Consider the following 230,686-nt stretch of genomic DNA (forward strand, 5'->3'; position numbering starts at 1 on the left):
GCCCGTGTAGCGCACCGCGGTCGGGAACATCTCGGCCAGGATCGTGCCGCATGGCCCGTAGGTCAGCCCCATCGCGCCCAGCCCCAGCGCGAGGAAAGCCAGCACACCCCAATCGCTGCCCGACTCCAGCAGCGGCGCGAACAGGAACCCGAACGCGATGATCAGCACCGTCGCCGTGATCATCGCGTTGCGCCTTCCGAACCGGTCCGCGTACAACGCCGACAGCGGAATCGTCAGCGCGAAGAACAGCACCCCCAGCATCTGCAGCAGCAGGAAATGCTCGCGCGAATACCCAAGCTTCGACGTCGCCCAGCTCAGCGCGAATACCGTCATCAGGTAGAACAGCACGAACGTCGCCACCAGCGCCAACGTCCCGCTGAGCAGTGCGAAGGGATGGTCGCGCACCACCGCCACCATCGGCAGCCGTACCCGTTCGTCGCGGTCGACCGCACGCTGGAAGTCCGGCGTCTCGGTGATGCGCAGCCGCACCCACAGCCCGACCAGCACCAGCACCGCGCTCGCCAGGAACGGAATGCGCCAGCCCCAGGCCAGGAAGTCGGCATCGCTCATCCAGTGGGTCAGCGCCAGGAACACGCCGGTCGAAAGCAGGAAACCGATTGGCGCGCCGAGCTGTGGGAACATGCCGTACCACGCGCGCTTGCCTGGCGGCGCGTTCTCGGTGGCCAGCAGCACGGCCCCGCCCCACTCGCCGCCCAGGCCCACGCCCTGCCCCAGCCGGCACAGCGCCAGCAGCAGCGGCGCGACGATCCCCGCCTGCGCATAGGTCGGCAGCAGGCCAATCAGCACGGTCGACACGCCCATGGTCAGCAACGCAGCAACCAGGGTCGCCTTGCGTCCGACCCGGTCGCCGAAATGCCCGAACAACGCCGACCCGAACGGCCGCGCAATGAACGCCAGCGCAAACGTCGCAAACGATTGCAGTGTCGCGGTGGTCGGGTCGCCCGGCGGGAAGAACAGGTGCGGGAACACCAGCACCGCCGCCGTGGCGTAGATGTAGAAATCGAAGAACTCGATCGTGGTGCCGATCATGCTGGCCAGCAGCACGCGTCGCTTCGCCGCGCCGGTCGCGTATACGCCCGGCTGCACCGCCGCACTCACGCCGCGGCACCCGTGCGGGAGCGGGGTCGACTCACTTCTTCGCGCCCGCAGCCGGCAACGCGTAGTCGAGTTCGTAGGCTGGCGGCTTGCCGCCCGGACCCTTGAGATAATGATCCATCCACTGCATCAGCCGCAGCGAATAGTCGTAGCGCGAGGCCGCACGCGCGTTGCCGTGCCCTTCGCCCGGATACAGCACCAGCCGCACCGGCGCCTGGCCCGCGAGCTTGAGGTAGCGGTAGAGCATGTACGACTGCATCACCGGCACGCGTGGATCGGCTTCGCCGTGCAGGATCAGCGTCGGCGTCTTCGACTGCTGCGCATAGGTGATCGGACTGGTCTTGCGGAACAGCTCGGGATCTTCCCAGGGCCAGCTGCCCATGTGCACCAGGTTCTGTTCCCAGGGAATGTCGCCGGTGGTAACGAGGCTGGCCTGGTCGGAAATGCCCACGAACATCACCGACGCGGCGAAGCGCTCGCTGTAGTAGGTCGCGCCCCAGGCGCTGGCGTAGCCGCCGTAGGAGGCGCCAGTGATGCCGACCTTGTCGCCATCGACCAGGCCGATCGACACGAGGTGGTCGACGCCATCCACCACGTCGTCGAACTCTTCCATGCCCGGCCGCCCGAAGCCCTTCTTGGAGAACTCCACCCCGCGTCCGGTGCTGCTGCGATAGTTCGGCAGGAACACCGCATAGCCCTGCGCCGCGGCGTGGTGCAGCGGTTGCGCGTACGAGGTCAGCCAACCGTTGGTGTAGTGCGACTCCGGGCCACCGTGCACGACCACGATCAGCGGCACGCGCGCATTGCCGCGGCGCTGCAGCGGATGCACCAGCAGGCCTTCAATCTCCAGGCCATCACGCGCGGCGTAGCGGATCACTTCCTGCCGCGCCAGGCTTACGTCCTTGAGCCAGGGATTGCTGTGGGTCAGCCTTTGCGGCGCGGTCGCGCCGGCAGGCATCAGGAAGACTTCGGAAGGGTGCGCCGGCGTGCTGCCGACCAGCGCGATGTCGCCGCCGCTGGAGCGGTTGAATCCACTCCAGACCGGGCCCTCCGCCGCCAGCACGGTGCGCTGCGTGCCACCGTCGACGCCGATCTCGCCCAGACGCGCTTGCACGCCCTCGTAGCTGAGGAACTGCAGGGTGGCCGCGTCACGCCATTCCACGTCCACCACATGCCCGGGCAGGCCCGGCAGCAGGTCGCGCCAGGCGCCACCATCGCGGCCCACGACGAACAGCCGTCCCTGCTGCGCGTCGTGCTTGTCCTCGGCAGAAATGAAGGCCAGGTGCGCCCCGTCCGGGCTCCACGACAGGCCACCCACCTTGCCGGGATTGTCGACCGTGCCCAGCACCCGCCCCTCGGGCGACACGATGCGTACGCGGGTGAACACCAGGGTGTCGTCGGTCAGCTGGCGCGGCGCGACGGTCAGGCCGAGGCGGTCACCGCCCGGGCTCCACTGCACCGACTGCACGCTGCCCTCGACCTCCACCAGCCGCGGCTGCGCAGCCACGTCGCCCACCTCTGCGATCCACAGCTGCACCGGCCGCCAGTCCTCCTCGTAGACCTTCTGGCTGAAGCCCTTCTTCTTCAGCGCCTTGAGTGCGTCGCTCTCGGGCTCGGACGCCAGCAGCGCAACGCGGCTCCCGTCCGGCGACAGACTGAAGGCGGTGATGTCGGACTTCAGCTTCGCGATCGCGACCGATTCGCCGCCATCGACCGGGATCCGGTACAGGGTGCGCGTGTCGTCGCCTTCGCGCTTGGCCAGGTATGCCAGCGAGCGGCTGTCGGGCAGCCATTCCGCGCCGCCCACGTTGACCTTGCCGGTGACAAAGCCGCGGCTGGCGCCCTCGCGCGTCGCCACATGCAGTTCCGCGCGGGCCGGGCCATCGTCGTCCACGCCAGGCTCGCGCGGCACCGACAGCACGTAGGCCACGTGCTGGCCATCGGGACTGATCTCCGCGCGCGTGACGCTGCGGGTCTTCGCCACCTGTTCGAGCGTCAGCCCGGCGTTGGCCGCAAGGGCCGGCCAGGCCAGCGCAAGCAGCAGCAACAGGCCTGCGGCCCGCGAGATCGTTCGACGCATCGGTGAGTCCCCTTCTGGCGTAAGCCGGAGACTTTCGCGCGGCAAAGCCGTGATGGCAAGACCGTCAGCCGTTCTGCCAGGCCAGCGCCACCCGGGTGAACACTTCGGCCAGTTCACGCCCCGCTGCAGGTGGCATGCGGGCGACGATGGCCGGCAGGTCGATGCGCCCGCCGGGGAATGGATCGCCCTTCCATGCGAACACCACGCGGTTGCTCTGCCGCGCCTCCTCCAGCACCCGCACCCGCTGGCGGCCGAAGCTGCGCTGCAGCTTGCGCACATGGTTGCGGAAATCGGTGGCATACAGGTTGCCGGCGAGCACGCCGCCGGGCACCAGCGCGTCGCGGCAGTCGTCGTAAAATTCTTGGCTCGACAGCGCAGCGGGAATTCCGGTTTCGTCGTAGCCGTCGACCAGCAGGATGTCCAGGCAGCCGCGCCGCTCGCGCACGAACTGCGCGCCATCGGCCAGCATCACCTGCAGCCGCGCATCGTCCGCCGGGACGCGGAAGCTGCGGCGCAGCGCCAGCACCTGCGGGTTGTTCTCGGCCACCTCGAGTCGCGTATCGGGCAGATGGCTGTGGCAGAACTTCGCCTGCGAGCCGCCACCCAACCCGATCATGCCGATCAGCGCGGGCTGCGGGCGAAACAGCAGGGCCGCCATCATCGTGCGGGTGTAGTCGATGAGCAGGTGCCCGGGCTGGAAGGTGCGCATCCGGCTCTGCGACACGCCACCTGCGAACTGCAGTTCGGTGTAGCGCCAGCCGCGCTTGACGCGCGCGGTCTGAGTGGCGCTGGCCGCGGGCGCGTCAGGCGGGCCGCGAAAACGCGCGCGCCACTTGTCCCACCAGCGTGTATGCCCCTGCGTCATGGACTTCCCTGCTCCCGGTTCGATCCGCGCGGAAGACTAACCGAAAGCCATCGCCACGCACCGCGGTGCCAAGCGTTGACACGCCCGCTGCGGATGGTTGCCGCATCGTTCAACTGGAACCGGTTTCGCCGTCCCGGCGCTGAATCCGCAGGGGAATCCTCAGAAGCGGTTCATTGCCGCCGGGTCAACACTATGCCCTGTGCCGACGGGGTGTCGGCAGGGGTCCGACGATGAAGCAGCTCACCTCCCGACGCATCCTGCACACCGCGCTCGTATTTGGCCTGGCCCTGGTGACGGCGCTACCGGCGCTGGCGCAGGAGCGCGAACGCGAGCGCCGCGAACAGCGCACGCAGCGCAACCAGGAGTCGCGCCGCACTGAAGCGCCGGACCGGCGCGAAGCCGCAGACAGGCCGCAGGCGCAATCGCGCCAGCCGCAGCGCGCCGTCTCGGAGCCGCGCCAAGGCCAGTCGCGCGAGCAGGCGGGACGCCAGCGCGACGCGACCACACCACGACAGGACGATGCGCGGCAGCAGCGCGCCCGCCAGCAGGCGCAAGCCGAAGGCCAGCGCGAGAGCGCGCGACGCCAGCAGCTCCAGGCGTCGCAGCGCGAGGGCGCAAGACGGCAGCAGGCGTCGCAGCGGGAACAGGCGCAGCGCGGGCAGGCAGTCCGGGACGGACAGCAGCGCGACCGCGCCGAAGCGCAACGGCGCCAGCAGGCGCAGCGATCGGAGTCTCCGCGGCGCGAGACCGGCGGCGAAGCACGGCGCCTGCAGCTGGCGCAGCGCGACGATGCGCGTCGCGGCCAGGCGCAGCGCGACCAGGTGCAGCGCGAGCAACGCGAACGCCAGCAGCGCCAGCGCATCGAATCGCCGCGGCGCGACATCGCCGGACCCGAGCCGCGGCGCGGGCAGGTCGAGGTGCCGCGTCGCGACGACCGCGGCCGCGATGTCTCGAACCGCATCGACCGTCAGCGACAGGAAAGCCTGATCCGCACCGAGCGCCAGCGTGCCGAGCAGTTTCGCCATGACCGTGAGCGCCAGCAGCGGATGGCCGAGCAGCGCCACGCCGAGCGCGGTCGCATGTTGCAACAGCAGCGGCGCATGGCCCAGTACCGCTACCAGCGCGACTATCACGCGCGCCTGCGCGACCAGGAGCGCCGCTGGCGGAACACGTCCTACGACTACGCGCGCGACCCCTACTTCCACACGCCCGCCAGCTATCGCTACAACTACGGCGGCCGTTGGCACCAGACCAACCGCTACGGCGCCGACCTGATGCGCGATGCCGTTCGCCACGGCTACAGCGAAGGCCTGCGCGCCGGGCGCGCCGACCGCGACGACGGCTGGCGCTACGACTACCGGGACAGCCATGGCTACGTCGATGCCAGCTATGGCTACAACGGCCACTACATCGCACAAGACCAGTACACCCACTACTTCCGCCAGGGCTTCGAGCGCGGCTACGAGGACGGCTACCACGGCCGCTCGCAGTACGGTCGTCGCGACGAGGGCGGCAATTACACCGTCCTGGCCGCTGTGCTGGGCGTGATCCTGGGGCTGCAGCTGTTGAACTGACGGAGACCGGCAGTACCGGACCCGTCTGCAAGTGCTGGCCCACGTAGCGTGCAAACGGCCCGCCAGCACCCCCGCACAAGCGGCGAGTACGCTGCAGCCCATGTGCGCCGCAGTGCAGCAACCGCCTCACTGGCGCAGGCGTACACTCCGGGAACGCGCGGGACATGGGAGGCCTCGTCATGTTCGCATCGCTGCTCGGCATCGCCTTGGCCATTGCGCCAATCGTCGCGACGCCACCACCGCCCGCACCGGCGCCTGCCCCGCCGCCGCAGGCCGAAGAAGTCTTCGCCATCCCGCCAGCGCTGCGCGAAGCCTTGCATGCGCAGGTCATCGTGCCAGGTGGAAATTCCGACCAGCAGCGCCTCAACCGGCTGGTCCGCTTCCTGTTCGATCCTGCCGGCCTGGGCATGAGCTACCAGCACGACGCCGACCACACCGTCACCGAGGCGTGGCAGACGCGCAAGGCCAACTGCCTGAGCTTTACCCTGCTGACGATCGCACTCGCGCGTGAGGCGGGCATCGACGCCTACGGCCAGGAGATCAACCGGATCCTGTCCTGGTACCGCGAGGGCGACACCCTCTACTTCAGCAACCACGTCAATGCCGGAATGCGCGCAGGCGGACACCGCTATACGGTCGACGTGGCCAGCGACAGCATCCTGAGCGGCGAACCACCCCGGCAGATCGATGACACGCGCCTGCTGGCGATCCTCTACACCAATCGGGCCGCGGGCCTGCTGGCACGCGGCCAGTATGTACAGGCCGGGGACTACATGGCCGCGGCTTTCCGCGCCGACGACAGCTACCCGGCCGCCTGGAACAACGCCGGCGTCATGGCGCTGCGTACAGGCAGGAAGGACGATGCGGAGCGCGACTTCCGCAGGACGCTGGATCTGGACAGCACGCACGAGGGGGCACTGATGAACCTCGCCGCGTTGCACGCCTCCCGCGGCGAGCGGAGCGAGGAACTCCAGTTGCGCAGGAGGATCGACAGGATCCAGCGCCGCAACCCGTTCCACCACTTCCTGCTGGCGACCGAAGACGAAACGCAGGGGGATTACGCGAGCGCAGCGAAGGGCTACCGGCGAGCGATCGCCCTGTACGACGGCGAACACCAGTTCCATTACGGGCTCGCCCGCGCCTACCTGCACTTGGGTCAATACCGCAAGGCGGGCGATGCCCTGCGCCGCGCGCAGTCGCTTGCCAGCCGCAGTACGGCGCAGCGTTACCAGGCCAAGCTGGACCAGCTTGCCCGCAAGGGGCTGTAGCTCAGCGCAGTTGGCTGTCCTTGCTGCCGCGCCGGTTGTAGCCGCTGTGTTCCTGCTCGTCGCGCTCTTCGGCCTCCTGGCAGGCGATGCACAGCCGCACGCCGGGCATGGCCTGCCGCCGCGCCTCGGGAATCGGCGCGTCGCACTCCTCGCAGTGCAGACGCGCAGGCCCCTGCGGCAGCTGGCTGCGCGCGCGCTTGATGCCGTCCTTCACGGTCGCGTCGATCTGGTCCTGCACCGCGCCGTCACCCGCCCAGCCCGTGGCCATCACGTCCTCCATCGTCCACACAATGCCGATGCGGCCTGTTTACCGCATCCGGCGTTCAGATCCCGTCGGGCCAGCTGATTTCGGGCGCGCTGCCCGCCTTGCGCAACTCCGGCACCTCGGCCACGGCCTGCCAGACCTTGAGCGCATCGACGGTCGCCGCGACATCGTGCACGCGCACGATGCGGGCGCCGCGCTGCGCGGCCACCAGGTGCGCCGCCACCGAGCCATGCACGCGCTCGCGCGGCAACTCGCGCCCGGTCAACTCTCCGATCGTGCGCTTGCGCGAAAGCCCGGCCAGCACCGGCACGCCGAGCTCGAGGAAACGCTCCAGCCGCGCCAGAAGCTGCAGGTTCTGCCCGGTGGTCTTGCCGAAACCGAAGCCCGGGTCGACCACGATGCGCTTCTTGGGGATGCCCGCCATCTCGGCGACGAAGATTCGCTCGGCAAGGAAGCGGTGGACCTCGCCGACCACGTCGTCGTAGTCGGGCGCATCCTGCATCGAGCGCGGCTCGCCGAGCATGTGCATCAGCACCACCGGAACACCCAGCGCGGCCGCCGCGTCGAGTGCGCCTTCGCGCCGCAGCGCGTACACGTCGTTGACCATGCCCGCGCCCGCCCCGACCGCAGCGCGCATGACTTCGGGCTTGGACGTATCGACACTGATCGGCAGGTCCGTTTCGCGCGCGAGCCGCTCGATCACGGGGACAACGCGGCGCAGTTCCTCGTCCAGCGGCACCTCTTCGGCACCGGGCCGGGTCGATTCCCCGCCCACATCGAGAATGTCCGCGCCTTCCGCCGCCAGCCGCAGGCCATGCGCCACGGCCGCGTCGATGTCGAAATGCGCGCCACCGTCGGAGAACGAATCGGGCGTGACGTTGACGATGCCCATGATCCGGGTGCGGTCCAGGCGCAGGACGCGGCCGGCGCAGTCAAGCTGGGGAGCGGTGTCGAACATCGGGAGCCGGGAGTTGGGAGTGGGGAATCCGGACAAGCCTATCGATTTGTCAGCCCGAGTGCAGCGGAAGAGCCGGCTGACGCCTCGGCGTTCGCGAGGACAGGGGTGCACCCGGGACACCCAGCTATCGGCACGCGCTCCTGACCGAGAATGGCAACGGCGGCTCGCCGAATCCCGCAAAGCGCGAAGGCGCCAGTTGCCCGGCGCCCTCGTTCAATCCATCCAGTGACCCGGGCATCCGCCGAAGCGGACAGGCAGTCAGGTCTGCTCAGCAGGCCCGCCGATCGGCGGCAGCGGCTGCGAATCGCCGTCACCGTCCTTGCCGCCACCCTTGCCCGATTCGGTCCAGCCGATCGGCGGCGGCGGATCGCGGCCTTCCATGATCGCGTCGATCTGCGGCACGTCGATGGTCTCGTACTCCAGCAGCAGCTTGGCCATCGAGTGCAGCTTGTCGAGGTGCTCGGTGAGGATCGCCTTGGTGCGGTTGTAGGCGTTGTCCAGGATGTCGCGCACTTCCTCGTCGATCTTGCGCGCGGTCTCGTCGGACACGCTCTTGTGTTGCGTGACTGAACGCCCCAGGAACACCTCGTCCTCTTCCTCACCATAGGCGACCGGACCGAGCTGGTCAGACAGACCCCACTTGGTGACCATGCTGCGGGCCATCTTGGTGGCCCGCTCGATGTCGTTGGACGCACCGGTGGTGACCTTATCGGTGCCGAAGATCAGCTCCTCGGCGACGCGTCCGCCGTACAGCGTCGCCAGGCGACTGTGCAGGCTCTCGCGGGTGGAGCTGTAGCGATCACCCTCAGGCAGGAACTGGGTCACGCCCAGCGCGCGGCCGCGCGGGATGATGGTGACCTTGTAGACCGGGTCGTGGTCCGGCACCAGGCGGCCGACGATGGCGTGGCCGGCCTCGTGATAGGCCGTGTTGGTCTTCTCTTCCTCGCTCATGGCCATCGAGCGGCGCTCGGCACCCATCAGGATCTTGTCCCGCGCCTTGTCGAAGTGCTCCATGCGCACTTCCTTGGCGTTCTCGCGCGCGGCAAACAGGGCCGCCTCGTTGACCAGATTGGCGAGGTCGGCGCCGGAGAACCCAGGGGTGCCGCGCGCGACCACCATCGGCTCGACGTCGTCGGCACGCGGCACCTTGCGCATGTGCACCTGCAGGATCTGCTCGCGGCCGCGCACGTCCGGCAGGCCGACCACCACCTGGCGGTCGAAGCGGCCGGGGCGCAGCAGGGCCGGATCGAGCACGTCGGGACGGTTGGTCGCGGCGACCACGATCACGCCCTCGCCGCCCTCGAAGCCGTCCATCTCGACCAGCAGCTGGTTGAGCGTCTGCTCGCGCTCGTCATGGCCACCGCCGAGGCCAGCGCCGCGATGGCGGCCGACCGCGTCGATCTCGTCGATGAAGATGATGCACGGTGCGTGCTTCTTGGCCTGCTCGAACATGTCGCGCACGCGGCTGGCGCCGACGCCGACGAACATCTCCACGAAGTCGGAACCCGAAATCGAGAAGAACGGCACCTTCGCCTCGCCGGCGATGGCCTTGGCCAGCAGCGTCTTGCCGGTGCCGGGCGGGCCGACCATCAGCACGCCGCGCGGGATCTTGCCGCCCAGCCTCTGGAAGCGCGACGGATCGCGCAGGAACTCGACCAGCTCGGACACTTCCTCCTTGGCCTCGTCGCAGCCGGCGACGTCGGCAAAGTTGACCTTGGTCTGGTCCTCGTTGAGCAGCTTGGCGCGCGACTTGCCGAAGGACATCGCGCCCTTGCCGCCGCCCTGCTGCATCTGCCGCATCATGAAGAACCAGAAGCCGATGATCAGCGCCACCGGCAGCAGGTTGATGAGGATGTAGATGAACGACGGGCCGCTCGAGGGCGGCGCGGCCTGGATCTCGACCTTGTGGTTGATCAGGTCGTTCATCATGCCTTCGTCGCGGCGCGGCGCGATCACGGTGCCGCTCTCGCCGCCCTTGGTGACGAATTCGATCGACTTCTCGTCCTCGGCGATCTTCACCGATTTGATCTGGTCGCGACGCACCTGCTCCATGAACTGCGAGTAGCGCACTTCGCTGGTCGCGCCGGTGCCTGGATTGAAGCTGTTGAACACCAGCATCAGCACCACGGCGACCATTGCCCACAGCAGGAGGTTTTTCACCAGGTCATTCATCGGGATTTCCGCGACTCCAATGGGGTTGATGCTACTTGATTGCCGCCAGCTTGCCCTGCGCCAGCGCATAGACTTCCGGCGAACGCTTGCGCGAGGCCGCGGGCTTGCGGACCACGACCTTCGCGTAGCGCTTGCGCAGGTCGCGCACGAAATCGTCGAAGCCCACGCCCTGGAACAGCTTGATCAGGAACGTGCCACCCGGCTTGAGGTGGCGATCGGCGAAATCCATCGCCAGTTCGGACAGGTAGATCGCACGCGGCTGGTCGACCGCGTCCATACCGCTCTTGTTGGGGGCCATGTCGGATAACACAAGGTCGACGGGCTGCCCGGCCAGGAGAATCTCAAGGCTCGATAAGATCGCATCCTCCCTGAAATCGCCATGAAGGAACTCGACGCCCGCCAGCGGCGGCATCTCCAGGATGTCCACGGCGATGACGCGCCCGGCCCGCGCCGGGTCCAGGCGATCGAGTTCCTGGCGAAGCCACTGCGACCAGCCGCCGGGCGCGGCGCCCAGGTCCACCACCAGCATGCCCGGCTTGAGCAGCCGGTCGCGTTCGACCAGTTCCTCGAGCTTGTAGGCCGCGCGCGAGCGCAGGCCCTCGGCCTGGGCCTTCTTCACGAAGGGATCGGAAAAGTGTTCCTTCAGCCAGCGCTGGCTGCTCTTGCTGCGGGTCGCCATGACGTTCTTCCCCTCCCGCTTGCGGAGGAGGGCCGGTGGGGCCGTGGGTGCGGTCGTGCCGCACGCAGCCCCGGGAAGGGAGTGCGGGCGGCATGATACCCTGCGCATCCCCTGTCCACCGCCGAATTCCCGATGTCCATCGCCCTGACCGCCGCCCAGAACCGCTTCCTGCGCGGGGCAGCGCACGACCTCAACGCGATGCTGCAGGTGGGTGGCAAGGGCGTGACCGACGCGCTGGTGGCCGAGGTCGACGGCGCCCTGGAACACCACGAACTGGTCAAGGTGAAGGTGGCCGCGGCCGACCGCGAGGGACGCGACCAGCTGATCGGCGAGATCGCGCGCCGCGTCGACGCCGCACTGGTACAGCGGATCGGCCACGTGGCGGTGCTGTACCGCCCTTCGAAGGACAGGCGCCAGATCGTCCTGCCCCGCGCCTGACGCGGCAACCGCCATGCAACTGTTCCACGAACAACCCGATTTCGAATTCTTCCTGCGCGGCGCGGACGGGCGCTCGGCCCTGGTCAACCAGCGCCGCCTGGAGGTCAGCTTCATCGTCGCTCCGGACCGGCTGGTCGAAGGCTGGCCGGTGGCGGACGCCCTGACCCTGCAGGTCGCCGAGCTGGCGCCCCTGTTCGCGCTGGAGCCGGAGCTGATCCTGCTCGGCTGTGGCGGCAGCCAGGCGTTCCCATCGCAGGAGGTGCTGGCGGCCTGCCTGTCGCGCGGCATCGGCCTGGAGTCCATGACCAACGCCGCCGCCGCGCGCACCTACAACGTGCTCGCGGGCGAAGGGCGGCGCGTGGTGGCGGGGTTCATCCTCGGGGCGTGAGGACGGTGGCGGCGTGGCTGACGTCGCAAGGCATTCGTGTCGCACCCCGGATCCGTTTCTCCCAAGGACGACATGGGTGCCCGCGTTCGCTGGCATAGGGCTGTCGTGCCGCGGGCGGAATGCGTTCTCGCGAAAAGCGACATGGATGCCAGCATGACGAACAAGGGCGTAGCGGCCCGGTGACGTGGCGACTGACGACCCTGTCGCCAGGTCGTGATCCCTGCGCACGCCGGGATCCATGTTGATCATCCGGGCGCGTACGGGAGCAATTCCCGACCGCGGAGCGCCCAAGAACCCCCGGCGCATCCGCCCGGCACGAAGCCTCAGCGACGCGGCAGGTACTGCAGCGGGTCGACAGGCTTGCCGTTGTAGCGGATCTCAAAATGCAGCATCTCCCGTGAGGCACCGGTGCTGCCCATTTCAGCGATCTGCTCGCCCGCCTTGACCCGGGCGCCCTCGTTGACCAGGCGGCTGCGGTTGTGGCCGTAGGCCGAGAGCCACTGCTCGTCGTGCTTGACGATGACCAGCTCGCCGTAACCGACCAGGCCCGAACCCGAATACACCACCACCCCGTCACCCGCCGCGCGCACCGGCTGGCCGCCCTTGCCGGTGATATCCACGCCCTGGCGGGTGGGATCGCCGGCGGTAAAGCGGTTGAGGATCTGGCCATCGGTGGGCCAGCGCCAGGACACGCTGCTGCGCGGGGGCGGCGGCGTGGTCGCCTGCGGTGGCGCCTGCGTGGGCCGCACCGGCGGACGCTGCGTGGTGCCGGACGTGTTGCGCGTCGCGGCCGTGCGCGATGCCTGCGAGCCGGACTGCGGATAAAGCCGCAGGCGCTGGCCGGGGTAGATCGTGTACGGCGCGCGGACGCCATTCCACAGGGCCAGATCCATTGCGCTGATGCCGTTGTTCACCGCGAGCCGGTACAGCGTGTCGCCCCGACTGACCACGACGCTGGCGCCGGGCTTGGGCGTGGACACCCTGGGCGAACCCGCGCTGCCGGGCGTGCGCACGACCGTGCTGCTGCAAGCGGCGAGCAGGAACAGGCACAGCAGCGCAAGCACGGCTGCTGCGGGCGTTCGCGATCGTGTCGTCATCTTCCGTATGGTCCTTCGGTCCGGCGGAACGGTGGCGGCGCGGCCATCATCCCGCAAGGCGCTTGAACAGTTCCTGCGCAACCAGCCCGCCGCCGCCGATCAGCACGCTGAAATAGACCACGGTGCCGATGTTGGCCAGATGACCGAGCAGCACCGCGCCGCCGTCGCGCTGGATGAAACCGATGGCGTACGCCAGCAGCGCCAGCGCAGGAATGGTGTTGCTGAAAGGCACGAAACTGAACGGCACCATCAGCAGCAGGGCCGCGGCGATGAAAACGAGATTGTTGACGATGTCCTGCACGCGCCCGTCCACCAGCGCCGACAGCCGATGTGGCCGGCTCAGCCGCTCCAGCCGCGCCACCCAGCGCAGTCCGCCGACCAGGCCGGGGCGCAGGCGGTCGGACGGCAGGCGCCGATCGCGCACGCGCGCGGGCACCCAGAGCTGCCGCCCGAGCAGGCGACTGACGCCGACCAGCAGGATCGCCGCGCCGAACACCGTGCTCACGCCCGGGATCGAGACCGGGATCAGGAACACCAGGGTCAGCAGGATCGTGAGCAGCAGCAGGCCTTCGTCGCCGAACAGGTCCAGCAGCTCGCCCAGGCTCACGTGGTCGGGCGGCATGCGCTCGATCATGCCTTCGATCTGCGCGCCGAGGCTCCCCTCGCCCGCGTCGCGCGCGGCGTGCTTGTCTGCTTCCATCGGCTCAGTCCAGGGTGCCCGACAGCAGCGGCACGAACACCACCGGGCCGAGGTCGCGCCGCTCCAGCGCGCCATCGACCTGCTTGCGGAGCATCAGCAACTGCTGGGCGTTGGCCACGCCCACCGGCGCGACCAGCACGCCGCCGGGTGCAAGCTGTTCGGTCAGCGCGTCCACCAGCGCCGCGGCTCCCGCGGTGACCAGGATGCCATCGTAGGGGCCGTTCTCGGCCCAGCCGGCGCGGCCATCGTCGTGCTTGCTGCGCACGTTCAAGCCGAGCGAACGGAAGCGCTTGCGCGCGACACGCAGCAGGTCGCCGATGCGCTCGACGGTGTGCACCTCCAGCCCGAGCGCGGCCAGCACCGCAGCCTGGTAGCCCGAGCCGGTGCCGACTTCCAGCACGCGCAGCGGCTGGTGGCCGTCCTCGAACAGCGCCTCGGTCATGCGCGCCACGACCCAGGGCTGCGAGATGGTCTGGCCGTGGCCGATCGGCAGCGCGGTGTCCTCGTAGGCGCGCGTGGCCAGCGCCTCGTCGACGAACAGGTGGCGTGGCACGGTGCGGATCGCGTTGAGCACGCGCTCGTCGACGATGCCGTTGGCGCGCAGGCGCTCGATCAGGCGGTCGCGCACACGCTGCGAGGTCATGCCGACCCCGATCGCTTCGGGCTGCAGGCGCAGGCGCGGCGTCATCACCGCCGCGGCTCCTTCAGCTCGGCCGCGAGGCTTCCGACCCAGCTCGCCACCTGCTCCAGCGCCTGGTAGCGGGTCAGGTCGACGTGGATCGGGGTGATCGAGATGTGGCCGAAGCGCACCGCGTGGAAATCGGTGCCGGGGCCTGCGTCCATTTCCGGACCGGCCGCGCCGATCCACCACCAGGTGCGGCCGCGCGGATCCACCTGCTTCGTGCAAGGCTCGGCGCGGTGGCGGTTGCCCAGGCGCGTGACCTCGAAGCCGGCGATCTCGCTCCATTCGCGGTCGGGCACGTTGACGTTGAGGATGGTGTCGGCCGGCAGCGGATCGTCCTTCAGCCGTTCCACGATCTCCACCGCCGCGCGCGCCGCGGTCTCGTAGTGGCGCCCGTCGTGGTTGGCAGTGGCCAGCGACATCGCGATCGCCGGCAGGCCGAGGAAGCGCCCTTCCATCGCCGCGGCGACGGTGCCCGAATAGATCACGTCGTCTCCGAGGTTGGCGGTGTTGTTGATCCCGGACACGACGATGTCGGGCTCTTCGTCGAACATGCCGGTGATTGCCACGTGCACGCAATCGGTGGGCGTGCCGTACACGCGCCACACGGATTTCTCGAGCTGCTGCACGCGCAGCGGCATGTCCAGGGTGAGCGAATTGCTGGCACCGGAGCGGTCGCGGTCCGGCGCGACGATCAGGACCTCGTGTCCGGCATCGCGCAGGCCCTGCGCGAGGATGCGGATGCCCGGGGCATCGACGCCGTCATCGTTGCTGACCAGTACGCGCATGAAACTCCGGATCCACCCCTGCCTTGCCGATGTCGCATGCATGATACCGGATGCGCGTCGCACCAGGCCGGACCCTCACCGCCGATCGCGGCATACTTTGCGCATGAGCCACGACCGCAAGCCGCCCGACGACGACGATGCGGCGCTGTTCCGCAGCGCGATCGGGCCGGTGCGCGAACTGCCGCCGGCCGAGGCACCGCCGCAGCGGCCCAAGCCGCGCCCCGCCACGCGAATGGCCGACCTGGACGAGGCCGAGGCCAGGAGCGAGTTGCAGGGCCTGCTGGGCGCGGGTCACGTCGAGGCCGGGGACGCCCTGCGTTACCGCCGCGATGAAGTGTCCGCACGCGTGCTCAAGCGCCTCGCCCAGGGCGAGTACGCGGCGCAGGACGAACTGGACCTGCATCACGCCACTGCCGTGGGTGCCGAAGCCCTGTTGCGCAACTTCCTGCGCGATGCGCGCGACCGTGGCGCGCACTGCGTGCGCGTGATTCACGGCAAGGGTCTGGGTTCTGGCGGCGTGCCGGTGCTGAAGAACCTGGTCGACCGGCTGCTGCGCCAGCGCAGCGACGTGCTGGCCTTCCATTCCACGCCAGCGGCGCAGGGCGGCACCGGTGCAGTGCTGGTGCTGCTCAGGCCGCGCTAGGCGCAGCCGGCGCCACGCAGGCATGACCGCCGCGCGTTATTCCGACGACTGGTCGCCCACGGCCGCGGCCGCGTCCGCAATCGTGCCCAGTTCAAACAGCACGCTGGTCGCATAGCTGCCGGGCGGCAGCGCGAAAGCAAGCCGCAGGGCGCCGTCCGGAAGCCAGGACCATTCAAGGCCTTCCACGCGCAGTCGCGTTGCGCGCCGCTCCTGGCGCAGCCCGGCGGCCTCGAGTCCCTGGCGCAGGCGCAGCGCAACGGGCTCGTCGAGCGCCGCTGTTTCCAGTTCCAGCGCCCGGTCCTGGCTGCGCAGTTCGCCGCGACCCCACAGCGGTGCGGTCGGGTGGATGTCGAACGCCGCAAGCCGGGCGTCCAGTTCCGGATCATGTGTCTGCGGCCCGAACACGCTGCGGCTGCCGTCGAGCATCCACACCTCGCCGTCGAGGCCCTGGTCCCAGTTGCCCGCGGCCACGCGCGCGGCCAGCACGCGGTTGAACAGTGCCGAACGTGCGGCCGAGAGCAGCATCGAGCGCTCCTCGCGGCGCACCCGGCGGCCGGAGAACATCGCCAGGGCCTTGCCGACGTTGCCGCCGCCGTGCCCGAAGCGCTGTCCGCCGAAGCCGTTGGGCACGCCCCGGTCGCGGATCCCCTGCAGCCGCGCCTCGATGGCGTCGGGTTCGCCGCGCACATCGCGCAGCGTCAGCACGAAGCGGTTGCCGGCCAGCGCACCGCGCGGCAGCTTGCGTGAGTGGCGCGCGGCATCCAGCACGCGCAGCGCCTCGCCACTTGCAGCGTCCTCGAACGCAAGCAGCTCCAGCTCCGGCGCCTCGCGCCCCGGCAGTTGCACCGTGAAACGCTGCCGCGTGAGCGCGTGGCGGTCCTTGATTCCTGCGTAGCCGACGGCGGATTCGGCCACGCCGGCCCACTGCGCGATCCGGCGCGCGACGAAGGCGGTGTTGATCGCGCGCTTTTCGACCGTCAGCAGCAGGTGTTCGCCGCTGCCACTGGCCTCGAACCCGTCGATCTCGTCGACGATGAAATCCTCCGGCGCCTGCCGGATGGAGGCCTGCAGCACGGGCGCGCCATGCGCCCGCGGCAGGGCGGCGGGACCGTCGCTCACGCGCGCACGAGCAGGCAGGCCGCCAGCGCGGCGATGCCTTCGCCGCGGCCGGTGAAGCCCAGGCGCTCACTGGTGGTGGCCTTGACGCTGATCGCGTCGATGCCAAGGCCCAGGTCGGCGGCGATCGATTCACGCATCGCCTGCGCGTGCGGGCCGATCTTCGGACGCTCGCAGACCACGGTCACGTCGGCATTGCCCACTTGCCAGCCGCGCGCGCGCAGCAGTTCATTGCAGTGACGGACGAAGACGCGGCTGTCGGCACCTTTCCAGCGCGGATCGGACGGCGGAAAGTGGACGCCGATGTCGCCCAGCGCCAGGGCACCAAGCATCGCGTCGCACAGCGCGTGCAGGACCACGTCGCCATCGCTGTGCGCGAGCACGCCACAGTCATGCGGCACGCGCACGCCGCCGATCATCACGTGGTCGCCTTCACCGAAGGCGTGCACGTCGTAACCCTGTCCAATGCGGATGTTCATGGCTTCAGCAGCTCGGCGATGCGGTGGATGTCGACATGGTTGACGACTTCGTCCCCGGCGGCGGCCACGCCCGGATCGTTGAACAGGCTTTCGCCCGCCAGCTGGCCGACGCGCACGAAGGCACGATGGAACGCCATCTCCGCACCGCCGGTGCGAAAGGCCCTTGCTGCCTGCTCGGCGCAGTCCACGGTGAGGAAACGCTCCAGCACCTCGCCCATCCTCCTGCTCGCATCGTTGCGCTGCGCGTCGCTGACGCGGGCCATGTCGGCAAGGTCGGGATGCAGCGCTAGCGCCGAGAACATCCACTGGGCCAGCACGCGCCTGTCGTCGGCGCCGGCCGCGGCCACCACGCAAGCTTCGAGGCCGTCGGTCGGCGCCTGTGCCCACGCGCTTGCACCTGGAAGCGACGAGGCCATGCCCGCCAGCGCAAGTGCCGCCAGGATCCTCATGCCGCCGTTGCCTCGCCCGATGGCCGCCGCGACAGCAGGAATTCGAACCTGGCGAGGTCGCTGACGGTGGTGATCTTGAAATTGTCCTCGTCGCCCTCGACCAGCAGCGGACGCATACCCTGGCGTTCCATCGCCATTGCCTCGTCGGTGACCTCGACGCCGGCATCGCGCGCGGCCTCGAGCGCGCGCGTGAGCTGCAGGCGCCGGAACAGCTGCGGCGTCAGCGCGCGCCACAGCCGCTCGCGCGGCTCGGTGGCGTCGATGCCGCCGTCGTCGCCGGCGCGCTTGAGCGTGTCGCGCACCGGTGCCGCCAGAATCGCACCCACCGGATCGTTGCGACCGCGTTCGAGCAGCGCGCCCAGGTCGGCGTGGCACAGGTTCGGGCGCGCCGCATCGTGCACCAGCACGAACTCGTCGGCGCGCACCTCGTCGGGCAATGCCTGCAGTGCGGCCAGCACCGAGCCGGCGCGCGTGTCGGCGCCGGTGGCACGCAGCAGCGGCTTGCCGGCGATCGAACTCCAGCCCGGCCAGAACGGATCGTCCGCCGCAAGCGCCACCACCGCGCCACATACGCCAGGATGCGAGAGCAGAGCCTCGAGCGCGTGCGCGATCAGCGGTCGGCCCGCGACCTCGACGTACTGCTTGGGCAGCGTGCCGCCGAAGCGTTCTCCACGCCCGGCAGCCGGCAGGATGGCCCAGGCCTGGACGGGTCGCGCCACTGCGGGCGACAACGCCGGGGTTGCCGTCAGGGGATTCATGGCCTTTCTTCCTCACCTTCAGGCGCTGGCGCGGGCGCCGGCGTGCGCTCGCCGTCGACCACGCGGTAGAAGGTCTCGCCCGGCCGGATCATGCCCAGCTCGTTGCGCGCACGCTCCTCGATCGCCGCTTCGCCGGACTTGAGGTCCGCCACTTCGGCGGCCAGCGCGGCGTTGCGCTGGCCGAGGCCTTCGTTCTGCCTGCGCTGCTCCTGCACGCGCGTGTCGAGCACCTCGACCGCATGCCGGCCGCCGTTGCCGAACCACAGGCGGTACTGCAGGAATCCAAGCAGCACCACCAGCGCCAGCAGCAGAACGCGCAACCAGCGCATGGCGCAGTACCGTCAGCGCTTGAGCGAGACGAACGCGTCGCGGCCGGCGTACTTCGCGCCCGCGCCGAGCGCCTCCTCGATGCGCAGCAGCTGGTTGTACTTGGCCACGCGGTCGCTGCGGGACAGCGAGCCGGTCTTGATCTGGGTCGCAGTGGTGGCCACGGCGATGTCCGAGATCGTGGTGTCCTCGGTCTCGCCGGAGCGGTGCGAAACCACCGCCGCGTAGTTCGCCGCATCGGCCATGGCGATGGCTTCCAGCGTCTCGGTCAGCGTGCCGATCTGGTTGACCTTGATCAGGATGGCATTGGCCGTGCCGCTGTCGATGCCCTGCTTGAAGATCTTCGGGTTGGTCACGAACAGGTCGTCGCCGACCAGCTGCACCTTGTTGCCGACGCGCTCGGTGAGCTGCTTCCAGCCGGCCCAGTCGTCCTCGGCCAAGCCGTCCTCGATGCTGACGATCGGATACTGCGCGGCCCAGTCTGCGAGGAAGTCGACGAACTGTTCGCTGGTCAAGCGCTTGTTCTCGCCGACCAGGTTGTACTTGCCGTTGTCGTGGAACTCGCTGGAGGCCACGTCCAGGCCCAGCAGCACGTCGTCGCCGGCGGCGTAGCCGGCTTTGCCGATCGCTTCGAGGATGGTGTCGAGCGCCTCGACGTTGCTGCGGAAATCAGGCGCGAAGCCGCCTTCGTCACCCACCGCAGTGCTCAGGCCGTGGCCCTTGAGCACCGATTTGAGCGCGTGGAAGATCTCGGTGCCGCAGCGCAGGGCCTCGGAGAACGAGACCGAGCCCACCGGCAGCACCATGAATTCCTGGAAGTCGACGTTGTTGTCGGCGTGCGCACCGCCGTTGATGATGTTCATCATCGGCACCGGCAGCACCGGCGCGCGGCCGTTGGCGAGGTGCTTCCACAGCGGCAGCTTCTTCGAGGCCGCGACCGCGTGGGCGTTGGCCAGCGACACGGCGAGCAGGGCGTTGGCGCCGAGGCGGCCCTTGTTCTCGGTGCCGTCGAGATCGATCAGGCGCTTGTCGAGGCCCGCCTGGTCGTAGGCGTCGAAGTCGGCGAGGGTCTCGGCGATGGTGCCGTTGACGTTGCCGACCGCCTTCAGCACGCCCTTGCCGAGGTAGCGGGTCTTGTCGCCATCGCGCAGTTCCACGGCTTCCTTGGCGCCGGTGGAGGCGCCGGACGGGACGGCGGCGCGGCCGAACGATCCATCCTCGAGGGTGACTTCGGCTTCAAGGGTGGGATTGCCGCGGGAGTCGAGGATTTCGCGGGCGTGGATCCTGGCGATGCTGGTCATGGAGGCGAAAACGTCCGGTGGGTGGAGTCGGCGGTGAGTTTAACGGAGCACGGCGGGGCGTGCCGGGTTTCCTTACTGGATTCCGCGACTTGCGAGTGGTTCGGTTGCCGGGGAAAGCATCGCCTGCGCGGGCCAGGTACGCGGCTGGCAGGTGCCCGAGAGCGTGCGCGTGCGGGGATACGGGAGGCTGCGTTACGGGGGCTGTTGCCGCGAATGTCCCCCGGCGCCGGCCGCTGGCCGCCGCCTCCTCCTTGATTTCGCGGCAACAGCCCCCGCAACGCCGCTGCAGACATGGTTGGCGGTTTGCGAAGGCGAGTGCAAACCACCCTGCCCACAGCAGGGATCTACCTGACCAGCTTGAACACCCGCCCCGCAACGGAGCCTGGCTAGAGCGACTGCTCCGCGAAGCCGTGCCGCTTGGTCACCGCATCGAGTTCCAGGAGCGTTTCGAGCAGGCCTTCCATCCGGTCCAGCGGCCAGGCATTGGGGCCGTCGGACAGGGCCTTGGACGGATCCGGATGGGTTTCCATGAACACGCCCGCCACGCCCACTGCCACGGCGGCGCGCGCCAGCACCGGCACGAACTCGCGCTGGCCGCCGCTGGAGCTGCCCTGCCCGCCCGGCAGCTGCACTGAATGGGTCGCATCGAACACCACCGGACAGCCGGTTTCGCGCATCACGGCCAGCGATCGCATGTCGGAGACCAGGTTGTTGTAGCCGAAGCTCGCGCCGCGCTCGCAGACCATGATCTGCTCGTTGCCGGTCGATTGCGCCTTCTCCACCACCGGCTTCATGTCCCAGGGCGAGAGGAACTGGCCCTTCTTGATGTTCACCGGCTTGCCGGCGCTGCAGACCTTCTTGATGAAATCGGTCTGGCGGACCAGGAAGGCGGGCGTCTGCAGCACGTCGACCACGGACGCCACTTCATCCATCGGCGTGTACTCGTGCACGTCGGTCAGCACCGGCACGCCAAGCTGGCGGCGCACCTCCGACAGCACGCGCAGGCCTTCCTCCATGCCCGGGCCGCGGAAGCTGGTGCCCGAGGTGCGGTTGGCCTTGTCGAAGCTCGACTTGAAGATGAAGTTGATCCCGAGCCGGCCGGTGATCTCCTTCAGCTTGCCGGCGACATCCAGCTGCAGCTGCTCGGATTCGATCACGCAGGGGCCGGCGATCAGGAACAAGGGCTGGTCGAGACCAACTTTGAAGCCGCAGAGGTTCATGGGAAGACCCTTTTTTTTGCCGCGGATTTACGCGGATTACACGGATAAGAGACAGCAGCCCGGCGTCGGATGCGCGACGGGTAGCAGGTTCGCCCATCGGATCCGCGTTCATCCGCGAAATCCGTGGCCAACACTACGCCTTCGCTTCCTTGAGCAGCTTCCCGCCCGCCTTGTGCTCGCGCGCAGCGCGCACGAAGCCGACGAACAGCGGATGTCCGTTGCGCGGCGTGGACAGGAACTCGGGATGCGCCTGGCAGGCGATGAACCAGGGATGCGTGGGCAGCTCGATCATCTCCACCAGCAGGTCGTCCATCGACTTGGCCGAGATCACCAGGCCGGCGTCTTCAAGCTGGGTGCGATAGCGGTTGTTGAACTCGTAGCGGTGGCGGTGGCGCTCGCCGACCACGTCCTTGCCGTACAGCTCGCGCGCCTTGGTGCCGGGCTTGATGCGCTGCTCCTGCAGCCCCAGGCGCATGGTGCCGCCGAGGTCGGACTTCTCGTCGCGCTTTTCGACATCGCCGCTGCTGGTGCGCCACTCGGTGATCAGGCCGATCACCGGATGCGGGCTCTGGCGGTCGTTCTCGGTGCTGTTGGCGCCCTCCAGGCCAGCCACGTGGCGGGCGAAATCCACCACCGCCGCCTGCATGCCGTAGCAGATGCCGAAATACGGAATGCCGCACTCGCGTGCGTGTTTCGCCGCCAGCACCTTGCCTTCGAAGCCGCGATCGCCGAAGCCGCCCGGCACCAGCACGCCATCGACCTGTCCCAGCGCCTTGTCCGCGCCGTCCCGCTCGATGTCCTGTGATTCGATCCAGTGCAGGTGCACGCGCGTGCGCTGGCGGATGCCGCCGTGCCTGAGCGCTTCGGCCACCGACTTGTAGGCGTCCTTGTGGTCGACGTACTTGCCGACCACCGCAATATTGACCTCGTCGATCGGATATTCGGTCGCATCCACCACCGCCAGCCATTCGGACAGGTCGGCGGGCGCGGCCTTGCCATCCAGGTGCAGGCGTTCGACCACGATCGCGTCCAGGCCCTGCGCATGCAGCCACATCGGCAGCTTGTGGATGTTGTCCAGGTCGACCGCGGAAATCACCGCTTTTTCCGACACGTTGGTGAACGAGGCGATCTTGCGCCGCTCGCCGTCCGGCAGCGGCTGTTCGCTGCGGCACAGCAGTACGTCGGGCTGGATGCCGATCGAGCGCAGTTCCTTCACCGAGTGCTGGGTGGGCTTGGTCTTGAGCTCGCCGGCGGCGGCGATGTAGGGCACCAGGGTCAGGTGCATGAACATCGCCTTGTCCGGGCCGCGGTCGGTGCGGATCTGGCGGATCGCCTCCAGGAACGGCAGCGACTCGATGTCGCCCACCGTGCCGCCGATCTCCACCAGGGCCACGTCGAAGCCCTGGGTGGCTGCGTCGATGCAGCGCTTGATCTCGTCGGTGATGTGCGGGATCACCTGCACGGTGGCGCCCAGGTAGTCGCCGCGGCGCTCCTTGCGGATCACCGACTCGTAGATCTTGCCGGTGGTGATCGAATTCTTGCCGCTGAGGCGGACGTTGATGAAGCGCTCGTAGTGGCCGAGGTCGAGGTCGGTCTCGGCGCCGTCGTCGGTGACGTAGACCTCGCCGTGCTGGAACGGGCTCATCGTGCCCGGATCGACGTTGATGTACGGGTCGAGCTTCATCATCGTCACCCGCAGGCCGCGGGCCTCGAGGATCGCGGCCAGCGAGGAAGCGGCAATGCCCTTGCCGAGCGAGGACACCACGCCTCCGGTGACGAAGACAAGGGGAGTGACGGGACTGGGGGACGTCATGGGGAGTAGGCACCCGCTGGAAAGCCCCATTCTACAGGGTCGCGCCCTGCTCCGCCTCCCCGCGGGAGCGCGCGCGGCCCCGGCGGGCGGGCTTTCGCCCGCGCCGTTCCAGCGCTGATCGCAGGATCCGCGACGCCGCGCGCCGATCCTTGACCACCCCGGCGGCGCCCCGCATCCTGCGCGGCTCGCAGTACAGCCCCCAACGCAGCCTCCGCATGAATTCCCGCTACAACGCCGCCGATATCGAAGTCCTCTCCGGCCTGGACCCGGTCAAGCGCCGGCCGGGCATGTACACCGACACGACCCGGCCCAACCACCTGGCGCAGGAAGTCGTCGACAACGCGGTGGACGAGGCGCTGGCCGGGCACGCGCGCGAGATCGCGGTGATCCTGTTCAAGGACGGCAGCTGCGAGGTGTCCGACGACGGCCGCGGCATGCCGGTGGACATCCATCCGGAAGAGAAGATTCCCGGCGTGGAGCTGATCCTCACCCGCCTGCACGCCGGCGGCAAGTTCAACAACAAGAACTACACCTTCTCCGGCGGCCTGCACGGCGTGGGCGTGAGCGTGGTCAATGCGCTGTCCACCCTGGTGGAGGTGCACATCAAGCGCGAGGGCAGCGAGCATCGCGTCAGTTTCCGCAACGGCGACCGCGCCACGCCGCTCGAGGTCGTGGGCACGGTCGGCAGGAAGAACACCGGCACGCGCCTTCGCTTCTGGCCGGATCCGAAGTATTTCGACAGCCCCAAGTTCAGCCTGCGCGCCCTGCGCCACCTGCTGCGCGCCAAGGCCGTGCTGTGCCCGGGCCTGACCGTCACCCTGCTCGACGAAGCCAGCGGCGAGCGCGACACCTGGTACTACGAGGACGGCCTGAGCGACTACCTCAAGGGCGCGCTTACCGACCGTGAGCTGCTGCCGCCGGACCTGTTCACCGGCGCGCTGCGCAGGGACAGCGAGACGGTGGACTGGGCCGTGGCCTGGGTGCCGGAAGGCGAGCTGGTGCAGGAAAGCTACGTCAACCTGATCCCGACCGCCCAGCACGGCACCCACGTCAACGGCCTGCGCACCGGCTTTACCGATGCGCTGCGCGAGTTCTGCGATTTCCGCAGCCTGCTGCCGCGCGGCGTGAAGCTGGCGCCGGAGGACGTGTGGGATCGCGTGTCCTTCGTGCTGTCGCTGAAGATGACCGATCCGCAGTTCAGCGGCCAGACCAAGGAGCGGCTGTCCTCGCGCCAGGCCGCGGGCGTGGTCGAAGGCGCGGCGCACGATGCCTTCAGCCTGTGGCTCAACCAGCACGTGGAGATGGGCACCCGGATTGCGCAGCTGGCGATCGACCGCGCCAGTGCACGCCTGAAAACCGAGAAGCAGATCGTCCGCAAGAAGGTCACCCAGGGCCCCGCCCTGCCGGGCAAGCTGGCCGACTGCATCAGCCAGGACCTGTCGCGCACCGAACTGTTCCTGGTCGAGGGCGATTCGGCCGGCGGCAGCGCGCGGCAGGCGCGCGACAAGGATTTCCAGGCGATCCTGCCCCTGCGCGGCAAGATCCTCAACACCTGGGAAGTGTCGTCGGGCAGCGTGCTGGCCTCGGACGAGGTGCACAACCTGGCGATCGCGATCGGCTGCGACCCGGGCAAGGACGACATCTCCGGCCTGCGCTACGGCAAGGTGGTGATCCTGGCCGACGCCGACTCCGACGGCCTGCACATCGCCACCCTGCTGACGGCGCTGTTCCTGCAGCATTTCCCGGCGCTGGTGCGCGCGGGCAACATCTTCGTGGCGATGCCGCCGCTGTTCCGCGTCGACGTGGGCAAGCAGGTGTTCTATGCGCTCGACGAGGAGGAAAAGCGCCTGCTGCTGGAGAAAATCGCGCGCGAGAAGCTCAAGGGCCAGGTCAACGTCACCCGCTTCAAGGGCCTGGGCGAGATGAACCCGTCGCAGCTGCGCGAATCCACCATCCATCCGGACACGCGCCGCCTGGTGCAGCTGACGGTGGACGACGATGTCGCCACGCGCGGACTGATGGACATGCTGCTGGCGAAGAAGCGCGCGGGCGACCGCAAGGCGTGGCTGGAGCAGAAGGGCGACCTGGCAACGCTGGAGGTCTGAGCGGGCCGGTCATTGGCTTGGTCGATGCAGTGATCCTGGCCACGGATTGACGCGGATTTCGCAGATAGGTCAGTGCAGGCGTCTGCGCGGGGACGCATGCAGGAGCGCACCAGCCGTAGCGCTGACGGCGTGCGCGGCCTCACTTGCGCCTCGCTTCAACGCCCGTCGCCTGCAGCCCTGTCGTCCTTCGTGCTCCGCCAGGCCAACACGGTGCCGTCCCTGCGATCGGGCCGCGTTCCGGGGCGGTCCGCGCCGTAGGGCTCGCCGCTGCCGGGCAGGATGCCGAGATAGCGGTGCGTCTTCATCGACAGCAGCATGAACTCGCCGCGCAGCAGGTCCTGCCACATGAAGCGGCTGTCGACGGGATGCTCTGGCAGCAGGCGCACGTCGGCCGACAGGCCGATGCCGACCACGGTCAGGAAGCCGCTTCCGTCCATCGCCTCCAGCGCCACCTCGCCGTCGCCGCGATCGTGCACGCGGAAGCGCGCAGCCGCTGTACCGGCTTCCGCCGAACCACGGGCCACGGGATGCAGCACACCCAGCGCGTGCACGTGCCCGACGCTGTCATCGCCGAGGTTGGCGAACGTGATCACCTGTCCCAGCGGGATGTTGCGCGAACGGTCCGCCAACGGCTCTTCGACGTGGAAGTCGTCGAAATCCGCATGCCCGCCGCCGACTCCACGACTGCTGTACGCGAACAGGGCATGGCGCGTGCCCTGGAACGTCTTGAGCTGGTAGGGCAGGCGCACCAGTTGGCCGATGTCGGTGAACCGCGCCCCATCGAAGCTGTACGCGAACTGCGCCAGGTCCTGGTCGTGATCGCCGCGCACGCGCAGTTGCACCGTGTCCGACGGCAGCGGGACGTCGACGTGGCGGTCGTCCAGCTGGCTGTGCCAGCGCAGTACGCGCCCGTGCTGGTCCTGCACCACCGCAAGCCATGCGGCCGGCATGTTGAGCAGACCCAGGCCGGCGATGTCGCCGGGCGCCAGCCTGGACGCGTCCAGCGTCACCGTCGCCGTGGATTCGGGCCCGACCACGCGCTGGGTGAGCGTATTGCGCGCAGTGAGGAAGCCTTGGGCCGGCAGCGTATGCAGCCGCAGGCTGCCCGGCCGCTCGGAGAGCGACCACTTGCCGTCGTGCGGCTGATGGTTCCACTGCCAGACCGGCTGCAGCTGCGGCGCGGAGAAGTCGTCGCTGCGCTGATATGGCGCCTGCGGCCTGGTGTCGAAGGCCACGTCGGGCTTGCGCCAGGTGCGCGGTGAGCGGCCGAGGTTCCCGGGCAAGCCAAAGTACGGCCAGCCCTCGTGCCAGGTCACCGGCGAAAGGAATGTGGTGCGGCCGATGGACTTGAGATCCATCATCGAAAAGCCCCACCACTCGCCGCTGGCCAGTTGCACGATGCCGCCCTGGTGCAGCGGTACCGCGCCTAGCTCGCTGTCGGCCGGCTTGTGCATCCGGAACTGCGTCTGCGCCGTGGGAATCGGCGATCGCTGGCCAAGGCCATCCGCCCACCACCCGCGCTGGAAACCCATGGTCTCGCTGGCGCTGATCGCCACCGTTTCCCAGGGCCCCTCGAGCCGGTCCGCGCGCGCGGCCTGCATGCGCCCCACCGGCGCGTAGTTGGCGCTGATGATGAAGTAGCGACCGTCCACCTTGTAGAAGTGGTGGCCCTCGCCCATGCCGTTGCCGGCGGGGATGATCACCCGCTCACTGCCTTCGACCACGCCGCTCAGGTCAGGCTTGAGTTCGATCAGGCGCACCTCGTTGTAATTGAACACCGCCCACACCCGCCCGTCGTCATCGAACAGCACCGACAGGTCGTGCAGGTTGCGGTCGATCACCGAATGCGTCCACGGCCCCGCCGGACCGCTCGCGGTGAACACGTGCAGGCCGCGTTCGTTGATGTTGGAGAAGATGTGGAACCGTCCCGCATGGTGGCGCAGCACCGGTGCCCAGATGCCCTGGCCATAGAGGTCCTGTCCCTGTTCCAACCGGTACTCCGGACCCGGCGGGAACGCGGGCATCGCATACGACACGAACTCCCAGTTCACCAGGTCGCGCGAGCGCAGCAGCGGCAGGCCGGGCACCGCGTGCATGGTGGTGCCGGTCATGTAGAACCAGTCGCCGACGCGGATCAGGTCCGGGTCGGAGAACTCGTCGTAGAACAGCGGATTGGTGAAGCTGCCATTGCCGTTGTCGGCGCTCCAGCTGGCGGGCGATGTCGCGGCTGCCGGAAGACAGGACAGCAAGGCGAGCAGCAGCAGGGTCGAAAGCGCGTACTTCATTTCTACCTCCCGGAGGCGAGCTGCACCGGTCCGATGCCGCGTCAGTCCAGCTGCAGCACGAAGCCGCCCAGCGGCGGCAGCTCCAGCTGCAGCGGGCGACCCGATGCGAATTCGACGCGACGCTGCGAGAATCCGAGCGCATCGCTGCCATTGCCGATCAGCGTGCCGCGCAGCACGCCGCCGCCCAGCGCGTCCGCATCCAGCGCGATCGTGCGCGGCGCGTCATCGGCATTGATGCCGGCCACGAACCAGCGGCCATCGCCCCTGCGCGCGAACACGGCATGGCGCCCCGGGTAGCCATCGAGGAAACGGCTGTCTTCCCAGGACTCCGGCACCTGCATGAGGAACTCGCGCACATAGTCCGGCGCCTGCGCCAGACCCTCCGGCGTCTCGGCGTAATGCTGAATGCCCGACACGAACAGCACCGCCGTCGCCAGCTCGAAGGCCGCAGTGCTGCGGCGCTGCACGCGCTCGTTGAGCCCGGCCATCGCCAGCGGGGTGAAGTCCATCGGGTCGAACACGTTGCGCACGAACGGCAGGGTCGCCGCGTGCACCGGCATCGCGTCGGCGTCCTCCTGGCCGAAGGTGGAGAACTCGAGCCCGCGCACCGCTTCCACCGTCATCAGGTTCGGCCAGGTGCGCTGCCAGCCGCGTGCCAGGGTGGCGCCGTGGAAGTTCATCTGGAAGCCGTAGGGCGCGGCGTCGGCAAGGATGTCCAGGTAGTACGCGATCATCGACGAGCCATCGCCGCCGAAAAAATCGAGCTTCAGCCCGGCGACGCCCATCGCGCTGAGCCGCTCGAACTCGCGGATGCGGCTGGCCCTGTCGACCAGCAGGTCGCGGGGCGTCTGCGGCGTGTCGTTCCAGGCACCGGCGGAGTTGTACCAGACCAGGATCGAGACATCCTTGCCGCGCGCGTACTCGACCAACTCGCGCATGCGCGCCTCGCCGATCTGCTGGTCCCACAGCGCATCGACCAGGGTGTAGCGCCAGCCCATCTGCGCGGCGTAATCGACGAAGCGCTTCTGCACGTCGAACACCGTGTGCGCGTCGCCCAGCAGCGGCCAGCTCCACGAGGCCTTGCCCGGCACCGGCTTGCCGGCGACGGCAGGCGGGTCGGCCAGGTCGGTGCCCAGGGTCGAGTCGGCGACTTCGGCCAGGCTGCCCACCGCGACGATCCGCCACGGCGAGCGCCACGGAAAGCGCTCGATCCACGGATCCGACGGACCGCCCGGGAACACCTCCTGCGGGTCGGCGAAGCCGATGCGGTATTCGCCGGGCTGCTCCCCGTCCAGCAGGCGGCTGCCGGCGTCCCCGCGGCGCAGCATGCCCTCGCTGAGCAGCACCCAGTCCTCGCCGGTGCGGAACAGCGCAGGGAACACCCAGCCATGGCCCATCGGCGACGGTGTGCCGACCGCGACGTCCTGCAGGTAGTGCTCCTCGTAGGAGGGGTTGGTGCGCGCGAAGCCGGTCCTGGGTTCGGCCATCGGCTGCAGCCAGGCATGCGCGGTGGCCGGCAGGCGGAAGCTCGCCGCATCGCGGCGCCACGTCGCCATCCCCGGCACCGCCGCATCGAGCTCGTAGCGGAACGCGGCACCGTCGTTGGACACCTGCCAGGCGATGGCCAGCGCGTTGCCCTGCGCGTCGCGCCAATGGAACACGCGGCGGTTGGCGCGATAGCGGTTGAAGCGCCGCTTTCCCGACAGCAGCTCGTAGTCGTCCGCCACCGCCTCGATTTCGCCGGCCGCACCGAATGACAGGCCCTGCGACAGGTCCACGCCCTCGCCGACCATCCCCAGCGGCGAATCGGCGATCACCTGGCGGCCGTCGCGCCACAGCCGCCAGGTCGGGCGTCCATCGGCATCGATCGCCATCTCCACGCGCACGCTGCCGTCGGGGCTGACCACTTCGCCCAGCGGAGTTGCCGCCAGCGCGCCCCATGACACGCCCAGCAGCAGACCGGCCAGCATGCAGGCGCGTGCCGCCAGGGCGCGCGGTGTGCCCGCGCCGCGCTCCGTCCCCGAACCCGCCGTTGTCTCAAGCATGCGACGCATCTCCGTGTGTGCGTCGCCCCGCCAGCAACCTTTGCAGCAGGCAGAACAGCAGAAGCAGCGCGCCGATGGCGATGCGCGTCCACCATGAGCTGAGCGTGCCATCGAACACGATCAGGGTCTGGATCAGGCCCAGCACCAGCACGCCGAACACCGTGCCCAGCACATAGCCGCTGCCGCCGGCCAGCAGGGTGCCGCCGATCACCACGGCCGCGATCGCATCCAGCTCCAGCCCCATCGCATGCAGGCTGTATCCGCTGAGCATGTAGAAGGTGTAGACCACCCCGCCCAGCGCGGAGCACAAGCCGCTCAGCGCGTAGACCTGCACCAGGGTGCGGTCCACCGGCAGGCCCATCAGCCGCGCCGACTGTTCGCTGCCGCCGATCGCGTAGACGCTGCGGCCGAAGCGCGTCATCCCCGCCAGCAGCGCGCCGCCCGCGACCACCAGCAGCGCGATCACCGCACCTGCCGAAAGCGATGCGCCGCCGCCCACCGGGATGCGCAGGCTGGCCACGGCGACATGGAACGCATGGTCGATGCCGATCGACTCCACGCTCACCAGCGTCGCCGCGCCGCGCGCCAGGAACATGCCGGCCAGGGTCACCACGAACGGCTGCAGCCGGTAGCGCTGGATCAGCACGCCCATCAGCGCGCCGAATGCGCTGCCCATCCCCAGCACCAGCGCGATCGCCGGCAGCGGATGCCAGCCTTGCTGCTGCACCAGGCTGGCCAGCAGCACCGTGCTGAAGGCGATCACCGCGCCCACCGACAGGTCGATGCCACCGGTGAGGATCACGAAGGTCATGCCAACCGCCACGATCAGCAGGAAGCCGTTGTCGATGAACAGGTTGAGGAAGACCTGCGGCCGCAGGAAACCGTCATACATCACGCCGCCGGCGATCGACATGCCGAGGAACAGTGCGATGGTGACCGCCAGCGAGACCATGCGCGGATCGCGCCACAGCCGCGCCAGCCCGCCGGAACGCAGCATCGCGCGCAGCGGCACGGCGCTCATGCCTGCCCCCGTGCCGGCCGCGTGACCAGGCCGCGCAGTTGGTCGCGGAACTCCGGCGACTGCAGCAGCAGCACCGCCAGCACCAGCAGCGCCTTGACCACCAGGTTGACCTGCGGCGGCACGCCGATGGCGTAGATGGTGGTGGTGAGCGCCTGGATGATCAGCGCGCCAACCAGGCTGCCGGCCAAGCTGAAGCGTCCGCCCGCCAGCGCCGTGCCCCCCAGCGCGACGGCGAGGATCGCGTCCAGCTCCAGCAGCTGGCCCGCGTTGTTGGCATCGGCGCTGGCGACGTTGGAACTCACCAGCAGGCCCGCCAGTCCCGCGCAGAAGCCGCTGAACACGTACAGCGACAAGGTGATCGCCCTTGCGCGCACGCCGGCCACGTGTGCGGCCAGCGGGTTGTGGCCGATCGCGCGCACGAACAGGCCCAGTGCGGTGCGATCGAGCAGCAGCTTCAGCGCCACGAACACCGCGACCACCACGAACAGGGAGAACGGCAGGCCCAGCAGGAAGCCGCCGCCGATGAAGGCGTACGGCGGGTAGTAGATGGTCAGGATCTGGCCGTCGCTGATCAGCTGCGCGATGCCGCGCCCGGCCACCATCAGGATCAGGGTGGCGATGATCGGCTGCATGCCGACCTTCACCACCAGCAGGCCGTTCCACATACCGCAGACTGCGGCCGCCGCCAGCGCCGCGGCGACGGCGGCAAACAGCGGGGCGAGGCCGGTAGCCCCACCCGCCGTCATGCGCGTGATCGTCCACGCGGCAACGGTGGCGGCGATGGCGAGCACCGCGCCCACCGAGATGTCCAGGCCGCGCACCGCGATCACCAGGGTCATCCCAAGCGACACCAGGATCAGCGGCGCGGCGCGGTTGGCGATGTCGACGAGGTTGCCGTACAGCCGCCCGTCGCGCCATTCCAGCGACAGGAAGCCCGGGTTGAACAGGCCGTTGCCGACCAGCAGCAGCACCAGCGCCAGCAGCGGCCAGGCCAGCGGATGACCGAACGCGCGACGCATGATCGAAGGCTGCGGCATGGGGGCAGTCGACATCACCCCTGCCCCGCGATCAGTTCCAGCACCTGGCGGCCATCGCTGCCGCCGGGCAGCTCGCCGGCCATGCGTCGCTCGCGCAGCACCGCGATGCGGTCGCCCAGGCGCGTGAGCTCTTCGATCTCGGCGGAAATGAACAGCACCGCCATCCCCTCGCGCGCCAGGCGCACCACTTCGGCCATGATTTCCTGCTTGGCGGCGATGTCGATGCCGCGCGTGGGTTCGTCGAGGATCAGCAGCCTGGGCTGCGTGGCCAGCCAGCGCGCCAGCACCACCTTCTGCTGGTTGCCGCCCGACAGTGCGCCAACCGGCGTCTCGATGTCGCCCGTGCGGATGCCGAGCAGGGCGACGTAGTGCTCGGCCATCCGCGCCTGCTCCGCGCGCGGCAGCGCGCGCCGCCAGCCGCGCCGCGCCTGCAGCGCCAGCACGATGTTCTCGCGCACCGACAGGCCGGCGACGATGCCTTCGGTCTTGCGTTCTTCCGGGCACAGCGCGATGCCGTGGGCGACAGCATCGGCCGGATGCTGGAGGTCGACCTTCGCGCCATCGACCCGCAGCTCACCGCTGCCGGCGCGATCCAGCCCGAACAACAGCCGCGCAAGTTCGGTACGTCCGGCGCCGAGCAAGCCGCCAAGTGCCAGCACTTCGCCGGCACGCAGCTGCAGGTCCACCGGATGCAGGCTGCCGCGACGGCCGAGGCCGCGCGCTTCGAGCACGACGGGCGCGTCTTCCGGCGTGACCGCGCTGTCGTCGCGCCCACCCGCGAGTTCGACTTCGCGCCCGACCATGGCCCGCACCAGCGCCGCCTGCGGCAGGTCGGCCGGCAGATATTCGCCCACCAGGCCGCCGTTGCGCAGCACGGTGATGCGGTCGGACACCGCATACACCTGGTCAAGGAAGTGGGTGACGAACAGGATCGCCATGCCGCGCTCGCGCAGGCGGCGCATCACCGCGAACAGTTCGCGCACCTCGCCTTCGTCCAGGCTCGATGTGGGTTCGTCGAGGATCAACACCTTTGCCGAGACGCCCAGCGCGCGCGCGATCGCCACCATCTGCTGGATCGCCACCGGGCAGGACGACAGCGGCCGGTCCACGTCGAGATCGAGGTGCAGCTCCGCCAGCAGCGCACGCGCGCCCTCGCGCACGCGCTTCCAGTCGATCATGCCGAAACGGCGCGGATAGCGCCCGGCGTAGAGGTTCTCGGCCACCGACAGGTTGGGGCAGAGGTTGACCTCCTGGTAGACGGTACTGATGCCCTCGCGCTGTGCGTCCAGCGGACTGCCCGGCGCGATGACGCGGCCATCGAGGGTCACGCTGCCGGCGTCGGGCGTTTCCACGCCGGTCAGCAGCTTGATCAGGGTCGATTTTCCGGCGCCGTTCTGGCCCATCAGCGCGTGGATCTCGCCGGCACGCAGGCACAGCCCGGCGCCATCGAGCGCGCGGGTGGCGCCGAAACGCTTGTGCAGTCCTTCAGCGTTGAGGACCACGGGATTCAAGCGCGCATTCCCATCAACGCCACGCGTACCCCTCAGTACTTCCGGTTGGGCAGTTCCGCCTCGGCCTGGTCCTGGGTGAACACACCCTCCTCCACCTGGACGCGCCTGGGCACTTCGCGCCCGGCGTGCACGTCGCGAACCAGCTGCGCCAGCTGCTCGCCCAGCAGCGGATTGCACTCCACCGTGGCATTGAGCTTGCCGGCCTTCATCGCCTCGAACGCACCGCGCACGCCGTCGATCGAGACGATGCGGATATCGGTGCCCGGCTTGAGCCCAGCCTCCTCGATCGCCTGGATCGCGCCGATCGCCATGTCGTCGTTGTGCGCGAACAGCACGTCGATGTCGCGGCCCTCGGCCTTGAGGAACGCCTCCATCACTTCCTTGCCGCGCGCGCGGGTGAAATCGCCGCTCTGCGAGCGCACGATCTGGAAGCGCGCGTCGGTATCGACGACTTCCTTGAAGCCCTTCATCCGATCATTGGCCGGCGCCGACCCCACCGTGCCCTGCAGCTCGACGATGCGCACCGGCCCGGCCTTGCCTTCGCTGTCCTCGACCAGCCAGCGCGCGGCGCGGCGGCCCTCCTCCACGAAGTCCGAGCCGATCAACGTTGCGTACAGCGACTCGTCCGCGACGTTGACCGCGCGGTCGGTCAGCACCACCGGGATGCCGGCGGTTTTCGCCTCGCGCAGCACCGTATCCCAGCCGGTTTCGACCACCGGCGAGAAGGCGATCACATCGACGCCCTGCGCGATGAACGAGCGCAGCGCCTTGATCTGGTTTTCCTGCTTCTGCTGCGCGTCGGAGAACTTGAGGTTGAAGTCCGGCGCGACCAGCGCTTCCTTCACCGAGCGCGTGTTGGCCGTGCGCCATTCGCTCTCCGCGCCCACCTGGCTGAAGCCGACGGTGATCGCGCCTTCGCCGGCAGCCTCGTCCGCGCCATCACTGCCGCCCGAACACCCGGCCAGCACCGCCGCGCACAGCATCGCCGTCACACCCAGAAACTTCCGCATCGCTCCCTCCCGAACGTCGTTAGTGTTTGCGCTACCAGAACACGCGCACGGCGCCCCCTCGGCGCGCGTGCACGTCGCGGCCTCAGGCCGCGGTGTATGCGGTCTTGACCGTGGTGTAGAACTCCACCGCGTAGCGGCCCTGCTCGCGCGGCCCGTAGCTGGAGGCCTTGCGCCCGCCGAACGGTACGTGCGGATCCACGCCCGCGGTCGGCAGGTTGACCATCACCATGCCCGCCTGCGCGTGACGCTTGAAGTGCGTGGCGTACTTGAGCGAGGTGGTGCAGATGCCTGAGCACAGGCCGAACTCGGTGTCGTTGGCCATCGCCAGCGCGTGCTCGTAGTCGTCGGCGCGCAGCACCGCCGCCACTGGGCCGAAGATCTCCTCGCGCGCGATGCGGTCCTCGGGCTTGGCGGTGAATAGCGTGGGCGCCAGGAAATGACCCTGCGTCTTCCACTCCACGCGCCCGCCGCCGGCCAGCAGCTCGCCGCCGTCGTCGTGGCCGGCCTGGATGTAGGACAGGTTGGTCTCGAGCTGCGCGCCGCTGGCGACCGGGCCGATGTCGATGCCGGCTTCCAGCGGATCGCCGACGCGGATCTTCGCCAGCCGTGCCTGCACACGCGCGACGAACTCGTCGTGCACCGCGCTCTCGACGATCAGCCGGCTCGATGCGGTGCAGCGCTGGCCGGTCGAGAAGAACGCGCCGTTGACCGCGCATTCCACCGCCTTGTCCAGGTCGGCATCGGCCAGCACGATCAGCGGATTCTTGCCGCCCATTTCCAGCTGCACCTTGAGCGCGCGCTCGGCCGCCTGCTTGAGCAGCGCATGGCCGGTGGGCGCCGAACCGGTGAAGGTCAGCGCGTCCAGGTTCTTGTGCGTGACCAGCGCCTGGCCGACGGTGCGGCCGCTGCCGAGCACCATGTTGAACGCGCCTTCTGGCAGGCCGGCACGCGAGAGGATCTCGGCGATCGCCCAGGCGCAGCCGGGCACGATCTCGGCCGGCTTGAACACCACCGTGTTGCCATAGGCCAGCGCCGGCGCGATCTTCCAGGCCGGGATCGCGAGCGGGAAGTTCCAGGGCGCGATGATGCCGACGGTGCCGACCGGTTCGCGGGTGATTTCGACATCGACGCCGGGGCGGGTGGACGCCAGCTTTTCGCCCGGGATGCGCAGCGCCTCGCCGGCGAAGAACTTGAAGATCTGCCCGGCGCGCGCGGCCTCGCCGATGCTCTCGGGCAGGGTCTTGCCCTCCTCGCGCGCCAGCAGGCGGCCCAGCTCTTCCTTGCGGGCGAGGATCTCGCTGCCCACCGCATCGAGGATGTCGGCGCGCTGCTGCGGATTGGACAGCGACCACTTCGGCAGCGCCGCGGCGGCCGCATCCACCGCCTGCCCGGTGCGCTCGGCGTCGAGCCTGCCGTAGTGGCCGACCGGCGTCGCCAGGTCCGACGGATTTTCGTTGGCGTGATCGCCCTCGCCTTCGACCCACTGGCCGGCGATGTAGCTGCTGTAGCGTTGGTCGGTCACGTCATGTCTCCTTGCTGATTGCTGTGTTTGCCATGGTGCGCCTTTGGCGGCCCCCATCCGCCTTCGGCACCTTCCGTAGGCGCGGGAAAAAACTGCAGCCCGGGTCGATGCTGGCGTCAACCCGCATCGTGCGTCGCACCTTACAGTGCGCGCACACCGCCGGGGGCGAATCCGGACGCGACCGTGCGCAGCGGATTGCGCAGCGCCGCGCCCAGTTCGGGCAACTCGATCTCGAACACGTCGCCCGCCTCCGCGCGCACGCCGTCGGCAAAGCTCAGCGTCGCGGTGCCGAAGAAGTGCAGGTGCACGTCGCCCGGACGCCGGTGCGCGGCGTACTTGAAATGGTGGTACTCGAGGTTCTCCAGCGAATGGCACATGTTGGCCTCGCCGGTGAGGAAGGGCTTCTCCCACACCACGTCCCCGCCGCGGCGCAGGCGGCTGGTGCCGCGCAGGTCCCGCGGCAACGGCCCGGCGCGCAGCTCGGGGCCGACCGCGCAGGCGCGCAGCTTGGAGTGCGCGAGGTAGAGGTAGTTCTGGCGCTCGGTGACGTGGTCGGAAAACTCGTTGCCGATCGCAAAGCCGAGCCGGTGCGGGGTTCCGTCCGGGCCGATCAGGTACAGGCCGACCAGTTCGGGCTCTTCGCCGCCGTCGAGGGCGAAATCGGGCGACTCCAGCGGCTGGCCGGGCGCGGCGAGGATCGCGCCGTCGCCCTTGTAGAACCATTCGGGCTGCGCCCCGGGCTCGCCGGGCTTCGGGATGCCGCCTTCCACGCCCCACTGGAACATGCGCATCGAATCGGTGAGCGTGCCCTCGTCGGCCTGCTGCTGCAGCTTCTGGTGCATCGCATCGCGCGCCGCGGCGCTGCCCAGATGGGTCAGGCCGGTGCCGGTGACCAGGCAGTGCGCGGGATCGGGATGGTGCAGCGGGCCCAGCACGCGGTCCTGCTGCAGGAGCGCGGCGTAATCGAGCCGGGTATCACCGGGCGCGGCCGTGGCCTCGTCGGCCAGGCTGCGGCCCGTGGCGATCGCCACCCCGGCCAGGGCGTACATGCTGTCCACGCCGTCGAGCAGGCGCACCTGCGCGCCGTCGGCATCGACCACGCCGACCCGGAGCTGCCCGGCATCGTCCTTCAGCTGGATCAATCGCATCTGCGCGGCCCGTCATCCCGGTGGTGTCGACCCCGCATTCTGCCGGGTTGATGGATATGCATCCAATTCATTTGGGCGAGAAATCGATACGGGTTCTTGTATGCCTGCTCGGTCCTGCCCTCAGTCGTGGAACGCCGCCACCAGCTTGCGCCGGCCCAGCATGAACGCATCGGCCACGTGCCGCAGCGGCGCCAGGTCCACGTCCGAGCGCCCGGCATGGATGAGTTCGGCAAAGCGCCGGTACAGCATCGGGTACTCCTGCTCCGGCTCGCTGTGGACCAGCTGGCCATCCACCGACAGCTTCGCGCCGCCCTCCGACAGCAGCATCTCGCCGGCATCGGTGCTGGCGGCGATGTCCCAGCTCTGCCTGCCGGTCTGGCGCCAGTCGAACTCGGCGACCAGGTCCAGCCCGGCCGCATCGGTGAAGTCGATCGACGCGGCGATCGGCGCCGCGCGGTTCTCCGGGAATTCCAGCGTCGCAGCGGTGGCGAACACCGGCCGCGGCAGGATCCTGGTGACGATGGACAGCGCATTGATCCCCGGGTCGAACACGCCCAGGCCGCCGGGCTGCCAGATCCACTCCTGCCCTGGATGCCACTGCCGCACGTCCTCCTTCCAGGTCACCCGCATGGAGCGGATGCGGGTGCCGGCCAGGAACGCGCGGGCCGTCTCCACCGCCGGGGCGTAGCGCGAATGCCAGCTGGCGAACAGGGACACGCCCCTCGCGTCGGCGCGCGCGGCCAGGTCCTCGACCTCCGAGAGCGTGGCGCCGGGCGGTTTTTCCAGGAACACGTGCTTGCCGGCCGCCAGCGCCTTCACCGCCGCCGCGTACCGGTACTGGGGCGGCATGCACAGGGAGACGGCGTCGATCGACGGCAGCGTCGACAGCATCTCTTCGATCGAACCGAAGTTGTCGATGCCCTCGACTCGCCCGTTGCGGCTGGCCGCTGCGACCAGCCGGTAGTCGGCATTAGCGGCCACGGCCGGGAGATGCTGGTCGCGCACGATCTTGCCGACACCGACGATGGCGAGGTTGATGATTGACACGTGTCTAGTCTCCACGGAAGCGCTCTGGAGCGGCACGCAGCTGCGTACCGCTTGCGGATGGTGGCCCGGTTACGGCATCGGCATGCCGGCGCGGCGTCAGGCGCGTTCCAGCGCCGCCGCCACTTCGGCCCATGGCCGGCCACGCCCCGGGCATGCGAAGCGGTACAGGATGTCGCGCCGGTACGCCTGGCCCGGTCGCAGGATCGCATCCGGGAACGCCGGCTGGTTGGGTGCGTCGGGATAGTCCTGCGGCTCCAGGCACAGCCCGTCGCCCAGGCCCGGATGCTGGCGCGCCAGCGCCTGGCCACCGTAGAGCTGCAGCGCCGGCGCCTCGCAATCGATGCGCATCGCCACGCCGCTGTGCGGCGAATACAGCGCGGCGGCGAACGCGTGGCCGGGCTCGAGCACCAGGCAATGGTCGTAGCCGCCCGCAATGCGCAGCTGTGGATCGGCAGCGTCGAAGCGCGCAGCCAGCGTCGCGGCCTGGTGGAAATCGAACGGCGTGTCCGCTGCCGGTTGCACATGGCCCAGCGGGATCAGTTCCTCCGATACCGGCAGCAGCCCCGCCACCGGCACCCGAAGCAGCTGCGCCGACGCAGGCACCGCCGCATCGCCCGCCAGGTTGAAGTAGGGATGATGCGTGGGATTGAACGGGGTCGGGGCATCGGTGGTCGCCTCGAAGACCAGCTGCAGTCGATCACCCGTCACCCGATAGGTCGCGACCACATCGAGATTGCCCGGATATCCCTCCTCGCCCGCCGGCGAGCGAAGGCGCAGCACCAGCGCGTCGGCATCGTGCGCTTCCACCGTCCAGATGCGCCGTCCGAAGCCGAGCATGCCGCCATGCAGATGGTTGCGGCCCTCGTTGGCGGCCAGCACGCGCGCCTGGCCGTCCAGCGTGAAGCGCGAGCCACCGATGCGGTTGCCATAGCGCCCGACCAGGATCCCGAGGAACGCCGGATCATCGAAATACGCCGCCGCGTCCGGCAGGCGCAGCACCACGTCCACCGGCCCGTCTTCGCCGGGCACGCGCAGCCGCGCGAGGATGCCGCCGAGATCGAGGATCTCCGCACATACCCCATGCGCGTCGCCTATGCGGTGCGCGTGCACCGCGCGGCCATCGGCCAAGTGGCCGAACGATCGGATCCTGTCCACGCAGCTCCCGTGATTTGCCTTCGCGCCGCAGCATAGGTGCGCCTGCCGGGGCGATGCCACCCCGCTTCCGGAATAGCAGATGGCGGGATTGGAATGGCTCAGGGCACATACGGGAACCGATATCGATCTACTCGTTAAATTCATTAGAAGGTTATGGACGGCCCGCCTATTCTCGACCTGCATCGCAAAAAGGCGACGACACCGCAAGCGCCGCGATGCACCGGCCGCCGCCCCAGGCAGCGGCCCCACAACTCGGGTTGATCGCGTCCATTCGTAGACCGGGAGGGGTTGAAAGTGACGACGCACACAGCAGCAGTCGGCGTGCGCGCATGCCGCGCACCGCACTCGCCCTTCGTCCGTGGACCACGGCAGCACCGCAACCCGGCCTGCGCCGTTCCGCACGCCCCGCATACCACCCAGTTTCCGCACCAGGGATGACACCGGATTACCGGTGTTCCCGGGTTTCCGCATGGTCCGCGCCGGCGCCACGCCGGACGAACACGAACGAAGAGGCATGCCCATGAACCGTCCCGACCGCCCGATACCGACCCGTGCCCTGCGCCGCGCCGTGCTGCCCGCCGCGATGCTGCTGGCGCTCGCCGCATTGCCCGCTGCGGCGCAGCAGGCTGCCCAGCCCTGCCCCACGCCCGACGATCCCGACGCCACCTGCGCGCCTTCAACCTCGCCAGACAACGCGGTCGAGCTCGAACGGGTCGAGGTGCGCGGCCTGCGCGCCAGCATGATCGACGCGCTGCAGATCAAGCAGGGCTCGATGCAGATCGTCGATGCGATCGTCGCCGAGGACATCGGCAAGTTCCCCGACAACAACCTGGTCGAGGCGCTGCAGCGCGTCACCGGCGTGCAAACCACCGACCGCGGCGGCGGAGAGGTGTCCACGGTGTCGATCCGCGGCCTCAACGACGTCACCACCACCATCAACGGCCGCAACATCTTCACCGCCTCGGGCCGTTCGGTGGCGCTGGCCGACATCCCGGCCAGCCTGCTGTCCAGCGTCGACATCTACAAGACCCGCTCGGCCAGCCTGATCGAGACCGGCATCGCCGGCGTGATCGACATCCACACCCACCGTCCCTTCGACTTCGACGGCGCCACTGCCGTGGTGGCCGCTCGCACCATCCACCAGGAGCAGAACGACGAGACCGACCCCAACCTCAGCGCCCTGGTCTCCAACACCTGGGACGTGGGCGGCGGCCGCTTCGGCGCACTGGCGAACGTCTCCTACGCCGTCACCCATTACCGCGACCAGAGCGTGACCGCCGGCGCGATGGTGCCGTTCTTCACCGACAACGCGCCTGCGGGCTTCGCGCCGTTCGAGCGGATCCCCACCGTCATCGACGGCCAGGAAGTCTGGCAGCCGGGCCTGGAGGCGGGGCTGCCCTTCAGCCCCGGCTCCACCGTGCCGGTGCGCGGCCAGCAGTACGACTACATCCTCTCGCGCGACGCGATCTTCGCCAGCGACCTTGCCGGCAAGCGCGAGCGGCCGGCCGCCAGCGTCGCGCTGCAGTGGGCGCCGAACGACACCTCGGAATACCTGTTCGAGGCCTTCTACAACGGCTACCGCAACGAGTCGTTCAACTCGCTGCTGTTCTCGTTCGTCGACTGGTGGGGCGCCCTGGGCGACAACGCGGCCGACAACATCGGGCTGTATCCGGGCACCAACGTCGTGCGCTCGCGCAGCGGAATCGGCTTTCCCTACAACTTCACCAGCGGCGACCTGTCCACCGGCAAGACCGACAGCATGCTCTACGCCCTGGGCGGACGCTGGCAGGTCGGCGACCGCCTTGAGCTCAAGTCCGAACTGACCCACCAGAACAGCGAGTTCAGCACCGACTTCTTCGCCATGCGCGCCGACCGCGTGAGCCCCAGCGTCTGGGTCGACTTCAACAGCGGCGGCGGCAAGCCGGCCTTCGGCTTCGACGACGACCCGGCCACGGCCGACATCGATGAGAGCAATCCGGCCGATCCCGCGCAGTGGAACGTGGCGCAGCTCTACGACAACGCCAACTACGCCAAGGGCGACGCCACCACCTTCACCTTCGACGGCGAATACGCCGCCGACTGGGGTCCGTTCCACAAGCTCGCCTTCGGCATGCGCCACGACGAGCGCAGCGCCAGCGAAGGCATGCGGGTCGGGCCGGACAACGCTTGCGACCGCGCGCTGCCGGACTGCTCGCTGACCGCCAATGGCGGCCTGGCCTCGATCAACCGGGGCTTCTTCGACGGCCATTCCAACGTGCCCACCTCGTGGGTGGTACCCGACGGCCACTACATCCGCGACAACGCCGACTTCTACCGCGAACTGTACGGCCGGCCGACCGGCGACCAGCTGTCGCTGACGGAGAACTTCAACGTCGAGGAAGCGACCTCGGCGGTCTACCTGCAGAGCGATTTCGCCTTCGAACTGGGCGAACAGACGCTCGACGGACAGCTCGGCCTGCGCTACGTCAACGTCGATACCGACATGGTCTTCGGCGACGGCAGCGCCTCGGCCAGCGCGTCCAAGCTGTTGCCCAGCCTGATGCTGCGCTACGCCTTCACCCCCAACCTGATGCTGCGGGCGGCCTACGGCGAAACCCTGCGCCGTCCGGCCTTCAACCAGCTCAACCCCAACATCATCTACGTCGAGGACGTGACCAACATCGGCTACGGCACCGCCAGCGGCGGCAACCCGGGCCTGGCGCCGACCGAGTCGAAAAACTACGACCTCGGCCTGGAGTGGTACTACTCGCCCGGCAGCGCGGTCTACGCCACCCTGTTCCGGCGCGAGATCGAAGGCATGGTCACCGATTTCCGCCGCCGCGTGACCTTCGAGAACTACGACTACATCCTCAGCCAGCCCGACAACGCCTCCGACGGCGAGCTCGAGGGCGTGGAGCTGGGCGTGGTCTGGTTCCCGGAGAACCTCCCCGGCCTGCTCGACGGCTTCGGCGTGCAGGCCAGCTACACCGCGCTCGACTCCACCCAGGACATCCCGGTGACCAACAGCGCCGGAGAAGTGGTGGACGTCCAGACCACGCCGATGTTCGGCATCTCCGACAGCTCCTACAGCGTGGTGCTGGCCTACGAGCGGGCGAAGTTCGGCGCGCGCCTGTCCTACGTGTGGCGCGACGATTTCCTGCATCACTACGAGGCGGCGCTGTTCGCCAACCCGCTGGGCGTGTACTTCAACGCAGAGAAGAGCATGGATCTCCAGCTCAGCTACGATGCCAGCGAGAACCTCTCGCTGACCTTCGACGCCACCAACCTCACCAACGAGCTGTACCAGAGCTACTACCAGCACCCGACCACGCACAACTTCGGCACCGCGCTGTACAGCCGCACCTTCGCGGTCGGGATGCGCTACCGGTTCTGATACCTGTGCCGGGGCGCGTGCAACGCGCCCCGACGGCTTTCACTTTCCGCACCAAGAGGCGACACCGATGCTGAAAACCACGCTGCGCACGCTTGCGCTCACCTCCGCCCTGCTCGCCGCCGGCATGGCCGGCGCCCAGGACAAGGCGTCCGCCACCGCGACGCTGCGCGCCGACCAGCCGGGCGATACCGTGAGCCGCTACATCTTCGGCCAGTTCGCCGAACACCTGGGCTATGGCATCTACGGCGGCATCTGGGTGGGCGAAGATTCGAAGATCCCCAACACGAAGGGCTACCGCAACGACGTGGTCGCCGCGCTCAGGCACCTGCAGGTGCCCGTGGTGCGCTGGCCCGGCGGCTGCTTCGCCGACGAGTACTACTGGCGCGACGGCGTCGGTCCGCGCGACAAGCGCCGGGTCAAGATCAACACCCACTGGGGCGGCGTCACCGAGCCCAACAGCTTCGGCACCCACGAGTTCATGGATTTCGCCGAACTCATCGGCACCGACGCCTATGTCTCGGGCAACACCGGCAGCGGCTCGCCGCGCGAAATGGCCGAATGGGTCGAGTACATGACCTATGAAAGCGGATCCTCACTGTCCGAGGAACGCCGCGCCAACGGCCGCGACAAGCCCTGGAAGCTGCCCTTCTTCGGCGTCGGCAACGAGATGTGGGGCTGCGGCGGCAACATGACGCCCGAGCACGCGGCCAACCTGCACCGCCAGTACCAGACCTTCGTCAAGGTGCCGGCCGGCACCCAGGTGACCAAGGTCGCAGCCGGCGCCAACGCCGATGACTACAACTGGACCGAGGTGATGATGAAGATCGCCGGCAAGCACATGGATGCGTTGTCGGTGCACTACTACACGGTGCCGGGCGGCTGGCCGCCGCGCGCCTCCTCGTTCGAGTTCGACGAGGCTGGCTGGATCGAGACGCTGTCGAGCGCGCTCAAGGTCGACGAGCTGCTGCGCAAGCACATCGAGGTGATGGACAGGCACGACCCGGAAAACAAGGTCGCGCTGTACCTCGACGAATGGGGCACCTGGTACGCCGGCCTGGAAGGCGTGAACCCGGGCTTCCTGCACCAGCAGAACACGCTGCGCGACGCGCTGGTGACCTCGTTGCACTTCGACATCATGAGCCGCCATGCCAAACGGGTGAAGATGGCCAACATCGCGCAGATGGTGAACGTGCTGCAGGCGATGATCCTCACCGACGAGGAGAAGATGCTGCTCACGCCCACCTACCACGTCTTCGAGATGTACAAGCCCTGGCAGGACGCGACCCACCTGCCGTTCGAACTCAAGACGCCGCAGTACCGCCACGGCGAGACATCGGTTCCGGCGGTGCACGGTTCGGCCGTGCGCGCGAAGGACGGGCACGTCTACGTCGCGCTGTCCAACCTCGATCCGGACAAGGCGGCCAGCGTGTCGGCCAGCGTCTCGGGGCTTCAGGCCTCGTCGGTGTCGGGCCGGGTGCTGACGGCGGGCGCGATCACGTCGCACAACACCTTCGAGCAGCCGGAGCAGGTGAAGCCGGTGGCGTTCGACGGCGCGACGGTCTCCGGCGGTACGCTCAGCGTCGAGCTGCCGGCCAAGTCGGTGGTGGTACTGCAGCTGCGCTGACGGGCTGCACCAGACGGCAAGACGACGGGGGCGCTTCGGCGCCCCCGTCCGTTTCGGGCGTGTCATGGCAGCGAGGCGCCGGCGCTTGCCCCTGCCCCACGCTTACTTCGCGGGGGGCGCCAGTGGCGGGGGCTTCGGCGCTGCAGCAGGCGCGGGAATCGACGGCGGCTGGATCTCCGGCGCATGTTGCGCCATCAGCTCGACGATCCAGTCGATGAACACGCGCAGCTTGCGACTGACGTGCCGGCTTGGTGCAAAGGCCACGTACAGCGGCATGGGATCGAGCTGCCAGTCCTCGAACAGCGCGATCAGTTCGCCGCGTGACTGCGGCGTGCGCGCCATGTAACGCGGCAGCCACAGCACGCCCATGCCCGCCACCCCTGCGGCCAGGTAGGCATTGCCGTCGTCGACCGACAGCACGTGGCGGCCATGCACCTGCACCTGCTCATCGCCGCGGCGCATCGCATACGCCAGCGGCACGCCGCTGCGCGAGCCGCGATAGCCGACGATGCGGTGCGAACCCTCCTCCAGCGCCTGCGGATGGCCCGGCACGCCGGCACGCGCCAGGTAACCCGGTGCGGCATAGACGCCCAGCGGGAGGTCGGCCACATGCCGCACACGCAGCGACGAGCCGGTCGGTTCACCGCCGCGCACCACGCAGTCCACGTTCTCGTCGATCAGGTCCACCCTGCGGTCGCTGGCGCCCAGGTCGAGCTGGATGTCGGGATAGCGCGCGTGGAAGGCGGGCAGCGCCGGCACCAGCACCAGGCTGGCCAGCGGCGCGGGCACGTCAACGCGCAGCCGGCCGCGCGGCGAGTCCGAAGCCGTGGACAGGCTGGTCTCGGCATCGTCCAGGTCGGCCAGCAGGCGCACCACGCGCTCGTAGTACGCGGTGCCATCGGCGGTGACGTTGACCTTGCGCGTGGTGCGGTGGAGCAGCTTCACCCGCAGGTGCGTTTCCAGCTGCTGCACCAACTGTGTCACGCGCGTCCTGCTCGACTGCAGCGTGTCGGCGGCGCGCGTGAAGCTGCCGGTCTCCACCACGCGGACGAAGGCCTGCATCGCATCAAAGCGGTCCATGCGCAGCTCCAGTTGCACTCGGGATTGTTTGGATTCTACAAACAGTGATCCCGGGAACGGGCCGTTTATCGGAACCGAGTCGCCACCTAGAGTGGCCGCACGCATCGGGGCCACCTGCCCCGCCAGGAGATCCCCCATGAACACCCGCGATGTCGTCTTTCCCGCCGGCCGCCAGGCCCTGTACGAGCAACACCGCTATTCGCCGGCGGTGCGCAGCAACGGCTTTCTGTTCGTGTCCGGGCAGGTGGGCAGCCGCGAGGACGGCTTGCCAGAGCCGGACTTCGAGGCCCAGGTCCGCCTGGCGTTCGCCAACCTCGAGGCAACCCTGCGCGCCGCCGGGTGCGGGCTCGACGACATCGTCGACCTGACCAGTTTCCATACCGACCCCGAACACCAGTTCGACACGGTCCTCGCGGTCAAGAACGAGGTCTTCCCGCAGGCGCCCTATCCCAACTGGACGGCGGTCGGGGTCACCTGGCTGGCGGGCTTCGACTTCGAGATCAAGGTCATCGCCCGCATTCCCGGCTGAACATCCGCTCAGACGCGACGGCCAGCCTCGTCGACCACCTGTTCGCCGTCCTCCTTGGTGAACGCGCCCCGCTGCGGCTGCGGCAGGATGTCCAGCACCAGCTCCGAAGGACGGCACAGGCGTGTGCCCAGCGGCGTCACCACGATCGGGCGGTTGATCAGCACCGGGTGCGCCAGCATCGCGTCGATCAGATCGGCATCGCTGCGCCCCGGATCGTCCAGGCGCAGTTCGGCATGCAGCGGCTCCTTGGCGCGCATGATCCCGCGCACGCCCAGGCCTGCCGCCTCCACCAGTTGCAACAGCCGCTCGCGGCCGGGCGGGTGCTGCAGGTATTCGACGACGGTCGGCGTCTCGCCGCTGTTGCGGATCATCGCAAGGGTGTTGCGCGACGTGCCGCAGCGCGGGTTGTGATAGATCGTGATCTCGCTCATGCCGCCGCCGCAGGCGCCACGGCCACTGCGCCAGACGCGGCCGCCAGCGCACCGGCTGCCACGTCGCCCTTGCGTTCGCTGTAGCGGTCGGTCAGGTAATCGCTGCGCCCGCGCACCAGCAGGGTGAACTTGACCAGTTCCTCGATCACATCGACCACGCGGTCGTAGTACGGCGAAGGCTTCATCCGCCCCGCTTCGTCGAACTCCTGCCACGCCTTGGGCACGGAGGACTGGTTGGGGATGGTCACCATGCGCATCCAGCGTCCAAGCACGCGCAGCGCATTGACCACGTTGAACGACTGCGAACCGCCGGAGACCTGCATCACCGCCAGCGTGCGGCCCTGCGTCGGGCGCACACCCGCTTCCTCCAAGGGCAGCCAATCGATCTGGTTCTTGAACACCGCGGTGACCGCGCCGTGGCGCTCGGGGCTCACCCACACCTGGCCTTCCGACCACAGCGACAGCGCGCGCAACTCCTGCACCCTGGGGTGGTCTGCTTCGACGCTGCCCTGCAACGGCAGGCCGTGCGGATCGAACACGCGGGTCTCGGCGCCGAAATGGCGCAGCAGGCGCTCGGCCTCGAGCGCGAGCTTGCGACTGTAGGACTCCGGGCGCAGTGAGCCGTAGAGGATCAGGATCCGCGGCGCGTGTGCGCCACCGTCTCCCGACCCGGGTGCATCGTGGGCGGGCAGGTGCGCGGCGGCGGGAGAGAGGTTGGGCAGCTCGGGGGACGCGGTCATGGTTGCTTCGTGGAAAACGTTTCGACTATTCTAGAAAAATGGAAATAGAAAGCGCAACCCCGGCGCTGGCTGCCCTGGGACATCCCACGCGTCTGGCCGTATTCCGGCTGCTGGTCGAGGCGGGCCCCGGAGGCCGCACGCCCGGCGCCATGGCGGAGATGCTGTCACTGCCAGGCGCAACCCTGTCCTTCCATCTCAAGGAGCTCACTGCCGCCGGGTTGATCCAGGGCACGGCGGAGGGTCGGCATATTTCCTATCGCGCCGATTTCGACGCGATGAACGGCCTGATCGAATTCCTGACGCGCAACTGCTGTGGCGGCGACGACAGCCAGTGCCTGCCTGCCTCCCGACCGGCCCGCAAGGCGACCCGCAAAGTGCGCGAGGCCTGAAACGTGCTCGTTGCACTGCTGATCTTCGTTGCCACCATCGTCCTGGTGATCTGGCAGCCGCGAGGCCTCGGCGTCGGCTGGAGCGCGTCGTTCGGCGCCGTGTTGGCCCTGGTCACCGGCGTGGTGGGCGTATCCGACATTCCGACGGTCTGGGGCTTCGTCTGGAACGCCACCTTCACCTTCGTGGCCGTGATCCTCATCAGCCTGGTGCTCGACGAAGCGGGCTTCTTCGAATGGGCCGCGCTGCACGTCGCGCGCTGGGGCCAGGGCAGCGGACGCAGGCTGTTCGTCTACCTGGTGCTGCTCGGCGCGGCGGTCGCGGCCCTGTTCGCCAACGACGGCGCGGCGCTGATCCTGACGCCGATCGTGATCGCCATGCTGCTGGCGCTCAAATTCACGCCCGCGGCCACGCTGGCCTTCGTCATGGCGGCCGGTTTCATAGCCGACACCGCGAGCCTGCCGCTGGTCGTGTCCAACCTGGTCAACATCGTTTCGGCCGACTACTTCGACATCGGTTTCGGCGAGTACGCATCGGTCATGTTCCCGGTCAACCTGGTGTCGGTGGGCGCGACGCTGGCCGTCCTGATGTGGTTCTTCCGCCGTGACATTCCCGCGAACTACGACGTCACCCTGTTGAAGGCTCCGGGCTCGGCGATCGTCGACCGCGCCACCTTCAATGCCGGCTGGGTCGTGCTGGCGCTGCTGGTGGTGGGCTTCTTCGTGCTCGAACGGCTTGGCGTGCCGATCAGCGTCGTAGCCGGTGCCGGCGCACTGGCGCTGCTCGGCGTGGCGGCCAGGGGGCACAGGATCTCGACCCGCAAGGTCGTGCGCGAAGCCCCCTGGCAGATCGTGGTGTTCTCGCTCGGCATGTACCTGGTGGTCTACGGCCTGCGCAACAACGGACTGACCGACCATCTGGCGATGCTGCTCGACCGGTTCGCCGGACACGGCCTGTGGGCTGCGACCTTCGGCACCGGCCTGCTGACGGCGTTCCTGTCGTCGGTGATGAACAACATGCCGACGGTGCTGGTCGGCGCGCTGTCCATCGAAGCCAGCCAGGCGGAAGGAGCGGTGCGCGAGGCCATGATCTACGCCAACGTCATCGGCAGCGACCTGGGTCCGAAGTTCACCCCGATCGGCAGCCTGGCCACGCTGCTGTGGCTGCACGTACTGGCACGCAAGGGCATCCGGATCACCTGGGGCTATTACTTCAAGGTGGGCGTCATCCTGACCTTGCCCGTGCTGCTGGTGACGCTGGCAGCGCTGGTCATGCGGCTGAGCATCGTGTGATCACGGCTGCCCGGGCGTCACCACGGAGAACCCGTTCGTACAATCCACCTGCTGAGATGACCACCATGAAGGCCTGACGTGTTCGGCCTCCTGCTCGCGGTCAACGACCGACGATCCCGGCACGCTGCGATTGAGGCGCATGCTGCACTGCAATATGATGCCGCCTCACCCGCGTCTCGCGTCCGATAACCCGCCCCAGGTTTCAGCGCGTCGTCCAGGACGCCGCGAGGGCCTCGCGTCTTTTTTCCGTCAACATCGCGCGCCCGTAGCGGCGCGCATGGAGTCACACGATGTCAGCCAACTATCCGCTGCGCGAGCAGTGGCTCGGCAATGTGCGCGGCGACGTGCTGTCGGGCGTGCTCGTCGCCCTGGCGCTGATTCCCGAGGCGATCGCGTTCTCGATCATCGCCGGCGTCGATCCCAAGGTCGGCCTGTACGCCTCGTTCTGCATCGCGGTGGTCACCTCGATCGCCGGCGGCCGCCCGGGCATGATCTCCGCCGCCACCGGGGCCATGGCCCTGGTGATGGTGGACCTGGTGCGCGACCACGGCCTGCAGTACCTGTTCGCCGCCACCATCCTGGCCGGCCTGCTGCAGCTGCTGGCCGCCGCGCTGCGCCTGAACACGCTGATGCGCTTCGTCTCGCGCTCGGTGGTGATCGGATTCGTCAACGCCCTGGCCATCCTGATCTTCATGGCGCAGCTGCCCGAACTGATCGGCATGCCGTGGACCGTCTACGCCGTCTGCGCCGCGGGCCTGGCCATCATCTACCTGCTGCCGCGGCTGACCCGCGTCGTGCCTTCGGCGCTGGTGGCGATCGTGGTGCTCACCGTCGCCGTCGTCCTGCTCGGCCTGGACATCCGCACCGTGGGCGACATGGGCGAGATGCCGGACAGCCTGCCCGCCTTCTTCGTCCCCGACATCCCCTGGACCTGGGACACCCTGCGCATCCTGCTGCCCGTTTCGGCCACGCTGGCCGTGGTGGGCTTGCTGGAATCGCTGATGACCGCGCAGATCGTCGAGGACATGACCGACACGCCCACCGACCGCCGCCGCGAATCCGCCGGCCAGGGCCTGGCCAACGTGGTCACCGGCTTCTTCGGCGGCATGGCCGGCTGCGCGATGATCGGCCAGTCGGTGATCAACGTGTCCTCCGGCGGCCGCGGGCGCCTGTCGTGCCTCATCGCCGGCGTGGTGCTGCTGTTGCTGGTGGTGTACGCGTCGGAGTGGGTGTCGATGATCCCGATGGCGGCGCTGGTGGCGGTGATGATCATGGTCAGCATCGGCACCTTCCACTGGAAGAGCATCCGCGAACTGCGCACCCACCCCAAAACCGCCAACCTGATCATGTTCGGCACGGTGATCGTCACCGTCGCCACCCGCGACCTGGCCATGGGCGTGCTGACCGGCGTGCTGCTCACCGCCCTGTCCTTCACCCGCCGCGTGAGCGCGCTGCTGAAGATCGACGGCGACGACGCCGTCGACGGCACCCGCACCTACCGCGTGCGCGGCCAGGTGTTCTTCGCCTCCGCCGTGCAGTTCGCCAACAGCTTCGACTACCTGCACACCCCGCCCAAGGTCGTGATCGACCTGCGCGACGCCCACTTCTGGGACACCAGCGCCGTGGCCGCCCTTGACCGCGTTGTACTCAAGCTGCGCCGGCATGGCGCAGAGGTGGAGGTGATCGGCCTCAACCAGGCGAGCGAATCGCTGGTGGAGCAGTTGGGGACGCATCGGGGCGTGGAGGCAGGCGCGACGACGGGGTCCTGAGAAAGACGGATTTCAAGGCTGGCCGCAGATTGGGGGTGGAGTCCGGTGGTTGCTTACGACGGCGGTTTCGTCACGACCCACGCTCATGACAGGTATAAGGTCATAGCGGATCAGCATCGGCGAACCTGGACATGTCGTGCGCATGCTGGCTCGGCCTTTCGGCCGACCCAACAGGCATCGTCTCGCCAAGTCCGGTTTCCACCGCAGAGCCACCTTCCAACGTCCGGTGCACGGGACACCTGTCGGCGATCTCCGCCAATCGCTGTCTCTGCTGGTCCGACAGATTGCCCGTCAGAACAAGACGCCGGGTAAACAGGTCTGAAGGTTCGATTCCCTGTCGACGGCTGTGGCCAACGGTAACCGTCACTTGCTCCAGCGGGATCTGCTTGCGTCGCGCGTACATGCGCAGCGTCATGGCCGTACATGCACCCAGGCCGGCCGCGAGCAGATCGTAAGGCGTAGGTCCGGAGCCGAGGCCACCCACCTCCGGAGGCTCGTCGGCGAGGAAATGGATGCCCCCGGCGCTGACCTCGACCTGGAACGCCCCGTCACCGGTTTCCGAAACGGTCACGACGCCGGACTGCGCGTCGCTCCGCACTGGCGTTGCGCTCTTCAGCGACCGCGACGACCAGGCCGCAATCATCGTGGCGGCGAAGTCCGCGTCGCGACGATCGGTCAGCAGGTGATCCGCGCCGTCAAGCGAGATGAAGTTCTTGGGATGCAGCGCGGCCTTGTAGATGGCCGTCGCATTGTCGATGCCGACGATCGAGTCCTGCGGCGAATGCAGGATCAACAGGGGTTTCCTGAGTGCCCGGATCCGCGCTCGCTGGTCGTGGGCGGCAAGGTCGTCGACGAAGGATTGGCGGAGCCGGAACGGTCGGCCGCCAATCCTGACTTCCGCCTCGCCCTTCTCCCGCAATTCGTCGAGGCCACCCGCGAAGAGGTGCGTGACATGCTCGACATCGAAAGGCGCGCCAATCGTTACCACCGCTTGTGCTTCGGGTATCCGGGCAGCAGCCGCCAGAACCGCGGCGCCGCCAAGACTGTGACCGATCAGCAAGGCTGGCGGGCGCCCTGCCCCACGCATCGCATCGGCAGCGGCGACCAGGTCTGCAATGCTGCCGCTGAAGCTGCTGTCGGCGAAATCTCCGCCACTTTGACCAAGACCCGTGAAGTCGAAACGGAGTACACCGTATCCAAGCGACGTTAGTGCATTGCCAAGCCGAACCGCAGCGAGCGAGCTCTTGGTGCAAGTGAAGCAGTGCGCGAACAGTGCATAGGACGATACCGGGCCATCCGGCATATCAAGGGCACCGGAAAGCTTTTGGCCATCTGCACCAGTGAATTCGAATTCGCGTGTCGACATGGAGACTGCACCTTGCCGGTTCGGTATACGGTACATCACGTGACTTGGGTTACGGGATCTGCAGTGCGTCGGACTCCTTCAGAGCACGGGACGGAACGTCACCTTGGTGGACACGGCCACCTCGTTCGGGATGATCGAGAGGTCTGCCCAATCTCCGGCACCCACGCCGAAATCCAGACGTTTCACCGTAGCGCGACCGGCCAGCACGGGGCGGTCGCCCGGGGTCAAGGTCATCGTCAGCTGCACCGGCTTCTTCACGCCGCGAAGTTCGAGCGTGCCGTCGGCAACGTAACGGTTCTCGCCCAGCGGCCGGAAACCCTTGGCCGTGTAGCGTGCGGTGGCGAACTGTCCGACGTTGAAGAACGGCGCGGTCTTGAGCGTGCCGTCGCGGTCGGCGTTCTTCGTATCCGCGGAGGCAAGCGGAATGGTGACGGCAAGGGTCGCATCCTGCGGGTTCGCCGGATCGAAGCTGAGCCTTGACTGGAAGTCGGCGAACAGGCCCACGAATGTTTCGCCCTGGTAATCACTGGCGAAGCTGAGGGCGCCGGAGGACTGTACATAGTCGGCGGCCGAAGCGGGCGCCACGGCGGCCATGGCAGCGGCCAGGGCCAGGGGAAGGATGCGATTGCGGATGCTCATGTCAGTTCTCCTTGGTGGATTTGGCAGGCGTTGTATTGCGGCGCAGTGCAGGGAGCATGCGGCGCAGGGTGTCGTCGCCCTGGAAGATGTGGTGATAGAAAGCGGCCCCGGCATGCGCCAGCACCAGCAGGACCAACAGCCAGAAGCCGTACTCATGCACCTGGATGGACAATGCGGCCAGTTCCTCGCTGCGCTCAGCGACGGTCGGCAGGTTGAGCTTCTTGAACCACTGCAGCGGGTAACCGGACGTCGAGTTGAACACCCAACCGCTGATCGGGATTGCGAACATCAGGACGTACAGCGCCCAATGTGTGGCCGAGGCGATACGCGCCTGCCAGGTTGGAGTGCCCGGCGTTACCTTCGGTGCGCCGGCGAGCAGGCGCCAGGCGAAGCGAAGAACGATCAATGCCAGAAGAGTCAGCCCAAGTGACTTGTGCAGGGCATAGGCGTTGATCTTGGCCGGGGTGGGTGGCATGTCGACCATCGTCAGGCCGAGCCATGCCAGCCACACGATCAAGACAAGGACCGACCAGTGCATCAGTTGGCTGATGACGCCCCAGCGTCGCTCAGAGTTGTGAATTTGCATCGACGGCTCCGTCTGTAACGAGGCGGTTTTCTCCTCGACGGATCCATTGTCAGCGTCTCGAACTTCGGGAAACAGCCGTCGGGAGCGACAAGATTGTTTCCATAACAGTGACAGTCAGGCCTGATGGGTACGGCGGTGGAAAACACCTCCGCGGGGGATTGTCCCTGATTCATGGACATTCTTGTTCCAGGCGACGGGTTTATCCATCGAGGCAGAACCCTATCCTCGTTGAGGTGGGCGGCGGCTGTTGTGCACGCCCCGCATCCCTCCAACCACCAACAGGAACCCTCTCATGAACAACCGCATTTCCTGCGGCGTCCTCGCCGCTGCCCTCCTGGCCTCCTCGGTCTACGCGTTTGCCGCGCCCGTGACCTACCAGATCGACCCGACCCACACCGACGTCGTCGCCCAGTGGAACCATTTCGGCTTCTCCAAGCCGATCGCGCATTTCGGTGAGGTGGGCGGCTCGATCAGCTACGACCCGGACAACCAGGCCGCTTCGAGCGTCGAGGTCGTGCTCCCCCTGGCCGGGCTGTCTTCGCACGTCGCGGCGTTCGATGACCACCTGCGCAGTGCGGACTTCTTCGACGCCGAAAACTTCCCCCAAGCTAGCTTCAAGAGCACGTCGGTGCGCGCCGCTGGCGAGGGCAAGCTGGCCGTCGCCGGCAACCTGACCATCAAGGGCATCACCAGGCCCGTCGTACTGGATGCCACGATCAACAGGATCGCCGATAACCCCATGACGGGCCAGCCGACCGCGGGCTTTGATGCCGTGGCGACCATCAAGCGGACCGATTTCGAGCTCGGTATGTTCGTGCCCAACGTCAGTGACGAGGTCCAGCTGCGTATCACCACCGAAGCTTCGGTGGCGAAGCAGGAGCAGTAACCACCCCCGGGACACCGGGGCGCGCCCAGGGAGGCAGGACTGCCCTGCCCCTCGGGGCGTACCATCGGAATCCCCTCGAGCAAGGAGAGTGACGATGAAGACCTATAACGTCGGCTACCTGATCGGCAGCCTCGCCAAGGAGTCCATCAACCGCAAGCTTGCGCACGCGTTGTTCAAGCTCGCTCCGGAGCAGCTCAAGTTCCACGAGATCTCCTATGCCGAACTCCCGCTCTACACCTACGATTACGACGCTGACTACCCGGAGGCCGGTCGCGCCTTCAAGAAGGCCATCGAATCGTCGGACGCGATCCTGATCGTGACCCCCGAGTACAACCGCTCCATCCCCGGCGGCCTCAAGAACGCCATCGACTGGGCCAGCCGCCCCTGGGGCACCAACTCGTTCGCCAACATCCCGTCCGGGGTGATCGGCACCTCTCCCGGCGCAATCGGCACGGCGGTGGGGCAGCAGCACCTGCGCAGCATCCTCGGGTTCCTCAACTCGCCGCAGATGAACTCGCCGGAAGCCTATATCCAGTTCAAGGATGGTCTTCTTGACGACGCCGGCGAGGTCGCCGACCCGGGTACAGCCGAGTTCCTGCGCCGCTACATGAAGGAGTTCCACGAGTTCGTCGCACGCGTGCTGACAGTACTGCCGCGCGGCGCCTGACCGGCCGGCAATCGCCAGCCGATCGTTGGCGTCACTGCGTGGCTGCAGCCGGGGCGATGCGCCTTCGCCCCGACGCAGGTCCCTATTCCACGCCGCGGCGTTCCAGCCGCTCCAGCAGGAGCCGTTTCAGGATCGAGATGGTGGCCGGGGCCGCCTGCAGGTCATGGCCGGCAACGACATAGTCAACGCCTCCCTCGGGCCACGTCGCGCTTGCGAGCGACACCACCCCGTCGCCTTCCCGGGGACGGGCCAGGTCCTGGATCCCGATGATCGAATGCACTTGCACGCCACCGGCGACCCGTAGCTGGCGCGCGGCCTGCATCACCGGCTGGTCGGGCGACAGCGTCGCCACGCTGGTCGGACCTCCCCGGCGGTAGTTCTCGAGCACGGTCTGCCGAACGTGCTGGGGCTGTTCAACCGCAAGCTGCACGAGGTAGTCCATGGCATTCACCGGAAGCCGGATGAACCGCTGCACCAATCTGGCGACCAGACCCTCCGCATGCCGACTTCCTCCGTGCGGCGCGGCAATCATGACCAGCGCGTCGACGCCAGGGATCGCCTCGAACACGAACAGCTCCCGAGCGCGATCGACGGCTTCTCCGGGCTGCAATCCTTGGGGATCGGAGGTGAATGCGGCGTCCCAGAGGGCGGTTCCCGAGTCGCTCACCAGCAGACGCGAGATCACGCCGCCCATCGAATGCCCGACCAGAATCGCCTGCCGATGGCCGCCCGACACGCCGCCTGCGCGACGCCTGAAATCCCGGAGCGTCCCCGCCAGCTGCTGCCGGTTGACCAGCACTGGCATTCCGGTCGCGTAACGCGCCATCCAGAACTGGTAGTGCTCGGAGAGGTCGGGATCCCCGAGAAGTTCGTTCACCATGTTCGCCCAGGTCATGGGGCTGCTGGCGAACCCATGCACGAGGATGACGGGCGTCTTGGCCGGATCCACCGGCGCCAACAGACGGATCTGGGAATCGTCGCGCTCGGAGTCCGCTCCGAACAGTGCCCGTAGATAGCCCAGCTCCTGCTCGAACGCCACCGCAGCGCTTGCATAGGCTGCGCTCATGTCACGCGAAAGGCCCACCTGGCCAAATGCCGTTTCCACGGACCCGGCGCGCGAGGCATCTCGCACCACGAGCGACTCGCGCCCTCCTGGCAGCGGCTCGTAGAGGATGCTCACTGCCAATGCGAACGGCTGCGCGGGGAAAGAGCCCAGCGTAGTACCGGTGCGCCCGGTCGCGATGGCGGCAACCCCGATGCCGTCTTCGACCTGCCGCGTCCGCAGTCCGCCGACGGTGACCTGGTTGGCGAGTACCACGCGCTCCACCGCGGCGCGAGGGAAATGAGTCTCGTCCACGCGCCACTCGAACCCGTCCACGCCGTGCTTCTCCGCGGCATCCAAGGCCAGCCCCGCCGTACAGGCGTTATGCAATCGCAAGGCCAACTGTGTACGCGCGGCGATGGCTGGCTGCCGCCCGGGCATCACCGGCTCATGAAGGTAGCGATGGGTCTGCCGGGCGCAGGCGCGCCAGTGCGCCGCACGATCGCCGCGCGGCGCCCGCCTTGCGGCATGGTGCAGGACGTCCGACGCCGCGATCAGTCTCGTGCCTTCGCGCACCGTTCCCGCGGCCAGCAGGATCTGCGAAGCGCAGCGCCCGTCCAAGCTCGAACACGTGGCCTCGAGGTCGAGCATCGAGATGACTTCCTCGCCGGTATTGGACAGATGTTCCGCCAGCGCCAGCCCATCCAGGCTCATGCGCGAACGCAGCGATCCGCCATCGTGCACCCGCAGGGTGGAGCAAGCGCTCGCCATCACCACCAGGGCCACCATGAGAATGCCGCGGCCCGGGTGGACCGTGAATCGGTGTCGTGGCTGCTCCGAGTGCCCCATGCGACTCGCCAATGCAGGATCGAGAGCCCGCATTGTGCGTCGGACTGCATGGATCAACTAGGGAAGCGCTGGACAAGTCCGGTCTGTCATTCCGAACGCAGTGAGGAATCTTGTCGAATCAAAGGGCTGGATTTCTCGCTACGCTCGAAATGACAGCTGCTGGGGGTTCATGGCCGATTGGCCGCCACCTCGGCGGCAAGCTTGCCGCCGGAAGCGGACCTTTGCACGTGATCGCGCCGAGGCGCATCGTGGGCTGCCGGCCACTTCGACACGTCGACGTCGATCGAATCGTCCGGCCATGGGTTTCAACATTGTCAGCCCGTATGCAAACCGGACCCGCCTTGCGGCAGCGGTTCGAATGCGGGAACAATGCTCTTCCTTGACGGCCTGAATGGAGCTGTAGATGGACCGGATCGAGTGCATGCGCGCCTTCGTGGAGGCGGTGCGGGCCGAGAGCTTCGCCGCCGCTGCCCGCAAACTCGATGTCCCACGCTCCAAGGTCAGCAAACAGGTCCAATCCCTGGAGCAAGCGCTCGGCGTCCAGCTTCTGATGCGGACCACACGCAGCCTGCACCTGACCGAGGCGGGCGCGACCTATTACGAGGACGCGCAGGAAGTGCTCGCCTCCCTGGACGAGGCAGAGGAGCGCGCCAGGGGAACAACCGGCATCCGCGGAATCGTTCGCTGCAACGTCCCGGTCTCATTCGGCATGCGCGTGCTCACACCGATCGTGCCGAAGTTCCTGGACAAGTATCCGGAGATCGAGCTCCAGATCTCGCTGACCGACCACCTCATCGATACCGTGCGCGGCGGATTCGACGTGACGATCAGGATCGCCGACCTGACCGACTCGTCGCTTTCTGCACGCAAGATCATGCCCGCGCCCCGCAGCATCGTGGCATCGCCAGAATACCTGGCACGCCATGGCATTCCCCAGGTTCCCGCCGACCTGACGTCGCTTGCGTTCCTCAACTATGGCTGCCTGCAGGGCGGCATCACGATCCAGCTGACGCGTGGAAAGGAAGTGCAGCGCGTGCGCACACGTGGGCCCGTGATTGCCGACAACGGCGACTTTCTCGCCGAGATGGCACTGGCCGGCCTCGGCGCGACGCTGGTTCCCGACTTCATCGTCCGGGGCGAGCTCAATGCCGGCCGGCTGGTCCGCGTGCTCGAGGACTGGAGTCCGCCGCCAATTGCGGTCCACGCGCTGTTTGCACAAGCGCGCACCATGCCGCTGCGGCTCCGCAGGTTCGTGGATTTTCTGGTCAGCGAACTCGGCGGCGAGGCTGATCGGTCTGGGTAAGGCGACGCCTGGCACTGTCCCCGGTCGGGAAACAGTGATGTCGACTTTCTTCACTCTTTACTTCCGCCCAATCACCATAAGGTGATGGATGCGCCATTGGGCGTACGCGCAAGTCACGGGGAGGTCGGATGGACGTTCGCTTCCTTGGCTGGACTGATCTTCGGCATCGGCCTTGGCACCACAACAAGCCGACCTGCTGGCTCAACACACAGCGACCGATTCGGATCCATCGGACACGCCCAACCGCCGGGTCGCGCTGCATCGCCTTTTTTCCTTGCGTGCTGACGACCGCATGCCCGTGTGGCTGCGGCGGTTAGCTCCTGCAATGCGAACTCGCGTCCAGATGGGACGCCACATGGAGGACAACACATGCTCGACTGGAATGTCTATCGCGACGAACTGAAGGGCCGGATCGGTGAGATCGGCAAGCTCTCGCCGGATACCGTCCGGGGATACGCCACGCTGGCCGGTGCAGGCAACAAGACCCAGCACCTGGACGCCAAGACGCGTGAACTGATCGGCCTTGCCGTCGCCGTGACCACGCGCTGCGATGGCTGCATCACGGTGCATGTCGACGCGGCCATCAAGCACGGAGCCAGCCGCGAAGAGATCGCCGAAGCGCTGGGCGTGGCCATCGCGCTCAACGCAGGTGCGGCGCTCGTGTACTCGGCCCGCGTCATGGATGCGGTTGCCAGCCATCCGGGTTACTAGCGCAACGAGATCGTCTCAGAAACAGAAACAATGAGGTGATGATTGCCCGGTATTTGCGCCTGCCAAAGCTACATAGACTGTGCGCCATCGAATCCACTCTGACCCGCGCGACCCGCATCAAGCCGGTCCCGGCAACCCACCAGATGGCGTCGACGTATGGAAAACCTGCCGATGAGCTCGCCCAGTCATCCCTATCCATTTCGCGTCAAAGGAAAACACCATGAAACAGTCCAAGCTCATCAGCGCTGTCCTCCATGTGGCGGCGGCGGTGACCCTGATTTCCGCCCAACTCGTGGCCGCACCGGCTGCACATGCCCAGGAATCCCGCGCACAGGCTCCCATCGCGGGACTTTCGCGCCAGCCCACCCCTGAGGCCCGCGCAGCGCTGTACGACCCCAACGACGCGGTTCTGCTCCTGCTCGACCACCAGACCGGCCTCTTCCAGACGGTCAAGGACATCCCGCTCGCGGAACTGCGTGCGAACACCGTTGCCCTGGCCAAGATCGCGGTGCAGGCCGGCATCCCGGTGATCTACACCGCGTCGGAGCCCGGCGGCCCGAACGGCCCGATCATGGAGGAACTGCTCGAGGCCGCGCCGAACGCGATCTATGTCGCCCGCAAGGGTGAGGTCAGCGCCTGGGATAACGCCGACTTCGTGAAGGCCGTCGAGGCCACGGGTCGCAAGACCCTGGTAATGGCCGGTGTGTGGACCAGCGTCTGCGTCGCATTCCCGGCGCTGCAGGCCAAGGCAGATGGTTATGACGTGCTGGCCGTGATGGATGCTTCGGGTGACGTCAGCAAGCTGGCATCCGACGCTGCCATGCTGCGCATGGCGAATGCCGGGATCGAGCCCGTCACCACCAACACGATCCTCAGCGAGACACACCGCACCTGGAATCGTGGTGACGCCGCAGCCTGGGGTGCCCTGTACTCCGAACTCGTGCCGCACTACCGCGCCGTCTCCGAGAGCTTCCAGCGCGCCCAGGAAGCCGCCAAGTCCAAGTAAGGCCTGGCCCATGTTTCCCTGGTAAACCCCCGAGCCGGGGCCGGACATCCGGCCCCGTTTCGCCGTCCGCGCGTCGGGTCCGTGCGAGCCGGGTTCGGTCGTCTTGCGGACATCGATGATCCAGCGCCCGCGCTGGGAAGGAGTTTTTCATGCGATACCTGAGCCTGATCGGGGCGGCGCTGCTCGCGGCAGCCTGCTCGAGCACCCGCGAGGCGCCCGTTGCGGCGCAACCGGGCACCGCGACACCGTCGGCAGGCGCCGACCTCATCGTGACCAATGCCAACGTCATCACCATGGACGCCGGGCGCCCACGCGCCACCGCCTTCGCCGTGGCCGAAGGCAAGATCGTGGCAGTGGGAGACGACGCCGACATGGCTGCCCGCCGCGCCGACAATACCCGCGTGATCGATGCAGGCGGCCGCACGGTCATCCCGGGCCTCAATGACTCCCACGCGCACGTCGTGCGCGGCGGGCGCTTCTACAACCTCGAGCTGCGATGGGACGGAGTCGCCTCGCTGCAGCGTGCGTTGCAGATGGTCAGCGAACAGGCCGAACGCACCCCGGAAGGCCAATGGGTCCGCGTCATCGGCGGCTGGTCGCCCTTCCAGTTCGAAGAACGGCGCATGCCGACCGTGGCCCAGTTGAACGAGGCCGCGCCCGATACGCCCACATTCGTCCTCTATCTGTACAGCCAAGGCATGATCAACCGCGCCGCAGTGGAAGCGCTCGGCCTGACCGGGGACAGCAAGGCGCCAGACGGTGGCCGCTACGAATTCGTCGACGGTGGCGCGATCCTGCACGCCGAACCCAACCCCGCGATCCTCTACGCGATGATCGCCCAGCCGCCTCCGCTTTCGGCCGAGGACCAGGTGAACTCCACGCTGCACTTCTATCGCGAGCTCAATCGCCTGGGCATGACCAGCGCGATCGACGCCGGCGGCGGCGGGCACGCCTTCCCCGACGATTATGCCTCCAGCCTCCAGTTGGCCACGAACGGCGAAATGTCGGTGCGCGTGAGCTACTACCTGTTTGCCCAGAACGCGGGCCAGGAGGCCGCCGACTTCCAGCGCTGGGCCAGTGGCCATGCGTTGGAAAAGAACCGGCACGGCGCACTCGAACACGGCTACGAGCTTGAAGGCGCAGGCGAGTTCCTGGCGCACAGTGTGGGCGACTGGGAGAACTTTCTGGCGCCCAGGCCCGACCTGGACGCGCGCAAGGCACATGGCCAGGACTGGGAGAAGGACCTGCGAGAGGTGGCTCGGATCCTCGTCGACCACCAGTGGCCGCTGCGCCAGCACGCGACCTATGGCGAAAGCGTGTCCCGGATCCTCGACGTTTTCGAGCAGGTCAAGGCCGAGAAGGGGCGATTCGTCCCCCGCTGGGCCATCGACCACGCCGAGACCGTGACCGACCGGGACCTGCAGCGCATCAAGGCAATGGGCGGCGGCATCGCCGTCCAGAACCGCATGGCCTTCGCCGGCGAGTACTTCGCAGACCGCTACGGCAAGACGCAGGCAGCCAACGCCCCGCCGGTGCGCAAGATGTTGGAGCTCGGCATCCCGGTCGGCGCCGGCACCGACGGCACGCGCGTGAGCAGCTACAACCCGTGGCCGGCGATCTATTGGCTGGTCACCGGCAAGACCGTGGGCGGCACGCAGCTGTTTGCCGACGACAACCGACTGTCACGCGAGGAGGCGCTGCGCCTGTTTACCGCAGATGCCGCATGGTTCAGTCAGGAAGAGGACGTCAAGGGGCGGATCGCGACCGGCCAGTACGCCGACTTCGCCATCCTGAGCGACGACTACCTGACGGTGCCGGAGACTCGCATCAAGGACCTGGTGTCACTGCTGACCGTGGTGGGCGGAAGGCCCGTGCATGCGGCGGCCCCGTTCGAGGACGTTCCCGTGCCACAACTCCCGCCGGTCAGTCCCGGGTGGTCGCCGATCGCGCACTTTGGGGGCTACCAGAATCAGCGCCCTTGAACGTGTCGGCGCCCTCGCCCGGCTTCCTGGCCGGGGGCGGGCGATGCCGCACCGCCTGCCGCCAGCTGCCGTCCTCGACCGCCTCCGCTGTAGCAAACCGGGAAACGATGAAGTGACATTAGCCCGGTATCTGGCACCCCGCTCCGTCCATAGACTGGATCCAACGTATCCACTCCATGAGGAGACACACCATGATCGAGCGTCGCCCTTTTGAAAGCCTCGGCGGAGCCAACCACGGCTGGCTCGACGCCAAGCACCATTTCTCGTTCGCCGGGTATCAGGACCCCGAGCGCACCCAGTGGGGGGCGCTGCGGGTCTGGAACGACGACACCATCGCGCCCGGAACCGGTTTTCCTGCGCATCCCCACTCGGACATGGAAATCATCACCTACGTCCGCGAAGGCGCCATCACCCACGAGGACAGCCTAGGCAACAAGGGCCGCACGGAAGCCGGCGATGTGCAGGTCATGAGCGCGGGCAACGGCGTGGTGCACTCGGAGTACAACCTCGAGCCAGGCACCACCCGGATCTTCCAGATCTGGATCTTCCCTAACCAGCGCGGGGGCAAGCCATCGTGGGGCGCCAAGCCCTTCCCCAAGGGCGCGCGTTCGGGTCGCTTCGTCACCTTGGCCAGCGGCTTGCCCGGCGACGATGCCCTGCCCATCCGCACCGACGCGCGCGTCCTCGGCGCGACCCTCAACGCGGGCGAGACCACGGAATACCGCTTCGCCGGTGCGGGCCGGTACGGCTACATGGTTCCCGCCAAGGGCAAGGTGCAGATCGAAGACATCATCCTGGACGCCCGCGACGGTGCCGCCATCAGCGAGGTCGACGGCTTCCGCGTGACCGCCCTCGAAGATGCCGAGTTGGTGCTCGTGGACACCGCGGGCTGAACATTGCGCCTGCCTGCACGGCCCGGGGAGGCGCTCGTGGCGACTGGTCAGGAAAGTGGAGGACGCAGCGTCGCTGGAGGATTGCGGCCAGCTGAGGTAGCTCGGCATCACTCCACACGGCAGTCTGCAGGCGGATTCGAGGCGTTGTGCTCACGTGGCCTTTCGAAAGGGTTGGTCAGTGTGAGCACTCCGCCTCTTCTACGGGGGTCACCTAATGATTGAACTCGTCATCCAACAACGCCGCCGCGATCTCGGCGCCTTCGAGGTAGGCCGCGTACTGCCGTACGCCAAGCGCCGGATGATCGGGCCCTACATATTCTTCGATCGCATGGGCCCGAAGCTGATTGAACCCGGGCTTCCGCGCGAGGCGGACGTACGCCCGCACCCGCACATCGGTCTGTCGACCATCACTTACCTGTTCGACGGCGAGATCATGCATCGCGACAGCGTGGGGTCCGAACAGCCGGTCCTGCCTGGAGAGGTCAACTGGATGACCGCAGGCCGGGGTATCACCCACTCCGAGCGCTTCGAAGAGCTGCGCGCCACCGGCGGTCCCATGGACGGCATCCAGGCTTGGGTGGCGCTGCCCGATGAGCGCGAAGAGATGGACCCGGGCTTCTGGCATTACCCGAGCGATGCCTTACCGGTTTTCGAAGACGACGGCCTCGTGGGTCGGCTTATCGCCGGACGGCTGTCGGGCGTCGAGTCGCCCGTCAACGTCGACTCGCCGCAGTTCTATGTGCACTGGCAGCTGCGGACGGGTACCAGGACCACGCTGCCGCCGGAGTACACCGAGCGCGCGGTGTACGTCGCCAAGGGCGAGGTGGAGATCGCGGGCCATCGCGTGGAGATGGGCAGCATGGCGGTCTTGGCACCAGGCAAGGCGGCGACCGTGACGGCGCTCAGCGATGCGGTGGTCATGGCCTTGGGCGGAGAGCCTGTGGGCGAACGCTACATCGACTGGAACTTCGTTTCCTCATCAAAAGAGCGCATCGAACAGGCTCGAGCAGACTGGGCGGCCGGACGGATGAAGCTTCCGGATCTAGACAATGAAGAATTCATCCCGTTGCCACACAAGCTGGGCGCGGCTCCGGAGCCGATGTCCTGACGAGATTCTTCGGCGGCATGGCCGGCTGCGCGATGATCGGCCAGTCGGTGCTCAACGTGTCCTCGGGCGGCCGCGGGCAACTGTCGTGCCTCAACGCCGGTGTGGTGCTGCTGATGCTGGTGATCGACCTGCGCGACGCCCACTTCTGGGACACCAGCGCCGTGGCCGCCCTTGACCGCGTTGTACTCAAGCTGCGCCGGCATGGCGCAGAGGTGGAGGTGATCGGCCTCAACCAGGCGAGCGAATCGCTGGTGGAGCAGTTGGGGACGCATCGGGGCGTGGAGGCAGGCGCGACGACGGGGCATTGAGGGCCGCGGATCTCGGCGCTGGCCGTAGTCGGGGCCCGGAGGTCATGGGATGCCTGGGACCGAAGCGGGCGCGAGACTGATGGATTCAGCTGCAACTGTCGCTAGCTGCCACATCTTCACAATTCGTCCACCTATTCCAACGTCAGCTGAAGGCGGGTCATGCTGCCGGTTAAAAGGCCGCTATATTCGAGACCCCAAACAAAGGAGGAATGGCATGTTCATGACCAAGCAACATCTGGCGATGGCGCGCACGCTCGGCGTGGCGATCGTCGCCGCCGTGGGTCTTGCCAGCTGCGCCACCTACGATGACGACTTTGCAAGGATCAACTCGCGCCTCGACCAAGTCGACACCAGGGTGCAGGGCGCGGCCCAGAGCGCCGAATCCGCCAATCAATCCGCGCAGCAGGCCAACCAACGGTTGGATCAAATCGAAAGTCGCGTCCAGCAGCTCGAAACGAAGCCGGGCCGCCCGCCGCGCGGTTAGTCGCTCTTGCACAATTCGCGACGAACGGCCTGAACCGGGACCCGGTGGCCTTTGCTGGCCACCGGTCTCCTCATCTTCATCCAGTCTTCTGTTTTAAGGAACGTCACATCCGTACGTGCACACACCCTGCGATCCGGGCCGTTTATGGTGCGCTCGCGCTGGGGCTGGCTTTTTCGAGCTTCGGCGTGGCCAGCGCGGAGGATGCCGCCGCGCAACCGGTCACCGCCGTCGACCAGCTTCCGCAAGGCCAAGATGTGTCCGGCACGGTGATTGAGCTCGCGGGCTGGGTTGTCGCAGCCAAGGACAGCGAAGGCTATCCGTTCGCGGTCATGGACAAGGCCGCCGCACAGATCCTGGTGTTCGGCGGCGACGGCCGGCTTCGCGGCGCGGCACCTGGGCTCTTTGGCTCAGCGACCGGCGACCATACCGCCCCCGGCATCGCCGGTCTGGCGCTTCGCGAGATTCCGGGCCGGGATCGCACGACGCCTGCTGGTCGCTTTGTGGGCGGTTACGGTCCGTCAATCGACGCTGGGCGCGTGCTGTGGGTGGACTACGATTCCGCGGTCTCCATTCACCCGACCGCGACTGGCGTCCCGGCCGAGAGACGCCCCGAACGCCTTGCATCGCCTTCGCCGGACGACAACCGCGTCACTCATGGCTGCATCAACGTCTCGCCCGAGTTCTACGAGCAGGTCATCCGTCCGACGTTCGAGCGGGGCGGGGTGTTCTACATCTTGCCGGATGAGGCGCCGATGGCGGAGACCTTCCCCGACTTCGCGCAAGGTCGCGCGACGACGCGGCGCAAGGATGGACGACGCCCACGGTCCGCACGTTGAAAGGCGCATCGGCCTGTTGCCTCCGGTGTGCGAGGCGGCGCAGCGGATGCTCTGCCTTCGGCAACGCTGAAAAACTGTCATTTCGACGCGTAGCGAGAGGCGCTTCACAACAGCGAAGCTGGTCAATCCATGCTCTTGATTTTCTGGGATTGACCGGCTTCGCCGTTGTAAAGCTCTTCTCACTGCGTTCGGAATGACAAACCACTGCGTTCGGAATGACAAACCGGACTTTTCCAGCATTGCCCTTGGTGGATGTTGCGGAATCGCCGGGTCAGAAACCCCCTGTCGTATGCTTCCCTGATCGCAGGACGCAAAGGGCAAGGGGAACCCGGTGTCGGATGCAGAGAGCTTCATCACCCGCTGGCAGGGCGTCGCCGCCTCCGAACTGTCCACCTCGCAGAGCTTCCTGATCGATCTCTGCCGCCTGCTCGGCGTCGATGTCCCGCACCCGACGCCCGAACAGGACTACATGTTCGAGCGGCCCATCACCTTTCGCCACGGCGACGGCGGCAGCAGCGCCGGGCGCATCGACCTGTACCGCCGCGGCGCCTTCGTCCTTGAATCGAAGAAGCTGAAGCAAGGCGCGCACACCAAGGGCTTCGACGACGCCCTGCTGCGCGCGCGCAGCCAGGCGGAAGGCTACGCCCGCGCCCTGCCCGCCGACGAGGGCCGCCCGCCGTTCGTGGTAGTGGTCGACGTCGGCCACCGCATCGAGCTGTATTCGGAGTTCAGCCGCTCCGGCGCCACCTACGTCCCCTTCCCCGACCCGCGCAGCCACCGCATCGCGCTGCACGACCTGCGCCGCCCGGAGATCCGCGAGCGCCTGCGCCGCATCTGGCTGGAGCCGCTGTCGCTGGACCCCAGCCGCGAGTCGGCGCGCGTTACCCGCGACATCGCCGACCGCCTGGCGAAGCTTGCCCGCAGCCTTGAACAGGCCGGCCACGCACCCGAGGCCGTCGCCCAGTTCCTGATGCGCTGCCTGTTCACCATGTTTGCCGAGGACGTGCGCCTGCTGCCCGAGCACGCCTTTCGCGACCTGCTCACCCGCCACGGCGAACAGCCCGAAGTCGCCATGCGCATGCTGGCCCAGCTCTGGCGCGACATGGACGCCGGCGGCTTCTCGCCGGTGCTGGCCGGCGAGGTGCTGAAGTTCAACGGCAAGCTGTTCAAGCAGCCCGACACCCTGCCGCTCGACAGGGCGCAGCTCGACCTGCTGGTGGACGCCGCGCGCGCGGACTGGAAGCACGTGGAGCCGGCCATCTTCGGCACCCTGCTCGAACGCGCGCTCAGCCCGAAGGACCGCCACAAGCTCGGCGCCCACTACACCCCGCGCGCCTATGTCGAGCGCCTGGTGCTGCCGACCGTGATCGAGCCGCTGCGCAAGGAATGGAGCAACGTGCAGGCGGCTGTTCTTACGCTGTCGGCCGAAGTCGGCGAAGCCGACGAGGCCGACAGCGCGACAGCGCGACAGCGCGACAGCATAAGAACAGAATCAATTGCGCTGCTTAAAAATTTTCATCGGCGCTTATGCAACATCCGGGTCCTAGACCCGGCCTGCGGCAGCGGAAACTTCCTTTACGTCACGCTTGAACACCTCAAGCGCCTGGAGGGCGAAGTGCTGACCGCTCTTGATGACTTCAGCTATCGGCAAACCGATCTTGCCCTGGACGGTGAGCGCGCCGACACCGCCGGGGGCGAAACGGTGGATCCGCACAACCTGCTGGGCATCGAACTTAACCCGCGCGCCGCGGCGATTGCCGAGGTCGTGCTGTGGATCGGCTACCTGCAGTGGCACTACCGCACCCGCGGCGACGTGCACCCGCCGCAACCGGTGATCCGCGACTTCCGCAACATCGAAAACCGCGATGCGGTGCTGGCGCATGACGGCATGGAGTTCGTCACCGACGAGCGCGGCGTGCCGGTCACGCGCTGGGATGGCGAGACGATGAAGCCCTCCGCCGTGACCGGCGAGCCGGTACCGGACGAGACGGCGCGCAAGCCGGTGGAACGCTATCTCAACCCGCGCAAGGCGGCGTGGCCGAAGGCGGATTTCGTGGTGGGGAATCCACCGTTTATTGGTGCTTCCTCAATGCCGTCCACTTTGGGTGAAGGTTATGTACGGGCGCTCCGCGATGCCTATCCGGACATGCCGGAGTCCGCAGACTTCGTTATGCATTGGTGGGACCACGCAGCCACGCTTACACGTCGAAGAGGTTTGGAGCGATTCGGATTCATCACGACCAATAGTATTCGTCAGATATTCAATCGGCGCGTCGTAGAAAAACACCTAGATTCGGCAGGCGACGATCTGTGCCTGACCTTCGCGATTGCCGACCATCCGTGGGTGGAAAGTCGCGATGGCGCTGCTGTCCGCATTGCTATGACTGTCGGTGCCTGCAACGCGTGGCAGGGCCTTGTAATGACTGTTGCCTCGGAGGACCTAGGAGAGAACGGAGAGGTCGAAGTTTCCTTAGCAGCTTCTGTCGGCCGCATCCATGCCGATCTGCGCATAGGTCCAAACGTGTTGGCAGCGCGACCACTGCGTGCCAATTGGAACCTGAGCAATCCGGGCGTGAAGCTCCACGGCGCCGGATTCATTGTTTCCCGTGAACGGGCGATACAACTCGGCCTAGGTCAAGTCCCGTCGATCGAGAGCGTCATCAGAGACTATCGAAATGGGCGCGATATTACCGATCGAGCAAGAGGCGTGTTGGTGATTGATCTTTTTGGTTTCACGTCGGAGGAAGTGCGCATACGCTTCCCAGCGATCTACCAGCATGTTCTTGAGTACGTAAAACCTGAGCGTGACCACAACAAGAGGGCATCGCGCCGTGACAGCTGGTGGCTGTTTGGCGAGCCGAATCCACGCCTGAGAAGGCAGCTTCAAGGACTGCCACGCTACATAGCAACCGTCGAAACGCCAAAGCATCGTACGTTTCAGTTCCTCGACGAGCGAATTCTGCCAGACAATATGCTTACGGCTATTGCGTCCGATGACGCAGCCTTGCTGGGTGTACTTTCGAGTGCTGTGCATCTTGTTTGGGTGAGCGCAAACGCAGGGTCGCTAGGTGCCTATGTAGGCAATGTGCGCTACAACAAGACGCGTTGTTTCGACCCCTACCCCTTCCCCGACTTGGACACCGCCGACAAATTCGGCGGCCCCATCGGCGTCGCCCTCATCAATGCGGACGGCACCACCGGCGCGACCGAAACCTACGGCGAATACCCCTCCGACCGCATTCGCAACCTCGCCGAACAGCTCGACGCCCACCGCAAGCGCCAACAGGCCGCGCACCCCGGCCTGACCCTAACCGGCATGTACAACGTGCTGGAGAAACTGCGCAGCGGCGATCCGCTGACCGCCAAGGAACGGACGCTCCACGAGCAGGGCCTGGTGTCCGTGCTGCGCCAGCTGCACGACAAACTTGACGCCGCCGTGCTGAATGCCTACGGCTGGGGCGACCTGCTGCCGCTGCTGCGAGTGGCGCATGGCAACGTGGCCGAAGGACACCCCCATCCGCCTTCGGCACCTTCCACCCGTGAAGGACGCAATGGCCCGCAAGCGGGGGGAAGGGAGGACGCGAGGCGCGCTTTCGACGACGCCGTGCTCGAACGCCTCGTTGCCCTCAACGCCGAACGCGCCGCCGAGGAAGCGCGCGGCCACGTCCGCTGGCTGCGCCCCGAGTTCCAAGACCCCGCGCGCGGGCTCGAGCAAGCGCCAGCTCAGGGCCGCCTGGCCACCGGACGGGAAGACGGCGGAGGCGAAGGCGGCTCGGACGAGGCCGCGGCCGTGCCCGCGCTGCCCGGCAAGCCCCAGCCCTGGCCAAAGGACACGCTGGACCAGGTGCGCGCTGTTGCCGAAGTGCTGTCCGCCAGCCCGGTGGCGCTCACGCTGGACGAAATCGCCGCGCGCTTCACCGCGCGCGGCCCATGGAAGAAGCGCCTGCCCAAGCTGCTGGACATGCTGGTGGCACTGGGCCGCGCGCAGGAACAGGAGGGAAGATTCGGTGCATGACGAACGTTCGGACTTCAGCCAGGTCGAGTTCCGCAACCCGGTGGTCAGGCATTTCCCGCGGCGCGAGGAAGATTCCGGCACGCCGTTCTGGCGCATCGTCGGCGCGGTGTTCACCGCGTTGTGCCTGTTCGGCCTGCTGCAGACCCTGATCGCCGTGGTGTTGTACCGGCATGCCGTGGAGGATCTCGATCGACGAATCGAAGCGCTGATGCCGAAGCAGGGAGAGTCGGTGTTCGCACCGCCACCAGCGCCAACTCCTGCGCATCGCCCGGCCGCGCCTCGCCTGCCCGTGCATCCAGGGCCGATCGAGGCGCGCAGGGCCGGATTCCCGCAGGCCTGCATCGGCGGGTTCACCTCCAATCGCGTTGAAGGCGGGTGGAGCCAGACACGCCAGCGGTGTACGGCTGCGGGCGAGTAGCCTGGTCGCCCACTGGATGCAGTGGGGTCACGGACCCCCATGTTTTGCTTTCCGCGATCCCCGGCCGCCAAGGCGCGGCTCTGCGCTGCTCTTACTGCGATGCTTCGGTGGCTGCAGTTCGAAGTCACGCCGGTGACTGGGCGATGGTCGTCCCGGGCTGGGAGTTGCGGAAAGCAGCGCATGGATGCGCTGCGGCGGCGAGTCAGCCGTGGGTGAGCACGGACGCTTGCGCGGCACTGCCGCGCGTCCGTGCGAACGCCCGGCGCGCTGCGCCGGTCCGGACCGCGCAGCGGGCTGACCGAGCCGGGGAGCAACCCCCTGCCCGGGACGACCACCAGCCGAAGGCGAAGAACTACGGGCAACCGTCGGGCGTTCCCTTGCACTGGGTCCCCGCCTGCGCGGAGACGACGGCTCAGGGCCCGCCAAAACAAACGGCGCAGCTGCAATGGCAGCCGCGCCGTCGAAGTACCAAGTACCAAGTACGAAGAACGTACAGCGTGTCGCGCTTATCCGACCTTGATCGGGCCGTGCATGACCGCCCAGTGGCCGGGGAAGCTGCAGAAGAACTCATACGGGCCGGCGCCCTGGATCTTGCTGACCGCGAAGGTGACCGAGGTGGTCTGGCCGCCGCCGATCAGGTCGGAGTGGCCGATGACGCGGGCGTCGCCTGTCTTGAGGTAACCACCGTCCGCGCCAGCCGACACACCTTCGGCGGAGATGCCTGCACGGTCGGATGCCGCGGCAATCACGACGTTGTGGCCCATGGCCGCCACCGGCAGCTTGCCGACGTGCTTGAGGTTGATCGTGAACTCGCTGCACGACGAGGGCACGGTGATCGAGCCGACGTTGAACTGCATGGCGTCGTTGCCTTCGATGGTCGTGCTGCAGTTGCTGACCACGGCCTCGGCCTTGCCGTCGGCGGGCGCGGTGCCCGCGTCAGCGGCAGGTGCGGTGCTTGCGTCAGGGGCCGGGGTGGCGACCGGAGCAGGCATTTCGGCTGCGGGCGCGGCGGGCTCGGTGACCGGAGCCGGCGTCGTCGCAGGCGCATCCGGGGCCGAGGAAGGCGGTGCCGACTTGTCGCCGCAGGCGGCCAGCGCGAGCGCGCAGGCGAGGCTCAGGCCGGTGATTTTCATGTTCATGGCGGTTCTCCTTAGGTAGATGACCACGACATCATGGTCCGTGGGCGATAGCACTGAGTGAAGACGTACAGTGGACGCCCGCTATCGGGTCGAAGCCGCGCAGTGCGGCCCGCAGCCCTGAGCATCTTCAATGCGTGCGCCTTCCATGATGCGCCTCTTCGCGCCGCGCCGCTGCGCCACACAACCCAGAAAGGGCTGGCAACTGACGCAGTTGGTCACTAGGATGGCCCATCGGCACCTGCGGGGAGCAGTCCAATGAAAGCGACCAGTCTGGTTTCACCCGTGCGCTGGGTCGGCATGCTGGTGTTGTTGCTGATGGCGGTGGCAGTGGTCTATGCCGGCTACACCGCGATCTCCTACTGGCCCTCGATCGCCGTCTGAGGAAAGGACGCATGAACAAGCGGCAGTCACGGATATTCGCCATCGTCGCAACGGGCCTCGCCGCCGTTGCTTTCATTGGCCTGACCATCCACAGCCACATGCGCTTCGGTGAGCTCACCAATGCGCAGAACATCACGCCGGAAGTCACCCACGGCAAGGATGTCTGGCACAAGTACAACTGCATCAACTGCCACACCCTGTTCGGCGAAGGCGCCTATTACGCGCCCGACCTGACCAAGATCGCGCAGCATCGCGGCGAGGCCTACCTGAAGGCCTACATGCGCGATCCCTCGAAGTTCTACGACGAGCAGCGCCATCGCCGACTGATGCCCACGCAGAACCTGAGCGAAGTGGAGATCGCAAACCTGGTCAAGTTCCTCGATTGGGTGTCGAAGGTCGACAACCAGGGCTGGCCGCCGCGCCCGATCCTGGTCGTCGGCGGCGCCGTCAACGTGGCCGCGCAGGGCACGGCCCAGGGCGTCGCGCAGGCCCAGGACGTGCGGCCGGTCACCGCCGACAGCGATCCGCGCGCCATTGGCGAGCACCTGTTCCGCACCGCGGTGCCGGTGTGCACTGCATGCCATTCGCTGCAACCGGGCGTGCAGCTGGCCGGGCCGTCGATGGCCGGCATTATCGAACGGGCCGAACTCACCCTGGCCTCGCCGACCTACACCGGCAGCGCGACCGACGTGCAGGGCTACATCCGCGAATCGATCGTCGAGCCCAGCGCGCACGTGGTTCCGGGCGACATGTTCTCGGCCGCCGGCGTGTCGTTCATGCCCGACACCTATGCCGAGGCGCTGGGCGATGAACAGATCGACCAGCTCGTGGCCTACCTTGCAACGCTGAAGTAGCACTGGCGGGCGCACGACGCCGGCACCAGGAGATTTCCACATGCGCTACAAGTCCCAATCGGTCGCCTACTGGTACTTCGCCGTGGCGATGGTGCTGTTCGGGCTGCAGATCGTGTTCGGGTTGCTGTCGGCCGCGAAGTACCTGGGCCCCGATCCGCTGCTGTACATCCTGCCGTTCGACGTCACCAAGACGATCCACACCAACCTGCTGATCGTGTGGGTGCTGACCGGCTTCATGGGCGCCACCTACTGGATGGTGCCGGACGAGTCGCGCACCGAGCTGTACAGCACCAAGCTCGCGTACTGGCAGCTCGGGCTGTGGACGCTGATGGGCGTCACCGCCGTCATCGGCTACGTGTTCCGCTACGGCACGGGCAACAAGCTGCTCGAGCAGCCGCTGCCGCACAAGATCGTCATCGTCATCTGCATGCTGATGTTCCTCTACAACATCGGCATGACGATCAAGAGGTCGGGGCGGCTGACCACGACCGAGGGCGTGCTGATCGGCGGGCTTGCGCTGTCGGCGATCCTGTATATCCCCGCGCTGCTGCACTACGAGAACTACACGGTGTCGATCTTCTACCGCTGGTGGACGATCCACCTGTGGGTCGAGGGCGTATGGATGATGATCATGGCCGGCTTCCTGGCCTACCTGCTGATCCGCCTGTCGGGCATCGATCGCGAGGTGATGGAGAAGTGGCTGTACGTGATCGTGGGCCTGGTGTTCTTCGCCGGCATCCTTGGCACCGCGCACCACTATTACTGGGTGGGTGTGCCGCAGATCTGGCTGCCAATCGGCGGCTTCTTCAGCGCGCTGGAGCCGCTGGCGCTGGCCGCGATGGCGATCTACGCCTATGCGGCGATGCGTCGCGGCGGCGTGCGGCACCCGAACGTGCTGGCCCTGCACTGGACCATCGGCAGCGCGATCTTCGCCCTGTTCGGCGCCGGCCTGCTCGGGCTGGCGCACACCTGGCCCAGCGTGAACAAATGGACCCACGGCACGCTGATCACCGCGATGCACGCGCACTCGGCGTTTTACGGCGCCTACGCGATGATCATCATGGCGATGATCACCTACGCGCTGCCAAGCCTGACGAACCGCCCGCAGAACAGCTATTCGCCGCTGGGCTACTGGGCGTTCTGGCTGCAGGTGTCGGGCATGTTCGGCATGACGCTGTCGTTCGGCACCGCAGGCATCGCACAGGTCTATCTGGAGCGGATCATGGGCATGGGCTACCTCGATGCCCAGCTCAAGATCCAGGTCCACTTCCTGATGCTGATCCTGACCGCGACGGTCTTCGCCACCGGCGTTGCGATGTTCATCTTCGACTTCTTCCGGCACCGGCCGCACTTCGAGGTGGTTGCCGACCATGCGGTTGATGGCGAGCCAACGGTACGCGTGGAACGCTGACGGGTGGATGGGCACGTGAGGGCAGAGGCGGGGCCGTACTACCTGCCCACCGGCAACGAGGTCGAAATCGTCGAGCAGTGCCACGCCGGCGGGCTTGCGGTGATGCTCAAGGGGCCGACCGGCTGCGGCAAGACGCGTTTTGTCGAGCACATGGCGTGGCGACTGGGTCGTCCGCTGATCACGGTGGCCTGCCACGACGACCTCACCGCGAGCGATCTGATTGGCCGATTCCTGATCCGCCACGACGACACCGTGTGGCAGGACGGCCCGCTGACCCGCGCCGTGCGCGAGGGCGCGATCTGCTACCTCGATGAAGTGGTGGAAGCGCGCCAGGACACCATCGTGGTGCTGCATCCGCTCACCGACTACCGCCGCATGCTGCCGATCGACCGCACCGGCGAGACGCTCGAAGCGGCGCCCGGATTCCAGCTGGTGATCTCGTACAACCCCGGCTACCAGCGCATGCTCAAGGACCTCAAGCCGAGCACGCGCCAGCGTTTCGTGGCGATCGAGCTGGGCTTTCCCGAACCGCCGGCCGAAGCGGCGATTGTCGTTACCGAGAGCGGCGTGGACCGCGGCACTGCGGTCGCGCTGGTCGAGCTGGCGGTGCGCGTGCGCTCGCTGCGCGATCGCGGGCTGGCCGAGGTGCCAAGCACGCGGCTGCTGATCGCCGCCGGTCGCCTGGTCGCCAGCGGCATCGGCGTGCGCGAGGCCTGCAACGCGGCGGTGATCTCGCCGCTGAGCGACGATCCAACCCTGCTCGGCGCGATGCGCGAACTCGTCGACGCGATGTTCCCCTAGGCCGGCCGACATGGCCGAAGCCGAAGACGTCGTCGTCGATGCAGCGCGACATGCGACGGTATTCATCCGCGACACCTGGCGCCGGCATTACGCGCGCGAGCCCGACGCACCCATAGCGCTGGCATCGCTGGCGCGGCGCCTGGACCTGCTGCTGTCGGCCGCCTGCGGCACCAGCCTTCCGATGCGGGTCGCCCTGCCCCCGGCGCGGCCGACCCTGCTGCACCGGCTGTTCCACGCGCCTGCGTATCCACGCCACCGGCAGGCACTGCCGGCCACCAGCGGCGACACCATCTGGCTGCCCACGCACCTGGATACCTGCGACGCGGTGGAAGCGTCCGAGCTGTATCGCGCGATGGCCATGCAGCAGGCGCGCCGGGCCATGCGCGGCAACGCACAGGCGATCGTCCAGCAGCGTGATGCGCTGCTGCGCGACACCGCGCTGGTGCTGGAGGCGCAGGCCGCCGAGGACGACATCGCACGGTCGTTCCCCGGACTGGTGCCGGCGCTGCGACGACTGCGCCGGCTGGCGCTTGCGGCTCGGCCACCCCTGGCCGACTTCGCGCCGGCACGACAGCCGCTGGAGCGGCTGGTGCGCGACATCCTGGAGCGCGATCTGGCGTCGTCTCCCACGCCAGCGGCTCATGCGGTCGGGGATTCCCTGGCACAGGCGGAACGGCTGCTGCGGGAGTGGTCCATCAGCGCCGCCGAATCGCGTCGGCTCGGGCCGATGCCGCTGTACCGTGACTGGTGGACCGGTGAACTGCGCACGACCGGCGGCGCCACCGCCCACCTCGTCGACGGCGCGCCGTCCGCGGTCGACGACGACCGGCCGGTGCGCAGCGCGCGGATGGAGCGCCGGCCCGAAGGGCGCGATGCGGTCGAGGACGAGGACAAGCCAGGCGAGCCCGGCGTGTGGATGATCCAGCAGGACGCCCCGCACGAGGTCGCCGAGGATCCCTTCGGCCTGCAGCGACCGGTCGATCGCGACGACGAGACCAGCGCCGACGAATACGGCGACATGCTCTCGGAGCTGGCATCGACGCGCATGATCGCCGCGCCCGACCCGCCGCGCGAAGTGCTGCTGTCGGACGACCCGCCGGCCAGTCGCGCAATACTCGAGTTCAAGGGCGACGGCGAAGGCGACGCGCGCTTCCGCTATCCCGAATGGAATCATGCGGACGCGTCCTACATCGAACACGGCACCACGGTGCGCCTGATCGCGCCGGTGCACGGCGATCCCGCGTGGATCGACGCCACGCTCGCCCGCCACCGCTCACACCTGGACGGCATTCGCCGCCAGTTCGAGGCGTTGCGGCCCGAACGCGTGCGCCTGCGCCGGCAGAGCGACGGCGAGGACATCGACATCGACGCCTGCGTGGAAGGCCGCGCCGACCTGCGCGCGGGCGGCTTCCTGCGCGAAGGGTTGTACGAGGCACGGCGGCCGGGCCGGCGCAGCATCGCGGTCTGCCTGCTGGTCGATGCCAGCGGCTCCACCGACGGTTTCATCGGCGATCGCCGGCGCGTCATCGACGTCGAACGCGAGGCGCTGCTGCTGGTGTGCATGGCCCTGCAGGGCCTGGGCGAACCGTTCTGCGTGATGTCGTTTTCAGGCGAAGGCCCGCACGGCGTGATCATGCGCATGCTCAAGGACTTCGACGAGCCGTACGGGCAGGAAGTGGCGCTGCGCATCGCCGGTCTTGAACCGGAAAACTACACCCGCGCCGGCGCCGCCATCCGCCATGCGACGGCGTTGCTGATGCGCCAACCCGCCGAGCATCGCCTGCTGCTGATGCTGTCGGACGGCAAGCCCAACGACGCCGACCGCTACGACGGCCTGTTCGGCGTCGAGGACATGCGCCAGTCGGTCACCGAAGCGCGGCTGCAGGGCGTCTTCCCGTTCTGCCTGACGGTGGACCTGCAGGCCCCGGGCTACCTGCCCAAGGTATTCGGACCGGGCCACTACGCCCTGTTGTCGACGCCCGAGCGCCTGCCGCTGGTGCTGCTGGACTGGACCAAGCGCCTGCTGGCGCGATGACGGCAGTCGCGCACGCGTTCCATGCCTGGCCGATCAGGTTGCTGCGCCAACGCCCCCGGCGGCCTCCGGTCCCGGCTGCCGTTCCGCAGCTTCCGGCGGCGGTCGCTCCAGGCAGGCGGCCCCACTGATGATTGACCGGGCACGTGCAGCGGGGTAACGTTGCGCCCGCCGAAGGTATATATCTCTCTATTGCGATAGAGAGATATATTTAATTGGGAAGTCCGGTGCGGGCCTTCGGGGCCCCATTCCGGCGCTGCCCCGCAGCGGTGTGTGGAAACGACCCTCGCCACAAGCACTGGTCCTGGCGGACCGGGAAGCGGCGGGCAGTAGGTGGACGGCTTCGGCCGGCCGGGTCCACGAGCCCGAAGACCTGCCTCGGCCAGGGAGCGATCCCTGTCTGACCTGGCGCCCGAAGGGTGCGCGGGAAGCCCATGCCCGACCTGGCATGGAAGTCCGCGCATGTCCGACGGCACCGGTTCGCCCGAGGGGGCGAAGGTCGCTGGCGTGGGCGCCTGCCGTGTCGTGGGGAGCCTGCGCGGTTCCTTCGTTCTTCGTTCACTCCGAATCGAGGACAAGCACGATGACCACCGTGACAAACCTGGGATTTCCCCGCATCGGCGCCAGGCGCGAGCTCAAGCGCGCGGTCGAGGCATTCTGGCGGGGCGATACGTCCGCCGCGGAATTGCAGGACCAGGCGCAGGCGCTGCGCCTTCGCCACTGGCAGCTGCAGCATGCCGCAGGCGCGGACACCGTGCCCTGCAACGATTTTTCGCTCTACGACCACGTGCTGGACACCGCGTTCCTGTTCGACGCGATTCCCGCCCGCTACCGCGCGCTGGCCGACGCCGACCCGCTCCAGGCCTACTTCGCGATGGCGCGGGGCCTGCAGACGGAGGACTTGGACCTGCCGGCGCTGGAAATGACCAAGTGGTTCGACACCAACTACCACTACCTGGTGCCCGAACTCGAGGCCGGGCAGACCTTCCGCCTGCGTGGCGACAAGCCCATTGCAGAGTTCCTGGAAGCGAAGGCGGCCGGAGCGAAGGCGCGCCCTGTCCTGCTCGGCCCGGCGAGCTTCCTGCTGCTGTCCAAATCTGTCGATGGCGGCGACCGGCTGGAGCTGCTGCCCGACCTGGTTGCCGCATATGCCGACCTGCTCGGAAAGCTGCGCGAGGCCGGCGCCGAATGGGTGCAGATCGACGAGCCCTGCCTGGCGCTCGACCAGGACGCATCGGAGCAGGCCGCCTATCGCCACACTTATGCCACGCTGGCACGGGTGTCGCGGCCGCGGCTGCTGCTGGCGACGTGCTTCGGCGCGCTGGGCGACAACCTGGTGACGGCGTGCTCGCTGTCCGTCGAGGGCCTGCACGTCGACCTGGTCCGCGCACCGGAGCAGCTTGACGCGGTACTGGACGCTTGGCCAGCCGACCGCGTGCTGTCGCTGGGCCTCGTGGACGGGCGCAACGTCTGGCGCACGGACCTGGACCAGGCACTGGCGCTGGCGCGGCGCGCCCACGACCGGCGCGGCGGCGAACGACTGCAGGTCGCCCCGTCCTGCTCGCTGCTGCACAGCCCGCTCGACGTGACGCTGGAACGTTCGCTGCCTGCCGACCTCCACAGGTGGCTTGCATTCGCGCGGCAGAAGCTCGAGGAGCTGCGCGTGCTGGCCGATGCGCTGAACGGGCTGGTGTCGGCCGACTCGTCGCTGGCGCTGGCGCGCGAGCGGATCGAAGCCAGACGGCGATCGCCCCGGGTCCACAGGCCGGAGGTTGCCGATCGTGTCGCAGCGATGGGCGCGGCCGTGGACAGGCGCAGCTCACCCTACGTCCAGCGCAGGGTCGCACAGCGACAGCGCTTCGGCCTGCCCCTGTTCCCCACCACCACAATCGGCTCGTTCCCGCAGACCAAGCAGGTGCGCGATGCACGGGCCGGGCTGCGATCGGGGCGCTTGAGCGAATCGGACTACGACGCCTTCATAGCGCTTGAAACCGAGCGCTGCGTGCGGGTGCAGGAGGAGATCGGCCTGGACGTGCTGGTGCACGGCGGGTTCGAACGCAACGACATGGTCGAATACTTCGGCGAGCAGCTCGACGGCTTTGCATTCACCGGCAGCGGCTGGGTGCAGAGCTACGGCTCGCGCTGCGTGAAGCCGCCGATCATCTTCGGCGATGTCAGCCGGCCGGCGCCGATGACGGTGCGCTGGTCGCGCCATGCGCAGTCGCTGACCGACAGGCCGATGAAGGGCATGCTGACCGGACCGGTGACGGTGCTGCAGTGGTCGTTCGTGCGCGACGACCAGCCGCGTGCGCAGACCTGCCAGCAGATCGCGCTGGCCCTGCGCGACGAGGTGCTGGACCTGGAGGCTGCCGGGATCGGCATCATCCAGGTCGACGAACCTGCCCTGCGCGAAGGCCTCCCGCTGCGTCGCGCGGAGTGGCAGGAATACCTCGACTGGGCAGTGCGGTGCTTCCGCATCACCGCATCGGGCGTGGAGGACGAGACCCAGATCCACACGCACATGTGCTACTCGGAGTTCAACGACATCATCGAGGCGGTGGCGGCGATGGACGCGGACGTGATCTCCATCGAAACATCGCGCTCGCGCATGGAGCTTCTGGACGCGTTCGTGAAGTTCCGCTACCCCAACGAGATCGGGCCTGGTGTCTACGACATCCACTCGCCGCGCGTGCCCGACCATGCCGAGATGGGCAGGTTGCTGGCCAAGGCGAAGGCAGTGCTCGCGCCCGAGCAGATCTGGGTCAACCCCGACTGTGGCCTGAAAACGCGTGGCTGGCGGGAAGCCCGCGCCGCGCTTGAAGCCATGGTGGAGGCGGCGCGGAGACTGCGCGCGGAGGTCGTAGCCGCGTGAGCGGACGGCGCGCCGCCAACGACCCGGCGGCGGCGCGCCGCTGCTTTCCCGGCCTGCGACGTGCCGGGGCACGTGCCTATACTGGCGCCCGCATGAACCGGTCGACGCCCTTCTCCAGGCACATGGCGCTGCTCGCCCTCGTGGCCATGCTGCTGCCGTGGCCGCGCCGGCCGTCAGCCGCGTGCTGGCCGCCTCGATGCCGGATGGCGCACTGATCCTGATGGAAATGTGCACCAAGGCGGGCATGAAGCTGATCGACGTCTCGCCCTTCGTGGGCGACGTGGAGCAGCCTGCGAACCTGCCGTCGGCGGACGACGATGCCTGCGGCTATTGCGCGCTCACCACGCCGGCACCGCTGGTGCTGGCGCTTTTGTTCGCGCTGCTGTTGTGGGCGGCGCAACTGCCTGCATTGCGAGGCTGCACGCGGATCGCGAGGCCGCTGCGCAACCTTCGCGGCCTTGGTTCGCAAGGCCCGCCGCTCCTGTCCTGAGCCACAAGCCATCCGCCCGCGCGACCTTCGCGTCGCGTCCTTGTGCCTTGGAGCCAACATGTCGATTCCCCTCTGCCCGGCGCCGCACGCGCGGCGCCTGTGCGCGGCCGTCCTGGTCGCGCTGTCCGTCTCCCTGCCCGCGTTCGCGGATCCTGCCCCGCCTGCCGGCGCCAAACCCCGGGCCACCACCCTCGATGCGATCGAAGTGCAGGGCACCCGCGACCCGCTGCACGCCGAGCGGGCGCTGACGCCCGGCGCGGTGACCGTCGTCGATGGCGAGACCTTCCAGCGCCGGTCTGTCGGCCACCTCGCCGACGCGCTGCGCTATGTGCCGGGCGTCTGGATCGAGAGCAGTACCGGTGGCGATGCCGTGTTCATCTCCAGCCGCGGCTCCAACCTCGACGCCACCGGCTATGACAGCAATGGCATCAAGCTGTTCCAGGACGGGCTGCCGGTCACCACGGCCGACGGCAACAACCACAACCGGTTCCTGGATCCGGTCGCGGCGCGCCATGTCGTGGTGGCCCGCGGCGCCAACGCGCTCACCCATGGCGCCAGCACGCTCGGCGGCGCGATCGATTTCATCTCGCCCACCGCGCGCAACAGCGCTCCACGGCAACTGGCCGCCACCGTTGGCAGCCACGGCGTGTGGCGCGGCCGGCTGACGGCCGGCGGCGTGTCGGGCGACCTCGATGCTGGAAGGCACCGGCCGCGACGGCTATCGCGGGCACAGCCGACAGGACCGCGCCGGCCTCTACGCCAATGCCGGCTGGCGCGCGACCCCGGCGCTGGATCTGCGCGTGTTCGCCACCTACCTGGACAGCGAGGAGGAACTCGCCGGCGGCCTGAGCCGCGCGCAGTTCGACGCCGACCGGTTCCAACCCAATCCCTCGGCCATCAGCGGCCATTACCAGCTCAACGTGCGAACCAGCCGGCTGGCTGCCAGGGGCAGCTGGAGCCCGGCCACGGACCGCAGGCTCGACTTCGGCCTGTCCAGGGAGGGCCAGCATCTCTACCACCCCATCGTCGACAAGGTCATGGTCGATTTCGATGGCCCCGGCCCCGCCCCGCCAGTGGAGGTCTTCAGCCTGCTCAAGACCACCGACCAGCGCACTCTCGCCGGCATGGTCCGCTACAGCGCACGAATCGGCGAGCACGACGTCCTTGCCGGCATCAACCTGGCCGACACCCGCGAACAGGGCGGCGACCATCGCAATGCCGGCGGCATGCGCAACGGCCAGACCGGCATCATCGACAACCGCTCCGACAGCGTGGAGCTGTTCGTGGTGGACCGCTGGGCGATCGCGCCCGACTGGACCATGGTCTATGGCGCGCAGGGCGTGCTCACCGGCCGCGACGTGCGCAGCACGGACCTGGCCACCGGCACCGTGCGCAACCCGCGCCGCGACTACACCGCCTTCAACCCGCGTGTGGGCGTGATCCACGCGCTGGGCGCCGGCAGCGAGGCCTTCGCCAGCGCCAGCCGCCTGTACGAGGCGCCCACGGTTTTCGAGCTGGAGGACGATGTGCGCGGCGACGGCGCGACCCTGGATGCGATGCACGGCGCGGTGCTGGAAGTCGGCGTGCGCGGCGAGACCGCGCTGTCCTTGGATGCGGCGCGCTGGCATTGGGACGTGTCGTTGTATTACGCGCGCATCCGCGACGAGATCCTGTCGGTGGACGATCCGGCGGCGCCGGGCACCAGCCTGTCGTCCAACGTGGACCGTACCGTGCACGCCGGCCTCGAGGCACTGCTTGGCGCGAGCTTCGCCATCGGCAATGGCACGCACCGCATCGAACCGCTGCTCAGCGCGACGTGGAACGCGTTCTCGTTCGACGGCGACCGCTTCCATGGCGACAACACCCTGCCCGCCGCCCCCGACTACGCGATCCGCGGCGAACTGGTGTACCGACATCGGGGCGGCCTGTTCGCCGGACCGACCTTCGACCTGGTCGGCTCGCGCTACGCGGACTTCGCCAACAGCTACCGCGTGGGCGGATACGCCCTGCTCGGCCTGCGCACCGGCATCGAGCGCGAGCGCTGGCAACTGTTTGCCGAGGCCAGGAACCTGCTCGACCGGAAGTACGTGGGCAGCTTCAGCGTGCGCGACCGGGCCCGCCTGGACGATGCCATCCTGCAGGCGGGCGAGCCGCGCTCGGTCTACGTCGGTATGCGGTATCTGTTTTGAACGGCGACGGCCAGCGCGAGACGTTCAGCCCGCCTGCCCCACCCGCGCATGACGCCGCCCGTAGATGAAATAGACCGCCGCGCCCAGCACCAGCCACACCCCGAACCGCACCCAGGTCAGCGTGGTCAGGTTGAGCATCAGGTAGAAGCAAAGCAGCGCCGAGATGATCGGCAGCACCGGCGAGAACGGGACGCGATAGGCACGCGGCAGGTCCGGGCGCGTGCGCCGCAGCACCACCACCGCCAGGCTCACCAGCACGAAGGCCGACAGCGTGCCGATGTTGATCATCTCCTCCAGGATCTCGACCTGGGTGAAGCCCGCCAGCAGCGCGACCGCCGCGCCGGTGATCAGCTGCAGGCGCACCGGGGTCTTGCGCGTTTGCGAGGTGACGCTGAGCCAGCGCGGCAGCAGGCCGTCGCGGCTCATCGCCAGCAGCACCCGCGACAGTCCCATCAGCAGCACCATGATCACCGTGGTCAGGCCGACCAGGATGCCGATCGAGATCACCTGCGCCGCCCAGCCCGCGCCGACCGCGACGAAGGCCGTGGCCAGCGAGGGGTTCTCGGCTTCGGCCAGCAGCGTGTACGGCACCATGCCGGTCAATGCCAGCGCGACGCCGACGTACAGCAGGGTCACCAGCGCCAGGCCACCGAAGATGCCCAGCGGCAGGGTGCGCTGCGGGTCCTTGACCTCTTCGGCCGAGGTCGCGACCACGTCGAAACCGATGAAGGCGAAGAACACCAGCGCCGCACCGGACAGCACGCCGGCCAGCCCGTATTTCGCCGGCTCCGCGCCGGTGGCCCAGGCCAGCAGCGACTGCGCCCACACGTCACCATCGCCGCCCTGCGTGGGCACGGCCGGCGGAACGAAAGGCTTGAGGTTGGCCGGGTCGAAGTAGGTCAGGCCCACCACGATCACGAACACCACGATCCCCACCTTGATCAGGGTGAACACGTTGTTGACCTGCGCCGAGATCTTGGTGCCGAGGATCAGCAGCCCGGTGAACACCGCGACGATAAACAGCGGACCCCAGTCCAGGCCGATCCCGGCCACGTCGACGGTGGTCGGTATGTCGACATCGAACAGCTCGAACACCATCGCCAGGTAGATGCCCCAGTACTTGGCGATCACCGCGGCGGCGGTCAGCAGTTCCAGGATCAGGTCCCAGCCGATGATCCAGGCCAGGAATTCGCCAAGCGTGGCGTAGGTGTAGGTGTAGGCGCTGCCCGCGACCGGGATGCTGGAGGCGAACTCGGCGTAGCACATCATCGCCAGCGCGCAGGCCAGCGCGGCCAGCAGGAACGACAGCGTCACCGCGGGACCGGCGAAACTGCCCGCCGCGCGCGCGCCCACCGAGAAGATGCCCGCCCCGACCGCCACCGCCACGCCCAGGATCATCAGGTCCCAGGCGGTGAGCGAGCGCTTGAGCTCACGCCCCGGCTCGGCCGCATCGGCAATGGTCTGTTCGATCGACTTGGTGCGCAGCAGGCTGGGCAGGAAGCTGGCCTTGCGGCTTGGGGAAGGCGACATCTCGGGCTCACGGAACGGCGGGGGCGTGCTGCGCCGCCCGGGTGTGCAGGCGCAGTCCTGCGCGCAGGCTACGCCCGGCGACTGCAAGGGAACAATGCCCGGTGCCGGCATCAGCGTGCTTCAAGTCCTCCCCTTCAAGGGGAGGGAGAACAGCGGCGCGTCGCGCGGATCGGGCCGGGGCCGGCTCCGGATCAACGCAGGAGCGGCGCCGGATCCACCACCGGCCAGCCTTCTCCATCCCACGTCATCGGCAACACCTTGAGCTTCGGCAAGCCGCCGTCCTCGACGTCGTAGGCGTGGAAGACGAGGTAGTCCCTGCCCTCGAAGCTGTAGGCGCTGTTGTGGCCGGGGCCGGGCCAGCGCGGGGTGCCGCGCAGGACTTCGGTGGCGCCGCCCTGGTCCATGCGCTGGCCGTCGCGATCGAGGTAGGGGCCGGTGAGCGTGCGCGAGCGGCCGACCATGATGCGGTAGTCGCTTTTCGCACCGCGGCAGCAGTGGTCCCAGGAGACGAAGAGGTAGTACCAGCCGTCGCGCTTGAACACGAACGGCGCCTCGATCGCGCCGGGCTCGGGCTCGGCGTCGTCGACCAGGATCGAGCGCGCGCGCTTGGCCAGCGTGTGCCATTGCTGCGGCTCGGCGGGGCGCAGGCGGTCCTCGCGCAGCTTGACCAGCTTCAGCCCGCCCCAGAACGAGCCGAAGGCCAGCCACGGCGTGCCGTCGTCGTCCTCGACGAGATTCGCGTCGATCGCGTTCCACATGTCGCGATGCGGCACCGAGCGCAACACGATGCCGTGGTCGACCCACCGATGCGCGGGATCGGACGCATCGAGCGTGGTGTTGGTGGCCACGCCAATGGCGGATGTGTTCTTGCCGCCGCTGGAGATCGAGTAGTACAGGTACCAGGTGCCGTCGTGGTGCGAGATGTCCGGTGCCCAGATGTGGCCGTTGAACCCGGGGACGATGTCGTAGGCCCACGCGGGAATCTCCGCGAACACCTGCGGCTCGGCCTTCCAGGTCTCGAGGTCGTTCGAGCTGTAGACGGTGATGCCCGGGCCGGTGACGAATGCGTACCAGGTCTCGCCCTGGCGGATCATCACCGGGTCGTGCGCCAGCACGTCGGCCCAGTAGCCTTCGCGCGGCGCGGCGACCGGCGGGCTTTCCATCATGTCGTCGTTGTTGGGGCGGACGTCCTGCGCGCACGCGGGCAGCGCGAGCATGCAGGCCAACGCCAGCATCGCCAGCTGCAGCAGCCGCCTCATCCTGCCGCCCCCGGGATCTCCACTTCGCGCAGCGGCCGCCCGAATACCGGCATGCCGTCGGCGTCCCATTGCAGCGGATGCAGGCACGTGTGGCGGTCCGGATTCCACAAGGGGTCGCCTTCGATCTGCGTGTAGTTGCGCGCGTGGTAGACCAGCAGGTCGGTGACGCCGTCCGGCGCGACGGTGAAGCTGTTGTGGCCGGGACCGAACACCTCGGCCTCGATGTTGCTGGTGAACACCGGTGTCTGCGCCTTGTGCCAGCTGGCGGGGTCGAGCAGGTCCGCGTCGGCATCGGCCCAGAGCAGGCCCATCGCGTAGCGTTCGTCGGTGGCGCTGGCCGAATAGGTGACGAACACACGGCCGTGGCGGATCAGCACCGACGGGCCTTCGTTGACCAGGAAACCCTGCACTTCCCAGTCGAACTCGGGCCTGGTCAGCAGCACCGGCTCGCCCTCGATGTGCAGGCCGTCGCGCAATGGCGCGAGGTAGAGATTGGAGTTGCCGGGGATGTCGGGATGCTTCTGCGCCCAGAGGTAGTACTGCACGCCGCGGTGCTTGAAGCTGGTGGCGTCCAGGCAGAAGGCGTCGATGCCGCTGTCGACGTGGCCGGCGAGTTCCCACTCGCCCTGCATCGGGTCCTGGGCCCTGCAGCGCAGCGCGTACATACGGTGCTGGAACAGCTCGTCCCTGATCTCGCGCGAGGGCGCGACTGCGAAGTAGATGAACCAGGCGCCGCCGATGCGGTGCAGCTCCGGCGCCCAGACCAGCGAACACGTCGGTCCGCTTGCGGGCGCGGCCCACAGCGCCCTCTCTTCCGCGGTGACCAGTCCCGCCAGGGTCGGCGCGCGGCGCAGCACGATGCGATCGTACTCGGGCACCGAGGCGGTGAAGTGGTAGTGGCCATCGTGCAGGCTGATATGCGGATCTGCACGATTGAGGATGAACGGGTTGCGGAGCTTCATGCGGGACTCCCTGCTGCGCCCATCACGCTGCCGGCGCGTCGGACAGGATCTGCGCGCGGATCTGGCGGTAGCGTTCGTCGGTGATGCGGTAGAAGAACATCACTCCGCCCATCAGCGCGTGGAACAGGCCGGGAATGATGGTCAGCATCAGCGCGATGCCGTTGAGCGCATGCGGCGTTTGCGGCTGGTCGGGCACATAGCCGAACCCGCCCAGCAGCATGCCGACAATCGCGCCGGCCACGCCCATGCCGGCCTTCTGGCAGAACGAGATGCCGCCCATCGCCAGTCCGGCCACGCGCCGGCCGCTCCTGGCGTGGCCGTAGTCCACCGCTTCGACGATGGCCGACCAGAACACCGGTGCGTGCAGGTCGACCACGAAGCAGATCAGGAAATAGAACACGAAGGCCAGCGCCACGTCGCCGGGCTGCACCAGGAAGTACATCGCCACGCTCAGCACGCCGACGGCCAGCTGCGACCAGCGGAACATCGCCACCTTGCACCAGCGCTTGGTGATCCAGGTGGAGGCCACCATCGCCAGGATCGCGGCGCCCACGCCGGTGGCCAGGAAGGCCGACAGCATCTTCGCGTCGCCGCCGAGGTAGTACTTGGCGTAGTAGGCCGCGACCGAGCCGCGCACCACGTAGCCGATGGTGCCGATCACGCACACCGCGCACAGCAGCAGCCACTGGTCGTTGCGCAGCAGCAGCCGCACCTGCTGCCGCAGCGGCGTGCGGTCGACGTGGTGGCGGATGCGCTCGGTGGTGGTGAAGAAGCACAGCAGCAACAGCAGCGTCGCCATCAGCCCCATCAGCCCCATCGCCCAGCGGTAGCCCTCGGCGAGGTTGCCGCGGCCCCAGGATTCGGCCAGCACCGGCACCAGGATGGTCACCATGAAGGCCGCGACCTTGGCGAAGAACAGGCGATAGCCGTTGGCCGAGAGCCGCTCCTTCGGATCGGCGGTGAGCACGCCGATCAGCGAGATGTAGGGAATCGTGACCACGGTGAAGAACAGCGTGACCAGCAGGTAGGTCGCGTAGGCCCAGGCCAGCTTGGCGCCGTAGTCGGCGTCTGGCGTGGTGAACACGAGGAACACCGAGATGCCGAACGGGATCGCGAACACCAGGAAGTACGGGCGGTAGCGGCCCCAGCGCGTCTCGACGCGGTCGGTGACCAGGCCCATCAGCGGGTCGGTGACGGCATCGAACATGCGCACCACGATCAGCAGCAGGGCGACGTCGGTGGGCTTGAGCCCGTACACGTCGGTGTAGAAGAAGGTGATGATCAACATCATCGAGGAGATGACGACGTTCACCGCCATGTCGCCGGCGCCGAAGCCGACCTTCTCGAGCACCGACAGCTTCTGGTCCTGCATCGCCCCTCCGCGGATGCGTGATCCTTCCCGCGGCCACGCGGGTCGTCGGCCGGGCGCATCTGCGGCGTCCTCGGCCGTGCCCATTCTGGTCGGGGCACGGATATGCAACAAATACAAAAATAGCGATAATCGATATCGATGCCGATATAGGAGTCCTGCCGTGCCCAGCCCTCCCTGGTTTGTCCGTGCGCGCCTGAAGACGCGCCAGCTGATGCTGCTGATCGCGATCGAGGAGCAGGGCAACATCCACCGCGCGGCCGAAACGCTGAACATGTCGCAGCCGGCCGCGTCCAAGCTGCTCAAGGACCTGGAGGAGCTGATCGGCGTGCCGCTGTTCGAGCGCCTGCCGCGCGGCATGCGCGCGACCTGGTACGGCGAGAGCATGATCCGCCACGGCCGCATCGCACTGGCCAGCCTGGCCGAGGCCGGGGCCGAGATCGAGGCGCTCAAGGCCGGCCACGCCGGCAACGTGACCATCGGCGCAATCGCCGGGCCGGCCATGACCCTGCTGCCGCCCACGCTGGCGCGGCTGCACCGCGACCACCCGGACCTGCGCGTGTCGGTGATGGTGGAAAGCAGCGACGTGCTGCTCGAGCAACTGGCGCAGAACCGCATCGACCTGATGATCGGCCGCCTGTTCCCACGCCACGACAAGCGCAACCTGCAGTACGAGCCGCTGGCCGAGGAGGACGTGTGCGCGATCGCCCGGCCCGACCATCCGCTGCTGGCGGGCGGCACGCCGGGGCTGGCTGAGCTGGCCAGGGCCAGCTGGGTGGTGCCGCCGGAGGGCAGCGTGCTGCGCCACCGCTTCGAGCTGATGTTCCAGAACGCGGGCCTGCAGCCGCCGCGCCAGGTGATCGGCACGGCCGCCCTGGTGCTGGTGCCGCGCCTGCTGCAGGGCAGCGACCACCTGGCCGTGGTGCCGGTGGACGTGGCGCGCCATTACGCCGGCTACGGGATGGTGAAGCAGTTGCCGGTGGAGCTGTCGTGCCGGATGGATTCGTTCGGCTTCATCACCCGCACCGACTGGCTGCTCTCGCCCGGCGCCCGCACCGCGCTGGCAACGCTGCGGGAGCTGGCCGCGCAGGTGTACGCCGGTGACGGGGCTGCAAGCGGCGGCTGAGGAACATCCCGATTGTCATTTCGAGCGCAGCGAGAAGAGCTTTACAACGGCAAGGCCGGTCAATCTGCGGCGCTGATTTCCCGGGATTCCTCGCTCCGCCAGCAATGACGGGACCAGACTGTCGCGGTGCGCGGCGCTCGTGCACCCGGCATCCATACCAGGACGCATATCGATACCCCTGCAATTGTTATTTTCCTTGCATGTGTCCGCCGGCTAGCATCGCCGAGGCAGACGACCGGCGCGGCTTCCCGCGGCGCCCGGTCATTTCCCTCACCCCAGGCAGGATCCGCGACCGCATGAGCGCTCCAGGCAAGCCAGCGCGCCGCAGCCAGCAGTGGTTCGGCCGCGACGGCAAGCAGGGTTTCTACTACCGCAGCTGGCTCAAGGGCCTGGGTCTGCCGCACGAGATGTTCGACGGCCGGCCGGTGATCGGGATCTGCAACACCTGGTCGGAGCTGACGCCCTGCAACTCCTCGTTCCGCGAGCTGGCCGAGCACGTCAAGCGCGGCGTGTACGAGGCCGGCGGCTTCCCGCTGGAGTTTCCGGTGATGTCGCTGGGCGAGACCCAGATGCGGCCGACCGCGATGCTGTTCCGCAACCTCGCGTCGATGGACGTGGAGGAATCGATCCGCGCCAACCCCATCGACGGCGTGGTGCTGCTGATGGGCTGCGACAAGACCACGCCCGCGCTGCTGATGGGCGCGGCCAGCGTCGACCTGCCGACGATCGGCGTGTCCGGCGGGCCGTCGCTGTCGGGCAACTGGCGCGGCAAGCCGGTGGGCTCGGGCACGGGCGTGATCGAGATGTCGGAGATGGTGCGCGCCGGCACCCTCAGCCAGGAAGAATTCACCGAGGCCGAGGCCTGCATGCAGCGCTCCAAGGGCAGCTGCATGACCATGGGCACAGCTTCGACGATGGCCTGCATGGTCGAGGCGATGGGCATGTCGTTGCCGGAGAACGCGGCGATCCCGGCGGTGGATTCGCGCCGTTTCCGGCTCGCGCACCTGTCCGGCCGGCGCATCGTGGAGATGGTGCGCGAGGACCTGCGCATGTCCAAGCTGCTCACCTACAACGCCTTCGCCAATGCAATCCGCGCCAACGCGGCGATCGGCGGTTCGACCAATGCGGTGATCCACCTGCTCGCGATCGCGGGGCGGCTCGGCGTGCCGCTGTCGCTGGACGACTGGGACGAGCTCGGCTCGGCGCTGCCCTGCCTGGTCAACCTGAAGCCGGCTGGCGAGTATCTGATGGAGGATTTCTACTACGCGGGCGGCCTGCCGAGCGTGCTGCGGGAGATCGCCGGATACCTCGACCTGGATGCGCTGACGGCCAACGGGCGCACGGTGGGCGAAAACATCGCCGACGTGCCCTGCTGGAACCTCGACGTGATCCGGCCGCTGGCCAAGCCCGTGCGCGCAGCGGCCGGCATCGCCGTGCTGAGCGGCAACCTGGCGCCCGATGGCGCGGTGATCAAGCCCTCAGCGGCCTCGCCGCAGCTGCTGCAGCATCGCGGCCGCGCGGTGGTGTTCGAGGACATCGACGACTTCAAGGCACGCATCGACGACGAGGCGCTGGAGATCGACGAGCACTCGGTGATGGTGCTGAAAAACTGCGGCCCGCGCGGCTACCCTGGCATGGCCGAGGTCGGCAACATGCCGCTGCCGCCGAAGCTGCTGCGCCGTGGCATCACCGACCTGGTGCGCATTTCCGATGCACGCATGAGCGGCACGGCCTATGGCACCGTCGTGCTGCATGTCTCGCCCGAAGCCGCGGCCGGTGGCCCGCTGGCCCTGGTGCAGGAGGGCGATTTCATCGAGCTCGACGTGCCCGGTCGGCGCCTGCACCTGGACGTGCCGGATGCGGAGCTGGCGCGTCGCCGCGACGCGTGGACGGCGCCCGCGCCGCCTGCCCGCGGCTGGAGCAAGCTCTACGTCGACCACGTGCAGCAGGCGCACCTGGGCGCGGACCTGGATTTCCTGGTGGGTGGAAGTGGCGACACGGTCGCGGGCGATTCGCACTGAGTGGTGAACGGCATCCGTCCCGGATTGCACTGTCGGTGTGACCTGGACTGTTCCGGCTCCCTCGCGGCTTCGGATTCCTCACCCGCTGCGCAGGTTCGGAATGACAGGTCATCACCTATTGTCATCCCGAACGCAGTGAGGGATCTCCCACCGGCGCAGCGCCCCGCCCCGCGCTGCCACAGTCGGCATCCGGCCGCCACCCGATGGAGCCACTGATGCACACCCCGCCTCCATCGCCCGACCGCCGCCGCTTCCTCGCGGCGGCCGGTTCGACCCTGCTGCTGCCCGCTGCCGCCTCCCTGCCCGCCTTCGCCTCTGGCGGCATCGCCACGGCCGCCGCCCCATTCGCACTTGCCGATGTGCACCTGGACGCGGGCCCGTTCGCGCATTCGCAGACGCTCAACCGGCGCTACCTCGCCGCGCTCGACATCGACCGCCTGCTTGCGCCCTACCGCATCGAGGCCGGCCTGCCCTCGCCCGCACCGAAGTATCCCAACTGGGAGTCGATGGGCCTGGACGGCCACACTGCCGGCCACTACCTGTCCGCCCTCGCCCAGCAGGCCGCGCAGGGCGACCATGCAATGCGCCAGCGGCTCGACGCCATGGTCGAGGCCTTGGCCGAATGCCAGCGCGCCAATGGCGACGGCTATCTCGGCGGCGTGCCCAACGGGCGCGTGCTGTGGCAGCGCATCGGCTCGGGCGAGTTCGAAGCCGAGGCCTTCTCGCTCGACGGCGCCTGGGTGCCGTTCTACAACCTGCACAAGATGTACGCCGGCCTGCGCGATGCCTGGCTGATGGCGGGCAACGCCACCGCCCGCGAACTGCTGGTGCGATTCGCCGACTGGTGCGACGCGCTGGTCGCCAATCTCGACGATACGCAGCTGCAGCGCATCCTCGACACCGAACACGGCGGCATGAACGAGGTGCTGGCCGATGTGTACGCGATCACCGGCGAGCGCCGCTACCTGGCGCTCGCCCGCCGCTTCTGCCACCGCGCCATCCTCGATCCGCTGCTGCGCGGCGAGGACCGGCTGGACGGTCTGCACGCCAATACCCAGATTCCGAAAGTGATCGGCTTCGCCCGCATCGGCGAACTCGACGGCGAGCCGGCGTGGATCGAGGCGGCGCGCTTTTTCTGGGAGACGGTGGCGCAGCGGCGCAGCATCGCCTTCGGCGGCAACAGCGTGCGCGAGCACTTCAATCCGGTCGACGACTTCTCGCCGATGCTGGATTCACGCGAAGGGCCGGAGACCTGCAACAGCTACAACATGCTGCGCCTGAGCGCGCTGCTGCACAGGCTGCAACCGCAGCCGCGCTACATCGAGTTCTTCGAGCGCGTGCTGTTCAACCACATCCTGTCGACCCAGCATCCCGGGCACGGCGGGCTGGTCTATTTCACGCCGATCCGGCCGCGCCATTACCGCGTGTACTCGCAGCCCGGGCAATGCTTCTGGTGCTGCGTCGGCACCGGCATGGAAAACCACGGCCGGCATGGCGCCTTCGTCTACACCCGCGGCGACGACGCGCTGGCGGTGAACCTCTACATCGCCTCGACCCTGCACTGGCGCGAGCGCGGGCTCACGCTGCGGCAGGAAACGGCCTTCCCGGAAGATCCGCGCAGCAGCCTGCACCTGCAGCTGGACAGGCCGCAGGCGTTCGCGCTGCAGCTGCGCCATCCGCAGTGGCTGCAGGGCGAACTCGTCGTGCAGGTCAACGGTCGCCGCTGGCCACTGGCGTCCACGCCCGGCAGCCAGGTCGCAATCACGCGCACCTGGCAGGACGGCGACCGCGTCGACATCGCGCTGCCGATGCAGACGCGGATCGAAGGCCTGCCCGACGGATCGGACTGGGTGGCGGTGGTGCACGGCCCGCTGATGCTGGCTGCGCGCACCGGCGAGGAGGCGGTCGAGGGCCTGATCGCCGACGACGGCCGCGGCAGCCATATCGCGCCCGGCCCCTACCTGCCGTTGGACGGCGCGCCAATGCTTGTGGGCGAGCGCGACACGCTGGCGGCGCATATCGTCCCGGTCGCGGGCGAGGCGCTCACCTTTACCGCGTCTGCTCTGATCCGCCCCGGCGAATTCCATCCGCTGAAGCTCGAGCCGCTGTCGCGCGTGCATGATGCGCGCTACATGGCGTATTGGCGTACGGCGACGCCGGCGCAGTATCCGGGCGTGGTTGCAGCGATCGAGGCCGCCGAGCGCGAGCGCCAGGCGCTGGACGCGCGCACGCTCGACCAGGTGCGGCCGGGCGAGCAGCAGCCCGAGGTCGACCACCGGTACGAAGGGCGGGATTCGGCCACCGGCAGCCTGCTGGGCCGCGCGTGGCGCGATGCGTCCGGCTGGTTCGCCTACCGGCTCGAAGCACGACGCGAGATGGCGACGGACACGCCGCTGCTGCTGCAGCTGGTGCTGTTTGGCGGCGACTGGAACGTGGCGATGGATGTCGAAGTGGAGGGGCGGACGCTGGCGAACATCGATACGGTGAAGCCGGGTCCGGATGACCTGGAAACCCGCGAGATCGCACTGCCGGCTGACTTCGCATCGGCGGCGTTTTCCGGCGGCATCCGCGTGCGCTTCGTCGCGCGCGACGGGCAACGTACGCCACGCCTGTTCGGCCTCAGGCTGCTGGCAGGGGACGCATCCGGCGGTTGATCCAGCACGTTGCCGCTCCGCGGCGCAGTCGAACGCTGGCCAGTACAACGTCGCGCTTTGCTCCCTCCCCTTCGTCGCGCCTTGCTCCCTCCCCTTGAAGGGGAGGGCTTTGGTGCGCTGCGCGATCGGGCGAACACAAGGGATCTGACTGGCTGCCCGACCGCGGGCCTCAGTCCCCCGCTACCACCAACAGCGCGCGGATCGCCTCCTGCGCTCGCGCCGCCAGCGCTTCGTCATACTCGAACGACGCCTCGTCCATGTAGACGCGCTGGCTGATCTCCAGCTGCACGGCCTGGATGCCGCGCGCGGGATCGGCGTAATGGCGCGTGATGTGGCCACCGCGGAAGCGACCGTTGTGCACCCAGTCGTAGCGCGACTGCGCGGCCAGCACCGCTACCAGTCGCTGCTGCAGCGCGGGCGTCGCGCTGGCGCCATTGGCGGTGCCGAGGTTGAGGTCAGGCAAGCGGCCTTCGAACAGGAACGGCAGCTCGCCCCGGATCGAATGCCCCTCCCACAGCACCACGCGGCCGTGTTCGGCATGCAGGCGCTCAAGCTCGTCGCGCAGTGCACCGTGGTAGGGACGCCAGTACGTGTCGACGCGCGCGCGCACCTCGTCTTCGGTTGGCGCCTGGCCATCGAGGTAGACCGGTTCGCCGGAAAAACGCACGGTCGGGCACAGGCCGGTGGTGTTCTGGCCGGGGTACAGCGAAACATCGTCCTCGCTGCGATTGAGATCGATGACGTAGCGCGAATGCGTGGGCACGATGACCGACGCGCCGAGGTCCTTCGCGAAGGCGTAAAGCCTTGCGATGTGCCAGTCGGTGTCGGGCACGCGCCGCGCCTGCGGCGTGAGCCTGGCGGCGATGTCGTCGGGAACGAAGGTTCCGTCGTGCGGCAGGCTGACCAGCAGCGGCGCGCTGCCGCGTTGCAGGGAGAAGATGTCCATGGCGGGATTGTAGGTGGCTACAGAGGCGGCACGTGAGTCGTCGCCCCTCGCAGGCGCGGTGCCTGCTCCCTCCCCGCTTGCGGGGGAGGTTGGGGTGGGGGCCGCGGTGGCGGATGTCCTTGCGCGGCTCGCGGCCGCTCCACCGCCCTGCTCCCTCCTCCGCTTGCGGGGGAGGGTTGGGGTGGGGGCGCTTTTCGTCAAGCATTCGCCGCTGCGTCACGGCCCCCATCCCGACCTTTCCCCGCAAGCGGAAGGAGCACAAGCGCGTGGGCTTCACGCAGCGTTCCTCCTTCGCTCGCGCCGAGGACTTACCGCATCAACACCACTTCTTCCGCGCTCGTCGGATGGATGGCGACGGTGTCGTGCAGGTCGGCCAGGGTGATGCCCTTCTTCAGCGCGACGGCGAAGCCCTGCAGGATCTCGTCGGCGCCCTCGCCCAGCAGGTGGATGCCGACCACGCGGCGCTCCTCGCCGACGCACACCAGTTTGAACAGGCTGTGCTGCGGGCGGTCGACCAAGGCCTGGCGCATCGGCCGGAAGATGCTGCGATACACGTGCACCGCGTCTCCGTGCCGCTCGCGCGCCTGCACCTCGGTCAGGCCGACCTCGGCCAGCGGCGGATGCGAGAACACGACGGTGGGGATGTCGTCATAGTCGAGGCGCGCGTCTGGATTGCCGCCGAACACGCGGTCCATGGTGCGACGCGCGGCCGCGATGGCGACCGGCGTGAGCGTGGCGCGACCGGTGACATCGCCAACCGCGGCGATGTGGGCAACGCTGCTGCGCTGGCTGGCATCGACAACGATGTTGCCGTGCTTGTCCAGGTCCACGCCCGCGGCCTCGAACCCGAGCTTGGCGGTGTTGGCTTTGCGGCCCGTGGCGAGGAACACATGCGCGTACTGGTCTGACACTTCCCCAGCGACATTGCGCAGCCGCAACGCACCTTGCGCGCCCTCGATGGCCGCCAGTCCGTAGCCGAAGTGCAGGCCGATGCCCTGCTGGCGATAGTTTTCCTGCAGCCGCTCGGCCAGCTCCGCGTCGGAATGGCTGAGCAGGCGCTGGCTGCGCGCATAGATGTCGACGCGGCAGCCCAGCGCCTGCAGCACGCCGGCCAGCTCCACCGCGATATAGCCGCCGCCGACCAGGGCCACCTGGCCAGGCGGCTGGTGCAGGGCGAAGAAATCGTCGGACACGCCGGCCAGGTCCGCGCCGGGCACGTCGGGTCGGCCCGGATGGGAGCCGGTGGCGACGAGGATGTGCCCGGCGCGCAGGCGGGTGCCGTTCTCGCATTCCACCGTGTGTGCATCGTGCAGCCGGCCGCGCGACGGCAGCAGCACGATGCCCGCTTCGTCCAGGCGCCGTCGATAGCTGCCGTGGATGCCGTGGATGTAGCGCTGGCGGCTGGCGATCAACGCCGGCCAGTCGAGGTCCGGTGACGAGGGCACGTCGAAGCCGAGCTGCGAGGCCAGGGTGATGCTGCCTGCCAGCTCGGCCGCAATCCACATCGCCTTCTTCGGCACGCAGCCGACGTTGACGCAGGTGCCGCCGAGTTCGCCGGGTTCGAGCAGGGCCACCCGCGCGCCGTGTCCCGCCGCGCGGAAGGCGCCGGCCAGTCCACCGCTGCCTCCGCCCAGTACGACGAGGTCGAAATCCAGGACGGGCTGGTTCATGCGAAGCGCTCCGGCGAATACGGTTTGGGATCGATATGCGGCGATTGACCGGTGACCAGCTCGGCCAACAGGCGCCCAGTCGCCGGGCTCATGCTCACACCCAGCATGCCGTGCCCGGTGGCCAGCCACAGGTGCGCATGGCCCGGTGCGCGGCCGATGATGGGCAGGTCGTCCCAGGACAGCGGACGCCAGCCGTACCACTCCTCGCGCTTCTCCGGGCCGACCGGCTGGTGCAGGTACTCGGCAGCGCCACGCTCCAGTGCATCGAGCCGGCGCCGGTTGAGCGTGGTGTCGTGGCCGGAGAATTCCATCGTGCTGCCCAGGCGGAAGCCGTCGTCCCACACGGTCACGCAGACCTTGCGTTCGAACAGCGTCATCGGCCGGCGCGGCACCAGCGACGGCCGCGAGTACGTGATCGAATAGCCCTTGCCCGGCTGCATCGCATCGCGCAGCCAGCGCAGCTGCAGCGAGCGCGCCAGCAGCGGCGACCAGGCGCCGGTGGCCAACACCACGTCGCGCGCGAAGCGCTCGCCCAGCGAGGTGCGCACGCGCATGCCATCGCCCTGCGCTTCGGCGTGCGTGGCCTCGCAATCTGTCTCGATGATGCCGCCGGCAGCGGTGACCGCGCGTGCAAGCCCCGCCACATAGCGGTCAGGGCGCAGTTGCGCATCGCCCGGATAGCGCACCGCGCCGGCCACGCCCTCGCGCAGCGCCGGCTCCTGCGCAAGATAATCGTTGCCTTCGATGACCTCCGATTCGATGCCCAGTTCGGCCAGCGTCGGCAGGTGGCGCGCGTAGGCCTCCAGCTGCACCGGATCGCGAAATACGCAGTCCGCGCCGGACTCGGCGAACTCGCAGTCGATGTCGTGCCCGGCGATCCACTCCGGGAACACCTGGCGCGAGGCGTTGAGGATGGCTGCGCGCGGCCACGCCGAGGCATTCCAGTCGCGCAGGTTGCAGCGCCCTGCGAAGCGCAGCATCCAGCGCCACAGCGACGGATCGAAGCGCGGACGCACGTAGAACGGCGCGTCGGGCGTGAGCATCCAGCGCAGCGCCTTGGCCACCGTGCCTGGCGCGTGCAGCGGCCCGGCATGGCTGGGCGTGAGCGTGCCGCAGTTGCCGTGCGAACTGCCGCCGCCAACGCGGCCGGCATCGATCACGCGCACGCTGCGGCCACGTTCGAGCAGGCACAGCGCGCTGGCCAGCCCGGAAACCCCGGCACCGATGACGAGGATGTCGCTGCGTTGCTCCATCCGTGCAGTGTAACGGCGCGTGCCTGCCGCCCCGGTGACTCAGCCCACGCGCATGGCCGGCTTCGCGCCATACGTGAGCCAGCGCCACAGCCATTCCATCGGCCCGAAGCGGTAGTGCGCCAGCCACCAGTGGCTCGCGGCCACCTGCAGCGCGAACACCACCAGCACCAGCAGGACCTGCCCGGCGCGCCCCACCTGTCCCCACAGCCCGAAGCCATAGCCGTAGAACAGCGTCGAGGCGATCAGCGACTGCAGCAGGTAGTGGGTCAGCGCCATGCGTCCGGCTGGCGCCAGCCAGCCGAGCACGCGCGAGATGCCTGGCACGCCCAGGCCCAGCACGAGCAGCGCCACGTAGCCCAGCGCCAGCGGCAGGCTGCCGAGCATCATCAGCCCCGATGCGAGCAGCATCGGCCCCATCTCGCGCATGCCCTCGAAGCTTGTGCCGACCGACATCGCGAGCGCCACGAACACCGCGCCCAGCGGGATCGTCCACAGCGCCAGCCGCGCGAACCAGCCCCGCTGCGAGGCCACATCGTGCATGCGCCCGGAGCGCACCAGCCAGGCGCCGAGCATGAATACGCCCAGCGCCAGCGGGATCACCATCAGCGCGCCCTGCACGGAGAGCGTCAGGAAGTCGCGTGCACGCTGCACCACCGCGTCGGCGTAGCTGCCGTGCGCATAGACCTGCCTGGCGACTGCCGCGGCGGATTCCATCTCTTCGGCCATGGTCTCGATCTCGCCGATCTCGCCGGCCGGCACCAGCGACATCAGCCCGCCACCAAACGTGATCATCAGGGCGAGCGTGGCGTACAGGGCGATGCCGAGCCACAGCCTGGCGCGGTTGGAAATCTCGCCGAACGCGAGCAGCAGCAGACCGGTGATGGCGTAGGCGTGGAGGATGTCGCCCGGCCACAGCAGCACCGCATGCAGCACGCCGAAGGCCAGCAGCACCAGGCAGCGGCGCAGGTAGCGGCCGCAGAACTGCGGACCGTGCCCGCCGCGGCTGGACATCACCGCGAAGCCCATGCCGAACAGCAGCGAGAACAGCACCCAGAACTTGCCCGCCACGAACACGTGCACGGCCCAGGCCGCGGCGTGGTCAAGCCCGGTCGCGGCCGGATCGAGGCCCGATCCCATCTCCTGCAGTGGCCGGCTGAACCACTCGATGTTCATCAGGAAGATGCCCAGCAAGGCGAAGCCGCGGATCACGTCCAATGCCTGGATGCGCTGCACGGCATCGATCGGCGCGAATGCCGGCGCCGCGCCCGCGTGGCGGTCGTCCTTGTGCGTCACGTCGTATCCCCCTGGTCCCTGCGCACAGGATGGCGGGCGCCGAGGGCGATTGCCAAGCGTGCCTGGGATGCGTGATGCGCGTGGCTCCGGCTGGGCCGCATCATCCGGCTTTGGTCATCACCAGGCACCGGCACTTCCGCCGGCGCCACGCCACGCACCGCTATGCGGCGCGGGTGGCCCTCGCGATCAGTGCTGGTGGCCGCCGTCGCCGTGCACGTGGCCGTGCTCGATCTCGACCTGCTCGGCCTCGCGCACTTCGACGATCTCGATGTCGAAGTGCAGGTCCTTGCCGGCCATGGGGTGGTTGAGGTCGACATCGACCACGGTCATGCCTACCTTCTCCACGGTCACCGCGCGCGGGCCGAAGTTGGTGGTGAGCACCACCTGCTGGCCGGGGGCCAGCTTCTGCGCGCCGAAGTGCTTCTTGGGCACGCGCTGGGTCAGGCCGTCGCGGCGCTCGCCGTAGGCCTCGGCCGCGGGCACGTCGACGCCGAAGCTGTCGCCTGCCTCGTGGCCCTCGAGCGCCTTGTCCAGCCCCGGGATGACGTTGCCGTGGCCGGCCAGGATCGACAGCGGCTCGCCGCGCTCCTTGGACGACTCCAGCGGCGCCTGGCCGGCTTCGGAGACGCTGTAGTGGAAACGGACGACGCGGTCTTTTTCGATCTTCATGGCGGCTCGCTGGGAGGCGCGGCGCGAGCCGCGGCTTGTCTGGATGGAATGGCCCGGGCACGATGCCGCGCATGACACCGCCACGCGAACGCATCCTGCCGTCGGGCGACGGAGCCGGGCATTATCCGGACTCCGGCGCGGCAACGCCAATCCTGGCGCCTATCCGCGCGCTCGCGCTGTGCGGCGCGATGGTGCTCCTGGCCGGCTGCGGCAGCGGCGACGTGCGCCCCACGCCACGCCCGACGGCCACCGTGCCCAAGCGCGAGTGGCCGGTGGTCGCGCCGCAGGATCCCGCCGCCGCCAACGCGGTGCTGATGCGGGCGATCAGCCTGGTGGGCACGCCTTACCGTTACGGCGGCAATACCCCGGATGGGGGCTTCGACTGCAGCGGCCTGGTCAACTACGTGTTCCGCGACATGCTGGACCTGCGCCTGCCGCGCACCTCGCGCGACCTGGCTGGTTTCCAGGGGCCGAGGATCGAGCCGCAGCGCCTGGCTGCCGCCGACCTGGTGTTCTTCGGGAACGGGGCACAGGTCACACATGTCGGCATCTACGTGGGAGAGGGACGATTCGTCCACGCCCCCAGCAGCGGCGGCACGGTGCGCCTGGATCACTTGGACGGAAGCTACTGGCAGCGCCACTACAGCGGCGCGAAGCGGATCCTGCGGTGAACGGCCCGTTTCGATTTGTGAGCAGAATCACGTACTTGGACAGGTTTGTGTAACCCTGTTTTAACATCACGCAGCTTTCACTCCGGCACACTCCGCCGCTGATCCGCTCCAGTGAAGTCCGCGTGACGAGACCAACCGCCCCGTCCGGCCGAACCCGCCACCGCTCCAACCCGGCCAGACACGGCAAGTTCGTCGCCCTCTGCGGCTGCCTGCTCTCGCTGGCCGCCCTGCCCGCCTTTGCCGGCCCCGGCCTGGCCGGCGACTCCGCCGATACGCTGGCCGCCCCGTCTGCCTCGGTCACCCGCACCCTGGTGTCCAATCCGCTCCGCACGACCAGCCAGGACGTGCTGTTCGCCAGCGACGTCAACGCGCTGATTGCCCAGGCCGCCGCGATCGAGGCCGCGCAGGCTTCGCCCAAGGAGGAGGAAGGCCGCGTCCAGACCCTGCTCAAGCGCGGCCTGGCCCTGCTCGGCACGCCCTACCGCTGGGGCGGCAACTCGCCCGAGGGCGGCTTCGACTGCAGCGGTCTGGTCGGCTACGTGTTCCGCACCGCGCTTGGCGTCGAGCTGCCGCGCGTCTCGCGCGACATGGCCCGCGACGGCGAGAAGGTCGAACGCACCGCACTGGTGCCCGGCGACCTGGTGTTCTTCGGCCGCCGCGGCAAGCGCGTCGACCACGTCGGCATCTACATCGGCGAAGGCCGCTTCCTGCACGCCCCGCGCACCGGCCGCGACGTGACCGTCTCGCAGCTCGACACCGGCTACTGGAGCGGCAGGTTCCTGCAGGCCCGCCGCGTCGCGGGGCTGGGCACGGAAAGCTGAGGGCACGCACCCTCCGCCGTTGAAGAGGCCGCCGCAGGGCGGCCTTTTTGTTGGTTCTTCACCCGATCAAGCGAGAAGATGGACACGATTGCTTGAAGTCCGCGCGGGCTTGGGCTGGACGCCGCGCCCCGTCGACCGGGGGTCGCTTTTCGCTCGGTCAGGGCCGCTGCGCGGTCCGGCCCGGCACAGCATGCCGGGCGCTCGCGTGGATGCGCGGCATGCCGCGCAAGCCATCCACGCTCTCCCTGCCCTGACTCGCGCGCAAAACATCCATGTTTTGCTTGCCGCGACCCCCGGTCGCCAGGGCACGGCTCACTGCCACTGATGCTGCGATGCTTCGGTGGGAGCTTTTTCGAAGCCACGCCAGTGACTGGGCGATAGTCGTTCCGGGCTGGGGGTTGCGGAAAGCAGCGCATGGATGCGCTGCGGCGGCGAGTCAGCCATGGATGGCTGACCGAGCCGGGGGAGCAACCCCCGGCCCGGAACGACTCCGACCGCAGGCCTGAGCCAGGATCACGTCCCGGGCGTGGATTCGCCGCAGGCGGCACAATGTCGCGATGCCCGCCCCCCCCATCTCCGCCCTCACCATCGCCGGCTCCGACTCCGGCGGTGGCGCCGGCATCCAGGCCGACCTCAAGGCGTTCGCCGCGCACGGCGTGCATGGCCTGTCGGCAATCGCCGCGCTGACCGCGCAGCACACCCGCGGCGTGATCGCGGTGCACGTGCCGCCGGTGGAGTTCCTGCGCGCCCAGATCGACGCCTGCTTCGACGATTTCGATATCGGCGCGGTCAAGCTCGGCATGCTGGCCACCGCCGAGGTGATCCACGCGGTCGCCGATGCGCTGCAGGCGCACGCGCCGCGCCAGCTGGTGCTCGACCCGGTGATGGTGGCGACCTCCGGCGCGCGCCTGCTGGCCGAGGATGCGCTGGAGGCCATGCGCACGCGATTGCTGCCGCGCGCCGACCTGCTGACGCCCAACATCCCCGAGGCCGAACTGCTGGCCGGCATGAAGATCGGCAACGCCGCCGATGCCGAACAGGCGCTGGAGCGGCTGCTGGCGATGGGCGCGAGGGCGGTGCTGCTCAAGGGCGCGCACCTGGATGAGGGCGCGCAGGTGATCGACCGCTACCGCGACGGCGCCACCGCCAACGTCTTCATGCACCCGCGCCTGCCCATCGAAGGCCACGGCACCGGATGCACCCTCGCCTCGGCGGCCGCAGCCCAGCTGTGCCTGGGCCTGCCGGTGGCGCAGGCGACCGCCGCCGCAGTGGCCTACGTGGGCCGGGCCCTGCGCCAGGGCTACCGGCCGGGGCGCGGCGACGTGTACGTGCTCGACCATCTTGGCGCGGTGGAACCGGGCGCATGAGCCAGGCGGCCTGCAGCGTCGAGCGCGAGGTCGCGGCGGCGGATGGCCACGGCTGGCGCTTGATCACACGCATCCCCGCCAATCCGCAGTGCAGCCTGCTTTGGCTACCCGCGCTGGGCGTGGCTGCCCGACACTACATCCCGTTCGCCGAAGCCCTGGCCGCGCGCGGCGTGGCGGTCTTCATGCACGAGTGGCGCGGCAACGGCAGCAGCAGCCTGCGCGCCAGTCGCGGAGTCGACTGGGGCTATCGCGAACTGCTGCTGCAGGACATCCCCGCCAGCCAGGCCACCGTCGACCTGGCGCTGCCGGAAGGTCTGCCCCGCAGCATCGGTGGCCACAGCCTGGGCGGGCAGCTGGCCTGCTGCAGGCTGGCGCTCGCGCCGGAATCGGCGGACGCACTCTGGCTGATCGCCAGCGGCGCACCCTACTGGCGCGCGTTCCCGATGCCGCACCGCGCCTGGCTGCCGCTCGCCTACCGCTTCCTGCCGTGGCTGGCGACGGTCAACGGCGTGCTGCCCGGCCGCCGCATCGGCTTTGGCGGCAACGAGGCCGCGGGCCTGGTCCGCGACTGGGCGCGTACCGCGATCAGCGGCCGCTATGCCGCCGCAGGGCTCGCCCAGGACCTGGAGGCCGGGCTAGCCAGGGTTACGCGTCCGGTCCATGCGCTGGTGCTGGAAAGCGACTGGCTGGCGCCGCGCGCCTCGCTGGATTTCCTGCTCGGCAAGATGCCGCTGGCGCCCGCGCGGGTGGAGTGCCTGGACGCGCGCGACGCAGGCACCCGCCCCGACCACTACGCCTGGATGAAGCAGCCGGATGGCGTGGCCAACCGGCTCTGCGCTCAGCTGCCGTAGCCGTCCGGATTCATCGACTGCCAGCGCCACGCGTCGCGGCACATCGCGTCAAGGTCCAGCGCCGCGCGCCAGCCCAGCAGCGCCTGCGCGCGCGCGGGATCGGCATAGACCTCGGCCACGTCGCCCGCGCGGCGGTCGACGATCGCGTACGGCACCGCGCGGCCGGACGCGCGCTCGAAGGCCTGCACCAGCTGCAGCACGCTCACGCCGGCGCCAGTGCCGAGGTTGACGGTGAAGCCGCTGCCAGTGCGCGCCAGCGTGTCCAGCGCGTCCGCATGTGCGCGTGCCAGGTCGACCACGTGGATGTAGTCGCGCACGCCGCTGCCGTCGACCGTCGGCCAGTCGCCGCCGTACACGCTCAGCCGTTCGCGCCGGCCCACGGCCACCTGGCAGATGTAGGGCATCAGGTTGCTCGGGACACCAGACGGATCCTCGCCGATCAGCCCCGAGGGATGCGCGCCGACCGGATTGAAGTAGCGCAGGATGCCCGCCTGGAAGCCCGGGTCGGCCGCACACAGGTCCTCGATGAGCTGCTCCATCACCAGCTTGGTGCGCCCGTAGGGATTGGTGACGCGCAGCGGCGCGTCCTCGTCCACCGGCACCCGCTCCGGATCGCCGTAGACCGTGGCCGACGAACTGAACACCAGCCGCCGCACCCCCGCCTGCTGCATCGCCTGCAGCAGGTTGAGCGTACCGGTGATGTTGTTGTCGAAATAGTCCAGCGGCCGTTCGCACGATTCGCCCACCGCCTTGAGCGCGGCGAAGTGCACCACCGCGTCGAAGCCGCCCGAGGCAAGCAGCTCGACCGTGGCAGCGCGATCGCGCAGGTCGACGTGGCGGAAGTCCAGCGGTTTGCCGATGATCTGCTGCAGCCGCTCGAGCACGCGCGGCGAGCTGTTGCACAGGTTGTCGGCGATCACCAGATCGTGCCCGCGCGCGGCGAGCTCCACGCAGGTGTGGCTGCCGATATAGCCGGTACCGCCGAATACCAAGATGCGCATGCTGAGGTCCGCAGGGAGGCTGAGTCGATTATCCGACACCGCGGCGCCATGCGCGCACTGGCCGCACCGCGCCGCAATATGCGTTGTGCCATGTCGCATCCTGAGCGTGCGCCGGCCTGCCCCGGGACCGCGGCTAGAATGCGACCTCCTTCCACAGACGGCCTGACGGATGACCGCTTCCCTGCCCGAACGCAACGACATCCGCATCGCCGTCATCGGGCTCGGCTACGTGGGGTTGCCGCTGGCGGCCGCCTTCGGCCGCAGCTATCCGACCGTCGGCTTCGACATCGATGCCGCACGCGTGGAGCAGCTGCGCCGCCACCACGACCAGACCCTGGAGATGTCCGAGGCCGAACTGCGCGCCTCGACCGGCCTGGCCTGCACCGCCGATCCCGCTGCGCTGCGCGACTGCAACGTGTTCATCGTCACCGTGCCCACGCCGATCGACGAGTACAAGCGCCCGGACCTGCGGCCGCTGGAGTCCGCCAGTCGCACGGTCGGCAAGGCCATCGCCCGCGGTGGCGTGGCGATCTTCGAATCGACGGTGTACCCCGGCGCCACCGAGGAAGTGTGCGTGCCGATCATCGAGCGCGAGTCCGGCCTGCGCTTCAACCACGATTTCCATGCCGGCTACAGCCCCGAGCGCATCAACCCGGGCGACAAGGAGCACCGGCTCGAGAACATCCTCAAGGTGACGTCGGGCTCCACCCCGGAAGCGGCGGACTTCGTCGACGCGCTGTACGCGAGCGTGATCACCGCCGGCACCCACAAGACCTCGAGCATCCGCGTGGCCGAGGCGGCGAAGGTGATCGAGAACACGCAGCGCGACGTCAACATCGCGCTGATCAACGAGCTGGCGCTGATCTTCGACCGGCTCGGCATCGACACCCACGAGGTGCTCGAAGCCGCCGGCACCAAGTGGAACTTCCTGCCGTTCCGGCCGGGCCTGGTCGGCGGCCACTGCATCGGCGTGGACCCGTACTACCTCACCCACAAGGCGCAGCAGATCGGCTACCACCCCGAAGTGATCCTGGCCGGGCGCCGCATCAACGACAGCATGGGCAGCCACGTCGCCCAGCGCGTGGTCAAGCTGATGCAGCAGCGCGGGCTGCGCACGAGTGGGGCGAAGGTGCTGATGCTGGGCCTGGCGTTCAAGGAAAACTGCCCGGACCTGCGCAATACCCGCGTCATCGACATCATCGACGAGCTGCGCACCTACAGCGTCGACGTCGACGTGCACGACCCCTGGGTTTCGCCTGCGCAGGCCCACCACGAGTACGGCATCGCGCCGGTGGCCGAGCCGCAGCCCGGGCACTATGACGCGGTGATCCTTGCGGTCGCACACCGCGAATTCGTCGCACTGGGCGCAGACGGCGTGCGCGCCTTCGGCAAGCCCGATGCGGTTTTGTTCGACGTCAAGCGCGCGCTGCCGCGCGATCGCGTCGACGGCTGCCTTTGAACCAAACGGAAAAGACACGAATGCGCGTACTCGTCACCGGCGCCGCCGGCTTCATCGGTTCCCACCTGACCCATCGCCTGGTCGAGCGCGGGGACGAGGTCCTCGGCTACGACAACCTCAACAACTACTACGATCCGACGCTGAAGCAGGCGCGCCTGGATCGGCTGCTGCCCAAACCCGGCTTCTCGTTCGTGCAGGGTTCGCTGGAGGATCGCGGCACGCTCGAGCGCGCCTTCGCCAACTTCCGCCCGCAGCGCGTGGTCAACCTCGCCGCGCAAGCCGGCGTGCGCTACTCGCTTGAAAATCCGCACGCCTACATCGACAGCAACATCGTGGGCTTCACCAACGTGCTGGAAGCCTGCCGCCACGGCGGAGCGGAGCACCTGGTCTACGCCTCGTCCAGCTCGGTCTACGGCGCCAACCGCAAGCTGCCGTTCGCGGTCGAGGACAGCGTCGACCATCCGGTCAGCCTGTACGCGGCGACCAAGAAGGCCAACGAGCTGATGGCCCACACCTACAGCCATCTGTTCGCGCTGCCGACCACCGGCCTGCGCTTCTTCACCGTGTACGGCCCCTGGGGCCGCCCGGACATGGCGCTGTTCCTGTTCACCAAGAACATCATCGAAGGCCGGCCGATCGACGTGTTCAACCACGGCCACCACACGCGCGACTTCACCTACGTCGACGACATCGTCGAGGGCGTGATCCGCACCCTGGATCGCATCCCCGGGCCCGACCCCACCTACGATCCGCTGCTGCCCAACCCGGGGTCGTCGAGCGCGCCCTACCGCGTCTACAACATCGGCAACCACCAGCCGGTGCAGCTGCTGCGCTACATCGAGGTGCTCGAGGAATGCCTGGGGCGCAAGGCCGAGAAGAACCTGCTGCCGATGCAGCCGGGCGACGTGCCCGACACCGAGGCGGACGTCGAGGCGCTGCGCCGCGACACCGGCTACCAGCCGTCCACGACGATCGAGACGGGCGTGCGCAACTTCGTGGCGTGGTACCGGGAGTACCACGGCATCTGAATGCGCCAGGCGGGTCGCGAGGCCCGCGCTGTCCTTGCTTTGCGCCCTTCTCCGTATATCCCCGTATCGAAACACTAACGGGGTCCTACCGATGCACATCCTCCGCCTGGTCGCGGCCGCCATGCTCATTCCGGCGCTCGTCGCCTGCGCCACGGCCGGGACCTCGTCGTCCGCGCCGCCACCTGCCGCCCAGACCATCGTGGGCGATTACCTGATCGGCGTTGACGACGAAGTCCAGGTCGCGGTCTGGCGCAACCCCGAGCTTGGCATCACCGTGCCGGTCCGTCCCGACGGCAAGATCTCGGTGCCGCTGGTCGGCGACATCATCGCCGGTGGCCGCACGCCCGCGGATGTGGCCAAGGACATCCAGGACAAGCTGGGCGACTACGTCCGCGACCCGCAGGTCGCCGTGATCCTGACCCAGCTGCGCAGCCACGAGTACCTGTCGCGCGTGCGCGTCACCGGCGCCGTGCGCCAGCCGGTTTCGATCCCGTACCGCCAGGGCATGACCGTGCTCGACGCGGTGCTTGCAGCGGGCGGACTCACCGAGTTCGCGGCTCCCGATCGCGCCGACCTGTTCCGCCGCAACGAGGACGAGACCACCACGACCTACGCCGTGCGCCTGGACCGCATCCTCAACCGCGGCGAGCTGCAGACCAACTACAACGTGGCCCCCGGCGACGTGATCACCATTCCCGAGCGCACGTTCTGATGTCCTCCCAGCTTCCCGCAATGCGCCCGTCGACGCCGGGCCGCAAGGTCGATGGCCTCCAACCCGACGAACTCCTGGTCATCCTGTACAAGGAGGCGCGCAAGCGCGTGGGCATGATCGCCGCGATCTTCGCGGTGATCATGCTGCTGACCCTGGTGGTGGGCCTGTTCGTCATCCCGCGCAACTACGTGGCTTCGACAACCATCCTCGCCCAGGACAGCGACATCATCCAGCCGCTGCTGGAGGGCCGCGCCGTGCCGACCGGGGTGTCGGACCGCGCCGGCCATGCGCGCCAGATCCTGTTCGGGCGCAAGGTGCTCGAGCAGATCCTGGACATCGGCGGCTGGGCCGCGTCCGACCCGAGCGCCATCGCGCGCGACCGGATCATGGAGGACATCCGCAACAACACCACGATCAGCGCCCCGCGTCCGGACCTGGTGCAGATCGACTACCGCGACACCGACCCCGAGCGCGCCTACCGCGTGGCCGACGCCTTCGGCGCGTTGTTCATCCAGGAAACGCTCGCCGCCAAGGAACGCGAAAGCCGCGAGGCCTACGAGTTCATCGACAAGCAGGTGCGCGGCTACCACGCCAAGCTGCTGGACGCCGAAGGCAACCTCCAGGACTATCGCTCGCGCAACGCCGACGCGCAGCCGGGCAGCGCCACCGACGTCAATGCGCGGATCACCTCGCTGCGCAGCCAGGTCGAACAGGCGCGGATGACGCTCATGGAGCAGGAATCGCGCGAGTCTGCGATTGCCTCGCAGCTGTCGGGCGAATCGGCGGTCACCGCGACCAACACCCGCGAGAACCTCTACAACACCCAGCTGCTCGAGCATCGAGCCGAGCTGGACCGGCTGATGCTCACCTTCACCGACCGCCATCCCGACGTGGTGCGCGTGCGCCACCAGATGGAGGACATCCAGCGCGCGCTGGCCGCCGAGCAGCAGCGCCGCAGCCAGCCCGGCCAGGGCGCGCTCGCCTCCGAGGACGTGCAGCTCAACCCGCTCTACAACGAGCTGCGCAGCCAGCAGGCGCAGGCGCGCCGGGAAGCCGCCGCGACGCGTTCGCGGATGGGCATCGCGCAGTCCCTGCTCGGCGAGGAAATGGACCGCAGCCGCCGCATCGCCGCGTCCGAGAGCGCGCTGTCCGAGCTGACCCGCGACTACGAGGTCAACCGCGAGATCTACCAGGACCTGCTGCGTCGGCGCGAAAACGCACGCGTGTCGATGGGCCTGGACCAGGAGAACCGCGGCCTGACCCTGCGCATCCAGGATCCGGCGACCGTGCCGCTGCGCCCCAGCGGACTGCGCTTCATGCACATCGGCGCGGCCGGCTTCGTGTTCGCGGTCGCGCTGCCGCTGGGGCTGCTGTTCCTGCTGGCCCGGTTCGATCCGCGGGTGCGCTCCGCACGCCAGATTCCGCTCAGGACCGGCTTCCCCCTGTTGACCACCATTCCCGCCTATCCCACGCCGCGCGAACGACGCCGCCAGTCGCTCAAGCTCGTCATGAGCGTGGCCACAGTCGCTGCGGTGTTCGTGATCTATGGCCTGGTGTTCGCCTTCAAGCTCGCCAGCGCGTGACCCTCCATGCAATCGCACCGCCAGGAATTGCCGATGAATGACCCCGCGAACGAGGTCCGCAGCATCTCGACTGCGCCCAAATCCCGTTCGATCTCCCGCGCCACCGAATCCCAGGCGCTCAGCACGCAGGGGCTTGAGGAACGCAGGCTGATCCACCGCAACGATTCGGCACGTGTCCAGGCCGATGCCTTCCGCGACCTGCGCACGCGCCTGCTCGCGCTCGGCGGCGACACCAACTTCGTGACCCTGGTGGCGCCGGTCGTGGCCGGCTGTGGCGGCAGCTTCGTCGCGCGCAACCTCGCGGCGGCGTTCGCGTTCGACGAAACCAAGGTCGCGACCCTGGTCGACTGCGACGCCCTGCACCCTGCACAGCATTCGGCGCTCGGCGTGGATGCGCCCGAAGGCGGGCTGATGGACTACATCGAAGGCAGCGTCGGCGAACTGCAGGACGTGCACTACGGCACCGGCCTGCCGCGCCTGTACCTGCTGCCGTCGGGCAGCGTGCGCGAGATCGCCGGCGAATCGTTCTCTTCGCTGCGCATGCGCACGCTTATCGACTCGCTGCGCAGCAGCCATTCCAACCGCTACATCGTGCTCGACAGCCCGCCGGTGCTGCGCTCACCGGACGCGCGGATCCTGTCCGACCTCGCCGACCTGGTGGTGCTGGTGGCCGGCTACGGCCGCGTCACCACCGACCAGATCGAAAAGGCCGCATCCAACTTCGCCCCCGGCAAGGTCGCCGGCGTGGTTTTCAACGACATCCATTGAACCAGCGGGGACAAGCCATGCAGTGGACCAGCATCCGGACCACGCTGATCGCGCTGGCGATCGCCGCGGCGCTGCCCGGCGTCGCGCATGCGGTGCGCGTGGACTACACGATCGATGCCGGCTACGAGCACGACGACAACGTCACGCTCAGCGAAGTCGACCCGATCGAGCAGGACATCGCGCGCCTCGGCCTGGGTTTTTCGGTCGAGCAGGCCTCGTCGGTGGTCCGCGCCAGCGTCATCGGTCGCGTTGACCACCGGCGCTATGAAGACGTGTTCGACGACATGACCGACCGCATGCTGCAGGGGCGGCTGGACTGGGAGATCCTGCCCGACCGCCTCGCGTTCGTGGTCGAGGACAGCTACGGCGTCCAGACCATCAACCGATTCAGTCCCGATGCGCCCGACAACCGGCAGCAGGTCAACGTGCTGTCGCTGGGGCCGACCTTCATGTTCCATCCGGGCAACCTGCGCGGGCTGGCCGAGCTGCGCTACATCAACAGCGACGCGGAGATCACCGAAGACTTCAACTCCGACCGCATCCTCGCCGCGCTGCGGCTGACCCGCGAGATCGACGCGACCAGCTCGCTGTCCTGGAATGCACAGGTCCAGCAGATCGATTTCGACAACGACCTGGTCGCCCGCGACCACGACCGCATCGAGATGTTCGCCACCTACGCGCGCAACTACCGCCGCTTCGACCTGCTGGTCGACGCCGGCTACGCGCACCTGGACTACGACGACGGGGAGAGCCGCGGGCGCCCGCTGGTGCGGGCGGAGATTGGCTGGAACCCCAGCACCCGCAGCCGCTTCTCGATCAACCTCGCCGACCAGTTCTCCGACGCGGCGACCAGCACCCTGGACGCGATCGACACCACCGGCGGCGTGCCGACCTCGGTCATCACCGGCAACACCACCGTCACCGCCTCCGCGTTCGAGCAGCGCAGCGTCATGGCCCAGTACGAATTCCAGGGCACGCGGACCGCGGTCTCGCTGCACGGCCAGGTGCTGGAGCTGGACTATGTGGACGCCGGCGATTCCAACGAGGAGATCCGCAGCGTCGGCGCCTCGCTGCGCTACCGGCTGCGCCCGACGCTGACCGTCGGCGCCTCGGCAAACATCGACCGCAACCAGTACGAGGCCCCGGCCGACCGCAGGGAAACCAACCGGCTCTACAGCGCGTCGCTGGACAAGCAGTGGTCGCGCCACTGGAGCTCGTCGCTGAGCTACACCCGCTACGAGCGTTCGAGCTCGCTGCTGGCCGGCGAGTTCGAGCAGAACGTGGTGTATCTCAGCCTGTCCTACCGCAACCGCTGATGACGGCACCGATGGACCAGCGCCAATCCTTCCGGCAGTGGCTCGCCGGCTCGCCACATCCGGCCGCCGCCGGCGCACGCGCCGCGCGCGGCATGCTGCGCAACTTCACCCTGCCCGCGCCGCGGCTGCTGGTGCTGCCCTACCTGTGGCTGTTCCTGGCCCTGCGCTCGACGATATTCGCCGTGCGCCGGCTGCTGGTCGCCGAGCCGCTGTTCAAGGCCTACTGCACCCGTGTCGGGCGCGGCGTGACCACCGGCATCTATGTGCCGTGGATCCAGGGCAAGGGCGAGCTGCTGGTGGGCGACGGCGTCCACGTCAGCGGCAAGCTGTCGATCAACTTCGCCGCGCGCTTCTGCAAGCGGCCGAGGCTGGAGATCGGCAACGGCACCGACATCGCGCACGACTGCAGGATCGTGGTCGGCAAGGAAGTGGTGATCGGCGCGCGCGTGGAGATCGCAAGCAACGTGACCATCCGCGATTCGGGCGGTCACCCCGCCGACCCCGCGCGCCGCGCCGCAGGCGCGCCGCCGGACGAGGCGGACGTGAAGCCGGTGGCGATCCACGACAACGTGTGGATCGGCTCGCATGTCCTGGTCATGCCCGGCAGCGTCATCGGCGAGGGCAGCATCGTGTCCGCGCATTCGGTCGTGGCCGGCACCGTCGCTCCCTACACCATCGTCGCCGGCAACCCCGCACGCAGGATCGGCACCCTGGAGCCGCCACCCGAACGCGCGCACCTGGTGCCCGTCAAACCCACAGCCACGCCAGCGCGCCCTGCCGCCGCTGCCGGAACAGGTGCGGCTACGCCGAATTCGCCCACGCCGGCCTGAGCCGCGCCGCAGGCAAACAAATGGTGCTTCTTCCATTCGAGGGGAGTCGGCCGGGTGGGCGGGATCAGGCCTGCGGCCCGGAGTCGTCCCGGGCCGGGGGTTGCTCCCCGGCTCGGTCAGCCATCCATGGCTGACTCGCCGCCGCAGCGCATCCATGCGCTGCTTTCCGCAACCCCCGCCCCGGAACGACCATCGCCGAGTCACTGACGTGGCTTCGAAGAGGTGGTAACGAAGCATCGCACTAGGAACAGCGATGAGCCGCGTCCTGGCGGCCGGGGATCGCGTCAAGCAAAACATGGATGTTTTGCGCGCAAGTCAGGACATGGATGTCCTGACCGAGCGGAAAGCGATCCCCGGCCGACAGGGCGTGGCGTCCATGCCGAAGGCCCGAAGGCGGACTTCTCCCTACCGTTCCGGCACCCTCGCAGGCGCGACGCCAGATCAGACCAGCGCTTCGACGACCTCGGGATGTCCGAGGAACCCACGCGGGCTCGCGCTGCGCCCGTAGGCGCCGGACTGGAACACCACCACCAGATCGCCGGGCCCGGCCTGCGCCAGCTCCATGCGATCGGCCAGCAGGTCCATCGGCGTGCACAGCGGCCCCACCACGCTGGCCACCTCGCGCTCACGCGCGCCGGCGTTGACCTCGACCGGATAGTTGCGCCGGATCACCTGGCCGAAGTTGCCGGACGCGGCGAGGTGATGGTGCATGCCGCCATCGACGACGAGGAACACCTGCCCTCGCGAGATCTTGCGGTCCACCACGCGGCAGACATAGATGCCCGCCTCGCCCACCAGGTAGCGACCCAGCTCGATGACGATGTGGGCGCCGGGGAAATCCCCGTCCAGGCGCGCGGACAGCGACTCCAGGTTGGCGACCACCGGATCGAGCTCCAGCGCCGCCTCGCCCGGCGTGTAGGGGATGCCGAAGCCGCCGCCCAGGTTGAGGCTGCGCACCGGCGCGGGCAGCAGGTCCTGCCAGGCCAGCGCCTGCTCGTAGCACTTGCCCTGCGCTTCCACGATCGCCGCATGGCGCAGGTTCTGCGAACCGGCGAACATGTGGAACCCCTCGAATGCCAGCCCCGCCGCGGTGATCTCGCGCAGCAGCTCCGGCACCACCTCGGCGTCCACGCCGAACTGGCGCGCGCCGCCGCTCATCTTCATGCCCGAAGCCTTGAGCTCGAATGGCAGGTTGACCCGCACCGCGACGCGCGCGGGCGCACCGACCGATTCGCTCGCGCGCGCCAGCAGCGCGACCTCGCGGAACGATTCCAGGTTCACCACGATGCCCGCCGCCACCGCCTGCATAAGCTCCGCGTCGGACTTGCCGGGGCCGGCGAAACTGATGTGCTCGGGCGACATGCCCGTATCCAGCGCCAGGCGCAGTTCGCCCGCCGACGCCACGTCGAGGCCGTCGACCAGGCCGGCCATGTGGCAGACCAGCGCCGGCATCGGATTGGCCTTCATCGCGTAGTGCAGGAGCACGTTGCCGGGCAGGCGCGCGCGCAGGCCGGCGGCGCGGCGCGCGATCCGGGCGCGGTCGTACAGGTAGCACGGCGTCGCACCCATCGCAGCGACCAGCCGCGACAGCGGCTGCCCGCCCACCAGCAGCTCGCCGGCGCCATCGCGCGCCCAGGGTTCCATCAGCGTCCGCGAATCAAACTGTGCTTCCACCACATTCCTCCCGTTGGGCGGCCACCCGGCAGCGCCAGGTGCACCAGGGCCGGCCACTGCCGGCACCGCATTGTTCGGCGACGCCATGCCTCGCGCCGTCGCCTTGCCGCTGTATCATCCGAACGCCAACAGCACCTTGACCATCAGGTACAGCCCGATCGTGGCCGCTGCGGCGATCACCGGCCAGCGCAGCAGGTTCTGCTTCAGGCTGAAGCCTTCCACGCCGGGAAACATTCCGCGCACGACGGTGAAGTGTGCCACCACCAGCGCCGCCAGCAGGTAGAGCAGGATCACGTAGCTGCGGCTGAGGAAGAAGGCGGCGGTGAAGAAGCCTGTCAGCGACACCAGCAGCGCCAGCGTCAGGCGCCGGGACTCCCACCAGTCCCAGGCCAGCTGCTCATCGTCCTCGGCGAACTCCGGCTCGTGGCGCAGCAAGCGATGCATCATCCAGAAGCAGTAGCCCACGAACGCGAGCCAGATGGTGAAGCCGACCACGCCGTTCTCGGCCAGCACCAGCACGTAGGAGTTGTGCGCGGTGAGATGGTGGTAATCGGTGAAGCGGCCGGTGCCCACGCCGAACACCGGATGGCTGATCAGCAGCTGCATGCCTTCGTACCAGGCGTCGACGCGTCCGGCCGCGGACTCTTCCTGCACGTCGATGTCGCTCATCCGGTTGGGCATGAGCTGCAGCCCCGCCACCGCCACCAGGCCGAGCATCCCGGCCAGCACCGGGCCACGCCGGACCAGCACGTAGACGCCGGCCATCGCGATCACCGCCACCAGCGCGCCACGCGAGTGGGTGAGATAGATGCCGTAGACCAGCAGCAGACAGGCGCTCCACCAGAACAGCTTGCGCAGGCCCATCATCCCGCCGCGCGCGCCGAGGTAGACCGCCATCGGCACGCACATCACGAACAGCATGCCCAGGTCGTTGGGATCGCTGAAGATGCCCACGTACTGGATGCGACCGTCGTTGACCAGGCCCATGCCGGTCCAGCCCTCGCCCGTGGTCGCCTGATCGGCACCGTGCAGCGCCAGCACGCCGGCGCACAGCACGAACACGGCCATCGTCGCGACCACCTTGCGCTGCGTATCGACGGCGTTGGCCAACAGCACGAACGACACCACCGTGGCCAGGAAGCCACTGAACTGCTGTATCGCGCCGCCCGGCCAGCCCGAGACCAGCACCGACAGGCAGGTCGCCAGCAGGAGCATGACGATCAGCGGGTACTGCGGCGCATCGAAACGTTTCTCGCGCGAGAACATCCACGCCAGCAGCGCGCAGGCCAGCGCCAGCGGCAGGAACGGCACGCCGGGAAACGGCCAGCCCGGGTATTCCTGCGGGCGGATCAGCACCAGGATCAGGTAGATGATGATGAACAGGTACAGCATGGCGTCTCAGCAGTCTTCGGTCGAAGCGGGGGTGGGCCGGCATCTGCGGCTACGCGGCGCAGTCCTTCCCGTCAGGTATCGGTACCACGTCCACGTTCCCTGTTCACGCCTGCTCATGGCAGTTTCAGCGCCCAGCGCTGCAGGAAGCCCGACATCCGTCCATGCAGGAACGGATAACGCTCGAGGAACTCGAGGAAATGGGCGACGTCGGACGAGCGCCAGGCGTTGAAGGCAATGGTTGCGGCGAGGAACAGCACGGCGAACAGTACGCCTGCGGCCAGTTCCGACCACACCCCCGGCATCAGCAGCGCCAGCCCGGTCGCCACGATGCCGGCCAGCAGCGCGCTGCCCAGCAGTCGCGCAAACGCACCAAAAGGCAGTCGCAGCCGCAACATGCGGCTGACCGCCACCCACAGCAGGGCCGAGCCCAGCAGTCGCGAACAAGCGTACGACGCCACCGCGCCGACCAGCCCGTACCGCGGCACCAGCGCGAACGCGAACGCCACCGACAAACCCAGGAACAGCGCCGAGAACCCCACCCGCATTCGCTGGTTGTCCGTGGTCGACAGCAGCGCGGTGAACGCCGCCTCGCCCAGGGTCAGCCCGCCCACCAGGATCATCACCCGCAGCGGCAGCAACACCTGCGCGTATTCGTCGCCGTAGAGCAGCATGACGCCGGGGCGCGAGACCAGCAGGCCCACGCCAATCAGCATCAGGCCCAGGAACACGCAGTGGCGCAGCGCCGTGGTCATGATCCGGTTGACGTGTTCCAGCCCGCCGCGGCCGAAGGCATGCGCCATCACCGGCATCAGCACGGTGATGAGTCCCGAGGCCAGCAGGTCGACCCCGCCGCGGCTGAGTGCGGCGGCGATCGCGAAGAAGCCGACCTCGGCAGGTCCGACCGTGGCATTGAGCAGGTAGGTCTCGATCGACTTGTTGCTCAGGGTGAAGGCCAGCACCAGGATCACGGTCCAGAACAGGTGGCCGCGAACCCGCTGGCGCAGCACCGGATCCAGCGGCGCGGCGGAGGTGACCATGCCGCCGCGGCGCAGCATCCATGACGACATCAGCCCGTAGCCCATGCTGACCAGCACGAACGCGAGCAGGTAACCCAGCAGCGGCGCGTCGAAATACACCAGCAGCAGCACCGCGACGACGTTGACCCCGCTGAGCGTGACCGTTGCCTTGGCCTCGACGTCGAAGCGGCCGTAGCCCTTGGCCACCGAGGCATCGAAGATGTAGACCGCCTTGGACAGCCCCGCCACCAGCGCGATCAGCACGAACCAGGCAAGCGGGCCTTCCCAGCCGTCGGGCGCCAGATGGCGGCTGCCGAGGACGAAGACGACCGCCACCAGCGCCAGGCATGCCAGCTGCCGCCGCAGCAACCAGCCGTGGACGCTGCGCGCGGCCTCGGGCGCGTCGCGCCCCAGCAGGTCGGACATGAAGCGGATCGCGGTGGTGCTCAGGCCGTTGTTGCCCAATGCCAGCAGGATGCCGGCCACCCAGACGACGTAGGAATAGCGGCCGAAATCCTCGGGGCCAAGACTGCGGGCAACGATGATGCTGACCAGCAGGCCGACTGCGTACGTGACGTAGGTCGACCCCATGATCATCGCCGCGGCGCGAATCGCAGCGGCACCACTGAACTGCTGGCCCATGATGTATCGACTACTCGGTGGAGGCGGTGCGGACGAATGCCCGCGGTTCATCCGCACGCCACTGGCGCACGCGATGCGGATCAAGACAGCAAACGTGTTTCGACCCCCGATTCAGGACATCCGAGGCGCATTTCGCGGTGCCTGTCCTGGGATGGCCGGCAAACGCGTTGTTACATGCAACGGCGGACCTCCGTCCGGGCCGTGCTCCGCAGCGGCGCGGCGGCGCGCCTGCACAGACGCCCGGCCACTGATGGAACCGCACCCGCCCCTCGGCATCCTGCATGTCGTCAACTCGCTCGACTACGGCGGCCTCGAGCGCGTCGTATGCGACCTGGCCCTGCAGCAGCACGCCGACGGCCACCGCGTCCGCGTCTTCAGCATCTGCGACACCGGCGGCTTCCGCGAGTCTCTGGAAAGCGCCGGCGTGCCGGTGACCGTCGGCGGCAAGCGCCGCACCCTGGACCTGCGCGTGCTGCGGGCGCTGCGCCAGGCCGCGACCGGCCACGCCATCGACATCCTGCACACCCACAACTTCGTACCCAACTACTACGCGGCCACCGCCATGCTGGGCGCGCGCCACCGGCACGCGATCGTCAACAGCTGCCACAACATGGGCACGCGCCTGTCGAACGCGCGCCTGCGCGGCCTGTACCGGTTGTCGCTGAGGCGCACGGCACGGGTCGCGATGGTCGGCGAGCAGGTCCACGGGCGCTTCACCGCCGACGGCATCGTCGATCCGGCGCGTGCGGTCACCGTGCGCAACGGCATCCCGGTCGCGCGCTTCAGTCCGGACGACGCACGCAGGCACGCGGCGCGCGCGCAGCTGGGCATCGCCGATGACGCGCCGGTGATCGGCAGCGTGGGGCGGCTGGTCGACCTGAAGAACCATCGCCTGCTGATCGCCTGCATGCCCGCGCTGCTCGCCGTGCACCCCGCCGTCCGCCTGGTGCTGGTCGGCGACGGCCCCATGCTTGCTGAGTTGCGCGCTTGCGCGCAGTCGCTGGGCGTCGCCGGCCAGGTGGTGTTCGCGGGTGCGCATGACGACGTTGCCGGGCTGCTGCCGGCGCTGGACATCTTCGCCCTGCCCTCGCGCACCGAAGGCCTGTCGATCGCCCTGCTCGAGGCCTGCGCCGCACAGCGCGCGGTCGTGGCGACAGCGGTCGGCGGCAATCCGGAGATCATCGAGGACGGCGTCACCGGCCGCCTGTTCGCCAGCGAGGACCAGGCCCGGCTGTGCGCACTGCTGCTGGAGCTGCTCGGCGACGCGCCGCAGCGTCAGCGCCTCGGCGAAGCGGCGCGCCGCTGGGTCCAGGCCAACGCCTCGGTCGAGGCGATGGCAGGCCGCTATCGCGAGGTCTACGCCGACGCGCTGGCGCGCTGAGCGGCGGACCCCTGGCACAGCGCGCTCAGGCGCTGCGCACCGCCTGCAGCTTCACCTCGCCATAGCCCGGCCGCGGGATCAGATGGTCGCGGTACTGGCCGGGCTCGCCGGCCAGCCCCGCCTCGGCGGCCTTGGCGATGTTGTAGGCCTCGCGCGCGCTCACGTAGTGCAGCTTCCAGTGCGCGCCGTCGTTGTAGCGCGACTCGAGGTGGTCGTAGGCCTCGTGCATGGCCTTGCCGAGCAGTGCGTCCATGTCCTGGTCCTCGGCGCCATGCGTGTGGATCTTGACGAAGATCCACTCGGGGCGGCCTTCGACGTGGATCCCGGTCTCCACCCAGCCATCGATGCGGTCCGGGCTGGCGGTGGCGACCGCGCGCACGTCCGAGTTCTCGATCCGCGGCAGCAGCCCCCACTTGCGGCTCTTCCAGCGGAAGCCCAGCGGCCCCTGCACGATCATCAGGTCGCCTTCGTCGCGCCCGCCGACCTTCACCCGCGGCCCGGTGTCGTGCGACTTCGGGCGTGCCGGGTCGTCCTTGGCGTAATAGATGCGGTTGATGGTCCGCGTCTGGCAGGGATCGGGCGCCGACGGCAGGGTGAAATCGGCATAGCAGCCGGTTTCGCGCAGTACGATCAGCTCGTTGTCGACGCCACAGTGGCGGCCGCTCGGGTGGCTGTTGTCGAGCGCCCAGTTGCCGTGGATGAAGGCCCAGCGCGGCTGCCCGGTGATCGGATCGCGCGGCAGCGCATCGTGGCGCGAGGCCAGAAGTTCGGTGAAGCGCGACAGGGTTGCGCGCAGGTTTTCGGCGGTGTCGTTGTCGTGGTGCAGGTGGATCTCGATCTCGCCCAGGCCAAGCCGGCACAGCTCGACCAGCGCGTCCAGGTGCTCCTCGCGGTATTCCTCTTCGGGGTAGAAGAAGGTGTGTACCGGCGGCCGACCATCGGCATCGCGGTGCCGCTCGCACAGCGTTGGCAGGTCACGCCGCCAGCGTGCCACCCGCTCGCGCTCCTTGGCCAGGTCGGGTTTGCCCCAGGCCGGCTCGTAGTGGTCGACGAAGCAGAACATCAGGTGCCGCGTGGTGCCGGCGGGCACCGGCGCGCGCCAGTCCTGGCGCATCCACGCCAGCAGCCAGCCGGTGATGTTGCGCCGGCGCGCGACGCGCACGGCCAGGCCGGCGGCGACGATGGCAAACAGCAGCAGCACCAGCGCGGCTGCACGCAGCGGCGAGATCCACGGCAGCGCCGCGTACCAGGCGCGCTGCACATACGGCGCCGCTGCGGCAGCGCTCACGCCGGCCTGGGCCGCCATGTCGCGGAGCGTGGCTTCCGGCGGGGGTGTGCCACCGGCGCCGCCACCTGACGGCGGCACGAGCACACCGATCGCTTCGCTGGAAGGTGTTTCGTAGGCGCCTAGCGTGCTGCGCTCACCCCTGGGCCGGCCCTCGATGTCGTCACCGACCTGGGGCAGCGCGTGGCCTGCGCCGATCGCCGCGCTCCCCGCCAGCGGCCGTCCGTCCGCATCGACCCCAAGGCCGGCATCGACGCTGTGCGCATCGGTGCCCATCGCCTTGCGCCACTGTTCGAACCCGACCCGCCGCGCCAGCAACGGCAGCGGCGAATCCGGGCGCTGGTCGACGAAACCGCAGGGGCCCGCGCTGTCGTGGTAACCGTTCCAGTCCAGCCCGGCGTTCCCCTCCAGCGCCGAGATGCCGCCCAGTTCCGGCGACCAGCGGATCTCCACGCAGGGCCCACCGCTCTGCACCACCAGGTTGTTGTGGACGGTCGGGTTGCGGTTCGGCGGCCGCTTCGCATCCTCGTTCCAGTCCTGGAACACGATGCCGAAGAACAGCGCCGACTGCGCTTCGCGCGCCGCGTCGATGATGGTGTTGTTCGCGACCAGCGTGTCCTTCGAGGCGTACAGCCCGATCCCGGCATAGCGCGTGTTGCGCACGAGGTTGTTGCGCACAATCCCGCGGATCGCCTCGTGGTACTCGGGATTGGCCTCCAGGTCGAAGAAATCGACGCTGGTGTCAAAGCCGACCAGGATGCCGGCATCGCCGGTGTTCTCGATGCGGTTGCGCTGGATCACCACGTCGCGCGCGCCGCCCTTGAAGTAGAGGCCGGTGGTCGCGACGTCGTGGATGTAGCTGTCCTCGACCAGCATGCCGTCGCCGTTGACGTTGTCGATGCCGTCGGCGTTTTCTCCGTCGCGGCGACCGGTGCTGTGGATCTCGACCCTGCGGATCGTGGCGCGGTTGGACTTGGGCGTGATCTTGATGCCGTCGCGCCCGGTGTCGTGGATCAGCAGGTCCTCCAGCACCACGTCCGAGGCACCGGTGTATCCCTCCGTGTCGCCCTGCGACCAGTTGGTCTGCAGCATCACGCCGTAGTAATGGCCGCCGCTGATCTCGAGGTTCGACAGCACGCTCCCGGACGCTTCGGGATCGATGTGGATCGTCACCGTATCGGGCTCAGCCGGATCGCAATGGATGTGCGCGCGTTCGCCGGGGGCGGAGCGGATCGTGAGCGGGACGCGCAGGCGCACGTCGCACTCGTCGTAGCGGTTGTTGCCCGCGGGCCCTGCCAGCACCAGCGTGTCGCCCGCGTTGGCGACGCCATCGGAAGTGTTGAGCACGCGCCCGAGCGTGCGGAACGGCCGCTGCGCCGACCCGTCACCACGGCTGTCATCACCGGCGGTCGAGACGTGCCACGTGGCCGCATGCGAAGGCCCGTGGGCCAGGGCGGCGGCGGCGATCACGAGCGCGAGCGCGAGCAGGAGGGTTCGGGTTGTCATCGGGATCGGTCCAGCCATGCAGTGCGAAGTGCTGGCCCCGGACGAATGCATGCCGCGGTGGCCTGAGCCGGCCGCATCCGGCGGGGCCGCACGAACCGGCCACGCGCTCCGCGCATGCCGGGAATCTTCCGGTAAGACGCGATTCCGGCCCGCGTCCGGCCAGCGTCCGTTCCCGTCGACGTTCACCGTTACAGGTTGCAGGGGAAGGAACGGGTCGCGCAATGTTGTGCCTGCGCCCCTGTGGAAACAGGAGTATGCAGATGAAGAAGCGGATTGCCGCAAGAGTGGTTTCGCGCACGGGACTGGACCGGCTGTTTGCGGCCCTGTTGCCTTCCAGGGGCGTCCTGATCCTGAACTACCATCGCGTCGGCGATGCCGCCAACTCGCCCTTTGATCGCGAGCTGTGGAGTGCGGACGCCGAGGCCTTCGACGCGCAGATCGCGATGCTGGCGCGGCACTTCGACGTCATCTCGCCCGACGATTTCGAAACCGCGGCAAGCCGTCGCGGGCGCCACGTACTCGTCACCTTCGACGATGGCTACCTGGACAACTACCAGATCGCCTATCCGATCCTGCGCCGGCACGGCGTTGCGGCCACGTTCTTCATCGCGACCGGCTTCATCGACCGGCCTTCGCTGCCGTGGTGGGACGAGATCGCCTGGCTGGTGCGCGGCAGCACGCGCGCACGGATCGACCTGCGTCCCTGGATCGACGAGCCGCTCGCCCTGTCCGCGCATCGCGAGACGCAGATCCACGCGCTGCTGTCGATGTACAAGTCGCTGGAGACATCCGAAGCCGCGGCGATGCTGGCGGCGCTACGCGCGGCATCGGGCCTGTCCCCGCCCGACACCGTCGCCGAGCACTGGATGAACTGGAACATGATCCGCGAGATGGCGGACAACGGCATGACCATCGGCGGGCATACGGTCAACCATCCGGTGCTGTCGCGCCTGCCGAAGGAACAGCAGCGCGAAGAGATCGAGGGTTGCGCGGCGCGGATCCTCGCCGAAACCGGCAGGCCCATGGAATACTTCGCCTATCCCGTCGGCAGCCCCTGGGCCTTCAATGACGACACCCGCGATTGCCTCGAGGCTGCCGGCGTGCGCCGCGCGTTCTCGTACTACGGCGGCGAGGCTTCACCGTCCTCGCCCCGCTTCGACACGCCGCGCGTGGCGGTCGAACCCAATGTCGGCCTGCCGGACCTGAGCGCCATGCTGCGGCTGCCGGGCATCTTCTGCAGGCTCGATCCGGAATGAGGGCTGGCCGATGCGCCACCCGGCCGTGAACGTGCCCATCGACTTCTTCGCGCTGTACCGCGAGCTGGGAGTCGAGCCCTCCTGCACGCCCGAAGCGCTCAAGCGCGCCTACCGCCGTCGCGTCGCCGAGCTGCATCCGGACCGTTGCGGCGATGGCCTTGCGGGCCAGGATGCGCTGAAGACGATCAACATCGGCTACGCCGCCGCACTCGAGTTCTTCCGCGCGCACGGCCGTCTGCCGGGTGCTGCAGCAGCGCCGCCGGCGCAGGTGCCGCCCCCGCGGGCACAGCCCGTCGAGACCTCGCTGATGCCGGTACAGGCCGAGGACTGGGACGACGCCCCGTCGCCGCGGCGCCGCCGCGTGCTGGCCATGGCGCTGGTGGCGCTGGCGCTGGTGTTCGCGCTGTCCCAGTTCCCCGACCTGCGTCCGGCCGCCCAGGCGGCCGCGGCGCCGGAGCCGGTGCTTGGCGCGCTGCCGCAGGCACCTGCACGCCCGCGCCCGGAGGCGCAGATCGCACTCGCGGCGGGCATGCCCGCCAGCGAGGTGCGCGACGCGCTGGGCGCCCCGACCGACACGACCGAAGACGGCCATCTGTGGCACTACGGGCCGTCCTGGGTGCGCATGGTCTGCGGACAGGCGCGCGACTGGTACAGCTCGCCGCTCAAGCCGCTGGGCGCTTCAAGCAGGCAGCCGGGGCCGGGCGAGCGCTGGGAGGGCGAGACCCCGCGCCACTGCGGGGACCTGCCGGCGGGGATGTTCCCGCCGGGCTGAGGTGCGCAGCGGGCGGCGCTCAGGCCGCCTCGTCCTCCGGCAGCGGCCGTCCCTCGGCTTCGGCCTGCAGCACGCTGCGGCGGATCTTGCCGGTGCCGGTCTTGGGCAGGGCATCGCGGAACTCGACCGTGCGCGGGACCATGAACTCCTCCAGGTGCGCGCGGCAGTGGGCCAGGATCGTGCGCGCGTCCAGGTCGTCGCGGTCGGTCACCACGATCGCCTTGAGCGCATGCCCCATCACCGGGTCGGGCACGCCGACCAGGGCCGCCTCGCGCACGCCGGGCAACGCATACAGCACGTTCTCGACTTCCTTGGGGCTGACCTTCTCGCCGCGCGACTTGAGGATGTCGTCCTTGCGCCCGACGAAATACAGGAAGCCTTCCTCGTCCATTCGGAACAGGTCGCCGGTGTGCAGCACCCGCTCCCAGGGATAGCGGCCGGGCCTGAGCGTCTTCGCGGTGGCCTCGTCGTTGCGCCAGTAGCCCTGCATCACGTGACCGCCGCGCACGACCAGCTCGCCGACGGTGTTGGGCGCTACGCGCCGGCCCTCGTCATCGGCCACCCAGGCCTCGGTGCCGGGGATCGCGATGCCGACGCTGTCGGGCCGCGTGTCGAGCTGCTCGGGCGGCAACCAGGTGCAGCGCTTGGACTCGGTCATGCCGTACATCGAGTACACGCGCGCATTGGGGAACAGCTCGCGCAGCTTGAGGATGTGCGCCGGCGGCAGCGCCGCCGCGGTGTTGGTGAGGTAGCGCACGCTCTTCGCCCATTCGGGATCGAAGTTGCGCAACTGCAGGATCAGCGCGGCCATCGTCGGCACCAGCGGGAAGCCGGTGATCTTCTCCGAGGCCAGCAGCGGCAGGACCTTCTGCGGGAACGCGAACGATTTCTCGAGCACCAGGGTGGCGCCCATCTTCACGCACATCAGCAGCTGGTACAGGCCGTAGTCGAACGACAGCGGCAGCACGCTCAGCACCACGTCGTCGCTGCGCGACTGCAGGTAAGTGGTGATCGAGGACGCGGCGCACTCGATGTTCCGGTGCGTCATCATCACGCCCTTGGGATTGCCGGTCGACCCCGAGGTGTAGACCAGCATCGCCAGGTCGATGTCGATCCCCGCAGGCCTGCGCGACGCCGCGCCGGGCGAGCGCAGCGACGAGAACGCGTCGAACGACATCGCGTTGCCGGGCATTTCCCCGGCCGCGTCGTCGACCACCACGATCCTGCGCACGCTGGGCGCCTGCGCGGCCGCTGCGAACGCGACCGGGGCCAGGCTGGCCTGCGTGAACAGCACCGCCGCCTCGCAGTTGTTGAGGATGAAGGCGAGCTTGTCGGCCTTGGTGGTCGGATTGACGGCGCTGAAGATGCCGCCGGCGCGCAGCGTGCCGAAGATGCCGATCGCGGTTTCGACCCGGTTTTCCAGGAACAGGACGCAGCGCTCGCCGTTCTCGAGGCTCGCGTGCTCGACCAGGCCGTCGGCGAAGCGGTTGGCGGCGGCATCGAGGCCGGCGTAGCTCGTCCTCTGCCCGGCGTGCACGATCGCAACGTGGTCGGGACGCGCGGCGGCCGCCAGGGCCAGGTGGTGTTCGTAGCGGTTCATGCCGGGTTGCCGGCCTCCTGCAGCTTGCGCTCCACGTAGGCGGTGATGCCGTCGACGCTGCCCAGGTTCTCGGGCACCACGTCCTCGTCGTCGACCAGGAAACCGAATGCTTCCTCCAGCCACGTCACCAGCGTCAGCACGCCGATCGAATCGATGATCCCCGCCTGCAGCAGGTCGGTATCCCCGGGGTATTCGCCGCCATCGGTCGGGAAGGTGTTGGCGATGAATTCCCGGACCAGGCTTTCAGTGGCTGCCATGCGTGCTTCTTCTTCGTGTCGGAGGTGTGGCGGGACGGCCGCGGCGGGAGGCCGCGGACGGTTGTTCAGCCCCGCAGGCGCTGCATTCCGGGCGGCTCAACGCGCGCCGCGGCGGAACAGGACGACCTCGACGGTCTGCAGCAGGATCATGAAATCGAAGACCAGTCCGTGGTTCTTGACGTAGAACAGGTCGAACTTCAACTTTTCCCGCGCATCGTTGACCGAGGCGCCGTACGGGTAGCGAAGCTGGGCCCAACCGGTGAGCCCGGGCTTCACCGAGTGCCGGACATTGTAATAGCGGATTTCGTCATTGAGCTGGTCCACGAACTGCGGCCGCTCCGGGCGGGGACCGACGAAGCTCATGTCGCCGGCCAGCACGTTGAACAGCTGCGGCAGCTCGTCGAGTCGGGTCATGCGGATGAACCGTCCCACCCGCGTGGTGCGGTCGTCGTTGCTGCTGGCCCAGCGCGCCACGCCGTCCTTCTCGGCGTCGGTGCGCATGCTGCGGAACTTGGTCAGATTGAAGGTCCGCCCCGCCTCGCCCACCCGGGTCTGCCGGTACAGGATCGGCGACCCCGACTCCAGCCACACGCAGGCCGCCACCAGCAGCATCGCCGGCCAGGCCATCAGCAGCAGCAGCAGCGCGGCCGAGATGTCGAAGGCGCGCTTGCTCAGCCTGCGCGGGAACGAATGGTCGAAGCCGCCGGAAAACACCAGCGAGGACGGGTCGGCGATCTCGAGCTTGATCAGCCCGGCCTCGCGCTCGAAGAACGCCGGCAGGTCGACGATCGCGATGCCCTGCTGCGCGCACTGCAGGATCTGGTCCATGGGCACGCCGCCGCGGCGCTCGTCGGGCGCGATCACGATCTCGTGCGCATGCAGCGCGGACGCGGTGTCGAACAGGGTGGACCCGCTCGGCGCGACCAGCAGATTCTCGGCCACGACCCTGGTCTGCCCCTCGATGGGCAGGAAGCCGATCACGCTGAATGCCTTGCGGTCGCTGCGCCGGCGCAGGCGGCTGTTGATCAGGTCGGCGTTGTTGCCTGCGCCCAGGATCAGGATGCGGCGCTTGAACGCCTCCACGCCGGCCAGCGGGTAGATGACCAGGCGCAGGAAGCAGACCAGGACCAGCCCGACCACCAGCGCGATGCCCAGCACGCCGCGGCCGATGTAGGTCGCGGGGATCGCGTAGTACAGCACCAGCAGCCCGACGCCACCGAACGCGAACGCCAGCACGATGCGCAGCGCCAGGTCGACGCGGTTATGCCGCGTGTGCGGTTGGTACAGCCCGAACGCCGCCATCGCCGCGGTCACGAACAGTGCGACCAGCAGGGTCCGCCCCGGCGCGGTCTCGACGAACAGGCCACGGCTCGCTGGATCGTCGATGAAGCGCAGCCAGACCGCCAGGGTGACCGCCAGCAGGATCGCCAGCAGCTCCAGCAGCCACAGCAGCCGCACCGTCCGGTTGGCCCGGCCCGCGAATGCGCCGATCACGACCGCCACCCGCAGCTGGATCGCGACCCGGTGGTCGCATGTTCATGGCCGAATGCTTGCATGTCCCTCGCCCCCCGTCCTGCATCGATCAGGCAGGTTGCCGCCAATGGCGCAGCAACCCAGTGCCAGATTCAACGCATTCCGGGCCGGGGGCAGGACATGTCATCGCCACCGGCCGGCCACGCGGGCCGGACTGTCAATCGCGCCGCAGCGACTCCGTTGCACGCGTCTGGCGTGCGGCCCACCAGCCGCGCAGGCGCGACCACAGCTGCAGGGCCGGCGGCGCGATGCGGACACCGGTCCGCGCGGCCACGGCCACTGCCGCCGCAGCCGGCTGGCCTGCCGCGGCCTCGACCGTCGCGTCGGTTTCCGTGCTTGCCATCGGCGTGGCACGGGCGGGGCCCGCCGACAGCGCGCGACCAGCTGACGCGGCGGCAGGCTGCATCGCTGCCGAGGCGCCGCCGCGGGTCAGCGGCTGGTTGCCGCTGCGGCGGATCCGGCTGGCCGGGGGTGGCGAGGACACCACTTCATCCGCGCCCAGGTCGTAGGGCACGCTGCGCGACTGCCGGTCGATGTCGTCGGCCACCTCGGCCAGCGTGGTGCCTGCGTTGATCGCCGGGCTGCCGGCCGGGAGCCGTCCGGTGGCGTCCACCGCATAGGCCGCCTGCTTGCTGTTGGCGTCGGCGTTGAGCGCGCTGCGCCACTGCGACAGGTTGCCCTGGCCGAAGCCGCCTGGCCTGCTGTCGCGGAACACGCAGCCGTTGCCGTAGCCGTTCCAGTTGCTGCCGGGCGAGCCGCTCAGGCCCGACAGCCCGCCAAGTTCGCTGGAATAGCGGATCTCCACGCAGCGGTTGTTGTTCTGGATGACCAGGTTGTTGGCGACCTTCGGATTGACGTTGGCCGGTCGCCCGGCGGCGGGGTCGTAGTCCTGCAGGGTCACGCCGAAATAGATCGCCGAATGGCCGCCGCTGGCGGCATTGACGATGGTGTTGTTGGCCACCACCGTGTCCTTCGAGGCATACATGCCGATACCCGAGTAGCGCGTGTTGCGCACCACGTTGTTGCGCACGATGCCGCCGATGGCCTCGTAGTACTGGGGATTCACCGACAGGTCGAAGAACTCGGGGCTGGTGTCGAAGCCGGCCAGGATGCCGGCGTCGCCGGTGTTCTCGATGCGGTTGCGCTGGATCACCACGTTGCGCGCCCCGCCCTTGAAGTACAGGCCGGTGGTGGCGGTGTCGTGGATGTAGCTGTCCTCGACCACCATGCCGTCGGCGTTGACGTTGTCGATGCCGTCGGCGTTGCCCGAATGGCGCGCGCCGGTGCTGTGGATCTCGACCCGGCGGATGACCGCGTTGTTCGACTTGGGCGTGAGCTTGATGCCGTCGGTGCCGGTGCCGTGGATCAGCAGGTCCTCGAGGATGACGTCGCTGGCGCCGGTATTGGAGGATGGGCCGCCCTGGTACCAGTTGGTCTGCAGCATCACGCCGTAGTACTGGCTGCCGGTGAGCTCCAGGTTCGAGACCCGGCTGCCGGAGGCGGCCGGATCGATCTGGATGGTGACCGAGTTGGTGACGTCCGGATTGCAGTGGATATGCGCCCGTTCGCCGGCGGGCGAACGCAGCACCAGGCGGTGCCGCAGGCGCACGTCGCACTCGTTGTAGGTGCGGTTTGCGGACGGCGCGCGCACGGTCACCGTGTCGCCGGCGCGCGAGGTCGAGATCGCCTTCTTGACGGTCCGGTAGGGGCTGGCGGCGCTGCCGTTGCCGGTGGAATCGTTGCCCGCGGTGGAGACGAACAGTTCGGCGGCAGCGGCGGGAAGGACGGGCAGCACCAGGGCCAGGGCTGCAAAAAGGACACGGCAACGCATTCGGGCGGATCTCCCAGGAACCGGAAAAGCTTCGGATTGCCCCCTGATTGCGCCGCGCAGGCAGGCCGCGTCGCCCGGCGAGGCTCACACCGAAAGCCTGAACGCGCAATGCATGGCCCGGCAGCCCGCCAGAAAGCCCGGCAAAGCGGACACCGGCCCACCCCGACCGTGACTACCATCACGTGGGTGCGCCCGCGGGGCGCGGCCCGCCGCCTTCCTACATGCGCTTGCCGACCGCCCGCAGGGCGTAGTGGGCGAAGCACCAGCCGGAGCGGAGCATGCCCAGCCGCTCGGACTCGCGATAGATCCGCCACTGCCAGCGCATCGCCCTGAGCTTGTTGGACGACAGCGAGCCGGCGCGCACCAGGTAGGAGGCCAGCACCCGGTCGGGCTGCGCGCAGACCGCTTCCCCGGCGATCCGCACCAGCTGCAGCCAGAACACGTAGTCCTCGTGTCCCCAGGCGCCGAACCGCATCTCGCCCAGCGAGCGCTCGTACATGCCGGTGAGGTTGCCGATGCTGTTGCCCAGCAGCATGTCTGCATGGCGCACGCGCGCCGGCGGCCGCACCACCGACAGCCTGCGGCCGGATTCATCGACGCGTTCATAGGCGGTGTAGCCGACCCGCGCCCCGGCCGCCTGCATCGCGGCCAGCTGCACCTCGAGCTTGTCCGGGTACCAGCGGTCGTCACTGTCGAGGAAGGCGATGTAGCGGCCCGTGGCGGCCTCGATGCCGGCGTTGCGCGCGGCGGCGACACCGGCGTTGCGCGGCTGCCGGATCGGCACCACCCGCGCATCGGTGCGCGCGATCGCCTGGACCAGGTCCCAGCTGTGGTCGGTCGAGCAATCGTCGATCACCAGCAGTTCCAGGTCGGCATGGGTCTGCGCCAGCGCCGAGCGCATCGACGCCGCGAGCGTCGCCGATGCGTTGTAGGCGGGCATCACCACGCTGATCCGGTCCATCCAGGTTTCCCGTGCATGCAAGTGTCGAAACGTGGAACGCGGAAAGCGCGCCGTCCCGGGCACGCGCGCCGCCGATGACCGGCCGCGGCACCGGTTTGCGTTGTACTTGCCGACCGTTCCGCCCCGGGTAATGCATGCTGTTTGCCGAAGACGTCAAGGCCAAGGCCAGGTGGTGCTACGGCGACGACCGCCCCGGCAACATCGTCAAGACCCTGCTCACCGACGGCACCTTCGCCATGGCCTGCTATCGCGCGATGCAGTGGTCGCAGCGGCGGCGGCTGGCGCCGCTGGCAATGCTGTTCAACAAGCTCAACGCCTTCTTCGGCCAGTGCATCATCGGCCGCGGCGCCGAGTTCGGGCCGTGCTTCGTGCTGATCCACAGCCAGGGCGTGGTCATCAACGGCAGCGTGCGCGGCGGCGCCCATGTCCATATCGAGCACCAGGTGACGATCGGCGCGGAGAAGTACACCTCGCCCGTCGTCGGCGACCATGTATTCATCGGCGCGGGCGCCAAGGTCATCGGCGCAGTCCGGCTTGGCGACCATTGCCGCGTCGGCGCCAACGCCGTGGTCGTGCACGACGTGCCGGCCGGCGCGACCGTTGGTGGTATCCCGGCGCGGATCCTGCGCCAGCGCACGCCCGGCGAAGATGCGGCGGGCGAAGCCTGAGGCCACGCTGTCCGGATCGCGCGGCCGCGCACGTATTGCAATGCGGGGACCATGCGCCATTGCGCCAGTGACCGCCCCGATGCCCGGCGGCAGGCCGCCACCATCGCGGACATAGCCGCCGCGCGCATGCAGCGCGATACACGGGTGACGATGAAGATCCTCGCACTGACCAACCTCTACCCGAACCCGCTGCAGCCGCACCGGGCCGCCTTCAACCGGCACCGCTTCCGCTTCCTGGCCGGACTGCACGAGGTACGGCTGATCGCCCCGATCGCCTGGCGCGACGAATGGTCGCTGCGCGGCAGCGGGGCCGCCATTCCCCGCGATCGCCGCAGCGTGAGCGACGGCATCCCGGTCGAACACCCGCGCTACTGGTACACGCCCGGCGTGCTGCGCGGAATGTACGGCCGCTTCTTCCTCGAATCGGTGCGCCGCAGCTTCGACCGGCACGTGCGCGAGTTCGCACCCGACATGGTGTTCGCCACCTGGGCCTATCCCGATGGCTGGGCCGCGGTCCGGCTGGCGCGGCGCCACGGCCTGCCGGTAGTGCTGCAGGTGCACGGCAGCGACGTGCGCCGCGTCGACGAATACGCCGCGCGCCGCGAAGGCACGCGCTTCGCGCTGTCGCAGGCTGACGGCGTGATCGCGGTGTCGGCGGACCTCGGCCGGCGCGTGGTCGAACTCGGCGCGGACCCCGACCGGGTGGAAGTGGTCATGGACGGCGTCGACAAGACCGTGTTCGGGCCAGGCGACCGCGCTGCGGCGCGGCAGGCGCTGGCGCTCGACCCTTCCACGCGGCACCTGCTGTTCATCGGCAACCTCGTCCACGTCAAGGGCATCGACGTGCTGCTGCAGGCCTGCCGCAGGCTGGCCGATACGCGCGGCGACTGGCACCTGCACCTGATCGGCGAAGGCAGCGATCGGGCGCGGCTCGTGCAGCAGGCGCATGCGCTCGGGCTGGACGACAGGATCAGCTTCCACGGCAGCCGCCCGCACCACGAACTGCCGCGCTGGCTGCACGCGGCCGACCTGTTCGTGCTGCCCAGCCGCTCCGAGGGCGTGCCGAACGTGCTGCTGGAGGCGTCGGCCTGCGGCACGCCGTGGCTGGCGAGCGAGGTCGGCGGTATTCCCGAGATCGCCGCGCTGGGCGCCAGCACCCTGGTCCCGCCGGAACGCGCGGACGCACTGGCCGACGCGATCATGCGCTGCCTCGATGCGCCCGTGCCGCAGCCGGCGGTGGGGCCGCGCGATCGTCGCGACGCGGTTGCTGCGATCAGCGATTTCCTGGTGCACACCACGTCGCGCGTGCGCGCCGCGCAGTCGCTGTCCCGACCCGCGCCGATCTGACGTTCTCTTCGTTGGCGTCGCCGCGATCGCGCGTCGCCACACACCAGGTAACGAACGCCCATGTCCAGCAAAGCCGACCCGACGCGCCTGAAGATCCTGTTCCTGCACAAGCAGATCCTGTTTCCGCGCGACACAGGCGGCAAGATCCGCGTGCTCAACCTGCTGCAGCACCTGGCGCGCTGGCACGACGTCACCTATGTCTGCAACCTGCGCCAGGGCGAAGAAGCGCTGCTGCCACAGATGGCCGCGCTGGGCCTGCAGGTCGAGGCGGTGCCGGGCGAAGCCTCGCCGCACGGCAGCCCGCGCTTCCTTGCCGGCGCCGTCGCCAACCTCGCCTCGCCGCGCCCCTACGCGATCGACCGCAACTACGACGCGCGCCTGCGCGACAGGATCAAGGCGCTGGTGCGCAACGAGCGCTACGACCTGGTGATCTGCGACACGGTGCAGATGGCGCGCCACACCATCGGCCTGGACCTGCCGCCGACGATCCTGTTCCAGCACAACGTCGAGGCGCAGATCCTGGAGCGCCACGCGCAGGTCAGCGAAGGCGGGCTCATGCGCGCGTACATGTTCAACCAGTTCCGCAAGATGGAGGCGTTCGAAGGCCTGTGCGGCCGCCACTTCGACCACGTGATCGCGGTGAGCCGGCAGGACGCGGAGATCTTCGGCAAGCGCTACGGCTGGCAGCACGTCGACGCGATCGACACCGCGGTGGACACCGAATTCTTCGATCCCCGTCCGCAGGACGAGATCGAGGGACGGGTGATGTTCCTGGGCTCGATGGACTGGCTTCCCAACCAGGACGGCATCCGCTTCTTCTGCGACGAGGTCTGGCCCGAAGTGATCCGGCAGCGTCCATCGGCCACCTTCCAGGTGGTAGGCCGCAACCCGCCGCCGGCCGTGCGCGCGCTCGCCGAGCGCCCCGGCATCGCGGTCACCGGCTCGGTGCCAGACGTGCGGCCCTACCTGGCGCAGGCCTCGGTCGTGGTGGTGCCGCTGCTGGTCGGCGGCGGCACGCGCCTGAAGATCTACGAGGCCATGGCGATGGCCAGGGCCACGGTCAGCACGACCATCGGCGCCGAAGGTCTGCCGGTCGAGCCCGGCACGCACTTCCTGCAGGCCGATACGGCCGCGCAGTTCGCGCAGGACATCGTGAGGCTGATCGACGATGCGGCGCTGCGCAGGCGCATTGGCGATGCGGCCGATGCCTTCGTACGCGCGCACTACGGCAGCGAAACCATCGCCCGCCAGTTCGAATCGATCTGCCTGGACGTCATCGCGCGCAGCAAAGCCCGCAGCGCGGCCTGAGCACCGGTTTCTTCCCTTCCCAATAGCGAGCCCCAGAAATCATGAGCAATGTTGCGGTATTCGGCCTCGGCTACGTCGGTTGCGTCACCGGCGCCTGCCTGGCCAAGGATGGCCATTCGGTGGTCGGCGTGGACATCGACGAGGACAAGGTTGCCGAGATCAACGCCGGCCAGGCGCCGCTGCGCGAGAACGGGCTTGAAGAGCTGATCGCCGAACAGGTGGCCAACGGCCGCCTGCGCGCCACCACCGACACCGCGCGCGCGGTGGCCGAGTCGGACATCGCGATGATCGCGGTCGGCACGCCTTCGATGGACGACGGCAGCGTCACCACCCACGCGCTCGAGGCGGTGATCGCCAGCATCGGCCAGGCGCTGCGCGCTGCGCCCAAGCCGTACCACATCGTGGTCCGCTCGACCCTGCTGCCCGGCCTGCTCGAGACGCAGATGCAGGACGCGCTGGATGCCGCGCTGGGCGAAGGCTTCGTCGAAGCCGTCGTGCTGTGCAACAACCCGGAGTTCCTGCGCGAGGGTTCGGCGCTCAAGGACTACTACCAGCCGCCCTACGTGCTGGTGGGCGCGTCCAGCCAGGAGCAGGCGCAGCCGATCCTGGACCTGTACGCGGAAGTGGACGGCAAGCAGTTCGTCACCGACTCGCGCACCGCGGCCCTGGTCAAGTACGCCTGCAACGCCTTCCACGCGGTCAAGGTGACCTTCGCCAACGAGATCGGCGCCGTCGCCAAGGCGATGGGGGCCGACGGGCATGAGGTGATGAAGCTCGTGTGCGAGGACAGGAAACTCAATATCTCGCCGGCCTACATGCGGCCGGGCTTCGCCTTTGGGGGATCCTGCCTGCCCAAGGACGTGCGTGCGATCAGCCGCTTTGCCGAACACGGCGCACTGAAGCTGAACATGCTCTCCTCGGTGCTCGGATCGAACGAGAGCCAGCTCAAGCGCGCGCTGAAGATGGTCCGCGACGAGGGCCGCAAGAAGATCGGCCTGGTCGGCCTGAGCTTCAAGAACGGCACCGACGACCTGCGCGAAAGCCCGATGGTGGAGCTGGTGGAAACGCTGACCGGCTGGGGCCACACGATCAGGATCTACGACCCGAACGTGACCCTGGGCCGCCTGCGCGGCCGCAACCTCAGCTACATCGACCGCCACCTGCCGCACCTGGCGCAGATGCTGGTGTCCGAGCCCGACGAGGTGCTCGAACACGCGGAATTGCTGCTGCTGTGCACTGACGTGGCCGACGGCCACGACTGGCACGCGGCCATGAGCGGCAAGGTCTACGACCTCAGGAAGGACCTGGCACGGCCCTGCTGACCGCGACACGGGGCGCCGTCCGGCCTGCGGCCTGGCGGCGCCCGTTTTGCGTTGTCATTGCGGATGGCCTCTGTGCGTTCATTGCGGAAGTCATCTGCGCATTCATTCGTGGCGACCGCCGACCTTGTCGTTTCGACGGCCCAGCCCTCTGTCATTTCGACGGCCCAGCCCTTTGTCGTTTCAACGGCCCAGCCCTTTGTCATTTCGACCGAAGGGAGAAATCCGGCATACCCGCCGGGCCGCGTCCGAATCCGCCCTGCAAAGACACCTCGGCCGGAACGATGGTCCCTGGCTTTGCGGCGAAGACCCGCTGTGCCTGTATTTGCGGCGAACACTCGCTGTTCCTGTAGGAGCGGCTTCAGCCGCGATCGCCCTCTCCGCATCCGGGCAAGCCGGAAAGAAGCATCTGGCGCCTCGCGCGCAGATTTCTCCCTTCGGTCGAAATGACAAAAGGGGAAGCGAAATGACAAAAAGGATGAGGGCGAAATGACAAAAGGGTGAGGGCGAAATGGGAAAACGGACGGCGTGATGACACAGAGCGCCGCGCCGCTCAGTCGGGGAAGCGCGTGCCCATCCAGTCGACCAGCTTCTCGAACAGCTTTTCGCGATGCGCGCGCACGTAGAACGTGTGGTCGCACTCGGGCCAGTATTCGGTCGCCATGCGCGGCGAGCGCATCACCTTGCCGAAGCATTCCCGCGCCTGCCGGCGATGGTTGTAGTAGGAGACGACGCCGCCGGTATAGAGCAGCAGCGTGCTGACCCCGCGCTCGTCCAGCGATTCCAGGCGCCGGGTTGCCTCGGCGCGGCTGGGGAAATCACGCAGGTCATCGTTGCCCACCACCAGCGCATCCGCAGGTGCATTGCGCAAGCGCCTGTACAGGAAACGCAGCACGCGCAGCGGATTGAGCAGGCGCGGCAGGTAGTGGCGGAAGCGGTGGCCGCGGGTCGGGTAGCCCATGCCATCCATCAACAGCAGCCCGACCACCCGCGGTTCGAGCGGTGCGAAGTTGAACGCGTCGTCGGCGCCCGAGCACAGGCCGCCCAGCACGAAACGCGCCACGCCCGTCTCGCGCGCGACCAGGTCCAGCGCCGCGGCCACCTCGTCGCGCTTGCGGTTGTCGGACACGCGCGGCGAAAGCGTGCTGTCGCCCAGCCCCGACTGGTCGAAGCGCAGGACCACATACCCCTGCGCGGCCAGCCGCCGCGCCATCTGCACGTAGAGCCGGAACGGCCCCATCCGGTGCACCAGCCCGGCGTTGAGCAGCACCAGCGCGGTACCACGCGGCGTGCGCCCCAGCGGGCGCGAGATGGTGCCGACCAGTCCGTCGCCGAAGCCGTGCAGCGTTTCCGCCATGTCCGGCTCAATCGGGGATGGATCCGCTTCCCGGCCCACTGGTTCAATTGCCTCGATCACCGCTGCACTCATGCCTGCTTACCTTCGATCAACGAGGCCACCTCGCCCACGCTGCGGCGCGGGAACACCTGGGCTTCGAAACGTGCCGGGTCGTCCCAAGTCGGCCGGTCGTCGGCGGTCAATGCCACGCGCTCCACCGTGACGCCCGCACCCTGCAGCGCTTCGACCAGAGCATCCGTGTCCGGCGCATCGCCCGCCCACTCCAGCACCTTCACCCGGCTGCCGGCGGGCAGCGCAAGCGTGCGGAAGTCGAGCCCGGCAATTGCATCGAGCAGGGCCGGCGACACGTCGAAGCCGTGCAGTTCGTCCGCGCGTGCCACCGCCCTGCCCTCGCGCAGGTAGCGGCCCGCGGCCGTCAGCTGCACGCGGTGCTGCCGCTTCCACTCGTCGAGCATGGCACCGCCACGGAGGACCGGATCCCAGAGCACGAGATCGACCGGCCTCGCCTGCGCGGCCGCTGTGGCCAGCACCGGCAGGCAGGCACTGCGGAATGCGAGGATGCGCACGCCCGCGCCTGCGCCATCGAGCCTGCGGATCGCCTGGTGCAGGTCGTCCTGCATGCCGCTCCATTCCACGTCCAGCGCATCGCCGGCGGACTCGCCGCTGCCGTACCAGTCAAAGCGCATGGCCTGGCCACCACGCGCGGCGATGCCTTCGCACAGCATCCACAGTGCGCGCTGGCAGACCACGCCCTCCTGCAGCAGCGGCGACGGCACCAGCAGCGGCTTGCGGCCGGCCTGCGAGGCGAGCGCACCGTGGCGCATGCCGAACAGGCGGCGCGCGTCCGGGCCGAAATGGAAGATCCGCCCGTCGCTCCCGTCCACCGCGGGCGTAGCCCGGCCGGCGCGATCCGCGCTTGCCGGCACCAGCGCTGACGGCAGTGCCGACAGCGGGATGTCCGCGGCCAGCAGCGCCAGCGTCTGCGTCGCCAGCGGCATCAGCTTGATCCGGTGGCCGGTGTCGCGCGAGACGCGATTGGCCATCTTCGCTGCGAGCATCGAATGCCCGCCGAGGTCGAAGAAGTTGTCATCCGGACCGGCGATGGTTCCGAGGATGTCGGTCCATACGTCGACCAGATAGCCGACGCGGGGGTCGGCATGCCGTGCCGTCGTGTGCAGCGCTGTGGACGCGGCGGCGAGCACGGGCGGCGGCAGCGACTTGCGATCCACCTTGCCATTGGGCAGCAGCGGCAGCGCGTCCATCGACACCAGGTGCTGGGGCACCATGTAGCCCGGAAGCACATGCCGCAGCCGCGCCTGCAGGGCGGCCTCGTCCAGGCGCGCGCCCGAGGACGTGGCGTAGGCGACGATGCGCTGGTCGCCCGGTGCATCCTCGCGCACGATCACGACGGCGCGTGAGACGCCAGGCTCCGACTCCAGCACCGCTTCGATCTCGCCAAGCTCGATGCGGTGGCCGCGGATCTTGACCTGGAAGTCCAGTCGCCCCTGGTGTTCCAGCACGCCATCCTTGCGCCAGCGCGCGCGGTCACCGGTGCGGTAGAGCCGCGCCGGCAGGCCGGTGCCATGGTCGTGCGGGGCGACATGGTCGGCGATGAACTTCTCCGCGGTCAGCGCCTCGCGGCCGAGGTAGCCCAGGGTCACGCCGGCGCCGCCGATGCACAGTTCGCCGGATACGCCGGGCGGGCATGGCTGGCCGCGCTCGCCGAGGATCCAGACGCTGGTGTTGGCGATCGGACGTCCGACGTGGATGTCGGGCGTGCCGTCGGCGCTTGCCTGGATGCGTGCACAGGTGGACCAGACCGTGGTTTCGGTCGGGCCATACATGTTCCACAGTTCGACCCCGCGCTCGAGCAGGCGCGCGGCCAGCTCCGGCGCCAGCGCCTCGCCTCCGCACAGCGCCTTGAAGCGCGGTGGCGGCTGCCAGCCCGCGTCGAGCAGCAGATGCCAGGTGGACGGCGTGGCCTGCATCACCGTCACCGGTTCGCGTGCGGCCAGCGCAGCCAGTTCGTCGCCATCACTCGCCTGCTCGCGGCTGGCGAGCACGATGCCCGCGCCGGTGGACAGCGGCAGGAACAGCTCCAGCACCGAAATGTCGAACGAGGGCGTGGTCACCGCCAGCAGCACGTCGTCGGGCTGCAGGCCGGGCGCCTCACGCATGCTGTCGAGGAAGTTGAGCACCGCGCCGTGGGGAACCACGACGCCCTTGGGCCGGCCGGTCGAGCCGGAGGTGTAGATCACGTAGGCCGGCGCATCGCGGCCAACGGAGTCATCGGATGCCGGCGCCGGCTGCGCGGCGTCGACTTCGGCTGTGTCCGCATCGAGCAGCAGCAGGCGCTCGCGCGGCAGCCCCAGCGGCGCGGACAGTCCGCTTTCGCCAATCACCTGCGCCAGGGCGGCATCACCGGCCATGTAGGCCAGCCGGTCCGCCGGATAGTCCGGATCCAGCGGCACGTAGGCCGCGCCGACGCGCCAGGCCGCGATCATCGCGGCGACCATGTCCGGGCCGCGCGTCAGGCAGATGCCGACGCGATCGCCCGGGCGCACGCCGCGCGCATGCAGCGCCCCGGCAATGGCGCCTGCTCTCGCATGCAGCTGCGCATACGTCAGCCGCTGCCCTTCGCTGCGCAGGGCGATGCGCTCCGGCGTGCGCGCCGCCTGCTCGGCCAGCAGCGCACAGGTCGAGCGCTGCGGCGGCAGCGGCCGCACCGTCGAGTTCCATTCGCCCAGCCGGTCTCGATCGGCCGCCGACAACAGGCTGGCGTCGCCGATCGCCTGCCCAGGCTGCGCGCACAGCGACTGCAGCAGCGACCCGAACCGGTCGCAGATCGCCCGCGCACCGTCGGCGTCGATGATGTCGACGTTGTAGCCCACCGCGCCCGACAGCCCTTGGCCATGCTCCAGGAACCAGATGCCGAGGTCGTTGGCCATGCCCTTCTGGAACATCAGCAGGTGTTCGTGCTGCAGCTCGCCCCAGCGCAGGTTGCGCGCGCGCACGTCCTGGAACGAGAACACGGCCTGGTAGACCGGCGAGCGGCTCGGGTCGCGCGGCAGCTTGAGTTCGCGCACCAGCCGTTCGAACGGCACGTCGGGATATTCAAATGCCTCGACCACGCCGGCCCTGACCTCCTGCACCAGTTGCAGGAACGGCATCGCCGGGTCCAGCCGACGGCGCAGCGGCAGCATGTTGACGAAGAAGCCCATGACCTTCTCGAGGGCTTCGGTGGGGCGGTTGCGGAACGGCAGGCCGACCACCAGGTCGCGCTGTCCGCCCAGCCGGTGCAGCAGCACGTAGTAGGCCGCCAGCAGGGTCATGAACAGCGTCGCGCCGGCAGCGGCGCCGATGTTGCGCAGCGCCGTGGTGGTGGCCGCGTCGACGTGCACCCAGTCGGTGCCGCCGATGCCGCTGGCGAGTGCCGGACGCGGCCGGTCCTCGGGCAGGTGCAGCGGCTCCAGGTCGCCAGCCAGGTGCTGCTTCCAGTGCGCGAGCTGGCGGTTCGCGCCGTCGCCATCGAGCGCGTCCGCGCGCCAGGTGGCGTAGTCGGCATAGCTGGTTTCCAGCGCCGGCAGCGGCGACGGCCGGCCTGCCGCGAAGGCCGCGTACAGCGCCGACATCTCGCTGTAGAGCACATCGAACGACCATCCGTCCCAGATCGCGTGGTGGGTCATGAAGTACAGCACGTGGTCGTCGTCGGCCAGGCGGTACAGGCGCGCGCGGAACAGCGGCGCGCGGTCGAGCACGAACGGTTCGGCGGTCTGCGCCTCCAGGTCCGCCATCAGCGCCTGCATGCGTGCCGGCTCGGCCAGGTGCGACAGGTCGACCGGCGGCAGCAGCGGCACCTCGACGTCGTCCAGGACCTTCTGCACCGGGCCATCATCGTCGGGCTCGACCAGGATCGTGCGCAGCGAGGGCTGGCGCCGCACCATTTCCGCGAATGCACGGGCGAATGCGTCCTCGTCCATCGGCCCATGCAGGCGATGCGCGGACGGCGTGTTCCAGGTCACGCCGCCGGGCTCCATCTGTTCGAGCACCCACAGCCGCTGCTGCATCGGCGTCAGCGGCGCGGTCGACTGGTCGGCGCACCTGGGGATGGCCAGGACCTGCGTCGACGGCGCTGCCGGCGAGTGCATGCGCATCGCGTCGGACAGGCGCCTGGCGGTTGGCGCGTCGAACAGTTGCCGCAGGCGCAGCGGCGTGCCGGTGTCGCGGCCCAGCCGCGCACACAGCTGCGCGGCAAGCAGCGAATGTCCGCCTGACTCGAAGAAGCCGTCGTCCATTCCCAGGTCCGGGCGTGCCAGCACCTGCCGCATCGCCAGCAGCACCTGCTGCTGCAGCGCGTCCTGCGGCTCCGCCGGGGCTGTCCGCTCCGCCTGCGCTGGTGCGGTCTCCGCCAGCGGCGCAGGCAGACCCTTGCGGTCCACCTTGCCGTTGGGCAGCAGCGGAATCGCCGCCAGCCGCACAAAGTGCTGCGGCACCATGTAGTCGGGCAGTTGCTGCTTCAGGTGCGCGATCAGCGCCCTGTCGTCCGGATCGCCTGCGCCCGTCACCACCAGGTAGGCCACCAGCCGCTGGTCGCCGGGCCGGTCCTCGCGCGCCATCGCCACGGCGCGCGACACGCCCGGATGCGCCAGCAGCCGGCTTTCGATCTCGCCCAGCTCGATCCGGTAGCCGCGCACCTTGACCTGGAAGTCCAGGCGGCCGAGGTGCTCGAGATTGCCGTCCGGGCGCCAGCGCCCGCGGTCGCCGGTGCGATACAGCAGCGGTGCCGGGATGCCGGTGCCGAAGCCGCGGGCGGCGTCGGCGAACGTGTCGGGCAGGAAGCGATCGGCGGTCAGCTCCGGACGCGCGAGGTAGCCCAGGGTCACGCCTTCGCCGCCGATGCAGATCTCGCCGGACACCCCACGCGGACAGGGCTGCGCGTTCGCGTCCAGGATCCACACCTGGGTGTTGTCGATCGGGCGGCCGATATGGATGTCCGGCGCGGCGCCCGCCCTGCCCTCGCGAACCTGCACCGCGGTCGACCACACCGTGGTCTCCGTGGGGCCGTAGAGGTTCCACAGCTCGCCACAGCGCGAGAGCAGATCCCGCGCCAGGTCCGGCGGCAACGGTTCGCCGCCGCACATGGCCTTGAAGCCGGCGCGTCCCTGCCAGCCGGCCTCGACCAGCAGCCGCCACGAGGCCGGCGTGGCCTGCATGGCGGTCGCCTGCGACTGCGCCAGCAGGTCCACCAGCGCGAAGCCGTCGACCACGGTGTCCTTGTCGGCCAGCACCACCTGCGCGCCGACACTCAGCGGCAGCATCAGCTCCAGCACGGCGATGTCGAAGGACAGCGTGGTCACTGCCAGCAGACGGTCGTCGGGACCCAGGCCGGGCTCGCGCTGCATGGAGGCGATGAAGTTCGATACCGCCCGGTGCGGCACCTGCACGCCCTTGGGCCGTCCGGTGGAACCGGAGGTGTAGATCACGTAGGCCGGCGATTCCGGATCCGCGGCGGCCTCGTCGCGGCCCAGCCGTTCGGCCGGCAGTGCTTCGAGTTCGGCGGCCAGTTCGTCCAGCGCCAGCACCGGGCGCCCGCCCAGGTCGAAACGGCCGGCATGGCGCTGCTGGGTGAGCAGCGCGGCCAGGCCGGCGTCGGCGGCCATGTAGGCCAGGCGGTCGGCGGGAAACTGCGGATCCAGCGGCACGTAACCTGCGCCGGACTTGAGGATGCCCAGCAGCGCGGCCAGCATGTCCGCGCCCCGGTCCAGCGCCAGCCCCACCAGCGCGCCCCTGCCCACGCCACGGGCGCGCAGCAGGCGGGCGATGCGGTTGGCACGTGCATCGAGCGTGCGGTAGTCGAGCTGCGTTTGCTCCGCGCGCAGCGCGATGCGTCCGGGGCCGCGGTCGCACTGCGCCTCGAACAGCTCGTGCATGCGGCACTCGCGGTCGAAGGCCACCGGCGTGGGCTGCAGTGCGGCGATCTCGTCGAACAGCGCATCGTCCAGCAGCGACAGCCCGGATACGGGCGCATCGGGCGAATCGCAGGCCGCGCGCAGCAGGTTCTCGAACGCCGCCAACCAGCGGCGCACCGTGGCCGCGTCGAACAGGTCGGTGTTGTACTGCGTTTCCAGGCGGATGCGGCCCTCGACCTGGACCGCGTTGATCGACAGCTCGAAGTTCTCGTAGCGGCGCGGGTTGGTGGTGAGGTCCAGCGCCAGGCCGGTGAAGCCGCTGCGCTCCTGGTCCAGCGCCTGGTCGATGTTGAACATCACGCTGACCAGCGGCAGCCGCGCCGGATCGCGCGGCACGCGCAGCTTCTTGAGCAGCGTGCCGAAGGTGTAGCGCTGGTGCTCGATCGCATCGAGCAGGGTCGACTGCGCGCCATCCACCAGGCCGTTGAAGGTCTGCCCGGGTGCAAGCTCGAACTTCAGCGGCAGCAGGTTGACGCAGTGGCCAACCAGATGGTCGTGCCCGTCCACCGACTGGCCCGCGGCCGGAATGCCGACCACGACCTCGTCCTGGCCGGCGATGCGCGCAACCAGCGCCGCGAACGACCCGAGCAGGGTCGCGAACAGGCTGGCGCCGCGACGCGCGCCCAGGCGCCGCACAGCCGCCACCAGCGCGGCATCGAGCACGTGGTCCTCGCGCAACGAGGCGAAGCTGCGTCGCGCCGGGCGTGGCCGGTCGGTGGGAAGCTCCAGCACCGGCGCGCCGTTGGCGAAACGCGACAGCCAGTAGCGTTCGTCGTCGCGGTACTGCGGGCCGGCCGGATGCAGCGCCTCGGCCAGCGCGTAGTCCGCGAAGCCCTGCACCGCCGCGCCCTGTGCTCCGGTCCCGCCGTAGGCGGCCCCCAATTCGCGCACGATCACCCACCACGACCAGCCGTCGCAGACGATGTGGTGCGCATGCATCAGCAGCACATGCTCACGCGGGCCCAGCTGCAGCAGCTCGGCGCGGAACAGCCGCCCCTTCTCCAGCACGAATGGCGTTTCCACGCTGGCGCGACGGCGTTGCTCCAGCTGCGCGGCGCGCGCGTCCGCGTCGAGCGCGGACAGGTCGGTCAACCGCAGCAGCACCGGCGCCGGCTCGAGCACGCAGAACGTCTCGCCATCCGGGCCGAAGCTCGCGCGCAGCGCTTCGTGCGCGCCGACCACCTGCTGCAGCGCCTGCTGCAGCCGCGCGGTATCGAGCTCGCCGCGCAGATGCAGTGACACCGATTCGTTGTACGCCAGCGAGCCATCCTCGCCCAGGTGCGCGGCCAGCCACAGCTCGCGCTGCGGCTCGGTCGTCGGCACCACCCGGGCGACCGCGCCGCCTGCGAAGGGGTCGTATGCGACCACGACGGCGTTCTCCATGTACGCCTCCCTGCTGTTGTTCACGTGCCGACCTTGAGGTACTGCCCGGGCGCCTGCGGATCCGGCACGTACCACGCCGGCCGGCCTTCGGGGTCACGCCCCAGGCGCGCGCCCGGCACCGACGGCTCGGCCGCGTCCATCACCGTGCGCGGCGTGGCCGTGCGGCGCGGCAGCAGCTCGGCCTCCTGCAGCTCCAGCACCGAGTCCTTCCAGGCCTGGGTGATCGCCTGGAAGTCGGCTTCGGTGTGGGCCGTGGTGAAGAAGCAGGGGAAGTTGTCGAGGATATGGATGCCGCGGCTGCGCATCATCGCGAAGAGCAGCTCCTGCTGCGGATGGTCCTCGTCGAAGTGCGTGCGCCACAGCGAAGCGAAGTTCTTGATCCGCAGAGGCGCGCCGGCCTGCGCCGAGAATGCGTTGAGTTCGGCGGCCATCGCCGCGGTGCGTTCGTTGAGCCGCTGCTGCAGCGCCGTGCCGTGCTGCTTCATGTGCAGCAGCGATGCCTTCGCGGCCGCCAGCGTGAGCGGATGGCGCACGAAGGTACCGGCGAAGTAGGTGACACCGACCGTCGGAACGGAATCATCGCCGTACTGCCAGTGGCCGCCATCGAGCGCATCCATGTACGCGCGGCTTCCGGCGATCACCCCGATCGGGAAACCGCCGCCCACCACCTTGCCGTAGGTGGCCAGGTCGGCGCGGATCCCGAACAGCGCCTGCGCGCCGCCTGGGTGCGAGCGGAAGCCGGTGATCACCTCGTCGAAGATCAGCGCGGCGCCGGCGTCGGCGGTGATCCGGCGCACTTCGCGCAGGAACTCGACCGGCTGGAAGTCGGGGCGCCTGCTCTGCACCGGCTCGACCAGTACCGCGGCCAGCTCGTGCGCGCGCTCGCGGATGATCTGCAGGGTTTCGGGGGTGCCGTAGTCGAGCACCAGCACCTTTTCCGCGGTGTTGCGCAGGATGCCCGGCGCGGCGGGCACGGCGCGCAGCTTCTTGGTGCCGCGCACGATCACTTCGTCGTTGATGCCGTGGTAGGAGCCTGAGAACACCACGATGGTCTCGCGTCCGGTGACGGTGCGCGCCACGCGCATCGCGCCCAGCACGGCTTCCGAACCGGTATTGCACAGCGCGGCGCGGTCGAGCCCGGTCAGTTCGCAGACCAGCTGCGAGACCTCGCCAGCCAGCGGATGCATCGGGCCGATCTCGTAGCCGGCCTCGAGCTGCGCCTTCACCGCATCGAGCACGAAATCGGGCTGCCAGCCGAACAGGCTGGTGCCGAAACCGTTGAGCGCGTCGACATATTCGTGGCCGTCGATGTCCCAGACGCGCGCACCCTTCGACCGTTCGATCACGATCTGGTAGACGATCTCCTTGGTCAGCGGACGGAAGCCGGTGACCACGCGCGGGTCGGCCATGTGCGGGCGATGCTGCTGCGTATAGGCCTTCGACTTCGGCGTGCGCGCGAGGTAGCGCTCGATGAAGGCGTCCAGGCGCGCGCGTTGCTGCGGCTCCAGTTCGGTGCCGCCGGCTGCGTCGATGCGCGCGATGGCGCCGAACGCCTTCTTGACGTCATAGCGCGTGTGCGCGAGCGCGGCTTCTTCATCGTTCGCAGGCTCGGCAGCCGTGGCCGCAGCCTCGAGCTGCATCGGCTCCGCCGCCTGCGGCGCGGGCTGCGGCGCAGCGGCTGCGACCGGCGACGCAGCGACCTGTACGACAGGCGCTGCCACCGGCGCACCCGCCAGCAGCGCCAGCTGCTGCGACATCAGCTGCATCTGCTGCGCGATGAGCGCGCGCACGGCACTGGAGTCGCCGCTGGGCCTGGCGGCCGGCGGCATGAAGACAGGCAGCGACGGCGCAGGCGCGGCAACCGCGGCGACTGCCGGGGCCGCAACAGGCATCTGCACTGCAGGCGCGGCGGCCGTAACCGGCACTGCGACCACTGGCTGCGCAACCGGCTGCGCCGGCTCTGGCGGCAGCTGTGTATCCAGCGCCGCGACCAGCCGTTCGAGGCTTGCACACTCGCCCATCAACTGGCGAAAGCTGATCTTCACCGCGAACGTCTTCTGCAGCTGCAGCGCGACCTGGGTGAGCATCAGACTGTCGAGCCCGAGCTCGATGAAGTTGGCGCCGTCATCCTCTTCCTGGATGTCGAAGCCGGCGACATCCTCGAACACCTCGCGGACCTGGCCGGCCAGGCGCGTCGCCCGGTTGGCCACGACGCAAGCTTGCCTATCCTGAACGCTCATCGATGGACTCCGGGACGCCTGGGGGAAACGCGGGCAGCCGGCACATCCCTTCTCCGCCTGCCCACGAACATGGAATACGCAAAACGCGGCGCATTCCGGCCCGTAGCGTCAGCCGCGGTCGCCGCAGAACCAACCCTTCACGCGGCCAGGCAGATCGAGCTACGGTCCGGCGGGCTCGGCCAGTGCCGCGACCGAGAGCTGTTGCGGCATCAGGCGCTGCTTCTGCAGCACCTTGAGCACGGCGTCCTGGTCGTCGCCGGCCGCCGACAGCACGGCCAGCTGCTGCGACATCAGCTGCAACTGGAGGTCGAGGATCGATGCCATGTCGACGGCAGCAGAGGCCGCGCCTGATGGCCCCAACGCGGTGGATTCGGTCGCCGCAGTCGCCACACTGTCCAGGACAACCGCTGCAGTCGTAGCCGGATGCGCGTGCGTTTCCGTCGCGACGACCTGCGGCTGCTCCACAGCGACCTCCACCCAGTAGCGCTTGCGCTCGAACGGATAGGTCGGCAGGCGCAGCCGCGCCTTGCGGTCGCGCCGGTCCAGTGCTTCCGGCCGCAGCGACAGGCCAGCGGCCCAGGCCTGCCCGAAGGCCGTCACCAGCGCGGCATGCTCGCGCTCGGGCGCATCCGCCAGCGAGGCCAGCGCCGCGATGCGCTGCTTCTGCAGCAGCGGCTGCTGGCGCGCAAGCGTGGCCAGCGTGTTGCGCGGCCCGATTTCCAGCAGCACGTGTTCGCGCCGCTCCAGCAGCCGCGAGATCGCGGCGGAGAAGCGCACCGGCTGGCGCAGGTGCTGCGCCCAGTATTCGGCGGAGGTCGCCTGGTCGTCGGACAGCCAGTCGCCGGTCGCCGTCGACACGATCGGGATCGTCGGCGCGCGTCGCACCAGCGCCTCGACTTCGCTGCGGAAGCGCGGCACCACTTCGTCCATCATCGCCGAGTGGAAGGCGTGCGAAGTCTTGAGCAGGCGACAGGCCACGCCTTCGGCTTCAAGCTGCGACTGCAACGCCGCCACTTCCCCGTGCGGGCCGGCGACCACGCAGGTGCCGGGCGCGTTTTCCGCCGCCAGCGACAGCGTGTCCGGCAACTTCGCCGCCAGCGCATCGTGCGGCATCCGCACCGAGAGCATCGCGCCGGACGGCTGCGCCTGCATCAGGCGCCCGCGCCGGGCCACCAGCCGCAGCGCGTCGGGCAGTTCGAACACGCCGGCGAGGGTGGCGGCGACGAACTCGCCCACGCTGTGCCCGGCCATGGCCACCGGCACCACGCCCTGCGCCATCCACCAGCGCGCCAGCGAATACTCGATGCTGAAGATCGCCGGCTGCATGATCGCGGTGGGCAGCAGCGCATCGCCATCGTCGCCAAACACCAGCGCGCGCAGGTCCAGTCCGAGCTCGCCGTCGAGCACGGCGGCGCAAGCGTCGAAGGCCTCGCGGAACGCCGGTTCGCGCGCATGCAATTCGCGACCCATGCCGGCGTACTGGCAGCCCTGTCCGGGGAACAGGAACACCGCCTCGCCCGCCGGCACCGGCCGCGTTTTCGCGGCAGCCGCGCCGAGCTCCGCGCTGCGCAACCGCGCCACCGCGTCGGCGCTGTCCTCCGCTGCGATGGCGACGCGGTGGGCGAATGCCTTGCGCCCCACCGCCAGCGTCCACGCCACGTCGGCCAGGTTGATCCCGGGTTCGCTTTCCAGGTGATCGGCCAGGCGCGCCACCGCTTCGGACAGCGCCACCGGCGTGCGTGCCGACAGCACCAGCAGCTGCGGGCCATCGACGCGCTGCGTTGCCGGCAACAGCGGCGGCTGCTCCATCACCACGTGCGCATTGGTGCCGCCCACGCCGAACGAACTCACGCCCGCACGGCGCGGCACGCCGTCGACCTCCGGCCACGGCAGCAGTTCCCCGCTGGCGTGGAAAGGCGTGCTGTCGAAATCGATGACCGGATTGGCACTGCGGAAATGTGCGGTCGGCGGGATGCAGCCGTGCTGCAGCGCATACGCGGTCTTGATCACACCGGTGGCGCCTGCGGCCATCAGCGTATGGCCGATGTTGCTCTTCACCGAACCGACCACGCAAAAGCCGGTGTCGGTCGTGCCCTGCCGGAACGCGCGGGTCAGCCCCTCGATCTCGATCGGATCGCCCATCGGCGTGGCCGTGCCATGCGTCTCGACGTAGCCGATGCTGCGCGCATCGACGCCGGCGTCGGCGTGCGCCATCGCGATCACCGCCGCCTGGCCTTCGCTGCTGGGCGCGGTGAAGCTGGCCTTGCCGCCGCCGTCGTTGTTGATCGCCGCGCCGCGCACCACCGCGTACACCGGATTGCCGTCGGCGATCGCATCGGACAGGCGCTTGAGCAGCACCACCGCCGCGCCATCGCTGAACACCGTGCCGGTCGCATCGGCGTCAAAGCTGCGCGTGCTGCCGTCGGCCGACAGCATCCCGCCTTCCTGGTACAGGTGGCCGCTGTTGACCGGACAGGTCACCGCGATGCCGCCGGCCAGCGCCATGCCGCAGCGGCCCGCGCGCAGGCTGTCGATCGCCTGCGCGATCGCGACCAGCGAGGTCGAGCAGGCGGTGTGCACGCTGATCGCCGGCCCGGTGAGGTTGAGCTTGTGCGCCACGCGCGTGGCGATGTAGTCCTTCTCGTTGCCCAGCATCACCTGGAAGGCGCCGAGCTTCTCGACCAGGTCAGGGCGCGACAGCACGTGGCGCTGGTAATAGCTGGCGTTGTACATGCCGGCGAACACGCCGACCGGCACCGTGGTGGCATCGGGCACGTGCCCGGCGCGTTCGATGCACTCCCAGCACAGTTCCAGGAACACCCGCTGCTGCGGGTCCATCAGTTCGGCTTCCTTGGGCGAGATGCCGAAGAAGGCTGCGTCGAAGCGGTCGACGTCATCGAACACGCCGCGCGCGGGCACGTAGCCCGGGTTGCTGCGCATCGACTCGGGGATGCCCGGATCGAGCTGCTCGGCGCTGAAGCGCGCCACGCTGTCGCGGCCTGCGCACAGGTTGTCCCACAGCGCCTCGACCGAAGCGGCGCCGGGGAAGCGGCCGGCCATCGCGATGATCGCGATCGGCTCGTCGTCGTTGCCGCGGCGCGTGGACAGGCGCGATGCGTCGAGCGTGGTCGAGGCACCCGCGGCCATCTCCGCCGCCAGCAGCGCCGGCGTGGGCGAGCGGAACAGTGCCATCGGCGGCACGTCGCCGACGCGCTCGCGGCGCGCGGACTCGAGCACGCGGAACGCGAGCAGCGAGGTGCCGCCGAGATCGAAGAAGTTGTCGTCGCGGCCGAGGTCTTCCAGGTCCAGCACGTCGGCGAAGATCCGGCACAGCGCGCTTTCGACCGGCGTGCGCGGCGCGGCGTACTGGCCGGCCCAGTCGGGCCGGCCGCGTCCCGGCGCGGGCAGCTTGCCGCGGTCGAGCTTGCCGTTGGGCGACAGCGGCAGCGCGTCCATCTGCACGTAGGCCACCGGCACCATGTAGTCGGGCAGGTGCGCGATCAGATGCTGGCGCAGCGGCTCCAGATCGACCGGCGCGGCCGCGTCCTGCGGCGCGAGATAGGCCACCAGGCGCTTGAGCCCCGGGACGTCCTCGCGCGCCAGCACGCCGGCCTGGCGCACGCCGGGGAACGCCATCACCTGCGCTTCAATCTCGCCCAGCTCGACCCGGAATCCGCGGATCTTGACCTGGAAATCCTGGCGCCCCAGGTATTCGATGCTGCCGTCGGGCAGGCGCCGGCCCAGGTCGCCGGTGCGGTACATCCGCGCCGCGCGGTCGGCGAACGGATCGGCCAGGAAGCGCTCGTCGCTCAGGTCGGGCCGCTTGAGATAGCCGCGCGCCACCACCGGCCCGGCCAGGTGGATCTCCCCGACCACGCCCGTGGGCAGCGGACGACCGTGGCCATCGAGCACGTACACGCGCGCATTGGCGATCGGCCGGCCGATGCTGGGCAGCCGTGGCCAGGTCGTCGGATCCTCGTCCAGGGTCAGCGCGGTGACGACGTGGGTCTCGGTCGGGCCGTAGTGGTTGTGCAGGCGGACGCCGGGCAGGTGCGAGAAGAAGCGCACGATCTTCGGCTCGATGCGCAGCTGCTCGCCGGCGGTGATCACCTGGCGCAGGTCGCAGCGCACGCGCTCGCCGGGCGCGAGCGCGGCCAGCTGCCCTTCCAGACCCTCGGCCAGCATCTGCAGCGCGAAGTACGGCAGGAACAGGCGCTCGATGCGGCGCTCGACGATGAACTCGAACAGCTTGCCTGCACTGAGCCGCGTGTCCTGGTCGATCAGGTGCAGCTCGCCGCCCGTGGCCAGGGTGGCGAAGGTTTCCTGGAACGCCACGTCGAAGCCGAGCGCGGCGAACTGCAGCGTGCGCAGCGGCGCATCGTTGCCGGGCTCGCGCATCTGCCACTGGATCAGGTTCACCAGCGGGCCGTGGGTCATCGCGACGCCCTTGGGCTTGCCGGTGGAGCCGGAGGTGTAAAGCACGTAGGCCAGGTTGGCTGCGCCCACATCGCCTTCGCCCGATTCCAGTGCGTGCGCGGGCAGCGCCCGCCAGGCCGCGTCGTCGCGCAGGTCGATCACCGCCAGCGATGGCGGCAGTTCGCCCAGCACCTCATGCGCGGGGTTCTCCATTCCCGACATGGTCAGCAGCACGCGCGGTTCGCTGTCGGCGAGCGTGTAGGCCAGCCGGTCGGCCGGGTAGGTCGGGTCCAGCGGCACGTAGGCGCCGCCGGCCTTGAGCACCGCAAGCAGGCCCAGCACCACCTCGACGCCGCGCTCGACGTAGATCGCCACGCGCTCGTCCGGCCCCACCCCGCAGGCACGCAGGTGTCGCGCAAGCCGATTGGCCTGGGCATCGAGTTCGGCATAGCTCAGGCGCCGTCCGCCCTGTACCAGCGCCAGCGCATCGGGCGTGCGCGCGGCCTGGAGTTCGAACAGGCGATGCACGTTCGCCACCGGCTCGAATGCGACGCCGGTGTCGTTGCCCGCTTCCACCGCCTCGGCCAGCTGCGCCGGGGTCAGCATCGCCAGATCGGCGATGCGTGCCTGCGGCTGGTCCAGCATTGCATCGAGCAGTTGCCGCCAATACCCCAGCCAACGCTCCGCGCCTGGGCTGTCGAGCAGCGCGTTGGCGAAATGCAGTTCGACCAGAATGCCGCCATCGGCTTCGGCAGGCTGCGCGCGCATGGCCAGCAGCAGCCCGTCCGTGGCTGCGATCGGCGCGCCATCGGAAAACAGCACCTGCCAGTCCGGCGCCGGCACGCCCGACTCGCGCCACGCCTGCGCATTCTGCGCGGCTTCGCGCGAGCGCGTGGCCACCGTGCGCAGGCAGGCGGCCACGTCGATGTCGTCGGCCAGTTCGAAGCGCAGCGGCAGCGCCTGTCCGTCGAGGCCGGCGCGCGGCAGCACGATGTCGGCCTGCGACGAAAGCCGATGCAGCAGCAGCAGGAATGCAGCCAGCAGCACGTCGGATCTTTCGACCGATTGCGCCGCGGCAAGCGCGTCGATCCTGCCTGCAAGCACGGGCGACAGCCGGCCGGCGACGCTGCCGAAGCCGCTGCGCGCCCCGTCGGTCGACAATCCGATCGATTCGGGCGCGCCAGCCAACGTCGATTCCCAATACCCGCTCGCGTCGACCATCTGGCCGCCCCCAACAGAACTGCTACTCCGGAATCAGTTAACGCGTTTCATCCCGGTTCGCGGCCAGCGGCGCGTGCGCCAGGCCGCCGCGCGCAGGCGTGGCCAGCATGATCGCTGCGCCCGGCGGCACCGCCACGGCGCAGGCCCAGCCCGGGTCATGCAGGGCGCGCAGCTCCACCGATCGCCCCGGGAAGGTGTCCCCGGGCAGCGCCAGCGCGACGCCCCAGGGCGCGACGAAGCTGTCCATCTCGCGCTCCAGCCCGATGCCGGCCGCCTTGAGCAAGGCCTCCTTGCGCACCCACATGGCCAGCAACGCCTCACCCAGCGCGCCCGGCGCCAGGTACGCCAGTTCGCGCAGCTCCTCCGGGTGGGCGACGCGCTCGGCCAGCTCGGGCATGTCCGGCGCACGACTGGCGGGTTCGACATCGATGCCGATCGGGCCGGCGCCGGCAATCGCGATGGCCACCCGCTGTCCGGCGTGGCTGAGACTGGTGAACAGGCGATCATCACGCAGGCGCGGGCATCCCTTGGCGTCGCGGACCAGCGGAACATCTCCGCTTCCACAGCCGAGCACCTGCGACAGCAGCAGGCGGTGCAGCGCATAGGCCAGCACGAGCACGTCGCGATTGGGCGCCAGGCGCTGGCGCGCGACGCGCGCGGCTTCCTGGGCGTCGATCAGCGCGGCGGCCCGGGAGAGGTAAGGCTGCCAGTCCTCCAGGTCGAACATCGCGACAAGCACGCCGGCCTCGGCCTGCGCCGCCAGCGCGGGACCGTCGTCGCGCAGGCAGCGCAGGAACGCCTGCTCAAGGGCGGGATGTTGTTGCGGGTCCGGGCTGCATCGCATGCCGGGGATCGTCGCAACGACACCCCGGTTGCGCAACCGTGCGCGTGGTCGCTAACGCGTGGCCGTGTCCCGCTGCCGCGCATCGACCCACTGACGCCAGCGCTGCCACAGCACCTGCACCGGCGGCAGGATCCGCACGTGCCGGCCGGATCCCGCGGGCACTACCCCGGACACCTCGTTCGTCGGGGCACGCACATCCGACTCCACACCGTGGTCGATGTCGACCCGGACCCGTCCGCCGGCGCCGGACGCTCCGCGATCCACTGCCGCGGCAGCGGACGCCCCCGGCGGCGCCAGCGGCTGCGCGCCGTTGCGGCGCAGCCGCAGCCCGCCACCTGCACTTTCCAGCGCACCGATGTCGATGCGTGCGCCCGGCACGCGCGCGACCTCGCCGCCGATCGGCAACTTCGCGCGCAGCGGCGGGTCGAACTGCGGCAGCAGCAGCAGCGGCGACGGGAACGGGAATCCCGGGGGCGCCGGCGGCCGAGGATTGCCAGCCGAGACTAGCGGGCTGGTCGTAGCCGGACGCAGCTGCAGCTGGCCGAGGCTGGTGAAGCCGGGGTCGGTCCCGCGCAGCGTGCCGGTCCACTCGCCCGGCACCATCGTCGCTGTGCTCTGCACCCAGTTGCCGGAACCGGCAACCTTGCGCCCACTCGACCAGGGTTCGCGGCTGCTCGGCGCGCAATACGGCGTCTCGACTTCCGAGGCCGCGTGCACGCGCAGGATCGTGGGCGCCGCCCCCGATCCGGTCTGGAAGATGACGTTGTTGTGCATCTCCAGCGACTCCAGGCCCAGTTGCACCAGCACCGCCGTCGCATTGCCGGAACGGTTGAAGACGAGGGTGTTGTTGACCATGCGCAGCCGCCCCTGGCTGCGCCCGTTGAGGTCGCCACCGGCGCGGATAGCGTTGCGCCAGCTAGAGCTGTGGACGATGACGTTGCCCACCACGTCCACGTCCTCGCGCCGCAGGTCGGGCGACCAGCCTGACTGCTGCGTCTCGCAGTCCGGGCCTATCAGTTCGAGTTCCTGATAGGCGGAGTTCTCGAACCAGTTGTAATAGATCAGCGCGCGTTCGTGCCGGTTCTTGAGCAGGTTGCCGCCGTTGCCGCTGTGCACATGGTTGTAGCGCATCAGGAACACCGAGCCCGGGTACGCCACCTCATCGGACTGCATGTAGATCGGATGGCGCTGCGTGCCGGAACCCGAATCGCGGACCTCGCTGTACTCGAGCGTGAAAGACCCCGAGTTGTTGTCCGCGCCGAGGATGCCGTGCGACGGACAGTCGCGCACGATCGTGTCGCGCACGGTCACGTCGTGCGCCTCGCTGAAGATGCACGAGGACGACCCCCCAAGCACGTCGAAGCCCTCGAACACCACGTGGTTGGACTGCTGGAACTTGATCGTGTGCGACCCGCCGCTGAGCACGGGCCGCGTCGCGCCCACCGCGCGGTTCCAGCGCAACGTCACCGAATTGCCCGGCGCCCCGCTGTCGTTGCTGCCGACCACGATATTGCCGCTGTAGGTCGCGCCGCCATCCACCAGCACGACGTCGCCCGGCTCCAGGTTGACGTTGTTCACCAGCGTGGACAGCTGCGTGTACTGGCGACCGGACGGACCGACCGTATAGGTGGCCGCGAACACGAAGGACGGCAGCGCCAGCAGCACGCCGCCGGCAATGGCGGTTCGGCACAGGATGGTCATGGGAGCACTCCGGAGTGAACGATCCCCTGCCCTGCCTTACCGCTCGCGCGGCCCGGCAGCCAGGCCATTAGACGCTTTAGGAGACCACCGGCAGTGAATGCCGCGTGCAACGCCGGATCAACGCGAGCATCCCGGGCTGCCGACACAGTTTCGACGTGAGCCCGGACACAGGGGAGCGCAGGAGCTGCGTGCAGCGCAGCGCGACTGCGACTGCATGTGTCATTTCCACTGCATCTGTCATCTGGATTGCATCTGCCATCCCCACTGCAGATGTCATTTCAGTCGCGGATGTCACCCCGGATGTGATTTGAAGGCAGGGTCCCTGCAACTTGCGAAACGCTGCTTCACGCAAGCGTGAACGCGCTTTGCCCACGCAGCGGCGCGACAATTCCGCGGGCACAAAAAAACCGGCCATTGGCCGGTTGATTTGGTGCGCCCGGAAGGATTCGAACCTCCGACCCCCAAGTTCGTAGCCTGGTGCTCTATCCAGCTGAGCTACGGGCGCATTGCAGAAGCGGAATTGTGCCCAACTCACATGGGCGTCGTCAATACTGTCGACGCAATTGCAGCTGGTGGAACTGGCGGAGACTGAGGGATTCGAACCCTCGATGGAGTTTTTAGCCCCATACTCCCTTAGCAGGGGAGCCCCTTCAGCCGCTCGGGCAAGTCTCCGGAAACATCGCGCAGCGCGAAAGCTGCTACGCACCGAAGCCGCGAAGGATACCGGAGTCCCCGCCGCCGCGGCAAATCAATCGACGCCGGCCTCGGGTTCACGCGCCGCCTCGGGTTCACGAGCCGGCTCGGCTTCGTCGCCGCGACGGATGCGCTGGTAGATCTCTTCGCGGTGGACGGCAACTTCCTTGGGCGCGGTGATGCCGATACGCACCTGGTTGCCCTTTACCCCGAGGACCGTGACGGTGACCGAGTCGCCGATCATCAGGGTCTCGCCGACGCGGCGGGTCAGAATCAACATCTTGGAAATCTCCGTAGGCCGGTGGCCTGTGCCGAAACGCCCCGGCCACGGCGCGCGCGCCTGCTGCCAACACACGTTTCAAACTGAAACAAACGGGAAGAATGTCGGGGACTGGACGTCCGGTCAACCGACAGAGGTCATGGAGCAATTACTCAGGGTCAGCTTGCAGCCAGCTTGCCGGCGACCCAGTCGGCCACCTCGGCCAGCGCCGCGACCAGTTCCGGGCCGTCCGTGCCGCCGCCCTGGGCCATGTCGGGTCGACCACCGCCCTTGCCGCCGGTCCGACCGGCGACAAAGGCCACGAGTTCCCCGGCCTTGACCCTTCCGGCCGCCGCGCCGCCCACGCCGGCCACCAGCGCAGCCTTGCCGTCGCTGGTGCCGGCGAGCACGATCGCGGCGTCGCCGAGCTGTTGTCGCAGGCGGTCCATCGCATCACGCAGCGCCTTGGCGTCCAGGCCTTCCACGCGCGCTGCCAGTACCTTGATCCCGGCCACGTCGACGGCCTGGCCAGCGAGATCGGCGGTCGCGCCACTGGCGGCCTTGGCCTTGTGCGCGTCGATTTCACGCTCCAGCCGCTTCTGCCGGTCGAGCAGGCTGCGAAGCTTGTCGGCAACCTCCGCCGTGGTGCCACCGAGCAGGCCGGCGGCCTCGCGCAGGCGACGTTCCTCGCCCAACAAATAGTCCAGCGCCGCCTGTCCGGTCAGGGCCTCGACCCGGCGCACGCCAGCCGAGACACCGCCTTCGGACACCAGCTTGAACAGGCCGATCTCACCGGTGCGGCCGACATGGGTGCCGCCGCACAGCTCGACCGATTCGCCCATCTTCACCACCCGCACGCGCTCGCCGTACTTCTCGCCGAACAGGGCGATGGCACCGGCATCCATGGCGTCCTGCATGCCCATCTCGTTGATGGCGACGGCGTGGTTGGCGCGGACTTCGACGTTGACGCGGCGCTCGATCTCGGCCAGCTCCTCGCCTACCACCGGCTGGAAATGGGAAAAGTCGAAGCGCAGGCGGTCGGGCGCGACCAGCGACCCCTTCTGCGCCACGTGCGTGCCGAGCAGGCCGCGCAGCGCGCCGTGCAGCAGGTGGGTGGCGCTGTGGTTGAGCACGATGCTGCCGCGCCGATCGGCTTCGACTGCGGCGGACAGGATGTCGCCGCGGCGCAGGATGCCGGCCTGCAGCTTGCCGACGTGGCCGAAGAACTGGCCCGCCAGCTTCTGGGTGTCGTCCACGGCGAAGCGCGTGTCGAGCCCGCCGAGCGAGCCGGTGTCGCCGACCTGGCCGCCGGACTCGCCATAGAACGGCGTGGCATCCAGGATCACGATGGCCTCGTCGCCGGCTTCGACCATTTCAACCGGGCGCCCGCCCTTGAGCAGCGCAAGAACCTTGAGCCCCTCGGCCTGCAGCGCCTCGTTGCCCAGGAACCTGGTCGGCTGCAGCTGCGCGACCAGGTCAGCGGGCAGCTGCACGCCGCCGCCGAATCGCCCGGCGGCGCGCGCGGTCTCGCGCTGCTTTTCCATCGCCGCGTCGAAGCCGGCGGTGTCCACGCCCAGCCCGCGCTCGCGCGCGATGTCCTGGGTGAGGTCGAGTGGGAACCCGTAGGTGTCGTAGAGGCGGAATGCGTCGGCGCCGGGGATGGTGTCGCCCGACTTCGCCGCGACCTCGTCGAAGATCTTCATGCCCGCGTCGAGCGTCTCGGCGAAGCGCTCCTCCTCGGCCAGCAGCGCGCGCTCAACCAGCTCGCGCCTGGCCGGCAGTTCCGGGTAGGCCTCGCCCATCAGATCCACCAGAGTGCCCACCAGGCGATGGAAGAACGGCTCGCGCGTGCCGAGCATCCAGCCGTGGCGCAGCGCGCGGCGGATGATCCGGCGCAGCACGTAGCCGCGGCCTTCGTTGGAGGGCAGCACTCCGTCGACGATCAGGAAACTGCAGGCGCGGATGTGGTCGGCGATCACGCGCAGCGACTTGTTCTCCAGATCGGCCATGCCGGTGAGTCCGGACGCCTTGCGGATCAGCGCCTGGAACAGGTCGATCTCGTAGTTGCTGTGCACGTGCTGGAGCACGGCGGCCAGGCGCTCCAGGCCCATGCCGGTATCCACGCAGGGTGCGGGCAGCGGCAGCAGCGTGCCGTCGGGCTGCTTGTCGAACTGCATGAACACCAGGTTCCAGATCTCGATGTAGCGGTCGCCGTCCTCGTCGGGCGAACCCGGCGGGCCGCCGAAGTGCTCGGAGCCGTGGTCGAAGAAGATCTCGGTACAGGGACCGCAGGGACCGGTGTCGGCCATCTGCCAGAAATTGTCGGACGCAAACGGCGCGCCCTTGTTGTCGCCGATACGGACGATGCGCTCGGCGGGCACGCCGATGACGTCGTGCCACAGGCCGTAGGCCTCGTCATCGGTGTGGTAGACGGTGACCAGCAGGCGCTCGGCGGGCAGCTTCCAGACCTGGGTCAGCAGCTCCCAGGCCCAGGCGATGGCGTCCTTCTTGAAGTAGTCGCCGAACGACCAGTTGCCGAGCATCTCGAAGAAGGTGTGGTGGCGCGCGGTGTAGCCAACCGCATCGAGGTCGTTGTGCTTGCCGCCAGCGCGCAGGCAGCGCTGGACGTCGGCCGCGCGCGGATTGGCGCGCTTCTCCGCACCCAGGAACACGTCCTTGAACTGGACCATGCCCGAGTTGGTGAACAGCAGGGTCGGGTCGTTCGCGGGCACCAGCGGTGCCGAGGGGACGATCTCGTGGTCCTTGCCGCGGAAAAACTCGAGGAAGTCGCTGCGGATGCGCGCGGTCGTGTAGGGGCTGGGCGTGGTCATGGCGGACTTGAATACGGGCGGGCGACCTGATTCCTCCCGCCACACCCCAAGAAGAGGCCCACGGCCAGAGCAGGCAACCCAGCGAAGCCGCCAGATTAGCAAACCGGCCGGTACAAGTCGCCGGCAGGTGCGGTGACCCAGTGATTTCGACCGCAGCGAGCCCTGTCATTTCGACCGCAGGGAGAAATCTTCGCGCCCGGCTCCCTCCCGTCCTCGCGCACGCGACCGTCTCTTCGCGCGCCTGCCCTAGCCTTCCGACTCGTCCGGGTCGAAGCGGGTCGCTGCGCGGATGCGGTCGCCGTCGAAGCCGCGGCGCATCAGCAGTTCGGCGGCCTTGCGCCGCTGGGCGGGATCGCAGGGGCCGGCATCGCCGAATCGGCGACGCACCAGGTCGCGGGCGACCTCGGCCCAGTCGCCCTCGAAACTGGCCATCGCTGCGTCGACGGCCTCCTGATCGAGCCCATGCATGCCCAGTTCCGCGCGGACGTGCAGCGGGCCGTATCCACCGCCAGCGCGGCTGCGCACAAGCGACTGGCCAAAGCGCGCGTCGTCCTGCCAGCCGGCCTCGACCAGTTTGGCCACGGCGGACTGCGCCTCGCCCGCCTCCACGCCGCGCGCGGTCAGCTTGCGGGTGAGTTCCCGCCGCGAATGCTCGCGCCGGGTCAGCAGGCCCAGTGCCCGCTGGGTGGCGGAGAGCTGCGGGCGCTGCCGCCGCGGCCGCGGGCTGTCGCTCACAACGCCCCCGGACCCTGTCCGACCGCCGGACGGGTCGGGGTGCACTGGTCAAAATCCGCGACCAGTGACCCGTCAGCCCCCCCGGTTCCCGGAAAGGGCTGGATGAAAAGGCCGTCCCTGGCCGCGAAGATCATTCCCGACTCAGTCCGCAGCGACCGCGTCGTCATCACGCTTGGCCTCGACCACCGGCTGCAGCTTTTCGCGCAGCTCGGCTTCCAGTTTCAGGGCGACCTGGGGATTCTCCTTGAGGTAGTTGCGTGCGTTCTCCTTGCCCTGGCCGATGCGCTCGCTGCCGTAGCTGTACCAGGCGCCGGCCTTGTCGAGGAGCTTGGCCTCCACGCTCAGCTCGATCAGCTCGCCCTCGCGGCTGATGCCCTCGCCGTACAGGATCTCGGTGATGACCTGCTTGAACGGGGGCGCCATCTTGTTCTTGACCACCTTGATCCTGGTCTGGTTGCCGATGATCTCGTCGCCCTTCTTGATCGCGCCGATGCGGCGGATGTCCAGGCGCACCGAGGCATAGAACTTGAGCGCATTGCCGCCGGTGGTCACTTCCGGGCTCTGGCCCGGCATCATGATGCCGATCTTGTGGCGCAGCTGGTTGATGAAGACCACCATGCAGTTGCTGCGCTTGATGTTGCCCGTCAGCTTGCGCAGTGCCTGGCTCATCAGTCGCGCCTGCAGGCCGGGGAGCTGGTCGCCCATCTCGCCCTCGATCTCGGCGCGGGGGGTGAGCGCCGCCACCGAGTCGATCACCACCATGTCGACCGCGTTGGAGCGCACCAGCATGTCGGCGATCTCCAGCGCCTGCTCGCCGGTATCGGGCTGGCTGACCAGCAGGTCGTCGATGTTGACGCCCAGCTTCTGCGCGTAGCCCGGATCGAGCGCATGTTCGGCATCGATGAACGCGGCGGTTCCGCCAGCCTTCTGGCATTGCGCGATGGTCTGCAGGGTCAGCGTGGTCTTGCCCGAGGACTCGGGACCGTAGACCTCGACCACGCGCCCCTTGGGCAGGCCGCCGATGCCCAGCGCCATGTCCAGCATCAGCGAACCGGTGCCGATCACCTCAGCCGGCTCGACGCTGCCGTCGCCCATGCGCATCACCGAGCCCTTGCCGAACTGCTTCTCGATCTGGCTCAAGGCGGCGGAAAGGGCGCGCTTCTTGTTCTCGTCCATCTTGGTGGTCCTTGTCATGATGTTGTCGGGTTGGGTGCATCCTTGCAGGCACCCATCGCAAAGGCTGCGACGCAGGCGCCAGCGCCAATGCTGGTCATGTGCCCGCGCGCGGACTGCCGGCCAATCGCCCCGGCCGCTGTCGGAAAACCCCGCGCCTGCCTCACCGGTTCGGCCTCACCAGGCCGCAGTAGAGGCCTTCGATGGCGAAGTCCTGGTCGGGCTGCACTTCGATGGGCGCGTAGTCGGGATTGCGCGGCAGCAGGCGGATGCGGTCCTTGCCGATCTTCAGGAGCTTGACGGTGATCGCCTCATCCACGCGCGCGACCACGATCTGGCCGCTGCGCGCATCGCTGGTGCGGTGCACGCCGATCAGGTCGCCTTCGAAGATGCCCTCGTCGATCATCGAATCGCCCTTGACCTTGAGCAGGTAGTCGGGCGCGGGCGAGAACAGCGCGCGGTCCATCAGCACCATCTGCTCACTGCCGATGTCGGCGCCGATCGGCAGGCCGGCCGCCACCTGGCCCAGCACCGGCAGGTGCAGGGCGTTGTCGTTGGACGGGGGCAACTCGAGTCCGGGCTGGACCCGGGCCGGCTGCACCAGCACCCGGATGCCGCGTGCCCGGCCCGGGACGCGGCCGATGGCACCGGCGGCCTCGAGCGCTTCGAGATGATATTGCGCGGCACGCACGCCGCTGAAACCGAAGGCGCGGGCGATCTCGGCCTGCGACGGGGGGACGCCCTCGGCTTCGATGCGTTCGGCGATCAGGCCGAGGATGGCCTGCTGGGTGTCGGTGAGAGTCATGGTTAGTAGTAATACTACTAATCGATGGATGGAGCAACCGGCGTGGGCGCAGTTGTCTGATGGACGAGGCTTGGGGCTCGACGAGGTGAAGCGTCGGGTCGCGGCTGAAGCCGCTTCTACAGGGACATCGGGGTGGGGCTATCGACCGCCGCGCCAGATGGAGAACAGGACCCACATGCCGGCGATGGCGGCGCCGACGAAGCCGACGGTACCGAGGATGCGCAGGCCCGTACTGGCGCCGCTGGCGCTGTTGAGCACGATCGAGGAGCCGACGATCAACGCTGCGGTCACCACGCCCATGGTGAGCCGGCTCACCGCGCGGTCGACCTGGTCGCCGAAGGCCTTGAGCGAATCGACGTCGACGTGCACACGCAGCTTGCCACGACGGGCGGCGCGCAGCAGCCGATGCACGTCCTGCGGCATGTCGCGCGCCAGGTCGAGCAGGCCAGCCAGCGCGCGCCGGCCGCGCCTGGCCAGCACGCCGGGCGCATAGCGCTCGAGCATCGCGCGCTCGAGGAAGGGCCGCGCCGCGCTGGCCATGTCGAAGTCGGGGTCGAGCTGGCGGCCCATGCCCTCCAGGGTGAGGAAGGTCTTGATCATCAGCGCCAGGTCCGGCAGCAGGGTCAGGCCGTGCCCGCGCAGGATCGCGGTCACGTCGGCAAGCATCTGCCCCATCCGCAGGTCCTTCAGCGGCACGCCGCGGTACTGGTCGACGAAGCGGCCCACCGATTCCTGCAGCCGGCTTTCGTCGATGTCGGGGCTGTCGCCGGCCCAGTCCACCAGCACCTCGGACACGGCCTCGGCATCCTGCCCGACCAGGCCGTGCAGCAGGCGCACGATCTGGAAGCGGCGCTGCTCGGAGACGTGCCCGACCATGCCGAAGTCGATCACGCCGATCGCGCCGCCCGGCAGGTAGAAGATGTTGCCGGGGTGCGGATCGGCGTGGAAGAAGCCGTCCTGCAGCACCATCTTCAGCACCAGTCCGGCGCCAGTGCGGGCCAGTGCGCTGCGGTCGAGCCCGGCGGCATCGACCGCGGCCAGGTTGCGACCGGGAATGCCTTCCAGCCGCTCCTGCACGTTGAGCCGCTCACAGGTCCACTGCCAGTAGACCTTCGGCACCACGATGTCGGCGCGGCCCTCGAAGTTGCGCGCGATGCGCTCGGCGCTGCGGCATTCGGCGGCGAAATCAAGCTCGCGCCGCAGTGATGCGGCGAACTGGCGCAGGGTGTCGGCCGGATGGAAGCGGCGCAGTTCCGGCATCTGCTTCTCGACGATCGTGGCCAGGTGCGAGAGCAGGCGCAGGTCGGCCTCGACCACGTCGCGGATGCCCGGGCGGCGGACCTTGAGGATCACCGGCGTGCCATCGGCCAACGTCGCGCGGTGGGCCTGCGCCAGCGAGGCGGCGGCGATCGGCACGTGCTCGAGGTCGGCGAACACGCTGTCGGGGTCGGCGCCGAGATCCTCGGTGAGCTGTGGCCGCACCAGTTCGAAGTCGACCGGCGGCACCGCATTCTGCAGTTCGGACAGTTCCTCGATCCAGCGCGGCGGCAGCATGTCCACGCGGGTGGCCAGGACCTGGCCGAGCTTGACGAAGGTGGGCCCGAGGTCCTGCAGCGCGGCGCGCACGCGCTCGGGCACCTCGAGCTGCAGCAGCCCATCCTCCACCCCCCGCCAGTGCACCAGGCGCCCTGCCCGCTCGAGCGCGCCGGCAAGGCCGACACGGCGGGCGATGTCACCGAATCCGTAGCGGACCAGGACACGGGCGATGTCCTGCAGTCGCCCGAGGTCGCGGACAGTGCCAAGCGTCTCCCACATCACGCCCGTCCCCGCGCCGGCATCACGACAGCGCGCCGTCGATGCCGCGCAACGCGGCGGCAACGGTCTGCCTGCGCACCGACTCGCGGTCGCCGTCGAACTGGAACAGCTCTGCGCGCGCATAGCCGCCGCGTCGCTTCCATGCAATCCACACCGTGCCCACCGGCTTGTCGGCACTGCCGCCACCGGGGCCGGCGATACCGGTGACCGCCACCCCGACCGATGCGCCTGAATGCACCAGCGCGCCGGACACCATTTCGATCGCGGTTTCGCGGCTGACCGCGCCGTGCACTTCCAGCGTCTGCGGCGACACGCCCAGCAGCGCCTGCTTGGCCTCGTAGCTGTAGGCGGCCATGCCGCAGTCGAACCAGTCCGACGATCCGGCGATATCGGTCACCACCTTGGCGATCCAGCCGCCGGTACAGCTTTCCGCGGTCACCAGCATGTGGTGGCCCTCGCGCAGCTGCTCGCCCACGCGGGTTGCGAGTTGGCTCAGAACGTCATCGGAAAACAGCTGGCTGGACATGGACAAGGCAGGCGGACAGGGCATGTCTTTGTACCCGAAACCGACTCGGATCGCAGATCCACGGCACGGCGCGCGCCGTGCCTGCGCGATCAGGCTGCGCTGCCCGCAGCGTGGCCCGAGGCCCATGCCCACTGGAAGTTGTATCCGCCCAGCCAACCGGTCACGTCCACGACCTCACCAATGAAGTACAGCCCCGGCACGCGGCGCGACATCATCGTGGCCGAGGACAGCCCGTCCGTATCCACGCCGCCCAGCGTGACTTCGGCGGTGCGGTAGCCCTCGGTGCCGCTGGCCACCAGCGGCCAGCTGCGCAGCGTGTCGGCCGCCGCGTGCAGCTGCGCCGGCGTGAGCTGCTTCATCGGCCGGTCGGGCAGCCACACCTCGCACAGGCGCTGCGCAAATCGGCGCGGCAGTACTTCGGCCAGCACGCTGCGCAGCGCGGCGTCGGGGCGTTCGCGCTGCTGCTGCGCAAGCCAGGCGGGGGCATCGAGCGCAGGCAGCAGGTCCAGGCGCAGGTCGTCGCCCGGCTGCCAGTACGAGGAGACCTGCAGGATCGCCGGCCCGCTCAGGCCGCGGTGGGTGAGCAGCATCCGGTTGCGGAAGCTGGCGCCATTGCACTGCGCCTCGATGTCGAAGGCCACGCCGGACAGGTCGTGCAGCCGCTCCAGGTGCTTGCCGCTGAGCGTCAGCGGAACCAGGCCGGCGCGCGTGGGGAGGACCTCGTGCCCGAACTGGCGCGCGACTGCGTAGCCAAAGCCGCTCGCGCCCATGCTGGGGATCGACAGCCCACCGCTGGCAATCACCAGGGCGCCGCATTCGATCACACCGAGCGTCGTCCGCAGCCTGAAATGGCGCTCGCCGACCTGCTCGATCGCATCCACGCTGCAGAGTGCGTGCACCTGCGCGCCGACCGCGGCGGCTTCGTCCAGCAGCATGCGCACGATCAGCCTGGAGGACTCGTCGCAGAACAGCTGGCCGAGTTCCTTCTCGTGGTACGCGATGCGATGGCGCTCGACCATTTCGATGAAGTCCGCCGGCGTGTAGCGCGCCAGCGCCGACTTGCAGAAGTGCGGGTTGGCCGACAGGAAGTTCGCGGGCGTGGTGCCGGTGTTGGTGAAGTTGCAGCGGCCGCCACCCGACATGAGGATCTTCTTGCCGACCTTGTTGGCGTGGTCGAGCACCAGTACGCGGCGGCCGCGCGCGGCTGCGGTGATCGCGCACATCAGGCCGGCGGCACCGGCGCCGATGACCACGACGTCGGCTTCGGTGGCGGGACTGCCGGCGTCGGGTTGCGGACGATCCGTGTTCATCGCGCGCGGTCGGGCCGTCCGGTCGCTGCAACGCGGTACCGCATCGCTCAGCGCTTGCCGCCCAGCAGCCCGCCGCCGATCTTGAGCAGGTCGCCAAGCCCGAGCTGGCCGTCGCCGTCCTGGTCGAGCACGGCGCCAAGCAGGCCACCGCCGACGCCGCCCTGCTGGCGCACCTGCTGTTGCTCCTGGCCCAGGATCGAGCCCAGCAACTGTGCGTTCGGATCGCGCTGCGCCAGTTCGCCCTCACCGCGGTTCTGGAACAGCTGCCGCGCCAGGAAGGCGAGCACGATCGGCGCGAGGATCTTCATCAGCTGGCCGGCCTTGTCGTTGCCAAGGCCGGTGGCCTGGCCGAGCCCAGCTTCAGCGCGCGGAAGCTGGCCGCCCAGCACGTGGCCGAGGATGCCGGCACCGTTGGTCTGGCGCGACTGCGCGCCGCCCAGCACCGCACCCAGCAGCCCGCCCAGGTCGCCGGTCCCGGAGAAATCGTTCTGCAGCGCGCTGTACAGCGATTCGGCACCCTGCGGCTGGCTGGCGTTGCGGCCGAGCGCACCGAGCAGCAGCGGCAGCGCCGCGGTGACCGCGCCTGCGGTCTGTGCCTGCCCGGCGCCGAGCTGCTGCGCGATCTGCTGCAGCGGTGCGCCCTGGAGCTGTTCGAACAACTGGTCGGTCAGCGAACTGGACATGGCAGGTCTCCGGAAATGGCGCGCGGCGCGGGCGGCTACTGTATCCCCTTGAGCCGGTACAGCGCCTCCAGCGCCTGCTTCGGGGTGAGTTCGTCCGGATCGATCGAGGCCAGTGCCTCCATTGCCGCCGAGGACTGCGCGAACAGCCCGAACTGCTGCGGCTGGTCGATGCGCTCGGCCGACATCGGCGCCGACGTGGTCGCACCGTCCCCGCGCTGCTCGAGTTCGGCCAGGCGCCCGCGCGCATCGCGGATCACCGCCTTCGGCAGGCCGGCCAGCGCGGCCACCTGCAGGCCGAAGCTGCGGTTGGCCGGTCCGTCCTTGACCGCGTGCATGAACACCAGCGTTTCGTTGCCGTGGCCGTCGTGGTGCTCCACCGCGTCCAGGTGCACGTTGGCGATGCCGCTGCCGGGCGTGGCCAGCGCGGTCAGCTCGAAATAATGCGTGGCGAACAGCGTGTAGCTGCGGTTGCTGGCGGCCAGGTGCCGCGCGCAGGCCTCGGCCAGCGCGAGGCCGTCGTAGGTCGAGGTGCCGCGACCAATCTCGTCCATCAGCACCAGCGACTGCGCGGTGGCGTGGTGCAGGATGTAGCTGGTCTCGGCCATCTCGACCATGAAGGTCGACTGGCCCTTCGCCAGGTCGTCGCCCGCGCCGATGCGGGTGAGGATGCGGTCGATCGGTCCGATCTCGGCACGCGCCGCCGGCACGAAGCTGCCGATGTGCGCGAGCAGCACGATCAGCGCGTTCTGGCGCATGTAGGTGCTCTTGCCGCCCATGTTCGGACCGGTGATGACCAGCATGCGCAGCCCGCTCCCGTCAGGATCGCCGTCGAGCACCAGGTCGTTGGGCTCGAAGGGCTGGTCGCGCACCGCCTCGACCACGGGATGACGGCCACGCTCGATGCACAGGCCGGGTTCGGGCTTCAGCACCGGGCGCGACCAGTCCAGCGCCTGCGCGCGTTCGGCGAAGGCTGCCAGCACATCGAGCTCGCTCAGCGCGGCGGCGCATTGGCGCAGCGGTTCGAGCCTGGCGTTGAGCGCGTCGAGCAGTTGCTCGTACAGCAGCCGCTCGCGCGCCAGCGCGCGTTCGCGCGCCGACAGCACCTTGTCCTCGAAGGTCTTGAGTTCCTCGGTGATGTAGCGCTCGGCGTTGGTCAGCGTCTGCCGGCGACTGTAGTGCGCCGGCGCCCTGCCCGCCTGCGCCTTGCTCACCTCGATGAAGTAGCCATGCACGCGGTTGTAGCCGACCTTGAGCGTGGCGATGCCGGTCGCTGCCTTCTCGCGCGCCTCCAGGTCGACCAGGAACTGGTCGGCGTGGGTGCTGAGCCTGCGCAGCTCGTCGAGTTCGGCGTCATGGCCGTCGGCGAACACGCCGCCATCGCGCGCCAGCACCGGCGGTTGCTCGACCAGCGCCTGCGCCAGCAGCGAGGCTTCGGCGTCGTGCTCACCGAGCTGGCCGGACAGTTCGCGCAGGCGCGGCGCATCCAGCGGCGCCAGCAGATCGCGCAGCGACGGCAGCATCGCCAGTCCGTCGCGCAGCGTCGACAGGTCGCGCGGCCGCGCCGAGCGCAGCGCGATGCGCGAGAGGATCCGCTCCAGGTCGCCCAGCGCGCGGAAGCGCTCGCGCAGCGTGTCCTCGCAGCGGTGGTGGATCAGGGTTGCGACCGCGTCGTGGCGCAGGCGCACGGTGTCCTGCTCGCGCAGCGGCCGGTGCAGCCAGCGCCGCAGCATCCGCCCGCCCATCGGCGAGACGGTGCTGTCGAGCACGCCGAGCAGGGTGTGGCGGGTGTCGCCGTCGACGCGGGTGTCGAGTTCGAGGTGGCGGCGCGTGGCCGCGTTCATGGCGATCGCGCCATCGCCGCTTTCCACCGCGAGCGAGGTCAGGTGCGGCAGGCGCTGTTTCTGCGTTTCCTCCACGTAGCCCAGCAGCGCGCCTGCCGCGGCGATGGCCAGCGGCCGGTCCTCGATGCCGAAGCCGGTGAGATCGTGCAGGCCGAAGAAGCGAAGCAGCTGGCGACGTCCCGTGTCCGGGTCGAACAGCCACGGCGCGCGCCGACGCATACCGGTGCGCTCCTGCAGCGATGACGGCCAGCCTTCCTCGTCGGGCAGCAGCAGTTCGGCCGGATCGAGCCGGGCCAGCTCGGCCTCCAGCTGGTCCTGGTTGGCGACCTCGTTGACCAGGAAGCGCCCCGCCGACAGGTCCGCCCAGGCCAGGCCGTAACCGGCCTTGCCGCGCACCAGCGCCAGCAGCAGCGTGTCGCGCCGCTCGTTGAGCAGGGCCTCGTCGGTGACCGTGCCGGGGGTGACGATCCGCACCACCTTGCGTTCGACCAGGCCCTTGCTCGCGGCCGGGTCGCCGATCTGTTCACAGATCGCCACCGACTCGCCCAGCGCCACCAGCCGCGCCAGGTAGCCTTCCGACGCGTGGTGCGGCACGCCGGCCATCGGGATCGGTTGCCCGGCGGAACTGCCGCGCTGGGTCAGGGTGATGTCGAGCAGTCGCGCGGCCTTGCGCGCGTCGTCGTGGAACAGCTCGTAGAAATCTCCCATCCGGAAGAACAGCAGCACGTCGGGGTGCTCCGCCTTGGCGGCGAAGTACTGCTTCATCAGGGGCGTGTGTTCGGTGGCCTTGCCCGGCGCTGGGGAATGGGCGGGATCGGGGCGCTGCAAAGAGGACGGTCTCGGTGGATGGATGGAACGGCAAGTGTATGCCGCGGCGCCCGCGCGGACAGGACCGGGGGCGGGAGCGTTGCACCGCCGCCGCGGCGGGGAAGGGAACCACGGCCACGGCGGTGCATCGCCCCGCCGCCGGAATCAGGCGTCGGCCGACGCTGCTCCCCCCTTCGGGACGGGCTGCGGGTCCGGGTCGGGAATCTCGCCTGGCCGGTAGTTCGGCAGGCGGCCGGCGGGGAAGATCGCCAGCAGCGCGAAGCCGGCCATCAGCAGCAGCGCGATCTTCAACGCGCGCAGCCGCGACTCGGTGTTGATCCGGATCGCTTCGGCCTTCTGCGCCGGGGTGGCGTTGGTGGCCTCGACGAGCGCGGCAAGCTGCTCGTTGCTGACGAAAGTGATGCGGTCGAGCGGCATCTGCGCCTGCAGCTCCTCCGTCAGCTGCGGGGTGGCGGCGACGTTGCGCATCACCGCCGCGCTCAGCAGGCCCACCAGCAGCGCGCCGGCGACCGCAGTGCCCACGGCCGCGGCCAGGTTGTTGGTGGTGCCGCGCAGCGAGCCGACATCGCCGGCCAGTTCCTTGGGCGAGGAGGTCACCAGCACGTTGAACAGCAGGGTCACCAGCGATCCCTGGCCGATGCCGAACACGATCAGGCCGGCCATCACAGGCACTTCGCTCCAGTCGTTGCGGATCACGAAGGCCAGCCACAGCAGTGCGACCGCGCACAGCACGAATCCCCCCCGCCCGATCTGGCGCGGGGTGAAGCGCGTATAGAAGCGCACGATCAGCATCGCCGCGAAGAACACAGTGAGGTTGAACGGCAGCATCGCCACGGCCGTGGCCATCGGGCTGCGTCCCTGCACGATCTGGATGTACAGCGGCACCGAGAAGTTCAGCACCGCCTCCAGGGCCACCACCGTGAACATGGCGTAGACTGCGGCACGCTCCTGCGGCGAGTCGAGCACCTCCAGCGGCAGCAGCGGTGTCCTGCCCAGGCGCTCGCGCCGCCGGGTCCAGCTCAGGAACGCCTGTCCCAGCGCGACGCCGACAACGATCATCGCCGGCGCCGGCGATACGCCGAACAGGTTGAACGGCGCGCCGGGTCGCGCCAGCCCGATGCCCCAGGTGTTGAGGTTGTTGAAGCCGAAGCTGATCAGCACGATCGCCGAGGCCGCGAGCAGAACGCCGACGCCATCGATGCGCACGTCGGGGCGACCGCCGTCGGAGCGCAACCGGAAACTGAGCAGGAACACCAGCGCCGACACGGCCATCAGCAGGCCAAAGGCCGGCCGCCAGCCGATCGTCGTGCCGAGAATGCCGCCGATCAGGAACGCCGCGACGCCCGCGCCCGCGCGGGCCGAGCCCAGTGCGCCCAGCGCCGTGGCCTGCTGCGTGCCGCGGTAGTTTTCCGCGATCAGCGCCACCAGCGACGGCACGATCGCGGCGCCGGCGGCGCCGCACAGCGCCTGCGCGGTGATCATGGCGTTGGCGCTGGGGGAGAAGGTCATCAGCCCCTGCGCGGCGCCGAACAGCGCCACCGCCGCGCGGAACACGCGCAGCGCGCCGAAGCGCTGCACCAGCTTGGCGCCCAGCATCACGAAACCGGCCACGATCATCGAATAGGCGACGATGCCGGTGGCCACCACCGTGGGCGCCACCCCAAAGCTGTCGACCATGCCGCCCAGCGCGACCGGCAGCGAGGCGACGTTGTAGGACATGATCGCCTGGCCCAAGGCGATGGCGATCATCGGGACCCAGGATTCGCGTCGGTCCTGCATGTCAGTCGCGTTCATGCGAGTTCCTTTTTCTGGTGGTGCAACGGTTCCGCGCGACGCGCGCCGGGACTACGGCCAGCCGCTCGACGGCGTGGACATCAGCAGGTCAAGGCCGAGGCGCTGCGACAGGGACTGCGCGGCGAGCTGCCCGCGCACGCTGTTGCCGGCCTCGTCCAGCGGCGGTGAGAAGGTGCCGAGCCCGCCCTTTCCGGGCGACACGGTGACGATGCCGCCACCGATGCCGCTCTTGCCCGGCAGGCCGATTTCGTAGAGCCAGTCGCCCGAGGTTTCGTACATGCCCGCGGTCAGCATCACTGCCAGCACGTAGTGGCCCACGTCGGGCCTGACCACGTACTCGCGGGTGAGCGGGTTGAAGCCGCCGTTGGCGAGCGTGGCCCCCATCAGCGCCAGGTCGTGGGCGGTGACGTCGAGCGAGCACTGGCGGGTATAGAGTTCGACCGCCTCGGTCGGATCGCACCAGATCGCGCCGTTGCTGTGCAGGAACGAGGCGATCGCGCGATTGCGATGGTTGGTCTCGCTGGCCGAGGCGAACACCTCGTCGTTGAGATACAGCTCGCGTCCGGCGAAGCGCGACAGGCCGCCGCGCAGGAACTCCCATCGCTGCTCGATGGTTGCGCCGGGCGCCAGGCTGGTGGTGGCAATCGCGCCGGCGTTGACCATCGGATTGCTGCGCGCGCCGGGCTGCCGTTCGATCCCGGCCACCGAATTGAACGCATAGCCGGTGGCGTTGGCGCCGATGCGCTCGCGCGCGCCGGTGGCGCCGATCAGGTCGCAGACCAGCGCGAACACGAACGGCTTGGACACGCTCATGATGGTGAACGGGTGTGAGGCATCGCCGACCGAGAAGACCTGGCCGTCCACGCCTGCGACGCAGATGCCGAACAGATCGGGCGACACACGCGCCAGGGCCGGATACACCTGCGACACCTGCCCCTGGTCCAGGGAGGCGAAGCGGGCATGTGCGTCGATGACGAGCTGGCGCACCCGCGCCGCGTCGGGAAGGCGCCCCGTGGAGACATGGGACAGCTGCGGATCGACCAGCGGTTCGAGCAGATCCATGCTCCTCCCTCGCCGCGTTTGGCGGCAGCAGGCGTGCGCGTGCACGAAGGCCGCGCGAACCAGGCCGGCGTGGCGGCGCATGCAGCCTACTGCGGCCGGAGACGCTCCGCAACTGCGCGCCGCCAGGCGGTGCTTGGCGGTTGGCCGCGTCGCCGGTCCGGGCGGTATCCGGGCACTCCGGCGGCGCTGGGGAGGGGGCCGCCCATACGCAAACGCACGGGGCGCTTCCCATATTCCGTAATTATGTTAGGTTTTTGTTTGCTCCAGGTTTTCCGGAAGCCGGCCAGTCCCCCACGCGGGCCGTTATTTCCGAGGTCCACCCGCGGCGCCCGCCGCGGCCGGCCGCGCATCGTTGTCGCAGCATCCGCTTCGCGTCACCGCAGTGCCATTCCAACCTATTGGGGGAGTTCTCATGGCGTCAGGCCATCCGCAGCGCAACACACTTGCCGTCGCCCTGTTCTCGGCGATCGTTTCCATGGCCGCTCCGGCGGCTGCCCAGGATTCCGCAGCAGCACCGGCAGAGGAAACCAGGACCCTGGCCACCCTGACCGTGACTGCGCAAAAGCGCGAGGAAGCCCTGCAGGACGTGCCCATCTCGGTCACCGCGCTGGACGAGCAGTTGCTGCGCGATGCCAGCGTGCGCGACATCAAGGACCTGCAGATCCTGGTGCCTGGCCTCACCGTCACCAGCACCCAGAACGAGGCCATCACCACCGCCCGCATCCGCGGCATCGGCACGGTGGGCGACAACGTCGGCCTGGAATCGTCGGTGGGCGTGGTGATCGACGGCGTCTACCGGCCGCGCAACAGCGTCGGCTTCGGCGACCTCGGTCAGCTCGAGCGGATCGAGGTGCTCAAGGGTCCGCAGGGCACGGTGTTCGGCAAGAACACCTCGGCCGGCGTGATCAACGTGATCACCCGGCGCCCGGGCTACACCCAGAGCGCCGAGGCCGAGGTGACCGCCGGCAACTACGGCGCGCTCGGCGTGGCCGCCAGCTACAACGACAGCTTCAGCGACAGCGCCACGTTCAGCGTCTACGCGGCCAAGCGCAAGCGCGACGGCTGGATGGACGTGGAGACCGGCAACGGCCCGCGCACCGAGGACGAGGACTACGACCAGAACTTCCACACGCTGCGCGGCAAGCTGCTGTTCGAGCCGTCCGAAAGCCTCGAGATCCTGCTTTCGGCCGACTACACCAGTCGCGAGGAGAACTGCTGCACCGCCGTACAGACCACCGTGGGCGGCACCGCCCCGATCCTCAACGCGCTGGCCGGCGGCCAGGCTCTCGCGGCGCCTGGCGACGATCCCTTCGACCGGGTCGCCTACAGCAACCGCCCGACCACCCAGGACATCAAGGAAAGCGGCGTTTCGGCCGAGATCAACTGGGACATCGGCGCCCTGGGCGGCGCGACGCTGACCTCGATCACCGCTTCGCGCGAATGGGAGGCGATCAACGGCCTCGACTACGACTTCAGCACCGCCGACCTGCTCTACCGCAACGCCAACGAGGACGAGTCGTATACCGGCTTCGAGACCTTCAGCCAGGAGCTGCGCCTGACCGGTTCGACCGACCGGCTCGACTGGATGGTCGGGATGTTCTATGCCGACGAGGACCTGACGCGCAACGAGAGCTACCGCGTCGGCCCGCACTACGAGCCCTATGTGTCCACCCTTGTCTATACGCTGGTGGGACAGGGTCTGGCCGCCGCTGGCATTCCGCTGGACAACCCGCTGGGCATTCCGCCCGCGGCGTTCTTGTCGCAGGTGGGCGGCACGCCCTACGGCAGCGGATTCACAGGCCTGGGCGCGCTCGACCGCTACGAGCAGAACGCGAAGAGCCTGGCGCTGTTCACCAACAACACCTGGCACGCAACGGACGCGCTCGACCTCACGCTCGGTCTGCGCTACACCCGCGAGGACAAGGAACTGACCTCGGACTACAGCAACCCGAACGGCAGCCTGGCCTGCACCGGCGCACTCACCGATCAGAATCCGCTCAACCCGGGCCGTTACGCTCGGCTGCGGGCGGCACTGAGTTCGCGCAGCAGCACGTTTGCCAGCCTGCCGGCCGCGGTGCAGAACGCCATCATGACCGGGACGCCCGCCAGCCCGGGCGTTGGCCCGCAGATCGCTGGCTACATGTGCCTGCCCTGGGCCAACGCGCTGCACAACTCGCCGGCACGCGACACCTTCCAGGAGAGCGAGGAGAAGGAGTGGTCGGGCACGTTGAAGGCGGCCTACCGCTGGAACGAGAGCGTCATGACCTACCTGTCGGCCGCGCGCGGCTACAAGGGCGGCGGCTTCAATCTGGATCGCGTGCAGTCGGCCGACGGCGATTCCGCCAGCGGCGCGGGCATCACCCCGGTGCTGGATACCTCGTTCGACGGCGAGTTCGTGGACAGCTACGAACTCGGTGCCAAGACCACCTGGGCCGGCGGATCGCTGCTGCTCAACGCCACGCTGTTCCACCAGGAGTACGAGGACTTCCAGCTCAACAGCTTCCTGGGCACCAGCTTCGTGGTGCGCTCGATCCCGAAGGTCACCTCGAAGGGCGTGGATGCGGAAATCCTGTGGCAGCCGCAGGCGGTCCAGGGCCTGATGCTGCAGGGCGGCCTGATGTATGCCGACACCACCTTCGGCGACGACATCCCGGGGGTGGACTTCGTCGAGCGCACGCCGCTCAGCACCTCGGGTGCGCTGTACAAGCTGCCCGGCGCGACGATGCCGTTCGCGCCGGAGTGGTCGGGCTCGATGGCGGTCACCTACGAGTGGGACTTCAGCAACGCGATGGTCGGCCGCTTCAACATCGGCGCGAAGTACATGGGCGACTACAACACCGGCTCGGACCTTGACGTCGAGAAGCACCAGTCGTCCTACACGGTGGTCAACGCCCGCTTCGGCATTGGCGCCGAAGACAGCCGTTGGGTGGTCGAGCTCTGGGGCACCAACATCACCGACACCGACTATGTGCAGGTCGGCTTCGACGCTCCGTTGCAGGGGCTGTTCCCGGACCCGGGCAACCCGCTCAACACCTTCAACGCCTTCCCGGCGGCGCCGCGGATGTATGGCGTGACCCTGCGCGTCCGCTACTGAGTCCAGCTTCGCGTAAACCGGCCCGCGCATCGCAGGATGCGCGGGCTTTTTCTTGCGGCGCCGGAAGGATCTCCGTCGCCACGCAGTTCTGTAGGAGCGGCTTCAGCCGCGAAAGGGACTTCCGTGGGCGCGTGCCCGGTTCTCGATCGCGGCTGTAGCCGCTCCTACAGGGATTCGGGTAGGCCGGGCCGGACGGGCCGGACGAGAGGCGACCACCCCTCAACTCGCGTCGATGTCGCCCAGCGCGCGGATCAGCCGGCGTGCGCGTTTGTCCGGCTTGCTTTCCGGTGCTCGGTAGCCGGTACGCTCGGCGCGTGCGAGATCGCGCGCCGCCTCTCGCCGCAGGCGCGAGGCCTCGGACTCGGCGTAGAGCGCCTGTGCCACCGGCGCTGGTCCGCGCGTGTCCGACAGTCCCCACACCTCGAGCTCGAACACCTCGGCACCGCGTTCGATTCGCAGCGCATCACCCACGCGTACGCCACGCGCCGGCTTCGCGCGCTGGCCGCCGATCTCGACCTTGCCGGTCTCGACCGCCTGCTTGGCCAGTGCGCGCGTCTTGTAGAAACGCGCCGCCCATAGCCACAGGTCGAGCCGGACGGTATGCGCTGCGCCGGAGTGTTCGGTCATGGGCGGATTCTAGGTCCTGCCCCGTCCCAATGCCGTCGAGAACACTCGTCCCGCCACAGGTTCCGCCGGGCCGCATCGCGATCGGCGATTCACGCCCAGGCTGTTTGCCTGGCGTTCGGACCTTCATCACCATGACATCCGCTTGAGCTTGTCCGCGCATCCGCGCAATCCGCAGCGGGACCAACCCGACCGTGCGCAGCCCGGCCCCCTCTCTTCGCGCCTCAACAGCGCTCTGGCAAGATGCCGCAGATGAAATCCGGCGGACGCGATCTCACCCGGGGCCCCATCGCCCCCACCCTGCTCGTGTTCGCACTGCCGATCATGGGCGGCAACGTGCTGCAGTCGCTCAACGGCTCGGTCAACGCGGTCTGGGTCGGACGCTTTCTCGGCGAGCACGCGCTGACCGCGACCGCGAACGCCAACAACATCATGTTCTTCCTGATCGGCGCGGTGTTCGGCGTCGGCATGGCGGCGACGATCCTGGTCGCGCAGGCGATGGGCAGCCAGGACATGGTGCAGGCGCGCCGCGTGATCGGCACCAGCGCCAGCTTCTTCCTGGCCGTCTCGATCATGATCGCGCTGGCCGGGCTGCCGCTGTCGCGCGCGATCCTGGGCTGGATGGATACGCCCGCCGAGTCACTGCCGCTGGCCGAAGCCTACCTGCGCATCATCTTCCTGGCGGTGCCGTTCCTGTACATGTTCGCGTTTCTGACTGCGATCCTGCGCGGCGCCGGCGACACCCGCACCCCGTTCGTGTTCCTGCTGCTGGCAGTCGTGCTCGACATCATCATCAATCCGCTGCTGATCTTCGGCATCGGCCCGCTGCCGGAAATGGGGATCGCCGGCTCGGCGATGGCGACCTTCATCGCCAATGGACTCGCCCTGGCCGCGCTGCTGCTGTGGCTGCGCCACCGGCGCCATCCCCTGTGGATCAGCCGCCACGAACGCGCCTATTACCGGCCTGATCCCGCCATCCTGCGCGCACTGGTGGTCAAGGGCGTGCCGATGGGCCTGCAGATGATCCTGATCTCGCTGGCGATGATCATGATGATCAGCATGGTCAACGGCTACGGCGTCGAGATGACGGCCGCCTACGGCGCGACCCTGCAACTGTGGACCTACGTGCAGATGCCGGCGATGGCGGTGGGTGCGGCCTGCTCGTCCATGGCAGCGCAGAACGTGGGCGCGGGGCGATGGGATCGCGTCGATGCGACCGCGCGCACCGGCGTGCTGTTCAACTTCCTGCTGACCGGCGCGCTGATCGCGCCGATCCTGCTGTTCGACCGGCACACGCTGGCGCTGTTCCTGCCCGAGGCGAGCGGAGCCCTGGAGCACGCGCGGCACCTCAACCACATCGCGGTCTGGTCGTTCCTGTTCTTTGGCGTGACCTTCGTGGTGTCGGGCGTTGTGCGCTCGACCGGCGCGGTGCTGCCGCCGCTGCTGATCCTGGGGATCGCGCTGTGGGGCATCCGCATTCCTTTCGCCACGCTCCTGCAGCCCACGCTGGGTGCGGATGCGATCTGGTGGAGTTTTCCCGCCAGCGCCGTCTGCGCCATGGCGATGTCGCTGGCCTACTACCGCTGGGGCCGCTGGCGCGAGGCGAAGATGATGACGATCGAACCACGCGCGGTGGCAGTGCCGGCGGAAGTACCGGCGCAGACGCCGTCACCGGTTGCCGACCTCTGCCCGGAGCCGGCGCGGCACCCGGCGCGCGGCGAGGCCTGAAACGCGAACGGCCGCCTTGCGGCGGCCGTCTGCGGATCGGAAGCGGAGCGCCGGATTACTTGGCGGATTCCGCGGCCGCAGCCGCCGCAGCAGCAGCCGCGGCCTTGGCCTTGGCGTGGTGCGACAGGTCTTCCTTGATGCGCGCCTTCTTGCCTTCCAGGCCACGCAGGTAATACAGCTTGCCGGCGCGAACCTTGCCGCGGCGCTTCACGTCGACCGAGTCGATGGTCGAGCTGTGGGTCTGGAACACGCGCTCCACGCCGAAGCCGTGCGAGATCTTGCGCACGGTGAACGCGGAGTTGAGACCGGCGTTCTTCTTGCCGATGACCACGCCTTCATAGGCCTGGATGCGCTCGCGGGCGCCTTCCTTGACCTTGACGTTGACGATGACGGTATCGCCGGGGCCAAAGTCGGGAAGCTGGCGCTGCACCTGTTCGGTCTCGAACTGCTGCAGCAGGGTATTCAGGGAGGGCTTGGTGGTCATGGCGGGATCTCGTTGGAGCCTGTTGGATTCGTTATAGGCGTGGTGCACGCGGACGCACGCTCTTGGCTAGGCTGCCCACCTTGCTGGCGGGTCAGCCGCGTATTATAGCCGCAATCGGCGGCGGCGCGCCAAGACCCGCTCAGCCAACCGGGCCGGCCCCGGCCGCTTCTGCCAGCCAGCGGCGCTCTTCGGCGTCGAGTTCGGCCCCGTCCAGCAGGTCCGGGCGCCGCTGCTGGGTGCGCAGCAGCGACTGGCGCCGCCGCCAGCGCGCGATCTCGGCATGGTTGCCCGACAGCAGCACCTCCGGCACGGCGCCCAGCGCGTGCTCGACCGGCCGGGTGTAGTGCGGACAGTCGAGCAGGCCGTCGGCCTCGAAACTGTCCTGGGCGGCGGATTCCGCATCGTTCAGCGCGCCATCCTGCAGCCGGGCGACCGCGTCGATGACCACCGCCGCGGCCAGCTCCCCGCCCGACAGCACGTAGTCGCCGATCGACAGTTCCTCGTCGACCTCGGCCGCCACCAGGCGCTCGTCGACGCCCTCGTAGCGCCCGCACAGCAGGATCAGCCGCTCGCGGCCGGCCAGTTCACGGACCAGGGACTGGGTCAGCGGACGGCCCTGGGGACTGAGGTAGATGACCTTCGCCGGCGCCGGATCGGCCTCGCGTGCGGCCCGGATCGCCGCCCGCAGCGGATCGATCAGCATCACCATGCCTGGCCCGCCACCGAAGGGCCGATCGTCGACCCGGCGATAGTTGCCTGCCGCGTAATCACGCGGATTCCAGCCCTGGATCGACAGCAGCCCCCGCTCCTGCGCCCGCCCGACCACGCCGAAGCCGGCGCACTGGGCGACGAATTCGGGGAACAGGCTGATGAGTTCGATGCGCATGGTGGGCTCAAGGATCGAGATTGCGGCGGGGCGCCGGGTCAGGAATCACGCCTGGTTTCGGATCCGGCTGTCTGTCTGGACGATTGTCATCCCGAGCGCAGCGAGGGATCTGGTTTGCCGGCGACCTGGGACAAGATCCCTCGCTGCGCTCGGGATGACATCCTGATGGCGACCCTCGACCGGAGCGCCTTCAGAAATCCACGTCCCAGTCGACCGTGACGCAGCGCGCGTCGAAGTCGACCGAGACGATGTAATCGGGCAGCACGAAGGGAATCATCCGTTCGCGCTCGCCGCGCGCGACCAGCACGTCGTTGGCGCCGGTCGAAAACAGGTGCGAGACCACGCCGAAGTCGGCGCCGTCGGTGTTCAGCACGCGCAGGCCTTCCAGGTCGACCCAGTAGTACTCGCCGGGCGCCGGCGGCGGCAGTGCACTGCGCGGGACGAAGATCTCGGCGCCGCGCAACGCTTCGGCAGCGTCGCGATCGTCGACCCCGGGCAGCTGCATCACGATGCCCTTGGCGGTGCTGCGGCCGCGGGCGCCTTCCAGTTCGCGCTCGCTGCCCTGCACGGTGCGCAGGGTCAACGGCAGGTACCGGAGGATCGCCTCGGGCGGATCGCTGAAGGATTCGAGCTTCAGTTCGCCACGCACGCCAAACGCGCCGTGGATCCTGCCCATGAGGATGCGGCGCGTCTGGTCGGTCATGCTTTGCGTGGCCACGCGGCGCGCGGCCCGGACATCACGCGGCCGGGGCGACCTTGACGGTTTCGCGGTACAGGTTGCGGACCTTGTCGGTCAGCTGTGCGCCCTTCGAAACCCAGTGGTCGACACGCGCGGTGTCCAGCACGATGCGCTCTTCGGCGCCCTGCGCGACGGGGTTGTAGTAACCCAGGCGCTCGATGTTGCGGCCGTCGCGCGCGCTGCGCGAGTCGGTGACGATGATGTGGTAGAAGGGGCGCTTCTTGGCGCCGCCGCGGGTAAGGCGGATCTTGACCATGGTGGTTCTCGGTGTTGCCCAGTCGCCAGGATGGCGAGGTAAGCCGGCAATTGTAAGTCATTGACCCGAGCCGCGGAACCCCGCCAAGTGCAGCCGGCGGCACTGGGAACCCGCCGGGCCCGCGACCAACGTCGCACCTGCAAGGCCGCTACCCCGCGCGCGCCAGCGCTGTTCCGCTCCGGTCAACCGGCCAGTGGCTGCCAGGGCTGGGTGCGGAGCGCTGCCGCAAGCGCCTCCATGAGACGAGGATCCGGCCGCAGCGTGGTCTCATCGATCCCGGAGATGGGCCAGATGCCGGTGGCGTTGGCCGCGAACGCGGCGCGCATCCCGTCCAGCGCCCGCGCCTCGACCGGGACGGTCCGCTGCGCCACGCCGGTTTCGGCCAGCCCAGCCTGCAGCAGGCGCTCGGCGGTACCGCGCAGGGCGTCCGCCTGTGGCCAGACCACCTGGCCGCCATCCCAGAAGCCGATGTTCCAGACCGAGCCCTCGCTGATCCGGCCCTCGGCGTCGGTGAACAGCGCGTCGTCCACGCCTTCGCGCCGCGCCTGCCGCCGGTGCTGGAACAGCGGGAATGTGCCCACGTGCTTGAGGTGCGGCAGCGGCCGCTGGAAGGGGTAGGTCTTCACCCGGGCCGGCGCGGGGTCGGCCCGGCGCGGCGGGTTGAGCGAGACCAGCACGTCGACCGGCACGGCGCGGTCGGGTGCGGTGTAGTCGAAGCCGCGCGCGTACACGGTGACGCGCACGCTGGCGTCCTCCATGCCGGCCGCGTCGAGCGCGGCGAGGATGGCAACGCGGATGTGCGCGTCGTCGAGCGTCGCGTCGAAGAGCTCGCGGGTCGCGGACTCCAGCCGGCGCAGGTGCAGGTCCAGCCCCTGCACCGCGCGACCGCGCACCTGCATCGAGCTGAAGTGGCCGTAGTTGGCCAGGGCCAGCGCGCGCAGGTCGTCGGCGGTGGCGGGCCGGCCGTCGAGGAAGGCGAGGGTCATGCGTTCATTCCAGATCGTGTCGCCGGCGCGACCCCGGAAGCTGCCATCCCGAGCGCAGCGAGGGATCCTGTTTCCGCTGGCACCCGGGGCAAGATCCCTCGCTGCGCTCGGGATGACAACCGGATGCTGCGTGTGGGTCACAACCGGATGCTGCGTTCGGATGACACCCCGATGCCATCAGCGGAACGGCATCCGCCCCGCGCCGCCCATCATGCCCTGCAGGCCGCGCATCATGCCCTTCATGCCGCCGCGGGCCATCTTGCCCATCATCTTTTCCATCTGCTGGTACTGCTTCATCAGTTTGTTGACATCCGACGGGTGCGTGCCCGAACCGGCGGCGATGCGCGCGCGGCGCGAGCCGTTGAGCAGGGCCGGGTTGCGCCGCTCCTTCTTCGTCATCGAGCTGATGATGGCGATCATGCGCGGCACTTCCTTGCTCTGCTGCACCTGTTGCTTGAGGTGCTCGGGCACCTGGCCCAGGCCCGGCAGCTTTTCCATCAAGCTGCCGATGCCGCCCATGTTCTGCATCTGCTCGAGCTGGTCGCGCATGTCGTTGAGGTCGAACTTCTTGCCCTTGGCGACCTTCTCGGCCAGCTTCTGGGCCTTGTCCTTGTCGACCTGCTGCTCGACCTGCTCGACCAGCGACAGCACGTCGCCCATGTCGAGGATGCGGCTGGCGACGCGATCGGGATGGAACACGTCCAGGCCGTCGGTTTTCTCGCTGGTGCCGATGAACTTGATCGGCTTGCCGGTGATGTAGCGCACGCTCAGCGCCGCGCCGCCGCGCGCGTCGCCATCGGTCTTGGTCAGCACCACGCCGGTCAGGGGCAGCGCTTCACCGAAGGCCTTGGCGGTGTTGGCCGCGTCCTGGCCGGTCATCGAATCGACCACGAACAGCGTCTCGACCGGATTGACCGCGGCGTGCAGCGCCTTGATCTCGGCCATCATCGCCTCGTCGATGGCGAGCCGGCCGGCGGTATCGACGATCAGCACGTCGGCGAAGGACTTCCTCGCGTCGGCGATCGCGGCGCGCACGATGTCCACCGGCTGCTGGCCGACGTCGGACGGGAAGAACAGCACCCCGGTCTGCTCGGCGAGGGTCTTGAGCTGCTCGATCGCGGCCGGACGGTAGACGTCGGCGCTGACCACCATCACCTTCTTCTTGCGCTTGTCCTTGAGCAGCCTGGCCAGCTTGCCGACCGTGGTGGTCTTGCCGGCGCCCTGCAGGCCGGCCATCAGGATCACCGCCGGCGCCGGCACGTTGAGGTTGAGCTCGCTGGCCTGCGCGCCCATCACCGTGGTGAGCTCGTCGCGCACCACCTTGATCAGCGCCTGCCCCGGGGTCAGCGACTTGAGCACCTCTTGGCCAACCGCGCGGACCTTGATCCGTTCGACCAGCGCCTGCACCACCGGCAGGGCGACGTCGGCCTCGAGCAGCGCGATGCGCACCTCGCGCGTGGCCTCGCGGATGTTCTCCTCGGTCAGCCGGCCGCGGCCGCGCAGGCGGTCCATGGTGCCGGACAGGCGCTGGGTGAGCGATTCGAACATGGCGGAAACGTCGCGGAAAACAGGGCCGCCGAGTATAGCGGGCGGCCGCCGCGGCTCCGCTGGCTGCGGCCCGCCCGCTGCCCCGCAGCCCGGTTCGTGCGACACTTTCCCGATGCCAATCGTTCTCATTGCCGCCGTGTTCTACCTGCTGGGGGCCTGGCTGGTGGCGCGCCGCCTGCAGGTCGACCGCGCGGCCGGCGCCGGCTTCTGGCTGCTGACCGCGGTGAGTGCGGTGGCGCTGCATGGCCTGGTCCATGTCCTGGCCTGGCGCGCGGAATCCGGCCTGGACCTGCACTTTTTCTCGGCGCTGTCGCTGGTGGGCCTGGGCATGGCGGCGCTGACCACGCTCTATGCCGCCGCAGGACGCATGGGCGCGCTGGGGGTGGTGGTGTTTCCGGTGGCGGCGCTGTCGCTGCTCGGCTATGCGCTGGCCGCAGGCACGGTGGCGCGTGATCTGGACTGGCGCCTGGAGCTGCACGCCTGGCTCGCCCTGCTCGCCTACGCCGCGCTCGCCATCGCCGCCCTGCTGGCGATCATGCTGTGGGCGCAGGAGCGCGCATTGCGGCGGCGCGAATTCCACGCCTGGCTGCGCGTGCTGCCGCCGCTGACCGAGCTGGAAACGCTGCTGTTCCGCACGATCTGGACCGGCTTCGTGCTGCTGACGGCGACCCTGCTGACCGGTGTGCTGTTCGTGCAGGACTTCTTCGCCCAGCACCTGATCCACAAGTCGGTGCTCAGCATGCTGTCGTGGCTGGTGTTCGGCGCGCTGCTGGTTGGCCGCTGGCGTCGCGGCTGGCGCGGCGGCAGGGCGGTGCGCCTGACCCTGGTGGCGATGGGGCTGCTGGTGTTGGCCTTCTTCGGCAGCAAGTTCGTGCTGGAGCTGCTGCTGCAGCGCGTTTGACCGCAGGGGTCGCGGCGGTCGTTCAGCGCCCAGCCGGGCCGTGCGGGATCGGCGAGAATGAGGTCCCCCCGCCCCGTTGCGCGCCATGCCCTTCCTTGACGAATCCAGCCATCTCGCCTGCTCCGGCCACCACGCCTGGACGAGCGCCGCGATCCGCCGGATCGAGGCCGATTTCAACCGTTCGGCCGATACCCACCTGATCCCGCTGGCGCTGCCGGGCTTCCCGGGGATCGATGTCTATTTCAAGGACGAGTCCAGCCATCCCACCGGCAGCCTCAAGCACCGGCTCGCCCGGTCGCTGTTCCTGTACGCGCTGGCCAACGGCTGGCTGCATTCGGGCAGCATGGTGGTGGAGGCGTCGAGCGGCTCGACCGCGGTGTCGGAGGCGTATTTCGCGAGCCTGCTGGGGCTGCCGTTCGTGGCGGTGATCCCCGCGTCCACCTCGCCGGAGAAGATCGCGGCCATCGAGTTCCACGGCGGACGCTGCCACCTGGTGCGCGAAGCGCGCGACATCACCGCCGAGTCGGTACGGCTTGCGCGCGAAAGCGGCGGCCACTTCATGGACCAGTTCACCTACGCCGAACGTGCCACCGACTGGCGCGCCAACAACAACATCGCCGAGTCGATCTTCAGGCAGATGGACCAGGAGCCGCACCCGGTGCCGGCCTGGGTGGTGTGCAGCGCCGGCACCGGCGGCACCAGCGCGACGATTGGCCGCTACGCGAGTTACCGCGGCCTGCCGACGCGGGTGCTGTGTGCGGATCCGCAGCATTCGGCATTCCATGGCCATTACGCCGCGCTGGCGCAGGGCCAGCCGTCGCCGGCGGTGTCGGTGCCGTCGTCGAGGATCGAGGGCATCGGCCGGCCAACTCCAGAACCGAGCTTCATCGCCGGCTGCGTCGACGCGATGGTCAAGGTGCCCGATGGACTCAGCCTGGCGGCGATGCGCTACGTCAACCGCCGGCTTGGCCGTCGCGTCGGCGGGTCCACCGGCACCAACTTCGTCGGCGTGCTGCGCGTGGCGCAGGCGCTGCGCGCGCGCGGCGAAACAGGATCGATCGTCACCATCCTCTGCGACGGCGGCGAACGCTACGCCCACAGCTACTACAACCCGGACTGGTATGCGGCCGAGGGCATCGAGGTGGAGGCGGCTGACCAGGTCATCGCCGCGGTGGCCGACGGCGACGGCGCCCTGCCCGACCTGCAGCCGGTGTCGCGCCACGCGCGGCTGTAGCAGCAGCGACCTCAGCTCCCTTCGCCACTCCCGTCGGCAGGCAGGTTCTCGAACAGCAGCAGCCGGGGATGCTCCTTCGCGGACCCTGGCGGGGGCTCGGGGCGGGTGTCTTCATTGACCGGCATGTCCAGCATCTCCTGCAGCAGGTCCATGCGGAACGCACCGGCGACGATGTCGAGCCGGCCGTCGCCGTTCATGTCGGCCAGCCACAGCGAGGTCAGACCGGCCGGCTCGCTGGCGATGGCGTGCGGAGTGAAGTTCCCGCGGCCATCGTTCTCGTACCAGACCAGGGTGTGGCGGCCCGGGTCGCGCCAGTAGTTGACCCAGCTGCTGGCCACGATGTCGAGGTCGCCGTCGCCGTCGAGATCGCCGACCGCCGTGGTGACGGCGCCATAGAAGCGGCCGATGTCGCGGAAGGCGAACTGCATGTTTCCCAGGTTCTCCAGCCACTGCACGCCGTGGTAGGGCTTGGGATCTGTCTGCAGGTCGAAGGCGTCGCCGTTGGTGAACAGCAGGTCGATGTCGCCGTCCTGGTCCAGGTCCACCGGACGCAGGGACGTGGAGCCGAACATCGGATGCGGCGCGCGCGCCAGCTCCATCTGCTCGAAGCGGCCGCCGCCAAGGTTGTGGAAGGCGAGCACCATTTCGTGCTCCTGGGAGACCAGGCTGACCAGGTCCAGCAGGCCGTCGCCATCCAGGTCCACCGCGTCGATGCCGAGCGCGCCGGCGAGCGACATCAGGTTGTGTCGATACAACGCGCCGTCGCGGTTCTCCAGCCAGAAGATCCCGCCAATGTCGTTCATGCCGAACACGGCCACTGCGAGGTCCATGTCGCCGTCGCCGTCGAGGTCCGCGGCGCGCACGTCGGTGACCCGCCCCAGGCCTTCGACGAGGGTACGGCGGACGAACGTGCCGGACGGGTCGCCAAGCAGGACGACCACCTTGCCGACAGCGTTGCCCGACGGCGCCATCTCGCCCAGTTCGGCCACCACGATGTCCAGCAGGCCGTCGCCGTCGAGATCGACGACCTGGGCATGCGCGGGCGCGACCAGCTCCGCCAGCGCGCGCTCGCGCCATTGGCCATCTTCGTGCCACAGCCGCAGCACCTCGCGGCGGCCGGCGTCGGACACCAGCAGGTCGGTCGGCGCGCCGCTCAGTCCTGCGGTGACATGCGTGACCAGCGGAGTTTCGGCGGTCGCACCGATGGTCGAGGCGCGGAACCGCAGCGGCGAAGGCGCAGGCGCCAGGTAGGGCAGGCGTGGCAGCTCGGCCGGGCTGCTTCCGTAATAGAACGCCTTGATGTGCGGCAGCACGTCGGCGGGAATGAACTCCTGGCCCCGCATCTTCTCCGAGAGCTCGGCCATGGTCTGCACCGCGTACGGCCAGTCGCGCTTGGGCAGGATGTCCGGCGCCGGCACCAGATGGCAGGCGCCGCAGTACGTATTCACCAGGCCGATGGCTTCGTCCAGCGAAATAGGCGGCGGCGGCGCGTCCTGCGCCCGGCCCGGTGCGGCCGCCAGCAGGCCGAGCCAGGCCAGGCCCAGCAGCAGCGTGAGGACGATGCCGGCGCATGCGAGCGCCCGCGTGTTGTCGTGGCGAAGCTTCATTGCAGGTCCCACTGTAGTGACAGCCGCAGCCGGCGGCCCTGCGCCTCCAGTCCGATCACCTCCTCGCCGCGCGCATCGCCCACGTCGTCGAGCGCAAGCAGCAGCGCTGCCGGGCCCCACTGCCGGCGCAGCGCCAGGTCGAACGTGGTCGCTGACGCCAGCCAGCGGTCGCCGGTGGGAATGGACGAGTCGAAGCGGCGCCCGAGGTGGTGCAGCCGCAGCGACAGTTCGTACTGCCCGTCCAGCGGCACCGTCAGGTCGGCGCCGGCCTGCAGTCGCGGCCGGTGGCGCAGGACGACGCCGCCGACCGGATCGCGCACCCGAATCCACGCGCCGTCCAGCCCCAGCTGCCAGTCGTTGCCGAAGCGGTGTGCGCTGCGCCATTCCAGCCCGTCGGCTTCGATCCGGGCGCGGTTGACCAGTTGCGGCGGCGGTCCGCCGTCGAAATCCACCAGGTCGCGATAGCGCGCGCTGAACACGGTGATCCGGCTCGGCCAGGCCGCATCACTGGCGGTGGCGTAGTACAGCTCGCGGTGCCCGGCGCGCTCGGTCCGCAGTTCGGGGTTGCCGACCAGCGGATGGCCCAGCGCGTAGAAGCTCGGTGGCCTGGAGCTGCGCGAGAACGAAGCGCCCCAGTGCGCGCCCGACGTGCCGAGGTGCCGCTGCAGCGACAGCATTGGCTGGGTGGCGTGGTCGGCCTTGGCGCCGGCATCGCGGCGGCGCTCGTGGCGCAGGCCGCCCTGGGCGGTCCAGGCGCCGTGGCGCCAGCGCAGTTCGGCGTATGCGGCATCGGTGGTGCGCTGCATCGAGAACGCGACCGGCGACTGGAAGAAGCCGTAGTCGATCCGGCCGTCGTAGACGCCGCGTTCGCGCTGGTGCAGCACGCCGGCACCGAACTCGCTGGCGGCGCCGAGCGGCCGTCGCCAGGTGGCCTGCAGTTCGTCGCGACGGTAGTCGATCTGCGCGGCCAGCGCGGGCAGACCGGCCGGGTCGCGCAAGCCGCCGGCCACGCCCGGCGAATCCTCGTCGCCCCCGCGCGAGAACCTGGCCCACTGCGCCTCGATCGTGCCCGTCGATGGTCGATACCGGGCCTGCAGCGAGAACTGGCGGGCGCGCGCCTCGCGTTCGTCCAGTTCACGCAGCACCGCGTAGCGCGGACCGCCGCTGTCATCGGGGAAGCCGCGGCCTTCACTGTCGCTGTAGCCGAACGCCGCACGCAGCGTCAGTGCCGGCTGCAGTTCGCGTTCCCAGGCCGCATCGAAGGCGCGCACGCCCTGCAAGCCGCGGCGGCCGTCGCCATCCTCGCGGTCGCTCGCGGCCAGGCTCCAGTCCGTGCCGGACAGGCCGGCATGGAGCGCGCGCAGGCCGTCGCCGCCGATCGCGACGCCGGCGCTGGCGCCTTTCGCGGCGCGCCGGGTGTGCAGATGGACCAGCCCGGCGATCGCCTCGGCATGGGCGACGCTGGCGCTGCCGCGCACGATCTCGATGCGCTCGATCCGCTCCAGCGACAGGGTGTTGAGGTCGACCGCGCTGCCGCGCGATGACAGCGGGTCGTTCTGGCGCACGCCGTCGACCAGGACCACGACGTGGCTGGGATCGGCACCGCGCAGGTACAGCGCGCCGTAGCCGCCGCCGCGCGCACTGCGATCCACCACAAGCCCGGCCTGTGCGGCCAGCACGTCGGCCAGGCTGCGGCCGCGCCACGCCTCGAGTTGTTCCGGGCCGAGCACGGTGATGTTCTGGCTGGCGTCGATCGCTGCGGTGGGCAGGATCGTGGCGGTGACCTGCAGGGTGTCCAGGTCCCTGGTCGGCGTCGCGGCCGACTCCGGCACCTGCGCCCGCAGCGCTCCGGCCGCGCACAGGGCCAGCGCGGCGGCCCACGCCAATGGCCTCACGGCAGCGGCGCCTGCAGCGATCCGGTCGCCTTCCCGGATTCCGCGCGTCGCGTGAGCATCCGGGCGTCCATCGCCGGCGAAGGGAAGCTGAAATTTGGCATGGACGGACTCTATTGCGCCGCCCGCGCCAGCCGCACTGACCCAGGTCAATTCCGTCGGCCCTCCTGCGCAAGCCCGCTTCCGGATCGGGACAGCCGCAGGATCAGCGCACGCGAATCATCGCGCCTCAATACAGCAGCAGCGGCACGGTGCCGCAGGCCAGGCCAAGCGCCGCGCCGCCCAACACTTCGGGCAGGCTGTGCCGCGCCATGCGCAGCCGCGACCAGCCCAGCAACGGCAGCAATGCCAGCGTCGCCGCGCCGGCTGCGGGCCACAGGGCCAGCAGCGTCACGCCGGCAAACGCCAGGCTGGCCATGTGCAGCGACAGCTTGATCCAGCGGTTGGCCATCGCCGCCACGCACAGCATCACGACCACCGCCAGCACACCGGTGGAACTTGCCGATCCACGCCCGCCCTGCCACCACCAGTAGCCGCCCGCGACCAGCAGGGCAAGCAGGTACAGCGCCGGCCGCTCGTGCGGATGCGACGCGTCGACGGTCTGCCATCGCCCCGAACGCCGGCGTTGCAGCACGAACGCCCATACGATCGCGACCGCGACCCCGATGGCGGCCGCGGTTCGCAGCAGGCCTGACGGATCCAGCCGCCACGCCGCAACCAGTGCCAGCGCGACGAACACCGCGAACGGATGCAGCAGCACCGACACGACGCGCGCCGCAGGCCAGCGTCCGCCATCGCCAGGCGCAAGGCTCACACCTGCTCCAGCGCGTCGGCCAGGCGCTCGACCGCGATCACCTCCATGCCCTTGTAGCTGCCCGCCTTCGGCGCATTCGCCTTGGCCACGATCGCGCGCTTGAAGCCGTGCGTCGCCGCCTCCTTGAGCCGCTCCTCGCCGTTGGGCACCGGCCGGATCTCGCCCGACAGCCCGACCTCGCCGAACGCGATCGTCTTCTCCGGCAGCGGCGTGTCGCGCAGCGAGGACAGCACCGCCAGCAGCACAGGCAGATCGGCCGCGGTCTCCTGCACCCGGATGCCACCGACCACGTTGACGAACACATCCTGGTCACTGGTGACCACGCCGCCGTGCCGGTGCAGCACCGCCAGCAGCATCGCCATGCGGTTGCCCTCCAGGCCCACCGCGACCCGGCGCGGGTTCGACAGCGACGAGCCGTCCACCAGCGCCTGCACTTCGACCAGCAGCGGCCGCGTGCCTTCGCGCGTGACCATCACGCAGCTGCCGGGCTGGCGCGCGCTGCCGCCGGACAGGAAGATCGCCGAAGGATTGGGCACCTCCTTCAGCCCCTTGTCGCCCATCGCGAACACGCCGAGTTCGTTGACTGCGCCAAAGCGGTTCTTGAACGCACGCAGTACGCGGAAGCGGCTGCCCGAATCGCCCTCGAAGTACAGCACCGCATCGACCATGTGCTCGAGCACGCGCGGGCCGGCGATGCCGCCTTCCTTGGTGACATGCCCGACCAGGAACACCGCGGTGCCGGTCTCCTTGGCGTAGCGCACCAGCCGCGCCGCGCTCTCGCGCACCTGGCTCACCGACCCCGGCGCGGCGGTGAGCGACTCGGTCCACAGCGTCTGCACCGAATCGGCCACGATGATGCGCGGGCGCAGTTTGGCGGCCTGCTCGAGGATGCGTTCGATCCCGGTTTCGGCAAGCGCATTCAGGCCTTCGACCGGCAGCCCGAGACGCGAGGCGCGGCCGGCGACCTGCGCCAGCGATTCCTCGCCGGTCACGTACAGCCCGGGCAGCGACGATGCCATCGACGCCACCGCCTGCAGCAGCAGGGTCGACTTGCCGATGCCCGGGTCGCCACCGACCAGCACCACCGCGCCCGCCACCAGGCCGCCGCCGAGCACGCGGTCGAACTCGCCGATGCCGGTCGACACGCGCACCTCTTCGCCCTGCTGCACGTCCTTGAGCGCTGTGACCTTCGGCGGATCGACCTTGCCAGCCCAGCCGCTGCGGCGCGAAGCCGGCGACTTCGCGGTGCCCGCAGGCTCCACCACGAACTCCGACAGCGTGTCCCAGGCGCCGCAGGCACCACATTGCCCCTGCCACTTGCTGAAGTCCGCGCCACACTCACTGCACACGTAGGCTGTCCGCGCCTTGGCCATATCTGCGTTTGCGTTGTAGATCCGGACGACAGCGTACCGGAGTCCAGTCTGCGCACCTGAGACAGACCCGACCCGTCCCGCAGAGCCCTGACGACCGATGATCGATGATTTCAGCTCGCCCGCCTGCCCGGATGCCTTCGACGCGGACGTCTGCATCATCGGCGGCGGACCGGCCGGCATCACCATCGCCGCAGAGCTCGCCAACACGCCGTGGAAGGTCTGCCTGCTCGAAGGCGGCGGCCTGCGCAGCGAGCGCGCCAGCCAGGCGTTGAACGCCGGGGAATCGATCGGGCCGCATGCGCTCGATCCCGCTTTCAGCCGCTTGCGCACCTTCGGCGGTTCGACCCGCCTGTGGGGTGGCGGCTGCATCCCGATGAGCTCGATCGAGATGGCAAGGCGCGAATGGGTACCCGAAAGCGGCTGGCCGATCGAGTGGGACGCGCTGGCGTCGTACTACGCGCGGGCCAACAAGGTCTGCCGCGTCGATCCGGGTGATTTCGGCGACGGCACCTACCTCTCCTCCGGCAACGGCGACGCGCCCTCGCCCAACCTCGACAACCGCACCAGTCGGATCAGCCCGCTCGACTTCGGCCAGGCGCACATGGAGCTGCTGCGCACGTCACCCAACCTGCAGCTGTTGCTGCATGCCAACGTGCTTCGCCTCGAGGCTCTCGACAACGCGTCGGCGGTGCGACGGGCGCTGATCGGCACCACCGACGGCCGCCGTGGCCATGTCAACGCCCGCTATTTCGTGCTGGCCACCGGCGGCATCGAGAACGCACGGCTGCTGCTGCTTTCCGACGACGTCGCGCCCGCAGGACTGGGCAACGATCGCGACCTGGTCGGCCGCTACTTCATGGACCATCCGCGCTGCGGGCTCGGCACGTTCCGGGCTGGCGCCATGGACCAGCTGGCGAACCTGTACAGCCGCGCGCTCGACGATGCGCCCTGCCCCGCCTACCACCAGCTCAGCCTGTCGGCGTCGGCGCAGCAGAGCCACCGGCTGCTCAACGCACGCGCGCGGCCATTCGCGGTCGAACAGCCCGCGTCCAAGGGACTGGCCTCGCTGCGCGCCCTGCGCGCATCGTTGCGCGGCAAGCGCGGCCCGGCCGACGAGAGCCAGAGCGTGGAGAACGAGGTGCTCGACGCGCTGGCGCAGGAGATTCCCGAACGGATCCCGGCGTACGACGGGCCGGTCCACCGTGGCCGCCTCGCGCTGCGCACGGCCCTGCATGCCGGCGACATCTTCCAGGCGGGGCGTCGCAAACTTGCCCGACGCAGCGTCGTGGACACCGATCGCGTGGAAATGGTCGGTTATTTCGAGCAGGCGCCAAACCGCGACAGCCGCATCCTGCTGTCCGACGACCGCGATGCGCTGGGCCTGCGCAAGGTGCGCATGGACTGGCGGCTGTCCGCCGCCGACCAGGCCAGCATCCGTGGCGCCGCCAAGCTCATCAGCGCCGACGTGGCAACCCGCTTCGAGTGCGAATTCGAACCGGCCGACTGGCTGCGCGACGCCAGCGCCGTCCCCCACGTGCACGGCACCGCGCACCACATCGGCACCACCCGCATGGCGGATTCGCCGGCAGACGGCGTGGTCGACACGCAGTGCCGGGTGCATGGCGTCGACAACCTGTACGTCGCAGGCAGCTCGGTGTTCCCGACCGGCGGATGGGCCTTCCCCACCCTGACGATCGTGGCACTGGCGCTGCGCGTCACCGACGAGTTGCGCAACCGGCTGAACGAAGTTCCGGTAGCGGGCACGCTGTAAGGCCGCGCGGCACGCCGCGGCGTGCCGCGTTCCGCCGTCCCCGTGCGATTGCAGTGCGGCCTGCGCCTGCCGCCGCAACGTGTCTTCCCTTTGACCGGGCGCCGCCCAAGGCCTAGAATTTGCGACCCTCGCCGGAATAGCTCAGTTGGTAGAGCGGCGCATTCGTAATGCGTAGGTCGTAGGTTCGATTCCTATTTCCGGCACCAGATACGTGAAAGCCCCGCAGTGCGGGGCTTTTTCGTTGGGGCGCAGTCAGGGACGCGTTCAGTCGATCAGCTGCAGCCGCAGTTCCTTCGGCAGGGCGAACACCATGCTCTCGGGTTCACCGTGCAGTTCGCGCACGGGGCCGGCGCCCAGCTCGCGCAGGCGCGTCAGCACGCCCTGCACCAGCACGTCGGGGGCCGACGCACCGGCGGTGACGCCGATATGGCGGCGGCCGACCACCCACTCCGGGTCGATCTCGGCGGCGCCATCGATCAGGTAGGACTCCACGCCATCGCGTTCGGCCAGCTCGCGCAGGCGGTTGGAGTTGGAGCTGTTGGGCGAGCCGACCACCAGCACCAGGTCGCACTGCTGGGCCAGCGCGCGCACTGCGTCCTGCCGGTTCTGCGTGGCGTAGCAGATGTCGTCGTTCTTCGGGCCCTGGATGAGCGGGAAGCGCGCGCGCAGGGCGGAGATGATGTCGCGGGTGTCGTCCACCGACAGAGTGGTCTGCGTGGTGTAGGCGATGTTGGCCGGCTGCGACGGGTCGATCCAGGCCACATCCTCCAGGTCTTCGACTAGGTAGATGCGGCCGCTGCCGGCTTCCGCCTTCCACTGCCCCATCGTGCCCTCGACCTCCGGGTGGCCGGCGTGTCCGATCAGCACCACGTCGCGCCCGGCGCGGCACTGGCGCGCGACTTCCAAGTGCACCTTGGTCACCAGCGGACAGGTGGCGTCGAACACCTTCAGGCCGCGTCGCCCCGCCTCCTCGCGCACCGCCTGGGAGACGCCGTGGGCGCTGAAGATCACGGTGTTGCCATCGGGCACTTCATCGAGCTCCTCGACGAAGATCGCGCCGCGGCGGCGCAGGTCCTCGACCACGAAGCGGTTATGGACCACTTCGTGGCGCACGTAGATCGGCGCGCCCAGGGTCTCGATGGCGCGTTTGACGATCTCGATGGCGCGGTCGACGCCGGCACAGAAACCGCGGGGATTGGCGAGGACGATGTCCATGGCGCGCAGTGTAGCGCCCAAGCAGGCAACAGCGCCGGAACGCGGTGTGTCGCCGGCGGCGACGGCGTGCCTGCGCGGGCCGGTGCGGCGGCATGGCCACGGCCAGAAGGCGCCGGCCGGCGAGGCCATCACCCGGTCGGGGCGCAAAAAGTGACTCTCCGCCGGTGACGCAAGGTCCGCCCCGGTCGGTGGACACGCGCATTCGCGCCCTTGCTGCTGCGCTCAGCGACGCTTCGCGCCGTCCGTACCCTTGCCCTGGAACAGTCCGAACAGTGCGATGCCGATCGCCCCGCCCACCACCGCGCAGTCGGCGATGTTGAAGGCCGGCCAGTAATGACCTTTCCAGTGCCACTGGATGAAGTCGACCACGTGGCCGTGGACCTGGCGGTCGATGATGTTGCCCAGCGCGCCGCCGATCACCAGCGCGAACGGCAGCGCGGTGCGCCAGTCGGCGCGCGGCGTGCGCGACAACCAGAACGCGAGCAGGCCGCTGATGCCCACGCCGAGCACGGTGAAGAACCACTTCTGCCAGCCGCCGGCGCCCGCCAGGAAGCTGAAGGCCGCGCCGGTGTTGTAGGTGCGGTACCAGTTCCAGAAACCTTCGATCACCGGTATCGCGGTGTACTCGGGCAGGCTGGTCAGCACCCACCACTTGCTCAGCTGGTCGAGGACGATGACGATCGCCGACAGGATCAGCCAGGGCAACGCGTTGGGTCGTATGGACGAGGTCATTGTGTTCCCTTGGCTGGTGTTCGGCAGTGTTCCCGGATCGCCCGCGCAGGAGCGGCTTCAGCACCGATCGCTCCCCGGCTCACCGAAGACCGGGTCGCGGCTGAAGCCGCTCCTACAGGAGGAAGCCTGCGGCGGGTTCCGGTCAGACCCACTTCCGATCCTCGCCCGGGCCTTCCACGTTCGACACGCAGCGACCGCACAGCTGCGGATGCGCGGCGCTCGTGCCCACGTCCGCGCGATGGTGCCAGCAGCGCACGCACTTGGGTTTGCTGGTCCGCGTCGCGACGATCCGCGATTCCTCGCCGTCGAACGGCAGCACCTTCACGTCGCCGCTGATCAGGAAGAAGCGCAGCTCGTCGACCAGGGGCGCGACCCGGATCTGGTCGGCGGTGCCGGCGTGCAGCTCGATCTCCGCCTCCAGTGCCGCGCCGATCTCGCCGCTGGCGCGCATCGGCTCCAGCACCTTGGCCACGTTCTCGCGCAGGGTGAGCAGCCGCTCGAAGTCGTTCGCCGACAGCAGCGCGTCGGCCGGCAGCGGCGCCAGGCCTTCGTACCAGGTGGCCATCAGCACGTTGCGCTCGCGCGCGCCTGCGGCCGGCGCCGGCAGGTAGCCCCACATCTCCTCGACGGTGAAGCTGAGCACCGGCGCGATCCAGCGCACGAAGGCCTCGGTGACGTGGTAGATCGCGCTCTGCGCGCTGCGCCGGCCGCGCGAATCCTCGCGCATGGTGTAGAGCCGGTCCTTGGTGACGTCCAGGTACAGCGAGCCCAGGTCGACGCTGCAGAAGTTGAGCAGCAGCTGCACGATTTCGGAGAAGTCGTAGCGCGCGTAGGCAGCCTTGATCGTCTCCTGCACCTCCCAGGCGCGATGCACGATCCAGCGGTCGAACGCGAGCATCTCTTCAGGCGCGCACAGGTGCCGCGCCGGCTCGAAGCCGTTGAGGTTGCCGAGCAGGAAGCGCGAGGTGTTGCGGATGCGGCGGTAGGCATCGGCGTTGCGCTTGAGGATCTCCTGCGACAGCGACATCTCGTTGCTGTAGTCGGCGCTGGCGATCCACAGGCGCAGGATGTCCGCGCCCAGCGTCTTCATGATGTCCTGCGGCTCGATGCCGTTGCCCAGTGACTTGGACATCTTGCGGCCGTGCTGGTCCACGGTGAAGCCGTGAGTCAGGCACTGGCGATAGGGCGCGGCCTTGTCGATGGCGACGCCGGTGAGCAGCGAGGACTGGAACCAGCCGCGGTGCTGGTCGGAGCCTTCCAGGTACAGGTCGGCCGGCTTGCCGAAGCCGCGCTCGAGCAGCACGCCCTCGTGGGTGACGCCCGAGTCGAACCAGACATCGAGGATGTCGGTGATCCTGTCGTAGTCCTTCGCCTCGTCGCCAAGCAATTCGGCGGCGTCGAGCGTGTACCAGACGTCCACGCCGTGCTGTTCGACGCGATCGGCCACCTGCCGCATCAGCTCGCTGCTGCGCGGATGCGGATCGCCCGTCTCGCGGTGCACGAACAGCGCGATCGGCACGCCCCAGGTGCGCTGGCGCGAGATGGTCCAGTCCGGCCTGCCTTCGACCATGCCGGTGATGCGCGCCTCGCCCCAGCCCGGGAACCAGCCCACGCCCTTGATCGCCTCCAGCGCGTCGGCGCGCAGGTTGGCCTGGTCCATCGAGATGAACCACTGCGGCGTGGCGCGGAACGCGATCGGCGTCTTGTGCCGCCAGCAGTGCGGATAGCTGTGCTCGAGCTTGCGCGACGCAAGCAGTGCGCCGCTCGCGCGCAGTACTTCGACGATCGTGTCGTTGGCTTTCCAGATGTGCTGGCCGGCGAGTTCGACGCCATCCGCGGCCGGCGTCGACGGCAGGTACACGCCGCGGCCGTCGACGGGATTGAGTTCGGCCGCGCTGTAGCGGTCGATCAGCCCGTACTGCTTGCTGACCGCGTAGTCCTCCTGGCCGTGTCCGGGGGCGGTGTGCACGGCGCCGGTGCCGTCCTCGGCCGAGACGTGGTCACCCAGCAGCACCGGGATGTCGCGCTGGTCGTAGAACGGATGCGCGAACACCAGGCCTTCGAGCTTCGCGCCCAGCGCCCGGCCCAGCACCTGCGCCTGCTCGACGCCATAGCGCTTGAGCGCGCTTTCAGCCAGCGCGTCGGCCAGCACCAGCCAGCGGCGCTTGCCGCCACGTGCGGGACCTTCGACCAGCGCGTATTCCAGGTCCTCGCCCATCGAGATCGCGAGCGAGGCCGGCAGCGTCCACGGCGTGGTGGTCCAGATCACCACCGCGACCTCGACATCCTCGGGCACCTCGACGCCAAACGCGCGCGCCACCGCCTGCGGGCTGCGCGCGGCATACGCGACATCGACCGCAGGCGAGAGCTTGTCGGCGTATTCGATCTCGGCTTCGGCCAGCGCCGAGCCGCAATCGAAGCACCAGTGCACCGGCTTCACGCCGCGGGTGAGGTGGCCGTTGTCAACGATCTTCGCCAGCGCGCGGATCTCGTTGGCCTCGAAGCGGAAGTCCAGCGTCAGGTAGGGGTTGTCCCAGTCACCGATCACGCCCAGGCGCTTGAAGTCCTTGCGCTGGATCTCGACCTGCGCCTGCGCGTACTCGCGGCACTTCTGCCGGAACTCGACCGCGTCGAGCTTCACCCCGACCTTGCCGTACTTCTTCTCGATCGCGATTTCGATCGGCAGGCCATGGCAGTCCCAGCCCGGCACGTAGGGCGCGTCGAAGCCGGCGAGGTACTTCGACTTGACGATGATGTCCTTGAGGATCTTGTTGACCGCATGGCCAAGATGGATCGCGCCGTTCGCGTACGGCGGGCCGTCATGCAGCACGAACAGCGGACGTCCCTGTGCGTTCCCGCGCAGTTGCGCGTACAGGCCCTCGCGCTCCCAGCGCTCGAGCGTGGCCGGCTCGCGCTTGGGCAGGTCGCCGCGCATCGGAAACTCCGTCGCGGGCAGCAGGATGGTGGACTTGTAGCGCTGGCTGTCGTTGTCTTCGGTCACGCGGTGGCCCGCCCTGGGGTGTGCTGTTGGAGGATGCGACGGGCCTCGTCGGCATCGCGATGCATCTGCGCGACCAGGGTCGGCAGGTCGGGAAACTTTTCCTCGTCGCGCAGGCGCGCGACGAACTCGACCTCGATGCGCCGCCCGTAGAGGTCGCCTTCGAAATCGCACAGGTGCGCCTCGAGCAGCGGCTCGATGCCGCCTACCGTCGGCCGCGTGCCGAAGCTCGACACCGACGGCCACGCGGCGCCGCCATCAATGCCATGCACGCGCGTGGCGTAGATGCCGCGCAGCGCCGGGACCTTGCCACCAAAGCGCAGGTTGGCGGTCGGATAGCCAAGCGTGCGGCCCAGCTGCCGGCCGCGCACCACCCGCCCCGACACCGCGTACGGCTTGCCGAGCAGGCGCGCGGCCGCGTCGAAATCGCCGGCGACCAGCGCCTGGCGGATGCGCGTGCTCGACACGCGTTCGCCGTCCAGGTGCAGCGGCTCGATCTCGGCTGCCGCAAAGCCGTGCTGCGCGCCCGCGGCCCGCAGCACTTCGATGTCCCCGGCACGCCGATGGCCGAAGCGGAACTCCGGGCCGACCCAGACCTCGCGCGCGGCCAGCCGCCGGGCCAGCACGGTTTCGACGAACGCCTGTGGCGCCATGGCCGCCAGCTTCGCGTCGAAGCGCAGCAGGCCGACGCAGTCGATGCCCAGGCCATGCAGCCCTTCGACCTTGCCGCGCGCCAGGCTCAGCCGCGGCGGCGGACTGGCCGCGGCAAAGAACTCGCGCGGCAGCGGCTCGAAGCTCAGCGCCACGGCGTTCACGCCCAGCGCGCGTGCGCGGTCGACCGCGTGGCGCACCAGTGCGCGATGGCCGAGATGGAGGCCGTCGAACGCGCCGATGCAGACCACACTGCCGTTGGGGCACAGCGGCCCGCCATCGACGTCGCGAAACAGCCTGCTCATGTGAACCGCGGAGTATAGCGGGCGCCCCGCGCGCCCGGCGCTCGCAGTCGACCGGTCGCGCTTCGCAGGCGTGATGCTCAATGGCGCAGGTCGCGCGGCCGGATCCCCTGCAGCCACAGGGCCGCCACGTAGACCAGTCCACCCGCGCCCACCACCACGGCCAGTTTCCAGACCCGCTCGCTCCAGTGCCACGCCGTCCAGTCATCCCAGGCCAGCAGCAGGGCCAGCACCACGGCCGCCATCGCCACGCTGGCCACCGCCAGCTGGCGCCAGAACCTGCCCCAGCCCGGCTGCGCGCGGAACACCTGCGCCCGGCGCAGGTACCACCACAGCTGCAGCGCGTTGGTCCATCCGGCCACGGCAGTGGCCAACGCCAGGCAGGCGTGCGCACCGGGCAGCAGCTTGAGCGCGGCGCGGATGTCGCCGCCGCTGGCCGCCCAGGCTTCGCGCCCGATGCCGGTCCACCACAGCAGCGCGGCCAGGAACAGCACGGTCGCCACGATGTTCGCCGCCACCGCCACCACGCCCGCCTTCACCGGGGTCCGGGTGTCCTGGCGCGAATAAAAGGCCGGTGCCAGCACCTTCACCAGCAGGAACGCGGGCAGCGCGGTGGACAGCGCCAGCACCGTGAGCCGCGCCATCTGCGTGTCGTGCGGGGTGAAGCGGCCGTGCTGGAACAGCGTCGCCACCAGCGCCTCGGCGCACAGCATGAGTCCCAGGCATGCCGGTATCGCGATCATCAGGCACAGCCGGAAACCCCAGTCCAGCGCCTTCGAATACCCGTCCGGGTCAGCCACCGCGTGGCGGCTGGACAGGTGCGGCAGGATCACCGCACCGATCGCCACGCCGAACATGCCCAGCGGAAACTCCAGCAGCCGGTCGCCCAGATACAGCCAGGTCACGCTGCCGCCGATCAGCATCGACGCCACGATCGTGTTGAGCAGCAGGTTGAGCTGCGCCACCGACGAGCCGAACAGGGTCGGCACCATCAGCTTCATCACCCGCCGGACGCCTTCGTGCGCCGCACCCCAGCGCGGCCTGGGCAGCAGGCCCAGCCTCGCCAGCGACGGCAGGTGGAACAGCAGCTGCAGGATGCCGGCGGCAAACACGCCCCAGGCCAGCGCCATCACCGGCTGGTCCATGCGCGGCGCCAGCGCCAGCGCTGCGCTGATCATGGCGATGTTCATCAGCACCGGCGACAGCGCAGGCACCGCGAAATGGCGATAGCTGTTGAGCACGCCGCCCGCCAGCGAAGCCATCGAGATGAACAGCAGGTAGGGGAAGGTGATGCGCAGCATCTCCGCCGCCAGCTGGCCTTGCGGGCCGTCGGCATCGAAGCCGGGCGCAAACACCCGGATCACCCAGGGCGCGGCCAGCACCGCCAGCGCCGTCAGCACCAGCAGCACCGCGAGCAGGGTGCCGGCGACGCGGTCGACCAGCGCCTTCACTGCGGCGTGGTCCTGTCGCTCCCGGTACTCCGAAAGCACCGGAACGAAGGCCATCGAGAAGGAGCCCTCGGCCGAAAGCCGGCGCAGGAAGTTGGGAATGCGGAACGCGACCAGGAAGGCGTCCATGGCCGGATTGGCGCCGAACACCGCCGCGTAGACCTGGTCGCGGACCAGACCCGTGATGCGCGAGATGAAGGTCATCGCGCTGAACACGGCGGTCGAACGCAGCAATCCGGCGCGGCGCGGTGCCGCGGCCGCACCGGCGCCCGGCGGCAGGACCGGATCCGGCGCACTCACGTCCTGTCCTCCCGAGTGCCAACCCTGTTGACCCAAGTGACTGAATCCCCCATAATTTCCGGCTCCGTCTTTCCGAAGCCCGGCCCAAGCCGGCTTTCGCCGTTCACTTCCATACCAGTTTCCAGGATCCTATCGTGGCCAACATCAAGTCCGCCAAGAAGCGCGCCAAGCAGACCGTCGTGCGCAACGCGCGCAACACGGCCCAGCGTTCGCAGCTGCGCACCGCCGTCAAGAAGGTCCTCAAGGCCCTCGACGCCAACGACGCCGCCGGCGCCGAAACCGCATTCGCCGTGGCCCAGCCGCTGCTCGACCGTTTCGGTTCGCGTGGCCTGATCCACAAGAACAAGGCTGCACGCCACAAGAGCCGCCTGACCGCCCGCATCAAGGCGCTCAAAGCCGCCTGATCGCAGGCCCAGGCCGCTGCAGAAGGACCCGGCTCCGGCCGGGTTTTTCGTTTCTGCAGAGGCGGTTTTCGTGTTGGCCACGGATTGACGCGGATGAACGCGAATCGGGTGCGGGGTGGCGCGTGTTCCGCGTGCGTTTGCCTGATCTGCGTTCATCCGCGCAGATCCGTGGCAGAAAAAGGTGTCCGGCGCTTTCATCGCCGCCTCAGTCGCCGAGCTCGTCCGCCGCCTCGCGTTCGCTGCGCAGATGTTCGTCCAGGTAGGCCTGCACCTTCAGCATTACCTCGCGGGTGCCTTCGCGCGCCAGGCCCGAGACGACGAACCAGGGCGCCGACCAGCCGAGTTCCGACACGATGCGTGCAGCCAGCTCACGCGCATCCTCGGCCGGAATCAGGTCGGCCTTGTTGAGCAGCAGCCAGCGCGGCTTATCCAGCAGGTCCGCGTCGGAGCGCTTGAGCTCACCCTCGATGGTGCGGATCTGGTCGACGGCGTCTGTGCCGTCCAGCGGTTCGATCTCGACCAGGTGCAGCAGCAGCCGAGTGCGCTGGATGTGGCGCAGGAACAGCGCGCCTAGCCCCGCGCCCTCGGCCGCCCCCTCGATCAGGCCTGGAATGTCGGCGATCACGAAGCTGCGCGCCGGCTCCACGCTGACCACGCCGAGGTTCGGATACAGCGTGGTGAACGGGTAATCCGCCACCTTTGGCGTGGCCGCCGACACCGCGCGGATCAGCGTGCTCTTGCCCGCGTTGGGAAATCCGAGCAGGCCGACGTCGGCCAGCAGCTTGAGTTCCAGCCGCAGCGTGCGCTCGTCGCCCGACGTACCGGTCGTGGACTGGCGGGGCGTGCGATTGGTCGAACTCTTGAAATGCATGTTGCCCAGGCCGCCGCGGCCGCCCTGCGCCACCAGCAGGCGCTCGCCGTGGCGGGTCAGGTCGCCGATCACCTCGTCGGTATCGACGCTGTGCACCACGGTGCCGGTTGGCACGGCGATCAGCACGTCCTCGCCGCCCTTGCCGTACATCTGCCGGCCCATGCCGTTCTCGCCACGCTGGGCGCGGAACTGCTTCTGGTGGCGGAAGTCGACCAGGGTATTGAGGTTCTCGTCGGCGACCAGGTACACGCTGCCGCCATCGCCGCCATCGCCACCGTCGGGCCCGCCGAGCGGGATGAACTTCTCGCGCCGGAAACCCACGCAGCCGTTGCCGCCGTTGCCGGCGGTGACGGTGATTTCAGCTTCGTCGACGAGTTTCATTGGCGTCAGGTATCGGGGATTGGGGTGGGGATTGGAGATTGGAGATTGAAAAACCGAGCGCAGCGGGCTCGGTAACTTGTCATCCAGAGTGCGGCGGGCTCAGTAAGTTGTCATACCAAGCGCAACTGGCTCAGCAACTTGTCATCCCGAGCGCAGCAGGCTCAGCGACCTGTCATCCCGAGCGCAGCGAGGGATCTGGTGTCCGGTTGCAGGAAGCGAGATCCCTCGCTGCGCTCGGGATGACACACCGCGGGAATCGGATCCGGTCCAGCCTGTTCGCGCCTGGATTCCCTTCCCCGACCCACGGCACTGAAACGAAAAGCCCCGCGCGCGGCGGGGCCCTTCGCTCGGCATGACGCGAGGCTTACGCCTGCGCGACCACGCTCACGGTGCGGCGCTTGTTCGGACCCTTGACGCCGAACTCGACCTTGCCGTTGACCAGCGCAAACAGCGTGTGGTCGCGACCCAGGCCGACGCCCGGACCCGGATGGAACTGGGTGCCGCGCTGGCGCACGATGATGTTGCCGGCATCGATGGCCTGGCCACCGAAGATCTTGACGCCGAGGTACTTCGGGTTGGAGTCGCGGCCGTTGCGCGAGGAACCTACGCCCTTCTTGTGTGCCATGACTGCTTCTCCTTACTTATTGTCGCCACCGGCGATGCCGGTGATCTCGATTTCGGTGTAATGCTGGCGATGTCCCTGCCGCTTCATGTGGTGCTTGCGGCGGCGGAACTTGATGACGCGGATCTTGTCGGCGCGGCCATGGCTGACGACCTTGGCGGTAACCGTTGCGCCCTTGAGCGCGTCGCCGATGGTCACGCCATCGCTGCCGCCCAGCATCAGGATGTTGTCGAAGCTGATCTCGTTGCCGGCTTCGGCCTCGAGCTTCTCGACGCGGAGCGTTTCGCCCTGCGCCACGCGGTATTGCTTACCGCCGGTGACCAGTACTGCGTACATGTGGAGCCTCTGTAGTGTTCGATTCTGTAGTTATTATTTGATCTGCCTGCCATCGAGGGCGGACAGGAGCGGAATTATAGGGGTTTCAGCGAGTTGCGCGCAAGCAGCCCTGCCGGCGCGACCACTGCCTCACCTGTATCGCCACCTGCGGGTTGCCGGAGCCGGACCAATTCCCGAAATCCTGCCGCGGCGCGCCTTCGTTCAGGTATCGGCCCGGAGAGCGGAGTCAAGCGGTATCTCACGACCCGCTCCGCCTGCCGGTGCCTATCATCCGGACGCCGGCACGCTCGTTCAGACGCCAGCGCCTGCCCCCGCCCAACGCGAGCACACACCATGAAAGCCGTCGCCCTCACCCGCTACCTGCCCATCGACGATGCTCAGTCGCTGCTCGACGTCGAACTCGACGCGCCCCTCGCCAGCGGCCGCGACCTGCTGGTCCGCGTCGAGGCCGTGTCGGTCAATCCGGTCGACACCAAGGTGCGTGCGCCAAAGCCGCAGGTCGAGGCGCAGCCGCGCGTGCTCGGCTTCGATGCCGCCGGCGTGGTCGAGGCGGTGGGCCCGGATGTCACCCTGTTTCGTCCCGGCGACGAGGTCTGGTACGCCGGTGACATTACCCGCCCGGGCAGCAATGCGCAGTACCAGCTGGTCGACGAGCGCATCGTGGCGCGCAAGCCCGCGGCCCTCGATTTCGCCCAGTCCGCGGCGCTGCCCCTGACCGCGCTCACCGCCTGGGAACTGCTGTTCGAGCGCATGGGCTATGCCGTCGAAGGCGGCGGCAACGGCAGGACACTGCTCGTGATCGGCGGCGCCGGGGGCGTTGGTTCGATCGCGATCCAGCTGGGGAAGCTCGCCGGCTTCACCGTGGTCGCGACCGCCTCGCGCGAGGAAACAGTTGCATGGTGCAGCGAACTTGGCGCCGACCACGTCATCGACCATCGCCAGCCGCTGGCCCCGCAGCTGCACACGCTCGGTCTCGACGCGGTCGATGCCGCGCTCAACCTCGCCGACACCGACCACTATTGGACCGAGCTGGGCGAACTGCTCGCCCCGCAGGGGCGCGTGGGGCTGATCGTCGAGCCGGCGGGTGCGCTGCGCATCGGCGATCCCTACAAGTCGAAGTGCATCGGCATCCACTGGGAATTCATGTTTGCGCGGCCGCGCTTCAGAACCGCCGACATGGCCGAACAGGGGCGCATCCTCGCGCGCGTAGCCGCGCTGTTCGACGAAGGGCGCCTGCGCGGCACAATGCGCGACACGCTCTCGCCAATCAACGCAGCCAACCTGCGCGAGGCACATCGGCGCCTGGAATCCGGGCGCACCATCGGCAAGCTGGCGCTGTCGGGCTGGTAAGGCCGCGCGTCGAACACCCACGCTGCTGCAACACAGCAGCGCGTGGCGCGAACGCCGTGGGCGTCTTCATTCCGGCGACAATTCGTCGCCATGACCCTTCCCCCATTGCTGGCGCTCCGCCTGGCCAAGCTGTTGGCCGGGGTTTTCCTGTACGGCTTGGCGATGAGCCTGATGGTGCGCGCCAGCCTCGGCGTGGCGCCCTGGGACGTGCTGACCCTGGGCCTGGTGCACCAGACCGGACTGTCGTTCGGCCTGCTCACCATCCTGATCGGCGTGGCCGTCCTGCTGCTGTGGTGGCCGCTACGGCAGCGCCTTGGGCTGGGGACCGCCCTCAACGCGCTGCTGGTCGGGCCCAGCGCGCAGTTCGGACTCTGGCTGTTGCCGGACTTCGGCATCGGATGGCAGCAGGTGCTCGTGTTCACCAGTGGCCTGCTCCTGCTGGCGCTGGCGACCGGGCTGTATATCGGCGCGCGCTTCGGCCCCGGCCCACGCGATGGACTGATGACCGGTCTGCACGCGCGCTTCGGCTGGCCGATCTGGGCGGTGCGCACCGGCATTGAAGGCTCGGTGCTGCTCGCCGGCTGGTGGATGGGCGGCACCGTCGGCCTGGGCACGGTGGCCTTCGCGGTGCTGATCGGCCCGCTGGTCGGCCGCGCCCTGCCCTGGTGCGACACCCGGATGCCGGTGGTCGCGCAGGCCTCGCCGGCCTGACCGCAGCGCCAGGGGCTGGCGCCGACTTGCCGCGGCGCCAGGTTCGCGGCATCGTGGGCAATCCATACGCCAGCGTATTCCGAGCATGACGGCCGACTACAGCGCAGCCACGTCCTACCCGCACCTGTTCGCGCCGCTCGACCTGGGCTTCGCGACCCTGCGCAACCGCGTGCTGATGGGATCGATGCATACCGGCCTGGAGGACCGCAAACGCGACTTCCCCAGGCTCGCCGCCTATTTCGCCGAGCGCGCCGCCGGCGGCGTGGCACTGATCGTCACCGGCGGCTTCTCACCCAACTTCGAAGGCTGGCTGACACCGTTCGCCAGCCGCCTGGCCTGGCCGTGGGAAGCGCGCAAGCATCGCCAGGTCACCGACGCCGTGCACGCGCACGGCGCGAAGATCTGCCTGCAGCTGCTGCACGCCGGCCGCTACGCCTACCACCCGCTGTCGGTGGCGCCGTCGAAGGTCAAGTCGCCGATCACGCCGTTCACGCCGCGCGCGCTCACCGCACGCGGCGTCGAACGCACCATCGATGCCTACGCAACCGCCGCAAGGCTCGCGCGCGACGGTGGCTACGACGGCGTCGAGGTGATGGGTTCGGAAGGCTATCTGATCAACCAGTTCCTCAGCGCGTGCACCAATCGCCGCGGTGACGCCTGGGGCGGCGATGTCGCCGCACGCATGCGCTTTGCAACCGAGATCGTGCGCCGCGTGCGCGCAGCCTGCGGCCCCGACTTCATCATCATCTACCGCCTGTCGATGCTGGAACTGGTGCCTGATGGATCGGACTGGACCGGGATCGTGCAGCAGGCGCGCGCGATCGAGGCCGCCGGCGCGACGATCATCAACACCGGCATCGGCTGGCACGAGTCGCGCGTGCCGACCATCGCAACCTCGGTGCCGCGCGCGGCATTCGCCGGCGTCACCGCGAAGCTCAAGCCACACGTGTCGTTGCCGCTGGTCGCGACCAACCGCATCAACATGCCCGACGTGGCCGAAGGCATCCTCGCCAGCGGCGGCGCCGACATGGTGTCGATGGCGCGGCCGCTGCTCGCCGATCCGGAGTGGGTGAACAAGGCGCGCGCCGGGATGCCACAGGCGATCAACACCTGCATCGCCTGCAACCAGGCCTGCCTGGACCACGTGTTCCAGCGCAAGACTGCAAGTTGCCTGGTCAACCCGCGCGCCTGCGCGGAAACCGAGCTGAACTACCTGCCAGCAGGCACGCGCAAGCGCATCGCGGTGGTCGGCGCCGGACCGGCGGGACTGGCCTGCGCCACGGTCGCAGCGCAGCGCGGGCATGAGGTGGTGTTGTTCGATCGCGCCGAGCGCATCGGCGGACAGTTCAACCTCGCGCGGATCATTCCGGGCAAGGAGGAGTTCGGCGAGACACTGCGCTGGTTCGACCACCGCATCAGGGAAACCGGCGTCGCCCTGCGACTGTCCACCGAGGCGACGCCGGAGGCGCTGGCGGGCTTCGACGAGATCGTGCTGGCCACCGGCGTGACGCCGCGTCGTGTCGATTTCGAAGGGCACGATCACCCGAAAGTGCTGGGCTATCTCGACGTGCTGCGCGGAACCGTGGTGCCGGGACGCCGCGTTGCAATCGTGGGCGCGGGCGGCATCGGCTTCGACGTTGGCGAGTTCCTCGTGCAGGAGGCGCCGTCGCCCACCCTGGATGTCGCACAGTGGATGCACGAATGGGGCGTCGATCCGCAGTTCGAAAGCGCCGGCGGCCTGGTGCCACCGCGCGTGGCGCCGCCGCAGCGCGAGATCTGGCTGCTGCAGCGCAGCCCCGGCCGGCCCGGCGCGCGGCTGGGCAAGACCACGGGCTGGATCCATCGCAGCACGCTCAAGCACAAGGGCGTGCGCATGATCGGCGGCGTGGAGTACGTGGCCGTCGATGACGAGGGTTTCCACCTGCGCGTGGATGGACAGCCACAGCTGCTGCCGATGGACCATGTCGTGGTCTGCGCCGGGCAGGAACCCGAGCGTGGACTGGCAGCGCCGCTGCAGGCGGCGGGGCATCGCGTGCACCTGATCGGCGGCGCCGACGTGGCGGCCGAGCTCGATGCCAAGCGCGCGATCGACCAGGCCTGCCGGCTGGCAGCGGTCCTCTAGGCGCGCGCACGGCACACCCGATCGGGTGGGCACGACAGGCCCAGTGCGAAATCCGTCACATTGGCCGTTTGCCGGCTAAGACCTTGATCCGATGGGGCGAACGGCCCTGCTCCAGAGCAAAAACTCCAATCGAATCATCCACTTCTTTACCCCTGTTCAGGAACGATTCGGTTCCCGGCCGATACCGTTCGCCCACTTTTCCCGCCCTGAGTACTGGCGGGAACCGGCCCGATCCGCACTTCCGCGGCCTTCGGCGCCCGGGCTAAAGCGCCATAGAGCCGCTGCCCTCCCCAATACGCCATGTCCGACCATCGCCGCTGCTGGCGTCGTCTCTTCAGGGGACGCATGCACGCGACGACCGGGCGCAACGCAGCAAGGAGTCTTGATGAAATTGGCCTGGATCCTGTGGTTGGCCTCGTTGATGTCGCCACAAGCCGCCGATTCGCTGTGCCTGAGCACGACGCTCTACCTGGAGGCACGCAACCAACCCGTCCTCGGCCAGCAGGCCGTCGCGGAAGTCGCCCTGCGCCGCGAGGAAAGCGGACTGTGGGGTGATTCGATGTGCGAGGTCGTGACTGCGCGCAAGCAGTTCGCGCCGACGATCGTCTCGCCCGGCATGCGCATGCACAACACCGAGGCCTGGGCGCAGGCGGTGAGCGTCGCAATCGAATCCGAGCGCAACTGGGCGCTGCCCGCCGCGGAGCGTACGGAAGTCGTGCCAGGCGCCAGCCACTTCATGGCGCACGCGATCGCCGCACCCAGCTGGCGCAATGCCTACCAGGTGGCGACGATCGGCGACCACACCTTCCTCAAGGTGCAGAGGCTCAAGCCAAGAGGTTGACGGCTGCCGACGCGACAGGCGCAACAACGCCCCGCTGCTTGCGGGGCGTGGCGATGCCTGGTTTCGCCCTACTTCAGGCTGCCGTGGCGATGTCGGCGGCGGCGCGGATCCGCGCAATGCTCGATGCCGCACCCTGCATGCTGGTCTTCTTGGCCAGCGCCGCCTGCAGCTCCGGCAGCAGGCCTTCGAGCGCGGCGTCGTCCTGTGCGCGCTCGAGCTTGAGCTGGAAGAAGTAGCCGCGCACGCCCAGTTGCTCGCGCACCAGGTCGGTCATCAGCGCGTACAGGATGGCGTAGCGGTTGACGCCGCTTTCGCGCGGCGCGATCGGCTCGTTGGCTGGCTCGCCGATCGAAGGCTGCGCAGCCGCCATCTCGCCCGAGATCAACTCGAGCGACAGCAGCTGGTGCAGCGCGTCTTCCGGCGCGTTGAGGCGATTGGCCAGCTCCTGCAGTTCGGCGACGCTGCGCCGTCCATCCACCAGCAGAAGCACCGAGCGCAGGCCACCTGGCAGCTTGCGGCTACGGCTCTCGATTTCGGCCCGGCCCTGTTCGGTCTTCGCCGGCAATAGCTGAAGCTGCATGTCGCCCTCCCGTGATCGCTTACCCGGGTGGGAATTCGCACGATCCGTACCAGCTGCATCCACGCGACCGATGCGCGGCGCACCAGCCTTGCAATACGTGACGCAAGTCGCGAAACAGGCAGCAGCGGGCCGTTCCGTTTTTCCCCACGATGTGGTGCTCACGCGCGCAACAGCTGCGCCGATCACCGTGTCGGCGGTCCGCGCACACGGCTGGGCCGCAATCATCTGCCCTGCTGCGTCAACTTGTGGCGCAGCCCGGGTCCAGCGCGCCGGGATCGTCGAGCGTGCACAGGTCGCCCGGGTAGCGAACGCTGCAGCAGCTTGCCGGGCGGGTCCGCCAACGTGAGACGGATAACACGGCGCCAGTTGCTGCTACCGCGCTGTCTCGATATAGGCGTAGATGTAGTTCGAACCGCCGTCGACATTGCCCAGCATCCGCGAACTGGCGAAGATGCCTGAACGGTGCGAGATGCCGAGCCCGACCCAGGTCGAACGCCACTGATCGCGCCCGAACAGGTCGCCGATGTTCACATCGATCGTCGGATCGAGGTAGTTGATCAGCTTGGACAAGTTGCGATCGCGTTCTTCCAGGCTGATACGCTCTGCATACGGAACGCGCTGCGCGTAGGACACACCGAAGCCGAAGCCGAGGCGCGTCTGCACGCGGTTGCTCCACGGAAAGCCGTAGTAGTAGGCCTTCATGTACGCATCCATTCGCCAACTGTCGGGCTGGTGGCCGCGGTCGTCGTGGTAGACCACCCCGACGAATCCGACGAAGTCCAATGGCCACCCGTGGAACCGCTCGACGAAGGGCCGGCCCACGTGCAGTCCGATCACCGCCGTCGGCGTGTCGTTATCGAGCGAAGTGCACTGCAGGGTCATGATCCTCGCCATGTGGCAGCCCTCGCCCGCGGCCCTGCCGTAGAACAGCTTCCAATAGGTGCGTGCGCCGTCATCGTCCCACGCCACCTGGTTGCTGCCGAAATCGTAGACCGCGCCCAGGTTGACCGCGGTGGCCGGCCCGTTGGTGGTGATCGGGCTGTCCTCGACTGCCGAACTGAGCCAGGTGGCGTCGATCCCTCCCAGCAGCCGCCAGTTGGACGTGAGCCGGAAACTGGCATTCAACGACAGGGTCAGGTCGACGCCGGAACCGGCTCGATAAGCGGGGCGACCTTCAAGCGCCTCCTCCGCGCCGACGCCGAAGTAGTAGTCGTTGAGGTCGCCACTGCGCCAGGCTGCGGCCGCGCCCGGTACCAGCGCCCAGCGGCCGCGTCGAAGCGTGTAGCTGTAGTCCACGCCGAGCTCGCTTCCGTGGGAGACGCCGCCGATATCGTGCATCGCGGCCGCGGACCATGTGGAGGCTCCCCGCTGCGCCCGGTAGCGCAGGCCGAGGTCGACGCCGGTGTTGCGTACGCGCATGCCCTCCAGCGACTCCGGCTGGCGATCCTCGGGATAGCCTTCCAGGCGCCGCCCCACGAACAGCTCCAGACGATCATCCCGGGCCTCGTCGTCCCACAGTTTCACACCGGCGCGGTTGGCGCGCAGGAAGAAGCGCTCGCCTTCGTAGAGGTACAGAGGAAGCAGGTCGCGGCGGGTGCCGCCGTCGACATACGGCGAATCCTCCCAGCGGCTGACGAAGCCCAGACCCGCGCTGCCCGGTTCCTCGAGCAGGCCACCAAGGGGATCGTCGCCGCCAAACACCGGGCTCGTGCCCAGCAGCGCCGAGATCGCAAGCAGGAAGCGCATAGCACGTACGCAAGCCATCTCCGACTCCCTGGATCGCCGCTGACGACACACTACTGCCGTCGCCCTGGCCGATCAACCATCAGCAGCTTGCCAGTCTCGCCTTCCTGCGCGACTTCATTTCACCGACCGGAAGCACGCTTCGTCAGTCGCCCGCCTCGGGCCCCCGCAGCAGCGCGCGCTTCACTTCCTCCAGCGCACTGGGATCATCGAGCGTGGACAGGTCGCCCGGGTCGCGGTTCTCGGCCAGCGCCTGCAGCGAACGCCGCAGCAGCTTGCCAGAGCGGGTCTTGGGCAGCGCGTTGACCAGGTAGACGCGGGCCGGCCGGGCCACGCCGCCAAGCTGCTCGACCACGACCTTCCGCATCTGCGCAGCGGTTTCGCCCGCCTCGTCGCCGACGGCCGTGCGCTTGAGCGTGGCGAACACGATCGGCACCTGCCCTTTCACCGCATCGTGCACGCCGATCACCGCCGCCTCGGCGACATCGGGATGGCTGGACACCGACTCCTCGATCTCGCGCGTACCAAGCCGATGCCCGGCGACGTTGATCACGTCGTCGGTGCGGCCGAGGATGAAGGTATAGCCATCCGCGTCGCGGATCGCCCAGTCCAGCGAGCTGTACAGCAGCTCCCTGAAATGGCTGAAGTAGCTGTCGACGAAACGCTTGTCGTTGCGCCACACGGTGGTCATGCAGCCCGGCGGCAGCGGCGGCTGGATCACCAGCACGCCCTTCTCGCCCGCCGACGCATCCTCGCCGGTCACCTCGTTGATCACCCGCAGCCGGAAGCCGAGGTTTGGCAGGCCCGGCGAACCGAAGCGCACCGGCTTCATGTCCAGGCCCGGCATCAGCGTCAGCACTGGCCAGCCGGTTTCAGTCTGCCAGTAGTTGTCGATCACCGGCTTGCCGAGCACGCCGGAAATCCACCGTGCCGTCGGCTCGTCGAGTGGTTCGCCGGCCAGGAACAGGTGCTGCAGCGTCGACAGATCGCGATCGGTGATGAAGGCAGCATCGTGTTTCTTCAGCACGCGCAGCGCGGTGGGCGAGGAGAACATCGTGCGCACGCCGTAGCGCTCGGCGATGCGCCACCAGATGCCCGCATCCGGCGCGGTCGGCAAGCCTTCGTAGATGATCGAGGTGGCGCCTGCGATCAGCGGTCCGTAGACGTTGTAGGAATGCCCGACCACCCAGCCGATGTCGGAGGTGGAGAACATCACCTGTCCCGCGCGGATGTCGTACACCGACCACATCGACAGCGCCAACGCGACCGCGTAGCCGCCGACGTCGCGCTGCACGCCCTTCGGCTTGCCGGTGGTCCCCGAGGTGTAGAGGATGTAGCTGGGCTCGTTGGATTCGAGCCAGGCGACGGCAACCTCCGCGCCCTCGTGGTCCTTGCGCAGCGTCGCGTAGTCGACGTCGCGCCCTTCGCGCAACGGCAGCGGCCCCGCCAGGCCGCGATCGATGACCAGCACCTTCGCAGGCGGGTGCGCGGCACGCGACAGCGCCTCGTTCACCAGCGGCAGGAACGGAATCACCTTGCCGCCGCGGATGCCGGCATCGGCGGTCACCAGCACGCGCGGCTGCGCGTCGTCGATTCGCAGCGCCAGGTTGTGCGCGGCAAAGCCACCGAACACGACCGAATGGATCGCGCCGATCCGCGCGCAGGCCAGCATCGCGACCACCGCGTCGATCGTGTGCGGCATGTAGATCACCACGCGCTCGCCGCGGTCGACGCCCAGCGACTGCAGGCAGGCGGCAAACGTGTTCACCTCGCGATGAAGCTCGCGATAACTCAGCTCGCGAATGCTGTCGGTTTCGGTGGACCAGCCCACCAGCGCCAGCTGATCGCCGCGCGCATCAAGGTGGCGGTCAACTGCGTTGAAGCACAGGTTGGTTTCGCCACCGACGAACCATTTGCGAAACGGCGGATTCGAGTCGTCGAGGATCCGATCCGGCGCCCGGTGCCAGTGGATGGCACGTGCCTGATCGGCCCAGAACCCTTCCGGATCCTCCAGCGACCGTCGGTACAAGTCTTCGTAACGCATGTGGCCTGCCTCCCTCAACGGAGTGGCCGAAGGCTAGACCCGGCTCCCGCTGGATGCGTTAAGACCTTGGTCCTACACCTGCGAGCACCCATCAAATCAACGTCTTGCGAGCGGCTTCAAGCAGGTTGACGCTACCGATCAACCACGTTGACCGCGCCGGTCAATACGACATCTGCGCAACCGCCGTGCGGGACGCGGTGGCCGCCGCTATCGCCCCGCAGGATGTTGGGCGCCGTGTGGCGTGTCTGCCGACAGCATGAGCGCCAGGCTGCACAGCAGTGGCGCCAGCAGGAACATGCCGATGAAGTAGCGCCCCTGTATCTCGAACACCATGTGCACGAGCCAGAACGACACCACCCAAACGCCCGGCAGCCATGCGGCTGGACGGCTTCGGCGCAACGCGACCACGATCGTGGTGCGGGCGACGAGGGCGAGGATGCACAGGGTGACCACGGCATACAGCACGCGTTCGGCACGCAGGACCCGGAAGTAGCGCGTCTGGATCGCCTCGCGCTGCGGGGACGCTGCCCTCGCGGCACGGACATTAGGCGCGTTGGCCAGCCAGTCGATCGCATATGCCTTGGGCAACACGATATGCGGAAGCTTGCAACCGAGGACAGAAACCCAGTGCGCCGCGGGCCGCGCCGACAAGCGATCGAGGACCGCCCGTCGCAGCGGCTTGTGCAGGTCGTCCCGGGCCGCCCGTGTCGCCGCCAGCGACCAAGTGCCGCAACCTGCCCCGCTATCGGAAGCCAACAGCCCCGCGTACAGGGTGACGGCGGAGCTGGTGCGGTTAGATTCCCCGCGTTCGCCCAGTGCGCGCAACCCCTGGTCAGTCGCGAAGCCAATGACCGAACCCAACACGAGTACCCACAGCAGGCTGTCCATCGCCCCTCCGTGGCTCCGGCGATGGCGCAGCCACGGAACGGCGAGCAGCCCCAGCATCGTCCACAGCGTCAGTGCGTATTGCGGCTTGGTCGAGACGGCGGCGGCGGTCAGCGCGACGGCTGTGGCCAGGGTGACCGGACGTGGCCACGCCGCGGGCGCCATGCACGCCAGCCACAGCCCGCCCGCGAGCAGCGTCGCGGCGAGCACATCGAGCTGCACCAGCGCCAGGTACGGCGAGATCAGGATCAGGTATCCCGCGCATGCAAGCCACAGTACGGGGCCTGTACGGAGCGCCGCGTCCCGGACCAGCCACAGCAACAGTGCAGCGCTTGCCAAGTTGATGCACAGGGCGGAAAGCACTGGCGGCAATCCCAGCAACTTCGGGATAGCCAGCAGCCAGAGGCCGAGCCCCCCTCGCTCGTATTCCTGGATGCTGCCGGCCGCGTTCCAGTAGTACGCCCAGTCGCTGTGGGGTTCGGGCTGGAGCCACAGCGCCAGGCCGGCGCCTGGCAGCAGGATCGCCACCAGGCAGGCGGCGAACAGGACCGGGCTGGACAGTACCCGGCCAGCCCGGCCTTCCACGTCGCGCAGCCAGCGCACGCCGGTCAGCCCAGCAGGTGCGCCACGCCGCTGCGTTCTTCCTCGAGCTCGGCCAGGGTCTTGTCGATGGCAGTGCGGCTGAAATCGTCGACCGGCAGGTCGCGCACCATCGTGTACTCGCCGTCCTGAGTGATCACCGCGAAGCCGAAGATCACGTCCTCGGGGATGCCGTAGGAGCCGTCCGACGGGATGCCCATCGTGACCCACTTGCCGTTGCTGCCCAGCACCCAGTCGCGCACGTGGTCGATGGCGGCATTGGCGGCGGAGGCCGCCGAGGACAGGCCGCGGGCCTCGATGATCGCCGCGCCGCGCTTGCCGACCTTGGGGATGAACTCGTTGGCGTTCCAGTCCGCGTCGTTGATCCGGTCCTTCAGCGAGGCACCGCCGACGGTGGCGAAGCGGTAGTCCGGGTACATGGTCGGGCTGTGGTTGCCCCACACCACCAGCTTCTCGATCTCGCCCACGGCCACGCCGGCCTTGCCCGCGAGCTGGCTCAGCGCGCGGTTGTGGTCGAGGCGCAGCATGGCGGTGAAGTTCTTGGCCGGCAGGTCGGGCGCGGACTTCATCGCGATGTAGGCGTTGGTGTTGGCGGGGTTGCCGACCACCAGCACCTTGACGTCACGGCTGGCGACCTTGTTCAGCGCCGCGCCCTGGGCGGTGAAGATCTTGGCATTTTCAAGCAGAAGATCCTTGCGCTCCATACCCGGACCACGCGGACGGGCACCGACCAGCAGGGCGTAGTCGGCGTCCTTGAACGCGACTTCCGGATCGTCGCTGCCGACCATGCCGGCCAGCAGCGGGAACGCGCAATCCTCCAGCTCCATCATCACGCCCTTGAGCGCGGCCTGGGCCTTGTCGACGGGCAGCTCCAGCAGCTGCAGGATCACCGGCTGGTCCTTGCCCAGCATTTCGCCCGAGGCGATGCGGAACAGCAGGGCGTAACCGATCTGGCCGGCGGCGCCGGTGACTGCGACTCGAACGGGGGCTTTCATCGTGATGTCCTCTTGCGAAGTGGAATGCAGGCCGGCGCTGGGAGACGCGTCAACCGGAGTGGGGGAGCGGATCTGCGGCGACGGGCATGGGCGCGCCCCTGCTGGCACGGCCGATTCGGCCGGCGAGTTGAGGCATCGCGGACGGTCTCGAATCGCGTCAGGCGGCGAGGATCTTGTCCCACTCCGCCACGCGGTCGGCCCTGGCGGCCAGCGCCGCGTCGGCGTCGCCTTCGATCTTCACCGACTTGATCGCGTCGCCCTGCTTCACCGCGTCCACCACCTCCAGGCCTTCGGTGACCTTGCCGAACACCGTGTGCTTGCCGTCCAGCCAGTCGGTCTTGATGTGGGTGATGAAGAACTGGCTGCCGTTGGTGTTGGGGCCGGCGTTGGCCATCGACAGCACCCCGCGCTCGTGGCCCACGCCGTTGCTGGCCTCGTCCTCGAACTTGTAGCCCGGGCCACCCGTACCGGTGCCCTTGGGGCAGCCGCCCTGGATCATGAAGTCGGGGATCACGCGGTGGAAACTCAGCCCGTCGTAGAAGCCGCGCCTGGCCAGGTTGACGAAATTGGCGACGGTCAGCGGCGCCTTGTCGGCGAACAGGTCGACCTTGATTTGGCCCCGGTCGGTGTCGAAAACGGCAACAAGACTCATGTATTCAGCTCCAGTGGCCCGGACAGGGCGCTTGACCGCATATAATAGCCCGCTTCCTTCCACCCTCCCCCGCGCCCTGCCCCTCAACGGCAGCGAGTGCGGCTGACCCGACCTCCGAATCCATGCCCATCCAACGCCTGCGCAACATCGCCATCGTCGCCCACGTCGACCACGGCAAGACCACCCTCGTCGACCAGTTGCTCAAGCAGTCGGGCACCCTGAACGAACGCACCGTCCTCGCCGAACGCGTGATGGACAGCAACGATCAGGAAAAGGAACGCGGCATCACCATCCTGGCCAAGAACACGGCCATCACCTGGCGCGACAACCGCATCAACATCGTCGACACCCCCGGGCATGCCGACTTCGGGGGCGAGGTCGAGCGCGTGCTGTCGATGGTGGATTCGGTGCTGCTGCTGGTCGACGCGATGGACGGGCCGATGCCGCAGACGCGCTTCGTCACCCAGAAGGCGTTCGCGATGGGCTTCAAGCCGATCGTGGTGATCAACAAGGTCGACCGTCCCGGCGCGCGCCCCGAGTGGGTCGTCGAGCAGGTCTGGGACCTGTTTGACCGCCTCGGCGCCACGCCCGAGCAGATGGACTTCCCGATCATCTACGCCTCCGGCCTGAACGGCTACGCCGGCCTGACCGACGACGTTCGCGAGGGCGACATGACCCCGCTGTACGAGGCGATCATGGAGCACGTGCCGGCGCCGCCGGTCGACCTGGACGGTGCGTTCCAGATGCGCATCAGCCAGCTCGACTACAACAGCTTCGTTGGCGTGATCGGCATCGGCCGCGTGCAGCGCGGCATGGCAAAGAAGAACATGCAGGTGGCGGTGATCGACCGCGAAGGCAAGAAGCGCCAGGCCAAGTTGCTGCAGGTGCTCGGTTTCATGGGCCTGGAGCGCATCGAACAGGACACCGCGCAGGCTGGCGACATCGTCGCGATCTCCGGCATCTCCGACCTGACCATCTCCGATACCATCTGCGCGCTCGACACGCCCGAAGCGCTGCCGGCGCTGACCGTCGACGAGCCCACGATCTCGATGACCTTCCAGGTCAACAACTCGCCGTTCGCCGGCAGCAAGGACCTGTCGGGTGGCAAGTTCCTCACCAGCCGCCAGATCAAGGACCGGCTGGAGCGCGAGGCCGTGCACAACGTCGCCCTGCGTGTCGAACAGCTCGAGGATGCCGACAAGTTCCTGGTGTCCGGCCGCGGCGAGCTGCATCTCTCGGTGCTGATCGAGAACATGCGCCGCGAAGGTTTCGAGCTCGCCGTCTCGCGTCCCGAAGTGATCATCAAGGAGATCGACGGCCAGGCGATGGAGCCGATCGAGCAGCTCGTGGTCGACGTCGAGGAAATCCACCAGGGCGGCGTGATGGAGAAGCTGGGCATGCGCAAGGCGCAGCTCAAGAACATGGAGTCCGACGGCAAGGGTCGCGTGCGCCTGGACTACATGATCCCCGCGCGCGGCCTCATCGGCTTCCAGAACGAGTTCAAGACCCTGACCTCGGGCAGCGGCCTGCTGTTCCACGTGTTCGACCACTACGGCCCGAAGGAACAGGGCGCGATCGCCAAGCGCCAGAACGGCGTGATGATCGCCAACGCGCCCGGCACGACGCCGGCGTATTCGCTGGGACCGCTGCAGGACCGCGGCAAGCTGTTCGCCGCCGAAGGCGACAACATCTACGAGGGCCAGCTGGTCGGCATCCACTCCAAGGACAACGACCTGACGGTCAACGCGATCAAGCCCAAGCCGCTGACCAACATGCGCGCCTCGGGCAAGGACGACGCGATCCAGCTGTCGCCGGCGATCAAGTACACGCTCGAACAGGCGCTCGATTTCATCGACGATGACGAGCTGGTCGAGATCACGCCGAAGGAAATCCGCCTGCGCAAGAAGCAGCTGACCGAAAGCGACCGCAAGCGGGCCAGCCGCGCGGCGTGAGTCGCACGCTGTTCACCGCCTGGAGGCCGGACGTCGCCGACCAGGCGGCGTTGTCGGGGCCGCGCGACCGCATCGTCGCAGCCCGGCCGCAGGATGCGCCGCGGCTGTCGCTGCGGCGCCCCGACCAGTGGCACATCACCCTGTGTTTCGTGGCACGGGAACTGGACGAGGCGGTCCTGGAGGCGACGCGCGACGCGCTCGATCGCGCCGCGGCCGCGATCCCGCCACACGCCTTCACGATCGGGCGCGTCGCGTTCTGGCGACACTCGGGCGCCGTGGTCGCCTTGCCACACCGAAATGACACCCTGCAGGCCCTGTGCGACGCCCATCGCGACGCGCTGCGTCGCGGCGGCATTCGGCCGGAAGAAACAACCACCCAACCACACGTGACGCTCGCCTATCTGGAGCGTGGTTCTGCACCGCAACCCTGGCTGGACGAAGTCGACTGCGCCAGCGAAGCGCTGCGCGTGGAGCGGTTCGAGCTGCTGTTCAACGCTGGTGGCCGCTACCAAGCGTTGGGCACATGGGCGCTGCGCGGGGCAGCACTGCCGCAGCAGGCGCAGCTGCTCTGACGTCAGTGCCCCGACAGCCTCCCGACGCCGGTCCGCCGGCGGCATCGGCCATGGCCGCTACCGTCGCCGTCGCTCGACGCGACGCGCTGGAAAGTCCAGTCAGGCCCTGACTGGAGGATTGAGCTGCGCGTGCTTGCGCACGATCAGCATCGCGGTTTCCAGCGCCTGCTCGTAGTTCAGGCGCGGATCGACGGTGGAACGGTAGGCACGCTCCAGGTCGACTTCGGTCAGGGCGCGCGCGCCACCGGTGCACTCGGTGACATCTTCGCCGGTGAGCTCCAGGTGCACGCCGCCCAGGCGCGTGCCCGCCGCGGCATGGATGTCGAACGACTGCTCGATCTCGCTGCGGATGTTGTCGAAGCGTCGGGTCTTGTAGCCGTTGCTGGTCGATTCGGTATTGCCGTGCATCGCATCGCAGATCCACAACACGCGGCGCCCCTCCCGCTTCACCGCGTCGAGCAGCGAGGGCAGCTTGGCGGCGACCTCGGTCGCACCCATGCGATGGATCAGGCCGAGCCGGCCCGGCTCGTCGTCGGGGTTGAGCACGTCGATCAGCTTCAGCAACTGGTCCGGCGTGGCGCTCGGTCCCACCTTGACCGCGATCGGGTTGCGGATGCCGCGGAAATATTCGGTGTGCGCGCCGTCGAGGGCGGCAGTGCGCATGCCCACCCACGGGAAGTGCGTGCTGAGGTTGAACCAGCCCCACTGCCGCGGCACCTGGCGCGTCTGCGATTCCTCGTAGGGCAGCAGCAGCGCCTCGTGCGAGGTGTAGAAGTCGACGCGGTTGAGGCTGTGCATCTGCCGTCCCGCCAGCGTCTCCATGAACCGCACCGCGTCGCCGATGCCGGCAACCATCTTCTCGTACTCGCCGGCCAGCGGCGCCTGGCTGACCCAGCCCAAACCCCAGTACTCGGGGTGGTGCAGGTCGGCGAAGCCGCCGTCGATCAGCGAACGCACGAAGTTCATCGTCATCGCCGAGCGCGCATGCGCCTTGACCATGCGTCGCGGGTCCGGAATGCGCGCCGCTGCAGTGAACGCCGGGCCGTTGACGATGTCGCCGCGGTAGCTCGGCAGCTCCACGCCGTCGCGCACTTCCATGCCCGCCGAACGCGGCTTGGCGTACTGGCCGGCAAAGCGGCCCACGCGCACCACCGGCAGCTTCATGCCGTGCACCAGTACCAGGCTCATCTGCAGCAGCACCTTGAGCCGGTTGGAAATGATCTCCGAGCTGCACTCGCGGAAATTCTCGGCGCAGTCGCCGCCCTGCAGCAGGAAGCGCTTGCCCTCCTGGGCCTCGGCCAGCTGCTGCTTGAGGGTGAGGATCTCGCGCGAGGTCACCAGCGGCGGCAGCTCCCGCAGCTCGTCCTGGACCTCGGCCAGCGCCTCTTCGTCGGGATAGACCGGCAGCTGCAGCGCCGGACGCGCACGCCAGCTGCCAGGATGCCATTCGGCGGGAAGGTTGACGGGCTGGAGGTTGCGATCTGGGCTGTGCATTGACATGTGCTCTATACGAACGCGCATGGTGCGCCGCTTGCTGCGGCGCGTCAATTTCAGCTGCAACGGACCCGTTGACGCCTCAGCGGCGGCGCAAACCGGCCTGCAGCGCCCACGCCGCGAGCAGTACGAACCAGATCAGGCTCCACCAGGGCATCGACAGCCCGAGGAAGGTCCAGTCGATCGTCCCGCAGTCGCCGGTGCCGGTCAGCACCTGCCGGATCAGCCCGGGCGTGTCCATGGTTTCGCGCATGAACGCGAACGGCGCGCCACACGCCGGGATTTCGGGCGGAAACATCTGCAGCCAGACGTGGCGCCCGGCAATGCCGATCCCGACCGCGGCCGCCACCAGGGCCAGCATGCTCCAGACGCCGCGCCCGCCGCTTCCGCGCGGCGCGTGCAGCCCGGCGGGCAGCATCACCAGGCCCAGCGCCGCGAAGGCGATGCGCTGGAAGATGCACAGCGGGCACGGCTCCAGCTCCCAAGCTAACTGGCTGTAGATCGCAAAGCCGATCAGCGCGAAGCAGACGGCCGCGCCGGACAGCATCTGGAAACGGAAGGACCAGTGAAGTGGATTCATGGACGCCTGCAGTCATGGAGACAGGCCGCATTATCACTGCTGCCGGCCGCGGCGCGTACATGCACCGTCCGGTCGGGAGCCGTTCGTCACGCGTCGACCAGACACGTACCTCATTCTCTGGTTATGCATACACGCACCCGCCAGCGCAGCCGGGGAAGCGACGAGGCGCAGGTCCGGATGCCGCTCTTCCGGAATTCCACAGGCCCTGAAAGCAGAAACCCCGGCGTTGCCGGGGTTTCGCATGTCGCACCTCAGGAGGCCGGTTACTCGGCGGCCACCTGCGGACGATCGATCAGCTCGACGTAGGCCATCGGCGCATTGTCGCCAGCACGGAACCCGCACTTGAGGATGCGCAGGTAACCGCCCGGACGGCTCGCGTAACGCGGGCCAAACGTGGTGAACAGGTTGCCGACGGCTTCCTTGTCGCGCAGGCGCGAGAAGGCGAGGCGGCGGTTGGCGACGCTGTCGACCTTGGCCAGGGTGACCAGCGGCTCGGCGACGCGGCGCAGTTCCTTGGCCTTGGGCAGGGTGGTCTTGATCAGCTCGTGCTTGAACAGCGACGCAGCCATGTTGGAGAACATCGCCTGGCGGTGGGCGCTGGTGCGGTTGAACTTGCGACCGGCTTTCTGGTGGCGCATGGACTTGATTCCTTGATAGGTGGAAAGTTGAAGCCTTGGACGTCTATGTCGCCATCCTGGCGTTGCAAGCGGACTGCGGATGGTCCTTGCCGGCCTCCCTGGCCGGCGGGCCGCGAACTGGTGTTCGTCGGCGGGGTACAGCACGCGGCCCGCATCGCTGCGGGCCGCGGTTGGATCAGCCCAGCATGCCGTGGGCCGAGACGCCGGCCGGCGGCCAGTTCTCGAGCTTCATGCCAAGCGAAAGGCCGCGCTGGGCGAGGACTTCCTTGATCTCGGTGAGCGACTTCTTGCCCAGGTTCGGGGTCTTGAGCAGCTCGACCTCGGTCTTCTGGATCAGGTCACCGATGTAGTAGATGCTCTCGGCCTTGAGGCAGTTGGCCGAACGCACGGTCAGCTCCAGATCATCGATCGGACGCAGCAGGATCGGGTCGACGCCCGGCGTCGCCGCCTTCTGGCCGCCGCGGTCGCGGTGGGTGAAGTCGCCGAACACCGACAGCTGGTCGGTAAGGATGTCGGCGGCGGTGCGCACCGCTTCCTCGGCGTCGATCGTGCCGTTGGTCTCGATGTCCAGGACCAGCTTGTCCAGGTCGGTGCGCTGTTCGACGCGGGCGGCCTCGACTTCATAAGCCACGCGGCGCACCGGCGAGAACGACGCGTCCAGCATCAGCCGGCCGATCGAGCGGGTTTCCTCATCCGGACGACGGCGGGCAGCCGCCGGCTGGTAGCCGAAGCCGCGCTCGATCTTCAGGCGGATGCTGAGCTCCGTGTCCTTGGTCAGGTGCGCGATCACGTGATCGAGATTCAGGATCTCGACGTTGTGGTCGGTCTTGATGTCGGCAGCGGTGACGACGCCCGGGCCGGACTTGGTCAGCGTGAGCGTCGAGCTCTCGCCGGTGCCCATGCGGATCGCGACGTCCTTGAGGTTGAGCAGGACTTCGAGCACGTCTTCCTGCAGGCCCTCGATCGTGCTGTACTCGTGCAGCACGCCGTCGATCTCGACTTCAGTGATTGCGAAGCCGGGGATCGACGACAGCAGCACGCGGCGCAGCGCGTTGCCGAGGGTGTGGCCATAGCCGCGCTCGAGCGGTTCGATCACGACCTTCGCGCGGTTGCCCGCGAGGCGTTCGATCTGGGGACCACGGGGGCGCAGGACCTGGTTGGCGGTAACTGTCATATTCGTAGCGTCTCCTGCAGGGACACCGCATCCGTCGACGCGATGGCTCTGGACGTTTGGAGCCCCTTGCGTACTGCCGAGGGGTGGCCCGTGCGCGGGGCACGGGCCGGGGGGAGTTGTTGCTGGTGCTGCGGGATGACCCGCCGCCAGTCCTTACTTCGAGTACAGCTCGACGATCAGCGCTTCGTTGATGTCCGCCGGCAGGTCGCCGCGGTCGGGGACCGCCTTGAACACGCCGCTGAACTTCTTCTGGTCGACTTCGATCCACGACGGCGCCAGGTCCATGCTGGACGAGACGTTCAGCGCTTCCTGGACGCGCATCTGCTTCTGCGCCTTTTCGGACAGGGCAATCGCGTCACCGGCCTTGACCTGGTAGGACGGCAGGTTGACGGGCTTGCCGTTGACCGTGACGCCACGATGCGAAACCAGCTGTCGGGCGGCCGGACGGGTGACCGCGAAGCCCATGCGGTAGACGACGTTGTCGAGACGCGTCTCCAGGAGTTGCAGCAGGTTCTCGCCGGTGTTGCCCTTCTTGGTCGAGGCCTTCTTGTAGTAGTTGCGGAACTGGCGCTCCAGCATGCCGTAGATCCGCTTGACCTTCTGCTTCTCGCGAAGCTGGAGGGCGTAGTCGGAAACCTTGCTGCGACGCGCGCCGGTGCCGGCACCGTGCTGGCCGGGCTTCTGCTCCAGCTTGCACTTGGAGTCGAGCGCCCGGGTCGGGGACTTGAGCGAAAGGTCGGCGCCTTCACGGCGCGCGAGCTTGCAGGTGGGACCGATATAACGAGCCATTTCTTATCGCTCCCTTAGACGCGACGCTTCTTCGGCGGACGGCACCCGTTGTGCGGGATTGGCGTCACGTCGATGATGTTGGTGATCTTGTAGCCCACGTTGTTCAACGAACGCACGGCCGACTCACGTCCCGGACCCGGGCCCTTGATGCGGACTTCCAGCGACTTCACGCCGTAGTCCAGCGCATCCTTGCCCGCCTTCTCGGCGGCAACCTGGGCTGCGAACGGGGTCGACTTGCGCGAGCCGCGGAAACCCGCGCCGCCCGAAGTCGCCCACGACAGCGCATTGCCCTGGCGGTCGGTGATCGTGATGATGGTGTTGTTGAACGAAGCGTGGACGTGCGCGATGCCGTCGGTGACGACGCGCTTGATCTTCTTCTTCTGCTTGGCAGCTGGCTTGGCCATGGTTTTTGTTCCTTATTTCCTGATGGCCTTGCGCGGACCCTTGCGGGTGCGTGCATTGGTCCGGGTGCGCTGGCCACGCAGGGGCAGGCCACGACGGTGGCGCAGGCCGCGATAGCAGGCCAGGTCCATCAGTCGCTTGATCGCCATGCCGATCTCTCGGCGCAGGTCACCCTCGACCACGAACTTCCCGACCTCGGCGCGCAGGCGCTCGACTTCGGGCTCGGACAGGTCACGGATCTTGGTGCTCGAGGTCACGCCGGCGGTATCGCAGACGAGCTTCGAACGGGTACGGCCAATGCCGTAGATGCTTTGCAGCCCGACCCAGACGTGCTTCTGGGCAGGCAGGTTGACACCTGCAATACGCGCCATGCGCGAATCTCCAACTGGTTGGTCGCCTGGAAACGGAGTCCCCGACGAAGTGAACACGAAATTCTAACAGGGTCCCGGGTTTCTTGGAAGCCGATGGCACCAGAGGTGCCGCCGACCCGGCATGGGGAGTGTGCCCATGCTCCGGCGATGGATCCGGGATGGCTGAACGGGGTCTCCCCCGCCCGGCCCGCGCACTACTCTGGTGCGCGAAGGTCCCGGACCCACCCGTGTGCGGGACTGCCACACGGGTCGCCCATCGTGCCGGGGGAGGCTGTGCTCCGCGCCGGCGTGAATTCTTGTGGCCGTCCTGGCCAGTTGCCGCCGAGCGGCGCCAAGGCGCCTTCCTGCGACACCACCGGACCATCCATGGCCCGGCGCGGGTTCCGACGCGCTAGCGCGACCGGGCGCCACCTCGGAGGTTGGACTTCTTGAGCAGGCTCTCGTACTGGTGCGACATCAGGTGGGCCTGGATCTGGGCGATGAAGTCCATCACCACGACCACCACGATCAGCAGCGACGTGCCACCGAAGTAGAAGGACACGTTCAGCTCGGCCCGCATGAACTCCGGCAGCAGGCACACCGCCACCAGGTACGCAGCGCCCGCAGCGGTCAGCCGCGTCAGCACGCCGTCGATGTACTCGGCAGTGGCCTTGCCCGGACGGATGCCCGGCACCAGCGCGCCAGACTTCTTCAGGTTGTCAGCGGTTTCCTGCGAGTTGAACACCAGCGCCGTGTAGAAAAAGGCGAAGCCGGCGATCAGGCCCGCATACAGCAGGATATACAGCGGCTCACCCGGGGAGAGCGCCTGCGCGACGCGCTGCAGCCACTGGGCGGACCCGGCCTGGCCGAACCACGTTGTCGCCGTGGCCGGGAACATGATGATCGACGAGGCGAAGATCGCCGGGATCACGCCCGCCATGTTGAGCTTGAGCGGCAGGAACGAACTCTGGTTCATGTACGCGTTGCGGCCACCCTGGCGGCGCGCGTAGTTGACCGTGATCCGGCGCTGGCCGCGCTCGACGAACACCACGAAGTAGGTGAACACCGCCACGATCAGCGCGATCATGATCACCGCGATCGGGCTGATGTCGCCGTTGCGGGCGGCCTCGATCGTGCCGATCACCGCCGACGGCAGGCCCGCGACGATGCCGGCGAAGATGATCAGCGACACGCCGTTGCCGATACCGCGCTCGGTCACCTGCTCGCCCAGCCACACCAGGAACATGGTGCCGGCAGTGAGCGCCACGATCGCGGTCATCACGAAGCCCGGGCCCGGTGCGTACACCACGGGGATGCCGCTGCCTGCACCCTGGCTTTGCAGCGCGATCGCGATGCCGGCCGACTGGAAGATCGCCAGCGGGATCGCGCCGATGCGCGACCACTGGGTGATCCTGCGGCGACCGGACTCGCCTTCCTTCTGGATCGCCTTCAGGCTCGGCAGGATCTGCACCATGAGCTGCATGACGATCGAGGCCGAGATGTACGGGATCACGTTCAGCGCGAAGAGGCTGAAACGCTCCAGGGCGCCACCGGAGAACATGTTGAACATGTCCACGATGGTGCCTTCCTGGCGCTCCATCAGCTGCAGCATCGCCTCGGGGTTCACACCCGGCACGGGGATGAAGCAGCCGATGCGGTAGACGATCAGAGCACCGACCACGAACAGCAGGCGCTGGCGCAGTTCGGTGAACTTGCCCGCGCCGGCCAGACCCGACATCGCTCCCGCACTTCGCGCCATGCCGTCCCTACTCCTGGATCTGGCCGCCGGCGGCCTCGATTGCCGCGCGTGCACCTGCCGTCACCAGCAAGCCCTTGAGCACGAGCTTCTTCGAAACCTCGCCCTTCTTGACGATCTTGACCTTCTTGGCGATGCGCGACACCAGCTTGGCGGCGCGCAGGGCGGCCAGGTCGATATCGCCCTCGAGCTTGTCGAGCTGGTACAGGAACACTTCGGCGCTGTCGGTCTTGAGCTTCGAGCGGAACCCCACCTTCGGCAGGCGCATGTGCAGGGGCATCTGGCCGCCTTCGAAGCCGGCCTTGATCTTGCCCTTGCCGGAACGCGCGAACGAACCCTTGTGGCCACGGCCGGCGGTCTTGCCCTTGCCGGAACCGATGCCGCGACCGACGCGGGTGCGCTCCTTGCGGGCGCCGTCTGCGGGCTTGAGCGTATTGAGCTTCATGTGCTTATTCCTCGACCCGGACCAGGTAGTGGACCTTGTTGATCAGGCCACGGACCTGGGGGCTGTCCTTCAGTTCGCGGACGTCGTTGAGCTTGTTCAGGCCAAGCGCGCGCACCGACAGGCGATGCTTCGCCTGCGAGCCGCGCAGGCCCTTGACCAGGCGCACCTTGACGGTGCCGCCGGTGGATTCGTTCTTAGCCATTGAGGATCTCCTCGACCTTCTTGCCGCGCTTGGCCGCGATGCGGGTCGGCGACTGCATTTCCGACAGCCCCTTGACGGTGGCGCGGACGAGGTTGATCGGGTTGCGCGAACCGGTGGCCTTGGCCAGCACGTCCTTCACGCCAACCGCCTCGAGGACGGCGCGCATCGCGCCGCCAGCGATCACGCCGGTACCTTCCGAGGCGGGCATCATGAATACGCGTGCCGCGCCGTGGCCGGACTTGACCGTGTGGAACAGCGTGCCGCCGTTGAGATCGACGCTGATCATGTTCTTGCGCGCGGACTCCATCGACTTCTGGATCGCGACCGGCACTTCGCGCGCCTTGCCGTAGCCGAAGCCGACCTTGCCGTTGCTGTCGCCCACCACCGTCAGCGCGGTGAAGGTGAACTGGCGACCGCCCTTGACCGTCTTGCTGACGCGGTTGATCGCGACCAGCTTCTCGATCATGCCGTCGTCCATCTCTTCCCGGTCGCGATTGCGGTCGCGCCCGCGGGATTCACGTTGTGGTTCTGCCATTGCCATGTCTCGGGTTCGAAAGGGAATTTGCGGCGTGGCCGCTTATGGTTGTGATGTGGATCGGCGGACCGCTTCCGTCGGACATAAGCCGCGGAGCGTCCGGTGCAGCCCGCACCGGCAGGGTGTGTCAAGGCACGCTCAGCGCGGCAATGCCGCGCTGCCTTGGCGAACGCCCGGCCATGGATGGCCGAGCCGGACTGTCATGAAGCGACAGTGTTCCGCCATGGATGGCCTCCACGACCGGATTTTCAAGCAACAGGGGCAAGCCCCCGTCGATCCATCAGAACTGCAGGCCACCCTCGCGGGCGGCGTCGGCCAGCGCCTTGATGCGGCCGTGGTAGCGGTAGCCCGAGCGGTCGAACGCGACCTTCTCGATGCCGGCCTCGCGCGCCTTCTCGGCGATCGCGCGGCCAACCTTGGCAGCGGCATCGGTGTTCTTGCCGCTCTTCAGGCCGTCGCGCAGAGCGGACTGGGTGGTGCTGGCCGCAGCCAGGACCTTCGAGCCGTCGGCGCTGAATACCTGGGCGTAGACGTGCTGACCGGTGCGCAGCACCGACAGGCGCGGCACGCCGAGTTCGCGAATGTGCGCGCGCGTGGACTTGGCGCGGCGCAGGCGGGCGATTTTCTTTTCCATGGGTATGCTCTGTGGCGGGAAGCGGATCGGCTGGCGGAAACTCCGGCGTGCTCGCCGGCGTCCCGCATTACGCCTTCTTGGCTTCCTTGCGGATGACGACTTCGTCGGAGTACTTCACGCCCTTGCCCTTGTAGGGCTCCGGCGGACGGAACCCGCGGATCTTGGCTGCGACTTCACCGACCAGCTGCTTGTCCATGCCGACAACCAGGACTTCGGTCTGGGTCGGCGTGGTGATGGTGATGCCATCCGGCGCGCTGAACACGACCGGGTGCGAGAAGCCGAGCGACAGGTTCAGGTTGTTGCCCTGGGCGGAGGCGCGGTAGCCGACGCCGACCAGCTCGAGCTTGCGCTCGAAGCCTTGCGACACACCGTGGACCATGTTGGCGACGATGGAGCGAAGGGTGCCGGCGAGGGCCACCTGGCCCGGATCCTCGGCCGAGAACAGCGCGTTGCCGTCCTCGATCGTGATCTGGATGTGGGCCGGCTTGGCGATCGACAGCGTGCCCTTGGGGCCCTTGACGCTGACCGATTCGGGCTGTGCATTCAGCTCGACACCCTGGGGCAGGGCGACCGGCTTCTTGGCGATGCGGGACATGCGCGTTACTCCCTTAGGCCACGAAGCACAGAACCTCGCCGCCGACGCCCTGCAGGCGCGCCTTCGAGTCGGTCATGATGCCCTTGGAGGTGGAGATGATGGCGATGCCGAGGCCACCCAGGACCTTGGGCAGCGCGTCCTTGCCGCGGTACTGACGCAGACCGGAGCGCGAGTAGCGCTTCATCTGGTCGATCACCGGACGGCCTTCGAAATACTTGAGGACGATCTCGAGTTCGGCCTTGGCGCCGTTCTCGGTCACGCGCAGGTCGCCGATGTAGCCTTCGTCCTTGAGGACGTTGGCGATGGCGACCTTGACCTTGGAGGACGGCATCTTCACCGTCGGCTTGCCAACCGCGGCCGCATTCCTGATGCGGACCAGCATGTCGGCGATGGGATCAGTCATGCTCATGGAAGTTCCTTATGAGTACACCGATATCCGCTTTCGCGAAAATCTGTTCTGGATTGTTCCCGGCACGGCCGGGGGCCCGTCGGGCCACCCGCTGACGCGGGCAAGCCGGCGATTATATACGACTTGCGACGCCCCGTGGGGCATCGCGGTCGCATCCACCGGAGCAGGCCTGGCCCCGGTGGCGCCCTGCCCCGCCAGCGGCGGAGCATGTGGTGTTGCTTACCAGCTCGCCTTGCGCAGGCCCGGCACGTCGCCGCGCATGGTCGCCTGGCGCAGCATGTTGCGGCCGAGGCCGAACTTCGCGTACACGCCACGGGGACGGCCGCTCAGCGCGCAGCGCGTGGTCTGGCGCGCAGGCGAGGAATCGCGCGGCAGCTTCTGCAGCTTCGTCGCCGCCTCGAACTTCTCCTCGTAACCCGCCGTCTGGCTGGAGATGATCTTCTTGAGCTCGGCGCGCTTGACGGCGTGCTTCTTCACAAGCTTGGCGCGCTTGGTCTCGCGGTTGACCATGGAGGTCTTCGCCATGTGTGTTTCCTCAGTTGCGGAACGGGAAGCGGAAGGCTTCGAGCAGCGCCTTGGCTTCCGCGTTCGTCTTGGCGGTGGTGGTGATGGCGATGTCCATGCCGCGCACTGCGTCGACCTGGTCGAAGTCGATCTCCGGGAAGATGATCTGCTCCTTCACGCCCATGTTGTAGTTGCCGCGCCCGTCGAACGACCGGGCAGACACGCCGCGGAAGTCGCGCACACGCGGCAGCGCGATGTTCACCAGGCGGTCCAGGAACTCGTACATGCGGGCACGGCGCAGGGTCACCTTGCAGCCGATCGGCCAGCCGTCACGGATCTTGAAGGAAGCCACCGAGACACGCGACTTGGTCACCAGCGCCTTCTGGCCGCTGATCTTGGCCATGTCGGCGGTCGCGTTCTCGAGGATCTTCTTGTTCGCGGCGGCTTCGCCCACGCCCATGTTGATCGTGATCTTGTTCACGCGCGGAACCTGCATGATGTTGTCGTAGCCGAACTGCTCCATGAGCTTCGGCACTACTTCATCCTTGTAGAACTTTTCCAGACGGGTCGTCATTATCTTCTTTCCTGGGGATCAGGCGGGTCTTTTCAGACCGCCTCGCCACTCGAGCGGAACACGCGCAGCCGCCGTCCATCCTCGAGCACCTTGGTACCGACGCGCTCGCCCTTGCCGGTGGCAGGGTTGAACAGCATCACGTTCGACGCGTCGATCGGCGCTTCGCGCTCGATCACGCCACCGGGCTGGCCGGCCTGCGGATTGGGCTTGGTGTGACGCTTGACGATGTTGATGTTCGACACGACGACCTTGTCGCCGAGCACGCGCACCACGTCGCCGGTCTTGCCCTTGTCGCGACCCGCAATGACGACCACCTGGTCGCCCTTCTTGATTCGATTAGCCATTGTCCTGTCCTCCGCTCACAGCACTTCGGGAGCGAGCGAGACGATCTTCATGAACTTCTCGGTACGCAGCTCGCGGGTCACAGGCCCGAAGATGCGCGTGCCGATCGGCTCCTGCTTGTTGTTGAGCAACACCGCCGCATTGCCGTCGAAGCGGATCAGCGAGCCATCTGCACGGCGCACGCCCTTGCGGGTGCGCACCACGACGGCATCGTAAACCTCGCCCTTCTTGACCTTGCCGCGCGGGATCGCGTCCTTGATCGATACCTTGATGATGTCGCCAATCGCGGCGTAACGGCGCTTGGAGCCGCCGAGCACCTTGATGCACATCACTTCCTTGGCACCGGAGTTGTCGGCCACGTCGAGGTGGCTCTGCATCTGGATCATGGAAAGTGTCCTTTCGTTACTCGGCCGCGCGGGTGACGATCTCGACCACGCGCCAGTTCTTGGTCTTCGAAATCGGGGCCACTTCCACCAGGCGGACGATGTCGCCTTCCTTCGCGGAGTTCTCGGCATCGTGGGCGTGCAGCTTGGTCGAACGGCGGATGTACTTGCCGTACAGCGGGTGCTTGACGTTGCGCTCGACGAGGACAGTGACCGTCTTGTCCATCTTGTTGCTGACCACCCGGCCCTGGACCGTATTTTGCTTCTTTTCGCTGTTGTTCATGGTCGTATGCCTTACTTCTTCGCCGACAGCAGCGTGTGGACACGCGCGATCTCGCGGCGCACGCGGCGCGACTCGTGGGTCTTGGTCAGCTGGCCGGTCGCCTTCTGCATGCGCAGGGCGAAACGCTCTTTCTGCAGCTCCAACAGGTGGCCCTGCAGTTCGTCCGCGGACTTGCCGCGCAGTTCCTTGGTCGTCGCCATCAGCGCACCGTCCGGGTAACGAAAGTGGTGGTCACCGAGAGCTTGGCGGCGGCAAGGCGGAACGCCTCGCGCGCAGTCGCCTCGTCCACGCCCTCGATCTCGTAGATCATGCGGCCGGGCTGGATCTGTGCGACCCAGAACTCGACCGCACCCTTGCCCGAGCCCATGCGGACTTCGATCGGCTTCTTGGTGATCGGCTTGTCGGGGAACACGCGGATCCACATCTTGCCGCCGCGCTTGACGTGGCGGCTGATCGAGCGGCGGCCGGCCTCGATCTGGCGTGCGGTCAGCTGGCCGGTGGCCGTGGACTTCAGGCCGTACTCGCCGAAGCTGACGGCATTGCCGCTCCAGGCCAGGCCGTCGTTGCGGCCCTTGTGCATCTTGCGGTATTTGGTTCGCTTGGGTTGCAACATGACTTAGTCCCTCGCCTCGCGGTCGCGACGCGGGCCACGCGGACGCTCGCGGTCACCGCGGTCGCCACGTTCGCCACGCGGCGAATCGTCCTGCTTCTCCTGGCCAACCTGGGCGAAGTCGAAGATCTCGCCCTTGTAGATCCAGGTCTTGATGCCGATGATCCCGTAGGTCGTCTTGGCCTCGGCAAAGCCGTAGTCGACGTCAGCGCGCAGGGTGTGCAGCGGCACGCGACCTTCGCGGTACCACTCCGAACGCGCGATCTCGGCGCCGTTCAGGCGGCCGGCGACGTTGACCTTGATGCCCAGCGAGCCAAGGCGCATCGCATTGCCGACCGCGCGCTTCATCGCGCGACGGAACATGATGCGACGCTCGAGCTGCTGCGCGATCGACTCGGCGACCAGCTGCGCGTCGAGCTCGGGCTTGCGCACCTCGGTCACGTTGATGTGGGCGGGTACGCCCATCATCGCGGTGACGTCCTTGCGCAGCTTCTCGATGTCCTCGCCACGCTTGCCGATCACCACGCCCGGGCGGGCGGTGTGGATCGTCACGCGCGCGGTCTTGGCCGGACGCTCGATCAGGATCTTGCTGATGCCGGCGGCGGCAAGGCGCTTGCGAAGCATCTCGCGCACCTTGAGGTCGGCGGTCAGGTATCCGGCATATTCCTTCTTGCCGGCGTACCACTTCGAGTTCCAGTCCTTGGAGATACCAAGGCGGATGCCGGTGGGATGAACTTTATGACCCATATTACTTGCCCTCTCCCACGACGACGGTGATGTGGCTGGTGCGCTTGAGGATGCGCGTGCCGCGGCCCTTGGCGCGCGCCATGAAGCGCTTCAGCAGCGGACCTTCGTCGACGGTGATCGTGGCGATCTTCAGCTCGTCGATATCGGCGCCTGCGTTGTTCTCCGCGTTGGCGATCGCCGACTCGACCAGTTTCTTGATCAGCACAGCCGCCTTCTTGTCGGAGAACTTGAGCAGGCTGACCGCGCGCTCGGCCGGCAGGCCGCGGACCTGGTCTGCGACCAGGCGCGCCTTCTGCGGCGAGATGCGGGCCGTGCGCAGCACGGCGGTCCGCTTGTTGACCTCGGTACGCACGCGCTTGGCTTCTTCGTGCTTGGCTCGTTTTGCCTTGTCCATCGTGCGCTCCTTACCTGCCCGACTTCTTGTCGCCGCCGTGACCCTTGAAGGTCCGCGTCAACGCGAATTCGCCGAGCTTGTGGCCAACCATGTTTTCATTGACCAACACCGGGATGTGGTTCCTGCCGTTGTGGACGGCGATCGTGAAGCCCACCATTTCCGGCAGGATCATCGAACGGCGCGACCAGGTCTTGATCGGCTTCTTGGTGTTGCCCGCGACTTCCACCTTCCTGACGAGATGGTGGTCGACGAACGGGCCCTTCTTGAGTGAACGTGCCATGGCCGATTAACTCCTGCGATCGCGCACGATGAATTGCTGGGTGCGCTTGTTCTTGCGCGTCTTGTAGCCCTTGGTCGGCACGCCCCACGGGGTCACCGGGTGCGGGTTGCCCTGGCCGGCCTTGGCCTCACCACCGCCGTGCGGATGGTCGACCGGGTTCATCGCCGCGCCGCGGACGGTCGGCTTGATGCCGCGCCAGCGGCTGGCACCGGCCTTGCCCAGCTTCTCCAGGTTGTGCTCGACGTTGCCGACTTCACCGATGGTCGCGCGGCATTCCGACGGCACGCGACGCATCTCGCCCGAACGCAGGCGGAGCGTGGCGTAGACACCTTCGCGGGCCACCAGCTGGACGCCGGCGCCGGCGGCACGGGCGATCTGCGCGCCCTTGCCCGGCTTCATCTCGATGCAATGCACCGTGGAGCCCACGGGGATGTTGCGCAGCGGCAGCGTGTTGCCCGCCTTGATCGGCGCATCGTTGCCCGCGATCACCTGGTCGTCCGCCTTCAGGCCCTTGGGGGCGATGATGTAACGGCGCTCACCGTCGACGTAGCACAGCAGCGCGATGTGCGCGGTGCGGTTGGGGTCGTACTCGATCCGCTCCACGCGCGCCGGGATGCCTTCCTTGTCGCGCTTGAAGTCGATGATGCGGTAATGCTGCTTGTGGCCACCGCCCATGTGACGGGTGGTGATGCGGCCGTGGTGGTTACGGCCACCGGTCTTGCTCTGCGGTTCGAGGAGCGCCGCGTGCGGGGCTCCCTTGTGCAGATCGGGCGTCACCACGCGGACCGCGCTGCGGCGGCCGGGGGACGTGGGCTTGAACTTCATCAATGGCATGGGAGCTTCCTCAGGCCGTCGCGTTGATGACGTCGATCGACTGGCCTTCGGCCAGCGTCACGTACGCCTTGCGCCAGTTGCCACGGCTGCCCTGGCGCGAACGGAAGGCCTTGCTCTTGCCCTTCACGTTCAGCACGTTGACAGCCTGGACCTTGACGTCGAAAAGCTTCTCGACCGCGGCCTTGATGTCGGCCTTGGTCGCATCCTTCGCCACTTCGAACGCGTACTGGTTGGACACTTCCTGCAGGCGGGCGGTCTTTTCGGACACGCGCGGTGCACGGATCACTTCATAGAGCTTGGCGTTGTTCATGCCAGCCACTCCTCGATCTTCTTCAGCGCGTCGGTGGTGACCAGCACGCTGTCGGCGCCGACCAGCGCGACCGGATCCAGACCCTGCACGTCACGCACTTCGACGTACGGCAGGTTGCGCGCGGACAGGTACAGGTTTTCCGAGGCGTCCTCGGTGACGATCAGCGGGCGGCGACCCAGCTCGAAATCCTTGAGCTTTTCCACCAGGCCCGAGGTCTTCGGCGCGTCGATGTCGAACGCCTCGACGATCGTGATCCGACCCTGGCGATTGAGCTCGGACAGGATCACCGAGATCGCGGCCCGGTACATCTTGCGATTGACCTTCTGCGCGAAGTTGCGCGGCTTGGCCGCGAACGTCACGCCGCCGCCGACGAAGATCGGAGCCGTCAGCGCGCCATGACGCGCACCGCCGCCCTTCTGCTTCTTCGACTTCTTGGTCGTGCCGCGGACCTCGGATCGGGTCTTCTGTGCCTTGGTGCCAGCGCGACCGGCATTGCGATACGCCACGACCACCTGGTGGACCAGGTCTTCGCTGAATTCGCGACCGAATACCGCGTCGGATACCGACAGCGTGTTGTTGCTACCGTTGATGGCGAGTTCCATCGTCATCTCTCCTTATGCCTTGCTCGAGGGACGCACGATGACGTCACCACCCGGAGCACCGGGGACGGCGCCCTTGATTGCGATCAGGCCGCGCTCGGCGTCGACCTTGACCACCTGCAGGCGCTGCGTGGTCTGGGTCTCGGCGCCCATGTGGCCGGACATCTTCTTGCCCGGAAACACGCGACCCGGGGTCTGGCGCTGGCCGATCGAGCCTGGCGAGCGATGCGACAGCGAGTTGCCGTGCGTCGCGTCGCCCATGCTGAAGTTCCAGCGCTTGATCGTGCCCTGGAAGCCCTTGCCCTTGGTCACACCCTGGACGTCGACGATCTGGCCGACCTCGAAGATGTCGGCCTTGATTTCGCCGCCAACCTGGAAGTCGGCGATCTTGTCGTCGGCAACGCGCAGCTCCCACAGGCCGCGACCGGCTTCCACCTTGGCCTTGGCCAGGTGGCCAGACTCGGGCTTGGTCAGCAGCGAGGCGCGCTTGACGCCGGCGGTGACCTGCACGGCGCTGTAGCCGTCGGTCTCGACCGTCTTCACCTGGGTGATGCGGTTCGGGGTGGCTTCGATCAGGGTCACCGGCACGGAGTTGCCGTCTTCGGTGAACACTCGGCTCATGCCGGCCTTGCGGCCGACAATGCCCAACGAATGAATCTTCGCGGTCATGATTCGGGGCCTCAGGTCAGCTTGATCTGGACGTCGACGCCAGCCGCGAGCTCGAGCTTCATCAGCGCGTCCACGGTCTTGTCGTTGGGGTCGACGATATCGAGCACGCGCTTGTGCGTGCGGGTTTCGTACTGGTCACGCGCATCCTTGTCGACGTGCGGCGACGTCAGGATGGTGTAACGCTCGATCTTGGTGGGCAGCGGGATCGGGCCGCGCACTTGCGCGCCGGTCCGCCTGGCCGTTTCGACGATCTCGCTGGCCGAACGGTCGATCAGCCTGTGATCGAACGCCTTGAGCCGGATCCGGATTTTCTGGTCCGCCATGACGGAATTCCTTCATTTAAAGAGCGACAGGCCCGGCGGCTGGTGGCCGGACCCCGTATCGGGGCTTCGATTACTGCAAAAAACAGGGCAGACCGGCTTCCCGATCCGCCCAGACCTGGATCACAAGCGTGACAAAACGCCCCGCCTATGTGTCCCGGAAACCTCCGGGACGGACGAAGCACATGCCGCGCGACAATATCCGTGTCTGGCGAAGACGAGGCGCATCCTGCACCTCATTTCGCATTTCCGTTGCCGCCCTGACAGGCTCGGCCCCGGTGAGTCGAACATTATGAAACCTTCACCCGCTGGATGCAAGGGGTTATTTGCATCTTTTTGCACGGATCCGGACCAGCCAAGGCGATTGTGCTGCCCTGCCCTGCTTCAGCCGTCTTTGAGGAGAGAGAAGCGGAAGTCCCTTGCGCGGAGGTTGTCCCTGGCGCGGCGGGGATGGGGATCCCTCGCCGCGCTCGGGATGATGTTCCGGCAGCCGTGCGCGCAAGGCGCGCACGGGCCGTCACATCACTTGACGATCTTTGCCACCACGCCGGCGCCGACGGTGCGGCCGCCTTCGCGGATCGCGAAACGCAGGCCTTCGTCCATCGCGATCGGGTTGATCAGCGACACCACCATCTTCACGTT

At 68.5% G+C, this 230,686-nt stretch carries 194 protein-coding genes, 3 tRNA genes, 3 pseudogenes and 1 riboswitch (2 of these 201 cut by a window edge); of the genes and pseudogenes, 68 read left to right on the plus strand and 132 right to left on the minus strand.

All coding sequences use genetic code 11. The features are described from left to right. The 4 genes from ACW5EG_RS09360 to ACW5EG_RS09375 form a co-directional block, all read right to left on the minus strand. Positions 1-1,050, minus strand: partial view of an MFS transporter gene (locus ACW5EG_RS09360; protein WP_457019886.1) — the 5' portion only. The gene continues 174 nt to the left of window position 1, outside the view; only the first 1,050 of its 1,224 coding nucleotides appear in the window; the start codon lies at positions 1,048-1,050; its stop codon lies beyond the left edge, outside the window. Positions 1,051-1,150: 100 nt separating this feature from the next. Beyond that, positions 1,151-3,196 carry a prolyl oligopeptidase family serine peptidase gene (locus ACW5EG_RS09365; RefSeq protein WP_457021320.1) on the minus strand — a complete coding sequence of 682 codons (2,046 nt, stop codon included), beginning with the start codon at positions 3,194-3,196 and terminating at the stop codon, positions 1,151-1,153. 64 nt (positions 3,197-3,260) lie between these two features. Further along, positions 3,261-4,061 (minus strand): spermine/spermidine synthase domain-containing protein, encoded by an 801-nt coding sequence (locus ACW5EG_RS09370; protein ID WP_457019594.1) that lies wholly within the window; start codon positions 4,059-4,061, stop codon positions 3,261-3,263. A 299-nt stretch (positions 4,062-4,360) separates the two neighbouring features. Further along, entirely contained in the window at positions 4,361-5,149 is a 789-nt protein-coding gene (locus tag ACW5EG_RS09375) for a hypothetical protein (RefSeq protein ID WP_457019596.1), read from the minus strand. Here ACW5EG_RS09375 and ACW5EG_RS09380 point away from each other — a divergent pair. Together ACW5EG_RS09380 and ACW5EG_RS09385 are read left to right on the plus strand one after the other, a co-directional pair. Continuing rightward, complete coding sequence (locus ACW5EG_RS09380) at positions 5,141-5,635, plus strand: hypothetical protein (protein ID WP_457019597.1); 495 nt, start codon at positions 5,141-5,143, stop codon at positions 5,633-5,635. The two genes, ACW5EG_RS09375 and ACW5EG_RS09380, sit on opposite strands and share 9 nt — an antisense overlap. 164 nt (positions 5,636-5,799) lie before the next feature. Continuing rightward, positions 5,800-6,903 carry a tetratricopeptide repeat protein gene (locus ACW5EG_RS09385; protein ID WP_457021321.1) on the plus strand — a complete coding sequence of 368 codons (1,104 nt, stop codon included), beginning with the start codon at positions 5,800-5,802 and terminating at the stop codon, positions 6,901-6,903. 1 nt (position 6,904) lies between these two features. Here the strand turns inward: ACW5EG_RS09385 and ACW5EG_RS09390 are convergent, their stop codons facing one another. The 4 genes from ACW5EG_RS09390 to rlmE form a co-directional block, all read right to left on the minus strand. Continuing rightward, complete coding sequence (locus ACW5EG_RS09390) at positions 6,905-7,171, minus strand: DksA/TraR family C4-type zinc finger protein (protein WP_457019600.1); 267 nt, start codon at positions 7,169-7,171, stop codon at positions 6,905-6,907. A gap of 55 nt (positions 7,172-7,226) precedes the next feature. Continuing rightward, positions 7,227-8,126 (minus strand): dihydropteroate synthase, encoded by a 900-nt coding sequence (gene folP, locus ACW5EG_RS09395; protein ID WP_457019601.1) that lies wholly within the window; start codon positions 8,124-8,126, stop codon positions 7,227-7,229. 258 nt (positions 8,127-8,384) lie between these two features. Next, positions 8,385-10,367, minus strand: coding sequence for an ATP-dependent zinc metalloprotease FtsH (gene ftsH, locus ACW5EG_RS09400; RefSeq protein WP_457019603.1), 1,983 nt, complete (start codon positions 10,365-10,367; stop codon positions 8,385-8,387). Then, complete coding sequence (rlmE, locus tag ACW5EG_RS09405; RefSeq protein ID WP_457019605.1) at positions 10,330-10,977, minus strand: 23S rRNA (uridine(2552)-2'-O)-methyltransferase RlmE; 648 nt, start codon at positions 10,975-10,977, stop codon at positions 10,330-10,332. The genes ftsH and rlmE overlap by 38 nt, the downstream gene beginning before the upstream one ends. Positions 10,978-11,109: 132 nt before the next feature. On the opposite strand from rlmE, the gene yhbY reads away from it, so the two are divergent. Then, complete coding sequence (gene yhbY, locus ACW5EG_RS09410) at positions 11,110-11,415, plus strand: ribosome assembly RNA-binding protein YhbY (protein WP_457019607.1); 306 nt, start codon at positions 11,110-11,112, stop codon at positions 11,413-11,415. 13 nt (positions 11,416-11,428) lie between these two features. Then, positions 11,429-11,803, plus strand: coding sequence for an Mth938-like domain-containing protein (locus tag ACW5EG_RS09415; protein ID WP_457019609.1), 375 nt, complete (start codon positions 11,429-11,431; stop codon positions 11,801-11,803). Between the two features lie 323 nt (positions 11,804-12,126). On the opposite strand, the gene ACW5EG_RS09420 is transcribed toward ACW5EG_RS09415, so the two are convergent. The 4 genes from ACW5EG_RS09420 to surE are packed head-to-tail and all read right to left on the minus strand — an operon-like array spanning position 12,127 to position 15,070. Beyond that, on the minus strand, positions 12,127-12,900 hold the full coding sequence (locus ACW5EG_RS09420) for a peptidoglycan DD-metalloendopeptidase family protein (RefSeq protein WP_457019610.1): 774 nt from the start codon (positions 12,898-12,900) through the stop codon (positions 12,127-12,129). 46 nt (positions 12,901-12,946) lie between these two features. Next, on the minus strand, positions 12,947-13,600 hold the full coding sequence (locus ACW5EG_RS09425) for an exopolysaccharide biosynthesis protein (protein WP_457019611.1): 654 nt from the start codon (positions 13,598-13,600) through the stop codon (positions 12,947-12,949). Positions 13,601-13,604: 4 nt separating this feature from the next. After that, on the minus strand, positions 13,605-14,288 hold the full coding sequence (locus tag ACW5EG_RS09430) for a protein-L-isoaspartate(D-aspartate) O-methyltransferase (protein WP_457019613.1): 684 nt from the start codon (positions 14,286-14,288) through the stop codon (positions 13,605-13,607). Beyond that, on the minus strand, positions 14,288-15,070 hold the full coding sequence (surE, locus tag ACW5EG_RS09435) for a 5'/3'-nucleotidase SurE (RefSeq protein WP_457019615.1): 783 nt from the start codon (positions 15,068-15,070) through the stop codon (positions 14,288-14,290). Before surE ends, ACW5EG_RS09430 begins: the two co-directional genes overlap by 1 nt. A gap of 103 nt (positions 15,071-15,173) precedes the next feature. On the opposite strand from surE, the gene ACW5EG_RS09440 reads away from it, so the two are divergent. Next, complete coding sequence (locus tag ACW5EG_RS09440) at positions 15,174-15,713, plus strand: Smr/MutS family protein (RefSeq protein WP_457019616.1); 540 nt, start codon at positions 15,174-15,176, stop codon at positions 15,711-15,713. Between the two features lie 36 nt (positions 15,714-15,749). Here the strand turns inward: ACW5EG_RS09440 and truD are convergent, their stop codons facing one another. The 8 genes from truD to ACW5EG_RS09480 all read right to left on the minus strand — a co-directional run bounded on the left by truD (position 15,750) and on the right by ACW5EG_RS09480 (position 23,176). Then, complete coding sequence (gene truD, locus ACW5EG_RS09445; protein ID WP_457019618.1) at positions 15,750-16,832, minus strand: tRNA pseudouridine(13) synthase TruD; 1,083 nt, start codon at positions 16,830-16,832, stop codon at positions 15,750-15,752. After that, positions 16,829-17,308 carry a 2-C-methyl-D-erythritol 2,4-cyclodiphosphate synthase gene (gene ispF, locus ACW5EG_RS09450; protein ID WP_457019620.1) on the minus strand — a complete coding sequence of 160 codons (480 nt, stop codon included), beginning with the start codon at positions 17,306-17,308 and terminating at the stop codon, positions 16,829-16,831. The genes truD and ispF overlap by 4 nt, the downstream gene beginning before the upstream one ends. Then, positions 17,305-17,757: a hypothetical protein gene (locus tag ACW5EG_RS09455; RefSeq protein ID WP_457019622.1), complete on the minus strand. Its 453-nt coding sequence runs from the start codon at positions 17,755-17,757 to the stop codon at positions 17,305-17,307. The genes ispF and ACW5EG_RS09455 overlap by 4 nt, the downstream gene beginning before the upstream one ends. After that, the gene (gene ispD, locus ACW5EG_RS09460; RefSeq protein ID WP_457019624.1) at positions 17,754-18,515 is read right to left on the minus strand and encodes a 2-C-methyl-D-erythritol 4-phosphate cytidylyltransferase; all 762 of its coding nucleotides are present in this window, start codon (positions 18,513-18,515) and stop codon (positions 17,754-17,756) included. Before ispD ends, ACW5EG_RS09455 begins: the two co-directional genes overlap by 4 nt. After that, entirely contained in the window at positions 18,512-18,844 is a 333-nt protein-coding gene (gene ftsB, locus ACW5EG_RS09465) for a cell division protein FtsB (protein WP_457019625.1), read from the minus strand. The genes ispD and ftsB overlap by 4 nt, the downstream gene beginning before the upstream one ends. Before the next feature lie 12 nt (positions 18,845-18,856). Then, positions 18,857-20,143 carry a phosphopyruvate hydratase gene (eno, locus tag ACW5EG_RS09470; RefSeq protein ID WP_457019626.1) on the minus strand — a complete coding sequence of 429 codons (1,287 nt, stop codon included), beginning with the start codon at positions 20,141-20,143 and terminating at the stop codon, positions 18,857-18,859. Between the two features lie 386 nt (positions 20,144-20,529). Next, positions 20,530-21,363: a 3-deoxy-8-phosphooctulonate synthase gene (kdsA, locus tag ACW5EG_RS09475; RefSeq protein WP_457019627.1), complete on the minus strand. Its 834-nt coding sequence runs from the start codon at positions 21,361-21,363 to the stop codon at positions 20,530-20,532. A gap of 133 nt (positions 21,364-21,496) precedes the next feature. Next, the gene (locus tag ACW5EG_RS09480) at positions 21,497-23,176 is read right to left on the minus strand and encodes a CTP synthase (protein WP_457019628.1); all 1,680 of its coding nucleotides are present in this window, start codon (positions 23,174-23,176) and stop codon (positions 21,497-21,499) included. 215 nt (positions 23,177-23,391) lie between these two features. On the opposite strand from ACW5EG_RS09480, the gene parE reads away from it, so the two are divergent. Then, positions 23,392-25,281: a DNA topoisomerase IV subunit B gene (gene parE, locus ACW5EG_RS09485; RefSeq protein WP_457019629.1), complete on the plus strand. Its 1,890-nt coding sequence runs from the start codon at positions 23,392-23,394 to the stop codon at positions 25,279-25,281. Positions 25,282-25,436: 155 nt separating this feature from the next. Here parE and ACW5EG_RS09490 read toward each other — a convergent pair whose 3' ends face one another. The 10 genes from ACW5EG_RS09490 to ACW5EG_RS09535 all read right to left on the minus strand — a co-directional run bounded on the left by ACW5EG_RS09490 (position 25,437) and on the right by ACW5EG_RS09535 (position 39,062). Further along, complete coding sequence (locus tag ACW5EG_RS09490; RefSeq protein ID WP_457019630.1) at positions 25,437-27,566, minus strand: glycoside hydrolase family 43 protein; 2,130 nt, start codon at positions 27,564-27,566, stop codon at positions 25,437-25,439. A gap of 41 nt (positions 27,567-27,607) precedes the next feature. Then, the gene (locus ACW5EG_RS09495; protein ID WP_457021322.1) at positions 27,608-29,611 is read right to left on the minus strand and encodes a glycoside hydrolase family 97 catalytic domain-containing protein; all 2,004 of its coding nucleotides are present in this window, start codon (positions 29,609-29,611) and stop codon (positions 27,608-27,610) included. Continuing rightward, complete coding sequence (gene yjfF, locus ACW5EG_RS09500) at positions 29,604-30,608, minus strand: galactofuranose ABC transporter, permease protein YjfF (RefSeq protein WP_457021422.1); 1,005 nt, start codon at positions 30,606-30,608, stop codon at positions 29,604-29,606. Before yjfF ends, ACW5EG_RS09495 begins: the two co-directional genes overlap by 8 nt. 20 nt (positions 30,609-30,628) lie before the next feature. Next, positions 30,629-31,669, minus strand: a complete 1,041-nt coding sequence (locus tag ACW5EG_RS09505) for an ABC transporter permease (RefSeq protein ID WP_457021323.1) — start codon at positions 31,667-31,669, stop codon at positions 30,629-30,631. Between the two features lie 14 nt (positions 31,670-31,683). Beyond that, positions 31,684-33,171 carry a sugar ABC transporter ATP-binding protein gene (locus ACW5EG_RS09510; protein WP_457019890.1) on the minus strand — a complete coding sequence of 496 codons (1,488 nt, stop codon included), beginning with the start codon at positions 33,169-33,171 and terminating at the stop codon, positions 31,684-31,686. 41 nt (positions 33,172-33,212) lie between these two features. Beyond that, complete coding sequence (locus ACW5EG_RS09515) at positions 33,213-34,190, minus strand: substrate-binding domain-containing protein (RefSeq protein WP_457019634.1); 978 nt, start codon at positions 34,188-34,190, stop codon at positions 33,213-33,215. An 82-nt stretch (positions 34,191-34,272) separates the two neighbouring features. Then, positions 34,273-35,712 carry an aldehyde dehydrogenase family protein gene (locus tag ACW5EG_RS09520; RefSeq protein WP_457021324.1) on the minus strand — a complete coding sequence of 480 codons (1,440 nt, stop codon included), beginning with the start codon at positions 35,710-35,712 and terminating at the stop codon, positions 34,273-34,275. A 140-nt stretch (positions 35,713-35,852) separates the two neighbouring features. Further along, positions 35,853-36,860, minus strand: a complete 1,008-nt coding sequence (araD1, locus tag ACW5EG_RS09525; protein ID WP_457019636.1) for an AraD1 family protein — start codon at positions 36,858-36,860, stop codon at positions 35,853-35,855. 120 nt (positions 36,861-36,980) lie between these two features. Continuing rightward, the gene (locus ACW5EG_RS09530) at positions 36,981-37,907 is read right to left on the minus strand and encodes a Gfo/Idh/MocA family protein (RefSeq protein ID WP_457019637.1); all 927 of its coding nucleotides are present in this window, start codon (positions 37,905-37,907) and stop codon (positions 36,981-36,983) included. A gap of 96 nt (positions 37,908-38,003) precedes the next feature. After that, positions 38,004-39,062: an aldose epimerase family protein gene (locus tag ACW5EG_RS09535; protein ID WP_457019639.1), complete on the minus strand. Its 1,059-nt coding sequence runs from the start codon at positions 39,060-39,062 to the stop codon at positions 38,004-38,006. A 520-nt stretch (positions 39,063-39,582) separates the two neighbouring features. Here ACW5EG_RS09535 and ACW5EG_RS09540 point away from each other — a divergent pair. After that, positions 39,583-42,435: a TonB-dependent receptor gene (locus ACW5EG_RS09540; RefSeq protein WP_457021325.1), complete on the plus strand. Its 2,853-nt coding sequence runs from the start codon at positions 39,583-39,585 to the stop codon at positions 42,433-42,435. Between the two features lie 67 nt (positions 42,436-42,502). After that, positions 42,503-44,059, plus strand: coding sequence for an alpha-N-arabinofuranosidase (locus ACW5EG_RS09545; protein WP_457019642.1), 1,557 nt, complete (start codon positions 42,503-42,505; stop codon positions 44,057-44,059). Between the two features lie 102 nt (positions 44,060-44,161). Here the strand turns inward: ACW5EG_RS09545 and ACW5EG_RS09550 are convergent, their stop codons facing one another. After that, positions 44,162-45,139, minus strand: coding sequence for a LysR substrate-binding domain-containing protein (locus tag ACW5EG_RS09550; RefSeq protein ID WP_457019643.1), 978 nt, complete (start codon positions 45,137-45,139; stop codon positions 44,162-44,164). A gap of 136 nt (positions 45,140-45,275) precedes the next feature. On the opposite strand from ACW5EG_RS09550, the gene ACW5EG_RS09555 reads away from it, so the two are divergent. Next, the gene (locus ACW5EG_RS09555; RefSeq protein WP_457019645.1) at positions 45,276-45,668 is read left to right on the plus strand and encodes a RidA family protein; all 393 of its coding nucleotides are present in this window, start codon (positions 45,276-45,278) and stop codon (positions 45,666-45,668) included. Between the two features lie 8 nt (positions 45,669-45,676). Here ACW5EG_RS09555 and arsC read toward each other — a convergent pair whose 3' ends face one another. Further along, on the minus strand, positions 45,677-46,099 hold the full coding sequence (gene arsC, locus ACW5EG_RS09560; RefSeq protein WP_457019646.1) for an arsenate reductase (glutaredoxin): 423 nt from the start codon (positions 46,097-46,099) through the stop codon (positions 45,677-45,679). Next, on the minus strand, positions 46,096-46,839 hold the full coding sequence (arsH, locus tag ACW5EG_RS09565) for an arsenical resistance protein ArsH (protein WP_457019647.1): 744 nt from the start codon (positions 46,837-46,839) through the stop codon (positions 46,096-46,098). The genes arsC and arsH overlap by 4 nt, the downstream gene beginning before the upstream one ends. Positions 46,840-46,877: 38 nt before the next feature. Between arsH and ACW5EG_RS09570 the strand changes: the two genes are divergently transcribed. The 3 genes from ACW5EG_RS09570 (at position 46,878) to ACW5EG_RS09580 (ending at position 50,287) form a co-directional block, all read left to right on the plus strand. Continuing rightward, positions 46,878-47,228 carry an ArsR/SmtB family transcription factor gene (locus ACW5EG_RS09570; protein ID WP_457019891.1) on the plus strand — a complete coding sequence of 117 codons (351 nt, stop codon included), beginning with the start codon at positions 46,878-46,880 and terminating at the stop codon, positions 47,226-47,228. 3 nt (positions 47,229-47,231) lie between these two features. Then, positions 47,232-48,518, plus strand: coding sequence for an arsenic transporter (locus tag ACW5EG_RS09575; protein ID WP_457019649.1), 1,287 nt, complete (start codon positions 47,232-47,234; stop codon positions 48,516-48,518). Between the two features lie 290 nt (positions 48,519-48,808). Then, positions 48,809-50,287: a SulP family inorganic anion transporter gene (locus ACW5EG_RS09580; RefSeq protein WP_457019651.1), complete on the plus strand. Its 1,479-nt coding sequence runs from the start codon at positions 48,809-48,811 to the stop codon at positions 50,285-50,287. 100 nt (positions 50,288-50,387) lie between these two features. Here the strand turns inward: ACW5EG_RS09580 and ACW5EG_RS09585 are convergent, their stop codons facing one another. The 3 genes from ACW5EG_RS09585 to ACW5EG_RS09595 all read right to left on the minus strand — a co-directional run bounded on the left by ACW5EG_RS09585 (position 50,388) and on the right by ACW5EG_RS09595 (position 52,878). Beyond that, complete coding sequence (locus ACW5EG_RS09585; RefSeq protein WP_457019652.1) at positions 50,388-51,653, minus strand: bifunctional alpha/beta hydrolase/OsmC family protein; 1,266 nt, start codon at positions 51,651-51,653, stop codon at positions 50,388-50,390. A gap of 78 nt (positions 51,654-51,731) precedes the next feature. Continuing rightward, on the minus strand, positions 51,732-52,292 hold the full coding sequence (locus ACW5EG_RS09590) for a YceI family protein (protein ID WP_457019653.1): 561 nt from the start codon (positions 52,290-52,292) through the stop codon (positions 51,732-51,734). Position 52,293: 1 nt separating this feature from the next. Then, entirely contained in the window at positions 52,294-52,878 is a 585-nt protein-coding gene (locus ACW5EG_RS09595; RefSeq protein ID WP_457019654.1) for a cytochrome b, read from the minus strand. Positions 52,879-53,170: 292 nt separating this feature from the next. On the opposite strand from ACW5EG_RS09595, the gene ACW5EG_RS09600 reads away from it, so the two are divergent. After that, positions 53,171-53,764, plus strand: a complete 594-nt coding sequence (locus ACW5EG_RS09600; protein ID WP_457019655.1) for a YceI family protein — start codon at positions 53,171-53,173, stop codon at positions 53,762-53,764. A gap of 94 nt (positions 53,765-53,858) precedes the next feature. After that, positions 53,859-54,431 carry an NADPH-dependent FMN reductase gene (locus tag ACW5EG_RS09605; protein ID WP_457019656.1) on the plus strand — a complete coding sequence of 191 codons (573 nt, stop codon included), beginning with the start codon at positions 53,859-53,861 and terminating at the stop codon, positions 54,429-54,431. Positions 54,432-54,513: 82 nt separating this feature from the next. On the opposite strand, the gene ACW5EG_RS09610 is transcribed toward ACW5EG_RS09605, so the two are convergent. Continuing rightward, a complete protein-coding gene (locus ACW5EG_RS09610; protein ID WP_457021326.1) occupies positions 54,514-56,259 on the minus strand; it encodes an esterase/lipase family protein in 1,746 nt (581 codons plus the stop codon). 466 nt (positions 56,260-56,725) lie between these two features. Here ACW5EG_RS09610 and ACW5EG_RS09615 point away from each other — a divergent pair, with 466 nt between their 5' ends. The 11 genes and pseudogenes from ACW5EG_RS09615 (at position 56,726) to ACW5EG_RS09665 (ending at position 69,386) form a co-directional block, all read left to right on the plus strand. Then, on the plus strand, positions 56,726-57,625 hold the full coding sequence (locus tag ACW5EG_RS09615) for a LysR substrate-binding domain-containing protein (RefSeq protein WP_457019658.1): 900 nt from the start codon (positions 56,726-56,728) through the stop codon (positions 57,623-57,625). Positions 57,626-57,994: 369 nt separating this feature from the next. Beyond that, on the plus strand, positions 57,995-58,336 hold the full coding sequence (locus ACW5EG_RS09620) for a carboxymuconolactone decarboxylase family protein (RefSeq protein ID WP_457019660.1): 342 nt from the start codon (positions 57,995-57,997) through the stop codon (positions 58,334-58,336). Between the two features lie 220 nt (positions 58,337-58,556). Continuing rightward, positions 58,557-59,342: an isochorismatase family protein gene (locus ACW5EG_RS09625; protein WP_457019661.1), complete on the plus strand. Its 786-nt coding sequence runs from the start codon at positions 58,557-58,559 to the stop codon at positions 59,340-59,342. 149 nt (positions 59,343-59,491) lie between these two features. Next, positions 59,492-61,324 (plus strand): amidohydrolase, encoded by a 1,833-nt coding sequence (locus ACW5EG_RS09630; RefSeq protein ID WP_457021327.1) that lies wholly within the window; start codon positions 59,492-59,494, stop codon positions 61,322-61,324. A gap of 191 nt (positions 61,325-61,515) precedes the next feature. Beyond that, complete coding sequence (locus tag ACW5EG_RS09635) at positions 61,516-62,217, plus strand: pirin family protein (protein WP_457019664.1); 702 nt, start codon at positions 61,516-61,518, stop codon at positions 62,215-62,217. A 214-nt stretch (positions 62,218-62,431) separates the two neighbouring features. Beyond that, complete coding sequence (locus tag ACW5EG_RS09640; protein WP_457019666.1) at positions 62,432-63,325, plus strand: pirin family protein; 894 nt, start codon at positions 62,432-62,434, stop codon at positions 63,323-63,325. Next, positions 63,295-63,633, plus strand: a pseudogene (locus tag ACW5EG_RS09645) (STAS domain-containing protein); the annotation flags it as partial. The gene ACW5EG_RS09640 and the pseudogene ACW5EG_RS09645, both read left to right, overlap by 31 nt. A 214-nt stretch (positions 63,634-63,847) precedes the next feature. After that, positions 63,848-64,117, plus strand: a complete 270-nt coding sequence (locus ACW5EG_RS09650; RefSeq protein WP_457019667.1) for a hypothetical protein — start codon at positions 63,848-63,850, stop codon at positions 64,115-64,117. 158 nt (positions 64,118-64,275) lie between these two features. Next, complete coding sequence (locus ACW5EG_RS09655) at positions 64,276-64,953, plus strand: hypothetical protein (RefSeq protein ID WP_457021423.1); 678 nt, start codon at positions 64,276-64,278, stop codon at positions 64,951-64,953. Between the two features lie 331 nt (positions 64,954-65,284). Beyond that, on the plus strand, positions 65,285-68,968 hold the full coding sequence (locus ACW5EG_RS09660; RefSeq protein WP_457021328.1) for a class I SAM-dependent DNA methyltransferase: 3,684 nt from the start codon (positions 65,285-65,287) through the stop codon (positions 68,966-68,968). Further along, complete coding sequence (locus ACW5EG_RS09665; protein WP_457021329.1) at positions 68,961-69,386, plus strand: hypothetical protein; 426 nt, start codon at positions 68,961-68,963, stop codon at positions 69,384-69,386. Before ACW5EG_RS09660 ends, ACW5EG_RS09665 begins: the two co-directional genes overlap by 8 nt. Before the next feature lie 506 nt (positions 69,387-69,892). Here ACW5EG_RS09665 and azu read toward each other — a convergent pair. Further along, positions 69,893-70,525 carry an azurin gene (gene azu, locus ACW5EG_RS09670; protein WP_457019686.1) on the minus strand — a complete coding sequence of 211 codons (633 nt, stop codon included), beginning with the start codon at positions 70,523-70,525 and terminating at the stop codon, positions 69,893-69,895. 255 nt (positions 70,526-70,780) lie between these two features. Between azu and ACW5EG_RS09675 the strand changes: the two genes are divergently transcribed. The 9 genes and pseudogenes from ACW5EG_RS09675 (at position 70,781) to ACW5EG_RS09715 (ending at position 81,555) form a co-directional block, all read left to right on the plus strand. Further along, on the plus strand, positions 70,781-70,906 hold the full coding sequence (locus ACW5EG_RS09675) for a hypothetical protein (RefSeq protein WP_457019687.1): 126 nt from the start codon (positions 70,781-70,783) through the stop codon (positions 70,904-70,906). An 11-nt stretch (positions 70,907-70,917) separates the two neighbouring features. Then, the gene (locus ACW5EG_RS09680) at positions 70,918-71,760 is read left to right on the plus strand and encodes a c-type cytochrome (protein WP_457019688.1); all 843 of its coding nucleotides are present in this window, start codon (positions 70,918-70,920) and stop codon (positions 71,758-71,760) included. Between the two features lie 40 nt (positions 71,761-71,800). Beyond that, positions 71,801-73,171: a cbb3-type cytochrome c oxidase subunit I gene (locus ACW5EG_RS09685; protein ID WP_457019689.1), complete on the plus strand. Its 1,371-nt coding sequence runs from the start codon at positions 71,801-71,803 to the stop codon at positions 73,169-73,171. 15 nt (positions 73,172-73,186) lie between these two features. After that, positions 73,187-73,972, plus strand: a complete 786-nt coding sequence (locus tag ACW5EG_RS09690) for an AAA family ATPase (RefSeq protein WP_457019691.1) — start codon at positions 73,187-73,189, stop codon at positions 73,970-73,972. 10 nt (positions 73,973-73,982) lie between these two features. After that, the gene (locus tag ACW5EG_RS09695; protein ID WP_457019692.1) at positions 73,983-76,007 is read left to right on the plus strand and encodes a nitric oxide reductase activation protein NorD; all 2,025 of its coding nucleotides are present in this window, start codon (positions 73,983-73,985) and stop codon (positions 76,005-76,007) included. Between the two features lie 155 nt (positions 76,008-76,162). Continuing rightward, positions 76,163-76,399, plus strand: a riboswitch (cobalamin riboswitch). A gap of 188 nt (positions 76,400-76,587) precedes the next feature. After that, positions 76,588-78,876: a 5-methyltetrahydropteroyltriglutamate--homocysteine S-methyltransferase gene (gene metE, locus ACW5EG_RS09700; RefSeq protein ID WP_457021330.1), complete on the plus strand. Its 2,289-nt coding sequence runs from the start codon at positions 76,588-76,590 to the stop codon at positions 78,874-78,876. A 157-nt stretch (positions 78,877-79,033) separates the two neighbouring features. Then, a complete protein-coding gene (locus ACW5EG_RS09705; protein WP_457021331.1) occupies positions 79,034-79,366 on the plus strand; it encodes a DUF2946 family protein in 333 nt (110 codons plus the stop codon). A 58-nt stretch (positions 79,367-79,424) separates the two neighbouring features. Beyond that, positions 79,425-79,880 (plus strand): annotated as a pseudogene (locus ACW5EG_RS09710) (TonB-dependent receptor plug domain-containing protein); the annotation flags it as partial. A gap of 178 nt (positions 79,881-80,058) precedes the next feature. Next, complete coding sequence (locus ACW5EG_RS09715; protein WP_457021332.1) at positions 80,059-81,555, plus strand: TonB-dependent receptor domain-containing protein; 1,497 nt, start codon at positions 80,059-80,061, stop codon at positions 81,553-81,555. Between the two features lie 24 nt (positions 81,556-81,579). On the opposite strand, the gene ACW5EG_RS09720 is transcribed toward ACW5EG_RS09715, so the two are convergent. The 4 genes from ACW5EG_RS09720 to ACW5EG_RS09735 form a co-directional block, all read right to left on the minus strand. After that, entirely contained in the window at positions 81,580-83,085 is a 1,506-nt protein-coding gene (locus ACW5EG_RS09720; RefSeq protein ID WP_457019699.1) for an amino acid permease, read from the minus strand. 191 nt (positions 83,086-83,276) lie between these two features. Further along, a complete protein-coding gene (locus tag ACW5EG_RS09725) occupies positions 83,277-84,344 on the minus strand; it encodes a family 43 glycosylhydrolase (RefSeq protein ID WP_457019700.1) in 1,068 nt (355 codons plus the stop codon). After that, positions 84,341-85,306 carry a glycoside hydrolase family 43 protein gene (locus ACW5EG_RS09730; protein ID WP_457019702.1) on the minus strand — a complete coding sequence of 322 codons (966 nt, stop codon included), beginning with the start codon at positions 85,304-85,306 and terminating at the stop codon, positions 84,341-84,343. Before ACW5EG_RS09730 ends, ACW5EG_RS09725 begins: the two co-directional genes overlap by 4 nt. Before the next feature lie 22 nt (positions 85,307-85,328). Next, on the minus strand, positions 85,329-86,678 hold the full coding sequence (locus tag ACW5EG_RS09735; RefSeq protein ID WP_457019704.1) for an MFS transporter: 1,350 nt from the start codon (positions 86,676-86,678) through the stop codon (positions 85,329-85,331). 160 nt (positions 86,679-86,838) lie between these two features. Between ACW5EG_RS09735 and ACW5EG_RS09740 the strand changes: the two genes are divergently transcribed. The 3 genes from ACW5EG_RS09740 to ACW5EG_RS09750 all read left to right on the plus strand — a co-directional run bounded on the left by ACW5EG_RS09740 (position 86,839) and on the right by ACW5EG_RS09750 (position 92,476). Beyond that, on the plus strand, positions 86,839-87,801 hold the full coding sequence (locus tag ACW5EG_RS09740; protein WP_457021333.1) for a LysR substrate-binding domain-containing protein: 963 nt from the start codon (positions 86,839-86,841) through the stop codon (positions 87,799-87,801). A 296-nt stretch (positions 87,802-88,097) separates the two neighbouring features. Further along, complete coding sequence (locus ACW5EG_RS09745; RefSeq protein ID WP_457021334.1) at positions 88,098-89,822, plus strand: IlvD/Edd family dehydratase; 1,725 nt, start codon at positions 88,098-88,100, stop codon at positions 89,820-89,822. 215 nt (positions 89,823-90,037) lie between these two features. Continuing rightward, a complete protein-coding gene (locus ACW5EG_RS09750; protein WP_457021335.1) occupies positions 90,038-92,476 on the plus strand; it encodes a beta-L-arabinofuranosidase domain-containing protein in 2,439 nt (812 codons plus the stop codon). Positions 92,477-92,645: 169 nt separating this feature from the next. On the opposite strand, the gene hutG is transcribed toward ACW5EG_RS09750, so the two are convergent. The 5 genes from hutG to ACW5EG_RS09775 form a co-directional block, all read right to left on the minus strand. After that, positions 92,646-93,422, minus strand: a complete 777-nt coding sequence (gene hutG / locus ACW5EG_RS09755) for an N-formylglutamate deformylase (protein WP_457021336.1) — start codon at positions 93,420-93,422, stop codon at positions 92,646-92,648. 308 nt (positions 93,423-93,730) lie between these two features. Then, the gene (gorA, locus tag ACW5EG_RS09760) at positions 93,731-95,092 is read right to left on the minus strand and encodes a glutathione-disulfide reductase (protein ID WP_457021337.1); all 1,362 of its coding nucleotides are present in this window, start codon (positions 95,090-95,092) and stop codon (positions 93,731-93,733) included. Beyond that, positions 95,089-96,345, minus strand: coding sequence for an NAD(P)/FAD-dependent oxidoreductase (locus ACW5EG_RS09765; RefSeq protein WP_457021338.1), 1,257 nt, complete (start codon positions 96,343-96,345; stop codon positions 95,089-95,091). Before ACW5EG_RS09765 ends, gorA begins: the two co-directional genes overlap by 4 nt. A gap of 39 nt (positions 96,346-96,384) precedes the next feature. Beyond that, complete coding sequence (locus tag ACW5EG_RS09770; RefSeq protein ID WP_457021339.1) at positions 96,385-97,638, minus strand: DUF418 domain-containing protein; 1,254 nt, start codon at positions 97,636-97,638, stop codon at positions 96,385-96,387. 186 nt (positions 97,639-97,824) lie between these two features. Next, a complete protein-coding gene (locus tag ACW5EG_RS09775) occupies positions 97,825-98,307 on the minus strand; it encodes an FKBP-type peptidyl-prolyl cis-trans isomerase (RefSeq protein WP_457019716.1) in 483 nt (160 codons plus the stop codon). 71 nt (positions 98,308-98,378) lie between these two features. Here ACW5EG_RS09775 and ACW5EG_RS09780 point away from each other — a divergent pair, with 71 nt between their 5' ends. The 4 genes from ACW5EG_RS09780 (at position 98,379) to ACW5EG_RS09795 (ending at position 102,017) form a co-directional block, all read left to right on the plus strand. Further along, the gene (locus ACW5EG_RS09780; protein WP_457019718.1) at positions 98,379-98,978 is read left to right on the plus strand and encodes a C40 family peptidase; all 600 of its coding nucleotides are present in this window, start codon (positions 98,379-98,381) and stop codon (positions 98,976-98,978) included. 122 nt (positions 98,979-99,100) lie between these two features. Further along, on the plus strand, positions 99,101-99,799 hold the full coding sequence (locus ACW5EG_RS09785; RefSeq protein WP_457021340.1) for a C40 family peptidase: 699 nt from the start codon (positions 99,101-99,103) through the stop codon (positions 99,797-99,799). A 557-nt stretch (positions 99,800-100,356) separates the two neighbouring features. Then, positions 100,357-101,166 (plus strand): bifunctional hydroxymethylpyrimidine kinase/phosphomethylpyrimidine kinase, encoded by an 810-nt coding sequence (thiD, locus tag ACW5EG_RS09790; protein WP_457021341.1) that lies wholly within the window; start codon positions 100,357-100,359, stop codon positions 101,164-101,166. Beyond that, positions 101,163-102,017 (plus strand): alpha/beta hydrolase family protein, encoded by an 855-nt coding sequence (locus tag ACW5EG_RS09795; RefSeq protein ID WP_457021342.1) that lies wholly within the window; start codon positions 101,163-101,165, stop codon positions 102,015-102,017. Before thiD ends, ACW5EG_RS09795 begins: the two co-directional genes overlap by 4 nt. Here ACW5EG_RS09795 and galE read toward each other — a convergent pair. Then, entirely contained in the window at positions 102,005-103,018 is a 1,014-nt protein-coding gene (gene galE, locus ACW5EG_RS09800) for a UDP-glucose 4-epimerase GalE (RefSeq protein ID WP_457021343.1), read from the minus strand. The two genes, ACW5EG_RS09795 and galE, sit on opposite strands and share 13 nt — an antisense overlap. A gap of 169 nt (positions 103,019-103,187) precedes the next feature. Between galE and ACW5EG_RS09805 the strand changes: the two genes are divergently transcribed. From ACW5EG_RS09805 to ACW5EG_RS09835, 7 genes are all read left to right on the plus strand, one after another. Further along, the gene (locus ACW5EG_RS09805; RefSeq protein WP_457021344.1) at positions 103,188-104,477 is read left to right on the plus strand and encodes a nucleotide sugar dehydrogenase; all 1,290 of its coding nucleotides are present in this window, start codon (positions 103,188-103,190) and stop codon (positions 104,475-104,477) included. A gap of 20 nt (positions 104,478-104,497) precedes the next feature. Further along, positions 104,498-105,505 carry an NAD-dependent epimerase gene (locus tag ACW5EG_RS09810; RefSeq protein ID WP_457021345.1) on the plus strand — a complete coding sequence of 336 codons (1,008 nt, stop codon included), beginning with the start codon at positions 104,498-104,500 and terminating at the stop codon, positions 105,503-105,505. A gap of 91 nt (positions 105,506-105,596) precedes the next feature. Continuing rightward, on the plus strand, positions 105,597-106,217 hold the full coding sequence (locus tag ACW5EG_RS09815; RefSeq protein ID WP_457019730.1) for an XrtA/PEP-CTERM system exopolysaccharide export protein: 621 nt from the start codon (positions 105,597-105,599) through the stop codon (positions 106,215-106,217). Further along, a complete protein-coding gene (locus tag ACW5EG_RS09820) occupies positions 106,217-107,800 on the plus strand; it encodes an XrtA system polysaccharide chain length determinant (protein ID WP_457019732.1) in 1,584 nt (527 codons plus the stop codon). The genes ACW5EG_RS09815 and ACW5EG_RS09820 overlap by 1 nt, the downstream gene beginning before the upstream one ends. Before the next feature lie 33 nt (positions 107,801-107,833). Continuing rightward, positions 107,834-108,568, plus strand: a complete 735-nt coding sequence (locus ACW5EG_RS09825) for a polysaccharide biosynthesis protein (RefSeq protein WP_457019733.1) — start codon at positions 107,834-107,836, stop codon at positions 108,566-108,568. A gap of 17 nt (positions 108,569-108,585) precedes the next feature. Continuing rightward, on the plus strand, positions 108,586-109,884 hold the full coding sequence (locus ACW5EG_RS09830) for a hypothetical protein (RefSeq protein WP_457021346.1): 1,299 nt from the start codon (positions 108,586-108,588) through the stop codon (positions 109,882-109,884). Then, the gene (locus tag ACW5EG_RS09835) at positions 109,884-110,714 is read left to right on the plus strand and encodes an acyltransferase (RefSeq protein ID WP_457019736.1); all 831 of its coding nucleotides are present in this window, start codon (positions 109,884-109,886) and stop codon (positions 110,712-110,714) included. Before ACW5EG_RS09830 ends, ACW5EG_RS09835 begins: the two co-directional genes overlap by 1 nt. 441 nt (positions 110,715-111,155) lie before the next feature. On the opposite strand, the gene ACW5EG_RS09840 is transcribed toward ACW5EG_RS09835, so the two are convergent. From ACW5EG_RS09840 to ACW5EG_RS09850, 3 genes are all read right to left on the minus strand, one after another. After that, the gene (locus ACW5EG_RS09840) at positions 111,156-112,388 is read right to left on the minus strand and encodes a pyridoxal-dependent decarboxylase, exosortase A system-associated (protein WP_457021347.1); all 1,233 of its coding nucleotides are present in this window, start codon (positions 112,386-112,388) and stop codon (positions 111,156-111,158) included. 114 nt (positions 112,389-112,502) lie between these two features. Further along, positions 112,503-113,780, minus strand: coding sequence for an O-antigen ligase family protein (locus ACW5EG_RS09845; RefSeq protein ID WP_457021348.1), 1,278 nt, complete (start codon positions 113,778-113,780; stop codon positions 112,503-112,505). Between the two features lie 113 nt (positions 113,781-113,893). Further along, complete coding sequence (locus ACW5EG_RS09850) at positions 113,894-115,438, minus strand: oligosaccharide flippase family protein (protein ID WP_457021349.1); 1,545 nt, start codon at positions 115,436-115,438, stop codon at positions 113,894-113,896. Positions 115,439-115,688: 250 nt separating this feature from the next. On the opposite strand from ACW5EG_RS09850, the gene ACW5EG_RS09855 reads away from it, so the two are divergent. Beyond that, the gene (locus tag ACW5EG_RS09855) at positions 115,689-116,819 is read left to right on the plus strand and encodes a glycosyltransferase (RefSeq protein WP_457021350.1); all 1,131 of its coding nucleotides are present in this window, start codon (positions 115,689-115,691) and stop codon (positions 116,817-116,819) included. Positions 116,820-116,844: 25 nt separating this feature from the next. On the opposite strand, the gene ACW5EG_RS09860 is transcribed toward ACW5EG_RS09855, so the two are convergent. After that, the gene (locus tag ACW5EG_RS09860) at positions 116,845-119,610 is read right to left on the minus strand and encodes a right-handed parallel beta-helix repeat-containing protein (RefSeq protein WP_457021351.1); all 2,766 of its coding nucleotides are present in this window, start codon (positions 119,608-119,610) and stop codon (positions 116,845-116,847) included. Positions 119,611-119,870: 260 nt separating this feature from the next. Here ACW5EG_RS09860 and ACW5EG_RS09865 point away from each other — a divergent pair, with 260 nt between their 5' ends. Together ACW5EG_RS09865 and ACW5EG_RS09870 are read left to right on the plus strand one after the other, a co-directional pair. Next, on the plus strand, positions 119,871-120,866 hold the full coding sequence (locus ACW5EG_RS09865; protein ID WP_457021352.1) for a polysaccharide deacetylase family protein: 996 nt from the start codon (positions 119,871-119,873) through the stop codon (positions 120,864-120,866). A 10-nt stretch (positions 120,867-120,876) separates the two neighbouring features. Continuing rightward, on the plus strand, positions 120,877-121,638 hold the full coding sequence (locus ACW5EG_RS09870) for a J domain-containing protein (protein ID WP_457021353.1): 762 nt from the start codon (positions 120,877-120,879) through the stop codon (positions 121,636-121,638). 19 nt (positions 121,639-121,657) lie between these two features. Here the strand turns inward: ACW5EG_RS09870 and ACW5EG_RS09875 are convergent, their stop codons facing one another. The 5 genes from ACW5EG_RS09875 to ACW5EG_RS09895 all read right to left on the minus strand — a co-directional run bounded on the left by ACW5EG_RS09875 (position 121,658) and on the right by ACW5EG_RS09895 (position 127,820). Then, the gene (locus tag ACW5EG_RS09875; protein ID WP_457021354.1) at positions 121,658-123,238 is read right to left on the minus strand and encodes a class I adenylate-forming enzyme family protein; all 1,581 of its coding nucleotides are present in this window, start codon (positions 123,236-123,238) and stop codon (positions 121,658-121,660) included. After that, positions 123,235-123,495, minus strand: a complete 261-nt coding sequence (locus tag ACW5EG_RS09880) for an acyl carrier protein (RefSeq protein WP_457019749.1) — start codon at positions 123,493-123,495, stop codon at positions 123,235-123,237. Before ACW5EG_RS09880 ends, ACW5EG_RS09875 begins: the two co-directional genes overlap by 4 nt. A gap of 96 nt (positions 123,496-123,591) precedes the next feature. Further along, positions 123,592-124,989 carry a TIGR03013 family XrtA/PEP-CTERM system glycosyltransferase gene (locus ACW5EG_RS09885; RefSeq protein ID WP_457019751.1) on the minus strand — a complete coding sequence of 466 codons (1,398 nt, stop codon included), beginning with the start codon at positions 124,987-124,989 and terminating at the stop codon, positions 123,592-123,594. Between the two features lie 196 nt (positions 124,990-125,185). Next, positions 125,186-126,859, minus strand: coding sequence for a right-handed parallel beta-helix repeat-containing protein (locus ACW5EG_RS09890; protein WP_457021355.1), 1,674 nt, complete (start codon positions 126,857-126,859; stop codon positions 125,186-125,188). Positions 126,860-127,076: 217 nt separating this feature from the next. Beyond that, positions 127,077-127,820 carry a glycosyltransferase family 2 protein gene (locus ACW5EG_RS09895; RefSeq protein ID WP_457021356.1) on the minus strand — a complete coding sequence of 248 codons (744 nt, stop codon included), beginning with the start codon at positions 127,818-127,820 and terminating at the stop codon, positions 127,077-127,079. A gap of 134 nt (positions 127,821-127,954) precedes the next feature. Between ACW5EG_RS09895 and ACW5EG_RS09900 the strand changes: the two genes are divergently transcribed. The 4 genes from ACW5EG_RS09900 to ACW5EG_RS09915 all read left to right on the plus strand — a co-directional run bounded on the left by ACW5EG_RS09900 (position 127,955) and on the right by ACW5EG_RS09915 (position 132,465). Continuing rightward, complete coding sequence (locus ACW5EG_RS09900) at positions 127,955-128,488, plus strand: serine O-acetyltransferase (RefSeq protein ID WP_457021357.1); 534 nt, start codon at positions 127,955-127,957, stop codon at positions 128,486-128,488. Between the two features lie 150 nt (positions 128,489-128,638). Then, complete coding sequence (locus ACW5EG_RS09905) at positions 128,639-129,835, plus strand: glycosyltransferase family 4 protein (RefSeq protein WP_457021358.1); 1,197 nt, start codon at positions 128,639-128,641, stop codon at positions 129,833-129,835. Between the two features lie 60 nt (positions 129,836-129,895). Beyond that, on the plus strand, positions 129,896-131,143 hold the full coding sequence (locus ACW5EG_RS09910) for a glycosyltransferase (RefSeq protein ID WP_457019760.1): 1,248 nt from the start codon (positions 129,896-129,898) through the stop codon (positions 131,141-131,143). 41 nt (positions 131,144-131,184) lie between these two features. Then, positions 131,185-132,465 (plus strand): nucleotide sugar dehydrogenase, encoded by a 1,281-nt coding sequence (locus ACW5EG_RS09915; protein ID WP_457021359.1) that lies wholly within the window; start codon positions 131,185-131,187, stop codon positions 132,463-132,465. 550 nt (positions 132,466-133,015) lie between these two features. On the opposite strand, the gene ACW5EG_RS09920 is transcribed toward ACW5EG_RS09915, so the two are convergent. From ACW5EG_RS09920 to glsA, 20 genes are all read right to left on the minus strand, one after another. Then, positions 133,016-133,819: an alpha/beta fold hydrolase gene (locus ACW5EG_RS09920; RefSeq protein ID WP_457021360.1), complete on the minus strand. Its 804-nt coding sequence runs from the start codon at positions 133,817-133,819 to the stop codon at positions 133,016-133,018. Positions 133,820-133,887: 68 nt separating this feature from the next. Beyond that, positions 133,888-141,171: an amino acid adenylation domain-containing protein gene (locus ACW5EG_RS09925; protein WP_457021361.1), complete on the minus strand. Its 7,284-nt coding sequence runs from the start codon at positions 141,169-141,171 to the stop codon at positions 133,888-133,890. A 20-nt stretch (positions 141,172-141,191) separates the two neighbouring features. Further along, on the minus strand, positions 141,192-143,411 hold the full coding sequence (locus ACW5EG_RS09930) for an aminotransferase class III-fold pyridoxal phosphate-dependent enzyme (protein ID WP_457019767.1): 2,220 nt from the start codon (positions 143,409-143,411) through the stop codon (positions 141,192-141,194). A 159-nt stretch (positions 143,412-143,570) separates the two neighbouring features. Further along, complete coding sequence (locus ACW5EG_RS09935) at positions 143,571-148,988, minus strand: hybrid non-ribosomal peptide synthetase/type I polyketide synthase (RefSeq protein WP_457021362.1); 5,418 nt, start codon at positions 148,986-148,988, stop codon at positions 143,571-143,573. Between the two features lie 97 nt (positions 148,989-149,085). Further along, positions 149,086-149,892, minus strand: coding sequence for a 4'-phosphopantetheinyl transferase family protein (locus tag ACW5EG_RS09940; RefSeq protein ID WP_457019770.1), 807 nt, complete (start codon positions 149,890-149,892; stop codon positions 149,086-149,088). A gap of 51 nt (positions 149,893-149,943) precedes the next feature. Then, entirely contained in the window at positions 149,944-151,593 is a 1,650-nt protein-coding gene (locus ACW5EG_RS09945) for a NosD domain-containing protein (RefSeq protein ID WP_457019772.1), read from the minus strand. 428 nt (positions 151,594-152,021) lie between these two features. Further along, positions 152,022-152,098, minus strand: a tRNA-Arg gene (locus ACW5EG_RS09950). Between the two features lie 74 nt (positions 152,099-152,172). Then, positions 152,173-152,265 (minus strand) — tRNA-Ser (locus ACW5EG_RS09955). Between the two features lie 76 nt (positions 152,266-152,341). After that, the gene (gene csrA / locus ACW5EG_RS09960; RefSeq protein WP_457019774.1) at positions 152,342-152,566 is read right to left on the minus strand and encodes a carbon storage regulator CsrA; all 225 of its coding nucleotides are present in this window, start codon (positions 152,564-152,566) and stop codon (positions 152,342-152,344) included. A 158-nt stretch (positions 152,567-152,724) separates the two neighbouring features. Beyond that, positions 152,725-155,376, minus strand: a complete 2,652-nt coding sequence (alaS, locus tag ACW5EG_RS09965) for an alanine--tRNA ligase (RefSeq protein WP_457019775.1) — start codon at positions 155,374-155,376, stop codon at positions 152,725-152,727. A 246-nt stretch (positions 155,377-155,622) separates the two neighbouring features. Continuing rightward, positions 155,623-156,111 (minus strand): recombination regulator RecX, encoded by a 489-nt coding sequence (gene recX / locus ACW5EG_RS09970; protein ID WP_457019776.1) that lies wholly within the window; start codon positions 156,109-156,111, stop codon positions 155,623-155,625. A 141-nt stretch (positions 156,112-156,252) separates the two neighbouring features. Next, on the minus strand, positions 156,253-157,287 hold the full coding sequence (gene recA, locus ACW5EG_RS09975; RefSeq protein WP_457019894.1) for a recombinase RecA: 1,035 nt from the start codon (positions 157,285-157,287) through the stop codon (positions 156,253-156,255). Between the two features lie 160 nt (positions 157,288-157,447). Continuing rightward, on the minus strand, positions 157,448-158,089 hold the full coding sequence (gene lexA / locus ACW5EG_RS09980; protein ID WP_457019778.1) for a transcriptional repressor LexA: 642 nt from the start codon (positions 158,087-158,089) through the stop codon (positions 157,448-157,450). 138 nt (positions 158,090-158,227) lie between these two features. Continuing rightward, on the minus strand, positions 158,228-159,904 hold the full coding sequence (locus ACW5EG_RS09985) for an ABC1 kinase family protein (protein ID WP_457019779.1): 1,677 nt from the start codon (positions 159,902-159,904) through the stop codon (positions 158,228-158,230). A gap of 22 nt (positions 159,905-159,926) precedes the next feature. After that, complete coding sequence (locus ACW5EG_RS09990) at positions 159,927-160,430, minus strand: CinA family protein (RefSeq protein WP_457019780.1); 504 nt, start codon at positions 160,428-160,430, stop codon at positions 159,927-159,929. 89 nt (positions 160,431-160,519) lie between these two features. Continuing rightward, positions 160,520-161,740: an NAD(P)/FAD-dependent oxidoreductase gene (locus tag ACW5EG_RS09995; RefSeq protein WP_457019781.1), complete on the minus strand. Its 1,221-nt coding sequence runs from the start codon at positions 161,738-161,740 to the stop codon at positions 160,520-160,522. 47 nt (positions 161,741-161,787) lie between these two features. Beyond that, positions 161,788-162,423: a DUF937 domain-containing protein gene (locus ACW5EG_RS10000; RefSeq protein WP_457019783.1), complete on the minus strand. Its 636-nt coding sequence runs from the start codon at positions 162,421-162,423 to the stop codon at positions 161,788-161,790. Between the two features lie 35 nt (positions 162,424-162,458). Next, the gene (gene mutS, locus ACW5EG_RS10005; RefSeq protein ID WP_457019785.1) at positions 162,459-165,029 is read right to left on the minus strand and encodes a DNA mismatch repair protein MutS; all 2,571 of its coding nucleotides are present in this window, start codon (positions 165,027-165,029) and stop codon (positions 162,459-162,461) included. Between the two features lie 207 nt (positions 165,030-165,236). Beyond that, a complete protein-coding gene (locus ACW5EG_RS10010) occupies positions 165,237-166,886 on the minus strand; it encodes an MFS transporter (protein WP_457019786.1) in 1,650 nt (549 codons plus the stop codon). A 51-nt stretch (positions 166,887-166,937) separates the two neighbouring features. Beyond that, complete coding sequence (glsA, locus tag ACW5EG_RS10015) at positions 166,938-167,948, minus strand: glutaminase A (RefSeq protein WP_457019788.1); 1,011 nt, start codon at positions 167,946-167,948, stop codon at positions 166,938-166,940. Between the two features lie 412 nt (positions 167,949-168,360). On the opposite strand from glsA, the gene ACW5EG_RS10020 reads away from it, so the two are divergent. After that, entirely contained in the window at positions 168,361-171,042 is a 2,682-nt protein-coding gene (locus ACW5EG_RS10020; RefSeq protein WP_457019790.1) for a TonB-dependent receptor, read from the plus strand. Between the two features lie 219 nt (positions 171,043-171,261). Here ACW5EG_RS10020 and ACW5EG_RS10025 read toward each other — a convergent pair whose 3' ends face one another. After that, complete coding sequence (locus ACW5EG_RS10025) at positions 171,262-171,669, minus strand: RNA-binding S4 domain-containing protein (protein ID WP_457019792.1); 408 nt, start codon at positions 171,667-171,669, stop codon at positions 171,262-171,264. Positions 171,670-171,918: 249 nt separating this feature from the next. On the opposite strand from ACW5EG_RS10025, the gene ACW5EG_RS10030 reads away from it, so the two are divergent. Beyond that, entirely contained in the window at positions 171,919-173,394 is a 1,476-nt protein-coding gene (locus ACW5EG_RS10030; protein WP_457019794.1) for an MATE family efflux transporter, read from the plus strand. Positions 173,395-173,449: 55 nt separating this feature from the next. Here the strand turns inward: ACW5EG_RS10030 and rplS are convergent, their stop codons facing one another. From rplS to ffh, 6 genes are all read right to left on the minus strand, one after another. After that, positions 173,450-173,878, minus strand: a complete 429-nt coding sequence (rplS, locus tag ACW5EG_RS10035; protein WP_457019795.1) for a 50S ribosomal protein L19 — start codon at positions 173,876-173,878, stop codon at positions 173,450-173,452. Between the two features lie 139 nt (positions 173,879-174,017). Further along, positions 174,018-174,764: a tRNA (guanosine(37)-N1)-methyltransferase TrmD gene (gene trmD / locus ACW5EG_RS10040; RefSeq protein ID WP_457019797.1), complete on the minus strand. Its 747-nt coding sequence runs from the start codon at positions 174,762-174,764 to the stop codon at positions 174,018-174,020. A gap of 190 nt (positions 174,765-174,954) precedes the next feature. Then, a complete protein-coding gene (gene rimM, locus ACW5EG_RS10045) occupies positions 174,955-175,467 on the minus strand; it encodes a ribosome maturation factor RimM (protein ID WP_457019799.1) in 513 nt (170 codons plus the stop codon). A 34-nt stretch (positions 175,468-175,501) separates the two neighbouring features. Continuing rightward, complete coding sequence (rpsP, locus tag ACW5EG_RS10050) at positions 175,502-175,759, minus strand: 30S ribosomal protein S16 (RefSeq protein WP_457019801.1); 258 nt, start codon at positions 175,757-175,759, stop codon at positions 175,502-175,504. A gap of 182 nt (positions 175,760-175,941) precedes the next feature. Further along, positions 175,942-176,745, minus strand: a complete 804-nt coding sequence (locus ACW5EG_RS10055; protein WP_457019802.1) for an aminotransferase class IV family protein — start codon at positions 176,743-176,745, stop codon at positions 175,942-175,944. A gap of 177 nt (positions 176,746-176,922) precedes the next feature. Further along, on the minus strand, positions 176,923-178,293 hold the full coding sequence (gene ffh / locus ACW5EG_RS10060; protein WP_457019804.1) for a signal recognition particle protein: 1,371 nt from the start codon (positions 178,291-178,293) through the stop codon (positions 176,923-176,925). A 112-nt stretch (positions 178,294-178,405) separates the two neighbouring features. Between ffh and ACW5EG_RS10065 the strand changes: the two genes are divergently transcribed. Together ACW5EG_RS10065 and ACW5EG_RS10070 are read left to right on the plus strand one after the other, a co-directional pair. Next, positions 178,406-179,194 carry a cytochrome C assembly family protein gene (locus tag ACW5EG_RS10065; RefSeq protein WP_457019805.1) on the plus strand — a complete coding sequence of 263 codons (789 nt, stop codon included), beginning with the start codon at positions 178,406-178,408 and terminating at the stop codon, positions 179,192-179,194. An 85-nt stretch (positions 179,195-179,279) separates the two neighbouring features. Next, the gene (locus ACW5EG_RS10070) at positions 179,280-180,428 is read left to right on the plus strand and encodes a PLP-dependent cysteine synthase family protein (RefSeq protein WP_457021363.1); all 1,149 of its coding nucleotides are present in this window, start codon (positions 179,280-179,282) and stop codon (positions 180,426-180,428) included. A gap of 11 nt (positions 180,429-180,439) precedes the next feature. On the opposite strand, the gene ACW5EG_RS10075 is transcribed toward ACW5EG_RS10070, so the two are convergent. The 4 genes and pseudogenes from ACW5EG_RS10075 to radA form a co-directional block, all read right to left on the minus strand. Next, a complete protein-coding gene (locus tag ACW5EG_RS10075; protein ID WP_457021364.1) occupies positions 180,440-182,035 on the minus strand; it encodes an FG-GAP repeat domain-containing protein in 1,596 nt (531 codons plus the stop codon). Positions 182,036-183,480: 1,445 nt separating this feature from the next. Then, a pseudogene (locus ACW5EG_RS10080) lies at positions 183,481-183,930 on the minus strand (TonB-dependent receptor plug domain-containing protein); the annotation flags it as partial. Positions 183,931-184,156: 226 nt separating this feature from the next. Next, positions 184,157-184,741, minus strand: coding sequence for a hypothetical protein (locus ACW5EG_RS10085; protein WP_457021365.1), 585 nt, complete (start codon positions 184,739-184,741; stop codon positions 184,157-184,159). Next, positions 184,738-186,114 (minus strand): DNA repair protein RadA, encoded by a 1,377-nt coding sequence (gene radA, locus ACW5EG_RS10090; RefSeq protein WP_457021366.1) that lies wholly within the window; start codon positions 186,112-186,114, stop codon positions 184,738-184,740. The genes ACW5EG_RS10085 and radA overlap by 4 nt, the downstream gene beginning before the upstream one ends. A 97-nt stretch (positions 186,115-186,211) precedes the next feature. Here radA and ACW5EG_RS10095 point away from each other — a divergent pair, with 97 nt between their 5' ends. Both ACW5EG_RS10095 and ACW5EG_RS10100 read left to right on the plus strand, forming a co-directional pair. Then, on the plus strand, positions 186,212-187,885 hold the full coding sequence (locus ACW5EG_RS10095) for an FAD-dependent oxidoreductase (RefSeq protein WP_457021367.1): 1,674 nt from the start codon (positions 186,212-186,214) through the stop codon (positions 187,883-187,885). A gap of 130 nt (positions 187,886-188,015) precedes the next feature. Next, a tRNA-Thr gene (locus ACW5EG_RS10100) sits at positions 188,016-188,091 on the plus strand. A gap of 58 nt (positions 188,092-188,149) precedes the next feature. Here the strand turns inward: ACW5EG_RS10100 and ispH are convergent. The 5 genes from ispH to murJ all read right to left on the minus strand — a co-directional run bounded on the left by ispH (position 188,150) and on the right by murJ (position 195,465). Then, positions 188,150-189,100, minus strand: a complete 951-nt coding sequence (gene ispH / locus ACW5EG_RS10105; RefSeq protein ID WP_457019813.1) for a 4-hydroxy-3-methylbut-2-enyl diphosphate reductase — start codon at positions 189,098-189,100, stop codon at positions 188,150-188,152. Between the two features lie 222 nt (positions 189,101-189,322). Then, a complete protein-coding gene (lspA, locus tag ACW5EG_RS10110) occupies positions 189,323-189,832 on the minus strand; it encodes a signal peptidase II (RefSeq protein WP_457019815.1) in 510 nt (169 codons plus the stop codon). Positions 189,833-189,974: 142 nt separating this feature from the next. After that, positions 189,975-192,767, minus strand: coding sequence for an isoleucine--tRNA ligase (ileS, locus tag ACW5EG_RS10115; protein WP_457021424.1), 2,793 nt, complete (start codon positions 192,765-192,767; stop codon positions 189,975-189,977). Between the two features lie 62 nt (positions 192,768-192,829). After that, positions 192,830-193,786, minus strand: coding sequence for a bifunctional riboflavin kinase/FAD synthetase (locus ACW5EG_RS10120; protein ID WP_457021368.1), 957 nt, complete (start codon positions 193,784-193,786; stop codon positions 192,830-192,832). Positions 193,787-193,863: 77 nt separating this feature from the next. Further along, positions 193,864-195,465 carry a murein biosynthesis integral membrane protein MurJ gene (gene murJ / locus ACW5EG_RS10125; RefSeq protein ID WP_457021425.1) on the minus strand — a complete coding sequence of 534 codons (1,602 nt, stop codon included), beginning with the start codon at positions 195,463-195,465 and terminating at the stop codon, positions 193,864-193,866. A 200-nt stretch (positions 195,466-195,665) separates the two neighbouring features. Between murJ and rpsT the strand changes: the two genes are divergently transcribed. Next, positions 195,666-195,935 (plus strand): 30S ribosomal protein S20, encoded by a 270-nt coding sequence (rpsT, locus tag ACW5EG_RS10130; protein ID WP_457019819.1) that lies wholly within the window; start codon positions 195,666-195,668, stop codon positions 195,933-195,935. 205 nt (positions 195,936-196,140) lie between these two features. On the opposite strand, the gene cgtA is transcribed toward rpsT, so the two are convergent. From cgtA to rplU, 3 genes are all read right to left on the minus strand, one after another. Continuing rightward, complete coding sequence (gene cgtA, locus ACW5EG_RS10135) at positions 196,141-197,187, minus strand: Obg family GTPase CgtA (protein WP_457021369.1); 1,047 nt, start codon at positions 197,185-197,187, stop codon at positions 196,141-196,143. Between the two features lie 364 nt (positions 197,188-197,551). Further along, positions 197,552-197,812: a 50S ribosomal protein L27 gene (rpmA, locus tag ACW5EG_RS10140; protein ID WP_457019823.1), complete on the minus strand. Its 261-nt coding sequence runs from the start codon at positions 197,810-197,812 to the stop codon at positions 197,552-197,554. Positions 197,813-197,824: 12 nt separating this feature from the next. Continuing rightward, positions 197,825-198,145, minus strand: coding sequence for a 50S ribosomal protein L21 (rplU, locus tag ACW5EG_RS10145; RefSeq protein WP_457021370.1), 321 nt, complete (start codon positions 198,143-198,145; stop codon positions 197,825-197,827). Positions 198,146-198,478: 333 nt separating this feature from the next. Here rplU and ACW5EG_RS10150 point away from each other — a divergent pair, with 333 nt between their 5' ends. From ACW5EG_RS10150 to ACW5EG_RS10165, 4 genes are all read left to right on the plus strand, one after another. Next, a complete protein-coding gene (locus ACW5EG_RS10150) occupies positions 198,479-199,495 on the plus strand; it encodes a zinc-binding alcohol dehydrogenase family protein (RefSeq protein ID WP_457019827.1) in 1,017 nt (338 codons plus the stop codon). A gap of 90 nt (positions 199,496-199,585) precedes the next feature. Beyond that, complete coding sequence (gene yczE / locus ACW5EG_RS10155; protein WP_457021371.1) at positions 199,586-200,206, plus strand: membrane protein YczE; 621 nt, start codon at positions 199,586-199,588, stop codon at positions 200,204-200,206. Positions 200,207-200,291: 85 nt separating this feature from the next. Continuing rightward, positions 200,292-202,328, plus strand: a complete 2,037-nt coding sequence (locus ACW5EG_RS10160) for an FAD-dependent oxidoreductase (protein WP_457019830.1) — start codon at positions 200,292-200,294, stop codon at positions 202,326-202,328. Between the two features lie 385 nt (positions 202,329-202,713). Next, positions 202,714-203,169, plus strand: a complete 456-nt coding sequence (locus tag ACW5EG_RS10165; RefSeq protein WP_457019832.1) for a cell wall hydrolase — start codon at positions 202,714-202,716, stop codon at positions 203,167-203,169. Positions 203,170-203,242: 73 nt separating this feature from the next. On the opposite strand, the gene ACW5EG_RS10170 is transcribed toward ACW5EG_RS10165, so the two are convergent. The 6 genes from ACW5EG_RS10170 to ACW5EG_RS10195 form a co-directional block, all read right to left on the minus strand. Continuing rightward, positions 203,243-203,749, minus strand: a complete 507-nt coding sequence (locus tag ACW5EG_RS10170) for a hypothetical protein (protein ID WP_457019834.1) — start codon at positions 203,747-203,749, stop codon at positions 203,243-203,245. Positions 203,750-204,121: 372 nt separating this feature from the next. Next, on the minus strand, positions 204,122-205,513 hold the full coding sequence (locus ACW5EG_RS10175; RefSeq protein WP_457019836.1) for a MipA/OmpV family protein: 1,392 nt from the start codon (positions 205,511-205,513) through the stop codon (positions 204,122-204,124). Positions 205,514-205,637: 124 nt separating this feature from the next. Next, complete coding sequence (gene prpE / locus ACW5EG_RS10180; RefSeq protein WP_457019837.1) at positions 205,638-207,536, minus strand: propionate--CoA ligase; 1,899 nt, start codon at positions 207,534-207,536, stop codon at positions 205,638-205,640. A gap of 207 nt (positions 207,537-207,743) precedes the next feature. Continuing rightward, positions 207,744-209,024, minus strand: coding sequence for a hypothetical protein (locus ACW5EG_RS10185; protein WP_457019838.1), 1,281 nt, complete (start codon positions 209,022-209,024; stop codon positions 207,744-207,746). A gap of 5 nt (positions 209,025-209,029) precedes the next feature. Next, positions 209,030-210,016: a malate dehydrogenase gene (locus ACW5EG_RS10190; protein WP_457019839.1), complete on the minus strand. Its 987-nt coding sequence runs from the start codon at positions 210,014-210,016 to the stop codon at positions 209,030-209,032. 157 nt (positions 210,017-210,173) lie between these two features. Further along, on the minus strand, positions 210,174-210,668 hold the full coding sequence (locus ACW5EG_RS10195; protein WP_457019840.1) for a peptidylprolyl isomerase: 495 nt from the start codon (positions 210,666-210,668) through the stop codon (positions 210,174-210,176). A 122-nt stretch (positions 210,669-210,790) separates the two neighbouring features. Here ACW5EG_RS10195 and typA point away from each other — a divergent pair, with 122 nt between their 5' ends. Together typA and ACW5EG_RS10205 are read left to right on the plus strand one after the other, a co-directional pair. Then, positions 210,791-212,620, plus strand: a complete 1,830-nt coding sequence (gene typA / locus ACW5EG_RS10200) for a translational GTPase TypA (RefSeq protein WP_457019841.1) — start codon at positions 210,791-210,793, stop codon at positions 212,618-212,620. Continuing rightward, positions 212,617-213,192 (plus strand): 2'-5' RNA ligase family protein, encoded by a 576-nt coding sequence (locus ACW5EG_RS10205; protein ID WP_457019842.1) that lies wholly within the window; start codon positions 212,617-212,619, stop codon positions 213,190-213,192. The genes typA and ACW5EG_RS10205 overlap by 4 nt, the downstream gene beginning before the upstream one ends. A 99-nt stretch (positions 213,193-213,291) precedes the next feature. Here ACW5EG_RS10205 and ACW5EG_RS10210 read toward each other — a convergent pair whose 3' ends face one another. From ACW5EG_RS10210 to ACW5EG_RS10355, 30 genes are all read right to left on the minus strand, one after another. Next, entirely contained in the window at positions 213,292-214,686 is a 1,395-nt protein-coding gene (locus ACW5EG_RS10210) for a class II 3-deoxy-7-phosphoheptulonate synthase (RefSeq protein WP_457019843.1), read from the minus strand. An 82-nt stretch (positions 214,687-214,768) separates the two neighbouring features. Further along, entirely contained in the window at positions 214,769-215,266 is a 498-nt protein-coding gene (locus ACW5EG_RS10215; protein ID WP_457019845.1) for a disulfide bond formation protein B, read from the minus strand. Between the two features lie 263 nt (positions 215,267-215,529). Beyond that, on the minus strand, positions 215,530-215,904 hold the full coding sequence (rplQ, locus tag ACW5EG_RS10220) for a 50S ribosomal protein L17 (protein WP_457019846.1): 375 nt from the start codon (positions 215,902-215,904) through the stop codon (positions 215,530-215,532). A gap of 175 nt (positions 215,905-216,079) precedes the next feature. Continuing rightward, positions 216,080-217,078: a DNA-directed RNA polymerase subunit alpha gene (locus ACW5EG_RS10225; protein ID WP_457019848.1), complete on the minus strand. Its 999-nt coding sequence runs from the start codon at positions 217,076-217,078 to the stop codon at positions 216,080-216,082. Positions 217,079-217,231: 153 nt separating this feature from the next. After that, positions 217,232-217,867 (minus strand): 30S ribosomal protein S4, encoded by a 636-nt coding sequence (rpsD, locus tag ACW5EG_RS10230; RefSeq protein ID WP_457019849.1) that lies wholly within the window; start codon positions 217,865-217,867, stop codon positions 217,232-217,234. A gap of 14 nt (positions 217,868-217,881) precedes the next feature. Further along, positions 217,882-218,271 (minus strand): 30S ribosomal protein S11, encoded by a 390-nt coding sequence (rpsK, locus tag ACW5EG_RS10235; protein ID WP_280943425.1) that lies wholly within the window; start codon positions 218,269-218,271, stop codon positions 217,882-217,884. A 12-nt stretch (positions 218,272-218,283) separates the two neighbouring features. Then, positions 218,284-218,640, minus strand: a complete 357-nt coding sequence (gene rpsM / locus ACW5EG_RS10240; RefSeq protein ID WP_457019851.1) for a 30S ribosomal protein S13 — start codon at positions 218,638-218,640, stop codon at positions 218,284-218,286. Between the two features lie 391 nt (positions 218,641-219,031). After that, positions 219,032-220,357 (minus strand): preprotein translocase subunit SecY, encoded by a 1,326-nt coding sequence (gene secY, locus ACW5EG_RS10245; RefSeq protein WP_457019899.1) that lies wholly within the window; start codon positions 220,355-220,357, stop codon positions 219,032-219,034. Between the two features lie 28 nt (positions 220,358-220,385). Next, positions 220,386-220,820, minus strand: a complete 435-nt coding sequence (rplO, locus tag ACW5EG_RS10250) for a 50S ribosomal protein L15 (protein WP_457019853.1) — start codon at positions 220,818-220,820, stop codon at positions 220,386-220,388. Between the two features lie 4 nt (positions 220,821-220,824). Next, complete coding sequence (gene rpmD / locus ACW5EG_RS10255) at positions 220,825-221,022, minus strand: 50S ribosomal protein L30 (protein ID WP_457019855.1); 198 nt, start codon at positions 221,020-221,022, stop codon at positions 220,825-220,827. Beyond that, entirely contained in the window at positions 221,015-221,557 is a 543-nt protein-coding gene (gene rpsE / locus ACW5EG_RS10260; protein ID WP_457019856.1) for a 30S ribosomal protein S5, read from the minus strand. Before rpsE ends, rpmD begins: the two co-directional genes overlap by 8 nt. A 280-nt stretch (positions 221,558-221,837) precedes the next feature. Beyond that, positions 221,838-222,191 (minus strand): 50S ribosomal protein L18, encoded by a 354-nt coding sequence (rplR, locus tag ACW5EG_RS10265; RefSeq protein WP_457019858.1) that lies wholly within the window; start codon positions 222,189-222,191, stop codon positions 221,838-221,840. A 67-nt stretch (positions 222,192-222,258) separates the two neighbouring features. Continuing rightward, entirely contained in the window at positions 222,259-222,786 is a 528-nt protein-coding gene (gene rplF, locus ACW5EG_RS10270; RefSeq protein WP_457019860.1) for a 50S ribosomal protein L6, read from the minus strand. 13 nt (positions 222,787-222,799) lie between these two features. Continuing rightward, positions 222,800-223,195: a 30S ribosomal protein S8 gene (rpsH, locus tag ACW5EG_RS10275; protein WP_457019861.1), complete on the minus strand. Its 396-nt coding sequence runs from the start codon at positions 223,193-223,195 to the stop codon at positions 222,800-222,802. 219 nt (positions 223,196-223,414) lie between these two features. Next, positions 223,415-223,720 (minus strand): 30S ribosomal protein S14, encoded by a 306-nt coding sequence (gene rpsN, locus ACW5EG_RS10280; protein ID WP_457019863.1) that lies wholly within the window; start codon positions 223,718-223,720, stop codon positions 223,415-223,417. Positions 223,721-223,730: 10 nt separating this feature from the next. Continuing rightward, positions 223,731-224,273, minus strand: coding sequence for a 50S ribosomal protein L5 (gene rplE / locus ACW5EG_RS10285; protein WP_457019864.1), 543 nt, complete (start codon positions 224,271-224,273; stop codon positions 223,731-223,733). 32 nt (positions 224,274-224,305) lie between these two features. Continuing rightward, positions 224,306-224,617, minus strand: a complete 312-nt coding sequence (gene rplX / locus ACW5EG_RS10290) for a 50S ribosomal protein L24 (RefSeq protein ID WP_457019865.1) — start codon at positions 224,615-224,617, stop codon at positions 224,306-224,308. 15 nt (positions 224,618-224,632) lie between these two features. Continuing rightward, positions 224,633-225,001: a 50S ribosomal protein L14 gene (rplN, locus tag ACW5EG_RS10295; protein WP_457019867.1), complete on the minus strand. Its 369-nt coding sequence runs from the start codon at positions 224,999-225,001 to the stop codon at positions 224,633-224,635. Between the two features lie 16 nt (positions 225,002-225,017). Next, positions 225,018-225,281, minus strand: coding sequence for a 30S ribosomal protein S17 (rpsQ, locus tag ACW5EG_RS10300; RefSeq protein ID WP_457019869.1), 264 nt, complete (start codon positions 225,279-225,281; stop codon positions 225,018-225,020). A gap of 11 nt (positions 225,282-225,292) precedes the next feature. Beyond that, a complete protein-coding gene (gene rpmC / locus ACW5EG_RS10305) occupies positions 225,293-225,481 on the minus strand; it encodes a 50S ribosomal protein L29 (protein ID WP_457019870.1) in 189 nt (62 codons plus the stop codon). Continuing rightward, entirely contained in the window at positions 225,481-225,894 is a 414-nt protein-coding gene (gene rplP, locus ACW5EG_RS10310) for a 50S ribosomal protein L16 (protein ID WP_457019872.1), read from the minus strand. The genes rpmC and rplP overlap by 1 nt, the downstream gene beginning before the upstream one ends. 3 nt (positions 225,895-225,897) lie before the next feature. After that, a complete protein-coding gene (rpsC, locus tag ACW5EG_RS10315) occupies positions 225,898-226,638 on the minus strand; it encodes a 30S ribosomal protein S3 (RefSeq protein WP_457019874.1) in 741 nt (246 codons plus the stop codon). A 1-nt stretch (position 226,639) separates the two neighbouring features. After that, positions 226,640-227,032 (minus strand): 50S ribosomal protein L22, encoded by a 393-nt coding sequence (gene rplV, locus ACW5EG_RS10320; RefSeq protein WP_457019876.1) that lies wholly within the window; start codon positions 227,030-227,032, stop codon positions 226,640-226,642. 10 nt (positions 227,033-227,042) lie between these two features. Beyond that, entirely contained in the window at positions 227,043-227,312 is a 270-nt protein-coding gene (gene rpsS, locus ACW5EG_RS10325) for a 30S ribosomal protein S19 (RefSeq protein ID WP_457019878.1), read from the minus strand. A gap of 6 nt (positions 227,313-227,318) precedes the next feature. Then, positions 227,319-228,146: a 50S ribosomal protein L2 gene (gene rplB, locus ACW5EG_RS10330; protein WP_457021372.1), complete on the minus strand. Its 828-nt coding sequence runs from the start codon at positions 228,144-228,146 to the stop codon at positions 227,319-227,321. Positions 228,147-228,156: 10 nt separating this feature from the next. After that, complete coding sequence (gene rplW / locus ACW5EG_RS10335; RefSeq protein ID WP_457021373.1) at positions 228,157-228,456, minus strand: 50S ribosomal protein L23; 300 nt, start codon at positions 228,454-228,456, stop codon at positions 228,157-228,159. Further along, the gene (gene rplD, locus ACW5EG_RS10340) at positions 228,453-229,058 is read right to left on the minus strand and encodes a 50S ribosomal protein L4 (RefSeq protein WP_457019883.1); all 606 of its coding nucleotides are present in this window, start codon (positions 229,056-229,058) and stop codon (positions 228,453-228,455) included. Before rplD ends, rplW begins: the two co-directional genes overlap by 4 nt. Positions 229,059-229,070: 12 nt before the next feature. Next, positions 229,071-229,724 carry a 50S ribosomal protein L3 gene (rplC, locus tag ACW5EG_RS10345; protein ID WP_457019884.1) on the minus strand — a complete coding sequence of 218 codons (654 nt, stop codon included), beginning with the start codon at positions 229,722-229,724 and terminating at the stop codon, positions 229,071-229,073. 11 nt (positions 229,725-229,735) lie between these two features. Further along, on the minus strand, positions 229,736-230,047 hold the full coding sequence (gene rpsJ / locus ACW5EG_RS10350) for a 30S ribosomal protein S10 (protein WP_422893905.1): 312 nt from the start codon (positions 230,045-230,047) through the stop codon (positions 229,736-229,738). A gap of 519 nt (positions 230,048-230,566) precedes the next feature. Next, positions 230,567-230,686: part of an EF-Tu C-terminal domain-related protein coding region (locus ACW5EG_RS10355; RefSeq protein ID WP_457021374.1), annotated on the minus strand (this coding region is incomplete at its 5' end). Its footprint extends 350 nt past the window's final position; the window shows 120 of its 470 annotated nt.

This window comes from Luteimonas sp. A611 (assembly GCF_054072715.1).

Excerpts from the sequence above, each read along its gene's own strand:
- ACW5EG_RS09850 (WP_457021349.1), bottom strand. The coding sequence starts at position 115,438 with ATGGGCCAGCAGTTCAGTGGTGCCGCTGCGATTCGCGCCGCGGCGATG.
- ispH (WP_457019813.1), bottom strand. The coding sequence starts at position 189,100 with ATGGACATCGTCCTCGCCAATCCCCGCGGTTTCTGTGCCGGCGTCGAC.
- ACW5EG_RS09855 (WP_457021350.1), top strand. The coding sequence starts at position 115,689 with ATGGAACCGCACCCGCCCCTCGGCATCCTGCATGTCGTCAACTCGCTC.
- ACW5EG_RS09920 (WP_457021360.1), bottom strand. The coding sequence starts at position 133,819 with ATGGCGGAAACGCTGCACGGCTTCGGCGACGGACTGGTCGGCACCATC.
- rplP (WP_457019872.1), bottom strand. The coding sequence starts at position 225,894 with ATGTTGCAACCCAAGCGAACCAAATACCGCAAGATGCACAAGGGCCGC.
- ACW5EG_RS10150 (WP_457019827.1), top strand. The coding sequence starts at position 198,479 with ATGAAAGCCGTCGCCCTCACCCGCTACCTGCCCATCGACGATGCTCAG.
- rimM (WP_457019799.1), bottom strand. The coding sequence starts at position 175,467 with ATGACCGACCAGACGCGCCGCATCCTCATGGGCAGGATCCACGGCGCG.
- ACW5EG_RS09940 (WP_457019770.1), bottom strand. The coding sequence starts at position 149,892 with ATGCGATGCAGCCCGGACCCGCAACAACATCCCGCCCTTGAGCAGGCG.
- ACW5EG_RS09370 (WP_457019594.1), bottom strand. The coding sequence starts at position 4,061 with ATGACGCAGGGGCATACACGCTGGTGGGACAAGTGGCGCGCGCGTTTT.
- gorA (WP_457021337.1), bottom strand. The coding sequence starts at position 95,092 with ATGAACCAGCCCGTCCTGGATTTCGACCTCGTCGTACTGGGCGGAGGC.
- mutS (WP_457019785.1), bottom strand. The coding sequence starts at position 165,029 with ATGAAGCAGTACTTCGCCGCCAAGGCGGAGCACCCCGACGTGCTGCTG.
- ACW5EG_RS09585 (WP_457019652.1), bottom strand. The coding sequence starts at position 51,653 with ATGTCGACACGCGAATTCGAATTCACTGGTGCAGATGGCCAAAAGCTT.
- ACW5EG_RS10175 (WP_457019836.1), bottom strand. The coding sequence starts at position 205,513 with ATGGCTTGCGTACGTGCTATGCGCTTCCTGCTTGCGATCTCGGCGCTG.
- arsH (WP_457019647.1), bottom strand. The coding sequence starts at position 46,839 with ATGACCGCGTCCCCCGAGCTGCCCAACCTCTCTCCCGCCGCCGCGCAC.
- ACW5EG_RS10075 (WP_457021364.1), bottom strand. The coding sequence starts at position 182,035 with ATGAAGCTTCGCCACGACAACACGCGGGCGCTCGCATGCGCCGGCATC.
- lexA (WP_457019778.1), bottom strand. The coding sequence starts at position 158,089 with ATGACTCTCACCGACACCCAGCAGGCCATCCTCGGCCTGATCGCCGAA.
- ACW5EG_RS09825 (WP_457019733.1), top strand. The coding sequence starts at position 107,834 with ATGAATGACCCCGCGAACGAGGTCCGCAGCATCTCGACTGCGCCCAAA.
- ACW5EG_RS09820 (WP_457019732.1), top strand. The coding sequence starts at position 106,217 with ATGTCCTCCCAGCTTCCCGCAATGCGCCCGTCGACGCCGGGCCGCAAG.
- rpmD (WP_457019855.1), bottom strand. The coding sequence starts at position 221,022 with ATGGCTAAGAACGAATCCACCGGCGGCACCGTCAAGGTGCGCCTGGTC.
- typA (WP_457019841.1), top strand. The coding sequence starts at position 210,791 with ATGCCCATCCAACGCCTGCGCAACATCGCCATCGTCGCCCACGTCGAC.
- ACW5EG_RS09390 (WP_457019600.1), bottom strand. The coding sequence starts at position 7,171 with ATGGCCACGGGCTGGGCGGGTGACGGCGCGGTGCAGGACCAGATCGAC.
- rplB (WP_457021372.1), bottom strand. The coding sequence starts at position 228,146 with ATGCCATTGATGAAGTTCAAGCCCACGTCCCCCGGCCGCCGCAGCGCG.
- ACW5EG_RS09685 (WP_457019689.1), top strand. The coding sequence starts at position 71,801 with ATGCGCTACAAGTCCCAATCGGTCGCCTACTGGTACTTCGCCGTGGCG.
- ACW5EG_RS09745 (WP_457021334.1), top strand. The coding sequence starts at position 88,098 with ATGAGCGCTCCAGGCAAGCCAGCGCGCCGCAGCCAGCAGTGGTTCGGC.
- ACW5EG_RS10030 (WP_457019794.1), top strand. The coding sequence starts at position 171,919 with ATGAAATCCGGCGGACGCGATCTCACCCGGGGCCCCATCGCCCCCACC.
- rplR (WP_457019858.1), bottom strand. The coding sequence starts at position 222,191 with ATGGAAAAGAAAATCGCCCGCCTGCGCCGCGCCAAGTCCACGCGCGCG.
- ACW5EG_RS10065 (WP_457019805.1), top strand. The coding sequence starts at position 178,406 with ATGCCAATCGTTCTCATTGCCGCCGTGTTCTACCTGCTGGGGGCCTGG.
- ACW5EG_RS09515 (WP_457019634.1), bottom strand. The coding sequence starts at position 34,190 with ATGCGGAAGTTTCTGGGTGTGACGGCGATGCTGTGCGCGGCGGTGCTG.
- surE (WP_457019615.1), bottom strand. The coding sequence starts at position 15,070 with ATGCGCGTACTGGTCAGCAACGATGACGGCGTCGATGCCCCGGGCATC.
- ACW5EG_RS09985 (WP_457019779.1), bottom strand. The coding sequence starts at position 159,904 with ATGTGGGAGACGCTTGGCACTGTCCGCGACCTCGGGCGACTGCAGGAC.
- ACW5EG_RS09905 (WP_457021358.1), top strand. The coding sequence starts at position 128,639 with ATGAAGATCCTCGCACTGACCAACCTCTACCCGAACCCGCTGCAGCCG.
- ACW5EG_RS09835 (WP_457019736.1), top strand. The coding sequence starts at position 109,884 with ATGACGGCACCGATGGACCAGCGCCAATCCTTCCGGCAGTGGCTCGCC.
- ACW5EG_RS09925 (WP_457021361.1), bottom strand. The coding sequence starts at position 141,171 with ATGGAGAACGCCGTCGTGGTCGCATACGACCCCTTCGCAGGCGGCGCG.
- ACW5EG_RS09440 (WP_457019616.1), top strand. The coding sequence starts at position 15,174 with ATGAGCCACGACCGCAAGCCGCCCGACGACGACGATGCGGCGCTGTTC.
- rplQ (WP_457019846.1), bottom strand. The coding sequence starts at position 215,904 with ATGCGCCACCAGAAAGCCGGTCGCAAGTTCAACCGCACCAGCGCCCAC.
- ACW5EG_RS09765 (WP_457021338.1), bottom strand. The coding sequence starts at position 96,345 with ATGGAGCAACGCAGCGACATCCTCGTCATCGGTGCCGGGGTTTCCGGG.
- kdsA (WP_457019627.1), bottom strand. The coding sequence starts at position 21,363 with ATGAACCTCTGCGGCTTCAAAGTTGGTCTCGACCAGCCCTTGTTCCTG.
- lspA (WP_457019815.1), bottom strand. The coding sequence starts at position 189,832 with ATGACCTCGTCCATACGACCCAACGCGTTGCCCTGGCTGATCCTGTCG.
- ACW5EG_RS09595 (WP_457019654.1), bottom strand. The coding sequence starts at position 52,878 with ATGCAAATTCACAACTCTGAGCGACGCTGGGGCGTCATCAGCCAACTG.
- rplC (WP_457019884.1), bottom strand. The coding sequence starts at position 229,724 with ATGACCGCGAAGATTCATTCGTTGGGCATTGTCGGCCGCAAGGCCGGC.
- ACW5EG_RS09605 (WP_457019656.1), top strand. The coding sequence starts at position 53,859 with ATGAAGACCTATAACGTCGGCTACCTGATCGGCAGCCTCGCCAAGGAG.
- ACW5EG_RS10225 (WP_457019848.1), bottom strand. The coding sequence starts at position 217,078 with ATGACAGTTACCGCCAACCAGGTCCTGCGCCCCCGTGGTCCCCAGATC.
- thiD (WP_457021341.1), top strand. The coding sequence starts at position 100,357 with ATGCCCGCCCCCCCCATCTCCGCCCTCACCATCGCCGGCTCCGACTCC.
- arsC (WP_457019646.1), bottom strand. The coding sequence starts at position 46,099 with ATGAGCGAGATCACGATCTATCACAACCCGCGCTGCGGCACGTCGCGC.
- ACW5EG_RS09750 (WP_457021335.1), top strand. The coding sequence starts at position 90,038 with ATGCACACCCCGCCTCCATCGCCCGACCGCCGCCGCTTCCTCGCGGCG.
- ACW5EG_RS09895 (WP_457021356.1), bottom strand. The coding sequence starts at position 127,820 with ATGGACCGGATCAGCGTGGTGATGCCCGCCTACAACGCATCGGCGACG.
- hutG (WP_457021336.1), bottom strand. The coding sequence starts at position 93,422 with ATGGACATCTTCTCCCTGCAACGCGGCAGCGCGCCGCTGCTGGTCAGC.
- ACW5EG_RS09810 (WP_457021345.1), top strand. The coding sequence starts at position 104,498 with ATGCGCGTACTCGTCACCGGCGCCGCCGGCTTCATCGGTTCCCACCTG.
- ACW5EG_RS10165 (WP_457019832.1), top strand. The coding sequence starts at position 202,714 with ATGAAATTGGCCTGGATCCTGTGGTTGGCCTCGTTGATGTCGCCACAA.
- yhbY (WP_457019607.1), top strand. The coding sequence starts at position 11,110 with ATGTCCATCGCCCTGACCGCCGCCCAGAACCGCTTCCTGCGCGGGGCA.
- ACW5EG_RS09990 (WP_457019780.1), bottom strand. The coding sequence starts at position 160,430 with ATGTCCAGCCAGCTGTTTTCCGATGACGTTCTGAGCCAACTCGCAACC.
- ACW5EG_RS10020 (WP_457019790.1), top strand. The coding sequence starts at position 168,361 with ATGGCGTCAGGCCATCCGCAGCGCAACACACTTGCCGTCGCCCTGTTC.
- ACW5EG_RS09545 (WP_457019642.1), top strand. The coding sequence starts at position 42,503 with ATGCTGAAAACCACGCTGCGCACGCTTGCGCTCACCTCCGCCCTGCTC.
- ACW5EG_RS09675 (WP_457019687.1), top strand. The coding sequence starts at position 70,781 with ATGAAAGCGACCAGTCTGGTTTCACCCGTGCGCTGGGTCGGCATGCTG.
- ACW5EG_RS09540 (WP_457021325.1), top strand. The coding sequence starts at position 39,583 with ATGAACCGTCCCGACCGCCCGATACCGACCCGTGCCCTGCGCCGCGCC.
- ACW5EG_RS10010 (WP_457019786.1), bottom strand. The coding sequence starts at position 166,886 with ATGAACGCGACTGACATGCAGGACCGACGCGAATCCTGGGTCCCGATG.
- ACW5EG_RS09590 (WP_457019653.1), bottom strand. The coding sequence starts at position 52,292 with ATGAGCATCCGCAATCGCATCCTTCCCCTGGCCCTGGCCGCTGCCATG.
- ACW5EG_RS09555 (WP_457019645.1), top strand. The coding sequence starts at position 45,276 with ATGAACACCCGCGATGTCGTCTTTCCCGCCGGCCGCCAGGCCCTGTAC.
- ACW5EG_RS10095 (WP_457021367.1), top strand. The coding sequence starts at position 186,212 with ATGATCGATGATTTCAGCTCGCCCGCCTGCCCGGATGCCTTCGACGCG.
- ACW5EG_RS09865 (WP_457021352.1), top strand. The coding sequence starts at position 119,871 with ATGAAGAAGCGGATTGCCGCAAGAGTGGTTTCGCGCACGGGACTGGAC.
- ACW5EG_RS09415 (WP_457019609.1), top strand. The coding sequence starts at position 11,429 with ATGCAACTGTTCCACGAACAACCCGATTTCGAATTCTTCCTGCGCGGC.
- ACW5EG_RS10170 (WP_457019834.1), bottom strand. The coding sequence starts at position 203,749 with ATGCAGCTTCAGCTATTGCCGGCGAAGACCGAACAGGGCCGGGCCGAA.
- trmD (WP_457019797.1), bottom strand. The coding sequence starts at position 174,764 with ATGCGCATCGAACTCATCAGCCTGTTCCCCGAATTCGTCGCCCAGTGC.
- ACW5EG_RS09425 (WP_457019611.1), bottom strand. The coding sequence starts at position 13,600 with ATGGAAGCAGACAAGCACGCCGCGCGCGACGCGGGCGAGGGGAGCCTC.
- ACW5EG_RS09805 (WP_457021344.1), top strand. The coding sequence starts at position 103,188 with ATGACCGCTTCCCTGCCCGAACGCAACGACATCCGCATCGCCGTCATC.
- rpsD (WP_457019849.1), bottom strand. The coding sequence starts at position 217,867 with ATGGCTCGTTATATCGGTCCCACCTGCAAGCTCGCGCGCCGTGAAGGC.
- ACW5EG_RS09380 (WP_457019597.1), top strand. The coding sequence starts at position 5,141 with ATGTTGCAACAGCAGCGGCGCATGGCCCAGTACCGCTACCAGCGCGAC.
- ACW5EG_RS09930 (WP_457019767.1), bottom strand. The coding sequence starts at position 143,411 with ATGAGCGTTCAGGATAGGCAAGCTTGCGTCGTGGCCAACCGGGCGACG.
- rplN (WP_457019867.1), bottom strand. The coding sequence starts at position 225,001 with ATGATCCAGATGCAGAGCCACCTCGACGTGGCCGACAACTCCGGTGCC.
- ftsB (WP_457019625.1), bottom strand. The coding sequence starts at position 18,844 with ATGCGCTGGTTGCGCGTTCTGCTGCTGGCGCTGGTGGTGCTGCTTGGA.
- rpsH (WP_457019861.1), bottom strand. The coding sequence starts at position 223,195 with ATGAGCATGACTGATCCCATCGCCGACATGCTGGTCCGCATCAGGAAT.
- ACW5EG_RS09580 (WP_457019651.1), top strand. The coding sequence starts at position 48,809 with ATGTCAGCCAACTATCCGCTGCGCGAGCAGTGGCTCGGCAATGTGCGC.
- ACW5EG_RS10025 (WP_457019792.1), bottom strand. The coding sequence starts at position 171,669 with ATGACCGAACACTCCGGCGCAGCGCATACCGTCCGGCTCGACCTGTGG.
- ACW5EG_RS09900 (WP_457021357.1), top strand. The coding sequence starts at position 127,955 with ATGCTGTTTGCCGAAGACGTCAAGGCCAAGGCCAGGTGGTGCTACGGC.
- rpmA (WP_457019823.1), bottom strand. The coding sequence starts at position 197,812 with ATGGCACACAAGAAGGGCGTAGGTTCCTCGCGCAACGGCCGCGACTCC.
- rpsM (WP_457019851.1), bottom strand. The coding sequence starts at position 218,640 with ATGGCGCGTATTGCAGGTGTCAACCTGCCTGCCCAGAAGCACGTCTGG.
- ACW5EG_RS09735 (WP_457019704.1), bottom strand. The coding sequence starts at position 86,678 with ATGCAGGACCAGAAGCTGTCGGTGCTCGAGAAGGTCGGCTTCGGCGCC.
- ACW5EG_RS09625 (WP_457019661.1), top strand. The coding sequence starts at position 58,557 with ATGAAACAGTCCAAGCTCATCAGCGCTGTCCTCCATGTGGCGGCGGCG.
- ACW5EG_RS09715 (WP_457021332.1), top strand. The coding sequence starts at position 80,059 with ATGCTGGAAGGCACCGGCCGCGACGGCTATCGCGGGCACAGCCGACAG.
- ACW5EG_RS09505 (WP_457021323.1), bottom strand. The coding sequence starts at position 31,669 with ATGCCGCAGCCTTCGATCATGCGTCGCGCGTTCGGTCATCCGCTGGCC.
- araD1 (WP_457019636.1), bottom strand. The coding sequence starts at position 36,860 with ATGCGATTGATCCAGCTGAAGGACGATGCCGGGCAGCTCCGGGTCGGC.
- yjfF (WP_457021422.1), bottom strand. The coding sequence starts at position 30,608 with ATGCTGCGTTCCGGCGGGCTGGCGCGGCTGTGGCGCGATCCGCGCATG.
- rplF (WP_457019860.1), bottom strand. The coding sequence starts at position 222,786 with ATGTCCCGCATCGCCAAGAAGCCGGTCGCCCTGCCCCAGGGTGTCGAG.
- rplO (WP_457019853.1), bottom strand. The coding sequence starts at position 220,820 with ATGAAGCTCAATACGCTCAAGCCCGCAGACGGCGCCCGCAAGGAGCGC.
- ACW5EG_RS09385 (WP_457021321.1), top strand. The coding sequence starts at position 5,800 with ATGGGAGGCCTCGTCATGTTCGCATCGCTGCTCGGCATCGCCTTGGCC.
- rpsK (WP_280943425.1), bottom strand. The coding sequence starts at position 218,271 with ATGGCCAAGCCAGCTGCCAAGCAGAAGAAGAAGATCAAGCGCGTCGTC.
- parE (WP_457019629.1), top strand. The coding sequence starts at position 23,392 with ATGAATTCCCGCTACAACGCCGCCGATATCGAAGTCCTCTCCGGCCTG.
- ACW5EG_RS09650 (WP_457019667.1), top strand. The coding sequence starts at position 63,848 with ATGTTCATGACCAAGCAACATCTGGCGATGGCGCGCACGCTCGGCGTG.
- ACW5EG_RS09570 (WP_457019891.1), top strand. The coding sequence starts at position 46,878 with ATGGAAATAGAAAGCGCAACCCCGGCGCTGGCTGCCCTGGGACATCCC.
- yczE (WP_457021371.1), top strand. The coding sequence starts at position 199,586 with ATGACCCTTCCCCCATTGCTGGCGCTCCGCCTGGCCAAGCTGTTGGCC.
- ACW5EG_RS09890 (WP_457021355.1), bottom strand. The coding sequence starts at position 126,859 with ATGCGTTGCCGTGTCCTTTTTGCAGCCCTGGCCCTGGTGCTGCCCGTC.
- rlmE (WP_457019605.1), bottom strand. The coding sequence starts at position 10,977 with ATGGCGACCCGCAGCAAGAGCAGCCAGCGCTGGCTGAAGGAACACTTT.
- ACW5EG_RS09640 (WP_457019666.1), top strand. The coding sequence starts at position 62,432 with ATGATTGAACTCGTCATCCAACAACGCCGCCGCGATCTCGGCGCCTTC.
- ACW5EG_RS09490 (WP_457019630.1), bottom strand. The coding sequence starts at position 27,566 with ATGAAGTACGCGCTTTCGACCCTGCTGCTGCTCGCCTTGCTGTCCTGT.
- ACW5EG_RS09870 (WP_457021353.1), top strand. The coding sequence starts at position 120,877 with ATGCGCCACCCGGCCGTGAACGTGCCCATCGACTTCTTCGCGCTGTAC.
- rplE (WP_457019864.1), bottom strand. The coding sequence starts at position 224,273 with ATGACGACCCGTCTGGAAAAGTTCTACAAGGATGAAGTAGTGCCGAAG.
- ACW5EG_RS09455 (WP_457019622.1), bottom strand. The coding sequence starts at position 17,757 with ATGAGGATCCTGGCGGCACTTGCGCTGGCGGGCATGGCCTCGTCGCTT.
- rpsN (WP_457019863.1), bottom strand. The coding sequence starts at position 223,720 with ATGGCGAAGACCTCCATGGTCAACCGCGAGACCAAGCGCGCCAAGCTT.
- rplU (WP_457021370.1), bottom strand. The coding sequence starts at position 198,145 with ATGTACGCAGTACTGGTCACCGGCGGTAAGCAATACCGCGTGGCGCAG.
- ACW5EG_RS10055 (WP_457019802.1), bottom strand. The coding sequence starts at position 176,745 with ATGACCCTCGCCTTCCTCGACGGCCGGCCCGCCACCGCCGACGACCTG.
- ACW5EG_RS09815 (WP_457019730.1), top strand. The coding sequence starts at position 105,597 with ATGCACATCCTCCGCCTGGTCGCGGCCGCCATGCTCATTCCGGCGCTC.
- rplV (WP_457019876.1), bottom strand. The coding sequence starts at position 227,032 with ATGGACAAGGCAAAACGAGCCAAGCACGAAGAAGCCAAGCGCGTGCGT.
- ACW5EG_RS09615 (WP_457019658.1), top strand. The coding sequence starts at position 56,726 with ATGGACCGGATCGAGTGCATGCGCGCCTTCGTGGAGGCGGTGCGGGCC.
- ACW5EG_RS09695 (WP_457019692.1), top strand. The coding sequence starts at position 73,983 with ATGGCCGAAGCCGAAGACGTCGTCGTCGATGCAGCGCGACATGCGACG.
- ACW5EG_RS10215 (WP_457019845.1), bottom strand. The coding sequence starts at position 215,266 with ATGAATCCACTTCACTGGTCCTTCCGTTTCCAGATGCTGTCCGGCGCG.
- folP (WP_457019601.1), bottom strand. The coding sequence starts at position 8,126 with ATGTTCGACACCGCTCCCCAGCTTGACTGCGCCGGCCGCGTCCTGCGC.
- rplD (WP_457019883.1), bottom strand. The coding sequence starts at position 229,058 with ATGGAACTCGCCATCAACGGTAGCAACAACACGCTGTCGGTATCCGAC.
- ACW5EG_RS09795 (WP_457021342.1), top strand. The coding sequence starts at position 101,163 with ATGAGCCAGGCGGCCTGCAGCGTCGAGCGCGAGGTCGCGGCGGCGGAT.
- glsA (WP_457019788.1), bottom strand. The coding sequence starts at position 167,948 with ATGGATCTGCTCGAACCGCTGGTCGATCCGCAGCTGTCCCATGTCTCC.
- alaS (WP_457019775.1), bottom strand. The coding sequence starts at position 155,376 with ATGACCACGCCCAGCCCCTACACGACCGCGCGCATCCGCAGCGACTTC.
- prpE (WP_457019837.1), bottom strand. The coding sequence starts at position 207,536 with ATGCGTTACGAAGACTTGTACCGACGGTCGCTGGAGGATCCGGAAGGG.
- ileS (WP_457021424.1), bottom strand. The coding sequence starts at position 192,767 with ATGCGCGGCGACCTGCCCAAGCGCGAGCCGGCCACGCTCGAGCGCTGG.
- ACW5EG_RS09630 (WP_457021327.1), top strand. The coding sequence starts at position 59,492 with ATGCGATACCTGAGCCTGATCGGGGCGGCGCTGCTCGCGGCAGCCTGC.
- ACW5EG_RS09830 (WP_457021346.1), top strand. The coding sequence starts at position 108,586 with ATGCAGTGGACCAGCATCCGGACCACGCTGATCGCGCTGGCGATCGCC.
- ACW5EG_RS10000 (WP_457019783.1), bottom strand. The coding sequence starts at position 162,423 with ATGTCCAGTTCGCTGACCGACCAGTTGTTCGAACAGCTCCAGGGCGCA.
- rpsS (WP_457019878.1), bottom strand. The coding sequence starts at position 227,312 with ATGGCACGTTCACTCAAGAAGGGCCCGTTCGTCGACCACCATCTCGTC.
- rpsE (WP_457019856.1), bottom strand. The coding sequence starts at position 221,557 with ATGGCAGAACCACAACGTGAATCCCGCGGGCGCGACCGCAATCGCGAC.
- rpsC (WP_457019874.1), bottom strand. The coding sequence starts at position 226,638 with ATGGGTCATAAAGTTCATCCCACCGGCATCCGCCTTGGTATCTCCAAG.
- rplW (WP_457021373.1), bottom strand. The coding sequence starts at position 228,456 with ATGAACAACGCCAAGCTCTATGAAGTGATCCGTGCACCGCGCGTGTCC.
- ispF (WP_457019620.1), bottom strand. The coding sequence starts at position 17,308 with ATGAACATCCGCATTGGACAGGGTTACGACGTGCACGCCTTCGGTGAA.
- ACW5EG_RS09875 (WP_457021354.1), bottom strand. The coding sequence starts at position 123,238 with ATGAACCGCTACGAACACCACCTGGCCCTGGCGGCCGCCGCGCGTCCC.
- ACW5EG_RS09495 (WP_457021322.1), bottom strand. The coding sequence starts at position 29,611 with ATGCTTGAGACAACGGCGGGTTCGGGGACGGAGCGCGGCGCGGGCACA.
- ACW5EG_RS09860 (WP_457021351.1), bottom strand. The coding sequence starts at position 119,610 with ATGACAACCCGAACCCTCCTGCTCGCGCTCGCGCTCGTGATCGCCGCC.
- ACW5EG_RS09620 (WP_457019660.1), top strand. The coding sequence starts at position 57,995 with ATGCTCGACTGGAATGTCTATCGCGACGAACTGAAGGGCCGGATCGGT.
- ACW5EG_RS09600 (WP_457019655.1), top strand. The coding sequence starts at position 53,171 with ATGAACAACCGCATTTCCTGCGGCGTCCTCGCCGCTGCCCTCCTGGCC.
- ACW5EG_RS10210 (WP_457019843.1), bottom strand. The coding sequence starts at position 214,686 with ATGCACAGCCCAGATCGCAACCTCCAGCCCGTCAACCTTCCCGCCGAA.
- ACW5EG_RS09880 (WP_457019749.1), bottom strand. The coding sequence starts at position 123,495 with ATGGCAGCCACTGAAAGCCTGGTCCGGGAATTCATCGCCAACACCTTC.
- ACW5EG_RS09720 (WP_457019699.1), bottom strand. The coding sequence starts at position 83,085 with ATGTCGCCTTCCCCAAGCCGCAAGGCCAGCTTCCTGCCCAGCCTGCTG.
- ACW5EG_RS09730 (WP_457019702.1), bottom strand. The coding sequence starts at position 85,306 with ATGAAGCTCCGCAACCCGTTCATCCTCAATCGTGCAGATCCGCATATC.
- ACW5EG_RS09945 (WP_457019772.1), bottom strand. The coding sequence starts at position 151,593 with ATGACCATCCTGTGCCGAACCGCCATTGCCGGCGGCGTGCTGCTGGCG.
- secY (WP_457019899.1), bottom strand. The coding sequence starts at position 220,357 with ATGTCGGGTCTGGCCGGCGCGGGCAAGTTCACCGAACTGCGCCAGCGC.
- rpmC (WP_457019870.1), bottom strand. The coding sequence starts at position 225,481 with ATGGCGACGACCAAGGAACTGCGCGGCAAGTCCGCGGACGAACTGCAG.
- azu (WP_457019686.1), bottom strand. The coding sequence starts at position 70,525 with ATGAACATGAAAATCACCGGCCTGAGCCTCGCCTGCGCGCTCGCGCTG.
- ACW5EG_RS09910 (WP_457019760.1), top strand. The coding sequence starts at position 129,896 with ATGTCCAGCAAAGCCGACCCGACGCGCCTGAAGATCCTGTTCCTGCAC.
- ACW5EG_RS10195 (WP_457019840.1), bottom strand. The coding sequence starts at position 210,668 with ATGAGTCTTGTTGCCGTTTTCGACACCGACCGGGGCCAAATCAAGGTC.
- ACW5EG_RS09995 (WP_457019781.1), bottom strand. The coding sequence starts at position 161,740 with ATGAACACGGATCGTCCGCAACCCGACGCCGGCAGTCCCGCCACCGAA.
- ACW5EG_RS09365 (WP_457021320.1), bottom strand. The coding sequence starts at position 3,196 with ATGCGTCGAACGATCTCGCGGGCCGCAGGCCTGTTGCTGCTGCTTGCG.
- rplS (WP_457019795.1), bottom strand. The coding sequence starts at position 173,878 with ATGACCACCAAGCCCTCCCTGAATACCCTGCTGCAGCAGTTCGAGACC.
- eno (WP_457019626.1), bottom strand. The coding sequence starts at position 20,143 with ATGACCAGCATCGCCAGGATCCACGCCCGCGAAATCCTCGACTCCCGC.
- cgtA (WP_457021369.1), bottom strand. The coding sequence starts at position 197,187 with ATGAAACTCGTCGACGAAGCTGAAATCACCGTCACCGCCGGCAACGGC.
- ffh (WP_457019804.1), bottom strand. The coding sequence starts at position 178,293 with ATGTTCGAATCGCTCACCCAGCGCCTGTCCGGCACCATGGACCGCCTG.
- ACW5EG_RS09725 (WP_457019700.1), bottom strand. The coding sequence starts at position 84,344 with ATGAGGCGGCTGCTGCAGCTGGCGATGCTGGCGTTGGCCTGCATGCTC.
- galE (WP_457021343.1), bottom strand. The coding sequence starts at position 103,018 with ATGCGCATCTTGGTATTCGGCGGTACCGGCTATATCGGCAGCCACACC.
- rplX (WP_457019865.1), bottom strand. The coding sequence starts at position 224,617 with ATGGCTAATCGAATCAAGAAGGGCGACCAGGTGGTCGTCATTGCGGGT.
- ftsH (WP_457019603.1), bottom strand. The coding sequence starts at position 10,367 with ATGCGCTGGCGCAGGGCAAGCTGGCGGCAATCAAGTAGCATCAACCCC.
- ACW5EG_RS09420 (WP_457019610.1), bottom strand. The coding sequence starts at position 12,900 with ATGACGACACGATCGCGAACGCCCGCAGCAGCCGTGCTTGCGCTGCTG.
- ACW5EG_RS10190 (WP_457019839.1), bottom strand. The coding sequence starts at position 210,016 with ATGAAAGCCCCCGTTCGAGTCGCAGTCACCGGCGCCGCCGGCCAGATC.
- ACW5EG_RS09550 (WP_457019643.1), bottom strand. The coding sequence starts at position 45,139 with ATGGACCGCTTTGATGCGATGCAGGCCTTCGTCCGCGTGGTGGAGACC.
- recA (WP_457019894.1), bottom strand. The coding sequence starts at position 157,287 with ATGGACGAGAACAAGAAGCGCGCCCTTTCCGCCGCCTTGAGCCAGATC.
- rpsQ (WP_457019869.1), bottom strand. The coding sequence starts at position 225,281 with ATGAACAACAGCGAAAAGAAGCAAAATACGGTCCAGGGCCGGGTGGTC.
- ACW5EG_RS09780 (WP_457019718.1), top strand. The coding sequence starts at position 98,379 with ATGACACCGCCACGCGAACGCATCCTGCCGTCGGGCGACGGAGCCGGG.
- ACW5EG_RS09775 (WP_457019716.1), bottom strand. The coding sequence starts at position 98,307 with ATGAAGATCGAAAAAGACCGCGTCGTCCGTTTCCACTACAGCGTCTCC.
- ACW5EG_RS09915 (WP_457021359.1), top strand. The coding sequence starts at position 131,185 with ATGAGCAATGTTGCGGTATTCGGCCTCGGCTACGTCGGTTGCGTCACC.
- ACW5EG_RS09845 (WP_457021348.1), bottom strand. The coding sequence starts at position 113,780 with ATGCTGTACCTGTTCATCATCATCTACCTGATCCTGGTGCTGATCCGC.
- ACW5EG_RS09430 (WP_457019613.1), bottom strand. The coding sequence starts at position 14,288 with ATGACGCCGCGCCTGCGCCTGCAGCCCGAAGCGATCGGGGTCGGCATG.
- metE (WP_457021330.1), top strand. The coding sequence starts at position 76,588 with ATGACCACCGTGACAAACCTGGGATTTCCCCGCATCGGCGCCAGGCGC.
- radA (WP_457021366.1), bottom strand. The coding sequence starts at position 186,114 with ATGGCCAAGGCGCGGACAGCCTACGTGTGCAGTGAGTGTGGCGCGGAC.
- ACW5EG_RS09680 (WP_457019688.1), top strand. The coding sequence starts at position 70,918 with ATGAACAAGCGGCAGTCACGGATATTCGCCATCGTCGCAACGGGCCTC.
- ACW5EG_RS09480 (WP_457019628.1), bottom strand. The coding sequence starts at position 23,176 with ATGACGTCCCCCAGTCCCGTCACTCCCCTTGTCTTCGTCACCGGAGGC.
- csrA (WP_457019774.1), bottom strand. The coding sequence starts at position 152,566 with ATGTTGATTCTGACCCGCCGCGTCGGCGAGACCCTGATGATCGGCGAC.
- ACW5EG_RS09635 (WP_457019664.1), top strand. The coding sequence starts at position 61,516 with ATGATCGAGCGTCGCCCTTTTGAAAGCCTCGGCGGAGCCAACCACGGC.
- ACW5EG_RS10160 (WP_457019830.1), top strand. The coding sequence starts at position 200,292 with ATGACGGCCGACTACAGCGCAGCCACGTCCTACCCGCACCTGTTCGCG.
- ispD (WP_457019624.1), bottom strand. The coding sequence starts at position 18,515 with ATGAATCCCCTGACGGCAACCCCGGCGTTGTCGCCCGCAGTGGCGCGA.
- rpsJ (WP_422893905.1), bottom strand. The coding sequence starts at position 230,047 with ATGGCGGACCAGAAAATCCGGATCCGGCTCAAGGCGTTCGATCACAGG.
- ACW5EG_RS10120 (WP_457021368.1), bottom strand. The coding sequence starts at position 193,786 with ATGAGCAGGCTGTTTCGCGACGTCGATGGCGGGCCGCTGTGCCCCAAC.
- rpsP (WP_457019801.1), bottom strand. The coding sequence starts at position 175,759 with ATGGTCAAGATCCGCCTTACCCGCGGCGGCGCCAAGAAGCGCCCCTTC.
- ACW5EG_RS10070 (WP_457021363.1), top strand. The coding sequence starts at position 179,280 with ATGCCCTTCCTTGACGAATCCAGCCATCTCGCCTGCTCCGGCCACCAC.